This is a genomic window from Gallaecimonas zhanjiangensis, assembly GCF_057624825.1.
In genome coordinates, this window is sequence record NZ_CM172603.1 from 623,867 (window position 1) to 850,196 (window position 226,330).

General features: G+C 57.5%; 210 protein-coding genes, 7 tRNA genes, 3 rRNA genes and 1 pseudogene (2 of these 221 cut by a window edge). 140 read left to right on the plus strand and 81 right to left on the minus strand.

What is annotated here, in order from left to right; all coding sequences use genetic code 11:
• Both AC22G1_RS02915 and AC22G1_RS02920 read right to left on the minus strand, forming a co-directional pair.
• Positions 1-460, minus strand: partial view of a FecCD family ABC transporter permease gene (locus tag AC22G1_RS02915; protein WP_487315445.1) — the start only. Its footprint begins 545 nt before the window's first position; 460 of the gene's 1,005 nt are visible here — the first part of the coding sequence; it begins with the start codon at positions 458-460; the stop codon falls past the left edge of the window.
• Complete coding sequence (locus AC22G1_RS02920; RefSeq protein ID WP_487315446.1) at positions 447-1,217, minus strand: heme/hemin ABC transporter substrate-binding protein; 771 nt, start codon at positions 1,215-1,217, stop codon at positions 447-449. The genes AC22G1_RS02915 and AC22G1_RS02920 overlap by 14 nt, the downstream gene beginning before the upstream one ends.
• A gap of 188 nt (positions 1,218-1,405) precedes the next feature.
• On the opposite strand from AC22G1_RS02920, the gene AC22G1_RS02925 reads away from it, so the two are divergent.
• Positions 1,406-1,780 (plus strand): DUF805 domain-containing protein, encoded by a 375-nt coding sequence (locus tag AC22G1_RS02925; RefSeq protein ID WP_487315447.1) that lies wholly within the window; start codon positions 1,406-1,408, stop codon positions 1,778-1,780.
• 59 nt (positions 1,781-1,839) lie between these two features.
• Here AC22G1_RS02925 and AC22G1_RS02930 read toward each other — a convergent pair whose 3' ends face one another.
• The 9 genes from AC22G1_RS02930 to rsgA all read right to left on the minus strand — a co-directional run bounded on the left by AC22G1_RS02930 (position 1,840) and on the right by rsgA (position 14,180).
• Positions 1,840-4,185, minus strand: a complete 2,346-nt coding sequence (locus AC22G1_RS02930) for a TonB-dependent receptor (protein ID WP_487315448.1) — start codon at positions 4,183-4,185, stop codon at positions 1,840-1,842.
• A gap of 56 nt (positions 4,186-4,241) precedes the next feature.
• Positions 4,242-4,532, minus strand: coding sequence for a hypothetical protein (locus AC22G1_RS02935; protein ID WP_487315449.1), 291 nt, complete (start codon positions 4,530-4,532; stop codon positions 4,242-4,244).
• Between the two features lie 123 nt (positions 4,533-4,655).
• Positions 4,656-6,935, minus strand: a complete 2,280-nt coding sequence (locus AC22G1_RS02940) for a TonB-dependent receptor (protein ID WP_487315450.1) — start codon at positions 6,933-6,935, stop codon at positions 4,656-4,658.
• 59 nt (positions 6,936-6,994) lie between these two features.
• Positions 6,995-7,282, minus strand: coding sequence for a hypothetical protein (locus AC22G1_RS02945; protein ID WP_487315451.1), 288 nt, complete (start codon positions 7,280-7,282; stop codon positions 6,995-6,997).
• Between the two features lie 91 nt (positions 7,283-7,373).
• A complete protein-coding gene (locus AC22G1_RS02950) occupies positions 7,374-8,078 on the minus strand; it encodes a glycerophosphodiester phosphodiesterase (protein WP_487315452.1) in 705 nt (234 codons plus the stop codon).
• A 13-nt stretch (positions 8,079-8,091) separates the two neighbouring features.
• Positions 8,092-11,340 (minus strand): mechanosensitive ion channel domain-containing protein, encoded by a 3,249-nt coding sequence (locus AC22G1_RS02955; protein ID WP_487315453.1) that lies wholly within the window; start codon positions 11,338-11,340, stop codon positions 8,092-8,094.
• A gap of 74 nt (positions 11,341-11,414) precedes the next feature.
• A complete protein-coding gene (locus AC22G1_RS02960; protein ID WP_487315454.1) occupies positions 11,415-12,275 on the minus strand; it encodes a DMT family transporter in 861 nt (286 codons plus the stop codon).
• Positions 12,275-13,123: an archaetidylserine decarboxylase gene (asd, locus tag AC22G1_RS02965; protein ID WP_487315455.1), complete on the minus strand. Its 849-nt coding sequence runs from the start codon at positions 13,121-13,123 to the stop codon at positions 12,275-12,277. Before asd ends, AC22G1_RS02960 begins: the two co-directional genes overlap by 1 nt.
• 31 nt (positions 13,124-13,154) lie before the next feature.
• Positions 13,155-14,180: a small ribosomal subunit biogenesis GTPase RsgA gene (gene rsgA, locus AC22G1_RS02970; protein WP_487315456.1), complete on the minus strand. Its 1,026-nt coding sequence runs from the start codon at positions 14,178-14,180 to the stop codon at positions 13,155-13,157.
• A gap of 67 nt (positions 14,181-14,247) precedes the next feature.
• Between rsgA and orn the strand changes: the two genes are divergently transcribed.
• From orn to AC22G1_RS02990, 4 genes are all read left to right on the plus strand, one after another.
• Positions 14,248-14,796 carry an oligoribonuclease gene (gene orn / locus AC22G1_RS02975; RefSeq protein WP_487315457.1) on the plus strand — a complete coding sequence of 183 codons (549 nt, stop codon included), beginning with the start codon at positions 14,248-14,250 and terminating at the stop codon, positions 14,794-14,796.
• A gap of 102 nt (positions 14,797-14,898) precedes the next feature.
• Positions 14,899-14,973 (plus strand) — tRNA-Gly (locus AC22G1_RS02980).
• Positions 14,974-15,046: 73 nt separating this feature from the next.
• Positions 15,047-15,121, plus strand: a tRNA-Gly gene (locus tag AC22G1_RS02985).
• 174 nt (positions 15,122-15,295) lie between these two features.
• Positions 15,296-15,370 (plus strand) — tRNA-Gly (locus AC22G1_RS02990).
• 511 nt (positions 15,371-15,881) lie between these two features.
• Here AC22G1_RS02990 and AC22G1_RS02995 read toward each other — a convergent pair.
• Together AC22G1_RS02995 and AC22G1_RS03000 are read right to left on the minus strand one after the other, a co-directional pair.
• Positions 15,882-17,927, minus strand: coding sequence for a phosphocholine-specific phospholipase C (locus AC22G1_RS02995; RefSeq protein WP_487315458.1), 2,046 nt, complete (start codon positions 17,925-17,927; stop codon positions 15,882-15,884).
• A gap of 49 nt (positions 17,928-17,976) precedes the next feature.
• Entirely contained in the window at positions 17,977-20,256 is a 2,280-nt protein-coding gene (locus AC22G1_RS03000) for a TonB-dependent receptor domain-containing protein (protein WP_487315459.1), read from the minus strand.
• Positions 20,257-20,437: 181 nt separating this feature from the next.
• Between AC22G1_RS03000 and AC22G1_RS03005 the strand changes: the two genes are divergently transcribed.
• From AC22G1_RS03005 to AC22G1_RS03015, 3 genes are read left to right on the plus strand one after another with little or no spacing between them, the layout of a single operon-like run.
• A complete protein-coding gene (locus tag AC22G1_RS03005) occupies positions 20,438-20,890 on the plus strand; it encodes a hypothetical protein (RefSeq protein WP_487315460.1) in 453 nt (150 codons plus the stop codon).
• A gap of 53 nt (positions 20,891-20,943) precedes the next feature.
• Complete coding sequence (locus tag AC22G1_RS03010; RefSeq protein ID WP_487315461.1) at positions 20,944-21,435, plus strand: DUF4442 domain-containing protein; 492 nt, start codon at positions 20,944-20,946, stop codon at positions 21,433-21,435.
• A gap of 51 nt (positions 21,436-21,486) precedes the next feature.
• Positions 21,487-21,954, plus strand: a complete 468-nt coding sequence (locus AC22G1_RS03015; protein ID WP_487315462.1) for an LpoB-related protein — start codon at positions 21,487-21,489, stop codon at positions 21,952-21,954.
• On the opposite strand, the gene queG is transcribed toward AC22G1_RS03015, so the two are convergent.
• Entirely contained in the window at positions 21,951-23,090 is a 1,140-nt protein-coding gene (queG, locus tag AC22G1_RS03020) for a tRNA epoxyqueuosine(34) reductase QueG (RefSeq protein WP_487315463.1), read from the minus strand. The genes AC22G1_RS03015 and queG overlap by 4 nt on opposite strands.
• Before the next feature lie 91 nt (positions 23,091-23,181).
• On the opposite strand from queG, the gene AC22G1_RS03025 reads away from it, so the two are divergent.
• The 13 genes from AC22G1_RS03025 (at position 23,182) to AC22G1_RS03085 (ending at position 36,235) form a co-directional block, all read left to right on the plus strand.
• On the plus strand, positions 23,182-24,642 hold the full coding sequence (locus AC22G1_RS03025) for an NAD(P)H-hydrate dehydratase (RefSeq protein ID WP_487315464.1): 1,461 nt from the start codon (positions 23,182-23,184) through the stop codon (positions 24,640-24,642).
• On the plus strand, positions 24,635-25,090 hold the full coding sequence (gene tsaE, locus AC22G1_RS03030) for a tRNA (adenosine(37)-N6)-threonylcarbamoyltransferase complex ATPase subunit type 1 TsaE (RefSeq protein ID WP_487315465.1): 456 nt from the start codon (positions 24,635-24,637) through the stop codon (positions 25,088-25,090). The genes AC22G1_RS03025 and tsaE overlap by 8 nt, the downstream gene beginning before the upstream one ends.
• A gap of 1 nt (position 25,091) precedes the next feature.
• Positions 25,092-26,432 (plus strand): N-acetylmuramoyl-L-alanine amidase, encoded by a 1,341-nt coding sequence (locus AC22G1_RS03035; RefSeq protein WP_487315466.1) that lies wholly within the window; start codon positions 25,092-25,094, stop codon positions 26,430-26,432.
• A complete protein-coding gene (mutL, locus tag AC22G1_RS03040) occupies positions 26,432-28,132 on the plus strand; it encodes a DNA mismatch repair endonuclease MutL (protein WP_487315467.1) in 1,701 nt (566 codons plus the stop codon). Before AC22G1_RS03035 ends, mutL begins: the two co-directional genes overlap by 1 nt.
• Positions 28,132-29,055, plus strand: a complete 924-nt coding sequence (gene miaA / locus AC22G1_RS03045; protein ID WP_487315468.1) for a tRNA (adenosine(37)-N6)-dimethylallyltransferase MiaA — start codon at positions 28,132-28,134, stop codon at positions 29,053-29,055. Before mutL ends, miaA begins: the two co-directional genes overlap by 1 nt.
• Before the next feature lie 77 nt (positions 29,056-29,132).
• Complete coding sequence (hfq, locus tag AC22G1_RS03050) at positions 29,133-29,393, plus strand: RNA chaperone Hfq (protein ID WP_487315469.1); 261 nt, start codon at positions 29,133-29,135, stop codon at positions 29,391-29,393.
• Between the two features lie 22 nt (positions 29,394-29,415).
• A complete protein-coding gene (gene hflX, locus AC22G1_RS03055; protein WP_487315470.1) occupies positions 29,416-30,723 on the plus strand; it encodes a ribosome rescue GTPase HflX in 1,308 nt (435 codons plus the stop codon).
• Positions 30,724-30,749: 26 nt separating this feature from the next.
• Complete coding sequence (hflK, locus tag AC22G1_RS03060; RefSeq protein ID WP_487315471.1) at positions 30,750-31,907, plus strand: FtsH protease activity modulator HflK; 1,158 nt, start codon at positions 30,750-30,752, stop codon at positions 31,905-31,907.
• Between the two features lie 3 nt (positions 31,908-31,910).
• Entirely contained in the window at positions 31,911-32,795 is an 885-nt protein-coding gene (gene hflC, locus AC22G1_RS03065) for a protease modulator HflC (RefSeq protein WP_487315472.1), read from the plus strand.
• Between the two features lie 41 nt (positions 32,796-32,836).
• Positions 32,837-33,997 (plus strand): aminotransferase class V-fold PLP-dependent enzyme, encoded by a 1,161-nt coding sequence (locus tag AC22G1_RS03070; protein WP_487315473.1) that lies wholly within the window; start codon positions 32,837-32,839, stop codon positions 33,995-33,997.
• A 59-nt stretch (positions 33,998-34,056) separates the two neighbouring features.
• The gene (locus tag AC22G1_RS03075) at positions 34,057-34,179 is read left to right on the plus strand and encodes a DUF2065 family protein (protein ID WP_487316680.1); all 123 of its coding nucleotides are present in this window, start codon (positions 34,057-34,059) and stop codon (positions 34,177-34,179) included.
• A gap of 63 nt (positions 34,180-34,242) precedes the next feature.
• Positions 34,243-35,538, plus strand: coding sequence for an adenylosuccinate synthase (locus tag AC22G1_RS03080; RefSeq protein WP_487315474.1), 1,296 nt, complete (start codon positions 34,243-34,245; stop codon positions 35,536-35,538).
• Positions 35,539-35,629: 91 nt separating this feature from the next.
• Complete coding sequence (locus AC22G1_RS03085) at positions 35,630-36,235, plus strand: tetratricopeptide repeat protein (RefSeq protein ID WP_487315475.1); 606 nt, start codon at positions 35,630-35,632, stop codon at positions 36,233-36,235.
• Here AC22G1_RS03085 and AC22G1_RS03090 read toward each other — a convergent pair.
• Positions 36,226-38,004: a sulfatase-like hydrolase/transferase gene (locus AC22G1_RS03090; protein WP_487315476.1), complete on the minus strand. Its 1,779-nt coding sequence runs from the start codon at positions 38,002-38,004 to the stop codon at positions 36,226-36,228. The genes AC22G1_RS03085 and AC22G1_RS03090 overlap by 10 nt on opposite strands.
• Positions 38,005-38,146: 142 nt before the next feature.
• Between AC22G1_RS03090 and rnr the strand changes: the two genes are divergently transcribed.
• Both rnr and rlmB read left to right on the plus strand, forming a co-directional pair.
• Positions 38,147-40,495: a ribonuclease R gene (gene rnr, locus AC22G1_RS03095; RefSeq protein WP_487315477.1), complete on the plus strand. Its 2,349-nt coding sequence runs from the start codon at positions 38,147-38,149 to the stop codon at positions 40,493-40,495.
• Between the two features lie 8 nt (positions 40,496-40,503).
• Positions 40,504-41,244 carry a 23S rRNA (guanosine(2251)-2'-O)-methyltransferase RlmB gene (gene rlmB, locus AC22G1_RS03100; RefSeq protein ID WP_487315478.1) on the plus strand — a complete coding sequence of 247 codons (741 nt, stop codon included), beginning with the start codon at positions 40,504-40,506 and terminating at the stop codon, positions 41,242-41,244.
• Here the strand turns inward: rlmB and AC22G1_RS03105 are convergent.
• Positions 41,232-41,975, minus strand: coding sequence for a DUF481 domain-containing protein (locus AC22G1_RS03105; RefSeq protein ID WP_487315479.1), 744 nt, complete (start codon positions 41,973-41,975; stop codon positions 41,232-41,234). The two genes, rlmB and AC22G1_RS03105, sit on opposite strands and share 13 nt — an antisense overlap.
• Positions 41,976-42,173: 198 nt before the next feature.
• Here AC22G1_RS03105 and rpsF point away from each other — a divergent pair, with 198 nt between their 5' ends.
• From rpsF to rplI, 4 genes are read left to right on the plus strand one after another with little or no spacing between them, the layout of a single operon-like run.
• The gene (gene rpsF, locus AC22G1_RS03110) at positions 42,174-42,560 is read left to right on the plus strand and encodes a 30S ribosomal protein S6 (protein ID WP_487315480.1); all 387 of its coding nucleotides are present in this window, start codon (positions 42,174-42,176) and stop codon (positions 42,558-42,560) included.
• 5 nt (positions 42,561-42,565) lie between these two features.
• On the plus strand, positions 42,566-42,874 hold the full coding sequence (gene priB, locus AC22G1_RS03115) for a primosomal replication protein N (protein WP_050659849.1): 309 nt from the start codon (positions 42,566-42,568) through the stop codon (positions 42,872-42,874).
• 12 nt (positions 42,875-42,886) lie between these two features.
• Entirely contained in the window at positions 42,887-43,114 is a 228-nt protein-coding gene (rpsR, locus tag AC22G1_RS03120; protein ID WP_008486569.1) for a 30S ribosomal protein S18, read from the plus strand.
• Positions 43,115-43,149: 35 nt separating this feature from the next.
• The gene (gene rplI / locus AC22G1_RS03125; RefSeq protein ID WP_050659848.1) at positions 43,150-43,602 is read left to right on the plus strand and encodes a 50S ribosomal protein L9; all 453 of its coding nucleotides are present in this window, start codon (positions 43,150-43,152) and stop codon (positions 43,600-43,602) included.
• Positions 43,603-43,665: 63 nt separating this feature from the next.
• Here rplI and AC22G1_RS03130 read toward each other — a convergent pair whose 3' ends face one another.
• Complete coding sequence (locus tag AC22G1_RS03130; RefSeq protein ID WP_487315481.1) at positions 43,666-44,652, minus strand: NAD(P)/FAD-dependent oxidoreductase; 987 nt, start codon at positions 44,650-44,652, stop codon at positions 43,666-43,668.
• 154 nt (positions 44,653-44,806) lie between these two features.
• On the opposite strand from AC22G1_RS03130, the gene AC22G1_RS03135 reads away from it, so the two are divergent.
• Positions 44,807-44,932, plus strand: a complete 126-nt coding sequence (locus tag AC22G1_RS03135; protein ID WP_487315482.1) for a hypothetical protein — start codon at positions 44,807-44,809, stop codon at positions 44,930-44,932.
• Positions 44,933-44,956: 24 nt separating this feature from the next.
• Here the strand turns inward: AC22G1_RS03135 and mutH are convergent, their stop codons facing one another.
• Positions 44,957-45,646: a DNA mismatch repair endonuclease MutH gene (gene mutH / locus AC22G1_RS03140; RefSeq protein WP_487315483.1), complete on the minus strand. Its 690-nt coding sequence runs from the start codon at positions 45,644-45,646 to the stop codon at positions 44,957-44,959.
• Between the two features lie 641 nt (positions 45,647-46,287).
• Here mutH and rppH point away from each other — a divergent pair.
• The 9 genes from rppH (at position 46,288) to dapE (ending at position 55,312) form a co-directional block, all read left to right on the plus strand.
• Positions 46,288-46,788 carry an RNA pyrophosphohydrolase gene (gene rppH, locus AC22G1_RS03145; protein ID WP_050659844.1) on the plus strand — a complete coding sequence of 167 codons (501 nt, stop codon included), beginning with the start codon at positions 46,288-46,290 and terminating at the stop codon, positions 46,786-46,788.
• 51 nt (positions 46,789-46,839) lie between these two features.
• Entirely contained in the window at positions 46,840-49,089 is a 2,250-nt protein-coding gene (gene ptsP / locus AC22G1_RS03150) for a phosphoenolpyruvate--protein phosphotransferase (RefSeq protein ID WP_487315484.1), read from the plus strand.
• A gap of 38 nt (positions 49,090-49,127) precedes the next feature.
• On the plus strand, positions 49,128-49,928 hold the full coding sequence (locus tag AC22G1_RS03155; protein WP_487315485.1) for a sulfite exporter TauE/SafE family protein: 801 nt from the start codon (positions 49,128-49,130) through the stop codon (positions 49,926-49,928).
• Between the two features lie 8 nt (positions 49,929-49,936).
• Positions 49,937-50,734 (plus strand): prolipoprotein diacylglyceryl transferase, encoded by a 798-nt coding sequence (lgt, locus tag AC22G1_RS03160; protein ID WP_123422348.1) that lies wholly within the window; start codon positions 49,937-49,939, stop codon positions 50,732-50,734.
• Positions 50,731-51,525, plus strand: a complete 795-nt coding sequence (gene thyA / locus AC22G1_RS03165) for a thymidylate synthase (protein ID WP_487315486.1) — start codon at positions 50,731-50,733, stop codon at positions 51,523-51,525. The genes lgt and thyA overlap by 4 nt, the downstream gene beginning before the upstream one ends.
• A 142-nt stretch (positions 51,526-51,667) precedes the next feature.
• Positions 51,668-52,843: a Na+/H+ antiporter NhaA gene (nhaA, locus tag AC22G1_RS03170; RefSeq protein WP_487315487.1), complete on the plus strand. Its 1,176-nt coding sequence runs from the start codon at positions 51,668-51,670 to the stop codon at positions 52,841-52,843.
• Positions 52,843-53,214: a hypothetical protein gene (locus AC22G1_RS03175; RefSeq protein WP_487315488.1), complete on the plus strand. Its 372-nt coding sequence runs from the start codon at positions 52,843-52,845 to the stop codon at positions 53,212-53,214. The genes nhaA and AC22G1_RS03175 overlap by 1 nt, the downstream gene beginning before the upstream one ends.
• A 1-nt stretch (position 53,215) precedes the next feature.
• The gene (gene nhaR, locus AC22G1_RS03180; RefSeq protein ID WP_050659837.1) at positions 53,216-54,115 is read left to right on the plus strand and encodes a transcriptional activator NhaR; all 900 of its coding nucleotides are present in this window, start codon (positions 53,216-53,218) and stop codon (positions 54,113-54,115) included.
• 54 nt (positions 54,116-54,169) lie between these two features.
• Positions 54,170-55,312, plus strand: coding sequence for a succinyl-diaminopimelate desuccinylase (gene dapE, locus AC22G1_RS03185; protein ID WP_487315489.1), 1,143 nt, complete (start codon positions 54,170-54,172; stop codon positions 55,310-55,312).
• Positions 55,313-55,339: 27 nt separating this feature from the next.
• Here dapE and olsF read toward each other — a convergent pair whose 3' ends face one another.
• From olsF to AC22G1_RS03200, 3 genes are all read right to left on the minus strand, one after another.
• Positions 55,340-57,034 carry a bifunctional ornithine lipid synthase OlsF gene (gene olsF / locus AC22G1_RS03190; RefSeq protein WP_487315490.1) on the minus strand — a complete coding sequence of 565 codons (1,695 nt, stop codon included), beginning with the start codon at positions 57,032-57,034 and terminating at the stop codon, positions 55,340-55,342.
• Positions 57,035-57,122: 88 nt separating this feature from the next.
• On the minus strand, positions 57,123-57,908 hold the full coding sequence (locus AC22G1_RS03195) for a UDP-2,3-diacylglucosamine diphosphatase (RefSeq protein ID WP_487315491.1): 786 nt from the start codon (positions 57,906-57,908) through the stop codon (positions 57,123-57,125).
• A 117-nt stretch (positions 57,909-58,025) separates the two neighbouring features.
• Positions 58,026-59,423: a M20/M25/M40 family metallo-hydrolase gene (locus AC22G1_RS03200; protein WP_487315492.1), complete on the minus strand. Its 1,398-nt coding sequence runs from the start codon at positions 59,421-59,423 to the stop codon at positions 58,026-58,028.
• A gap of 131 nt (positions 59,424-59,554) precedes the next feature.
• Between AC22G1_RS03200 and AC22G1_RS03205 the strand changes: the two genes are divergently transcribed.
• Positions 59,555-59,854 carry an ArsR/SmtB family transcription factor gene (locus AC22G1_RS03205; RefSeq protein ID WP_050659832.1) on the plus strand — a complete coding sequence of 100 codons (300 nt, stop codon included), beginning with the start codon at positions 59,555-59,557 and terminating at the stop codon, positions 59,852-59,854.
• A gap of 65 nt (positions 59,855-59,919) precedes the next feature.
• Here the strand turns inward: AC22G1_RS03205 and rpsT are convergent, their stop codons facing one another.
• The gene (gene rpsT / locus AC22G1_RS03210; protein ID WP_487315493.1) at positions 59,920-60,180 is read right to left on the minus strand and encodes a 30S ribosomal protein S20; all 261 of its coding nucleotides are present in this window, start codon (positions 60,178-60,180) and stop codon (positions 59,920-59,922) included.
• 202 nt (positions 60,181-60,382) lie between these two features.
• Here rpsT and murJ point away from each other — a divergent pair, with 202 nt between their 5' ends.
• The 12 genes from murJ (at position 60,383) to AC22G1_RS03270 (ending at position 74,027) form a co-directional block, all read left to right on the plus strand.
• Positions 60,383-61,960, plus strand: a complete 1,578-nt coding sequence (murJ, locus tag AC22G1_RS03215; RefSeq protein ID WP_487315494.1) for a murein biosynthesis integral membrane protein MurJ — start codon at positions 60,383-60,385, stop codon at positions 61,958-61,960.
• Between the two features lie 70 nt (positions 61,961-62,030).
• Complete coding sequence (ribF, locus tag AC22G1_RS03220) at positions 62,031-62,975, plus strand: bifunctional riboflavin kinase/FAD synthetase (RefSeq protein WP_487315495.1); 945 nt, start codon at positions 62,031-62,033, stop codon at positions 62,973-62,975.
• Between the two features lie 8 nt (positions 62,976-62,983).
• Positions 62,984-65,827: an isoleucine--tRNA ligase gene (gene ileS, locus AC22G1_RS03225; RefSeq protein WP_487315496.1), complete on the plus strand. Its 2,844-nt coding sequence runs from the start codon at positions 62,984-62,986 to the stop codon at positions 65,825-65,827.
• The gene (lspA, locus tag AC22G1_RS03230) at positions 65,824-66,303 is read left to right on the plus strand and encodes a signal peptidase II (RefSeq protein ID WP_487315497.1); all 480 of its coding nucleotides are present in this window, start codon (positions 65,824-65,826) and stop codon (positions 66,301-66,303) included. The genes ileS and lspA overlap by 4 nt, the downstream gene beginning before the upstream one ends.
• Positions 66,300-66,734, plus strand: a complete 435-nt coding sequence (fkpB, locus tag AC22G1_RS03235; protein ID WP_487315498.1) for an FKBP-type peptidyl-prolyl cis-trans isomerase — start codon at positions 66,300-66,302, stop codon at positions 66,732-66,734. The genes lspA and fkpB overlap by 4 nt, the downstream gene beginning before the upstream one ends.
• Entirely contained in the window at positions 66,734-67,663 is a 930-nt protein-coding gene (gene ispH / locus AC22G1_RS03240) for a 4-hydroxy-3-methylbut-2-enyl diphosphate reductase (protein WP_487315499.1), read from the plus strand. The genes fkpB and ispH overlap by 1 nt, the downstream gene beginning before the upstream one ends.
• 132 nt (positions 67,664-67,795) lie before the next feature.
• Positions 67,796-68,335, plus strand: a complete 540-nt coding sequence (gene pilV / locus AC22G1_RS03245) for a type IV pilus modification protein PilV (RefSeq protein ID WP_170164157.1) — start codon at positions 67,796-67,798, stop codon at positions 68,333-68,335.
• Entirely contained in the window at positions 68,335-69,357 is a 1,023-nt protein-coding gene (locus AC22G1_RS03250; RefSeq protein WP_487315500.1) for a PilW family protein, read from the plus strand. The genes pilV and AC22G1_RS03250 overlap by 1 nt, the downstream gene beginning before the upstream one ends.
• Positions 69,358-69,365: 8 nt before the next feature.
• Positions 69,366-69,824 carry a PilX N-terminal domain-containing pilus assembly protein gene (locus AC22G1_RS03255; RefSeq protein WP_050659823.1) on the plus strand — a complete coding sequence of 153 codons (459 nt, stop codon included), beginning with the start codon at positions 69,366-69,368 and terminating at the stop codon, positions 69,822-69,824.
• 3 nt (positions 69,825-69,827) lie between these two features.
• A complete protein-coding gene (locus tag AC22G1_RS03260) occupies positions 69,828-73,334 on the plus strand; it encodes a pilus assembly protein (RefSeq protein ID WP_487315501.1) in 3,507 nt (1,168 codons plus the stop codon).
• Complete coding sequence (locus AC22G1_RS03265) at positions 73,334-73,750, plus strand: type IV pilin protein (RefSeq protein ID WP_487315502.1); 417 nt, start codon at positions 73,334-73,336, stop codon at positions 73,748-73,750. The genes AC22G1_RS03260 and AC22G1_RS03265 overlap by 1 nt, the downstream gene beginning before the upstream one ends.
• Entirely contained in the window at positions 73,737-74,027 is a 291-nt protein-coding gene (locus AC22G1_RS03270) for a TapY2 family type IVa secretion system protein (protein WP_487315503.1), read from the plus strand. Before AC22G1_RS03265 ends, AC22G1_RS03270 begins: the two co-directional genes overlap by 14 nt.
• On the opposite strand, the gene AC22G1_RS03275 is transcribed toward AC22G1_RS03270, so the two are convergent.
• Positions 74,024-74,524 (minus strand): GspH/FimT family pseudopilin, encoded by a 501-nt coding sequence (locus tag AC22G1_RS03275; RefSeq protein ID WP_487315504.1) that lies wholly within the window; start codon positions 74,522-74,524, stop codon positions 74,024-74,026. The two genes, AC22G1_RS03270 and AC22G1_RS03275, sit on opposite strands and share 4 nt — an antisense overlap.
• 94 nt (positions 74,525-74,618) lie before the next feature.
• On the minus strand, positions 74,619-74,993 hold the full coding sequence (locus tag AC22G1_RS03280; protein ID WP_050659818.1) for a type IV pilin protein: 375 nt from the start codon (positions 74,991-74,993) through the stop codon (positions 74,619-74,621).
• Positions 74,994-75,060: 67 nt separating this feature from the next.
• Here AC22G1_RS03280 and AC22G1_RS03285 point away from each other — a divergent pair, with 67 nt between their 5' ends.
• From AC22G1_RS03285 to glnB, 5 genes are all read left to right on the plus strand, one after another.
• On the plus strand, positions 75,061-75,633 hold the full coding sequence (locus AC22G1_RS03285; protein WP_487315505.1) for a GspH/FimT family pseudopilin: 573 nt from the start codon (positions 75,061-75,063) through the stop codon (positions 75,631-75,633).
• Complete coding sequence (locus AC22G1_RS03290) at positions 75,624-76,265, plus strand: prepilin-type N-terminal cleavage/methylation domain-containing protein (protein WP_487315506.1); 642 nt, start codon at positions 75,624-75,626, stop codon at positions 76,263-76,265. The genes AC22G1_RS03285 and AC22G1_RS03290 overlap by 10 nt, the downstream gene beginning before the upstream one ends.
• On the plus strand, positions 76,252-77,379 hold the full coding sequence (locus AC22G1_RS03295) for a pilus assembly PilX family protein (protein ID WP_487315507.1): 1,128 nt from the start codon (positions 76,252-76,254) through the stop codon (positions 77,377-77,379). The genes AC22G1_RS03290 and AC22G1_RS03295 overlap by 14 nt, the downstream gene beginning before the upstream one ends.
• Entirely contained in the window at positions 77,376-79,415 is a 2,040-nt protein-coding gene (locus AC22G1_RS03300; RefSeq protein ID WP_487315508.1) for a prepilin-type N-terminal cleavage/methylation domain-containing protein, read from the plus strand. The genes AC22G1_RS03295 and AC22G1_RS03300 overlap by 4 nt, the downstream gene beginning before the upstream one ends.
• Before the next feature lie 64 nt (positions 79,416-79,479).
• Positions 79,480-79,818 (plus strand): nitrogen regulatory protein P-II, encoded by a 339-nt coding sequence (gene glnB / locus AC22G1_RS03305; RefSeq protein ID WP_050659813.1) that lies wholly within the window; start codon positions 79,480-79,482, stop codon positions 79,816-79,818.
• Between the two features lie 26 nt (positions 79,819-79,844).
• On the opposite strand, the gene bamD is transcribed toward glnB, so the two are convergent.
• Positions 79,845-80,609, minus strand: a complete 765-nt coding sequence (bamD, locus tag AC22G1_RS03310) for an outer membrane protein assembly factor BamD (protein ID WP_487315509.1) — start codon at positions 80,607-80,609, stop codon at positions 79,845-79,847.
• 128 nt (positions 80,610-80,737) lie between these two features.
• On the opposite strand from bamD, the gene rluD reads away from it, so the two are divergent.
• Genes rluD through clpB form a run of 3 tightly spaced genes read left to right on the plus strand, consistent with a single transcriptional unit; the run spans position 80,738 to position 85,051 of the window.
• Positions 80,738-81,703 carry a 23S rRNA pseudouridine(1911/1915/1917) synthase RluD gene (rluD, locus tag AC22G1_RS03315; protein ID WP_050659812.1) on the plus strand — a complete coding sequence of 322 codons (966 nt, stop codon included), beginning with the start codon at positions 80,738-80,740 and terminating at the stop codon, positions 81,701-81,703.
• The gene (gene pgeF, locus AC22G1_RS03320; protein WP_487315510.1) at positions 81,693-82,421 is read left to right on the plus strand and encodes a peptidoglycan editing factor PgeF; all 729 of its coding nucleotides are present in this window, start codon (positions 81,693-81,695) and stop codon (positions 82,419-82,421) included. The genes rluD and pgeF overlap by 11 nt, the downstream gene beginning before the upstream one ends.
• A gap of 59 nt (positions 82,422-82,480) precedes the next feature.
• Positions 82,481-85,051: an ATP-dependent chaperone ClpB gene (gene clpB, locus AC22G1_RS03325; protein WP_487315511.1), complete on the plus strand. Its 2,571-nt coding sequence runs from the start codon at positions 82,481-82,483 to the stop codon at positions 85,049-85,051.
• Positions 85,052-85,082: 31 nt separating this feature from the next.
• Here clpB and AC22G1_RS03330 read toward each other — a convergent pair whose 3' ends face one another.
• Positions 85,083-85,487 carry a DUF4124 domain-containing protein gene (locus tag AC22G1_RS03330; protein ID WP_487315512.1) on the minus strand — a complete coding sequence of 135 codons (405 nt, stop codon included), beginning with the start codon at positions 85,485-85,487 and terminating at the stop codon, positions 85,083-85,085.
• Positions 85,488-85,612: 125 nt separating this feature from the next.
• Between AC22G1_RS03330 and pssA the strand changes: the two genes are divergently transcribed.
• From pssA to deoD, 19 genes are all read left to right on the plus strand, one after another.
• Positions 85,613-86,395: a CDP-diacylglycerol--serine O-phosphatidyltransferase gene (pssA, locus tag AC22G1_RS03335; RefSeq protein ID WP_050659808.1), complete on the plus strand. Its 783-nt coding sequence runs from the start codon at positions 85,613-85,615 to the stop codon at positions 86,393-86,395.
• 368 nt (positions 86,396-86,763) lie between these two features.
• A 16S ribosomal RNA gene (locus AC22G1_RS03340) occupies positions 86,764-88,300 on the plus strand.
• A gap of 71 nt (positions 88,301-88,371) precedes the next feature.
• A tRNA-Ile gene (locus AC22G1_RS03345) sits at positions 88,372-88,448 on the plus strand.
• A 7-nt stretch (positions 88,449-88,455) separates the two neighbouring features.
• Positions 88,456-88,531: transfer RNA gene (locus AC22G1_RS03350), tRNA-Ala, on the plus strand.
• 8 nt (positions 88,532-88,539) lie between these two features.
• Positions 88,540-88,615: transfer RNA gene (locus tag AC22G1_RS03355), tRNA-Glu, on the plus strand.
• A 222-nt stretch (positions 88,616-88,837) separates the two neighbouring features.
• Positions 88,838-91,733: ribosomal RNA gene (locus AC22G1_RS03360) — 23S ribosomal RNA — on the plus strand.
• Between the two features lie 116 nt (positions 91,734-91,849).
• A 5S ribosomal RNA gene (rrf, locus tag AC22G1_RS03365) occupies positions 91,850-91,964 on the plus strand.
• Together the 16S, 23S and 5S rRNA genes with 3 tRNA genes alongside form the textbook arrangement of a ribosomal RNA operon.
• A 912-nt stretch (positions 91,965-92,876) precedes the next feature.
• A complete protein-coding gene (locus AC22G1_RS03370; RefSeq protein WP_487315513.1) occupies positions 92,877-93,746 on the plus strand; it encodes an HDOD domain-containing protein in 870 nt (289 codons plus the stop codon).
• Positions 93,747-93,825: 79 nt separating this feature from the next.
• Positions 93,826-93,901 (plus strand) — tRNA-Trp (locus AC22G1_RS03375).
• Positions 93,902-93,998: 97 nt separating this feature from the next.
• Positions 93,999-94,292: a hypothetical protein gene (locus AC22G1_RS03380; protein WP_487315514.1), complete on the plus strand. Its 294-nt coding sequence runs from the start codon at positions 93,999-94,001 to the stop codon at positions 94,290-94,292.
• Complete coding sequence (gene rimI / locus AC22G1_RS03385; protein ID WP_487315515.1) at positions 94,264-94,707, plus strand: ribosomal protein S18-alanine N-acetyltransferase; 444 nt, start codon at positions 94,264-94,266, stop codon at positions 94,705-94,707. The genes AC22G1_RS03380 and rimI overlap by 29 nt, the downstream gene beginning before the upstream one ends.
• A gap of 36 nt (positions 94,708-94,743) precedes the next feature.
• On the plus strand, positions 94,744-96,321 hold the full coding sequence (gene prfC / locus AC22G1_RS03390) for a peptide chain release factor 3 (RefSeq protein WP_487315516.1): 1,578 nt from the start codon (positions 94,744-94,746) through the stop codon (positions 96,319-96,321).
• 29 nt (positions 96,322-96,350) lie between these two features.
• On the plus strand, positions 96,351-97,109 hold the full coding sequence (locus tag AC22G1_RS03395; protein ID WP_487315517.1) for a TatD family hydrolase: 759 nt from the start codon (positions 96,351-96,353) through the stop codon (positions 97,107-97,109).
• Between the two features lie 126 nt (positions 97,110-97,235).
• Complete coding sequence (locus AC22G1_RS03400; RefSeq protein ID WP_487315518.1) at positions 97,236-98,486, plus strand: NupC/NupG family nucleoside CNT transporter; 1,251 nt, start codon at positions 97,236-97,238, stop codon at positions 98,484-98,486.
• 216 nt (positions 98,487-98,702) lie between these two features.
• Complete coding sequence (locus AC22G1_RS03405) at positions 98,703-99,545, plus strand: outer membrane protein OmpK (RefSeq protein ID WP_487315519.1); 843 nt, start codon at positions 98,703-98,705, stop codon at positions 99,543-99,545.
• A gap of 276 nt (positions 99,546-99,821) precedes the next feature.
• Positions 99,822-100,592 (plus strand): deoxyribose-phosphate aldolase, encoded by a 771-nt coding sequence (deoC, locus tag AC22G1_RS03410; RefSeq protein WP_487315520.1) that lies wholly within the window; start codon positions 99,822-99,824, stop codon positions 100,590-100,592.
• Positions 100,589-101,896, plus strand: coding sequence for a thymidine phosphorylase (deoA, locus tag AC22G1_RS03415; protein ID WP_487316681.1), 1,308 nt, complete (start codon positions 100,589-100,591; stop codon positions 101,894-101,896). Before deoC ends, deoA begins: the two co-directional genes overlap by 4 nt.
• Positions 101,893-103,113, plus strand: a complete 1,221-nt coding sequence (locus AC22G1_RS03420; RefSeq protein WP_487315521.1) for a phosphopentomutase — start codon at positions 101,893-101,895, stop codon at positions 103,111-103,113. Before deoA ends, AC22G1_RS03420 begins: the two co-directional genes overlap by 4 nt.
• 11 nt (positions 103,114-103,124) lie before the next feature.
• On the plus strand, positions 103,125-103,844 hold the full coding sequence (deoD, locus tag AC22G1_RS03425; RefSeq protein ID WP_487315522.1) for a purine-nucleoside phosphorylase: 720 nt from the start codon (positions 103,125-103,127) through the stop codon (positions 103,842-103,844).
• Positions 103,845-103,883: 39 nt separating this feature from the next.
• Here the strand turns inward: deoD and AC22G1_RS03430 are convergent, their stop codons facing one another.
• Positions 103,884-104,441 carry an AhpA/YtjB family protein gene (locus tag AC22G1_RS03430; protein WP_050660211.1) on the minus strand — a complete coding sequence of 186 codons (558 nt, stop codon included), beginning with the start codon at positions 104,439-104,441 and terminating at the stop codon, positions 103,884-103,886.
• A gap of 44 nt (positions 104,442-104,485) precedes the next feature.
• On the opposite strand from AC22G1_RS03430, the gene serB reads away from it, so the two are divergent.
• Together serB and AC22G1_RS03440 are read left to right on the plus strand one after the other, a co-directional pair.
• On the plus strand, positions 104,486-105,514 hold the full coding sequence (gene serB / locus AC22G1_RS03435; RefSeq protein WP_487315523.1) for a phosphoserine phosphatase SerB: 1,029 nt from the start codon (positions 104,486-104,488) through the stop codon (positions 105,512-105,514).
• A complete protein-coding gene (locus AC22G1_RS03440; protein WP_487315524.1) occupies positions 105,507-106,397 on the plus strand; it encodes an alpha/beta fold hydrolase in 891 nt (296 codons plus the stop codon). The genes serB and AC22G1_RS03440 overlap by 8 nt, the downstream gene beginning before the upstream one ends.
• Here AC22G1_RS03440 and AC22G1_RS03445 read toward each other — a convergent pair.
• Entirely contained in the window at positions 106,372-108,693 is a 2,322-nt protein-coding gene (locus AC22G1_RS03445; protein ID WP_487315525.1) for a PilZ domain-containing protein, read from the minus strand. The genes AC22G1_RS03440 and AC22G1_RS03445 overlap by 26 nt on opposite strands.
• 92 nt (positions 108,694-108,785) lie before the next feature.
• Between AC22G1_RS03445 and radA the strand changes: the two genes are divergently transcribed.
• Positions 108,786-110,150 carry a DNA repair protein RadA gene (gene radA, locus AC22G1_RS03450; RefSeq protein WP_487315526.1) on the plus strand — a complete coding sequence of 455 codons (1,365 nt, stop codon included), beginning with the start codon at positions 108,786-108,788 and terminating at the stop codon, positions 110,148-110,150.
• Between the two features lie 24 nt (positions 110,151-110,174).
• Here the strand turns inward: radA and AC22G1_RS03455 are convergent, their stop codons facing one another.
• From AC22G1_RS03455 to ettA, 3 genes are all read right to left on the minus strand, one after another.
• A complete protein-coding gene (locus AC22G1_RS03455) occupies positions 110,175-110,552 on the minus strand; it encodes a PilZ domain-containing protein (protein ID WP_487315527.1) in 378 nt (125 codons plus the stop codon).
• A complete protein-coding gene (locus AC22G1_RS03460) occupies positions 110,546-110,911 on the minus strand; it encodes a PilZ domain-containing protein (protein WP_487315528.1) in 366 nt (121 codons plus the stop codon). Before AC22G1_RS03460 ends, AC22G1_RS03455 begins: the two co-directional genes overlap by 7 nt.
• A gap of 88 nt (positions 110,912-110,999) precedes the next feature.
• A complete protein-coding gene (gene ettA, locus AC22G1_RS03465; RefSeq protein WP_487315529.1) occupies positions 111,000-112,664 on the minus strand; it encodes an energy-dependent translational throttle protein EttA in 1,665 nt (554 codons plus the stop codon).
• A gap of 159 nt (positions 112,665-112,823) precedes the next feature.
• On the opposite strand from ettA, the gene glyA reads away from it, so the two are divergent.
• The 9 genes from glyA to AC22G1_RS03510 all read left to right on the plus strand — a co-directional run bounded on the left by glyA (position 112,824) and on the right by AC22G1_RS03510 (position 119,913).
• Complete coding sequence (glyA, locus tag AC22G1_RS03470) at positions 112,824-114,080, plus strand: serine hydroxymethyltransferase (RefSeq protein ID WP_487315530.1); 1,257 nt, start codon at positions 112,824-112,826, stop codon at positions 114,078-114,080.
• 69 nt (positions 114,081-114,149) lie between these two features.
• Entirely contained in the window at positions 114,150-114,599 is a 450-nt protein-coding gene (gene nrdR, locus AC22G1_RS03475) for a transcriptional regulator NrdR (RefSeq protein WP_050660220.1), read from the plus strand.
• Between the two features lie 7 nt (positions 114,600-114,606).
• Complete coding sequence (gene ribD, locus AC22G1_RS03480) at positions 114,607-115,677, plus strand: bifunctional diaminohydroxyphosphoribosylaminopyrimidine deaminase/5-amino-6-(5-phosphoribosylamino)uracil reductase RibD (protein WP_487315531.1); 1,071 nt, start codon at positions 114,607-114,609, stop codon at positions 115,675-115,677.
• Complete coding sequence (locus AC22G1_RS03485; RefSeq protein ID WP_487315532.1) at positions 115,677-116,327, plus strand: riboflavin synthase; 651 nt, start codon at positions 115,677-115,679, stop codon at positions 116,325-116,327. The genes ribD and AC22G1_RS03485 overlap by 1 nt, the downstream gene beginning before the upstream one ends.
• A gap of 9 nt (positions 116,328-116,336) precedes the next feature.
• Positions 116,337-117,449: a bifunctional 3,4-dihydroxy-2-butanone-4-phosphate synthase/GTP cyclohydrolase II gene (ribBA, locus tag AC22G1_RS03490; protein ID WP_487315533.1), complete on the plus strand. Its 1,113-nt coding sequence runs from the start codon at positions 116,337-116,339 to the stop codon at positions 117,447-117,449.
• A gap of 77 nt (positions 117,450-117,526) precedes the next feature.
• Positions 117,527-117,997, plus strand: a complete 471-nt coding sequence (ribH, locus tag AC22G1_RS03495) for a 6,7-dimethyl-8-ribityllumazine synthase (protein WP_050660224.1) — start codon at positions 117,527-117,529, stop codon at positions 117,995-117,997.
• Positions 117,997-118,410, plus strand: a complete 414-nt coding sequence (gene nusB / locus AC22G1_RS03500; RefSeq protein ID WP_050660225.1) for a transcription antitermination factor NusB — start codon at positions 117,997-117,999, stop codon at positions 118,408-118,410. Before ribH ends, nusB begins: the two co-directional genes overlap by 1 nt.
• Before the next feature lie 49 nt (positions 118,411-118,459).
• Positions 118,460-119,428 (plus strand): thiamine-phosphate kinase, encoded by a 969-nt coding sequence (gene thiL / locus AC22G1_RS03505; protein ID WP_417362165.1) that lies wholly within the window; start codon positions 118,460-118,462, stop codon positions 119,426-119,428.
• The gene (locus tag AC22G1_RS03510) at positions 119,425-119,913 is read left to right on the plus strand and encodes a phosphatidylglycerophosphatase A family protein (RefSeq protein WP_417362163.1); all 489 of its coding nucleotides are present in this window, start codon (positions 119,425-119,427) and stop codon (positions 119,911-119,913) included. Before thiL ends, AC22G1_RS03510 begins: the two co-directional genes overlap by 4 nt.
• A 16-nt stretch (positions 119,914-119,929) precedes the next feature.
• Here the strand turns inward: AC22G1_RS03510 and AC22G1_RS03515 are convergent, their stop codons facing one another.
• On the minus strand, positions 119,930-121,285 hold the full coding sequence (locus AC22G1_RS03515; RefSeq protein WP_487315534.1) for a GGDEF domain-containing protein: 1,356 nt from the start codon (positions 121,283-121,285) through the stop codon (positions 119,930-119,932).
• 543 nt (positions 121,286-121,828) lie between these two features.
• Here AC22G1_RS03515 and AC22G1_RS03520 point away from each other — a divergent pair.
• Entirely contained in the window at positions 121,829-124,690 is a 2,862-nt protein-coding gene (locus AC22G1_RS03520; protein WP_487315535.1) for a TonB-dependent receptor plug domain-containing protein, read from the plus strand.
• 94 nt (positions 124,691-124,784) lie between these two features.
• Here AC22G1_RS03520 and dxs read toward each other — a convergent pair whose 3' ends face one another.
• Genes dxs through AC22G1_RS03535 form a run of 3 tightly spaced genes read right to left on the minus strand, consistent with a single transcriptional unit; the run spans position 124,785 to position 127,784 of the window.
• Positions 124,785-126,647 carry a 1-deoxy-D-xylulose-5-phosphate synthase gene (gene dxs / locus AC22G1_RS03525; protein WP_487316682.1) on the minus strand — a complete coding sequence of 621 codons (1,863 nt, stop codon included), beginning with the start codon at positions 126,645-126,647 and terminating at the stop codon, positions 124,785-124,787.
• A gap of 19 nt (positions 126,648-126,666) precedes the next feature.
• Entirely contained in the window at positions 126,667-127,548 is an 882-nt protein-coding gene (ispA, locus tag AC22G1_RS03530) for a (2E,6E)-farnesyl diphosphate synthase (protein WP_487315536.1), read from the minus strand.
• A complete protein-coding gene (locus AC22G1_RS03535; RefSeq protein WP_487315537.1) occupies positions 127,545-127,784 on the minus strand; it encodes an exodeoxyribonuclease VII small subunit in 240 nt (79 codons plus the stop codon). Before AC22G1_RS03535 ends, ispA begins: the two co-directional genes overlap by 4 nt.
• A 178-nt stretch (positions 127,785-127,962) precedes the next feature.
• On the opposite strand from AC22G1_RS03535, the gene pomA reads away from it, so the two are divergent.
• The 3 genes from pomA (at position 127,963) to thiI (ending at position 131,199) form a co-directional block, all read left to right on the plus strand.
• Positions 127,963-128,727: a flagellar motor protein PomA gene (gene pomA, locus AC22G1_RS03540; protein ID WP_487315538.1), complete on the plus strand. Its 765-nt coding sequence runs from the start codon at positions 127,963-127,965 to the stop codon at positions 128,725-128,727.
• Positions 128,728-128,730: 3 nt separating this feature from the next.
• Positions 128,731-129,669: a flagellar motor protein MotB gene (locus AC22G1_RS03545; protein ID WP_487315539.1), complete on the plus strand. Its 939-nt coding sequence runs from the start codon at positions 128,731-128,733 to the stop codon at positions 129,667-129,669.
• Between the two features lie 78 nt (positions 129,670-129,747).
• On the plus strand, positions 129,748-131,199 hold the full coding sequence (gene thiI, locus AC22G1_RS03550; RefSeq protein ID WP_487315540.1) for a tRNA uracil 4-sulfurtransferase ThiI: 1,452 nt from the start codon (positions 129,748-129,750) through the stop codon (positions 131,197-131,199).
• A 28-nt stretch (positions 131,200-131,227) separates the two neighbouring features.
• On the opposite strand, the gene AC22G1_RS03555 is transcribed toward thiI, so the two are convergent.
• The 8 genes from AC22G1_RS03555 to AC22G1_RS03590 all read right to left on the minus strand — a co-directional run bounded on the left by AC22G1_RS03555 (position 131,228) and on the right by AC22G1_RS03590 (position 137,455).
• Positions 131,228-132,034, minus strand: coding sequence for a ketopantoate reductase family protein (locus AC22G1_RS03555; protein WP_487315541.1), 807 nt, complete (start codon positions 132,032-132,034; stop codon positions 131,228-131,230).
• Positions 132,022-132,366 carry a VanZ family protein gene (locus tag AC22G1_RS03560; RefSeq protein ID WP_487315542.1) on the minus strand — a complete coding sequence of 115 codons (345 nt, stop codon included), beginning with the start codon at positions 132,364-132,366 and terminating at the stop codon, positions 132,022-132,024. Before AC22G1_RS03560 ends, AC22G1_RS03555 begins: the two co-directional genes overlap by 13 nt.
• 75 nt (positions 132,367-132,441) lie before the next feature.
• Entirely contained in the window at positions 132,442-133,686 is a 1,245-nt protein-coding gene (locus AC22G1_RS03565; RefSeq protein ID WP_487315543.1) for an AmpG family muropeptide MFS transporter, read from the minus strand.
• A 67-nt stretch (positions 133,687-133,753) separates the two neighbouring features.
• The gene (locus AC22G1_RS03570; RefSeq protein WP_487315544.1) at positions 133,754-134,110 is read right to left on the minus strand and encodes a hypothetical protein; all 357 of its coding nucleotides are present in this window, start codon (positions 134,108-134,110) and stop codon (positions 133,754-133,756) included.
• A 70-nt stretch (positions 134,111-134,180) separates the two neighbouring features.
• Positions 134,181-134,672, minus strand: a complete 492-nt coding sequence (locus tag AC22G1_RS03575) for a peptidylprolyl isomerase (protein ID WP_487316683.1) — start codon at positions 134,670-134,672, stop codon at positions 134,181-134,183.
• Positions 134,673-134,806: 134 nt separating this feature from the next.
• A complete protein-coding gene (locus AC22G1_RS03580) occupies positions 134,807-135,766 on the minus strand; it encodes a hypothetical protein (protein WP_487315545.1) in 960 nt (319 codons plus the stop codon).
• 37 nt (positions 135,767-135,803) lie between these two features.
• A complete protein-coding gene (locus AC22G1_RS03585; RefSeq protein ID WP_487315546.1) occupies positions 135,804-136,343 on the minus strand; it encodes a YajG family lipoprotein in 540 nt (179 codons plus the stop codon).
• The gene (locus AC22G1_RS03590) at positions 136,340-137,455 is read right to left on the minus strand and encodes a methyltransferase (RefSeq protein WP_487315547.1); all 1,116 of its coding nucleotides are present in this window, start codon (positions 137,453-137,455) and stop codon (positions 136,340-136,342) included. The genes AC22G1_RS03585 and AC22G1_RS03590 overlap by 4 nt, the downstream gene beginning before the upstream one ends.
• Here AC22G1_RS03590 and AC22G1_RS03595 point away from each other — a divergent pair.
• The 9 genes from AC22G1_RS03595 (at position 137,438) to nqrM (ending at position 144,961) form a co-directional block, all read left to right on the plus strand.
• The gene (locus tag AC22G1_RS03595) at positions 137,438-138,091 is read left to right on the plus strand and encodes an alpha-ketoglutarate-dependent dioxygenase AlkB family protein (RefSeq protein ID WP_487315548.1); all 654 of its coding nucleotides are present in this window, start codon (positions 137,438-137,440) and stop codon (positions 138,089-138,091) included. The genes AC22G1_RS03590 and AC22G1_RS03595 overlap by 18 nt on opposite strands.
• Before the next feature lie 38 nt (positions 138,092-138,129).
• A complete protein-coding gene (bolA, locus tag AC22G1_RS03600; protein WP_487315549.1) occupies positions 138,130-138,447 on the plus strand; it encodes a transcriptional regulator BolA in 318 nt (105 codons plus the stop codon).
• Positions 138,448-138,728: 281 nt separating this feature from the next.
• The gene (locus tag AC22G1_RS03605) at positions 138,729-140,066 is read left to right on the plus strand and encodes a Na(+)-translocating NADH-quinone reductase subunit A (RefSeq protein WP_487315550.1); all 1,338 of its coding nucleotides are present in this window, start codon (positions 138,729-138,731) and stop codon (positions 140,064-140,066) included.
• A 2-nt stretch (positions 140,067-140,068) separates the two neighbouring features.
• Positions 140,069-141,271, plus strand: a complete 1,203-nt coding sequence (locus AC22G1_RS03610) for an NADH:ubiquinone reductase (Na(+)-transporting) subunit B (protein WP_050660244.1) — start codon at positions 140,069-140,071, stop codon at positions 141,269-141,271.
• Positions 141,264-142,064: a Na(+)-translocating NADH-quinone reductase subunit C gene (locus AC22G1_RS03615; protein ID WP_487315551.1), complete on the plus strand. Its 801-nt coding sequence runs from the start codon at positions 141,264-141,266 to the stop codon at positions 142,062-142,064. The genes AC22G1_RS03610 and AC22G1_RS03615 overlap by 8 nt, the downstream gene beginning before the upstream one ends.
• Positions 142,057-142,689 (plus strand): NADH:ubiquinone reductase (Na(+)-transporting) subunit D, encoded by a 633-nt coding sequence (locus tag AC22G1_RS03620; protein ID WP_050660246.1) that lies wholly within the window; start codon positions 142,057-142,059, stop codon positions 142,687-142,689. Before AC22G1_RS03615 ends, AC22G1_RS03620 begins: the two co-directional genes overlap by 8 nt.
• A gap of 5 nt (positions 142,690-142,694) precedes the next feature.
• On the plus strand, positions 142,695-143,291 hold the full coding sequence (gene nqrE / locus AC22G1_RS03625) for an NADH:ubiquinone reductase (Na(+)-transporting) subunit E (protein ID WP_050660247.1): 597 nt from the start codon (positions 142,695-142,697) through the stop codon (positions 143,289-143,291).
• Positions 143,292-143,330: 39 nt separating this feature from the next.
• The gene (gene nqrF / locus AC22G1_RS03630) at positions 143,331-144,554 is read left to right on the plus strand and encodes an NADH:ubiquinone reductase (Na(+)-transporting) subunit F (RefSeq protein WP_487315552.1); all 1,224 of its coding nucleotides are present in this window, start codon (positions 143,331-143,333) and stop codon (positions 144,552-144,554) included.
• 173 nt (positions 144,555-144,727) lie between these two features.
• Complete coding sequence (gene nqrM / locus AC22G1_RS03635; protein WP_083445973.1) at positions 144,728-144,961, plus strand: (Na+)-NQR maturation NqrM; 234 nt, start codon at positions 144,728-144,730, stop codon at positions 144,959-144,961.
• Positions 144,962-144,973: 12 nt separating this feature from the next.
• On the opposite strand, the gene AC22G1_RS03640 is transcribed toward nqrM, so the two are convergent.
• The gene (locus tag AC22G1_RS03640; RefSeq protein ID WP_487315553.1) at positions 144,974-145,252 is read right to left on the minus strand and encodes a hypothetical protein; all 279 of its coding nucleotides are present in this window, start codon (positions 145,250-145,252) and stop codon (positions 144,974-144,976) included.
• 70 nt (positions 145,253-145,322) lie between these two features.
• Here AC22G1_RS03640 and AC22G1_RS03645 point away from each other — a divergent pair, with 70 nt between their 5' ends.
• Positions 145,323-146,114: a helix-turn-helix domain-containing protein gene (locus AC22G1_RS03645; RefSeq protein WP_487315554.1), complete on the plus strand. Its 792-nt coding sequence runs from the start codon at positions 145,323-145,325 to the stop codon at positions 146,112-146,114.
• A gap of 88 nt (positions 146,115-146,202) precedes the next feature.
• Complete coding sequence (locus tag AC22G1_RS03650) at positions 146,203-147,414, plus strand: alkaline phosphatase family protein (RefSeq protein ID WP_487315555.1); 1,212 nt, start codon at positions 146,203-146,205, stop codon at positions 147,412-147,414.
• 140 nt (positions 147,415-147,554) lie between these two features.
• Here AC22G1_RS03650 and AC22G1_RS03655 read toward each other — a convergent pair whose 3' ends face one another.
• The 3 genes from AC22G1_RS03655 to AC22G1_RS03665 form a co-directional block, all read right to left on the minus strand.
• The gene (locus tag AC22G1_RS03655; protein WP_487315556.1) at positions 147,555-148,349 is read right to left on the minus strand and encodes a hypothetical protein; all 795 of its coding nucleotides are present in this window, start codon (positions 148,347-148,349) and stop codon (positions 147,555-147,557) included.
• A complete protein-coding gene (locus tag AC22G1_RS03660) occupies positions 148,339-149,451 on the minus strand; it encodes a Fic family protein (protein ID WP_487315557.1) in 1,113 nt (370 codons plus the stop codon). Before AC22G1_RS03660 ends, AC22G1_RS03655 begins: the two co-directional genes overlap by 11 nt.
• Positions 149,452-149,578: 127 nt before the next feature.
• Positions 149,579-152,764 (minus strand): TonB-dependent receptor, encoded by a 3,186-nt coding sequence (locus AC22G1_RS03665; protein ID WP_487315558.1) that lies wholly within the window; start codon positions 152,762-152,764, stop codon positions 149,579-149,581.
• 275 nt (positions 152,765-153,039) lie between these two features.
• On the opposite strand from AC22G1_RS03665, the gene AC22G1_RS03670 reads away from it, so the two are divergent.
• Positions 153,040-154,086 (plus strand): endonuclease/exonuclease/phosphatase family protein, encoded by a 1,047-nt coding sequence (locus AC22G1_RS03670; protein ID WP_487315559.1) that lies wholly within the window; start codon positions 153,040-153,042, stop codon positions 154,084-154,086.
• 27 nt (positions 154,087-154,113) lie between these two features.
• Here AC22G1_RS03670 and AC22G1_RS03675 read toward each other — a convergent pair whose 3' ends face one another.
• Positions 154,114-154,476 (minus strand): DUF4168 domain-containing protein, encoded by a 363-nt coding sequence (locus AC22G1_RS03675; protein WP_487315560.1) that lies wholly within the window; start codon positions 154,474-154,476, stop codon positions 154,114-154,116.
• Positions 154,477-154,652: 176 nt separating this feature from the next.
• Here AC22G1_RS03675 and AC22G1_RS03680 point away from each other — a divergent pair, with 176 nt between their 5' ends.
• The 3 genes from AC22G1_RS03680 to ycaO are packed head-to-tail and all read left to right on the plus strand — an operon-like array spanning position 154,653 to position 159,200.
• Positions 154,653-156,098, plus strand: coding sequence for an ATP-binding protein (locus AC22G1_RS03680; protein WP_487315561.1), 1,446 nt, complete (start codon positions 154,653-154,655; stop codon positions 156,096-156,098).
• A complete protein-coding gene (locus AC22G1_RS03685) occupies positions 156,098-157,423 on the plus strand; it encodes a sigma-54-dependent transcriptional regulator (protein WP_487315562.1) in 1,326 nt (441 codons plus the stop codon). The genes AC22G1_RS03680 and AC22G1_RS03685 overlap by 1 nt, the downstream gene beginning before the upstream one ends.
• A 52-nt stretch (positions 157,424-157,475) precedes the next feature.
• A complete protein-coding gene (gene ycaO, locus AC22G1_RS03690) occupies positions 157,476-159,200 on the plus strand; it encodes a 30S ribosomal protein S12 methylthiotransferase accessory factor YcaO (protein ID WP_487315563.1) in 1,725 nt (574 codons plus the stop codon).
• Between the two features lie 30 nt (positions 159,201-159,230).
• Here the strand turns inward: ycaO and AC22G1_RS03695 are convergent, their stop codons facing one another.
• Positions 159,231-160,004 carry a hypothetical protein gene (locus AC22G1_RS03695; protein ID WP_050660259.1) on the minus strand — a complete coding sequence of 258 codons (774 nt, stop codon included), beginning with the start codon at positions 160,002-160,004 and terminating at the stop codon, positions 159,231-159,233.
• Between the two features lie 120 nt (positions 160,005-160,124).
• Positions 160,125-160,577 (minus strand): YaiI/YqxD family protein, encoded by a 453-nt coding sequence (locus AC22G1_RS03700; protein WP_487315564.1) that lies wholly within the window; start codon positions 160,575-160,577, stop codon positions 160,125-160,127.
• A 273-nt stretch (positions 160,578-160,850) separates the two neighbouring features.
• Here AC22G1_RS03700 and AC22G1_RS03705 point away from each other — a divergent pair, with 273 nt between their 5' ends.
• A complete protein-coding gene (locus tag AC22G1_RS03705) occupies positions 160,851-162,476 on the plus strand; it encodes a phosphoethanolamine transferase (RefSeq protein ID WP_487315565.1) in 1,626 nt (541 codons plus the stop codon).
• 54 nt (positions 162,477-162,530) lie between these two features.
• On the opposite strand, the gene AC22G1_RS03710 is transcribed toward AC22G1_RS03705, so the two are convergent.
• Both AC22G1_RS03710 and AC22G1_RS03715 read right to left on the minus strand, forming a co-directional pair.
• A complete protein-coding gene (locus AC22G1_RS03710; RefSeq protein WP_487315566.1) occupies positions 162,531-163,100 on the minus strand; it encodes an NADPH-dependent FMN reductase in 570 nt (189 codons plus the stop codon).
• 98 nt (positions 163,101-163,198) lie between these two features.
• Complete coding sequence (locus AC22G1_RS03715; protein WP_487315567.1) at positions 163,199-163,960, minus strand: hypothetical protein; 762 nt, start codon at positions 163,958-163,960, stop codon at positions 163,199-163,201.
• Positions 163,961-164,106: 146 nt separating this feature from the next.
• Here AC22G1_RS03715 and AC22G1_RS03720 point away from each other — a divergent pair, with 146 nt between their 5' ends.
• Positions 164,107-165,084, plus strand: coding sequence for a glutathione S-transferase family protein (locus tag AC22G1_RS03720; protein ID WP_487315568.1), 978 nt, complete (start codon positions 164,107-164,109; stop codon positions 165,082-165,084).
• Between the two features lie 28 nt (positions 165,085-165,112).
• On the opposite strand, the gene AC22G1_RS03725 is transcribed toward AC22G1_RS03720, so the two are convergent.
• Together AC22G1_RS03725 and AC22G1_RS03730 are read right to left on the minus strand one after the other, a co-directional pair.
• Positions 165,113-166,474, minus strand: a complete 1,362-nt coding sequence (locus tag AC22G1_RS03725) for a TrkH family potassium uptake protein (protein ID WP_487315569.1) — start codon at positions 166,472-166,474, stop codon at positions 165,113-165,115.
• Positions 166,471-167,121, minus strand: a complete 651-nt coding sequence (locus AC22G1_RS03730; protein ID WP_487315570.1) for a potassium channel family protein — start codon at positions 167,119-167,121, stop codon at positions 166,471-166,473. Before AC22G1_RS03730 ends, AC22G1_RS03725 begins: the two co-directional genes overlap by 4 nt.
• A 132-nt stretch (positions 167,122-167,253) precedes the next feature.
• Between AC22G1_RS03730 and AC22G1_RS03735 the strand changes: the two genes are divergently transcribed.
• Genes AC22G1_RS03735 through AC22G1_RS03745 form a run of 3 tightly spaced genes read left to right on the plus strand, consistent with a single transcriptional unit; the run spans position 167,254 to position 170,266 of the window.
• Positions 167,254-169,752 (plus strand): intermembrane phospholipid transport YdbH family protein, encoded by a 2,499-nt coding sequence (locus AC22G1_RS03735; protein WP_487315571.1) that lies wholly within the window; start codon positions 167,254-167,256, stop codon positions 169,750-169,752.
• A complete protein-coding gene (locus tag AC22G1_RS03740) occupies positions 169,749-169,937 on the plus strand; it encodes a YnbE family lipoprotein (RefSeq protein ID WP_050660268.1) in 189 nt (62 codons plus the stop codon). The genes AC22G1_RS03735 and AC22G1_RS03740 overlap by 4 nt, the downstream gene beginning before the upstream one ends.
• A gap of 8 nt (positions 169,938-169,945) precedes the next feature.
• Positions 169,946-170,266: a YdbL family probable chaperone protein gene (locus tag AC22G1_RS03745; protein WP_487315572.1), complete on the plus strand. Its 321-nt coding sequence runs from the start codon at positions 169,946-169,948 to the stop codon at positions 170,264-170,266.
• Here AC22G1_RS03745 and AC22G1_RS03750 read toward each other — a convergent pair.
• Positions 170,256-171,560, minus strand: a complete 1,305-nt coding sequence (locus tag AC22G1_RS03750) for a diguanylate cyclase domain-containing protein (RefSeq protein ID WP_487315573.1) — start codon at positions 171,558-171,560, stop codon at positions 170,256-170,258. The two genes, AC22G1_RS03745 and AC22G1_RS03750, sit on opposite strands and share 11 nt — an antisense overlap.
• A gap of 307 nt (positions 171,561-171,867) precedes the next feature.
• Here AC22G1_RS03750 and AC22G1_RS03755 point away from each other — a divergent pair, with 307 nt between their 5' ends.
• Positions 171,868-172,611 carry a FadR/GntR family transcriptional regulator gene (locus tag AC22G1_RS03755; RefSeq protein ID WP_487315574.1) on the plus strand — a complete coding sequence of 248 codons (744 nt, stop codon included), beginning with the start codon at positions 171,868-171,870 and terminating at the stop codon, positions 172,609-172,611.
• Positions 172,612-172,642: 31 nt separating this feature from the next.
• Here AC22G1_RS03755 and araD1 read toward each other — a convergent pair whose 3' ends face one another.
• Together araD1 and AC22G1_RS03765 are read right to left on the minus strand one after the other, a co-directional pair.
• Positions 172,643-173,635: an AraD1 family protein gene (gene araD1 / locus AC22G1_RS03760; protein ID WP_487315575.1), complete on the minus strand. Its 993-nt coding sequence runs from the start codon at positions 173,633-173,635 to the stop codon at positions 172,643-172,645.
• 90 nt (positions 173,636-173,725) lie between these two features.
• Entirely contained in the window at positions 173,726-174,679 is a 954-nt protein-coding gene (locus AC22G1_RS03765; RefSeq protein ID WP_487315576.1) for a glycoside hydrolase family 43 protein, read from the minus strand.
• Between the two features lie 257 nt (positions 174,680-174,936).
• Between AC22G1_RS03765 and AC22G1_RS03770 the strand changes: the two genes are divergently transcribed.
• From AC22G1_RS03770 to AC22G1_RS03820, 11 genes and pseudogenes are all read left to right on the plus strand, one after another.
• Positions 174,937-176,670: an IlvD/Edd family dehydratase gene (locus AC22G1_RS03770; protein WP_487315577.1), complete on the plus strand. Its 1,734-nt coding sequence runs from the start codon at positions 174,937-174,939 to the stop codon at positions 176,668-176,670.
• An 11-nt stretch (positions 176,671-176,681) separates the two neighbouring features.
• A complete protein-coding gene (locus AC22G1_RS03775; protein WP_487315578.1) occupies positions 176,682-177,452 on the plus strand; it encodes an SDR family NAD(P)-dependent oxidoreductase in 771 nt (256 codons plus the stop codon).
• 66 nt (positions 177,453-177,518) lie between these two features.
• The gene (locus AC22G1_RS03780) at positions 177,519-179,114 is read left to right on the plus strand and encodes an aldehyde dehydrogenase (NADP(+)) (RefSeq protein ID WP_487315579.1); all 1,596 of its coding nucleotides are present in this window, start codon (positions 177,519-177,521) and stop codon (positions 179,112-179,114) included.
• Between the two features lies 1 nt (position 179,115).
• The gene (locus AC22G1_RS03785) at positions 179,116-180,156 is read left to right on the plus strand and encodes an aldose epimerase family protein (RefSeq protein WP_487315580.1); all 1,041 of its coding nucleotides are present in this window, start codon (positions 179,116-179,118) and stop codon (positions 180,154-180,156) included.
• A 38-nt stretch (positions 180,157-180,194) separates the two neighbouring features.
• Positions 180,195-181,130 carry an ABC transporter substrate-binding protein gene (locus tag AC22G1_RS03790; RefSeq protein ID WP_487315581.1) on the plus strand — a complete coding sequence of 312 codons (936 nt, stop codon included), beginning with the start codon at positions 180,195-180,197 and terminating at the stop codon, positions 181,128-181,130.
• Between the two features lie 11 nt (positions 181,131-181,141).
• Complete coding sequence (locus AC22G1_RS03795) at positions 181,142-182,641, plus strand: sugar ABC transporter ATP-binding protein (RefSeq protein ID WP_487315582.1); 1,500 nt, start codon at positions 181,142-181,144, stop codon at positions 182,639-182,641.
• 13 nt (positions 182,642-182,654) lie between these two features.
• Entirely contained in the window at positions 182,655-183,680 is a 1,026-nt protein-coding gene (locus AC22G1_RS03800; RefSeq protein WP_487315583.1) for an ABC transporter permease, read from the plus strand.
• Positions 183,680-184,639, plus strand: a complete 960-nt coding sequence (gene yjfF / locus AC22G1_RS03805; protein WP_487316684.1) for a galactofuranose ABC transporter, permease protein YjfF — start codon at positions 183,680-183,682, stop codon at positions 184,637-184,639. Before AC22G1_RS03800 ends, yjfF begins: the two co-directional genes overlap by 1 nt.
• Complete coding sequence (locus AC22G1_RS03810; protein ID WP_487315584.1) at positions 184,632-185,510, plus strand: SMP-30/gluconolactonase/LRE family protein; 879 nt, start codon at positions 184,632-184,634, stop codon at positions 185,508-185,510. Before yjfF ends, AC22G1_RS03810 begins: the two co-directional genes overlap by 8 nt.
• Positions 185,503-186,474, plus strand: coding sequence for a glycoside hydrolase family 43 protein (locus AC22G1_RS03815; RefSeq protein WP_487315585.1), 972 nt, complete (start codon positions 185,503-185,505; stop codon positions 186,472-186,474). The genes AC22G1_RS03810 and AC22G1_RS03815 overlap by 8 nt, the downstream gene beginning before the upstream one ends.
• Positions 186,475-186,816: 342 nt before the next feature.
• Positions 186,817-187,110, plus strand: a pseudogene (locus AC22G1_RS03820) (transposase); the annotation flags it as partial.
• A 21-nt stretch (positions 187,111-187,131) separates the two neighbouring features.
• Here the strand turns inward: AC22G1_RS03820 and AC22G1_RS03825 are convergent.
• From AC22G1_RS03825 to AC22G1_RS03845, 5 genes are all read right to left on the minus strand, one after another.
• Positions 187,132-188,004 carry a DUF2971 domain-containing protein gene (locus tag AC22G1_RS03825; RefSeq protein WP_487315586.1) on the minus strand — a complete coding sequence of 291 codons (873 nt, stop codon included), beginning with the start codon at positions 188,002-188,004 and terminating at the stop codon, positions 187,132-187,134.
• A gap of 122 nt (positions 188,005-188,126) precedes the next feature.
• Complete coding sequence (locus AC22G1_RS03830) at positions 188,127-188,294, minus strand: IS3 family transposase (protein ID WP_487315587.1); 168 nt, start codon at positions 188,292-188,294, stop codon at positions 188,127-188,129.
• Complete coding sequence (locus AC22G1_RS03835; RefSeq protein ID WP_487315588.1) at positions 188,287-189,279, minus strand: ParA family protein; 993 nt, start codon at positions 189,277-189,279, stop codon at positions 188,287-188,289. Before AC22G1_RS03835 ends, AC22G1_RS03830 begins: the two co-directional genes overlap by 8 nt.
• A gap of 96 nt (positions 189,280-189,375) precedes the next feature.
• The gene (locus AC22G1_RS03840; RefSeq protein WP_487315589.1) at positions 189,376-190,110 is read right to left on the minus strand and encodes a hypothetical protein; all 735 of its coding nucleotides are present in this window, start codon (positions 190,108-190,110) and stop codon (positions 189,376-189,378) included.
• A complete protein-coding gene (locus AC22G1_RS03845; RefSeq protein ID WP_487315590.1) occupies positions 190,103-190,525 on the minus strand; it encodes a hypothetical protein in 423 nt (140 codons plus the stop codon). The genes AC22G1_RS03840 and AC22G1_RS03845 overlap by 8 nt, the downstream gene beginning before the upstream one ends.
• Positions 190,526-192,105: 1,580 nt before the next feature.
• Here AC22G1_RS03845 and AC22G1_RS03850 point away from each other — a divergent pair.
• Positions 192,106-192,264, plus strand: coding sequence for a YqaE/Pmp3 family membrane protein (locus AC22G1_RS03850; protein ID WP_083446035.1), 159 nt, complete (start codon positions 192,106-192,108; stop codon positions 192,262-192,264).
• A 29-nt stretch (positions 192,265-192,293) separates the two neighbouring features.
• Here the strand turns inward: AC22G1_RS03850 and AC22G1_RS03855 are convergent, their stop codons facing one another.
• The 3 genes from AC22G1_RS03855 to AC22G1_RS03865 form a co-directional block, all read right to left on the minus strand.
• Complete coding sequence (locus AC22G1_RS03855; RefSeq protein ID WP_487315591.1) at positions 192,294-193,583, minus strand: diguanylate cyclase domain-containing protein; 1,290 nt, start codon at positions 193,581-193,583, stop codon at positions 192,294-192,296.
• A 176-nt stretch (positions 193,584-193,759) separates the two neighbouring features.
• A complete protein-coding gene (locus AC22G1_RS03860; RefSeq protein ID WP_487315592.1) occupies positions 193,760-195,109 on the minus strand; it encodes a GntP family permease in 1,350 nt (449 codons plus the stop codon).
• 38 nt (positions 195,110-195,147) lie between these two features.
• A complete protein-coding gene (locus tag AC22G1_RS03865) occupies positions 195,148-195,516 on the minus strand; it encodes a hypothetical protein (protein WP_487315593.1) in 369 nt (122 codons plus the stop codon).
• 252 nt (positions 195,517-195,768) lie between these two features.
• On the opposite strand from AC22G1_RS03865, the gene AC22G1_RS03870 reads away from it, so the two are divergent.
• The 3 genes from AC22G1_RS03870 to AC22G1_RS03880 all read left to right on the plus strand — a co-directional run bounded on the left by AC22G1_RS03870 (position 195,769) and on the right by AC22G1_RS03880 (position 198,072).
• Positions 195,769-196,890 (plus strand): RNA ligase RtcB family protein, encoded by a 1,122-nt coding sequence (locus tag AC22G1_RS03870; protein ID WP_487315594.1) that lies wholly within the window; start codon positions 195,769-195,771, stop codon positions 196,888-196,890.
• A complete protein-coding gene (gene prfH, locus AC22G1_RS03875) occupies positions 196,890-197,504 on the plus strand; it encodes a peptide chain release factor H (protein WP_487315595.1) in 615 nt (204 codons plus the stop codon). Before AC22G1_RS03870 ends, prfH begins: the two co-directional genes overlap by 1 nt.
• A gap of 145 nt (positions 197,505-197,649) precedes the next feature.
• Positions 197,650-198,072 carry a DUF2753 family protein gene (locus AC22G1_RS03880; RefSeq protein WP_487315596.1) on the plus strand — a complete coding sequence of 141 codons (423 nt, stop codon included), beginning with the start codon at positions 197,650-197,652 and terminating at the stop codon, positions 198,070-198,072.
• Between the two features lie 3 nt (positions 198,073-198,075).
• Here the strand turns inward: AC22G1_RS03880 and AC22G1_RS03885 are convergent, their stop codons facing one another.
• A complete protein-coding gene (locus AC22G1_RS03885; RefSeq protein WP_487315597.1) occupies positions 198,076-199,437 on the minus strand; it encodes an MFS transporter in 1,362 nt (453 codons plus the stop codon).
• 196 nt (positions 199,438-199,633) lie between these two features.
• Here AC22G1_RS03885 and AC22G1_RS03890 point away from each other — a divergent pair, with 196 nt between their 5' ends.
• The 4 genes from AC22G1_RS03890 to AC22G1_RS03905 all read left to right on the plus strand — a co-directional run bounded on the left by AC22G1_RS03890 (position 199,634) and on the right by AC22G1_RS03905 (position 203,526).
• Positions 199,634-200,668 carry a hypothetical protein gene (locus tag AC22G1_RS03890; RefSeq protein WP_487315598.1) on the plus strand — a complete coding sequence of 345 codons (1,035 nt, stop codon included), beginning with the start codon at positions 199,634-199,636 and terminating at the stop codon, positions 200,666-200,668.
• Positions 200,669-200,745: 77 nt separating this feature from the next.
• On the plus strand, positions 200,746-201,432 hold the full coding sequence (locus tag AC22G1_RS03895) for a hypothetical protein (protein ID WP_487315599.1): 687 nt from the start codon (positions 200,746-200,748) through the stop codon (positions 201,430-201,432).
• A gap of 315 nt (positions 201,433-201,747) precedes the next feature.
• On the plus strand, positions 201,748-202,365 hold the full coding sequence (locus tag AC22G1_RS03900; RefSeq protein ID WP_123421206.1) for a YitT family protein: 618 nt from the start codon (positions 201,748-201,750) through the stop codon (positions 202,363-202,365).
• A gap of 90 nt (positions 202,366-202,455) precedes the next feature.
• A complete protein-coding gene (locus AC22G1_RS03905; protein WP_487315600.1) occupies positions 202,456-203,526 on the plus strand; it encodes a GGDEF domain-containing protein in 1,071 nt (356 codons plus the stop codon).
• A 2-nt stretch (positions 203,527-203,528) separates the two neighbouring features.
• Here the strand turns inward: AC22G1_RS03905 and AC22G1_RS03910 are convergent, their stop codons facing one another.
• From AC22G1_RS03910 to AC22G1_RS03930, 5 genes are all read right to left on the minus strand, one after another.
• Complete coding sequence (locus AC22G1_RS03910; RefSeq protein WP_487315601.1) at positions 203,529-204,110, minus strand: pentapeptide repeat-containing protein; 582 nt, start codon at positions 204,108-204,110, stop codon at positions 203,529-203,531.
• 8 nt (positions 204,111-204,118) lie between these two features.
• A complete protein-coding gene (locus AC22G1_RS03915) occupies positions 204,119-204,994 on the minus strand; it encodes a hypothetical protein (protein WP_487315602.1) in 876 nt (291 codons plus the stop codon).
• 148 nt (positions 204,995-205,142) lie between these two features.
• The gene (locus AC22G1_RS03920; protein ID WP_487315603.1) at positions 205,143-207,485 is read right to left on the minus strand and encodes a beta-L-arabinofuranosidase domain-containing protein; all 2,343 of its coding nucleotides are present in this window, start codon (positions 207,483-207,485) and stop codon (positions 205,143-205,145) included.
• A gap of 56 nt (positions 207,486-207,541) precedes the next feature.
• A complete protein-coding gene (locus tag AC22G1_RS03925) occupies positions 207,542-208,489 on the minus strand; it encodes a glycoside hydrolase family 43 protein (RefSeq protein WP_487315604.1) in 948 nt (315 codons plus the stop codon).
• Positions 208,490-208,503: 14 nt separating this feature from the next.
• On the minus strand, positions 208,504-209,847 hold the full coding sequence (locus tag AC22G1_RS03930) for an MFS transporter (RefSeq protein ID WP_487316685.1): 1,344 nt from the start codon (positions 209,845-209,847) through the stop codon (positions 208,504-208,506).
• 408 nt (positions 209,848-210,255) lie between these two features.
• On the opposite strand from AC22G1_RS03930, the gene AC22G1_RS03935 reads away from it, so the two are divergent.
• The 4 genes from AC22G1_RS03935 (at position 210,256) to AC22G1_RS03950 (ending at position 217,389) form a co-directional block, all read left to right on the plus strand.
• On the plus strand, positions 210,256-211,278 hold the full coding sequence (locus AC22G1_RS03935) for an arabinan endo-1,5-alpha-L-arabinosidase (protein WP_487315605.1): 1,023 nt from the start codon (positions 210,256-210,258) through the stop codon (positions 211,276-211,278).
• Positions 211,279-211,543: 265 nt separating this feature from the next.
• Positions 211,544-213,259 (plus strand): family 43 glycosylhydrolase, encoded by a 1,716-nt coding sequence (locus AC22G1_RS03940; protein WP_487315606.1) that lies wholly within the window; start codon positions 211,544-211,546, stop codon positions 213,257-213,259.
• 252 nt (positions 213,260-213,511) lie between these two features.
• A complete protein-coding gene (locus AC22G1_RS03945; RefSeq protein ID WP_487315607.1) occupies positions 213,512-216,376 on the plus strand; it encodes a TonB-dependent receptor in 2,865 nt (954 codons plus the stop codon).
• A gap of 116 nt (positions 216,377-216,492) precedes the next feature.
• A complete protein-coding gene (locus tag AC22G1_RS03950; RefSeq protein WP_487315608.1) occupies positions 216,493-217,389 on the plus strand; it encodes a LysR family transcriptional regulator in 897 nt (298 codons plus the stop codon).
• Here the strand turns inward: AC22G1_RS03950 and AC22G1_RS03955 are convergent.
• The 3 genes from AC22G1_RS03955 to AC22G1_RS03965 are packed head-to-tail and all read right to left on the minus strand — an operon-like array spanning position 217,386 to position 219,210.
• Positions 217,386-218,264, minus strand: coding sequence for an energy transducer TonB (locus AC22G1_RS03955; protein ID WP_487315609.1), 879 nt, complete (start codon positions 218,262-218,264; stop codon positions 217,386-217,388). The two genes, AC22G1_RS03950 and AC22G1_RS03955, sit on opposite strands and share 4 nt — an antisense overlap.
• 56 nt (positions 218,265-218,320) lie before the next feature.
• Positions 218,321-218,794 carry a hypothetical protein gene (locus tag AC22G1_RS03960; RefSeq protein ID WP_487315610.1) on the minus strand — a complete coding sequence of 158 codons (474 nt, stop codon included), beginning with the start codon at positions 218,792-218,794 and terminating at the stop codon, positions 218,321-218,323.
• Positions 218,795-218,808: 14 nt separating this feature from the next.
• Positions 218,809-219,210, minus strand: coding sequence for an ACT domain-containing protein (locus tag AC22G1_RS03965; protein ID WP_487315611.1), 402 nt, complete (start codon positions 219,208-219,210; stop codon positions 218,809-218,811).
• A gap of 88 nt (positions 219,211-219,298) precedes the next feature.
• Between AC22G1_RS03965 and AC22G1_RS03970 the strand changes: the two genes are divergently transcribed.
• Positions 219,299-220,042 (plus strand): class I SAM-dependent DNA methyltransferase, encoded by a 744-nt coding sequence (locus tag AC22G1_RS03970; protein ID WP_487315612.1) that lies wholly within the window; start codon positions 219,299-219,301, stop codon positions 220,040-220,042.
• Positions 220,043-220,096: 54 nt separating this feature from the next.
• Here AC22G1_RS03970 and AC22G1_RS03975 read toward each other — a convergent pair whose 3' ends face one another.
• The 4 genes from AC22G1_RS03975 to AC22G1_RS03990 form a co-directional block, all read right to left on the minus strand.
• Complete coding sequence (locus tag AC22G1_RS03975; protein WP_487315613.1) at positions 220,097-220,414, minus strand: Mpo1-like protein; 318 nt, start codon at positions 220,412-220,414, stop codon at positions 220,097-220,099.
• 110 nt (positions 220,415-220,524) lie between these two features.
• On the minus strand, positions 220,525-220,806 hold the full coding sequence (locus tag AC22G1_RS03980) for a hypothetical protein (protein ID WP_487315614.1): 282 nt from the start codon (positions 220,804-220,806) through the stop codon (positions 220,525-220,527).
• A 148-nt stretch (positions 220,807-220,954) separates the two neighbouring features.
• Positions 220,955-221,245: a hypothetical protein gene (locus AC22G1_RS03985; protein ID WP_487315615.1), complete on the minus strand. Its 291-nt coding sequence runs from the start codon at positions 221,243-221,245 to the stop codon at positions 220,955-220,957.
• Between the two features lie 75 nt (positions 221,246-221,320).
• Positions 221,321-222,139 (minus strand): S1 family peptidase, encoded by an 819-nt coding sequence (locus AC22G1_RS03990; protein ID WP_487315616.1) that lies wholly within the window; start codon positions 222,137-222,139, stop codon positions 221,321-221,323.
• A 611-nt stretch (positions 222,140-222,750) separates the two neighbouring features.
• Here AC22G1_RS03990 and AC22G1_RS03995 point away from each other — a divergent pair.
• Entirely contained in the window at positions 222,751-223,719 is a 969-nt protein-coding gene (locus tag AC22G1_RS03995) for an MBOAT family O-acyltransferase (protein ID WP_487315617.1), read from the plus strand.
• A 94-nt stretch (positions 223,720-223,813) separates the two neighbouring features.
• Positions 223,814-224,626: a hypothetical protein gene (locus AC22G1_RS04000; RefSeq protein WP_487315618.1), complete on the plus strand. Its 813-nt coding sequence runs from the start codon at positions 223,814-223,816 to the stop codon at positions 224,624-224,626.
• A 142-nt stretch (positions 224,627-224,768) separates the two neighbouring features.
• Here the strand turns inward: AC22G1_RS04000 and AC22G1_RS04005 are convergent, their stop codons facing one another.
• From AC22G1_RS04005 to AC22G1_RS04015, 3 genes are all read right to left on the minus strand, one after another.
• Complete coding sequence (locus AC22G1_RS04005; RefSeq protein ID WP_487315619.1) at positions 224,769-225,182, minus strand: hypothetical protein; 414 nt, start codon at positions 225,180-225,182, stop codon at positions 224,769-224,771.
• A gap of 436 nt (positions 225,183-225,618) precedes the next feature.
• A complete protein-coding gene (locus tag AC22G1_RS04010; protein WP_487315620.1) occupies positions 225,619-225,765 on the minus strand; it encodes a YciI family protein in 147 nt (48 codons plus the stop codon).
• Positions 225,766-225,926: 161 nt separating this feature from the next.
• A protein-coding gene (locus AC22G1_RS04015) for an oxidoreductase (RefSeq protein WP_487315621.1) crosses the window boundary here: on the minus strand, positions 225,927-226,330 show its end. 700 nt of this gene lie beyond the right edge of the window; 404 of the gene's 1,104 nt are visible here — the last part of the coding sequence; its start codon lies off the right edge, out of view; the stop codon is at positions 225,927-225,929.

The window sequence follows — 226,330 nt, forward strand, 5'->3', positions numbered from 1 at the left end:
GAATAAGGTGGGTGATGGACAAGCGGTTTTGCCGGTAGCCAAAGCGGATCACGATAAAGCCGGTCACCAGGGCGCCGACAAAGGCGGCCAGCGGCAGGCGCCACAGCGGCGGCAGCCCCCAATGGATGCCAAAGACAATGGAGCCAAGGGCGGCCAAGGCGGCGCCGGAGGAAAGCCCCATCAGCCCGGGGTCGGCCAGCGGATTGCGGCAAAGCCCTTGCAGCACGGCGCCGCTGCCGGCCAGCGCCGCGCCCACTAACATCGCCAGCAGCAGCCGGGGCAGGCGAATTTGTTCAAGGGCAAGGGCCGCCGGGCTGAGGCTGCCTTGGTGTTTATCTGCCAGGTATTGCCACAGCAGCCAGGGATCTGAGCCGGCCGGGCCGGTAGAGAGGCTCAGCCAGCAAAGGGCCAGGGCCGCCAGCAGCCAAAGCCCGCGCGGGTGGGATTTAATCAAGTGCATGGCGAAGGGCCTTCACAGCGGCGATAACCTCTGGCCCCTGGGACATCACCAAGGTGGCGGGCAGGGCCCGGACCTTACAGCGCTGGCCCAGCAGGTTCAGCGGTGGCTGCTGGCAAAGGGCCTGGGGCGTGGCACTCAGGTGCTCGGGCACCAGGATAAGGTCGATACCGGACAGCAGCATCTCCCGGGAAAAGGGCTTGTAGCCTTGCTGGCTGGCCGCCACGTTGTCAAAACCGGCCAGTGCCATCAGGGTGTCTGGCCAGGTTTGGGTGCCGGCCGCTATCAGGCCCCGGTCTGAGGCGCTGAGCAAAAACAGCACCCGGGGCTTGGCTGCCAGGGGCTCAAGGTGGTTGAGGCCGTCTTTGATGCGGCTCACCAGCGCTGCTGCCACCTGGGGTTTATCCAGCCATTGGCCCAGCAGCACTATGTGGCTGTAAAGGCCGTCGATACCGGGGGCCGGAGGCAGCTCTCGCACCTTAACGCCGCTGGCGGCCAGTTGCTCCAGCACCGCTGCCGGGCCGGTGCCGGGGGCGGCCCATAGCTCGTCTGGCTTGAGGCTCAGCACCCCTTCAGCGCCCAGTTGGCGAAAATAGCCGAGCTTGGGGTAGTTGCCCTGGCTGGTGGAGTCGGTACCGACTATCCACTGCTGGCCGCCAAGGGCTTCGACTATCTGGGTGACACTGGCACCGGTGGTGACCACCCTCGGAGTTGCCAGTGCCGCGAAGGGCAGCCATATCAGCCAGAGTAGGACGCGCATCAAACACCTTTAGATAGTAATTTTCATTAACGCGAATTATTATCATTTAAGGCTTGGTTGTCCAGTTGTGCGAAATTGCCTATCGCAATTACAGATATTGCCGCTTTTACTTTTGTTTAATCAGAGTTAACTTAAGCGCCCGGCTGGACACCGGCTCCTAACCTCCTATTTCTGATAAGGAAATCGCCATGGAAAACTACATTTCTGTACTCAAGCAATACGCTAACTTCTCTGGCCGCGCCCGCCGCCAGGAATACTGGATGTTCTTTTTGGTTAACATCCTGATTTATATCGCCTTGGCTATCGTCGTCAGCGTGCTGAATGTACCGGCACTGGCTTTCCTTATCGGTATCTACGCCCTGGCCACCCTGGTGCCTGTTCTGGCCCTGACCGTGCGCCGCCTGCACGATACCGGCCGCAGCGGCTGGTGGATTTTCGTGCAGATGATCCCCGCCGTCGGTGGCATCGTGTTCCTGGTGTTTGTGTGCCTCGATAGCCAGATTGGCAGCAACGAATACGGCCCCAACCCCAAAGGCATTGCCGGTAACCCCATCGCCGCCTAACAGCGCCGATGCGAAAAAAGCCCGCCAAATGGCGGGCTTTTTTGTTGTTGGGCGCCGCCTTAGAAGGCGTAGCGCACCCCTAAGGTCAGGTTGCGCCCTGGCAGCGGCGCCTTGTCCTTCAAAAAGGAGGTGTGGGGCCGGGCTTCGCGGTCGGTAAGGTTGGTGCCTTTTAGGTAGAACAACACATCGCCGGCGGTGGTGAAGTAGCGGTAGCTGACGCTGGCATCCACCAGGGTGTAACCGGCGCTTTCGCTTTCAAAGTCGGCCACCTTGTCCTGGCGGGCATAGCGCACCGCCCCCAGCTCGCCGTGCCAGTCCTGCCAGTCGTAGTTGAGGGTCAGCCCCAGGCGCAGCGGCGAGATACGCGGCAGGTTGCCACCGTCTTTGAGCTTGCCACGGGTGTAGTCGCCAAAGGCATCGATTGACCAATCGCGGCCAAGGGGGATATTGAGCGCCGCTTCAAAGCCGTAGAGGCGGGCATCGGCCTGGCTGTATTGGTAAATGGGCAGGCCTTCGCCGTGATGATGGTGCTCTTCTTCTTCCTCGGCGCCTTCTTCTTCGTCTTCGCCCACCAGGGTGCCGGTGTTGCGCTGGTAGAAGTAGTTATCCACCTCGTTGTAGAAGAGGTTCAGCGACCAGGACCAGTCACCCTCGAATTTACGTAAGGTCAGATCCAGGTTGTTGGCCTTTTCCTGGCTCAAGCTGCCGTCTTCGGGGTGGGCGTGGTCGCCATGGAGGTGATATAGGGCGCCCACTTCAAAGGTGCCGGTGGCCAGGTGCGGGCCGTAGCTGTAAAGCTCTTCGGCGGTGGCGCTGCGCTCGGCGTGGGTCAGCGCCAGGCCCAGGGTGTAGCCGGGGCGATATTCCCAGACGCTGCCAGCCGAGAGGCTGAGGTTGGTGTCTGATTGCTTCTCTGGGCTGAACAGCTCATCGCCGTCGTGGCCTTCGAGGATGATGGTGTCGGCCTTGATCTGGTAGTGCTCTACCCGCGCTCCCAGCTCCAGGTTGAGGTTGCCAAACTGGCGCTCTTCTACCAAAAAGGCGGCCAGGGAATCGGTTTTGGAGCTGGGGGTGATGGCTTCTTCGCCGGTGGCAGAGAAATCCCGGTGGCTGCCGTGCAGGCCGATAACCCCTTGCCATTCCGCCAGCGGCTTGTGGTAGAGGCTAAGGCGCGCTTCCGAGGCCTTGTTTTTAAAGGTGGTGGCGGCCAGGCCCTCTTCCAGCTCCTGATGCTGGTAATCGGTGTACGCCGCGGCAAAGCTCAGCCGGCTAAAGCCCGCCAGGGGATCGTTAAGGCCGGCCAGCAACTGGTAGTGGGTCTTTTTAAGGTCGATGCGCACCCCCTGGTGGCCCTCTTCCTCGTGTTCGCCTTCCTCTTCTTCTTCGTCGTGTTCGTGTTCATGGCCGACGATGCCGTAGTTGGACTCCAAACGGTTGGCCGACACCCCGATAAAGCCCCGTTCGCCGGTGTAGGAAAGGCCGGCGGTGGCGTCGTCTTGCTTGATATCGGAGTTGTCCAGCTTGCCATAAGGCTGGGGCTCGTCCGGGTTTTGCTCGCCGTAGCCTGGGATATCCACGTCATGGGTGCGGCGGCGGTTGCCGTCGAGGTGAAAGGCCAGCGCGCCATTGCCGCCGTTGAGGCTACCGCTGACGGTACGCTCGTCGGCGCCGGTGCCGTAGCGGGCATCCACATTGCCCGACAGCGCCTCTACCGGGTGCTGGGCGATACGGTCGTCCACCACGTTCACCACGCCGCCAATGGCGCCGTTGCCGTACAGCAAGGTGCCAGGGCCGCGCAAAATCTCGATTTGCCGGGCGGTGCCGGCCTCGGCGGTAACGCTGTGGTCGGCCGAGAGGGTTGAGGCGTCAGAGACCGACAAGCCGTTTTGCAGCACCTTGACCCGGGGGCCGTCCATGCCGCGAATGATGGGGCGGCTGGCCACGGGCCCGAAATAGCTCGATTGCACCCCAGGCTCCCTGGCCAGGGTTTCCCCCAGGGTGGGCTCGGTGGCGCGCAGCAGTTTGTCGTCGGCCAGCACCGTGACCGGGGTGGCGCTTTCCAGCACCGAGCGGCCAAGGGCGGTGCCGGTGACGGTGATGTTCTCGATGTTGCTGGCGCGCAGCACCAGATTAAGGGTGGTGGTGCCGGTGGTCAGGTCCAAATCCCGCTCCTGGTGCACAAAGGCGCCGGCGCCAAAATGCAGATGCAGGTGTTGGTTGTCGGCCACCGTCAGTTGGTAGCGGCCTTGCTGATCGGTGTAGATACGCTTTTGGGCGCTTTGAATTTCGACGCCGACGATGGGGTTACCTTGTTCGTCGGTGATGGTGCCTTGTACTTGGGCGGCCCACACAGGGGCAGCCATGCCTGCGGCGCCGAGCGCCAGGCAAAGGGGGGCAAGTTTCATACTGCCGGTCCTCTAAAACAGCAAACAAAATGAAGCGTTAGGTTGTCTTGGGGCTGTCAGAGAAGCGGTGGGCCACGGGCCCTAAGCACCAGCTCATGGGCCGGGCGCAGCAGTTGGGCCACCAGCACATGGGGGGGCAGCCGCGCCGGTTCGGCCGGCGGTGGGGTGGTGGAGCTATGAAGGGCTTTGTCCTGGTGCTGGTGATGATGGTGGCAAAGGCTGCAACGGTGCTGATCCCCCAAATGATCGGTGTCGTCATGGGCGATGGCCCAGCACTGGGCAACCACCAGCCACAGGGCCAGCAGCAACCAAGTTGGTCGATGACGAAAGGGGTTGAGGAAGGTCATGTCGGGTCCGTTAACAGCACGGCGCTACCCTAAAGCCCCGGCGGCCAGGGGTAAAGTGAAATATGTTAGACAGTAACAAAGGCAGGATAAAAGAAAGCCGGCCCAGAGGCCGGCTTGTGGGGCTTAGAAGCTGTAACGCACGCCCAGGGTCAGGTTGCGGCCCGGCAGGGGCACGGTGTCCTTGAGGAAGGAGGTGGCAGGCCGCGCTTCCTTGTCGGTCAGGTTGTTGCCTTGCAAGAACACAAACAGGTCACCGCTGCTTTGGTAGACGTGGTAGCCCACCGAGGCGTTGACCAGGGTGTAACCGGCGGTGTCGGTTTCGTTCTCGGCGGTTTTGTCTTGCTTGCTGTAGGCGGTGGCGCCCACATCGGCATGCCAGTCCTGGTAGTCGAAGTTCAAGGTAGAGCCAACACGCAGCGGCGAGATGCGCGGCAGGTTGCCACCGTCTTTGAGCTTGCCACGGGTGTAGTCGCTCATGGCGTCGATAGACCAGTAATCGCCGATGGGCACGTTCACTTGCGCCTCAAAGCCGTACAGGGTGGCGTCGGCCTGGCTGAACTGATAAACGGGCAGGTCGCCGTCTTCTACGTCGCCAAGGTCGGAGGCGACCAGGCCAGTGTTGTGCTCATAGAAGTAGTTATCCACCTTGTTGTAGAACACGCTCAAGGTGCCGGACCAGGCGCCGTCGAACTTACGCAGGGTCAGGTCCAGGTTGTTGGCGGTTTCCTTTTTCGGGTCGCTGCCAACCGGGATAACGTTGCCGCCGTTGATGTCGTACAGCGAGCCCACTTCAAAGGTGCGGGTCGCATCATGGGGGCCGTAGCTGTAGAGCTCTTCGGCGGTGGCGCTACGCTCGGCGCGGCTCAAAGAAACGCTGAAGTTGTAGCCGGGAGTGAAATCCCAAACGGTACCGGCCGACAGGCTCAGATCGTTGTCCTTGATGTCGCTGGGGGAATACTCCTGGTCACCGGCCAGGCTTTCTAGGTCCATGGAGCCGGATTTGAGGTGGTAGTTCTCCAGGCGGCCGCCCAACTGGTAACGCAGGTCCCCTACCTTGCGCTCCTGCACGATAAAGGCGGCAACGCTGTCGGTTTTGGTGTTGGGGGTCAGGGACTCTTCGCCGTCGATGCGGTAATCGCGGTGGGTGGCGTGCAGGCCTACTACCCCTTGCCATTCACCCCAAGGGTCGTTGGCCAGGGTCACGCGGCCTTCGCTGTACTTGTTGGTAAAGACGGTGTCTGGGTCGCCGTTTTCCAGCTCGGCGTGGGTGTAGTGGGTGTAACCGCCGTCAAATTTCAGGCTCTTAAAGCCTTTGAACGGGTCGTTCAGGCCACTGTGCAGCTGCCAGGCGGTTTTGCGCATGTCGATGCTGACCGTCGGCTCGTCGCTGCCCGCTTCAGAGGGGGGAATGCCGTACTTGTTCTCGGTGCGGCTGCCGGACACGCCAATGTAGCCGTCATCGCCGGTGTAACCGGTACCAAAGCCAAAGTCGTCCAGGCTCAGCTGGCTGTTGGCCAGTTTGCCGGAGGGGTTGTCTACCCCTTCGATGGCTTGGCCGGGGATGTCTTCGTCGCTGGCGCGTCTGTGGGTGCCGTCCACGTGCCAGTAGTATTTGCCGTTACCGGTGTTGAGGTTGGCCACGGCGGTTTTGCCGTCGTCAACCGTGCTGTAGCGGGCGCCGACGCTGCCGGTCATGCCGTCAATGGGTTGGTCGGAGTAGCGGTAATCCACCACGTTGACCACGCCGCCAATGGCGCCGTTACCGTACAGCAGGGTGGCCGGGCCACGGAGGATCTCGATTTGCCGGGCGGTGCTGGCCTCGGTGGTAACGGCGTGGTCGGCCGATACGGTTGAGGCGTCACCTACCCCCAGGCCGTTTTCCAGCACCTGCACCCGAGGGCCGTCCATGCCGCGAATAATGGGGCGGCTGGCGGCGGGGCCAAAGTGGGAGGCTTGCACGCCAGGCTGGTTTTCCAGGGTGTCACCCAGTGAAGGGGCGGTGGCTTTACGCAGTGCATCGTCAGACAGCACCGACACCGGGGTGGTGCTCTCAAGCGCGGTGCGGCCCAATGGGCTGCCGGTCACCACGATGTTCTCAACGTTTACCGGTGCCAGCACAAAATCTTTACTGAGGGTGCCGGTCGCGGTGTCTATCTCGACTTCCGAGTGGGCATAGTTATCAGCACCGGCGTGCAGGTGCAGGTGGCTGTTGTCGGCCACTTTCAGGCTGTAGTTGCCGTTTTTGTCGGTTACGGCTTGGGTGGCGGCACCATCAACGGAAACCGCGGCGCCAACAATGGGGCTGCCGGAGGCATCGGATACGGTGCCGGTCACGACGGCGGCAAAAGCAGGGGTAGCCAGGCCAGCCGCAGCCAGCGCCAGATATAAAGGAGCAAACTTCATTTTTCTGTCCTTAAAAACAGCAAATTTCTAAAAGGTTTTAATGCGGGCTGTTGTTAAGGTCAGGCTGGCGGCCCGCGTACCGGCATGCGGCGATAGCGAGGCGGTTGGGGATTTTGATAGCCCAGGCCCTGCTCGGGGGCAGGGACCATCAGGGCGGTAACGACCGGCAGCGCGAAGCTGGGGCCTAGGTCGGAGTGTTCAGCAAAATTACACAGCTGACAGCTTTGTTGGTCTTGGACCAGGCTGTGTTTGCTGGCGTGGATAATTGCATAGCCCTGAATGACCACCAGCCAGAGGGCCAGTAGCATCCATAACCGAGAGCGGCGTTGTGGGCGAAGCAATGTCATAGAGCGGATGTTATTACCTAACAGAGGCGAACACCTTACCCAGTTGCCATCCGGCCGTCCAGCCCCAATGGTTAACAATTGTTTCAGAACGTCAGGTTATATGGCTAAGTAACCATTCCCGGCTACGGGCCGGGTAGTTGCTGAAGATGCCATCCACCCCCAACCGCTGCAGGCGATGCAGATCTTCGGGTTCGTCCACCGTGTACACATACACCTTGAGCCCCAGGGCCTGGGCCTCGTACACCAGGTGCTTGTCGATAAAGCTGCAATCTAAGTGCAACGAGAACACCTTGAGCGGCCCCAGCATGCTGGGCAGCTCCAGAGGAATGTGGCTTATCAACAGGCCAATGGGCCAGTCGGGTTTGAGGGCCTGGAAAGCGGCCAACTGGCGGTGGTGGAAAGAGGAGATAAGCAGATCCTCTGGCTGCCAGCCCAGCTCGTCAACGGCCCGCTCCAGCAGCGGCACCAGTACCGGCAGCAGGTCATGGGCTTTTAGCTCCAGGTTGAGCTGGCAGCGCCCGGCGCACAGCTCCAGCACCTGCCACAGGGTGGGGATGGGTTTGCCGTCACCGGCGTCCACCGCCGCCAAGTCTTGGGGCGTCTGGTTTTCCAGCAGGCCATGGCCGGTCTTGGTGCAGTGGTGCAGCCAGCGGTCGTGGAGGATGTAAATCTCGTCCTGGTAACGCTGCAAATCCAGCTCGATGGCTTCGGCGCCTTGCTCAAGGGCCAGTTTGAAGGCGGTCAGGGTGTTGTCGGGCGCCTCACCGGAGGCGCCTCTGTGGGCAAAGATCTTCATGGCGCGTTGCTACTCAAGGCCCTTTGGGGGCGGAAGGGGATTGCAGCATGTTGACGTCCACCTTGGGCCAGGCGAGGGTAATGCCACGGGCCTTGAGCTGGCGGTGAATGTCGCTGTAGAGCGCGTGGCAGGTGCGCAGGCGATGGTCGGTGTCGCCCACGTAGGCACGCAGTTCGAAATCCAGAGACGACAGCCCGATACCCAGCAGGTAAGCCGAAGGTTCGGGTTGGTCCAATACCATGGGGCATCGCTTGGCTGCCTCCAGCATCAACTGTTGCACCAGGTCCGTATCGGAGCCGTGGTTGACGCTGATACGGATGATAAGCCGGGTGGTGGGGTCCGACAGCGACCAGTTCACCAACTGCTCGGTGATAAAGGCCTTGTTGGGCACAATGATCTCTTTGTGATCCCAATCCACTATGGTGGTGGCGCGGGTGTTGATGCGGGTCACGGTGCCGGAAAGATCGCGAATGGTGACCGTATCGCCGATGCGAATGGGCTTTTCAAACAGGATGATAAGGCCCGACACAAAGTTGGCGAAGATCTCCTGCAAGCCAAAACCCAGGCCTACCGTCAGGGCCGCTACCAGCCACTGCGCCTTGGACCACTCGATGCCCAACAGGCCAAAGGTGGTCGCCACACCCACCACGATAACCAGGTAACGTGACACTGTGGTGATGGCAAAGCCGGTACCGGGGCTGAGCTGCATCCGTTGCAGCAGCGCCAGCTCCAAAAGGCCGGGCAGGTTGCGGCTGCCAATCACCATCAGCGTCAGCGCCAGCAGCGCCCAGATAAGGGCCATCAGGGTTACCGGCACGTCTTGTTCTTCACCGTCGATGGTGGTGGTAACGCTGTAGAGGTTGATGTGCTCGAAGTAGCTCAGGGAGTCGTACATGGACGACCACAGCGCCACCAGGGCTATCACCGCCGCCAGTTTAAAGAGGGTGCGCATCAGGGCGATGGACTGGCTGGAGATGGTGTCCACGTCGATAAGGGATTCTTCCGACGGCACCTCGGGGCCGGGGTCGGCCTCTTCGGTTTGCTGCTCTTTGGTGCGCTGGGCGAGCAGTTCGGCCCGCTTGATTTTGGCCTGGGCAAAGGCGATTTTGCGCCGCTCAATCAGCAGCCAGCGCTTGGAAAGGTAATAAGCAAAGGCAAAGCCGCACAGCATCAGCAGGGAAAGCTGCTCTAGCCAGAGGATTTGCTGGGCGGTGTAGTAATAACCGGTAATGGCCAGCACCAGGGATACCGCAGGCAGCAGAATGGCCACCCACCACAGCAGGTAATGCCAGTTGCGGGGCCTGACCCCTTTTTCCAGGTTGTACACCAGCAGCGCGCGGTGCTTATAAAGCTGCTGGTAGAACACCGCCAGGCCCCCGGCCAGCGCCATAAAGGTGAGCCGGCCCAGGCCCTGGCGAATGGCCTCGTCGTTTTGCAGTTGGCAATACACCGTCACCATCAATAGCGGCGTGGCAATCAGCGCCAGGCGCCGCACCAGCAGCCGCAGCCGTTTCACCCCGGCGGCGCGCCAGCGAAAGTGGCTTTGCAGTATGCCCTCGTCGTGGGTGAGGTTACGCACGGTAAGCCAGATGGCGCTGCCAGCGGCGCCGGCCATCAAGGCCATGGCAAGAGCCGGCTGGGTTTCTTTGGCAATCAGGCCCAATACCAAAAACAGCAGCGGCAGCGGCGTGGCATAGCCGAGGGTTAACGCCAGGGCCTTGACCGTGGTGCGGATGGTGTCGCGGGTGACATTTCCCACCGGCTTGGCAAGCTCTGCCAGGCGTTTACGCAGGCGGTTGAGCTCCAGCCAGCGGATCACCATCGCCAGCACCATCAGCCCCAGCACCAGTGCCACCAGTAGCGGGTGGTGGCTGACCCTGAACTCGTTGCCCTCCACCAATTTGTGGCGCACAAACTGGTAGCTGTCGTCTACCAGGGAGGTAAGCCAGTCCCAGCTTAGGGGCCGGGCATTGGGTATCCAAAAGAGGTGCCCCTCAATCAGGGTCTTGAGCTCGCCAACGGTTTTTTCGAGATCCCCGGTGGCAATCTCCAGCTGGGTCAGGTGGTTTAAGTATTCAAAGGTCCGCTCCGAGAGCTTTTTAAGGAGCTGGCGGCGGGTGTCGATGAGCTTTTTGGCTTGCTGGGCCTGCTTGGCAGAAAGCTGGGCCAGGGCGTCGTCCGGCGCGCCGGCCTTGAGCTTCTGGTCGTACTCGTATTTGTCGATGCGGGCCTGGTTGATGGCGTTGATCAGCTGCTTGTGCTGAAAGTCCCGGGGCAGCTGGTCGTAGCGGATACGCAGGGTCTCGCCAAAGGCGGCGCTCACTTTCAGCCACTCAATCTGCTTTTGTACCGACGATTGATACTCGCGCCACTCCAGGTTCTTTTGTTTGACTTCCCTTAGCTTGGACAGCGCAGAGACAATTTGATTGTTAAGGTCGGTCAGCGCATCGGCGTAACCGACGCTCTCCTGGGCCAGCTGGTCCAAAAAGGGGTTTTGGTAGTCGTGGTCCAGGCTTTCGACCAAGGTGGCCTGAATACGCGCCTGGCGCTTTTCATTAAGGGCCGATTGCATCGCCGATTGCTGGGCCACCTTGTCGGCGATTTGCAGGCTCAGCAGCTCTTGGTCCACTTCCTTTAGGCGCAGCCGCTGGCTTGCCGAGGCATCTTCCAGCTCCAGGCGACGGATCCAGGCTTGCAGCATGGCCACCTTGGCTTGCGCCACCGCCATGTGGGCCTGGCTCATGGCGTCGGTGCCGGAGAGGTTGTCCAGGTCTTGCTGCTGTTGGTTTAGCTCGTTACGCAGGTTGGCGGCCTGGGCGCTGCCCTGGCCCAGGCGGCTGGAGATGCGGCTTTGGTCGCTGATCACCTTGTCCAGCTGGTCGTTCAGGCTCTGCTGGTCGCTGATAACCTGGGGCAGCTCCTGGTCGAGGCGGGTTTCGCTCCAGCTTTTGTAATTGGCCAGGGCCGGGGATTGGTAGCGGGCCAGCTCGGCCTCTTTTTGGGGCAGCAGCTTGGGGAAGTTGTCGATAACATCCTGATATTGCTTGGCTACCTTGAGGTGATCGTCACGCTGGCCCAGCAACTGGGCTGCCTCGCCATAGAGGGACGCCAGTTGTTCGCTTTGGGGATCGGCAGCCTTCTTGGCGGCCTGGGCCTTGGTTTGCATCTGCTCTTTGAGCAGCTTTTGAAAAGGGGTGTTGGCCTGGGCGCCAACACTGAGCAGCAATGCCAGGGCAAGGCAGATACGAAACAATAGGGGCATAACCGATCCCGGAACTTAAGTCTTTCTCATCCTAGGGCTTTTTACCCTGGCCCGCCACAGCCAAGGGCTGGGGTTCAGGGCTTTTGGGAACGGGCCGCCAGGGTCTCGAACACGGCTGCGCTGACCACCAGCACGCCGCCGACGAGAGTACGCCAATCGGGGATTTCATGCAGCACCAAGGCCGCTAAAACCGTGGCGTAGATAGGTTGCAGACAGGAAATCAGCGCCACGCTTTTTACTTTGAGGTTGCCAAGGGCCTGGGCCAGCAGGGCGTGAGGGGTAGCGGTAAAGCCAATACCCAGCACCAGCAGCAGCCCCCAACCCCACAGCGGCATAGAAAGCGCGGCGCTGCTTTGAAAGGGCGCCAGCACCACAGCCGCCACCAGGCACTGGTAGAACATGGCCTTGGGACCGGAGTGGTGGCTGAAGCGGTGTTTGTGCAGCAGGTTTCTCAAGGTAAAGAGCAGCGCCGACAGCACCCCCAGCGCCACCCCTTGAGTGGTGCTGTTATCGAGGTTGGTGTCCGGCACGATAAGCACGATGCCCACCAGCACAATGGCGGCGGCCAACAGATCGCGAGGGTGGGGCAGTTGGCGCTTTATCATCGGCTCGAGCAGCACCGCCATTACCGGGTAGGTGAAAAAGGCGATCATCCCCACCGCCACGGTGGAGACCTGCATGGAAGCAAAATAGGTGACCCAGTGCAGGCTCACCACCACTCCAAGGGCCAGGGCGGTGGCGTATTCGCGGCCACTGCCAAGGCGCAACCGGCCTTTGGTGGCTTTGACCACCAGCGCCAGGGTGAGGGCGGCAATGACGCAGCGCAGCACCGTCATGTCCAGGGCGCCAAGGGGAATGAGTTTGGCAAAGAGCGCGGTGCCGCCAAACAGCAACACCGCGATATGCAGTTCCCAAAGACTTCGGGAAGAGGGCATCAGCTGGACTTGCTGGCGAAGGCTCCGCCCAGGCGGGTGGTTACTCCGGGAGCCAGTTCCTCGGCAAAGGCCACGGCCTGCTGGCCAAACAGCAATACCACGGTGCTGCCCAGCTTGAAGCGGCCCATTTCTTCGCCCTTATCCAGAGTGATGGGCTTGAGGTGGCGATAATCCCAGTGGCGCACTTCTTTGCCGGTTGGCGGGCTCACGGTACCGGCCCACACCGTTTCGATGCTGGCAACGATAGTGGCGCCCACCAGTACCAGCGCCATGGGGCCGGCCTCGGTTTCCCACAGGGTCACCACCCGCTCGTTACGGGCAAAAAGGCCAGGCACGTTTTCGGCGGTCAAGGGGTTTACCGAGAACAGGTCGCCGGGCACGTACACCATGTCGGTGAGGGTGCCTTTAATGGGCATGTGAATGCGGTGATAGTCGCGCGGCGCCAGGTATATGGTGGCAAAGCTGCCGTTCTGGTAGGGCTCGGCAAGAGCAGGAACCCCCAGCAGGGCTTCTGCGCTGTAGTCGTGGCCCTTGGCCTGGATAATGCGCCCGGCGGTTACCGGGCCCAACTGGCTGACGGCGCCGTCCACCGGCAACACCAGGTCGGTGTCAGCCAGGGGGCGCAGGCCGGGTTTGAGCTCGCGGGTGAAGAAATCGTTGAAGGTGGCAAAGTCCGCCGGGTCCTGCAGCTTGGCCTCGCTCATGTCCACTTTGTACTTGTTGATGAAAAAGCGGATAAAGGCGCGGGTAATAAACCCGGCCTTGGCGCTGGCCAGAAACCCGGTCAGCCGGGACAGGCCGTGCTGGGGAATAAGGTACTGCAGGGTGATTTTCAGTTGGTCTAACACCGATGAATTCCTTGGCGATTATAGGGTGCTGTTAGGCGAAACTGGGCCGGCTCTCGGCCAGCGAGTCAACTATGCGATGGTAACTGTCCAGGCGGCTTTGGGCCAGCTCTCCACGGGCAATGGCGGCATGCAGGGCACAACCCGGATCGGCCTTGTGCTTGCAGTCGCGGAACTTGCAGGTGCCCAAAAAGGCCCGAAACTCGCGAAAACCGCGGGCGATGGTGGTTTCATCCAGGTGCCAGAGCGCAAATTCGCGAATGCCGGGAGAATCAATCAAGTCGCCGCCGGTGGGGAAGTGAAAGAGCCTTGCCACCGTGGTGGTGTGCTGGCCAAGGCCGGAGTTCTCCGACACGTCCCCTACCTGGGCTTCGGCGTCCGGCAGCAGCCGGTTCACCAGGGACGATTTCCCTACCCCTGACTGGCCGACAAAAATGCTCACTTCGTCTTGCAGCGTGGCTTCAAGCGCTGCCATGCCTTCGCCTTTTTTCACCGATACCAGCAGCACCTGGTAGCCAATGTCACGGTACAGGGCAAGCTGCTGCTCGGCGTCCTGGCGGGCCGCCTCGTCCAATAGGTCGGTTTTATTAAGGATGATCACCGACTCGACCCCCAAGGTCTCGCCGGCCACCAGGTAGCGGTCAATGATGTGGGTGGAGAGCACCGGCAGCACCGAGGAGACGATGTACATCTGGTCGATGTTGGCGGCCACCGGCTTGATGCCGTCGTAGAAATCCGGGCGAGTCAGCACCGAATGGCGCTCGTGTACCGCCTCAATCACGCCGCTGATACCGGCCAGGGCCTCGTTGCCCCGGCGCCACACCACTTTGTCGCCGGTGACCAGCGAGCCGATGGTGCGCCTCAGGTTCAGGCGGTGCACTTTGCCCTCTGCATCTTCCACATCGGCGTGCTGGCCAAAGCGTGAGAGCACTAGCCCTTCCTCGGGGCTACCCAGCAAGGCGTCGTCGATGGCGACCTCGTCCTGCTGCTTAAGACGTTTGGCCTGATTGGCTTTAACCCGGCGCTGCTGGCCGTGGGTCAGTTTGCTGCGTTTCGCCACTTTGTTCCTGGCTGCTGCTGACGTAAAACCCTATGATACACCGAGGTGCCCCTTCAGAAGAAAACCCATGAGCAAAGACAACCTGATTTGGATTGATCTGGAAATGACCGGCCTGGACCCGGAAAAAGAGCGGATCATCGAGATCGCCACCATCGTCACCGACAAAGACCTCAATATCCTAGCCGAAGGGCCGGTGCTGGCCGTGCATCAGAGCGATGTGCTGCTGAACGCCATGGACGAATGGTGCACCCGTACCCACACCGCCAACGGCTTGGTGGCCAGAGTTAAGGCAAGTGCCTTATCTGAAGCCGACGCCGAGCAGCAAACCATCGCCTTTTTGCAAAAGTGGGTCGACAAGGGCGCCTCGCCCATCTGCGGTAACTCCATCGGCCAAGACCGGCGCTTTTTGGTCAAATACATGCCAGAGCTTGAGGCGTACTTTCACTATCGTAACCTCGATGTCAGCACCCTCAAGGAGCTGGCCCGTCGCTGGGCACCGGCAGTACTTGGCGGCATCAAGAAGAAAGAAACCCACCTGGCCCTGGACGACATCCGCGAGTCCATAGAGGAGCTGCGTTACTACCGTGACCATTTCCTGAAACTGCCGGTTGCCTAAAAAGGCGCCAAACAGTATTTGAGGCTGTTGCGCAGACGAAATTTTTAGGTACAATGCGCTCCGCTGTCGGGGAATACCGGCGGCGGGCTGTAAGGCCAAAGCGCGGGAATAGCTCAGTGGTAGAGCACAACCTTGCCAAGGTTGGGGTCGCGAGTTCAAGTCTCGTTTCCCGCTCCAAATTTTGATGATTCGGGTTTAGGCCAGGGTCACGGCGAAAGCCAAAAGTCGTTGCCCAGGCAGCGCATACAATGCGGGAATAGCTCAGTGGTAGAGCACAACCTTGCCAAGGTTGGGGTCGCGAGTTCAAGTCTCGTTTCCCGCTCCAAATTTAAGGCGTAGTTGGTTAGATTAATTGACTACGAGGTGTGAGAATCGCGACCGTCGCGAGCCGAATGTCGGCCCAGTCAAGTCTCGTTTCCCGCTCCAAATTTTGATGATTCGGGTTTAGGCCAGGGTCACGGCGAAAGCCAAAAGTCGTTGCCAAGGCAGCGCACACAATGCGGGAATAGCTCAGTGGTAGAGCACAACCTTGCCAAGGTTGGGGTCGCGAGTTCAAGTCTCGTTTCCCGCTCCAATTAGAAAAGGCCGTCCATCAGGGCGGCCTTTTTGCATTTGGCTCTCCAGCAATTGCGCTGCAGGGGTTAAGCGACTCCCTGCAATCCGTCTATCTAATGTCGAGTGGGTTAATTCAATGGTCTGTGGCGCGCAGACGCGCCGGTCGCGAGCCGAGTGTCGGCAGAGGCTAGTCTCGTTTCCCGCTCCAATTAGAAAAGGGCGTCCACCAGGACGGCCTTTTTGCATTTGGCTCTCCAGCAACTGCGGCAGGGGTTGAAGCGACTACCCTGCAATCCGTCTATCTAATGTCGAGTGGGTTAATTCAATGGCCTGTGGCGCGCAGACGCGCCGGTCGCGAGCCGAGTGTCGGCAGAGGCTAGTCTCGTTTCCCGCTCCAATTAGAAAAGGCCGTCCATCAGGACGACCTTTTTGCATTTGGGCCTATTGCGGCTCAGAACATAGGGCTAAAGAGCGTCGTCTTTCTTCCCATCTAAACAAAGGCCGCCATCTAGGCGGCCTTTGAGCGAGGGTTACGCCCTGCCGATCAGCGGATCGCTAAAGCTCGGTTGGCCGGTTTCCATATGGCCACACCAGCGGCGCCGGTAGTGCCCGGCGCTAAGGGCCAGATCGTACCAATGGGCCTGTTCGGCAATATGCCAGCTCAGGCTCTGTTGCTGGCCGGGGGCCAGCGTGTAGCGCTGGGTCTTGCCGCTGTAAGCATCCGTTATCTCAAAGGCCTGAGGTTCGCCAGAGCGGTTGCTTAAGGTCAGCATCAGCAGGTTGGGGGTGGCACCCCGGCTGAGGCTGGCCTCTAGGCCATCGTCCCCTTGGCCGGCGAAATGGCGCAGGTATCCGTTGGGGCCATGCAGGGTCAGCTGGTAGTCAGCGCCGGTCTCGATGCTGTCTTCCAGGCGGCTGTGGGCGGCGGCGGTGTAGTGCCGCGGCCCATGCTCAGCTTTATCATCATAAAGCCCAAGGGCCACTGCCACCGTGCTTTGGTTGTGGATGGCAAGGGCCAGTTGGCCGCCTTTGGCCCGAGCGCTGACTTCCATCTCGTATGGCAGCGGCCGGGCGGGGCGCTGGCCGGGCTCCTGGCGGGGCATGGCGGCCAGGGGCGGCAAGGTGGGGGCCGGCAGCTTGGCGGCTTTATCCACTTGGCCGATGTAGTGCCCGGTATCCGGCAGCTTGGGCCAGGTGGCGTTTTGGCCGGTAAAATCGAGGGTGCTGGTGAGATCCCCCGCCACTGCTCGGCGCCAAGGGGAAATATTGGGCTCCCTGACCCCAAAGCGCTGCTCTAAAAAGCGCAATACCGAGGTGTGGTCAAAGAGCTCTGAGTTCACCCAGCCACCCCGGCTCCAGGGGGAGATCACCATCATCGGTACCCGTGGCCCAAGGCCCAGCGTCTCGCCGTGATAATCCTCGCCATCGAGAGCAACGTTGCTTTTGCCAAGGGCGCTGCCTGCCGGCGGCACCGGCACCGGTACGTGGTCGAAAAAGCCGCCGTTCTCGTCGTAGTTCAGCAGGAACACCGTTTTTGACCAGACCTCGGGGTTGCTCATCAGCGCTTCGAGTAAACGCGCGGTCAAGGAGGCGCCGTAGCCCGGCGAGGCTTCAGGGTGCTCGGAGAGGATATAAGGAGCGATAAGCCAGGAGACTTCCGGCAAGGTGCCGTTTTTCACGTCTTCGGCAAAGGCCGCCACCAGGTGCTCGCCTCGGGAGGCTACGGCGTTCTCGGCGCTGGAGCCTGCCACCCAGGCGCGGCCCTGGCGGTAGCGGTGCGAGTCCGGGTCGAGGCCGCGAAAGGCCTTGAACGATTGCAGGGCGTTATCGCCGAAGTTGTCGTACTCCTGATAGACCCGCCAGCTGACCCCGGCTTTGTCCAGGCGCTCGGCGTAGGTGGTCCAGTCATAGGGTGTGAACTCGCCGTGGTCGCGGCCCATGTCCGAGGTCCAGTTGCCGTCGTCCTTGTTGGCCACCACTTGCGGGCCGCTGTTGCCTACCGTCAGGCCGCTGGTGCCGGTCCACAGGAACATGCGGTTGGGGTTGGTGGGCCCAAACAGCGAGCAGTGGTAACCGTCGCAGATGGTAAAGGCGTCGGCCAGGGCGTAGTAAAAGGGCATGTCGTCCCGTTTGAAATACCCCATGGTCATGGGGGTTTTCTGCTCGGCCCATACATCGTTGCAGGCCCAGTCTTTTACCGGGCCGCGCCAGTCGTGGTTGAGGTCGTGCATGGTTTGGGCTGAGCTGCCGGTGCTGTCGAGATGAAAAGGCAGCACCGGCGCCGGGGTCTTGCTGCACGCCTGCTGCCACACCGATTGGCCGGGACGGCTTTGCATGGCCCTGGGGTCGTCAAAACCCCGCACCCCGCGCAGGCTGCCAAAGTAGTGGTCAAAGGAGCGGTTCTCTTGCATGAAGATAACCACGTGTTTGACGTCTTCAATGGTGCCGCTGTGGCGGGCAGGCTCGATGGCAAGGGCTTTTCGGATGGTGGCGGGCAGGGTGGCGGCGGTGGCGATACCGGCGATGCCGGCAGCCGAAGAAAGCTTTAAAAAGCGGCGACGTTGTTGGTCAACCATCGGCTTTTACCTCAAAAAAGAAGCCCCGGCTAAACCGGGGCCAAAGGGGTCAGAATGAAAGGGTGGCGTTGGCGGTGACGGTGCGGCCAACACCGATGTAGTAGCCGCCGTTGGAGCCGCCGGCCAGGTAGTTGGTGTCACCCAGGTTGGTTACGTTGAGGGTGAGATCCAGGCCCTTGATGCCTTTGGTGGCGAAATCCAGGTGATAACCGGCGTACAGGGACATCACGGTGTGAGACTCGATGGTGTCCTTGTTGAAGTAGTCGCCGTAGTAGTCGCCGGTGTACTTGGCTTCCAGGCCGCCGCGATAGTTGCCGTCGCTGTAGTTCACCGCTACCACACCCATGCGGCGCGGCGCACCGGCCACTTCCATGCCTTTGATGTCACTCAAGATGGCGTTGCCGCCGGCGTCGGTTGCCGGCACCAGGCTGCGGTCGGAGTACTCGGAATCGTTGAGGGTCAGCGAGCTGTACAGGCTCCACATCGGCGCGAACTGCCAGTTGATGCTGCCTTCAAAGCCCTTGGACTTGATACCGCCAACGTTGACGTACTGGCCGTCCAACTCGCCCAAGTAGTCGATGCCGCTACCGGCGGTGGCGGCGATGTAGGTGATGCGGTTATCAAACTTGATGTGGTAGAAGGCGGCGGTGACTTGCAGGCTGGAGCCGAAATAACGCAGGCCAAGGTCGGTGTTCTTGGCGGTTTCGGCCTCCAGCTTGCCGTAGTCCTGATCGGTCTCAAGGATGCTGTCGGAGATGGCTTTGAAGTTCTCGGAGTAGCCGCCGTAGAGCTCCCAGCTGGGGGCGAAATTCCACACCGCACCGGCCATGGGCAGCAGATCGGAGTCGCTGGACAGCGACCCGGTCTTTTGGCCCACAAAGTTGTCTTTACGGTCGATATCCACCAGGAACTTGCGCACCCCGGCGGTCAGGGTCAGATCCCCCAGCACCCACTTGTCCTGGGCGTAGTAGTTGAGGGTGTCGGTGGTGTAGGTGCGGTCATACTGGCGCCAGTAGGCGGTGTTGTCGTAAGCCGGGCCCACTTTCGGGTCCAGTACGCCGTGCCAGTCGCGGTATTCGTCACGGTCCTGGCGCTCGGCCCACAGGCCCAGGGTCAGGGTGTTGTCCATGGTGATGTCCCAGCTAAAGCGCGAGGTCATACCGTAGCGGTCCTTGCCGTAGTGGGTGTGGCGGTAGCTGGAAGCCAGGGTGCAGGAATCGTCGCAGTCGGCCGGGTTCAGCACCGGGGCGCCGCTGGCATCAAAATGGGTAAAAGTTTGCAGGTTGCCGTCGGCATCAAGGATGGGTTTACCGGCGTCGTCCACCAGCACCTGGTAAGGGGGTAGCCAGTCGCCACGGCCTTTCATGTGGTGGTAATAAGGGGTGACTTCCAGGCGGGTGCTGTCGCTCGGGCGGGTGTCCAGGCGCAGGTAGGCAAAGGTGTTTTTGCGCAAGGTGCGCCAGGCTTCGGCAAAGTTTTGGTCTTCTACCGGGTCGCCGGTCCAGTTCCAGGTCAGGCGGTCCCAGCGGGGGTTTTGCTTGAACTGGGCCAGGGAGATACCGTTGTAGTTGGTTTCGTCCACGTCGTCATAGCTGATGCGGCCGGTCAGGGTGGCCCAGCTCAATTCTGACACCAGCTTGTAGGCGGCGTGAAAATCGGTGGAGTCGCCGTTGGAGCCAGAACCTATCCAGCGCTTGGTGCGACTGTCGGCGAGGCTCAGGTAACTGGTGGTGGTGTCGTTCCAGAAGCGGCCGGTGTCAAAGCGCAGGTAGTATTTGCGGGAGTCATAATCGCCGCCGCTCACCGCCGCCACGGCGCCCTTTTCGTCATTGGGGTTGGCGGAGATGTAGTTGAAGGTGCCGCCCAGGGCGTCGAGGGAGGGGGAGCCGATATCGGAGGTGCCCTGCATGACTTCCACCCGGGCGGTGTCTTCGGTCAGCAGGTAGCGGTTGGCCTTGGAGCCGCCGCCGTAGCCGGAGCCGCCGTTGGGCAGGCCGTCGATGGTCATGCCCAGTTGCTGGTCTGAGCCGTTAAGGGCAAAGCCGCGCATGGTGATGGTGGTAGACCAGTCGTCGGAGCCGAACACGCCGCCTTCACCCACGCTCACCCCGGGCAGCATGTTGATAAGGTCGTTGACGCTCGATAGCGGGCTTGAGAAAGATTTGATGTTGTCGTCGGTGCTGTTGTTGGCGTAGGCGATACGGGCGCCCACCACCGAGATCACCTCGGTGTCTTTACCGGCGTCGTCGTCGGCCAAAGCGCAGGAACTGAATACCACTGCGATGCTGGAGGCAAGCAGGCTGGGAAGGAGAAGTTTGTGATTTGTCATGATTTTTTCCCTTGCGAATAAATAGAGCGCATTGTGGGAACGGGGTGTGACGAAAACGTTTCGCTTGGGTTTCCTGGCCGTGAATGTTTTTTGACCGTAAAAAGGCATGGGCTTGACTTGCCGCAAGGCTGGGTCATTCTGGCTGAGGTTAAGCTCAAGTGAGTTTCAAGGAGAGAGCAGCATGCGCTTTAAAACCGTACGTGACCTGATAGACCATCTGGCCGAGTCCCACTTTGCCCTCAGCAAGCTCTACCAGCGCCTGGCCAGCAATGCTGATGCCGAACGCACTCGCATGATGCTCCACTACCTGGTGGATCATGAGCAAAAGGTGGCGGACGACTACCGCGACTACCTCAAACACCCCCACGGCGCCTTCGACACCTGGTTTGATAAGGCGGCGGACAGCGATTTCATCAAGCAGCTCACCTATGTGGGTATCAAGGCCAATGCCACCCTCGATGACGTGCTGAGCCTGGCGCTGGAGCTGGACAACAAACTGCTGGCCGATATCGAGGCCCTGCTGCCCCTGTGCCCTGGCCAGGAAAGCCGCCAGTACCTTGAAGGGCTACTGAGTTCCGCCAAGAACATTCAGCAACGCTTCGTGCACCAGACCATGCGCATGCAGGACCTGTAGCCGTGCCTGGGTAACTGTGTCAGACTCTTCTGGTTTGACCAGTTGGAGTCTTTATGAAACCCGTTAACCGCCTTGGCCGCATGGTGCGGCTCTGTAAGCGTCTTCCCAAAAAGTGGCAAAGCGCCGCGCTGTCCCGGCTGTTCAATGGTGCCGTCAAGTTTGCCGGCACCGCCGGCATTCGCATCAACCAGGCCGACTACCAACAAGCCGAGATGGTGCTTGGCAACCGCAAAAAGGTGCAAAACCACATCAAGGGCGTGCACGCCGCCGCCACGGCGCTGCTGGGCGAGTCGGTTACCGGTTTGGTGTTTGGTCTTAACGTGCCGGACGACCGCCTGCCTCTTCTAAAAGCCATGGACATCAACTACGTGCGCCGCGCCAAAGGCAGCCTCAAGGCGGTGGCCCGGTTGAGCGATGAGCAAATCGCCCAGATCCGCAGCCTCGAGAAAGGGGAAGTGGCAGTGGAGGTGATTATCACCGATGAAGAAGGTGAACAACCGGTGCAAGCGCGCTATCTTTGGGCCTGGGTTCCCAAAAAACGTTAATTCATCCGTAGTTTACGGATGAATTTGCAAGCTGTCCCGAGGAGGAGCGGCATGCACAAAATCAAGCTTTTCAGCCTGGCCATGGTGGTGGCCATGGCCGGTTGTACCCAGACAAGCCCTACTAGGCCGCCGGCCCAGCCGCCGGTGGTGGAAGCGCCGCAGGCCGCCGAGCAGGACGCCCTGGCCCAGAATATCAAGGCGCTGGTGGCCACCTTGCCGGACGGCGACGTGGCGGTGGTGAAAGTGGCCAACTATTCCAACCGCCGTATCGACACCCAGGCCCTGACCGAGCGCATTGTCAGCGAGCTGGATAAGGACGGCCGCGAGGCGGCGGACTTGTCGGCGAGCGCCGACGCCTTCGATCTGCTCTCGGCCCGCCAGGCCGGGCGCCAAGGTGGGCATCAGTATCTTTTGTACGGACAAATTCGTGAGAGCGGCGACAGCCTGCGGCTGCGGGTAATGACCCTGGCCAACGGCATTATTGTCTGGAGCCGGGACATGCCGGTGCCCACCCCTTAAGCGCTGTCTGGCAAGCCCTTTTCAACGGCCCGCACCAAGCGGGCTTTTTTCTGGCCGATTTTGCCGCTGCCGTCGCCTTCCTGGGGCTTTTGGTGCTGCTGGCCCAAGGCCCAGTGGATGTGTTCTGCCACCAGTTCGCTGGCGTCCTCAAGGCGCGCCTCAAGGGCGGCGATGATGTCAAGGCTGTAAGGCGCGTTACCCAGGGCCACCGCCAGGTTGCGCTGCCAATGCTCAAAGCCGATGCGGCGGATGGGCGAGCCTTCGGTCACCTTCAAAAAGGTGGCCTCGTCCCAGGCCCAAAGCGCCAACAGGTCAGGGGCGTGCAGGGGGGCGCGCGGGGCAAAGTCCGGCTCGCTGCTTAAATGGGCAAAGCGGTTCCAGGGGCAGATGAGCTGGCAGTCGTCGCAGCCGTAGATGCGGTTGCCAATCAGCGGCCTAAAGGGCTCGGGAATGGGGCCTTTAAGCTCGATGGTGAGGTAGGAGATACAGCGGCGGGCATCCACCACGTAAGGCTCGACAATAGCCTGGGTCGGGCAGATGGTCATGCAGGCCACGCACTTGCCGCATTTCTCCTCGCCAAAAGGCGGGTCGACAGGCAGCGGCAAGTCCACCAGCAGCTCACCCAAAAAGAAGAACGACCCGCCTTCGGGGTTTAGCAGCAGGCTGTGTTTGCCCACCCAGCCAAGGCCTGCCTTCTCGGCCAAAGGCCGCTCCAGCACCGGCGCCGAGTCTACAAAGGGGCGGAACTGATACTCACCGAGCGCCGCCTGAATTTTCTCGCCGAGCTTTTTCAGGCGGTTTCTCAGCAGCTTGTGGTAATCGCGGCCCAGGGCATAGCGCGAGACATAGCCCTTTTCGGGGTTACCCAGAATTTCCCCGAAACGGGCCTTGGGAGGCAGGTAATCCATGCGGGCGCTTATTACCCGCAAGGTACCGGGCAAGAGTTCCTGGGGGCGGGCCCGGAGCATGCCATAACGGGCCATGTAGTCCATGTCGCCATGGTGGCCGGCGTCCAGCCATGCTTGCAGGGCCGCTTCGTGACTTTTCAGGTCGGTATCGGTGATCCCAACCTGGGCAAACCCCAGCTCACGGCCCCAGGCCTTGATGTCATTGGCGAGTTGTTGGTAGTCGGTCACGGCGCCCCCTGTATTGCAGGGCGCAGGGTAGCATATCTGGGCCCGGCGCCGCGCTGTTGGTAAGCTCATCAAAACGTCTTGTGAGGTAGCCATGCTGACCCCTTTGCTAAACGCCCTGCCTTGTCCGTTGCCCCTGGCAGCCGAGCTAAAGGAACTGGAGCCGCGCCTAGCCGCAGCCAAGGGCCTGAGCCTGTATCAGCTGATGGAAAAGGCCGGCCTTGCCGCTTATGGCCTGCTGCGCCAGCGCAGGCCCGCTGCCAAAAAGCTGCTGGTGTTGGCTGGCACCGGCAACAACGGCGGCGACGCCTATGTGCTGGCCCGCCTGGCGCTGGCTGATGGCTTGGCGGTTACCTTGGTGGCCAGCGGCGAGCCCAAAGCGCAGGAGGCCTGCCAAGCCGCCAAGGCATGGCTGGAGGCTGGCGGTAAAACCCTGTTTAGCTTGCCGGCTCCTCTTGATCATGAACTGGTGGTAGACGGCCTGCTGGGTATGGGCCTTATCAGCGAGGTGCGCGGCGCCGCCAAAGCCTTGCAGGCCTTTTTGGCCACCACGGCGCTGCCCATTTTGGCCCTCGATGTGCCAAGCGGCCTTGGCAGCGACAGCGGCCATTGGTGGGGCAAGCCCTTTAGCGCAAGCGCTGTGGTGACTTTTATCTTCCCCAAAGCTGGACTCTTGACCGGCCAGGGCAGGGCAGCCTGGCAGCAGGCCTGGCTTGCCGACTTAGACCTTAACCCCCGCGCCGAGACAGCGTTTAACGCCGTGGATTTTGCTGCCCTCAAAGCGCTGCGCCCCAGCCGCAAGGCCACCGCCCATAAAGGCGACAGCGGCCGGCTGCTGCTGGTGGGAGGCAATCTTGGCATGAGCGGCGCCATTCGCCTGGCCGGGGAAGCGGCCCTTCGTAGTGGCGCTGGCCTGGTGAAAGTGCTGACCCACCCGCAAAGCGCCCTGGCGGTAAGCCTGGGAAGGCCGGAGCTGATGGTTGAACCCGCTGCCGATTGGCGCGCCCCCGGCTTTGCCGCCAAGGCCCTGGTGCTGGGCCCTGGGCTGGGCCAAGACCCTTGGGGCCAAACCATGTGCGCCGGCGCCCTTGCCCTGCCTCTTGCCAAGGTGGTGGACGCCGACGCCCTGAACCTGGTGGCACAAAAGCCCCAGGCGCTGGTAGGCGCCGTTATCACTCCTCACCCTGGCGAAGCGGCAAGATTGCTGGGGGTAAGCATTGGCGATATCGAACGGGACCGGCTGGCGGCGGTACTGGCCCTGGCTCAACAATACCGCTGCGTGGCGCTTTTAAAAGGCGCCGGTACTCTGGTGTCAGACGGCAAGCAAAGCTGGCTGCTGGCGGTGGGCAGCCCGGCCATGGCGGTAGGCGGTATGGGCGACGTGCTTTCTGGTATCATTGGCGCACTTTTGGCGCAGGGCCTCACGCCTTTGGATGCGGCGCTGCTCGGTGCGGCCCTGCATGGCGAGGCCGGCAGCAAGGCGGCAGAGCAGGGGGCCATAGGCACCCTGGCCAGCGATCTTTTTGACTGGGTGCGGAACCTTATCAATGCATGACATCTTTCTGGCGGACGACACCGCCACCGTGGCGCTGGGCGAGCGCCTGGCCAAGGCGGTCACCCCGGGCATCACCATCCATCTGCTGGGAGATCTGGGGGCCGGTAAAACGACCTTAAGCCGGGGTTTTATCCAGGGCCTTGGGCATTCAGGTCGGGTCAAGAGTCCCACCTATACCCTTGTGGAGCCTTACGAACTGCCGGGGGTGAGAGTCTATCATTTTGATCTCTATCGACTTTCTGACCCTGAAGAACTTGAATTCATGGGCGTGCGTGATTACTTTGGCAAAGATTGCATCTGCCTGATTGAATGGCCGCAAAAAGGCGAGGGCGCGCTGCCCGAGGCCGACCTAGTGTTATCCCTGGTTTATCAGGGCGATGGCAGGTCGGTGAGCCTCCATGCCCGAAGCATTCAAGGCGCCAAGACTCTGGAGAGGTTGTCCCCCTAATATGAAGCGTCTGCTGCCTGGGTTGTTGCTGTGGTTGTGTTGCCTGCCGCTGTGGGCCAACAGCCTCGACGAAGTGCGTGTCTGGCCCTCAGAGGCCAAAACCCGGGTGGTGCTGGATATGGGCGCCGCGCCCGACTTTTCCTATTTCACCCTGAAAAACCCCGACCGGCTGGTGGTGGATCTTGCCGATACCCAGCAAAAGGTGAAACTGCCCATGGCCGTGGGGGACTCAGAGGTGCTGACCAAAATCCGCAACTCCACCCCCAAGAACAAGGGCGGCATTCGGCTGGTGTTGGAGCTTAGCCGCAGCGCCAAGGCCGAGTTGTTTGCCCTGGCCCCCAGTGACGGCAACGGTAACCGCCTGGTGATTGATGTGGCCGGCAAAGGCGCCAGCGCCAGTGCCCCAAGCCACAGCAGCCAGGCCCAGACCCCGGCGCCAAAACCGGTGCCCATCACGCCGCCAGCCCAGGGCCGGGATATTATCGTTGCCATCGACCCCGGCCACGGCGGCCATGACCCAGGCTCCATTGGCCGTCACAAGACCTATGAAAAGAACGTGACCCTGGCCATCGCCAAGAAGCTGAAAGCCGACCTTGACCGCATCCCCGGTATCAAGGCGGTGCTGACCCGCAGCTCCGACAAATACATCGGGGTGGTGGAGCGGGCCGATATCGCCCGTGAAAAGAAAGCCGACATACTGGTGTCCATTCATGCCGACTCCATCGGCTCTTCCCAGCCTAGGGGCGCCTCGGTGTGGGTGCTTAACACCAGCCGTGCCAACCGGGTTATAGGTAAGTGGGTTGACGAAAAAGACCGCCACTCCGAGCTTCTTGGCGGCGCCGCCGAGGTGATAGAAGACACCAAGCAAGAGCAATACTTGGCCCAGGCGCTGCTGGACATGTCCATGGACCACAGCCGTTCGGTGGGCCAGGACATCGGCTCTTTGATGTTAAAAGAGCTGGGCAAGGTGACCCGTCTGCACAAAGACCGCCCTCAACCCAAGAGCCTTGGGGTGCTGACCGCGCCGGACATTCCCTCGGTGCTGGTAGAGACCGGCTTTTTGTCCAACCCCGACGAAGAAAAACTGCTGGCCAACAGCTGGCACCAGGGCCGTATCGCCGGCGCGCTGGCCACGGCCCTTAAGGAATACTTCACCGCCTGGCCGCCCCCGGGCAGCCTCTTTGCCCAGCAAAACGGCAAGGTGCACGTGGTGCGTAGCGGCGAGTCGCTGTCGGTACTGGCGTCGCGTTACAATACCTCGGTCTCTGCCATCAAGGCCGCCAACGGCCTCAAATCCAATGCGCTGCTGGTCGGCCAGAAACTGACAATACCCTCAAGCTGATGCCCATTCGTATTCTGCCAGCCCGCCTGGCCAACCAGATCGCTGCCGGTGAGGTGGTGGAACGGCCCGCTTCCGTAGTCAAGGAGCTGGTGGAAAACAGCATCGATGCCGGTGCCACCCGTATCGACATCGACATCGAGAAGGGTGGCCAGCGGCTTATTCGCATCCGCGACAACGGCAGCGGTATCCCCAAAGACGAGCTGACCCTGGCGCTAAGCCGCCACGCCACCTCGAAAATCGCCAGCCTGGACGATCTGGAAGCCATTTTCTCCCTGGGGTTTCGGGGCGAGGCCCTGGCCTCGGTGTCCTCGGTATCGCGCCTTACCCTCACCTCCCGCACCCCAGAGGCGACTGAGGCTTGGGCGGCCCAGGCCGAGGGCCGCGACATGGACGTCAAGCTGAGCCCGGCGGCGCACCCGGTAGGTACCACGGTGGAAGTGCACGACTTGTTCTTCAACACCCCGGCCCGCCGCAAGTTTTTAAAAGCCGAGAAAACCGAGTTTGCCCATATCGACGAGCTGGTGCGCCGTATTGCCCTTAGCCGTATGGATGTGGCGCTGGTGCTGCGCCACAACGGCAAAACCGTGCGCCAATACCCGCCTGCCCAGGGGGAGCACTTCCAGCAGCGGCTGGCGGCGGTGTGCGGCAACGATTTTGCCGGCCAATGCCTTTTTATCGACAACCAGCACCAGCAGCTTCGGCTCTGGGGCTGGCTCAGCGAGCAGCCCCGCAACCACCCGGATCTGCAGTATTGTTACGTTAACGGCCGGATGATGCGCGACAAGCTCATCAACCACGCGGTGCGTGACGCTTATGGCGCGGTGCTGGCCGAGGGGCAACACGGCGCCTTTGTACTCTTTGTAGAGCTGCCGGCCGCTCAGGTGGATGTCAACGTTCACCCGGCCAAGCACGAGGTGCGTTTCCACGACGCCCGGCTGGTGCACGATTTTATTGCAAGAGCCCTGGCCGATGCCCTGGCTCAGGCCGCACCGAGCGACTGGCCAAACGCCACCAGCCAAGGGCCTGCTGTTGGCGCCGCAACCGGCGCTGCCAGCAGTTGGGGCCAATCGGAGCGGGCTACCGGCAGCAGGCCTTATCAACCAGCGTCAGCGCCGGGGCGCAGTGAAGTCAGTGAAGCGCTGGACGCCTTTGCCCGCTGGCAGGCGCCGGTGCGCCCGGCTCCCATGCCCCAGGTGGAAATCGCTGCCTCCGATGCCCCCTTGCATCTGGAGCGGGGGCGCTGGTTGCTGCTCTCCAAGGGCGGGCAGTTGCTGGCGGCCGACCTTCGGCCTCTGGGGGCAAAAACGGCGGCCAAAGGGGTCGCGCAGGGCGCGCCGTCCCAGCCATTATTGTTGCCGGTGACCTTGCCCCTCGATGGGCCGATGCTGGCCGCCTTTGAGCGCCACCAAGAGCAGCTCGAAGCCTGGGGGCTGGCGCTACATCAGCCCGGCGCCGGTAAGCTGATGGTGCGGGCCGTGCCTCAGCCCCTTCGGGAGCTGGATGTCAGCCAGTGGCTACCGGCACTCCTTGGCCACCTGGAAAGCCTTGCCCCCATCGATGCCCTTGAGCAGGCTCTGGCCGCTAACCCCCGGCGCTATCGCTGGCAAGAGGCCCTGGCACTGTGGCAGGGGCTGGACCATAGTCAACAACAGGCGGCGCTTAAGCCCCTGGATTTGCACGCGTTATTGAAGGATTCCTGATGACTCTTCCCGTGGTGATGCTGATGGGGCCCACCGCCTCAGGCAAAACCGACTTGGCCATGGGGCTTTTTGACCGTCTGCCCTGCGAGCTTATTAGTGTCGACTCGGCTCTTATCTACAAGGGCATGGACATCGGCACCGCCAAGCCAAGCCCAGAGGAGCTGGCCCGCTACCCCCATCACCTTATCGATATCCTCGACCCCGCCGAGAGCTACTCGGCCGCCGACTTTGTCGATGACGTGCAAGGCCTTATCGAAAAGGCCCTGGCCGCGAGCAAACTGCCGGTGCTGGTGGGGGGCACCATGCTTTATTACAAGGCGCTGCTCGAAGGGCTGTCGCCACTGCCAAAGGCCGACCCTTTGGTGCGCGCCGAGATTGAAGCCGAAGCACAAGCCCTTGGTTGGCAAGCGCTGCACCAGCAGCTTCAGGCCATCGACCCTGTGGCGGCGGCCCGCATTCACGTCAACGACCCGCAGCGCCTTAGCCGGGCGTTGGAGGTGTATCGCATCAGCGGCCAGAGCCTGACCCAGTTACAGGCCGAGTCGGGTTCACCGTTCACTTACCCGACAGTTCAAGTCGCTATCATGCCCGCAGACCGCGTTTTATTAAGAGAACGCATCCGGTTACGTTTTAAGCAAATGATGGCGCAGGGTTTTTTGGATGAGGTAAAGCAGCTTCATCAACGAGAAGACCTGCACCCCGAGTTGCCGTCGGTGCGCTGTGTCGGCTATCGCCAGCTCTGGGCTTACCTCGACGGCGAGTGCAGTCTGGACGAGGCTGTAGAAAAAGCCATTATTGCCACCGGACAACTGGCCAAAAGACAAAGTACGTGGCTAAATGGCTGGAAGTGGCCGTTACTGCAGCTGGAAACGGGCCATCCGAAGAACCTGGACACGCTGCTTTGTGAACTAGATCCCTCTTAAATGATGGTTCATACTAGGGTTCTGACGCGGTCTAATCGTTTGAAATAACTACCCTAATCACAACAAGGAATTTCAACATGGCTAAGGGGCAATCTTTACAGGATCCTTTCCTGAACGCACTACGCAAGGAACGCGTACCAGTATCCATTTACCTGGTTAATGGCATCAAATTGCAGGGACAAATCGAGTCTTTCGATCAATTCGTGGTTCTTCTGAAAAACACAGTTAGCCAGATGGTCTACAAACACGCGATCTCCACCGTGGTGCCGGCACGCCCCGTGTCCATGCATCAGTATGCCGCAGGCACCAATGCCGGTGGCGCCGAAGAGAACGTCTAACGTTTCAAGAGGTTATTAAAGCTTGTTTGACCGTTATGAAGGAGGCGAACAGGCTGTCCTTGTTCACGTGGACTTTTCCGCCGAGTCTGACCGGGAAGACCTGGATGAGCTGAAAATGCTCGTAGACTCGGCGGGTGTTACCACCCTGGCCGTACTCACCACCCGCCGCAGTGCTCCCCATCCCAAATTTTATATCGGTACCGGCAAGGCTGAAGAAGTCGCCGAAACCGTGCGTATGCTGGGCGCCGAGGTGGTGATCTTCAACCATGCCCTGAGTCCCGCCCAAGAGCGGAACCTGGAGCGGTTGTTTGAATGCCGGGTCTTGGACAGAACCACGCTTATTCTGGATATCTTTGCCCAGCGAGCCCGTACGCACGAGGGCAAGCTGCAGGTAGAGCTGGCCCAGCTCAAGCACCTTTCTACCCGTTTGGTGCGGGGCTGGACTCACCTTGAGCGCCAAAAAGGCGGTATCGGCCTGCGCGGCCCGGGTGAAACCCAGCTGGAAACAGACCGTCGCCTGTTGCGCGACCGGATAAACCATATTGAAAAGCGGCTGGAAAAAGTGGCCAAGCAGCGCGAACAGGGCCGCCGTGCCCGCAGCCGCCGCGAAGTGCCGACCCTGTCGCTGGTGGGGTACACCAACGCCGGCAAGTCGACACTGTTTAACGGCCTGACCAGCGCCGATGTCTACGCCGCCGACCAGCTCTTTGCCACTTTGGACCCGACCCTTCGCAAGGTGCAGCTGGCTGATGTAGGCCCGGTTATCCTGGCCGATACCGTGGGTTTTATCCGCCATTTGCCCCACGATCTGGTGGCGGCCTTCAAGGCCACCTTGGAAGAGACCCGCGAGGCCAACCTGCTGCTGCATGTGGTGGACGCCGCCGACGAGCGGGCCAGCGACAATACCCAGCAGGTCAACGTGGTACTCAAGGAAATCGAAGCCGACGACGTGCCGGTGCTGATGGTCTACAACAAGCTCGATAAACTGGATGACGTGGCGCCCCGTATCGACAGGGCGGACGACGGCAAACCGGTGGCGGTTTGGTTGTCGGCCCAAAAACGCCTGGGCCTTGAGCTACTGTTCCAGGCGTTATCCGAGCGGTTGGCCGAAGATACCTTTGTTGGCACTCTGCAGCTGCCGCCGGCACAAGGTAAACTGCGGGCAGAGCTGTTTTCGATGCAGGCTGTGGCCAAAGAACAAATCGATGAGCAGGGCCAGTGGTTACTCTGGGTGAGGATGCCCCAGGTGGACTGGCAACGACTCAACAAGCAGAACCAGGGCGCCCCTGAGCGCTTTATCGTCTCTGGTGCTGCTGATAAAGTGCTTTAAGTCACGAGAATTAACGGGAGAAGACAATGGCTTGGAATGAGCCGGGCAACAACAAAGACAAGGACCCCTGGGGTAATAAACCCCGTGGCGGCAACGACCAGGGTCCGCCCGACTTTGATGAGCTGATGAAAAAGCTCGGGTCCCGCATGGGTGGCGTCTTTGGCGGCAAAGGTAACGGCGGCTTCTCCTGGGGCGCTGTGGTGGTGGTGCTGATACTGGCAGCGGTGGTGTGGGGCATTTCCGGCTTCTACACCATCAAGAACGCCGAGCAAGGCGTGGTGCTGCACTTTGGCCAGTACAAGGAAACCGTGTCTTCCGGCCTGCACTGGAAGCCCACCTTTATCGACAAGGTGTACCCGGTCGATACCCGTACCGTACGCTCCATCCCCGCTTCGGGCTACATGCTGACCAAAGACGAGAACGTGGTCAGGGTGCAAATCGAAGTGCAGTACAAGGTTAACGATCCCAAGGCCTACAAGTTCAACGTCACCGACGCGGTCGACTCCTTGAGCCAGGCGGTGGATGCGTCCCTGCGTTACGTGGTGGGTCACACCACCATGGACGATATCCTCACCACCGGCCGTGAGCAGGTGCGCCGTGATACCTGGGACCTCATCAACAAAACCATCGCCCAGTATCACTTGGGTATCGATATTCAGGACGTGAACTTCCTGCCGGCCCGGGCGCCCGATGCGGTTAAAGCCGCGTTTGACGACGCCATCGCCGCCAAGGAAGACGAGCAGCGCTACATCCGTGAAGCCGAAGCTTACGCCTCTGAAGTCGAGCCTATTGCCCGTGGTAAGGCAACCCGCATCCTGCAGGAAGCCGATGCCTACAAGCAGCAGGTAGTACTGAAAGCCCAGGGTGAAGTGTCACGCTTTAATAAATTGCTGCCCGAGTACGAGGCCAGCCCGAAAGTCACCCGTACCCGCCTGTATCTCGAAACCATGGAACAGGTGTACGGCAACAGCTCGAAAGTGCTGGTGGACGGTGGCAGTGGCAACCTGATGTACCTGCCGCTGGACAAACTGCTAGATAAACAGCAGAGCAGCAAAGCCAACGACAATAACGGTGACGAGCTGTTCCAAATCCAGCAGCGCCAAGGCCAGGCCAGCGACAGCGGCTTGTCCAGTTCTGACCCGCGCGGTGTCAACCGCAATGCCGGTCGTACAGGGAGGGACTAAACCATGAAAAAGCTGTTATTTATCCTGGTTATCCTGGCGGTGTTCCTGGGTTACAACTCGGTATTTGTGGTCTCCGAAGGCCAGCGCGGCCTGGTGCTGCGCTTCCAGCGGGTTAACACCGACGCCCAAGGCAACGCGGTGGTTTATGGCCCAGGCCTGCACTTCAAGGCGCCTTTTGTGGATTCGGTACGGCTCCTTGACGCGCGCCTGCAAAGCCTGGAAGGCGAGCAGGACCGTTTTGTGACCTCCGAGAAGAAAGACCTTATCGTCGATTCCTACGTGAAGTGGAAGATCAGCGATTTCGGCAAGTTCTACGACTCCACCAACCGCGGCAACATGGCCACCGCCGAGAGCCTGCTCAAGAACAAGATCAACAACGGTCTTCGTAGCGAGTTCGGTACCCGTACCATCACCGATATCGTCTCCGGCGAGCGCTCCGAAGTGATGGCCGACGCCCTTAAACAGGTCAAGGAAAGCTCTCGCGAGCTGGGCATCGACGTGGTGGACGTGCGGGTCAAGCAAATCAACCTGCCCACCGAGATCTCCAACTCCATCTACGACCGGATGCGTGCCGAGCGTAACGCCGTTGCCAAAAAGCACCGCTCCGAAGGTAAGGAGAAGGCCGAGGTGATCCGCGCCGATATCGACAACAAGGTCACGGTATTGCTGGCCGATGCCGAGCGTAAAGCCCGCACCACCCGTGGTGAAGGCGACGCGGTGGCGGCCGACATCTACGCCAAGGCCTACGATAAGGACCCGGAGTTCTTCAGCTTTATCCGCAGCCTCGAAGCCTACAAAAAGAGCTTCAACGGCGGGAACGACATCATGGTGCTAAAACCTGATGGCGAGTTCTTCCGCTACCTCAAAGACGCGGACAAGAAAAAATAAAAAACAAAGCCCGGTTCGCCGGGCTTTTTCATGGGGGAAACATGCTCAAGCAGCACTATCAGCGCTTTTTAAGCCACCATCAGGGCAAGCAGCACTACGCCTGCCATAGCCACCACTTCTGGCCCGACATTACCCGCAGCGCGCAACTGGCCTACTGGGACGACAGCGCCCGCCTGGCCGACGAAAAGTGGGGGATGTTTTTCAGCGAAAAGGTGCCGGCGCTGCAACGCCACATCGCCAGATTGTTGTCGTTGCCCCAAGCCGAGCAGCTGGTCTTTGCTCCCAACACCCACGAATTCGTGCTGCGGCTACTGTCTTGCCTGCCAAACCACCCTAAGGTGCGGATCCTCACCACCGACAGCGAGTTCCACTCGTTCAGCCGCCAGTGCCAACGCCTCGAAGAAGCAGGCCTTGCCGAGGTGGTGCGGGTAGCGACCCAGCCTTTTGCCAGCTTCGAGGCAAGGCTTATTAGCGAAGCGGCCAAAGGCGGCTGGGATCTGCTGTTTTTCAGCCAGGTGTTTTTTAACTCCGGGGTGGCGGTGAGTGACCTTGGCGCCATCGTCAATGCTATACCTGACCCGCAAACTTTGATTGCCATCGACGGCTACCACGGCTTTTGCGCCATCCCGACCGATTTAAGCGCCATTGCCCACCGCGCCTTCTACCTTGCCGGCAGCTACAAATATGCCCAGGGCGGCGAAGGCTGCTGCTTCTTGGCGGTACCGCCGGGTTGCACCTTGCGGCCGGTCAACACCGGCTGGTATGCCGAGTTTGGCGCCTTGGAACAAAGCCGGGGCCAAACCGCCGCCTATGCCAGCAACGGCATGCGCTTTGCCGGCTCCACCTTTGACATGTCGGCCCTTTACCGGGTGCTGAGTGTGCTGGACTGGTACCAGCGTGACGGCATCACCATTGAGGCCATCCACAGCCACGTGCAGCAGCTGCAGCAGGCTTTTTTGGCCGAGCTTGATGCCATTGCCAGCCCGCTGCTTCATCGCGGCCAGCTGCTCTGCCATAACCTTGACCGGCATGGGCATTTTTTGACTTTCGCGCTGCCGGACGACGCGGCCACCCAGAGACTGGCTGACTTTTTGCGTACCCAAGGTATACTCACCGACCACAGAGGCAACCGTTTGCGTTTTGGCTTTGCTCCCTACCATGAACTGGCCGATATCCGGCTGCAGGCATTGAGGGAACTATGAGCACTTTCCTGCAACTTTGTGCCCTCTGGCTGGTGCTCGAAGGTCTTGGGCCGGCCCTGATGCCAAAAAAGTGGCAACAACTGATGGCTGAACTTTCCCAGCAAAATCCCCGCGTAATCAGGCAAATAGGGCTGGTTATGCTGGTGCTGGGCGGGCTGTTGGCCTGGCTGGTCAAACATTAGGCCTTAATTCCTTCGGGGGTTTTTTGGTAGAATCTGTTTTTAAGCAACGTTCCTAGAGAGACAATGGGCAAAAATGTTGTGGTCCTTGGCACCCAATGGGGTGACGAAGGCAAAGGAAAGGTAGTCGACCTGCTAACCGACAAAGCCGCTTACGTGGTCCGTTATCAAGGCGGTCACAATGCGGGGCACACCCTGGTCATCAACGGTGAAAAAACCGTTCTGCACCTCATTCCCTCCGGTATTCTTCGCGAAGACGTGCAATGCCTCATCGGTAACGGTGTGGTGCTGGCGCCTGACGCCCTGATGCGCGAAATCGCCATGCTGGAAGAAAAAGGTGTGCCGGTTAAAGAGCGCCTGAAGATCTCCGAAGCCTGCCCGCTTATCCTCAAATACCATGTCGCCATCGACCAGGCCCGTGAAAAGGCCCGTGGTGCTAAGGCTATCGGTACCACCGGTCGTGGTATCGGACCTGCCTATGAGGACAAGGTGGCCCGCCGTGCCCTGCGCGTTGGCGACCTGTTCCATCCCGAGCGCTTCGCCGAGAAGCTCAAAGAGGTGCTGGACCACCACAACTTCATGCTGACCCAGTACTACAAGGTTGAGCCGGTTTCCTTCGAAGAAACCCTGGCCGAAGCCAAGGCAACTGCCGAGTACCTCAAGGGCATGACCGTTGATGTAACCGATCTGCTGGACAAGGCCCGTAAAGCCGGTGAGCCCATCATGTTCGAAGGTGCCCAGGGCACCCTGCTGGACGTTGACCACGGCACTTACCCCTACGTGACCTCGTCCAACACCACCGCCGGTGGCGTGGCCACAGGCTCCGGTTTCGGCCCTTGCCACCTCGACTACGTGCTGGGTATCGTCAAGGCCTACACCACCCGTGTTGGCGGCGGTCCTTTCCCCACTGAGCTTGATTGCGAAGTCGGTCACCACCTGGGTACCGTGGGCAAAGAATTTGGTGCCACTACCGGCCGTAAGCGCCGCACTGGCTGGTTTGACGCTGTAGTGATGCGCCGCGCCGTGCAGATCAACTCCATCACCGGCTTCTGTCTGACCAAGCTCGACGTCTTGGATGGCCTGGAAACCGTGAAGATCTGCACCGCCTACAAGCTGCCCAGCGGCGAAGTCGTTGAAGTGTCGCCCCTGGCTGCCGAAGACTTCGATGGCATCGAACTGGTGTACGAAGAGATGCCGGGCTGGAGCGAAAGCACTGTTGGCGTCACTACCCTCGAAGGCCTGCCGGCTGCTGCTCGCGCTTACATCAAGCGCATCGAAGAGCTGACCGGTGTGCCCATCGACATCATCAGCACTGGCCCTGACCGTGTTGAGACCATGGTGCTGCGCCACCCCTTCGCGTGATGCACACTTTGTGAAAAAGGCCGCTATCAAGCGGCCTTTTTTGTTAAAGCAAAACCCGTGATTGCCGATAGACTAGGGTGTGGAGGTACCTATGTTTGGCCGCAGTCTTTTTATTGTCTTGGCGTTATCCGGCCCGGTGATGGCCGAGGATCTCAAGCCCGTCCAGGTTTATGGCCAGGACGAGCTGCTGGAGCTTATTGCCAAGAACAAGCACCTGCGCCGGGTACTGGACGATGACTGCCAACTGGTGCAGGACATCGAAGCCCGCGCTGAAGTCGCCAAAATTCCCGCTTACGAATTCACCTGGGGCGATATGCTGGCCCACGGTATCTGCGTGCCCACCAATGTCACCTTGGGGATATCGTACATCCAACGTTCTGCCGACCAGGGCCTGCCTGAGGCCTTGGAGCAGCTGGGGCGCTATTACGCCACCGGCAAATGGGTGCAGACCGACATGAACAAGGCCATGCAGCTGCTGCGCATGGCGGTCATGGAACACAACCTCAAAGCCACCCTGCGCTTTGCCGACTTGGCCATCAAAGGCTATGGCATCCCGCAGGACAAAGAGCTGGCCCTTCGTGAACTCAAAGGCGCCATCATCCCCAACCGCGACCAATGGCGCCAAGCCAACAACCTGGTGGCGCGCCTCGAAAGGCAACTGCCGGCCACCGTGGTGGCGCAGCTTTCTCAGCGGTAAAAATGCCCCATCATTCCTAAGGCGTCTTTAATGGCGCTGGCTGGCGGCTGGCTGCTGCTGGGGTTTAGGTTGTTGTCCATCACCTCGGTTTGCCCGGTCGGGTAGGTCACCACCAATTCCTTAGGGCTCTTTAGCGCATAGTTGTAATAACTGCCCACCAGCAGCCAGGGGCGCGGGCTGCTGTCTGACAGCAGTTTGCCAACGCTGTAGTCGGCGAGCGGCGCCTTGGCACCAAACACCCCTTGTGCCAGAGTCGGTACCAGATCGAAATGGCTGGTGCGATAGTCCACCTCACCCTGGCCTTGCCCCGGCCAGTGGATCACCAACGGCACCTTGACCTGGGCGTCAGAGTAGTTGGAGCCGTGGCCCCAGTAATTCTTATGGTGGTCGTTAAATTCCTCGCCATGGTCGGCGCTGATGATAATAACGGTGTTGTCCAACAGCCCCTGCTGCTTGAGGTTGGCCAGCAACTTGCCGACCAGGCTGTCGGCATAGCGCACCGCGGTGCGGTAGCGGTTGCGATAGGGGGCGGGGTCAAAATCATTGTTGAGCTTGATGTGGTCGACCCTGTCCCAGTAGGGCTGGAATTTAGGCTCGAAATCGTCCGGGAAATCGTAGGCATGGACGGTGTCGAAGAACAAAAAGCCAAAGAAGGGCTTTTGCTTGTCACGGCTATTCAGGAACGACTCGAACTGGTTGACGGCATTGCGGTCGCGCTTCCAGCGGCGTTCCTCGCCGGCTTCGGAATGAATGGGGCGAATGCCGGAGAACACGGTTTTATCAAAGGCGGGGCTGCGCAGGGTAGCCGAGCCATAAACCCCGAATTGATATCCGGCGTTTTCAAAAAGGTCCATCAAGACCGGCGACTGCTGGCTGTCGTCAAAAGCGCCCCAGTAAGTGGCGGGCAGGCTGTAGAACAGCGAGAAGATCCCGGCCTGGGTGGAATTGCCGCCACTGAAATGGTCCATGTAACGCTTGGTGTCGGGGCTGGTGGCAAAGGCGGTGATGTTGGGGCTGACGGTGCTGTTGAGCTCATCGGCCCGCCAGGTATCAATCAGCACGTACAGTACGTTGAGCTTGGGCGTCACCGTTGCCGTTACTGGGCTTAGCGGATAATGCAGGGCCCCTTTTTCGTGGACATTAAGGGCATCGCTCTCGGGATGGGCGGTGGCCCAGCCGTGTTTGGCCATAAAGCGCTTGGCGGTAACGGGCTGGTAGATGGGCAGGTTACGGGTCAGGATGGTGATGTGGTTGATGCCCCTGGCGTCGGCGACGGCATGCCAAATCTGACTACTTAAGAAAGCCATAAGAATTGCCGCCCACACTGGCCACTGTCGCCATTGCTTGCTGCTGATACGCCAAAACCCGGTAAACAGCAGCAACGACAGCAACAAGGCGCCGATGCTGATTAGCCAGGTAAGCCAGGAGAATTCAATCACTTCCCCGGGCTGGCTTAAAAAAAGCTGAAACACAAAAGGGCTAAGGTGAAAGCGGTACTGCTCAAAGACTTCCAGGTCTACCCACAGCAGCAGGCCGACCACCGCCGCCCCTGGCACCAGCAGCCAGCCGGAAAAACCCCGCAGCAGCAAGGCCAAAGGCCAGCTGAAAAGGGCGCAAAGGCCGGCGATAAGGCCGTACCACCCCAACATCGCCAGCAGCAGGTAGCTTAGCGGTGCGGTGGTGAGGTGGGGCATGAAAGCGGTAAATTGCCAAAGCAGCACTGCCACAGGCAGCAGGGCCATCAGCCAGAAGCGGCCGACCCGAGACATCAACGACATGTCATAAAACCTAGGGAAAAAAGCGCCTTATATTGTGCATTCGCCTTCTTTATTCCCCAAGCATTAAAGAGAAACACTATGTTACTCGGTGCTCAAGGGTATAATGGTGGCAAATTCAGCAAATGAGAGCGCCATGCGCGATCAGATAAAGGACCCCTTCGCCGACCGCGAAGCAGAGAAATACGACAATCCCATCCCGAGCCGGGAAGCCATCCTCGAAGAAATGCGCACGCTGGGCAAACCCCAGAGCCTTCGCGCCATGATTAATCACCTGCAACTGGACGATGAAAACCAGCAGGAAGGATTGCGCCGCCGGCTACGAGCCATGGAACGTGATGGCCAATTGGTCTTTACCCGCCAAAAAGCCTATGCCCTGACCGAGCGGATGGACCTTATCAAAGGCCGTGTCCAGGGCCACCCTGACGGCTTTGGTTTCGTCAAAGTGGACGAAGGCCAAGACTTGTTCCTGTCGCCGACCGAAATGTACAAAGCCTTCAACGGCGATCTGGTGCTGGCCCAAGCCATCAAAACTGACCGCCGTGGCCGCCTGGAAGGGCGCATCGTGCGCGTGTTGGAGGCCCGCTCCTCGCAGCTGGTTGGCCGCTATTTTCGCGACGACGGCATCGGTTTTGTGGTGCCGGACGACAAGCGCATTGCCCAGGATATCCTGATCCCCGACGAAGCCCGTGGCGGCGCTCGCGCCGGGCAAGTGGTGGTGCTGGAACTGACCCAGCGCCCCAGCACCCGTTTCAGCCCTGTAGGTAAGATTGTCGAGATCCTCGGCGAGCACATGGCGCCGGGCATGGAAATCGAAATCGCCCTTCGCAGCCACGATCTCCCCCACACTTGGCCTGATGAGCTCAAGGCTGAAATTGCAGGCTTGAGTGAAGAAGTCTTAGAAGAAGACAAGCAAGGCCGGGTGGATCTTCGCGACCTGCCACTGGTCACCATCGATGGCGAAGACGCTCGCGACTTTGACGATGCCGTTTACTGCGAAGCCAAAAAGTCCGGCGGCTGGCGCCTGTGGGTGGCCATTGCCGACGTATCCCATTACGTACGTCTGGGCACGGCGCTCGACAAAGAAGCCTACAACCGCGGCAACTCGGTGTATTTCCCCTCCCAGGTGATACCTATGCTGCCCGAGGTGCTCTCCAACGGCCTTTGTTCACTGAACCCGGCCGTGGATCGCCTCTGTATGGTGTGCGAGATGACGGTGTCTGATAAAGGCGCCTTGTCCGGCTACAAGTTCTACCCGGCCGTGATGCACTCCAAGGCACGGCTCACCTACAACAAGGTGCAGGCCATGCTCGACGGCGACGAACCGCTGCGCGAGCAATACAGTGCCGTGCTGCCCCACGTTGAAGAGCTGAACCGACTCTTTGAAGCCCTCAAGGGTAGCCGCCGTGAGCGGGGCGCTATCGAGTTTGAAACCCAGGAAACCAAATTCCTGTTCAACGAAGAGCGCAAGATAGAAAAGGTGGTGCCGCTGCACCGGGTAACGGCGCACATGATCATCGAAGAGTGCATGATCCTCGCCAACGTTGCCTCGGCCAAGTTTGTGCAAAAGCACAAGGTGCCTTGCCTGTACCGGGTGCACGACCTACCGGACGAAGAAAAGATCTCCAACTTCCACCAGTTCTTGGGCGAGTTGGGGCTTTCCATGGGCGGCGGCCTCGAGCCCGAGCCCAAGGACTTCACCAAACTGCTTGAGAAACTGGGTGATCGCCCCGACGGCGAGCTTATCCAGACCATGCTGCTGCGCTCCATGAAGCAGGCGGTCTATGAAGCGGATTGCCGCGGCCACTTCGGCTTGGCGCTGTCGGCCTATGCCCACTTTACCTCCCCCATTCGCCGTTATCCCGATCTTATCCTGCACCGTGCCATCAAGGCGGTGCTGGCCAAGGAAGACGTCACCGGCAAGGGCGGCTTTGTCTACACCGAAGAGAAAATGGACGCCATGGGCGAACATTGCTCCATGACCGAGCGCCGCGCTGATGACGCCACCCGCGAAGTGGCCGATTGGCTCAAGTGCGAATACATGCAGGATCATGTGGGCGACATCTTTGGCGGTGTGATATCGTCCGCCACCTCTTTTGGCCTGTTCGTGCGCCTGAACGATCTGCTGATCGAAGGCCTGCTGCATGTCACCAGCCTGGAAAACGACTACTACCACTTCGACGCCACCCAGCAAGCCCTGGTGGGTGAACGCACCGGCAAACGCTATCGCTTGGGCGACAGCATCGAGGTGCGGGTAGCGGCGGTGAACCTGGATTCGCGCAAAATCGATCTGGTGCTGGCCAGCGAAGGGCGAAACAGCGGCCGGCCCTCGGTCCGCGAAGGGCTCAAGAGCGGCAAGATCGTCAAAAAAGGCGGCAAAAAAGACGCCGCCCAGGTTCTGGCCGACGGCTTTGCCGGCAAGAAAAAGGGCAAGCACAAGCCCAAGCCGTCCAAAGGCGGCAAGAAACCCCGTAACAAGAACTAAGAGGCATCATGAGTCAGGATTGGATCTTCGGTATTCATGCCATTGAAGGCGCCATCGAGCGCCAGCCGGAGACACTGCTTAAGCTCTGGGTTGCCCGCGAGCGCCAGGACCAACGTTTAGCCGATGTCGTTGCCGACGCGCAAAGCATGGGCCTGGCCATCGAATGGGTGGCCAAAAAGACCCTGGACGAGAAATCCAAAGGCGCCGTGCATCAGGGCGTGATGGCCGAGATCAAAGCGGCCAAAGCGCTCAACGAGAACAAACTGGCCGAGTTACTGGAAAAGGCCGAGCAGCCGCTGCTGCTGGTACTGGATGGCGTGACCGACCCCCACAACCTGGGGGCGTGTCTGCGTACGGCCGATGCCGCCGGTGCCACGGCGGTTATCGTGCCCAAGAACAACTCGGCCAGCCTCAACGCCACGGTGCGTAAAGTCGCCTGTGGCGCGGCAGAGACGGTGCCTTTGGTCGAAGTGACCAACCTGGCCCGCACCCTTCGCAGCTTGAAAGAGCAGGGGGTGTGGATAGTGGGAACGGCCGGCGAAACCGATAAAACCCTTTATGGCACCCGCCTGACCGGCCCGATGGCGCTGGTCATGGGGGCCGAGGGCAAAGGGCTTCGCCGCCTGACCCGCGAGCACTGCGACGAACTGGTGGCCATTCCCATGGCGGGGCTGGTATCCAGCCTCAACGTGTCGGTGGCTACCGGCGTGTGCCTGTTCGAAATCGTGCGCCAGCGTCAGAACGTATAAAGCAGGTTCAAGGTGGAGTGGGTGTCGAAGTTGGATTTGTCGGCATCCACCACTTCTGAATAGCGGTAATAAAAGCCCAGTTTCAACGCCAAATCGTCCCACAGCTGGTTAGTGAGGGACGCATCCAGTACGCCGGTGGTGTTTTGTATACCGGCTTCCAGATCCAAACCGATGTTAAAGCGGGTTCGCTCGTGAATACGGCGCTCAAACTTCAGCGCGGTGCGGACAATGGCCTCGTTAATTTGGCTTTTATCGCTGTCATCGGGCGGCGCCTGCAGGCGATAACCCGGGCCTATCTCGAACTTGAGCGAGGTAAAACGGCGGCTGATGAGGTTGGTACCGTAACCGGACGACAGTGAGGTTTCCGAGCTGTAGGAGCCGAAGCGGTCGAAGATCTGGCTGCCACGTAGGAACAGGTAGTGGTCGGCCCACATCTTTAAGTCTGACTGCAGCTGCAATTGGTATTCTTCGGCGCTGGTGGAGTTGCTGTCCTGGGCGTAGTTGGACATAAACACCACTTCTTGGTGGGTTTGGTCGGTGTCCATGGCTACTTTCAGGCGGGTGTTGTAGCTTTCGGTGTTGGTGTTGCCGTTGTAATAAGACAGGCCGACTTCCGCTTCCGAGGCGAAACGGTATTCTGCTTTGGACTTGCCATAATAAGGCGGCACCAGTGCCCAGGCGTTGGACACCATCAACAGCAATAACAACCCCAAAAAACGCATCTCTCTCATCCCCTTGTAAGACGGCTTTCCCTGCCCTGACTGCGCCAGTATGCCAGCCTCGCTAGGGTATAAAAATCTGCCTTGTATGAAAATCCTCGATTCTGTAGAATTTGCGCCCTTGTATCGGCCGTTCTAACAATCTCCTTGCCTCCCCACCGGTCCGCGGTCGAGCCGGGTTGTGAGGCTACTAACCCGTAAGGAGCAATCATGCGTCATTACGAAATCGTGATCATGGTTCACCCTGATCAAAGCGAGCAGGTTCCGGGCATGATCGAGCGCTACACTGGTGCCATCAAAAATGGCGGCGGTGAAGTAACTCGCCTGGAAGACTGGGGCCGCCGTCAACTGGCTTACCCGATCAACAAGCTGCACAAGGCTCACTACGTTCTGCTGAACGTTGAAACCTCTCAAGAAGTGGTTGACGAGCTGGAAAACACCTTCCGCTTCAACGACGCTATTCTGCGTCACGCCATCATGCGTACCAAGCACGCTGTGACCGAAGTTTCTCCTATGGCCAAGGCCAAGGAAGAGCGTCGTGACCGTCGTGACGATCGCGAAGATAGCGTTGAAGCCGAAGAGGCCAGCGCCGAGTAAGGCAAGTGCAACGTAATCGGGTGCAGTTGGACGGGCATCTTGCCAAGGCGCCAAGGCGCAGCAAGAGTCCGGTTGGGATCCCACACTGCCAGTTCTGGCTGGAGCATTACTCCTCTCAGAGCGAGGCCAATATGGCCAGGCAGGCGAAGCTGCGAATAGCAGTGGTTGCCAGTGGTGAAGACCTTGAACAACAAACCCGGCTATTAGAGATGGGGTCGGCAGTGACCGTGACCGGATTTCTGGTCAGCCATATGGGCCGAGACGGCCTGGCCAAAGTGGTACTGCATGCCCAGCACATCGAATTGTTGAATTAGGAGATAAGCCCCATGGCCCGTTTCTTCCGTCGTCGCAAGTTCTGCCGTTTCACTGCAGAAGGCGTCACTGAAATCGATTACAAAGACATCGCAACTCTGAAGAACTACATCACCGAGAGCGGCAAGATCGTACCTAGCCGTATCACCGGTACCAGCGCCAAGTATCAGCGCCAGCTGGCCCGTGCTATCAAGCGCGCCCGCTACCTGGCTCTGCTGCCTTACACCGACCTGCACAAGTAAGGTCCGTCCTGGGATAGAGTTGAGAGGAATCGTCAATGAACGTTATTCTGTTGGACAAGATCGCTAACCTGGGCAGCCTGGGTGATCAAGTCAAAGTTAAAGCTGGTTACGCTCGTAACTTCCTGATCCCGCAGGGTAAAGCTGTTATGGCTACCCGCGACAACGTTGCTCACTTCGAAGCGCGTCGCGCCGAACTGGAAGCCAAACTGGCTGAAGTTCTGGCTGCTGCCGAAGCTCGTGCCGAGCAGGTTAAAGGTCTGGAAAGCGTTGAAATCGCTGCCAAAGCCGGTGATGAAGGCAAACTGTTCGGTTCTATCGGTACTCGCGATATCGCCGACGCCATCAGCGCCAAAGGCGTAGCCGTTGCCAAGTCCGAAGTTAAACTGCCCGAAGGCGCCCTGCGCTCTACCGGCGAGTTCGACATCGAGCTGCAACTGCACAGCGATGTATTCGCTAACGTTAAAGTGGTTGTGGTTGCCGAAGCCTAAGCTTCGCGACTTCACTACGAAAAAAGCCGCCTTCGGGCGGCTTTTTTTATGGCAGGCGTTGGCCTAGCCGTCTTTTTGCAAGGCGGCCAGCATCCGCTCGGCCAGCTCCTGGCCGGCCAGCCAGGCCCCTTCCACCCGGGCGCCGTGGCTCCAATCGCCACCACAACCGAGACGCAGGCGCTGATCAAAACCACTGGCACCGTCGAGGTTGCCTCTTGCAAAGCGCCAGCGTTTGGCGATGGCTTCATCTGGTTTGCGGGCCGGCACACCCAGTAGCTTGAAGAACTGTTCACTGAGGATGCTTGCGACCTCTTCGGGCTCAAGCTCCATGTGGCTGGCACTCCAGTCACTGGTGGCGTGAACAACCCAGCGCTGGGGCTGGGCCAGGCGGCCGGGTTTGTCGGAGTCCAGGGCCAGCCAATCGATGCTGTCGCTTTCGACAAAGGCGGCATTGATCTCGGTATCAAGAGCCTGGGTAAAAGCTAGGCCCAGGGCCCAGGTCGGCTGCATGCGCACCTTGCGGGCCAGCATGGCCAGGCGTGGGCTGGCGCTCACCAATGGCACGGCCTGGGGCGCCGGGGTGGTGACCAATAACCCGTCAAAGGGGCCAAAGGCTTCACCTTGGGTGTTTTCCAGCCACCATTGGTCGTCCCGGTGATGGCAACCGCAGATGGTCTGGCCGCAGCGGACATCCAGGTTGCTTTCCAGAAAACGGGTAATGGCGCCCATATGGGGCAGGCCGACGTAACGCTGCACCACATCCTGGGTATGCAGACGGCTGCTGCTGGACAGTTGATAAGGAGTGACCAGCCATTCGGTGGCGATCCCCTGGGCTATCCAGTTGCCTAATTCGTCGATAAAGCGCGGATGCCGGGCAGTAAAGTACTGGGCGCCAAGGTCAAAACTCCCCCATTGGCTGGTACGGCTGCACATGCGGCCGCCGCTGGCTTGGCTTTTTTCAAAGATGGTGGGGGTGAGTCCGTGTCCCTGCAAGATCCGGGCAGCGGTGATACCACTTAACCCGGCGCCGATGATGGCGATACTAGTCATATCAACCTCTTGACTGCCTGGGTGCTTTGTAAACCAGCATAACCCCCTTTATCGGGGCTGTCAGGGGATCAATGTCAATACTGTGCTTAAGCACAAGATAGGGGCGCAAAGCCTGATGGCGACAACCGGGCTGAATAACAGGAACACCAAGGCCATGCCAAAGAAGCCATGGGCCAGCCAAACCTCGCTGTGGTGGATAGGCCACCAGGCCAAGGCGACCAGCGACAGTAAGCCGATACGTATCCCTGTAGGCAGAACCATCTTCAACCTCATTAAATGATAACCATTATCAACAATGGCTAGGTTATACGAGGCTGAAGGCTTCTGCCAGTAGTTGGCGGGTAAAAAGTGCGCGTAGGTAAAAGCCCTTGGGCTGGACAGCCACCAGTTGGCCCTCGGCATTGCGGGCCTGGACCTTGACCTTGCCGTTGGCGGCTTTGGGCCTCAGCTGCAGCACCTGGCCCTTGTGGGCGCTTATCTCATCAAAGCGCCCCAGGGCAAGTTGCTCCACCAGCTCTTCCCAGTCTTGGCGCAGCGCTTGCTCTTGGGCGGGGTTGGGGCGCCACAGCAGCGGCGTGGCAATAACCCGCTCGGCCGGGGCCAGTTGCCGCTCGGCCAGGATGGGGATCCACAGCACGCAGGCCAGCTTTTGGCGCACATGGCTGGTTTCCCAGGTAACGCCCTGCCAGCCCTCGGCTGGCGCGACGGCCACAAAGGTGCTTTCCAGCGGTTTGCCGTGTCTGTCCACCGGCAGGGTCTTGAGCTCTACGCCCAGATGGGGGAAGTCGGGCTCTGGCTTGGAGCCAGCCTTGGCGCCCAAGAGGGTTTCGAGCAGCATGCCCATCCAGCCTTTCTCGCGGCGCAGGTGCCCCGGGATCCCAAGACCGGCAATTTCGCCCAACTGGCCAAGGTTGTAGCCAGCCAGGCTGTTGGCTCTGGCCATCAGCTGCTCAAGGCTTTGCGGTGGTTCGGGGTGCGGATGGGGCGTTTGCATGGTCACGATTCTACTGGCAAAACAGCGCTTTGGGTGTACAGATCTTGGGCAGTCGCCGGATCTTGGTTTATACACAGCGCGATCGTTCCATTACTGCATGATCTTTAAAGGATTCTTTTCAGCAACTTGCTGCAGATCCATGAATACCCAAGGGCTTGGGGCTAACTATCCACATTCTCATGCACAAAAATCTGGGATAACTGCCAAAGGTGGGCAGTGGGCGCCTGCCGCTGTGTAGAAATCGGCCTTTATCTGTGGATTAAATGCTGTTGATTAACTCCTGAGCGAATAAAGTTACCCACATCGGAAAACACAAACGATCAGATCCCCAAGTGCTGTCAATGGATCGAAGCGATCGCTTTTTATAAATTAATCCTTTTAAAAACAATGTCTAATTTGATTCATTGGTTCGCATAGTTCGCCGCTTGCCTGACACCCATCCACTCTCCTGATTTTACTCACCAGTTTATCAACACCACTGTCCACAGAATATGTGCATGGATGACAGTGTGGGGCTGTGGATAACCTTGGGTTGATGGGATAGTTGTTCCACAGCCCCGGCTCCTGGCCTCGAATTCCTTTTGCTGGTCAATCATATCTGTGGAACAATCCAAGCAATAACGCACTGTTTTGAGGCTGGCATGATCGATAACGACGGTTTCCGTCCAAATGTCGGCATAGTGATTTGCAATCAGCAGGGCCAGGTGCTGTGGGCCCGTCGCCGGGGACAACATTCCTGGCAGTTTCCCCAAGGCGGTATCAATGATGGGGAATCGGCAGAGCAGGCCATGTATCGCGAGCTCTGGGAAGAAGTCGGACTCAAACGCAAGGACGTGAAGGTCCTGGCGGTATCGCGCCACTGGCTGCGCTATCGCCTGCCCAAGCGCATGGTACGTAAGGAACAGGCACCGGTCTGTATCGGCCAGAAGCAGAAATGGTTCCTGCTGCAACTCACCTCAGCCGAATCGGCCGTGGACCTGGGGGCCACCGGGCACCCGGAATTTGATGATTGGCGCTGGGTCAGCTACTGGTATCCAGTAAGGCAGGTAGTGTCGTTTAAACGCGATGTCTACCGCCGAGTAATGAAGGAGTTTGCAACCCAAGCCATGCCTTTTGGTCGCCAGGATAGAAGAAGGGCCTGAACGCCCGGCCTTGCGCCAAAGGTGGCTTTGGTCATTTTGGGGGAACCATAGATGTTGACGCAGTTGCAGCGGATAGTGCAGCAGGTCAACAGCGCCGCCTCATTGGATCAGGCGGTCAGCTGGCTGGTCACTGCCATCTGCGAGCTGATGAATACGGAAGTCTGCTCCATCTACCTGGCAGACGCTGATGTTGGCCAATTGCAATTGCTGGCCACACAGGGCCTGACATTGCCCCCCGGCACCATCTGCACCTTGTCTTACCAAGAAGGCCTGGTCGGGCTGGTCGCCTCCCGTGAAGAAGCCATCAACCTGGCCGACGCCCAAAACCACCCTGCTTTTAAACTCATCGAAGAACTTAACGAAGAGCTGTTCCAGTCCTTCCTCGGGGTGCCCATTATCTATCGGCGCCGGGTACTGGGGGTATTAACCGTCCAGCAGCGCGACGCCCGGGTCTTTGATTCCGAAGAAGAAGCCTGCCTGGTCACCCTGGCCAACCAGTTGGCACCGGCACTGGCCAACGTGGAAGAGCGCACCCGCCTTTTGCGGGCGCAAACCGGCTGGAAGCGCTCGGCCACCGGCCTTGCCGGCTCGCCGGGTATCGGCATGGGCGCGTGTCTGGTGCGTATTCCGGCCATGACTTTCGACGACCTGCCCCACGGTGGGGAGGTGGAGGTCAGCCTTGAGCTCAAACGCTTTGACCAAGCCATCGACAGCACCCAGCAAAGCCTCAGAGCCCTTGCCAAACGGCTGGATTTGCCGAGCCAGACCCAGGCTATTTTCGAGCTTTACGTACAGTTGCTGGCACCGGCGAGCCTTGGTGACCCAGTGCGAGCTCTTATTCGCGCCGGCACCAGTGCCGAGTGGGCCCTTAAAGCGGTAGTAGAAGAGGCCATCGACAAATTTTCGGCCATGGAAGACAGCTACCTCAAGGAGCGGGCCACTGACCTTAAAGACGTGGGCCTGCGGCTGTTGCAGGCGCTCTGCATCGGGCAAATCAACAGGGCCATTCCTGACGATGACCTGATCTTGGTCGCCGACGAAGTCACCGCCACCATGGTGGCCGAAGTGCCCCGCGAGCGCCTTAAAGGTATTGTTTCGCGCCGGGGCTCGGGCCATTCCCATGCCGCCATCCTGGCCAGGGCCATCGGCATTCCGGCGGTGCTGGGGGTGTCGTCACTGCCGCTGTCGGCGTTGCCGGGCCGGCGGATGATCATCGACGGTTACACCGGGCGCTGCTTTATCGACCCGGAGCCCGGCCTAGAGCGCGAATATCGCCGCCTTATCCTCGAAGAAGCCACCATTTCCAAGGACGTGCTGGCCAGTGCCCAGGGCCCGGCCCTCAGCCAGGATGGCGAGCGGGTCAAGGTGTACATCAATGCTGGGTTGTCTGCCGACACCGACGTGGCGGCGGGGCAGGGAGCGGACGGTGTTGGCCTGTATCGCACTGAAGTGCCCTTTATGCTGGCCAGCCGTTTTCCGGGAGAAGAAGAGCAGTTCCGGCTCTATTCCCATGTGCTGTCGCGCTACCCCGGGTTGCCGGTTACGCTGCGCACCCTCGATGTGGGCGGCGATAAACCGCTGCCTTACTTGCCTATCGAAGAGGACAACCCCTTCCTGGGTTGGCGCGGCATTCGCATCACCCTGGACCAGCCGGATATCTTCCTTATCCAGCTCAAAGCCATGCTCAGGGCCCACCAGCACCACGGCAACCTGCAAATTCTGCTGCCGATGATTTCCTCAGTAGCCGAGGTAGACGAGGCCCTGCGCCTGATGCGCCAGGCCCATTTCGAGCTTTGCGAAGCCATGGGCGCCTTTGAGTTGCCCAAGGTTGGGGTGATGGTGGAGGTGCCCGCTTCCTTATACCTGCTGCCAGCACTGGCAGAACGGGTACAGTTTGTTTCCGTTGGCAGTAACGACCTCACTCAATACCTGTTGGCGGTGGACCGCAACAACCCCCGGGTGGCGGAATTGTTCCGGCCATTCCACCCGGCGGTGGTACAGGCCCTTGCCCAAATTCAGCGCCAATGCCAGGAGCTGGGATTACCGGTGTCGGTATGCGGGGAAATGGCCGGAGAGCCCCTGGGCTTTACGCTTTTGCTGGCGCTGGGCTACCGCCATCTTTCCATGAATGCCAGCCAAGTGGCCAGAGCCAAGCACCTGTTGAAGAAGCTGTCCTTGGCTGATTTGGAAAAACTGCGCCCGCAACTTTTGGCCAGCCTCGACGCCGACGAGCTGGGTTGGCAGCTACGCGAGCCCCTGACCCAGGCCGGTTTTGCCCATTGGTTAAGGGCGGGCCGCTAGGGTACTATGGACGCCTTTTTTGAGCCCAGGAGTCACCGGTGCTGCTTGTTGTAGGGGTTTGCCTTGTCCTTGGCCTTATCGCCGGCGTGTTGTCGGGGCTACTGGGGATAGGCGGCGGCCTGGTTATCGTGCCCACCCTGGCTTGGTTGCTGCCCAAAATGGGGATAAGCCACGATCTGGTGATGCCCATGGCCCTTGCCACTTCCCTTGCCACCATCTGCGTGACTGGCATGTCGTCGGTGATGGCGCACCAGCGGCGCCATTCGGTGCCTTGGGCCCAGGCCCGCTGGCTGGTTGCCGGGATGATCGTCGGTGGCCTGCTGGGAGCCCAGGTGGCATCCCTGGTAGGCGGGATGATGCTCAAGAAGTTTTTTGGGGGCTTTTTGTTCTTCTCGGCCTGGCGGATGCTGGCCAGGAAGAAGCAAGCCTCGACCCCTTCTGATGCCCTGCGCCTTTCCAACCCGCTGCTGGGGTCCATTAACATCGGTGTCGGTATGCTGTCATCCATGCTCGGCATTGGCGGTGGTACCCTGCTGGTGCCGCTATTGACCTTTGCCGGCATGGCCATGACCCAGGCCGTGGCCGCTGCCGCCACCTGCACCCTGGCAGTGGCGGTGGCCGGTACCTTGTCATACGCCATCAGCGGCATGCACCAAACCGGGTTGCCCCACGGCAGCCTGGGCTTTTTGTATCTACCGGCCCTGCTGGCCTTGTTGCCAGGGGCTTTTTTCATGGCACCGGTCGGTGTGCGCTTACTGCACCGGGTGCCTGCCGAGAAGGTGAAAATCGGTTTTTCAGTGCTGCTGGTTCTGGTGGGGCTGGAAATGCTTATTAACTAGGAAGGAATATGTCCACACCGCTTCATTTTCCCCATATCGACCCTGTTGCCTTCAAGATAGGGCCGCTGCCGGTGCACTGGTACGGCATTATGTATCTGGTGGGCTTTTTCGCCGCCATGTTCCTGGCCAACCGCCGCGCCGACAAACCCGGTTCCGGCTGGGACCGCCAACAAGTCAGCGATCTGCTGTTCTATGCCTTCCTCGGGGTCTTGCTGGGTGGCCGTATCGGTTATGTGATCTTCTATCACTTCGACCTGTTCCAGGAAAATCCGCTTTATCTGTTCCGGGTCGACCAGGGCGGCATGTCCTTCCACGGCGGCCTTATCGGCGTCATCCTGGCCATGCTCTATTTTGGCCGCAAGACCAAGAAAACCTTCTTCACCGTGGCGGACTTCGTGGCGCCCATGGTGCCTATCGGCCTTGGCATGGGCCGCATTGGTAACTTCATCAACGGCGAGCTGTGGGGCCGGCCTACCGACTTGCCCTGGGGCATGATCTTCCCCACCGGCGGCCCGGTGCCGCGCCACCCCAGCCAGCTCTATGAAGCCACCCTCGAGGGCTTGGTGCTGTTTTGCATCCTGTGGTGGTTCTCTTCCAAACCCCGGCCCCGTGGCAGCATCTCAGGTCTGTTCTTGCTGCTGTACGGCGTCTTTAGAAGCCTGGTGGAATTTGTGCGCGAGCCCGACCCGCAGCTCGGTGAGCTGGGCGGCTTTATCACCATGGGCCAGGTATTGTCGCTGCCGATGATCATATTTGGCATCGTGCTGCTGGTGTGGAGCGTTAAACACAAAGGAGACAAGGCATGAAGGCCTACCTTGACCTGATGCAGAAGATCCTCGATGAGGGCGCTCAGAAAGCCGACCGCACCGGCACCGGCACCTTGTCCATCTTCGGGCACCAGATGCGGTTTAACCTGCAAGAAGGCTTCCCGCTGGTCACCACCAAAAAGTGCCACCTGCGCTCCATCATTCACGAGCTGCTGTGGTTTTTGAACGGCGACACCAACATCGCCTACCTCAAGGAAAACGGCGTCTCCATCTGGGACGAATGGGCCGACGAGGACGGCAACCTGGGGCCGGTATACGGCGCCCAGTGGCGCAGCTGGCCAGCCGCCGATGGCCGTCATATCGACCAGTTGGCCAAGGTGATGGCGCAGCTTAAAAATGACCCCGACTCCCGGCGCATCATCGTGTCGGCCTGGAACGTAGGGGAACTGGACAACATGGCCTTGGCGCCTTGCCACGCCCTGTTCCAGTTCTATGTGGCAGACGGCAAGCTCTCCTGCCAGCTCTACCAGCGCAGCTGCGACGTGTTCCTTGGCTTGCCGTTCAATATCGCCAGCTACGCGCTGTTGACCCACATGGTGGCCCAGCAGGCCGGGCTTGAGGTGGGGGACTTTGTTTGGACAGGTGGCGACGTGCACCTTTACAGCAACCACCTGGAACAAACCCGGCTGCAATTGTCCCGCGAGCCAAGGGCGCTGCCCCAGCTCAAAATATTGCGTAAACCGGACAGCCTCTTTGACTACCGCTTCGAGGATTTTGTCATCGAAGGCTACGACCCCCACCCCCATATCAAGGCCCCTGTCGCCATCTAAATGAAGCCGCCCTGTGCGGCTTTCTTTTTTGTACTACACTTCGGTTAATTCTTATCTTTTGGTGAGAAGAAAGGAATTTTCTCTAATTAACATCTCCTTTAGTCTGGGCAGATGTTGCGCAATTGAGGCGAAGTGTCTGCCGATGAAGGCTTTTTTCCGATCGTTATTTACCCCCGAAACCCGCGGCGGCACCTTGCTGATCCTGGCGGCCGTGCTGGCCATGGTGTTGGCCAACTCACCTTGGGCGGGGTATTACGAACGGTGGCTGGAAACCCCTCTGGTGGTGCAGGCCGGGCCTTTGCTGGTAGACAAGCCCTGGCTGGCCTGGGTGAACGACGGCCTGATGGCGATCTTCTTCTTGCTGATCGGTATCGAGGTCAAACACGAGATGGTCAGTGGCGCTCTATCGAGCCCCAAAAAGGCGGTGCTGCCGGTTATCGCCGCCCTTGGCGGCATGCTGGCACCAGCGCTGGTGTTTTTGATCTTCAACATGGGCGACCCCATCAACCGCCAGGGCTGGGCCATTCCGGCCGCCACCGACATCGCCTTTGCCGTGGGTGTGCTGGCGCTGCTGGGAAAAAGGGTGCCGCCGGCCCTTAAGATCTTCCTGTTGGCGCTGGCCATCATTGATGATCTGGGCGTTATCATCATCATCGCGCTTTTCTACACCAGCGAACTGTCCACCCTCAGCCTGGCGGTTGCCGGTGGGGCCATCGTGGCGCTGGTGGCATTGAATCTGCTGAACGTAAAACGGCTGCTGCCCTATCTGCTGGTGGGGGCTGTGCTTTGGGTCAGCGTACTGAAGTCTGGCGTCCATGCCACCCTTGCCGGTGTCATCATCGGCTTTCTTATTCCCCACAAGGTGGGCAAGGACAAACCTGCCCATCGCCTGGAGCACATGCTGTCGGACTACACCGCCGTGCTTATCCTGCCGCTGTTTGCCCTGGCCAATGCTGGCGTGTCCCTCAAGGGCCTGAGTCTTGACAGCCTGCTGGCGCCGCTGCCGCTCGGCATTATGTTGGGCCTCTTTATCGGTAAGCCGCTGGGGGTGTTCAGCGCCACCTGGCTGGCGGTTAAAGGCGGCATGGCGTCGCTGCCGGAAAACACCAACTGGCGGCAGATTTTTGCTCTGGCGGTGCTGTGCGGTATCGGCTTTACCATGTCCATGTTCATCGCCTCTTTGGCTTACCAGCATGAACATGTCATGTATGACACCTATTCGCGCTTAGGGATCTTGGCCGGCTCCACCATCGCGGCCGTGGCAGGTTACTGGCTGATGAAGCGCTCCCTGGCACCGCCCAAAGAGGAGGTCACCTGATGAAAGCTGCTCTGCTCGCGCTGGGGCTGTTTAGCCCCCTGGCTATGGCCCAGGAGCCGCTGTCGCACTTTGAAGAAGTGTGCCTTGGCCAGAAAGACTCTACCCGCTGCCGCGACTACCTGATTGGCGTGGTCGATGGTGTCAAGATGCAACACGACAGCGGCGCGGCAGCCAACCAGGGCTACCTGGACAGGGCGAAATCCCAGCGCATCGGCGGACGCATGGATTACATGCGCAGTCGCCTGTGCGAAACACCCAACCCCGATAAAGACAAGCTGCTCAAGGAACTGCGTACCGAGATCAACGATGCCGGTATTCAATCAGAGCAGGATCTTCTCACCTACTTGAACAAGGCATTCAGTTGTCAGTGATATGGCGCACCTGAACTATAACCACCTGTATTATTTCTGGATGTTGGTTCGCAAGGGTTCCCTTGCGGCCGCTTCCGAGGCGCTTTGCGTAACCCCCCAGACCATCTCCGGCCAGCTCAAGCTGCTGGAAGGGCGCATGGGACCCTTGCTGACCAAGCGTGGCCGTCGCCTCGACACCACCGAGCTTGGCCGCATGGTGTTTCGCTATGCCGACCGTATGTTCAACCTGTCCTACGAGCTTATCGACATCCTCGACTATCAAAAGCACGAGTCGGTGCGTTTTGATGTGGGGGTGGCCGATGCCCTGTCCAAATGGGTGGTGGCGCAGCTGCTGCGTGTGGCCTCGCCCCCGGACATGGAAGTGGCGCTGAGCTGCTTTGAGTCGCGCCACGAGCTGCTGCTCGATGAGCTGAAAAGCCACAAGCTGGACATGATAGTCTCCGACTGCCCCATCGATTCAGCCGCCGAGCCGGGGCTGCATTCGCGGGCCATCGCCGATTACTCCCTGGCTTTTTTCTGCCGCGACAAGCTTGAGCTGCCTTTCCCGTTCTGCCTGGAAGAGCGGCCGCTGCTGCTGCCAAGCCGCAAGACCGCAGCCGGGCGCGAGCTTAAAAGCTGGCTGGATGAGCAGGGCCTTAACCCCACCATTGGCGGCGAGTTTGACGACTCGGGCCTGATGCAGGCCTTTGGCGCCGTGGGCCGCGAGATCTTCGTAGCGCCAGCGGTCAACAACCAGCAGTTCGAGCAGAACTTCGGGGTGCATTGCCTGGGCGAAACCGACGCGGTGAAAGAACGTTACTACGTGATTTTTGCCGAGCGGATGATCCAGCACCCGGCGGTGGCCAGGCTTTGCAACCTGGAGCCGGAGACGCTGCGTTTTCATAGCTTCTTTGATCATTAAACTGTCAAAGCCGTCTGCTTAGATGGCGTCCAGGTTTGTCACCTGGACGCCACTATGCCACTTCTTGTTGCTGCTCAATGCCAGTCCGAGCTTGCCCATCTGCAAGCCCTTATCGACCGCCCCTCCATTACCCCCGACGACGCCGGTTGCCAGCCCTATATCGCAGCGCAGCTAAGTCGCCTGGGCTTTGAAATTCTGCACCTGCCAAGCCAGGGGGTAGCCAACCTCATCGCCTGGCGCCCCGGTACGCCAAAGTTGGCTTTTTGCGGCCACACCGATGTGGTGCCCGCCGGGCTGCATTGGCAGGTAGACCCCTTTACCCTCACCGAAGTGGGGGGCGAGCTGTTTGGCCGCGGTATCGCCGACATGAAAGGCGGCATTGCCGCCTTTCTTACCGCCATTGAGCGGGCCTTGGCGCAGGGCGCCAACCTCGACGGCCTGATGGTGCTGCTCACTGCCGATGAAGAAGGGGAAGCCGAACACGGCTCGAGGGTGATTGCCGAGTTTCTGGCGCGCCAGGGGAAATTGCCGCCCTGGGTGCTGGTAGGAGAGCCCACCGCCCGCAGACTGAGCGGCGATACCTTGCGAGTGGGGCGGCGCGGCGCCATCTCCGGGGAGCTGACCCTGAGCGGCAAAGCCGGGCACGTGGCCTATCTGCAATCGCGGGAGAACCTGCTGCACCGGGCCATGATGCTGGGCGCCGAACTTTGTGCCTTACCTTGGGACCAGGGCGCGCCGGATTTTCCCGGCACTGCCTTTCACCTGACCGGCCTTGAGCACGGCCAATGGCTGGATAACGTCACCCCGGGCAAGGTAACGCTGCGCTTTAACCTGCGTTATTCCCACCACACCAACGCCGAGCTGATTGACCGGCGCATCCGCGCCTTGATGCCAGCGGATTTGGTGGGCGAGCTTAGTTGGAGCCGGCCCTGTGAGCCGTATTTTTCGAGCTTTGACGAACAGCAGCCCAACTTTTTGACGGTGGTGGAAAAGGCGGTGTTTGCCGGCCTTGGCCAGTTCCCGGTGCTCTCTACCGCCGGCGGCAGCTCCGATGGGCGTTTCTTCCGTGCCCACGGCGCTCAGGTGATTGAGCTCGGCCTACCCAACGCCACCATCCACCAGGCTAACGAGCGGGTCAGCAAGGCCGAGTATCTGCGCCTTATCGATATCTACGAGACCTTACTGCTGAGCCTGTAAAAAAGGCCCCTCGCGGGGCCTTTTTTATCACTGATGACTTTCGATGTAGCGGGCGCGCTTGTTGTCCTTGAGCTGGCTGACATCCACCAGCACCAGGCCGTCGACGCAGTCGCCAAAATCCGGGTCTACCCCGAAATCGAGGAACTTGACGCCGCCCGGCTCACAGACTTCGGCGTATTGCTTGTAGAGGGTAGGGACGCTGGCGCCCATGCTGGCCAGTTTGTCCTTGAGCTGCACGAAGTCGTGCTTGTAATCGTCACCCTTGAAGGTGGCGGTCAGCGCCTCGAGGGTCTGGCTGTCCAGCTGATAGGGGGTGTGGTGGCGGGTGCTGAGGTTGTCTTTACCGAAATAGTGACGGTAGAAGTACACCATCAGATCCCTTGCTGCAGGCGGGAAGTTGGCCGACAGCGACACCGGCCCGAACAGGTAGCGGTAGTGGGGGTTTTTGGCCAGAAAGGCGCCGATGCCGAGCCATAGGTAATCGAGGGCTCGTTTGCCCCAGTAGGCCGGCTGCACGAAGCTGCGGCCAAGCTCCAGACCCTGTTCGAGGATAGGGTCCATGTCCGGGCCGTAATTGAACAGGGTTTGGCTGTACAGGCCCTCGCGGCCAAGGCGCTTGGCATCGGCCAGGCGGTAGGCACCGGCGATCTCCAGGCGTTTTGGGTCCCACAGCACCAGGTGCAGGTAGTTAACGTCGAACTGGTCGATATCGCGGCGCTTGCCGGTGCCTTCACCCACGGCGCGAAAGGCGATTTCCCGCAGCCGGCCGACTTCACGCATCAGGGGGCAGTCGGGCTGGTAGTGATAGAGGTGAATTTGCATGCCGTCTGGGGTCTGGCCTAGCAGTTGGCAGTGGCTCAGCACCTGCAATAGCACCTGGCGGTCTTCACGGGGGGCGATGGCGGTTTCGGTCTTGAACGGCAGGCGCTTTTGGGTGCCCACCCGGTACAGGTGCTTTTTAAAGAGCTTGATTTGGGTCCGCTTGGGCAGGGCCTGGATGCTGTCGAGCTGGCTGTGGGGGATCAGCTCGCCGATATGCACCTGCAGCTTCTTGTGGCGCTGCTTGAACATCTCTTGCACCAAAAGGCCAGTGGCCAGCGGCTTATAGAGCATGGAGGTGGAGTAAAATAGCGCCGAGTTACGGGCTTCGAGGCGAATGGGCAGAATGGGCGCCTTGCTCTGGCGGGCCAGGCGTAAAAAGCCTGATTGCCAGCGGGTGTCACGCACCCCTTGGGGGCGCAGCCGGGACACTTCCCCGGACGGGAAGATGATCACCGCTTGGTTTTGGTTCAGGCATTCTTGGATGGCCAGCAGCTGGCTCTTTTGAGTGCTGCCCACCATGTTATTGACCGGGCACAGCAAGGATTGCAGCGGCTCGACTTCACTCAGCAAGGCGTTGGCCACCACTTTGACATCGCGGCGCACTTCACTGACCAGCTTTAACAGCGCCAGGCCGTCCAGGGAGCCGATAGGGTGGTTGGCGATGATCACCACCCGCCCGCTTGCCGGGATCCGCTCTTTTTCGCGGTCAGCCACCTGGTAGGAGAAATCGAAGTAGTTCAGCACTTCTTCGACAAAATCCAGGCCCTTAGCGTGGCGGTGCTGCTCTTTAAACTGGTGAAATTCCTTTTCCTTGAGCAGCTGGCGGAGAACCGGGGTCAGCGCCTTTTTGTAAGGCAGCTGGGGAAAATGACGTTCCAGTACATTTTCGACGGTGAACATGGTGTGGGTCCTGTCGGCGGATACTGACCACAGCCTAGGGACCCAAGATGGCGTTTCGCTAACACTTTGGTGACGCTTTTATGACCAGTTAGGCCGCCTCAACCAGAGCGCCTTGCTGGCTTTGGGCCAACACCTTCTGTTGCTCTGTCCAGTGGATAAGCTCCAGCTCGCCGTCTGCTTTCTCGACGATAAAAGAGCAGCTGTCCACGAAGTCGCCGGTGTTGAGATAGAGCAATCCCTGGCAGTTCTCCATGGCTGGCTGATGGATATGGCCCAGCACCACCCCGGCGCAGCCCGCCTGCTCGGCAGCCTGAATGGCGGCCTGGCGATAACGGCCAATGGCGGCCTGAGCCTTGCCGATACGCCTTTTGATGTAACCGGCCAGCGACCAGTAAGACAGCCCCAAACGCCGGCGCAGCCCCTGGCACAGCCTGTTCAGCCACATCAGCACGTCGTAGCCGAGGTTGCCCACCAGCGCCTCGAAGCGGCCCAGGCAGACTGCGGCGTCAAACTCGTCGCCGTGGGTCAGCAGCAGGACTCGGCCATCTTTAAGGGTGTGGCGGCCTCGGCGCTCAACCGCCATGTTGGCCAGGGCCCGGCCACAAAAGCGCCGCAGCGGGGCGTCGTGATTGCCGGGAATGTAGAGAATGCGGGTGCCTTTGGCGGCGAGCCGTTCAAACTCCAGCAATACCTGGGAGTGGCTGGCCGGCCAGTGGCTGCGTTTACTCATGGCCCAGAGATCAATGACATCTCCAAGCAGGTACAGCGTGTCGCAATGCAGGTCCCTGAGCAGGGCCAGCAGGTAATCGGCTTTGCAGTCCTTGCTGCCAAGGTGCAGATCCGACAGAAATACGGCGCGGTGTGGCTGGGTCATGGTTGGATGCTCCGAACATGAGTTCGGGAATTCAGGCTAGGCAGGCGCAGTGACAGAGCCTTGACGATTGCATGACGCTTCTATGAAAAAGCCCGCCTGGTGGCGGGCTTTTGTCGCTTATTCGCCGAAGTTGCCTTCGGGAATGGGGCGCAGCGGGCTGTCGTTCTGCGCGGCAAGATAGACAGTGGCTACCCAGGCCGCCACGTTCTGGGCCAACTGGGCCGGGTCAATCTTGTTGAGGGTGTCGTCGGCGGTGTGGTGATAATCAAAGTAGTAGGTGCCGTCCTGGCGCAGGCTAACGACCGGCACGCCCTGGTAAGGCAGCAGGCTCACTTCCGAGCCGCCACCGGCCTGGTTGTCGCCCATGTCCACACCGATGGGGCTCAGCACCTTGTTAAGGGCGCCGCGCAGCGCCTCGCCTTCAGGGCCGAAGCGGGTGTCGATGCGATAAACCCGGTCGGCGCCAAAGTCAGACTCGCCAGCCAGCACATGCTTGGCCAAGTCTTTGCCCTTGTGCTGCTCAACATAGGCTTTGCCGCCCCAAAGGCCGGTTTCTTCGGCGGCGAAGAACACCACCCGGATGGTGCGCTTGGGACGCTTGGGCAAGTCCTTGATGAGCTTGCCTGCGGCTGCGGCAATGGCGATACCGGCGCCGTCGTCGATGGCGCCCTGGCCTTCGTCCCAGGAGTCCAGGTGGCCGGCGATGAGCACTATCTCGTCAGGCTTTTCGCTGCCGGTCACCTCGGCAATCACGTTATGCACCGTGGTTTGTGGGCCGGGCTCGGCGGTCATGGTCAGGTGCAGTTTGACCGGCTTGCCAGCTTGCAGCATGGCGGCCACTAGGTTGGCATCGGGCACGGCAAGGGCTGCAGCCGGGATCTTGGTGACATCGTCCTGGTAGTGCATCATGCCGGTGTGGGGAAAGCGGCTAAGGCCGGTGCCCACCGAGCGGATAAGCACCGCTTTGGCGCCCAGTTTGCCCGCTTCTACGGCGCCCATGGCGCGCCCGGCGACGGTGGTGCCGTACTGAAAGCCGTTTTGCACTCGGGCCATGGGTTTATCGATAAAGACAATTTTGCCAGCAACGGCGTTGCGGTCTGCCGCCTTGAGGGCATCGATATCGGCAAAGCGCACCACCTCGGCATCAATGCCTTTGGCATCGGTACCCACCGAGCCGCCAAGGGCGGTCAGCACCAGGTGTTGGCGATAAGGGGCGCTTATCTCGGCGTGAATGGTGCCGCGGGCCCAGGTGGGGATGGTCAGGGCCTCGGTGTAGACCTTGTCAAAGCCCAGGCTTTTGAGCTTGGCTACGGCCCAGGTTTCAGCCTTCTTGTTGTTTTCGGAGCCAGCCAGGCGCGGGCCCACTTCCACCACCAGGGATTTGACCAAGTCGTAAGCCTGATGACTGGCCAGTGCTTGGTCCCTCAGTTTTTCTGCGGTCTGGATATCCTGCTTTGAGACGGCGGCAGCCGCCGGCAAACTGGCGAAAAGCAAAGAAACAAGCAACTTACGCATGGTTATTCCCTTAGAAGTTCAGTCAAGCTTCAGCTAATTCGCGGTTAACTTATCACGCAGTCTATTACTGTGCGGTTTTACTCGACCAGTTGTAGACGTGTTGCGTTGGCTATTCAGAAGGAGACGTTGTTATGACGTATTGCAGTGAGAGCTTGGTTGAAGAGGCGACCCCTGCCGTTACCCTGCTGAAAGCCATGGCCAACGAGAGGCGCTTGTGCATTCTCAAAAACCTTCAAGAAGGGGAGTTATCTGTGGGGGAGCTGAACGACAGGCTCAACCTCAGCCAATCTGCCCTTTCTCAACATCTGGCATGGTTACGCCGGGATGGACTGGTTCGGACGCGCAAGGAAGCTCAGACCGTTTTCTACTCGTTGCAAAGCGATGAGGCGGAAAGGGTCATCGAACTGTTGGACAGGCTGTTCAGTCACTAACGAAAAAGTGCCTAAATAAAAAAACCGGCGAAAGCCGGTTTTTTTTCGAGCTCAGTAAGCTGACCTTACAGGGCGTTGATCTGCGCGTTCAGGCGAGCCTTGTGGCGAGCCGCAGCGTTTTTGTGGATCAGGCCTTTGGTTGCCATACGATCGATGATCGGCTGGGCAGTGGTGAAAGCTTCTTGAGCAACAGCTTTGTCGCCGGTGGCAATAGCGGCACGTACTTTCTTAACGAAGGTGCGCAGCATGGAACGGCGGCTGGCGTTGTGCTGACGACGCTTCTCAGCCTGGATCGCGCGCTTCTTCGCAGACTTGATGTTAGCCAAGGTCTAACTCCTAAAATCGGTAGGTCCAATAATAAAAAGGCCACGGAATATGCCCGTTTTAAGCACCATTGTCAAACGGATCGCACAATTTTTGTGCCGCCGTTCATCGTTGGCAACCGTGACCATACAGCGATAAGATGGCGCGCATTCTAGCAGAATTCCAGCGCCCGCCTACAGGCATTTTTGTCGATGGGAACACCCTTTGAGCCGTAAATTATTAAAAGCCAGTGCCCTGGTCAGTTTTATGACCCTGATTTCCCGCATTTTGGGCCTGCTGCGCGACGTGGTTATCGCCAATCTGTTGGGGGCCGGTAACGCCGCTGACGTCTACTTTTTCGCCCAGAAGATCCCCAACTTCTTGCGCCGCCTCTTTGCCGAAGGCGCTTTTTCCCAGGCCTTTGTGCCGGTTCTGGCCGATGTGCAGCAAAACCAGGGCGAAGATGCCATGCGCCAGTTGGTGGCCAAGGTATCGGGCACCTTGGGCCTTATCATTACGGTGGTGACGGTGCTGGGCATTGTCGGCTCGCCGGTGGTGACCATGCTGTTCGGTACCGGCTGGTTCGTGGCCTGGCTGCACGGCGAGGCGGACGGCGCCAAGTTCGAGCTGGCCTCGGTGATGCTCAAAATCACCTTTCCTTATTTGTGGTTTATCAGCCTCACCGCACTGGCCGGGGCCGTGCTCAACACCCTGGGCCGGTTTGCGGTGGCCGCTTTTACCCCGGTATTTTTGAATGTGGCCATTATCGGCTGCGCCATCTGGCTGTCGCCAAAACTGGCTCAGCCGGAGATTGGCCTTGCTTGGGGGGTGTTCCTGGGCGGGGTGATCCAACTGCTGTTTCAAATACCCTTCATGCTCAAAACCGGTTTTCTGGTGCGCCCGCGCTGGGCCTGGCATGACGAAGGGGTTACCCGCATTCGCAAATTGATGGTGCCAGCCCTGTTCGGGGTGTCGGTGAGCCAAATCAACCTGCTGCTCGATACCTTTATTGCGTCCTGGTTGGTGGGGGGCTCCATCTCCTGGCTTTATTACTCGGACCGGTTGCTGGAATTTCCGCTGGGCATTTTCGGCATCGCCATTGCCACCGTTATCCTGCCGACCCTGTCGCGCCGCCACGCCGATAAGGAATCCGACGCCTTTGCCCACACCATGGACTGGGGAGTGCGGATGGTGCTGCTGCTGGGCATGCCGGCGGCGGCGGGGATCATGGTGCTGTCGGCTCCCTTGCTGATGGTGTTGTTCCTGCACGGGGCCTTTGACGTGAACGCTGCCATGGGCGCCTCCATGGCGCTGTGGGCCTACGGCTCGGGGTTGGTGGCGTTTATGCTGATTAAAATCCTGGCGCCGGGCTTTTACGCCAAGCACGACACCAAAACCCCAGTGCGTATCGGCATCATCGCCATGGTCTGCAATATGGTGTTCAACATCATCCTGGCGACCTTGCTGGGAGATAAGCTCGGCTACATCGGTCTGGCCGCTGCCACTTCCATGTCGGCGTTTTTGAACGCGGGGCTGTTGGCCAGAGGGCTTTGGAAGCGCAATGTCTATCGTCCCGGGCGCTTGACCTGGCTGACCCTGGGCCGCATTGTGGCGGCAACGGCCGCCATGGTGGCGGTGCTGTGGTACTTCAATCCCGACCCGCTGTCCTGGAAGCAGCTGAGCCTGGCCGAGCGGCCATTGTGGCTGGTGGGTTTGATTGCTGGCGGCGCTGCAACCTACGTGGTGGTCTTGCTGTTGACAGGTTTTCGGCCAAGGCATCTCAAGGCGGGCAGCCAGTTCTAACCAGGACGGGTGATCCACCGGGGGCACTTGGGTATAATCGGGCGATTTCTCAGGCAAGCTGGCAGTATTCATGGAGCTTATTCGCGGACTTTATAACGTCCGGCCCCAGCACCGGGGCTGTGTGCTGACCATCGGCAACTTCGATGGCGTGCATCTCGGCCACCAAGCGGTGCTGAAAAAACTCATTGATAAAGCTCGTGAATTGTCGCTGCCGGCCACCTTGATGCTGTTCGAACCCCAGCCCTTGGAGCTGTTTTTAGGCGACAAGGCCCCGGCCCGGTTATCGCGGTTGCGTGACAAGCTGGCCGCCCTTGAACGGCTGGGGATGGACAGGGTCATTGTCGAGCCCTTTACCTCGCATTTTGCCAGCCTTGAACCCCAGGCTTTTATCCAGCAACAGTTGGTTGAGCGGTTGGGGGTGCAATTTTTGGTGGTGGGGGACGATTTTCGCTTTGGCCACGGCCGCAAAGGCGATTTTGCCATGCTGGAGGCCGCTGCCGCCCAGCACGGTTTTACCGTGACCAACACCGACAGCTTTTGCCTGGTGGATGACAGGGTTTCCAGCACCCGTATCCGCGAAGCCTTGCAAGACAGTCGCCTGGCGGATGCCGAAACCATGCTGGGCCGGCCCTACAGTATCAGTGGCCGTGTCCATCACGGCGCCAAGATGGGCCGCACCATTGGTTTTCCCACCGTCAACCTGCCATTGAAACGCAAGGTCAGCCCGGTTAAGGGCGTCTTTGCGGTAGACGTGCTGGGCGCCGACGACAGCGCCTGGCCGGGCATCGCCAATATTGGCGTCAAGCCCACCGTTAATGGCAAAGTACCGACCTTGGAAGTCCACCTGCTGGATTTTGACGGCGACCTTTACGGTAGCCAGCTGGAAGTGGTACTGAGAAAAAAACTGCGTGACGAGCAGCGTTTTGCATCCTTGGATGCGCTGCGCGACCAAATCGAAAAGGACGAGCAGGGCGCTCGTGTCTTTTTTGCCAATCGTAAGCAATCTCTTGAGTGAACCCGACCATGGATTATAAAGCCACCCTTAACTTGCCGGACACGGCCTTCCCCATGCGCGGCAACCTTGCCAAGCGCGAGCCTGAAATGCTGCAAAACTGGGAGGCTGCTGGCATTTATAAGGCGATCCGTGAGGCGCGTGCCGGGCGCAGCCAGTTCATCCTTCACGATGGCCCTCCCTATGCCAACGGTGACATTCACCTGGGCCACTCGGTAAACAAAATTCTCAAGGACATCATCGTCAAGTCCAAAACTTTGGCTGGCTTTGATGCCCCTTATGTGCCGGGTTGGGACTGCCACGGCCTGCCCATCGAACACAAAATCGAAACCCTGCACGGAAAACAGCTGGGCGGTGAGAAAACCCGCGAGCTGTCCCGCGCCTATGCCGCCGAGCAGGTCAAAGGCCAGATGGCCGGCTTTAAACGCCTGGGCGTGTTTGGCGATTGGGACAATCCCTACCTGACCATGAACTTTGCCAACGAAGCCGGCGAAATCCGCGCCCTGGCCAAGATTGTCGAAGCCGGTTTCGTGTTCAAGGGCCTCAAACCCGTCAACTGGTGCTTTGACTGTGGCTCGGCCCTCGCCGAAGCCGAAGTGGAATACCAGGACAAAAAATCCGACGCCATCGACGTGGCCTTCCCGGTCGATGACAGCGCCAAGCTGGCTGCCGCCTTTGGTCTTGAGCGCCTTGATAAGCCAGCGGCGGTGGTTATCTGGACCACCACCCCCTGGACCATCCCGGCCAACCAGGCCCTTAACGTCCACCCCGAGCACCAGTACGCTCTGGTGGATACCGGCGAGCGCATCCTGCTGCTGGCCGCCGAGCTGGCTGAAGATTGCCTCAAGCGCTTTGGCCTCGAGGGCACAGTGCTGGCCACCACCGAAGGTGAAAAGCTCGACCACATCGCCTTTCGCCACCCGCTCTATGGCACGGACGATTTCTACAGCCGCCTGTCGCCCATTTTCCTCGCCGATTACGTGGAAATGGACGCCGGTACCGGTATCGTCCACTCCGCCCCTGCCTACGGCGAAGACGATTTCCGCAGCTGCAAAAATCAGGGCATGACCAACGACGATATCCTGAGCCCGGTGCAGGGTGATGGCCTGTACGTTGACGACCTGCCGTTCTTTGGCGGCCTGAAGATCTGGGATGCCAACCCCAAGATCGTCGAGAAGCTCAAAGAGTCCGGCAACCTGCTGGACCACAAACGCATCACCCACAGCTACATGCACTGCTGGCGCCACAAGACCCCGGTTATCTACCGTGCCACCGCCCAGTGGTTCATCGGTATGGATATCCAAGGCGGCGACGGCAAGACCCTGCGCGAAACCGCCCTGGCTGCCATCGAAGACACCCAATTTGTACCGGCCTGGGGCAAACCGCGCCTGCACAACATGATTGCCGGCCGCCCGGACTGGTGTATCTCGCGCCAGCGCAACTGGGGCGTGCCCATTCCGTTCTTCTTGCACAAAGCCAGCGGCGAGCTGCACCCCAACACCCTGGGGCTGATGGAAGACGTGGCCAAACTGGTGGAAGAGCAGGGCATTGAAGCCTGGTTCCAACTGGACCCCAAAACCCTGCTGGGGGATGAGGCCGACCAGTACGAGAAAATTTCCGACACCCTGGACGTGTGGTTTGACTCCGGCACCACCCACTGGCACGTGCTGCGCGGCTCCCACCCCATGGGCCACCAAACCGGCCCTATCGCCGACCTGTACCTGGAAGGCTCTGACCAGCACCGTGGCTGGTTCCACTCTTCCTTGCTGACCGGCTCCGCCATCGACGGCCACGCGCCTTATAAAGCGCTGCTGACCCATGGCTTTACCGTGGATGCCCAGGGCCGCAAGATGTCTAAATCCCTGGGTAACGTGGTTGCGCCCCAGAAGGTGATGGATACCCTGGGCGCCGACATCCTGCGCCTGTGGGTGGCTTCCACCAACTACAGCGCTGAGATGACCGTCTCTGACGAAATCCTCAAGCGCGCCGCCGATGCCTATCGCCGCATCCGCAACACCGGCCGCTTCCTGCTGGCCAACATGAGCGGCTTTAACCCCGAGACCGACTTGGTGGCGTTGGACGACATGGTGGCCCTGGACCGCTGGATGGTCAGCCGCGCTGCCAAGGTGCAAGCAGAGATCACCCAGGCTTACAACGACTACCAGTTCCACCTGGTGTATCAAAAGCTGATGCACTTTTGCTCCATTGAGCTGGGCAGCTTCTACCTGGATGTCATCAAAGACCGCCAGTACACCGCCAAGAGCGACTCCAATGCGCGGCGCAGCTGTCAAAGCGCGCTGTACCTCATCTGCGAGGCGCTGGTGCGCTGGATGGCGCCGGTACTGAGCTTTACCGCCCAGGAGATCTGGGAAGCCATGCCCGGCAAGCGCGGCCAATACGTGTTTACCGCCGAATGGTTTGACGGCCTGGCCGGTGTGGATGACGTTGCCAAACTGGGCGACGAGTTCTGGCTTGAGCTGCTGACCGTGCGTGACGAAGTGAACAAAGCCCTGGAGCTGGCCCGTAAAGACGGCCTTATCGGTGGCCCGCTGGATGCCAGTGTTACCCTTTATTGCGCCAACGAGCTTAAAGAGCGCCTGGCGGCCCTGGGTGACGAGCTGCGTTTTGCGCTGCTTACCTCCGGCGCCAAACTGGACACCGGCAGCAACGATGCTGCCTGGCAAAGCACTGAGCTGGCCGGTTTTGCGGTGCTGGTGGAAAAAGCCGAAGGCGAAAAATGCGAGCGCTGCTGGCACTACCGCCTGGATGTGGGCCAAAACCCCGCCCACCCCACCATCTGCCTGCGCTGCGTCAGCAACGTGGACGGTGAAGGCGAGGAGCGTCACTTCGTATGATGTCCAGTGGCCTTCGTTGGCTGTGGTTGACGGTGGTGGTTATCGCCGTTGATCTCGCCACCAAATACGCGGTGCTGGCCAACTTTGCGCTCTATGAGCGCAAAGTCATGACCGGCTTTTTCAACCTGGTATATGTGCGTAACTACGGCGCCGCCTTCTCGTTTTTGAGCGATGCCGGCGGCTGGCAGCGTTGGTTCTTTACCGGCCTTGCCATTGCCATCTGTGTGGCACTGCTGGTGTGGATGCGCCGCCTGCCGGCCAAGGACTTCCTGCAGGCCGGCGGCAGCGCGCTCATTATCGGCGGAGCCCTGGGCAACCTGTACGACCGCATGGTGCACGGTTTTGTGGTGGATTTTCTCGACTTCCACCTGGGCCAATGGAGCTGGCCGGCGTTTAACGTAGCGGATTCTGCTATTTGTGTCGGTGCCATATTGCTGGTACTGGCCTCTTTCAAAAAAGACGACAAGGCAAAATGAGCAATTCCATCACCGCAAGCAGTGAAGTGATCATGCACTTCACCATCAAGCTCAGCGACGGCAGCGCCGCCGATAGCACCAAAATGAGCGGCAAGCCCGCCAAATTCCGTATGGGTGACGGCAGCCTGACCGAGAATTTCGAGACCTGCCTGCTGGGCCTGACCGCCGGCGAGCAAAAAAGCTTTGTGCTGGAACCCAAAGATGCCTTTGGCGAACCGAACCCGGACAACATCTATCATGTGGACCGGACCAAGTTTGCCGACGAGGTGCCGGAAGAGGGCGCTGTGATGCTGTTCGAACAGCCCAATGGCGCCGAGATCCCTGGCATCATCCGCGCCGTGGCCGGCGATTCGGTCACCGTCGATTTCAACCACCCCCTGGCAGGCCAAACCCTGACCTTTGAGGTGGAGATCCTGGAGGTTAACCCCTGATGCAAGTGCTCCTCGCCAACCCCCGTGGTTTTTGTGCCGGGGTAGATCGCGCCATCAGTATTGTTGAGCGGGCGCTGGAACTGTTCGGTGCGCCCATCTACGTGCGCCATGAAGTGGTACACAACAAATACGTGGTGGGGAGCCTTCGCGACCGCGGCGCCGTGTTTGTGGACGAGCTGGTTGAGGTGCCGGATGACGCCATCGTTATCTTCAGTGCCCACGGCGTATCCCAGGCGGTACGTGACGAAGCCAAAGGCCGTGGCTTGCGGGTGTTCGATGCCACTTGCCCGCTGGTAACCAAGGTACATATGGAAGTGGCCCGTGCCTCCAAAAAAGGCATGGAGACCATTCTGATTGGCCACGCCGGCCACCCGGAAGTGGAAGGCACCATGGGCCAGTACCACAGCCCGGATGGGGGGATCTACCTGGTGGAATCCCCCGCCGATGTGGCCACCCTGGCGGTAAAAGATCCGGCAAACCTGTGCTTTGTCACCCAGACCACCTTGTCGGTTGACGACACCTCTGACGTGATTGATGCGCTGCGTTCACGCTGGCCTGAAATTGAAGGCCCCCGTAAGGACGATATCTGTTATGCCACCCAAAACCGCCAGGATGCGGTGCGGGCCCTGGCGCATCAGGCCGAGGTGGTGCTGGTGGTGGGCGCCAAGAACTCCTCTAACTCCAATCGCCTGCGTGAACTGGCCGAGAAGGTAGGTGCTCGCGCTTACCTTATCGACACCGCTCAGGATATCGAGCAGTCCTGGCTGGAGAACGTTAACGCGGTTGGGGTAACGGCAGGCGCGTCAGCGCCGGAGATCCTGGTGCAGCAGGTTATTGAAAAGCTGAAAAGCTGGGGCGGCGCCGATGTGGTGGAAACCCAGGGCCGGGAAGAGAACATCGTCTTTGCGGTACCGGCCGAATTGCGCTGAACTAGGCATTATAATTTAGCATTATTGAGATGTCGCCTTTATGGCGACATTTTTTTGCCTGAATGTTAAAGCGCTGGTAAATTAGCCGTCGCACATAAAAAAACATAAACCTTGCTTGCTAGGAGAAAGACAGTGTTTGAGGGAACCTGTCGTCAACGCTCCAAGGGTTTTTCACTGCTGGAAGTGCTGGTTGCACTGGTTGTATTGAGTTTCGGCATTCTTGGTGCCGTGGCCATGCAACTGGCGGCCAAGCGCGGCAGCTTTGGCGCCCTTGAACGCACCCAGGCCATGAACCTGGCTAACGACTATATCGAGCGCGCGCGCAGCAATCCGCTCACCATAGCCGCTTACGCCGGTACCATGGGCTATCAGCAGAATATTGCCACCTCTTCCGGCTGCAGCCGGGCATCCACCTGCGACAGCGCCGCCCTGGCCGTTTGGGACAAATACCAATGGCACCGCGAATTGCTGGGGGGCAGCACCACCGAAGGCGGCAACAACCTTCCCCTTTTGCAAAGTGCCGTGGGCTGCGTGGCGGTCGCCAACAACATGATCACCGTGACGCTGTCCTGGCAAGGTACAGAAGCCTCAACCGACGGCGCCATTGATAACACCTGCGGCACGGCCTCTACCCGGCGTCGCCAGGTACAAGTGACGAGCGTGGTGTGGTGATGAAGCAGCGCGGTTTTTCTCTTATCGAATTGATGATCGCCATGACCCTGGGCCTGGTGATGGCAGCAGCCATCTCGGCGGTGTTCGTGGCATCAAAAAGAGGCGTACGCTCCACCGAGCAGGTGGGGGAGCTACAGGAAAACGCCAGTTTTGCCCTGCGCCTTATCAGCGAAGATTTGCGCCAGGCCAACATGCTGGGGCCGATGACCGGCACCCCGCTTATTATCAACACCAACACCGAGCTCAACGGCGTTACGGTGCAAGGCGCCAGTGACTGCCTGGGTGGCGGCGTGAACAATGCTTCCTTGCCTCGGGACACGGCCCCTGCCGGCAGCTTTTTGATGCTCTGGGGCGGTATTGCCGCCAATGGCGTGATGACCTGCCTGGGTAGCACTGCCATCAATGGCACTGATATTTTGCAAGTTAAACGCCTGGCCGGGCCCGTGGCCACCGCTGCCACTTGGCAGACCGGCAAGGTATATCTGCTGGCCAACAACAACAACGCCCGTTTCTGGCTGGGTAGCACCGCCGCCGATTTTGTGGCGCCGCCCATTACCAACGGCGAGTATTGGCCGTATCTGCACCACGTCTATTACTTGGCCAATGAGGTGCGTGGCACGACTACGGTGCCGGTGCTTAAAAGGCGCTATCTCAGTGCCAGTGCCAGCGACTGCTCGCCGGGCGTGGCACCTTGCATGGCCGATGAAACCCTGGTTGAAGGGGTAGAGCGTTTCCACATCCTCTATGGCATCGACACCGATGACGATGCCATGCCCAACTTCTACGCCAGCGCTGACAACGTGACCGACGCCGACTGGATAGGCTCTGATGGCCAACGAGTGGTCTCGGCGCGCATTTATGTGCTGGTGCGTACCGTGCGCGAGGACAGCAACTACACCTCGGCAGTCAGTTACACCCTTGGCGATCAAGCCGCTTATACCCCGGGCGATCATTTCCGGCGGCTGCTGTTGCAGACCACGGTAACCTTGCCTAACCCTCAGTACCTGCAAGTCGGTCTATAGAGGTGCCTATGCGAAACCAGCAATCCGGTTTGGTACTTTTTGTCGCGCTGATCTTCTTGTTGATCATCACCATTCTCGGGGTGGCGCTGCTGTCTAACAGCGCCATGGATGCCAAGATGGCCGGGGCTGTCAGTGACAGAACCGACGCCTTGCAAGCCGGCAACGGTGTGTTGGGGGACGTAATGAAAAACGCCAACACCTCCAGGGCCTTCTTACAAGACTTAACGGCCTACCCGCACCAGGTTGATACCAGTTTGACCGACAGCAGCGGCAACGCTCGCCAGGCTACGGTCGAGTTCAAGCAAGAGTCCAGCTGCCCCCGCAGCCGAAACGGTAGCAGCTCCGATGTCTTTATCTGCCGCCACTTTACTGACTCGGCCGACATTACCTTTGGGCGCCACCAGTTAGGGCAGCTCGAAGTGGTAAACGGTGTTTCGCAGCCCCTTATCTCTCCCACAGGAAGCTAAAAAATGAAAAAAACATCCTTGCTTGCTGCTTTCCTGTTAACCCTGCTGGCAGCGCCTAAGGCGCCGGCAGAAGATATTGACCTCTACGTACTGCGTAACGGTGGCCAGAGTAATTACCGGCCGCAGTTGTTGATCATCTTCGACAACTCCGGCTCCATGGCTACCCAGCTGGAAAGCGCTTTCGATTCCTATGACCCTGATACCCACTACGATCCGGTAGACTCGGCGCACCAATACCAAGATGACATCATCTACTACCTGCCCAACGGGGAGGTTAGTGACAACCTTGAAGCGCCTGATTTAGCTGACTTTGACGGTAAAAAACGCCGCTTTAATGAAATAGAGAACGGCTGCGCCGCCAGTTTAGAGCCGCTTGCCAAAGAGGGGCGTTACTCAGGGGTGGTCAAGTACATCAAGTACCAGGGCCAATCCGGCCAATGGCTGCCATTGCCGGACAACTCCGGCCTCGGTAATAAGCCGGTGGTGGACTGTCTTGATGACTTCATGAATAACGATGACACCAATGCCGACGGCTATTCCGACGGCTGGCCCCGCTATAACCCCAGCAAAAATGGCAATCCCTACACCAGCAATTACTGGCTCTATGGCAACAACGTGTATGCCGGCGACAGCGATTTTTGGAACTTCTACCGTAACCGCAACGGCTTTACCCTCTTTACTGCCAACTACCTGCGCTATCTGGCACAAATTGAGGCGGGTTGGTTAAGTGGGCCCAAATCGCGGCTGGAAGTGGCCAAAGAGGCGGTTAAAGACATTATCGCCACTGCCCCTGGCGTGAACTTTGGTTTGGTGGTGTTTAACCGCAATACCAGTTCGGATACCTCCGGTGGCCGGGTAGTACAAGCGCTGAAGCAGCGCAGCGACATGAGCGATTTTGACTCCATCGTAGAAGGCCTTGGCGCTGACACCAACACCCCCCTTTGCGAAACCACCTACGAGGTGATGCGCTACTTAAGTGGCCAAAGCGTCATTTATGGTAAGGATGGTGGCACCATGACGCCAAGGCGCGATACCACAGCAGAAAATGGCGCTGGCGTGTATTTATCGCCCTTTGGCAGCTGCCAGGAAAAAATTTATGTGGTGATGATAACCGACGGTGAGCCCACCTCGGATTCTGACGCCAACTATGCGGTCAGCCACCTTGAGAACATTGGCAGCTCTTATACGGCGAACCGCACTACCACTTGGTTGCCGGCCTTGGCTGGCTGGATGCATGACAACGACCTCAACAGCTCCCTTGCCGGTAAGCAGAGCGTCGATTTTTATACCATCGGTTTTGCCCTGGATGACGGTGACGATGCCGAGCCGATTCTGACCGAAGCGGCGGCCAGAGGCGGTGGTGAGTATTTCTCTGCCAAGAAGGCGTCCGAGCTTAGCGGCGCGTTGCAAAAGGTGGTGGCAGAGGTGTCGACCAAATCGGCCGCCTTTACCTCGCCTTCTATTGCGGCCAACAACTTTGACCGTACCCGTTCCCTCGATTCGGTGTATTACGCCATGTTCCTGCCGTCAGCAGGCCCCCATTGGCTGGGTAACATCAAGAAATTGCATGTAACCAACGATGACGACATCGAGGACGTGAATGGTCTGTCTGCCATCACTGCATCGGGTGATATCGACGAGAGCGCAACTACCTATTGGAGCTCCGATAAGGACGGTAATAAAACCGAATCGGGCGGTATCAACGAGCAATTGGTTGCCCAGGCCGCAAATGGGGACCGCCACTTGCTGACCAATGGCAGTAGCGGCCTGGTGGCCTTGACCAAGAGTAACCTGCAAAACATTGCCGGCGGTGAAAGTGAGCTGGCGGCGGTGATGGATACCAGCGCCGATAACATTCAGAGCACCCTCGACTGGCTTTACGGCTATGACGTGGACGATGACAACGGCAATGGCAGTACCACCGATATCCGTAACGTGATCCTGGGTGACCCGCTGCACTCCAAACCGCTGGCCATTAACTATGGCGGTGCCAACAACACCAGCGATGTTCGCCTGCTGGTGGGTACCAACCAAGGGGCGGTTCACATGTTCAAGGATGAAGGCGACACCGCCAGTGAAAGCTGGGCCTTCTTCCCTTATCAAGAACTCTCCAAAGCCTATGCGCTGCGTGTAAACAGCGAAGACACCGGCAAGATTTACTCCATGGACGGTTCACCTTCTGCCTATGTCTACGACAAAGACGACGACGGCGTTATCGAACCGGCTGATGGCGACAAGGTCTGGGCCTATATCGGCCAGCGCCGTGGCGGTAATGCTTACTACGGATTGGATATCAGCACCCCTGACAGCCCTTCGCTGCTGTGGCGTATTGATAACCAGACTCCGGGTTTTGGCGAGTTGGGCGACACTTGGTCAACCCCGGTTATTACCAAAATCCCAGGGCATACTGGCCCGGTGGTCATAGTGGGTGCAGGTTACGATTCGGTGAGCGACAGCGGTGACCCAACTACCGCCACCAAGGGCCGTGGCATCTACATTATTGATGCCCAAACCGGCGCCCTGGTGTGGAGCGCAACCCCGGCCGATACCAGTGGCACTAACCTGCACGTGGCGTTCCCGGCCTCCATTCCCAATAAAATTGCCACCCTCGACAGCGATGGCGACGGTCTGGTAGACCGCCTCTATGCCAGCGACGTAGCCGGTAATGTCTGGCGTGTGGATATGCCTTCGGCCTCGCCCTTTAGCACCAGTAAACCCTGGACGGTATACAAATTTGCCAGCCTGGGTGGTAGCGGCAGCACCGATAGGCGCCTTTATCAGGCGCCCACCATAGTGCAAACCCAATACACCCAGACGGTGACCACCAGTTACACCGATGGCGAAGGCCAGGAGCAGCAAGTGGTGACAACCCAGGTGCTGCCTTACGATGCGGTGGTTATCGGTACGGGTAAAAGGCCCGACCCTATGGGTACCGATGTAACCGACGAGCTGTTTGCGCTTCGTGACACCAATATCGTGACCCGCTCGGTAACGACCAGTAACACCCCGACGGCACTGACCATCAGTAATCTCTATGACATGTCCAACCAGCCTTTTAGCAGTAACTTGAGCGACACCGAGTTGCAGACCCAAGAACTGGCCCTGGGCAACGCTGATGGTTGGTATCTGACCTTGAGCCATACCGGTGAGAAGTCACTGTCGACCCCCATCGTGGTTAATGGCGTGGCGTACTTTACTACCTATACGCCGCCTGCGTCGGTGACCGACAGTTCTGAGAGCTGTCTTGCCGAAGGCATGGGCCGCTTGTATGCACTTGATCTGCACCACGCCTTTAACGCCTACAACTGGGGCGTGGTGGAGATACCAGGCAAGCTGCCCGATACCCCGGTTATCCACGCCGGTGAAAATGCCAACGGCGACAGTGTTATCCGCATCTTCGGTATCGGGCGGGTAGACACCGGCGATGGGAGTGGTGAAACCAAACCGACCCTGCCGGTTAACATGTCCATGGACGCCGACCGGATCTATTACTACGTGGGTGAGAAGTGATGAGCAGCAGGGCAAAAGGCTTCACCCTGATCGAGTTGATGGTGGCGGTGGTGGTGGTGGGGATCATCTCGGCCATCGCTTATCCCAGTTATATCAATTACCTGGCCAAGTCGCGCCGCGCCGAGGCTCAGACCGAGCTGATGCGCTTGGCCAGCTTGGAAGAGCAGTACCGCATCGATCATCGTACCTATGTCAGCGATCTCACCAAGCTTGGTGCCAGCGGCAGCACCTACACCGTGGCCAAAGGGGCTTTTACCATTTCTGCCAATGGCGCCACCGACAGCTTGACCCTGACCGCGACGGCCTCTTCTGACCAATCCGGGAAAGACCCTGATTGCGCCGTGATGACCGTCGATGAAACCGGTAAGAAAGCGGCCAAGAACAGCAGCAATGGAGGTTCAAATGGGTGTTGGTAAATGGGCGTTGTTGCTGGTGGCGGGGCTGGCGGGTTCTGCCCAGGCGGAACAGAACGTCGAGTACAAATGTTTTGTCGAGCTAAATGGCAAAACCCCTTTTGTGGCTCACTTTGTACTCAGCAAAACCAAGGCCAAGTCCCTGGCCTTTTCGTTGCCCTACACCAAGCTTCATATGGCTGGCTCACCCACGGTGAGCAAAGTGCACGAATGCGTTGAAGCCAGCCAAAGCTTTTCTTCCAATGCGGCACGCAAGCAGGAAAAAGAGCAGGTCTTTTAAGTGCAGGAAATGGGGTTGCCGTTGAGGTCGTCGCGTTTACCGTTGTGGTCGTCGTCCTCGGCAACCCTGCTGCGCCCGGTCTTGGTCACGATAACCCCGTTGTAAAGGCTGCTGTCGTCCCCTTCGCAGATGCGGATGGTACCGGCGTTGGTCGTCAACATGCCATCGGCCCCGAAGCGGATGCTGGTTTGGGCATACACCCGCTGGTAGCTCACCGCTTCCAGTGTCAGCAATACCTCTTCGTCATTGCCCTTGCTGCCATTGCCGTCACTGTCGACAAAGGCGCTCAGCTCACCACTCCAGTTGTTGGAACAGGCGCCATTGACCAGCGGGCAAACAATGACCGGCATCTGGTAGTTAAGGGCGTGGTGGCGGGCTGTGACCAGCATCGATTGCAGTTGGCTGGCGTCGGAACCCAGTTGGTTGTCCCTGAAAAAGCGGCTGAGTGACGGATAACTGATGGTGACCAGAATACCGGCTACCACCAGCGTTACCATCAGCTCGACAAGCGTGAATCCTCTTTCCCTCATGAAGTGCCTCTGATTATCTGTATTGGCAGCTCCATGTTAACAAAAGGTAGCCCTCGCGCGCCTAGTTTTTCCAACAGCTGGCGGGCAGGCGATTGTCGCTTTGGTCGACGGTCAGGGTGGTGCAATTGGTATCTGCCTGCTGGCTGCCCGTGGCCACCGCCTGCAAGGTATATGTGGAAACCCCCACATTGGATACGGTAACGGTGTAGTGCTTGCTGGTCAGGCCGCCTAATTGCGCCAGGGTAGCAAAGGCGTTGTTTTTCACCCGATAGCTTTCCTGAGACAACTGCAATTTGAGTAACTCGCCTTCGATATCGGTGCGATTGGCTTCAAGAACATAACGCTGATAACTGGGGTAGGCGATACCTGCCAAGATGGCCAGAATCGCGATGACGATCATCAATTCCAACAATGTCACACCCAGCATTCTCTTCATCAGTTGTCCCTTAAAGGCTCGTCTATACTCTTGGAAAAAACTATAGGTCACAACCGGGAGACGAGCGGTGAAACACGCTGACAGACAACCGGGATTTACCTTGCTTGAATTGCTTATCACCATTGTGTTGCTAGGGATCCTGGCCAGTATTGCCGTGCCTTCCTTTAAGTCCGTTATTAAACAGCGGCAACTGGCGCAGGCGGCCGAAACCTTGAGAACACAATTGCTGCTGGGTAAAAGTGAGGCGATCCGGCTTAATAAAGATCTGCGCTTTTTCCTGTCGGCACATTCCACCTCCGCCGATGCCCCTTGGTGTGCCGGGGTAACCAGTGTCAGCATCACCGATGGCGATGATTGTGACTGCGCCTTTTTTCTCGGCAATGCGGTCAGCTCTGGCCAATGCACATTGGATGGCAGCACGGCACGGGCTGTACTGCCGCAAGATCTCAAAGGCGTAACAGTCTACGCCAGCCCTTCGGATAACCTTTTTGTGCTCAACGCCCGTAATCGCGGCGCGGAAGCGGGCAACATTTGCGTCGTCGAGGATGACGACGCCAGCCAGGGCCGCTGCATTACCATCTCTTCCTTCGGCAAGATTGCCATCGTCGACAACATCGGGAGCTGCTCCTCATGCCCCTGACTTCAAGAATGCGGCAAACCGGTATGACGCTGGTCGAGCTGATGGTCGCCATGTCCATGGGGCTGGTGGTTATCTTGGCAGCAACCACTTTGTTTTCTGCCACTGTGGGGGCCAGTTCCATCTCGGCGCGGATGACGGTGCTGCGCAGCGATCTCAACATCGTCGCCAACATGATCACCTCCGATCTGCGCCGTGCCGGCTATACCGCCGATGCCACCGATGCCTTTGGGAAAGCGGCCTGCACTAGCGACTACGAAACCAATTGCCCCTTCGCCTTTAAAGCCAGCCGGGACATCACCAGCAGTTGCGTGGTGGCACGGATGGACAGCAATGACAACGGCGCCTTGGACGTCAATAAAGACGAAGTCCGTGGCTATCTCTTTGACAATCAGATGGTGCACTTTGTCACCAGTTGGAACGGTGCGCCGGGGTGCAGTGCCGTCAATACCAAAGAGGCCATGGCCCTGCCTGACGACCTTACGGTGAACGCGCTCACTTTCACTTATCAGTCCGGCGCCACCGGTACCGGTATCCGCTCGGTGCTGGTCTCCATCAGTGGCTACAACGGCAGGACCCCGGAGCTGAAGATGACCATCAGCCAGGAAGTGAGGCTGCGCAATGACGACATCTAATTCCCGCGGCTTTGTGACCTTGACCATCACCCTCATCATCATGGTGATGGCGGTTGGGGTTGCGGTGTTTACGGCCCGCAACAAGGTGACCGAGAACCGCATTCTGCTAAATGAAATTCGCCACGAGCAGGCTTTTGAAGCGGCCGAGAGCGGCCTGGAATACGCCCTTGCCAGGCTTCGTAAAGACGCAACGGTTGGGGCCCTTGGTTTTACCATGACCAACGCCAACGTCTCGGGCGCGCAGACGACCTTCTCGGTAACTTCGGTGGAAGATTCGGTCGCGTTCACCAGCACTTCGGGGGAAAGCGTGATTTACCCCATCGCCCGCCTCACGGCCAGCGGCAGCTCCCAGGACAATTCCACCACCGAGACCCATCTTGAGACGGTGGTCGTTACCCCCATCGTCACCGTAGGGCCAACGTCACCGCTGACAGTAGGGGGCAACATGACAGTTGGCGGCTCTTTTAGCGTGGCTGCCAACCCAAATGGCAGCGGCCGTGGCGTGCCGGTGTCCATTTGGATGAAAGAACCGGTGGATTTAAGCGGCAGCGTTAAAACCTGTGGCCAGCAGGAGTGGAATGGCGGGGATTGCACCTCGGCCATCTATTCCTCCAAGAATAATCCCGGTATCGATATCGTCGATAACGACCCCAGTTTCCCCAGCGATTTGTTTGCCTACGTGTTCGGTTACAGCAGCGCCAATTGGCAGGATGTGAAAAGCGATGCTTCTTACCTCCTGACCAGTTGCAGCAGCCTAACCGGCAGCGAAACCGGGCTTATCGTGGTGGAGGGCGATTGCGATCTTAAAGCCAACATTGGCTCGCAAACCAACCCGGCATTGATACTGGTGGTGGACGGCGACCTGACGCTAAACGCCAACAAAAACTACTACGGGGTAATTTTCAGCTTCCATACCGACCCCAGCGTCAGTACCAGCCTCAAGGCTAACGGTACCGCTGAAATGAACGGTGCCCTGCTTGCCAACCACGATGTGGATATTTCCTCAGGCACCTTTGGGGTCCGCTTTGACGAACTGGCATTGGGCAATGTGAAAACCGGTAGCGCCTTCCAACGGGTTTGGCGCCTGCCCGGCAGTTGGAGAGATTGGCAATGAACGGGCGTAATCGAGGTTTTGGGCTGATAGAAGTGATGGTGGCCATTGCGGTCATTGGTATCGGTGTCACTGGCCTAGTGGTGCTGCAAAAGACCTTCTTGCGCAGTAGCAGTGAAAACATGAACCGCAGTGTGGCCATGGAGCTGGCCAAGTCAAAGCTGGAGGACTTTAGGCGTTTTGACGATGTAGTCTCCGGTACCGCTAACTATGTGGATATTGTCAGCGGCAATGACACCGTGGCTGTTGGCGGCCAAAACTACAGCCGCACCTGGGGTATTACCGACCTTTATTACGACAAAAGCACCAACAGTTGGTCCACGGTAATGCCCAATGGCGCTGTGTCCTCCGACCAAAAACTGGTGGCCATCAATGTCAGTTGGAGTAATGTCGATGGCACGGAGTCGGTAGCCCTTAATTCATCCCTTTCAGCCAGCTCCACAGCGGAGAAAAAACAATCGCTGGACCCAACCCCCAGCTCAGCCGGCCCTCAGGTTGCTTACACCCCTGGGCAAGCGCCTGATGTTATCGCCTTGAACCTTAATACCGCCGGCCAGGGAAACAAGCGAGAAACCAGCAAACCCTTGCCGGAGGTTATCAAACAGGGCAACAGCACCCTGGTCAAATTCGATACCGTGACCTACAAACCCAACAGTACCACGCTGATACGGGAAGACTTTGCCACCATCAACTGTGAGTGTTCCTTACTGGCCAGTACGGCCCAGGTCTACACGCCGTTTCGCTCCAAGCCTGATCTTAATGACGATGGCACTGTTAACGAACATCAGGTGATAGTGGAAGACGGTACGCTGCTGAGCAAAAGCTCCGGCACACCCTCTACCAACAACGCATCCAGCTATTGCACCGTGTGCTGCGCCAACCACTTCGATGCTGCCAGCGGCGGCTACCCGGGGTTTGACCCGGACCGGACCAGCCCCCATTCCCACTACCGTTTTAACAGCACCAGTTACAACACCTTTAACGCGTCCACCTTCAGCGGCTCCAATTTTGCCTTGGCAACCAGTGGTAACTACCTGGAAGCTTGCCGTTTGCTACGGGTCGATGGTTACTACCGTGTTACCCAGGACTGGCGGCTGATTGACTTGGTGATGATGCGTAAAGATTGGTTGGAAAGCGCTGCCAATCAAACGGCTTACCAGACCTATGTGCTGGCCAAGGTTAAGGATTTCATTACCGGCAGCAGCACCGCTGACAGAAATAGCCTGCGAGACACGGTTTCGCCCGACGGGCTGCTTATCAGTGGCTCAGGGGTGACCCAACTGATGGCCCGGGGGATTTATGTGGATTACCTGGACGCCCAGGACATTGCTTACCTGAGCTCAATCATCAACGGCAGTGACAGCGACTGGCCATCCCTGGTGCCATTTTACGACGTGAACCTGACATTGCTGGCGGATTGGAAGATACCCTCTGGGAGCGGATTGTCGGTCACCAATGAAAGCATTCAGTCGGTGGATTCCGACCCCAGCTCCGACTACTACGGTACTTATAGCCGCGGCGCATTAACCGTTGCCAACAGCTCCAGTGGTAGCGTTGCGGTGCGGGCCAGAAAGGGCAACACCGGTATTACCGGCTCCCTGCCAACCGATGAATCCGACGCCACCCAATACCTTGAAGACAGCCTGGTAGTGTCGTTAACCGGCGCTTCCAGTGCTGTCAAAGGCAGCTTGGTGTGCCGGGTGATGAAAAGCTCCGGTAACGCCACGACCGATTGCGACAACAGTATTCCCGAGGCTGCCACCATTGTGGCGGTCAACAGCGCTACCGGCGCGGCGGATCCGGACATTCAATGTTCGGTGGTGAGCGCCGGCGGTAACAACGCCAAGCCTGCATACAGCTGCACCGGTTTTAGTAGTAGTTGGGTGGGCCAGCTTAACTTCAGCTACACCGGCTTTACCTTCAAGCCGACCAGCGTGTCGGTAAACATCGCTACCCAGGCCGATGCCAATGGCATTGTGGCCGGTGGAACCGTTACCATGTGCTCGGCGCAGGTGGTTGCCAATAACAAGTGCAACTGATGTTGTTGCGACCTCTGCTGAGCCGTTATGCTGAGCAAAAGCGATTTAGGTATCGGGTGTATCGATGAAAAAAATTGAAGCCATTATCAAGCCTTTCAAACTGGACGACGTTCGCGAGGCGCTGGCGGAAGTGGGCGTCAATGGCATGACGGTTTGTGAAGTAAAGGGTTTTGGCCGCCAGAAAGGGCATACCGAGCTTTATCGTGGCGCCGAGTACATGGTGGACTTTCTGCCGAAAGTGAAAGTGGAGCTTATTGTGCAAGACGATGAGCTAGAGCGCTGTATCGATGCCATCATGCAGACGGCGCAGACCGGCAAGATCGGTGACGGTAAGATCTTCGTGACCGATGTGGTGCGGGTTATCCGGATCCGAACCGGTGAAGAGAACGAAGAAGCGATATAAAAAAAGCGGCCATCAGGCCGCTTTTTTCATCTTACCAGCGAGTTATTCGGGTAGTTGGCTTTGAGCACCGCCAAGGCGTTTTGCTTAAGCTCGTTGATACCCAGCTCGTCATAGCAATTGACCAGCAGTTCCAAAGCACGTTCCTGAGCCTCGGTGCCTTTGTAGTCATCAACCACGCTTTGCGCGCGGTTGGCGGCAGCTACCCAGGCTTTGCGTTTCACATAGTAACGGGCGACAGCCAGCTCGTAGTTGGCTAGGCGGTTTTTCAAGAACACCATGCGCTGTTTGGCATCGGCCGCGTACTTGGAGTTTGGGAAACGCTTGAGCAGGTTGGAAAAATCTTCAAAAGCCTGGCGCGAGCTGGAAGGGTCCTTATCGGTCCGGTCTACCCACAGCAGTTCTTGGAAGAAGTTGTGGTCCATGGCCATGTGGTTGAGGCCACGCATGTAGTAGGCATAATCCAGATCGGCATGTTGCGGATTGAGCTTGGTAAAGCGGTCAATAACCGAAATGGCCGAGGCGAAGTCGCCCTGCTTGTAGTAGCCATACATCAGGTCAAGCTGCACCTGGTGGGAGTAGGGGCCAAAGGGGTAACGGGAGTCCAGACCCTCAAGCAATTGGATGGCTTTGCTGTAGTTGCCCAATGCCAGCGCTGACTCGGCACCTTCAAAGCTTTGCTGCGGCGAGCTCTGCTTAGCCTTTTCATCTTCGTCTTTGTGGCTGGCGCAACCACTCAGGGCTAGCCCCAGGGTTAACAGCAGGGTGAGGCAGCGTCCTTTTGTCATCATCATTCGTGGTTATTTCCCATACCTTGTCTCAAAGGCACTGTGATGTGTGCCAAAGGGGAGTAAACTATATCTCTTTTGGCGCATTCTAACCCAGTACCCTGTCATGTCACAGGGGCGACAATGAGTCATCTATGCGTGAAGTTATTGAATTAAGTGCTCAGGCCCGGCCCGAGCACCTTGGTCATCGCTTGGATCAGGTTTTGGCCGATTTGTTCCCTGATCATTCCCGGTCAAGGCTAAAAGAATGGATCCTTGCTGGCAATGTCCGTGTTGACAGTCAGGTGATAGACAAGCCCCGGCACAAGTTGCTTGGCTTGGAAGTGATTGATGTTAATGCAGAAGTTGAAGCTGATGAGCGTTTCCAGGCCGAAGCTATCGACCTGAATATCGTCTTTGAAGACGAACACATTTTGGTGATCAATAAACCGGCCGGCCTGGTTGTGCACCCCGGTGCCGGCAATGCCGACGGTACGTTGCTCAACGCCTTGTTGCATCACAGCCCTGAGATTGGTGTGGTGCCTCGGGCCGGTATTGTGCACCGCCTGGATAAAGACACTACCGGTCTGATGGTGGTGGCGAAAACCCTGGCTGCCCAAACCCATCTGGTGGAAAAGCTCCAGGCTCGCGACATCACCCGTGAGTACGAGGCCCTGGCCATCGGTTTGATGACAGCTGGCGGCAGCGTGGACGCCCCCATTGGCCGCCACCCCACCAAGCGTACCCATATGGCGGTAGTGCGAGACGGCAAACCGGCAGTGACCCATTACCGGGTCGCCGAGAAGTTTCGTTTGCATACCCGTTTGCGGTTGCGCCTGGAGTCCGGCCGTACCCACCAAATAAGGGTGCATATGGCCCATATTGGCCATCCGCTGGTGGGAGACCCGCTCTATGGCGGCCGCAGCCGGTTGCTGAAAGGGACCGACCCTGACACCCAGGACAAGCTGCGTCTCTTCCCTCGCCAAGCGCTGCATGCCGCCCGCCTGATGCTCGAGCACCCGATAACTGGCGAGGACATGAGCTGGGAGGCTCCGGTGCCACAAGACATGCTGGGCCTTTACGACCTGCTCCGCGACGACTTGGCAAGCCATGGCAATTAATGCCATCAAAGGCTTCTTCCCTGATGGGGTGGAAGCCTTTTTTACAGACCGCCTGGAAGGGGTCAGCCAAGGGCCTTATGGCGGCTTTAACCTCGGCAGCCATGTAGGGGATGTTCCCTCCCGTGTTGCTTACAACCGCTACATATTGCAGCGAGCCTGCGGTTTTGAGCGCCAACCGCTGTGGCTAAACCAAGTCCACGGCACGGCAGTGCAGCAAGACGCCTATCCGGTACTCGGTTGCGCCGATGCCGCCGTAACCCAAGAGCTGGGTTTGCCGCTTGCCATCATGACCGCCGATTGCCTGCCGGTACTCTTTGCTAGCCGCGATGGCAGCGTGATTGGCGCCGCCCACGCCGGTTGGCGGGGGCTCGCTGGCGGCGTATTGGAAGCCACCGTTGAAAAACTCGCCGCGGCTCCAACAACGCTTTTGGCCTGGCTTGGGCCTTGTATCGGTGCCGGGGCTTTTGAAGTGGGCCCTGAGGTACGCGAGGCTTTTATCCGGCAACACCCTGACGACGGCGCTGCCTTCAAGGCGGGGCGGGGCGACAAATACCTGGCCGACCTGCAGCAACTGGCCGCCAACCGGCTGCAACGTTTGGGCCTAGTCGAGATGGCTCGTGAGCCTGCCTGCACCTTTGACGACGCCGAACATTACTTTTCCTACCGCCGCGAAGCGGTCACCGGGCGAATGGCTTTTGTGATCTGTCGCAAAAGCTGACTTGAAAGTTCGGGGTTAAGCTCCCACATAAAAGGCATCTGATTCACTAGGAGGCCCAGATGCATCCCGAACGTTTTACCAGTAAATTCCAACTGGCCCTGTCCGATGCCCAATCCCTGGCACTGGGTCGCGACAACCAGTTTATCGAACCTGCCCATTTGATGATGGCGCTGCTTAATCAAGACAGCAGCGTGGTCAAACCTTTGTTCAGCCAGAACAAGGTGGATTTCAATCGCTTCCGTTCCGAGCTTGGCCAAGTGCTGGAGAAATTCCCGCAAGTCGAGGGTACAGGCGGCGATGTGCAAGTCTCCCGCGCCCTGGCCAATCTGCTGAACCTTTGTGACAAGCTGGCCCAAAAGCGCAAAGACAAGTTCATCTCTTCCGAGCTTTTTATCCTGGCGGCCCTTGAAGACCAAGGCGAGCTGGGTGAGCTGCTGCGTAAACACAACCTCACCAAACCCAAGGTGGAGCAGTCTATCGAGCTGCTGCGTGGCGGCCAGAAGGTGGACGATCCCAACGCCGAAGACACCCGCCAGGCGCTGGAGCGCTACACCGTTGACCTCACCGAGCGGGCAGAGCAGGGCAAGCTTGACCCCGTCATCGGCCGTGACGAAGAAATTCGCCGCACCATCCAGGTGCTGCAGCGCCGCACCAAGAACAACCCGGTGCTGATCGGCGAGCCCGGTGTGGGTAAAACCGCCATCGTAGAAGGCCTGGCCCAGCGCATCGTCAACGGTGAAGTGCCGGAAGGCCTTAAAAACAAAAGGGTGTTGTCCCTAGACCTTGGGGCGCTGCTGGCCGGCGCCAAATACCGCGGCGAATTCGAAGAGCGTTTAAAAGCGCTGCTCAACGAGCTGGCCAAGGAAGAAGGGCAAATCATCCTCTTTATTGATGAGCTGCATACCATGGTTGGCGCCGGTAAGGCCGATGGCGCCATGGATGCCGGCAACATGCTCAAACCGGCCTTGGCCCGTGGCGAGCTGCATTGTGTGGGCGCCACCACCCTCGACGAATATCGCCAATACATTGAGAAGGACGCCGCTCTTGAGCGCCGCTTCCAAAAAGTGCTGGTGGAAGAACCCAGCGTCGAGGACACCATCGCGATTTTGCGTGGCCTTAAAGAGCGCTACGAAATTCACCACAGCGTCGAGATAACTGACCCGGCTATTGTTGCGGCAGCCACCTTGTCGCACCGGTACATTACCGACCGCCAACTGCCCGACAAGGCCATCGACCTTATCGACGAAGCGGCGTCCAGCATCCGCATGCAAATCGACTCCAAACCGGAGGAGATGGACCGCCTCGAACGGCGGATGATCCAGCTGAAGTTAGAGCGTCAGGCACTGACCAAAGAAACCGATGACGCGTCGAAAAAGCGCCTAGGGTTGCTGGAAGAAGAACTGGCCGAACTCGACACCCGCTTTGAAGAGCTGGACGAAGTCTGGACGGCGGAGAAAGCGGCGCTGTCCGGTACCCAACAAATCAAGGCGCAGCTTGAAGATGCGCGCCAGGAGTTGGAGATCGCCCGCCGCGCCGCCAACTACGAGCGGATGTCCGAGCTTCAGTACGGCCGTATCCCCGAGCTTGAGAAACAGCTGGATTTGGCCAGCGCCGCCGAAATGCAAGAGATGAAGCTACTCAAGCATAAGGTCAGCGATGCCGAGATAGCCGAAGTGGTGTCTCGCTCAACCGGCATTCCGGTGGCCAAGATGCTTGAAGGCGAGCGTGACAAGCTACTGCAGATGGAAGACAACCTGCACAAAAGGGTGGTGGGCCAGGAAGAAGCCGTTAGCGCCGTGGCCAACGCCATTCGCCGTAGCCGCGCCGGCCTTTCCGACCCCAACCGGCCCATCGGTTCTTTCTTATTCCTGGGCCCGACCGGGGTGGGTAAGACCGAGCTTTGTAAAGCGCTGGCAAGCTTCCTCTTTGACACCGACGACGCCATGGTGCGCCTCGACATGTCCGAGTTTATGGAAAAACACGCCGTATCGCGCCTGGTGGGCGCACCTCCGGGGTATGTGGGGTATGAGGAAGGGGGCTATCTCACCGAAGCGGTGCGTCGCCGGCCTTACTCGGTGATATTGCTCGACGAAGTGGAGAAGGCGCATCCGGATGTGTTCAACATCCTCTTGCAGGTGCTGGACGACGGTCGCCTCACCGACAGCCAGGGTCGTACCGTCGATTTTCGCAATACGGTGGTGATCATGACCTCCAACCTGGGGTCGGATCGTATCCAAGAGCATGCCAACGAAGACTACGACGTGATGAAGGCCATGGTCATGGATGTGGTAGGACAGCACTTCAGGCCGGAATTTATCAACCGGATTGATGAAACCGTGGTGTTCCATCCGCTCAGCAACAGCATTATTCGCCAAATCGCGGATATTCAGCTGGCGGGCCTTAAAAAGCGTCTGGCCGAGCGGGACTACCAGTTGTCTTTGACCGAAGGGGCGATGGATCTGTTGGCCGAAGCCGGTTTTGACCCGGTCTTTGGTGCCAGGCCGCTCAAACGGGCTATCCAGAATCGCCTAGAGAATGCCCTGGCCAACCAAATCCTTCGTGGCGCCTTGCTGCCGGGTAAACCGATCAAGGTGGATGTCAGCGAAGGGGAACTGGTGATTACCCAGTAAAGAAAGAAGCCGGCAATTGCCGGCTTCTTTGTTATTCCTTACAGGCTTCTTTTATCTGCTTTTGGTATTGCGCTATCTGCGCGGCCTTTTCTTCGTCGCTCAGCATCTTGTATTCGCCGTTGGCATCAACCTGACGTACCCGATCAAAAGTAGTAAGGGTGGCCAGGTTTTCCTTGGCTTGCTTACAGGCGCTTTTCAGTTGCTGCTGCAACTGGGCCAATTGATCGTCATGGGCACTTGGCTGATCGGTTTGGGCGGCGGCCTTGACCGGCACCGGTGTTGAGCTGGGCTCTGGCGCCTCTATCTGTACGGCTTCGGCTTTTTGGCCTGGAGGGGGAAGTTGGGAGAAATGTACATTGCCCTTGTTATCTACCCAGCGGTAAACCAAGTTGGGATCTTTGTCGCCGGTTGCCGCTGCTGCGTTCAATGCAAACATAAGGGGTAACAACAAGCTGTATTTGTACATATCCTTGCCTCTCCTGCCGTCTTGGGGGCCGCCAAGCGGCTGTGATATCTTTACCAGTCTAACCTGTTCAGGCAAAGCCAAGCGAGATTTCGATAATGAGTGATCTTCAGCGCAGTAAAGGTATCTATCTGCTGCCCAATCTCTTTACTACCGCCGGCCTGTTCTCTGGCTTTTATGCTGTGATTGCTTCGATGCAGGGGCACTTTACCGCCGCTGCCGTTGCCGTTTTTGTGGCGATGATCTTCGACAGCTTTGATGGCCGTATTGCCCGCATGACCAATACCCAGAGTGCCTTTGGTGCCGAATATGACTCCATGGCAGATATGGTGTCCTTCGGTATCGCACCTGCCTTGGTGTCCTATAACTGGGCGCTTTCCGGCTTGGGGAAAGTGGGCTGGCTTGCCGCCTTCATTTATACCGCCGGCGCCGCGCTGCGCTTGGCGCGTTTTAACACCCAGGTCGGCATTGCCGACAAACGTTACTTCCAGGGGCTGGCGAGCCCAGCTGCGGCGGCCATTGTCGTAGGGCTGGTTTGGGTCGGTAGCGACTTTGATATCGAAGGGTCCAGCCTGTCCTGGCTGGCGGCTATCGTTACCTTGCTGTGTGGTCTGCTGATGGTCTCCAACTTCCGTTACCCCTCCTTTAAGGAATTCGATTGGAAGGGCGGCTCCTTCCTCGCCATCTTGATTGTGGTGGGCGTGCTGGTGATCGTCTCTTTGCAGCCGGCCTTGGTTCTTTTCATTGTTTTTAGCCTTTATGCCCTGTCTGGCCCGGTAATAACCGTGCGTTCCGTAAAAGAATTGAAGATGGAGCATGTGGTCGGTGACAACGATGATGCCGACTTCGAGTGCGACAAAGATAAAAAAGACCAGCCGTAACGGCGTTTTTCGTACGCTAAATAAACAAAAAGGGCCTTGAATGGCCCTTTTTGTTTATTTACTCGGCAGTCGGTATTTTTGTGTGATTTTGGGCGTTGACTCCTTCGCTGAGATCGCTAGAATGCGCAGCACTTCGACGGGGACAGCGGCAACGCGAAACAAGTTGAAGGGCCTTGAAAGCAAAATGCTTGACAGGCTGTGAGGCTCATGTAGAATGCGCCTCCTCGCTTGAGAAAGCGATGCTCTTTAACAATTAAATCCAAGTAATCTGTGTGGGCACTCACAGTTGGGTAGACTCAAAAATTGAGAACTACTCGATGAAGTGAAGTGTTCAACACTTCAGCAATTCATTGAGCATCAAACGCTTTTAATTGAAGAGTTTGATCATGGCTCAGATTGAACGCTGGCGGCAGGCCTAACACATGCAAGTCGAGCGGTAGAGGGGAGCTTGCTTCCCTTGAGAGCGGCGGACGGGTGAGTAATACGTAGGGAGCTGCCTGATAGTGGGGGATAACCATTGGAAACGATGGCTAATACCGCATGATGTCTACGGACCAAAGAGGGGGACCTTCGGGCCTCTTGCTATCAGATGCACCTACGTGGGATTAGCTAGTTGGTGAGGTAACGGCTCACCAAGGCGACGATCCCTAGCTGGTCTGAGAGGATGATCAGCCACACTGGGACTGAGACACGGCCCAGACTCCTACGGGAGGCAGCAGTGGGGAATATTGGACAATGGGCGCAAGCCTGATCCAGCCATGCCGCGTGTGTGAAGAAGGCCTTCGGGTTGTAAAGCACTTTCAGCGAGGAGGAAAGGTTGATGCTTAATACGTATCAGCTGTGACGTTACTCGCAGAAGAAGCACCGGCTAACTCCGTGCCAGCAGCCGCGGTAATACGGAGGGTGCAAGCGTTAATCGGAATTACTGGGCGTAAAGCGCACGCAGGCGGCTTGTTAAGTTAGATGTGAAAGCCCCGGGCTTAACCTGGGAATTGCATTTAAGACTGGCAAGCTAGAGTCTTGGAGAGGGGGGTGGAATTTCCGGTGTAGCGGTGAAATGCGTAGAGATCGGAAGGAACATCAATGGCGAAGGCAACCCCCTGGCCAAAGACTGACGCTCAGGTGCGAAAGCGTGGGGAGCAAACAGGATTAGATACCCTGGTAGTCCACGCCGTAAACGATGTCAACTTGGAGTTTGTGTTCTTGAAACGTGGACTCCGGAGCTAACGCGTTAAGTTGACCGCCTGGGGAGTACGGCCGCAAGGTTAAAACTCAAATGAATTGACGGGGGCCCGCACAAGCGGTGGAGCATGTGGTTTAATTCGATGCAACGCGAAGAACCTTACCTACTCTTGACATCTAGCGAACTTGGTAGAGATACCTTGGTGCCTTCGGGAACGCTAAGACAGGTGCTGCATGGCTGTCGTCAGCTCGTGTTGTGAAATGTTGGGTTAAGTCCCGCAACGAGCGCAACCCTTATCCTTTGTTGCCAGCGAGTAATGTCGGGAACTCAAAGGAGACTGCCGGTGATAAACCGGAGGAAGGTGGGGACGACGTCAAGTCATCATGGCCCTTACGAGTAGGGCTACACACGTGCTACAATGGCGCGTACAGAGGGAAGCAAGCTAGCGATAGTAAGCGGATCCCAAAAAGCGCGTCGTAGTCCGGATCGGAGTCTGCAACTCGACTCCGTGAAGTCGGAATCGCTAGTAATCGTGGATCAGAATGCCACGGTGAATACGTTCCCGGGCCTTGTACACACCGCCCGTCACACCATGGGAGTGGGCTGCACCAGAAGTAGATAGCTTAACCTTCGGGAGGGCGTTTACCACGGTGTGGTTCATGACTGGGGTGAAGTCGTAACAAGGTAGCCGTAGGGGAACCTGCGGCTGGATCACCTCCTTACTAAAGAGATACCTGCTGTTGCAGTGTCCACACAGATTACTTGGGTTAAAGGTAAGAGCGTATACAAGTGTGGGTCTGTAGCTCAGCTGGTTAGAGCGCACCCCTGATAAGGGTGAGGTCGGTGGTTCAAGTCCACTCAGACCCACCACACTTTTGGGGCTATAGCTCAGCTGGGAGAGCGCCTGCTTTGCACGCAGGAGGTCAGCGGTTCGATCCCGCTTAGCTCCACCATTATTGATGTCCCCTTCGTCTAGAGGCCTAGGACACCGCCCTTTCACGGCGGTAACAGGGGTTCGAATCCCCTAGGGGACGCCATCAATAAGGTTCGCTCGAGAGAAGACTAAGTTAAGTCAACGACTTACCTTAGGCTTTTTAAGCCTGTTCTTTAACAATTCGGAAAGCTGATAACACTGCAATTTAAACGAGATTCTCAAGTTTTACTTTGAGCGTCCGGCGAAAAACCAGGTGTTAGTCACATACGGATGTCGCCATTAACGGGCGATATGTTCGCACAAGCGAAACCCTTAGGGGTTGTATGGTTAAGTGACTAAGCGTACAGGGTGGATGCCTAGGCAGTTAGAGGCGATGAAGGACGTGCTAATCTGCGATAAGCATTGGTGAGGTGATAAGAACCGCTTGAGCCAATGATTTCCGAATGGGGAAACCCACTGACATAAGTCAGTATCTGTATCTGAATACATAGGGTGCAGAGGCGAACCGGGAGAACTGAAACATCTAAGTACCCCGAGGAACAGAAATCAATTGAGATTTCCTCAGTAGCGGCGAGCGAACGGGAAAGAGCCCAGTGTGTTTATCAGCGGTTGGTATAGTGGAAGGCTCTGGAAAGTGCCGCGATACAGGGTGATAGTCCCGTACATGAAATGCCAGCTGTTGTTGCACACGATGAGTAGGTCGGGACACGTGGTATCTTGACTGAATATGGGGGGACCATCCTCCAAGGCTAAATACTCCTAACTGACCGATAGTGAACCAGTACCGTGAGGGAAAGGCGAAAAGAACCCCGGCGAGGGGAGTGAAATAGAACCTGAAACCCTGTACGTACAAGCAGTAGGAGCACCTTCGTGGTGTGACTGCGTACCTTTTGTATAATGGGTCAGCGACTTATATTTTGTGGCGAGGTTAACCGAATAGGGGAGCCGTAGGGAAACCGAGTCTTAACTGGGCGTCCAGTCGCAAGGTATAGACCCGAAACCCGGTGATCTAGTCATGGGCAGGTTGAAGGTGCCGTAACAGGTACTGGAGGACCGAACCCACTACTGTTGCAAAAGTAGGGGATGACCTGTGATTAGGGGTGAAAGGCCAATCAAACCGGGAGATAGCTGGTTCTCCTCGAAAGCTATTTAGGTAGCGCCTCGGACGAATACCTTGGGGGGTAGAGCACTGTTTGGGCTAGGGGGTCATCCCGACTTACCAAACCCATGCAAACTCCGAATACCCAAGAGTACTATCCGGGAGACAGACAGCGGGTGCTAACGTCCGTTGTCAAAAGGGAAACAACCCAGACCGTCAGCTAAGGTCCCAAAGTCATAGCTAAGTGGGAAACGATGTGGAAAGGCTTAGACAGCTAGGAGGTTGGCTTAGAAGCAGCCACCCTTTAAAGAAAGCGTAATAGCTCACTAGTCGAGTCGGTCTGCGCGGAAGATGTAACGGGGCTAAGCTATGCACCGAAGCTACGGGTTCACGCTTAGCGTGAGCGGTAGAGGAGCGTTCTGTAAGCCTGCGAAGGTGTGTCGGGAGGCATGCTGGAGGTATCAGAAGTGCGAATGCTGACATGAGTAACGTTAATGGGGGTGAAAAACCTCCACGCCGGAAGACCAAGGGTTCCTGTCCAACGTTAATCGGGGCAGGGTGAGTCGGCTCCTAAGGCGAGGGCGAAAGCCGTAGTCGATGGGAAACAGATTAATATTTCTGTACTTCTATGCAATGCGATGGGGGGACGGAGAAGGCTAGGCAGGCATGGCGTTGGTTGTCCATGTGAAAGTGCGTAGGGAGAGTGCTTAGGTAAATCCGGGCGCTTAATTCCGAGACACGAGACGAGTCACCACGGTGACGAAGCTGTTGATGCCACGCTTCCAGGAAAAGCCTCTAAGCTTCAGTTGCATAGGAACCGTACCCCAAACCAACACTGGTGGTCAGGTAGAGAATACTAAGGCGCTTGAGAGAACTCGGGTGAAGGAACTAGGCAAAATAGTACCGTAACTTCGGGAGAAGGTACGCTCTTGTTTGTGAAGGACTTGCTCCGTAAGCAGACGAGAGTCGCAGTGACCAGATGGCTGGGACTGTTTATCAAAAACACAGCACTGTGCAAACTCGAAAGAGGACGTATACGGTGTGACACCTGCCCGGTGCCGGAAGGTTAATTGATGGGGTTAGCCGTAAGGTGAAGCTCTTGATCGAAGCCCCGGTAAACGGCGGCCGTAACTATAACGGTCCTAAGGTAGCGAAATTCCTTGTCGGGTAAGTTCCGACCTGCACGAATGGTGTAACCATGGCCATGCTGTCTCCATCCGAGACTCAGTGAAATTGAAATCGCTGTGAAGATGCAGTGTACCCGCGGCTAGACGGAAAGACCCCGTGAACCTTTACTACAGCTTGACACTGAACATTGAGCCTACTTGTGTAGGATAGGTGGGAGGCTATGAAACCCGGACGCCAGTTCGGGTGGAGCCAACCTTGAAATACCACCCTGGTATGTTTGATGTTCTAACTTAGACCCGTTATCCGGGTTGAGGACAGTGTCTGGTGGGTAGTTTGACTGGGGCGGTCTCCTCCTAAAGCGTAACGGAGGAGCACGAAGGTTGGCTAATCCTGGTCGGACATCAGGAGGTTAGTGCAATGGCATAAGCCAGCTTAACTGCGAGACAGACACGTCGAGCAGGTACGAAAGTAGGTCATAGTGATCCGGTGGTTCTGAATGGAAGGGCCATCGCTCAACGGATAAAAGGTACTCCGGGGATAACAGGCTGATACCGCCCAAGAGTTCATATCGACGGCGGTGTTTGGCACCTCGATGTCGGCTCATCACATCCTGGGGCTGAAGTCGGTCCCAAGGGTATGGCTGTTCGCCATTTAAAGTGGTACGCGAGCTGGGTTCAGAACGTCGTGAGACAGTTCGGTCCCTATCTGCCGTGGGCGTTGGATGATTGAAGGGAGTTGCTCCTAGTACGAGAGGACCGGAGTGAACGAACCTCTGGTGTTCGGGTTGTCACGCCAGTGGCACTGCCCGGTAGCTAAGTTCGGAATCGATAACCGCTGAAAGCATCTAAGCGGGAAGCGAGCCCTGAGATGAGTCATCCCTGAGACTTCGAGTCTCCTAAAGGGTCGTTGAAGACTACGACGTTGATAGGCTGGGTGTGTAAGCGTAGCGATACGTTGAGCTAACCAGTACTAATTGCCCGTGCGGCTTAACCATACAACACCCAAAGGGTTTTGTGGGACGCCAAAGTAAGGCGAGAGAATCGAAAGCACTGTTATCAGCTTAATCCGAATTGATAAGTTGGCTCGCAAGAGCGGACTTAAACGAATTCGCCTGGCGGCAATAGCGCTGTGGAACCACCTGACTCCATTCCGAACTCAGAAGTGAAACGCAGCCGCGCCGATGGTAGTGTGGCATTCGCCATGTGAGAGTAGGTCACCGCCAGGCACCTAATAAACGAAGAACCCCAGCCCTACGGCTGGGGTTTTTTCGTTTATAGCGCCTAACGGCGCCCATCCTCACATCACGGCCACCGCCGCTAGCGGTGCGGCATGGCGGTTGGCATCCCTGCCAACCGTCCCTGCGGGACCGTGCTGCGCACGTCCAAGCGCCGGTTCCCGACGCGCTTGTCGCCATGTGATGCTGCTTCGTTAACCGCACATGGCGAACGCAAACAAGCCGCTGCCGCAGGCAGCGTCCTTCCCGTGTGAGAGGAGGGCGAAGAGCCGGTCGCAACGCGAGAGGCAGTGCCGGGGGCACTGGCTCAGGCTTGTAGCGCGAAGGGCTTGCCCCTGAGCTGGCCACCGCCAGGCACCTAACACGAAACGCAAAAGTCTGGGCCCACCTCGGGCGACCGAAAGGCCGGGGCTCGGCGCCCCCGGCTTTTTGCATTTGGGCACCGCCCGGCGGTGATCCACCCGCCCATCACGGCCACCGCCGCTAGCGGTGTGGCATGACTCGCGCCCTCCCTGGCGCTCGCCCTTCGGGCCATCGTCGCAAGCGCCGATGTTCCAAATCGTTCCTGACGATTTGGTCGCCATGTGATGCTGCCTCTGTAGAGGCCCCTTCGCCACATTGAACGAAACAGGCTCAACCACGTTGCTAAGGGCTTGTTCCTGAGCTGGCCGCCGCTAGCCTTCATTAGACACTCTCGGCTATCGTTGTAAGCTGCTCCATTTTAAAAAAGCTGTCCTCTCCTCAAAAACATACCTGGTGCTTGCAGCGGCACTTATTCCAGCTATCTAACTGCCTAACCTCAAAGGTATTGATGTGATGCAGTGCATTGTTATGAAAAGGATAAATATTCGACGCAGGGGTTCCTCTACTACACTGACCATGCACCGTTAAGAGGAATGGACAATGCAGTTACAAGAGTTTTTCGACAAACCCCATCTGCTTCCCAATATTCCGGAAGTCGTTCAGGATCTTATTGCCACTTTCAACGATCCGGACCCGGATATCTTTCGCATCATCGACGATCTGAGCCGCGATCCTGTGCTTTCGGCCAAGGTGCTGCGGCTGGCCAATTCTTCCCGTTTTGGGGGAGTAAGGGAGATTGCGTCGGTGAAGGAAGCCTCTATTCGCCTGGGGTTGGAGCGCCTGCGGACCTTGGTGATCGCGTCGGGACTTATTTCGGCGACAACGGGGTTGCCGGGGATCGATCTCAAGAAATTCTGGGAAAACAGCTTTTTAACTGCCGAGCTTTGCCGGCAATTGGCAGTATCGGCAGGCTTACCGGCCGAGCAGCAGTTTACATGTGGCATGCTCCACGATATTGGCCTGTTGATCCTGGTGGTCTCGCACCCCAAAGAAGCGGACGACATCATGGCGCTGACTTCCCGCCAGGGCCGAGTCAAGGCTGAGCAGGCGGTGCTTGGCTTTACCAGTGCCGAAATCGGAGCCGAGCTGGCTCGCCGCTGGCAGTTCCCCTTGACCGTGGTGAACGGTCTCAAACATCAGTTTTCTCCCCTGAACGGTAATTTTTCTCCCGAAGCGGCACTGGTTTACCTCAGCACCTGGCTGGTGGAGCAGGGCGGTGGGGCCGAAGCTCGCCCTGAATGGTCCGAAAACCTAGCCATGACCTTGGGCGTTCAGCTGCGTAAGGGCGATGAGCCGCCGCCGTCCTGGCCGGAACAAGTGGCCAAGAAAGTGGGGCTGGACTGGCCCGCACTGGTCTCGGCGCAAGAAGCGGTAGCCCGCGACGGCAGCCCTTTCCTGATGGCCGTATAAAAAGAAAGCAAACAGTTGGTTTTGGTGTGAAAAGCCCTTTACCTCCAAGCGCGAGTCGATATAATTGCACTCGCTTTACAGGGGCGTAGTTCAATTGGTAGAGCGTCGGTCTCCAAAACCGAAAGTTGGGGGTTCGAGTCCCTCCGCCCCTGCCAAATTAAAGAAAAAGCCCGCTCATTCGAGCGGGCTTTTTCTTTTCCCGGCGGGCCAAGCCTTTTACACTCAAAAGCCCTTCATCATCGGATAGGCCTCGTGGATTACCTGCAGCACCTGGGACTGGTCAAGTACCGGCTCAAAAGCCCCCATGACGACCCTTCACTGCTCGGTGTCAGCTTCTCTTTGACTGACGAGAGCCGCCGTTTTTGCCAGGCAGTGGCCGAAGCGCTGGGGCTGAACCTGGTGGAAGGCGCCGCTATGCTGCATTGGGCCCCCGATGGCGACATCACCCTAGACCCCCAGCTTTGTTTGACCTCGGCCGACGCCAAACGCCAGCTCTGGCAACAGCTCTACAGCCTATATGACGTTCAGCACAGCAAGCCCGGCTGATCTGCCGGCACTGCAGTTTATCGAAAGCCATCAGGACTACCCCTGGAGCGATGCGCAACTTGCCAGCTGCTTTGGCGAGGGCTACCGGGTACGGCTGTTGTGGCAAGGCAGCTTGGCCGTGGGCTTTTCCATTTGCCAGCGGGTGCTGGATGAAAGCACCCTGTTCAACCTTTGCCTGCTACCGCAGTGTCGAGGCCAGGGCCTGGGTAAGGCGCTGATGCGTGACCTTATTGCTGACGCCCGCGCTTTCGGCGACAGCGCCATTTTTCTCGAAGTGAGGGCCAGTAACAGCGACGCCATCGGCCTTTACCGGCGCATGGGGTTTGAAGAAGTGGGGCGCCGCAAAGGCTATTACCCTACTGCCTCGGGCAGGGAAGACGCTCTGGTTATGCGCTTTAGTCTGGACAAGGTATAATCCGCGGCTACGTTTTTGACAGTTGGTGAGTAGCTCATGTCCATCCCTGCCGAGGTCGCCAAGCGCCGAACCTTCGCCATTATCAGTCACCCCGACGCCGGTAAGACCACCATCACCGAGAAGGTGTTGCTGTTCGGGCAGGCCATCCAGAAAGCCGGTACCGTCAAAGGCCGCGGCTCCGGTCAGCACGCCAAGTCCGACTGGATGGAGATGGAAAAGGAACGGGGCATTTCCGTGACTACCTCGGTAATGCAGTTCCCCTACCGTGAGGCTCTGGTGAACCTGCTGGACACCCCCGGCCACGAAGACTTCTCCGAAGATACCTACCGCACCCTGACGGCAGTGGACTCGTGCCTGATGGTTATCGATTCGTCCAAAGGTGTAGAAGACCGCACCATCAAGCTGATGGAAGTGACCCGGCTGCGTGACACCCCTATCCTCACCTTCATGAATAAACTGGACCGTGACATTCGCGACCCCATGGAGCTGATGGACGAAGTCGAGAGCGTGCTGAAGATCCGCTGCGCCCCCATTACTTGGCCCATCGGCTGCGGCAAGGGCTTCAAGGGCGTTTACCACATCGCCAACGACGAAATCATTCTCTATAAATCCGGCCAGGGCCACACCATTCAAGAGCGCCGGGTCATCAAAGGCCTTGATAACCCCGAGCTCGAAACCCTGCTGGGTAGCGAGGCCCAGGCGCTTCGCGACGAGTTGGAGCTGGTGCAAGGCGCCTCCAACGAATTCGAGCTGGACGCCTTCTTAAAAGGCGAGCTGACCCCGGTATTCTGGGGCACCGCACTGGGTAACTTCGGCGTTGACCATATGCTGGACGGCCTCACCGACTGGGCGCCCACCCCGCAGCCGCGCCAGACCGACGACCGTGAGATAACCGCCGCCGACCCGGCTTTTTCCGGTTTCGTCTTTAAAATTCAGGCCAACATGGACCCCAAACACCGGGACCGTGTCGCCTTCCTGCGTATTGTCTCCGGCAAGTACCAGAAGGGCATGAAGATGCACCATGTGCGTATCGGCAAAGATGTAAATATCGCCGACGCCCTGACCTTTATGGCTGGGGATCGCAGCGCCGTGGAAGAAGCCTACCCAGGTGATATCATCGGCCTGCACAACCATGGCACCATCCAGATTGGTGACACCTTCACCCAAGGCGAGAAAATGAAGTTCACCGGTATCCCGAACTTCGCCCCGGAACTGTTCCGCCGCATTCGCCTCAAAGATCCGCTCAAGCAAAAGCAGCTTCTAAAAGGCCTGGTGCAGCTCTCCGAAGAAGGTGCTGTGCAGGTGTTCCGCCCTATCGACAACAACGATTTGATCGTTGGCGCCGTGGGTGTGCTGCAGTTTGACGTGGTGGTGGCGCGCCTTAAGGCTGAATACAACGTCGAGGCCATTTACGAGGCCATCAACGTGGCCACCGCTCGCTGGGTGGAATGTAAAGATGCCAAGAAGCTGGATGAGTTCGAGCGCAAGTGCTCCTTGAACCTGGCCCTGGATGGCGGCGACAACCTCACCTACATCGCGCCGACCATGGTCAATTTGAACCTGACCGCCGAGCGTTACCCGGATATCATCTTCCATAAGACCCGGGAACACTAACGGAGAGCCCCGCGTTGCGGGGCTTTTTTATGCTTATCGACAGCCACTGCCACATCGATTTTGACGAACTGGCGCCCCTGGGGCCGCTACTGGATGCCTGCCGCCAGGCCGGGGTCGAGGCGCTGGTGGTGCCAGGGGTCAGCCTGGCGCACCTTGAGCGGCCCTGGCAACTGAGCCGGCAGCACCCCATGCTATGGCCGGCCGCCGGCTTTCACCCCTGGTATCTGCCAGAGGAGCAAGGGGCCTTCGGCGTGCTGGAAGACTTTGCCCGCCGTCATAGCGAAGAGTTGGTGGCCATCGGCGAGGCGGGGCTCGATAAGTTTAAAGGGCCTGATGCCGCCACCCAGGAATGGTGGCTGGCGCGCCAGTTGGAGCTGGCCCTGGCCCTTGATAAACCCATCATCCTGCACAGCGTCGGCACCCATGCCAGGCTGACTGCCATCCTCAAGCAATACCCCGGCGTGCGGGGCGTTATTCATGCCTTTTCCGGCAGTAGCGAACAGGCCCGGGAATTCGTGAAGCTAGGGTTTTATCTGGGGGTTGGCGGTGTTGTAACGAGGGCGAGTGCCAATAAAACCCGCGATGCGCTTCACGCTGTACCCCAAGATTGGTTGCTGCTGGAAACCGATGCGCCTTCCATGCTGCCTGAAGGATTAGCGGGCGCACATAACAGTCCTGTCAATTTACCCTTTATTCACAAGGCGTTATCTGAAACTCTCCAGGCTGACCCTAACGCCTTGGCGCTAACACTCAGCGCCAATGCGAGGCGCCTTTTCCAAGGGCGCTGAAACGGGATAAGGCTCAAGAAAAGGGCCGGGTCGGCTGGGCAACCCCGGCCCTTTCGATATAATGCGCGCGACCTGTTCGTCAGTAACAGGACTATTAAAAATGCTTTTTCGAGGAATGGTGGCTTCATGAATATTCTGATGGGTCTGGTGGGGATAGTTACCCTGCTTGCCATCGCTGTGCTGTTGTCTGACAACCGTAAGGCGATCAAATTGCGCACCGTCGGCGGTGCCTTCGCCATCCAGGCCGCCTTTGCCGCCTTGGTGCTCTACGTACCCTTTGGTAAGGACCTGCTGCAAGGCGTTTCCAGTGGCGTGCAGGCGGTCATTGATGCGTCCCAACAGGGTATCTCCTTCCTGTTCGGCGGCCTGGTGTCGCCCAAGATGTTTGCAGTGTTCGGTGATGGCGGCTTTGTCTTTGCCCTGCGGGTACTGCCGATCATCGTGTTTTTCTCTTCCCTTATTGCCGTGCTCTATTATCTGGGGGTGATGAGCTGGGTGATCAACATCATCGGTGGTGCCCTGCAAAAGGCTCTCGGCACCTCGCGCCCAGAGTCTTTGTCGGCCACGGCCAACATCTTCGTTGGCCAAACCGAAGCGCCTTTAGTAGTGCGGCCCTTTATCGCCAAAATGACCCAATCGGAGCTCTTTGCGATCATGGTCGGCGGCCTGGCGTCGGTGGCTGGCTCGGTGCTGGCCGGTTACGCCCAAATGGGGGTAGAGCTTAAATACCTGATTGCCGCGTCCTTTATGGCGGCTCCCGGCGGCTTGCTGATGGCCAAGATCATCAAGCCCGAGACCGAGACCCCCAACCAGAACCTCGAGCAGGTACTGGAAGACAACGACGATGCCCCGGCCAACGTCATCGACGCCGCCGCCAGTGGCGCCTCTGCCGGCCTGCAACTGGCCCTTAACGTTGGTGCCATGCTGCTGGCCTTTATCGGCCTGATTGCGCTGGTCAACATTCTGCTGGGAGGCATTGGCGGCTGGTTTGGTATGCCTGAGCTGTCGCTGCAATTGGTGCTGGGCTATGTCTTTGCACCCCTGGCGTTTTTGATTGGTGTGCCCTGGCACGAGGCGGTGACCGCCGGCTCCTTTATCGGCCAGAAGCTGGTGCTGAACGAGTTTGTGGCTTACGTGAGCTTCCTCGACCAAGCCAAGGATCTGTCTGGTCATACCCAGGCCATTATCACCTTTGCCCTGTGCGGTTTTGCCAACCTGTCCTCCATCGCCATCCTGCTGGGCGGCCTTGGTGGTATGGCACCAACCCGGCGCCACGACATTGCCCGCATGGGTATCAAGGCGGTTATTGCCGGTTCGCTCTCCAACCTGATGAGCGCCACTCTGGCCGGGCTCTTTCTGGCCCTGGGCGCCCTGTAACAACCCAGGTTGATGTTAAGAAAAAGAGGAGCTTTGGCTCCTCTTTTTTTATGCTTGAGTTAATGCTCACTACCGAGTTTGAGCCTTGTCTCGTTTGGATTGCTTTTTCCTGCTGATGCCCTTGCAGCGCGCCGCCGATTTCTTTTAAATCCCGGCCGGCTTCATACCGGCTCCTTTGGCCGGTTCTCGTAATAGCGTTACTTGCAGGACAATTTGATGAAACTGACCAGACAGCTGCTTGCTGTGATGTTGGCCAGTGGCACCTTTGGTGCCCAAGCAACCGAAAGCGCCGGCGACCTTCACAGCGCCGACAACAAATGGTTGAGCTTCAACCTGATGCACAGCGAAGACAACCGCCTTCCTTTCCAAAACCACAAAGACACTTACCTGGAGATAGAGTTTGGCGGCCGCTCCGGCATCCTCGATCTCTACGGCTATGTGGATCTGTTCGATATCCTCGACGACGGCAGCGACGACAGAAGCGGCGGTGACAACCTTTACGCCAAGATAGTGCCGCGCTTTTCCCTCAACGCTATCAGCGGCCGGGATTTATCCTTCGGCCCGGTAAAAGAGCTATACCTTGCCACCGAATTGAATATCGGTGACAACAGCGGCGACAACGGCGGTCTTTGGAACCAGTATCTGGGTCTTGGCAGCGATATCGAGGTGCCCTGGTTTGGGAAGATGGGCCTTAACCTCTATGCCCGCTATGTGCGGGAAAACTACGGCAACGCCAACGAGAAAAAGTGGGACGGCTACAAGGTCTCCAGCAACTGGTTTACGCCGGTGTACCGCTTTGCCAGTGGCGACTTTATCGCCTACCAGGGGTATCTCGATTACCAGTTCGGCGCCAGCAAGATTGGCCGCGTCCCCGGTTACAGCCCCAACAGTACCGAGTGGTTTAACGGCATTTACTACCACAGCGCTCATTACGCCGTGGGCTATGGCCTGAAGTACTACAACAACATGGCGTTCTTCAAAGACAACGCCCAGGCAACTGGCGTACGCCAAGACACCTCCGGTTTTGGCCATTACCTAAGCCTTAACTACCTGTTCTAAAAAAAGCCCTCTTCGGAGGGCTTTTTTGTGCCTGTTCGGCGCCGCAGTATCGCCAAAGGGCGCATTCTGGCATACTCACGACGCCCAAAATGGGCGCAATAAGCAATGGCGAGGGAAAATGGATTTTCCGACCAGTCTAGAATCTTCACGGAACCAAGTCCGCCCCCGTTGGCCTCGTCGAGGCTGTGTTTTTTCAGGTGCCCGGTTGGGTGGTTCGGCTTTTTTGGCTTCGCCGAACCCCTGCATTGCCCGGCGCCATGACTAGGGGACAAACCCATGACTGACCTGCAAACCGCTGCCCGCCAGGCTCTTGGCCTGATGGATCTCACCACCCTCAATGACAACGACACCGATGCCAAAGTGGTGGCCTTGTGCCACGACGCCGTCACCCCTGTGGGTAACACCGCGGCCATTTGTATCTACCCGCGTTTTATCCCGGTGGCGCGCAAGACCCTGGGCGAGCTGGGGGTGGAAGGCCAAGTGAAGATCGCCACCGTTACCAATTTCCCTCACGGCGGCGACGATATCGCCATTGCCGTCAGTGAAACCCGCGCCGCCGTGGCCTACGGCGCCGACGAAGTGGACGTGGTCTTTCCCTACCGCGCCCTGATGGCCGGTAACGAGCAAGTGGGCTTTGAGCTGGTTAAGGCCTGCAAAGAAGCCTGCGGCGACGTGCTGCTCAAAGTCATCATTGAAAGCGGCGAGCTTAAAGAACCGGCCCTTATCCGCAAGGCCTCCGACATCGCCATTGCCGCCGGCGCCGACTTCATCAAGACCTCCACCGGCAAAGTGGCTGTTAACGCCACCTTGGAAGCAGCTGAAATCATGCTCACCGCCATCAAAGAATGCGGCAAAGACATCAGCTTCAAGCCTGCTGGTGGCGTGCGCACCGCCGAAGATGCCGCCCAATACCTTGAGCTTGCCGAGCGCATCATGGGCCCGGGCTGGCTAAGCCCGGCGCATTTTCGCTTCGGCGCCTCCAGTCTCTTGGGGAGCCTGCTGGGCACCCTGGGTGTGTCTATCCAGGAGCAGCAAGAGGGCTACTGATGCTGGCGCAGGAAATCATCCGCAAAAAGCGTGATGGCCTGCCTTTGTCCAGCCAGGAACTGAGCTTCTTTGTGAACGGCATTCGTGACAACAAGGTCAGCGAAGGGCAAATTGCCGCGCTGGCCATGGCCATCTATTTCAACGATATGAGCCTGGACGAACGGGTGGCGCTGACCAGCGCCATGCGCGACTCGGGCACGGTGCTGCGCTGGGATGACCTTCATCTCCCCGGCCCGGTGCTGGATAAACATTCCACCGGCGGGGTGGGGGATTTGGTGTCTTTGGTGCTGGGGCCGCTGGTGGCGGCCTGCGGCGGCTATGTACCGATGATCTCCGGCCGGGGCCTTGGCCACACCGGTGGCACCCTCGACAAGCTCGAGGCCATCCCCGGCTATAACGTTACCCCGAGCGACGCCCACTTTCGGCAATTGGTCAGGGATAACGGCATCGCCATTATCGGCCAAACCGGCAGCCTGGCCCCGGCTGACAAGCGCTTTTACGCCACCCGCGATATCAGCTCTACGGTGGAGTCTATCGCTCTTATCACCGCCTCCATCCTTTCCAAGAAACTGGCCTGTGGGCTGGACGCCCTGGTGATGGACGTCAAAGTCGGCTCCGGCGCCTTTATGCCGAGCTATGAAGACTCCCAAGCCCTGGCCAAATCCATTGTCGATGTGGCCAATGGCGCCGGTACCCGCACCCGGGCGCTGTTGACCGACATGAACCAGGTGCTGGCCTCCAGCGCCGGTAACGCCGTGGAAATCGCCGAGACGGTGCGCTACCTCAAAGGCGAGGGCGCCAATACGCGCATTAACGAGGTGGTGATGGCCCTTGGCAGCGAGATGCTGATGCTCGGCAAGCTTGCCAAAGACGATACCGAGGCCAGAGCCAAGCTGAGCCAAGCCCTTGCCAGCGGCGCCGCCGCCGAGCGTTTTGCCAAAATGGTGAGCGCCCTAGGCGGCCCGAGCGATTTTCTTGAACAAAGCGCCCGCTACCTGCCCAAGGCGCCCCTGAGCCGGGCCGTGTATGCCAAAGGCGAAGGCGTGGTAAGCGCCATGGATACCCGGGCCCTTGGCCTGGCGGTGGTGGCTTTGGGTGGCGGGCGGCGCCAGGCGAGCGATGCCATCGACCACAGCGTGGGCCTGACCGAGCTTATCGGGCTGGGCCAAAGCACCGACCGGCCCCTGGCGGTGGTTCATGGCCGCAGCGAAGCGGCCCTTGACGCGGCCGAAGCGGCGGTGCAACGCGCCGTTACCCTGGGCCAGTATCAAGCCACGCCGGTGGTGTACGAGGTGGTGCGATGAAAAGAGCCATCATTTTGGTGCTGGACTCCTTTGGCATCGGCGCCACTTTGGATGCCGGGCGTTTTGGCGACGAGGGCGCCGATACCCTGGGCGCCATCGCTCGTTACCGGGCCGCAGCAGGTAAGCCGCTGCAGCTACCCAATCTTGCGCGCCTGGGGCTTTTTCACGCCCATAGCGAAAGCACCGGCAGCGTGGCGGCCGGGGTCAGCCTGCCTGTTGAGGTGACAGGCGCTTTTGGTTATGCCGAGGAGCTGTCGTCCGGTAAGGACACCCCCTCTGGCCACTGGGAAATTGCCGGGGTGCCGGTGCTCTTTGAGTGGGGTTATTTTCTCGATAAGGAAAACAGCTTTCCCCAGGCGCTGCTGGACGAGCTGGTCGCAGGGGCGGCGCTGCCCGGTTACCTTGGCAACTGCCATGCCTCGGGCACCACCATCTTGGAAGAGCTCGGCCAGCAGCATATCGACAGCGGCAAACCCATCTTCTACACCTCGGCCGACTCGGTGTTTCAGATAGCCGCTCACGAACAGCATTTTGGCCTTGAGCGTCTTTATGCCCTTTGTGAGTTGGCGAGAGCGCGCCTGGCACCCTACAATATCGGCCGCGTCATTGCCCGGCCCTTTGTGGGCTCGGTTGAAACCGGCTTTGAACGCACCGGCAACCGCCGCGACTACGCCGTCGAGCCCCCCAGCCCCACCGTGCTGAACAAGCTGGTGGACGCCGGTGGCGAGGTGGTGTCGGTGGGCAAGATAGCGGATATCTATGCCCACAGCGGTATCAGCCGCAAGGTCAAGGCCACCGGCATCGATGCGCTGTTTGATGCCACCCTGGCTGAGGTGGCGCGGGCCGGTGACAACAGCCTGGTGTTTACCAACTTTGTGGACTTTGACTCCAGCTACGGCCACCGGCGCGACATTGCCGGTTATGCCGATGCCCTGGAGGCCTTTGATGCCAGGTTGCCAGAATTACAGGCACGGCTCGGTGGTGACGATCTGTTAGTGTTAACCGCCGATCACGGCTGCGACCCAAGCTGGCCCGGCTCGGACCATACCCGGGAGCATATCCCGGTGCTGGCCAGCGGCGCTGGCCTGGTGCCGGGCAGCCTGGGTAAAAGACACAGCTTTGCCGATATCGGACAGTCCCTGGCGGCTTATTTTGGCTTGCCGGCCATGGACCATGGGCAAAGCTTTATAGCAACGCGAAACGCTTTTGAGAGATAAAAGGAACCGTTATGGCTACGCCGCACATTAATGCAAACCCGGGCGATTTCGCCGACGTGGTACTGATGCCGGGCGACCCCCTGCGCGCCAAGTACATCGCCGAAACCTTCCTGGAAAACGCGGTTGAAGTGAACAACGTCCGCAACATGCTGGGCTACACCGGTACTTATAAAGGCCGCCGCGTCTCCGTGATGGGCCACGGCATGGGCATTCCCTCGGTGTCCATTTACGCCAAGGAACTGATCACCGAATTTGGCGTGAAAAAACTGATCCGGGTCGGCTCCTGCGGCGCCATCAGCACCGATGTCAAAGTGCGTGACGTGATCATTGGGCTTGGTGCCAGCACCGATTCCAAGGTCAACCGCATGCGCTTTAAGGGCCACGATTTCGCCGCCCTGGCCGATTTTGACCTGGTGAAGAACGCCGTGGACGCCGCCGCCAGCAAAGGCGTGGCGGTGCGAGTGGGCAATATCTTCTCTGCCGACCTCTTCTACAACCCCGATTTTTCCATGTTCGATGTCATGGAAAAGCACGGCATCCTGGGGGTAGAAATGGAAGCGGCCGGCCTTTATGGCGTGGCGGCGGAGTTTGGCGCCAAGGCGGTGTGTATCGTCACCGTGTCTGACCATATCCGCACCGGTGAAGAGACCACCGCCGAGGAGCGTCAGAACACCTTTAGCGAGATGATTGAGATTGCACTGGATTCAGTGCTGCTGGGCGACAAGGCCTAAGCCATCAAGCATCAAAAAAGGCGCCGTAGGGCGCCTTTTTTATCGCCGCACCACAAAGGCCAGCAACAGGCCCATGAAGATGGCCATCAGCAGCATCACCTTCAGGCTCTTGGCCACTTGGTGGCGATAGGTACGGGCGTTGTGCACTACCTGATCTTCCGACAGGGTGATGCGCAGGTACCCCAGTACTTGATTGTCGGAGCGAATTTCCGAGACGTAGGGGATCAGGTGGTGCTCGTCGGCTTGCTGCAAGATGCCCAGCACGGTTTTGTCGCTGCCACTTCGGGCCAGCACGGTGCCGGTGGCGTCATAAATGGCGGCGTCCAGCAGCTGCGGCTCTTTTGCCAAGCGGTCGGTTAGGCCGCCAAGGGCGGCGTCTTCCCCCTGGCTCATCAACTGGCCAGCAGCATAGGCGGCCTGGGAGGTCAGGGCTCTTGCCATCACGCCTATCTGTTGGCGCTCAACTTCAAGGCCAGCCTGGGCCAGGGTTTGCCAGCGCCAAAGCAGGGCGCCCAGCAGGGCCAAGGCCAGGGTCAGCGCGGTCAGGCGCAGCCAGCGCCGACGCCGGCCAGGGAAAGTGGGTGTTGCCTTTTTCATCATGGCGCTATGATAGCCGCAGGACCCCCATTTGGAACAGCGCCTTGACTCAGCAGGTAATTTTTCACGTCCCCAGCGATATTTCCCTGACCCTTGCCATGCAGGCCCTGCCCCTCGCCGAGCGGCGTTTGCTGCCAGCCGAGCAGGGCCCGGCTTTTGTCGGCTCCAATGCCCTGACCCGCACCGCCTGGCCCCTGACCGAGGCGAGCCCGGTGGCGCGCCAAGCCAAGGTGCACTTTCGTTGCCATGCCCCCGGCATCACCCTTAATAAGCTCACCGAGCTGCTGGCCGGCTGGGCCTGGAGCGAGCTTGGCTGGCGCCAGGCCGACACCTTCGATATCTGGTTTGAAAGCGCACCGGATAAAGCCCAGTACCTGGAGCGGGCCGAGCATCTGGGCCTGGAGCTGATGCCGGGGCCTTTTCCGTCGCTGGCCGAGCCTGGGCTGTTGATCATGGACATGGACTCCACCGCCATCGAAGGCGAGTGCATCGACGATATCGCCGAGCTGGCCGGTTGCGGCCAGGCGGTGGCGGATGTCACTGCCAGAGCCATGCGCGGCGAGCTGGATTTTGCCCAGAGCCTCACCGAGCGGGTGGCCAAACTGGCGGCGACCCCCACCGAGGTGCTGGAAAAAGTGGCCGAGAACATCCGCTACACCCCCGGTATTGAAGGGCTGGTCAAACGGCTGCAAGAAGCTGGCTGGCAAACTGCCCTGGTTTCTGGCGGCTTTACCTTCTTTGCCCACCGGGTGCAGGAGCACCTGGGGCTCGATTGGGCCGAAGCCAACGTGCTGGAGATTGTCGACGGTAAGCTCTCTGGCAAGGTGCTGGGCACCATTGTCGATGCCGCCTTTAAAAAGGCGATGCTGATGCGGCTGCGGGACCAGGCTGGTTTACCGCCGGGGCAGGTGATTGCCCTGGGGGATGGTGCCAACGATCTGCTGATGCTCGGCGAAGCCGGGCTTGGGGTGGCCTACCACGGCAAACCCAAGGTGCGCCAGCAAGCAGGAGGCGCCATCGTTAGCCTGGACATGAAGGCGCTGCAGGCGATGCTGGAACCGGTCAGTGGCTGAGTCGCTCTTTGTTGAAAGCAGCGATGCCCAATTGCATCTGCGCTGCTTTGGCCCAGAGCTAGGCGCGCCTGTGCTGCTGGTCCATGGCGCCATCAGCAACGGCCGGGTGTTTTATTCAGACTCCGGCAAGGGCCTGGCGCCTTTTTTGGGCGAGCAGGGCTTTCGCGCCTACGTGCTGGACCTTCGTGGTCGCGGCCAAAGCGAGCCGGCTATTGCCGCCGGCGCCAGCCATGGCCAGTTGGAAGCCATCCGGGACGACCTTCCCGCGGTGCAGCGTTTTATTCAAGGGCGCCACCCGGGCCAGCCGGTGCACTGGTTGGCCCACTCCTGGGGCGGGGTGCTGATGGCTTCCACCCTGGCGCGCTTTCCCGCCCTTGCCCAGACGGTGGCCAGCCTGGTGTTTTTTGGCAGCAAACGCAGCATCCACAGCTGGAGCGTCGAGCGGCTACTCAAGGTGGAGCTGGTGTGGAACCGCCTCGGGCCGCGCTGGGTGGCCAAGCACGGCTACCTGCCGGCCAGGGCCAAGAAAATAGGCGCCGATGATGAAACGGCGTCATCGCTGGCCGATTCTATCGCCTGGGTTAAAAAGGGTCCCTGGCGGGACCCGCAAGACGGTTTTGACTACGGCGAAGCTGCCGCCAAGGTCTGCTGGCCAAGGCTTTGGTTGCTGGCCGGTAAAGGTGACAAGGCCCTTGGCAACCCCGCCGATGTGGCCCGCTTTCAGGCTGAAATGGGCGCGCCAGGGGAGCTGACGCTACTGGCCAAAAGCACCGGCTTTCGCCGCGACTACAACCACCTCGACATGCTGGTGGGCCATGACGCGGCCACTGAGCTGTTCCCGCTGGTCAGTGCCTGGCTCAGTGGCCAGCCATCAGCTCGCTAAGGGCGGTGATGTCGGTCAGCTCTATCATCGCCACCGTGCTCCACAGATCTGCCTCCAGGCGTTTGGCCCGGTGCAGGGCCTGGCGGCCAATGTAGTTGAGCTCATCCTGGATGTAGTGCATATCCGGTTTGGGGGTGCGGGCCAGCTCCAGCAGCAGCACCATGGCACTGCCTTTTTCCTTGGCTTGGTCCACAAAGCGCCGGGTTTCAATACCCGGCAGCAACCGCTGCAGCCGGCTCATAACCGGCATTCCCGCATTATCCAAGGCCACCAGCAACGACTGGCCAGCCAGCTGCTGCTGGCGCCAATCTTCCAGCAACTGGCGAAAATGCTGCAGGCTCATCAGGCTTTCCAGCGCCAGCTGGCCTTCGCTTAACTGGCTAAGCTGGGCCAGCATCGCCGGCAGCGGCAGGGCGCTCAGTGGCAGGCCCAGCCAATGGGGCAGTACCCGGCCGTTTTCCTTTTGCACGAAGATACAGCAGGGCAGGGCCGAGGCCACCAGGCTTTGGCGCAGCGCCCGGGCGATAGCGAAGGTGGCTTCGTCTTCTTCGAGCATCTGCAGGCGCCCTTCATTGGCGGCGATCAGCTGCTTGAAAAAACGCTTGGCCGGGTGGGCCTGGCCGGTGTTTTGCACCATCAGGTGGGCCCGCTGGTGCTTGGCGTCAAAGTGCACCAGCCGGTAAGGCAGTTTCATCAGATCAAAGCGGCTGGACAGCTTTTGCAGCCTGGGCAGGGCCACGTCCATGTCATTGGGTAGGCCGTCGATGGGCTGGTTGAAGGTCAGGCACAGGCCCTGGGTGGAAAAATCGCTCATCTCGGCGTCGATGTTCTTGCCGTCGACATAGAGCTGCACCGGGGTCTTGTAGCGATAGCGCGGCTCGATGCGCATGTCGTTAAAGCGCATGGCGATGCACTGCACTCCGGCCTGCCATTGGATGCAAAACGGCGCCAGCTGGTTAGGGTCCTGGCCTGGGTCTGGCTTTTGCAGGCAAGCCTCGGTCAGCCACTGCTGGGTGACGTCGCGCAGCAGCGCCAGCACCTTGAGCCGGCTCAGCTCCTGGGGCGGAGCGGGCAGAGGGGTGTCGGTTAGCATCAGCTCGCTGCCCGGCTTTTGCTCCTGGACCTCGGTGCTGACCTCGGTGTGGAACAGGTTGAGTTTTAGCACCTGCCAGCCCGGTTTGGTAACCGCAAAGCGCAAGAAGCCAGCAAGCAGGCCCTGTTCGCGAAGGTGGTCCACCTCGGCGGCAAAATGAAACACCTTGCCTTGCTGGCGGTGCTCAAAGCGCAGCAGATAAGTCTCCCGCTGATGCTCGGGGCGGGCCAGCAGCGGCGCCATGCGCCGGGGCGACAATAACTCTGGCAGCAGGCTTTGCTCGTCTTTAAAGAGCTGGTGCTGCAAGTGGCGGTTATGCTGGGTGGTCAGGCAATAGCGGGCCTTGAAGCTGCTGTCCAAAAACACTGGCAGGGCCGATGAATGGTTAAGCAGCATCTGCTCAAAACCCCGCGAGCGGGTGCTTTCCTGCACGTGGCGGATATCGAGCTTGTAGCGGCGCTGGTGCTGGTCAATCAGGGCGTCAATCAAGCTCCTGACAAAGCTGTCGGGGTCTTTTAGCTTGAGTTTGACCTTGTTGTCTTGCTGGGAAATAAACTGGTAGGTCAGGGCTGGCCAGGGGCGGTTGTTGGCATCGGTGAGCTTGGGGAAGGTTAGCTCCACATCGACTTCAGGGTTGATGTAGGCGTTCTGGGACAGGTTCACCTGCACGCCACCGGCGGAAATGTCGGTGGTGGAGCCGCGCAGTTCGGTGTTGCCGCCCTGGCTTATCAGCACCGGCGTGGCAAAATGCATGCGCTCGCTGTCGCGGCTCAGGCTATTGCCAAAGGGCACCAGTTCCAGCCAATGGGTGTCGTCTTCTTCCTCGGCGTCTTGGCTCAGCTGCCTGGCCGAGAGGGCATAGCGGTCTATGTCCTCGTAAATGGCCATGGTATAACGGCCGGCAAATTCCTTGAGGCCAGCCTCGAAGATGCGCCTGGCGCCTTCGTCCATGTAGTGGGTCTGGCCTTTGTGCTCAACCAACTGGCAGCGTTTGATACCCTTGGGGCGAAGGTCAATCACCCGTTGGCAGGGCGCCGCTACCCGGCGCAGTTCCATGCGCAATAAAAAGCGAGTATTGGTGTCTTCGCCTTCGGTTAATTGATTAAACAGGGCCTCGAACTCCGGCTCGCCCACCAGGGCGCGGAGTTGGCTGATAATGGGATGATTGGATACATCCTTGAATTCAGAACGGATTTCGAACACAGAAAAGACGCTGGAACCAGTATTACGTCCATTATGTGGCGCCGCAGCAGGGCTGTCGAGTCGGCCGGTAACAATGATGTTAAGAGGATCTCATGGCGAAACGTAAAACCGCCTACGTTTGCAGCGATTGCGGTGCCGATTTTCCCCGCTGGCAAGGCCAGTGCAGTGAATGCGGTGCCTGGAACACCATCAGCGAGATGCGCCTGGCCCCGGCGCCGTCGGGCCCGGCCAGTCGCACCGGTTATGCTGGCGCCACCACTGCCCAGGTCACTACCCTGGCCGATGTGGATCTAACCGAACTGCCCCGTATCCACAGCGGTTTTGGCGAGTTGGACCGGGTACTGGGCGGCGGCATAGTGCCGGGCTCGGCGGTGCTGATTGGCGGCCACCCCGGCGCCGGTAAATCCACCTTGCTGCTGCAAACCATGTGCGGCCTGGCAGAGACTATGCCCACCCTTTATGTCACCGGCGAGGAGTCCTTGCAGCAGGTGGCGATGCGCGCCAAGCGCCTGGGGCTACCCACCGGCAAACTCAAGATGCTCACCGAAACCAGCATCGAAACCATCATGGCCATCGCCGAGCAGGAAAAGCCCAAGGTGATGGTTATCGACTCCATCCAGGTGATGCACATGGCCGACATCCAGTCGGCGCCGGGTTCGGTGTCCCAGGTTCGTGAATCGGCCGCTTATCTCACCCGCTTTGCCAAGCAGAACAACGTGGCCATCATCATGGTGGGGCATGTCACCAAGGACGGCACCCTGGCCGGCCCCAAGGTGCTGGAGCACTGCATTGACTGCTCGATTTTACTGGAAGGGGACAGCGATTCGCGCTTTCGTACCCTGCGCGGCCAGAAAAACCGCTTTGGCGCCGTCAACGAGCTGGGAGTCTTTGCCATGACCGGCCAGGGCCTCAAGGAAGTGTCCAACCCCTCGGCCATCTTCTTGCAACGGGCCGAGGAGCAGGCGCCGGGCTCCATCGTTATGGTGATCTGGGAAGGTACCCGGCCGCTGCTGGTGGAATTGCAGGCCCTGGTGGATGCCTCGCCCTTGAATAACCCGCGCCGGGTGGCGGTGGGCCTGGAGCAAAACCGCCTATCGATGCTGCTGGCGGTGATGCACCGCCATGGCGGTTTGCAGATGTCTGACCAAGACGTGTTCGTGAACGTGGTGGGCGGGGTACGGGTGGCCGAGACCAGCGCCGATCTGGCCATGCTGCTGGCCATGGTGTCGAGCTTTCGCAGCAAGGTGTTGCCACGGGATATGGTGATCTTCGGGGAAGTGGGGCTGTCAGGGGAAATTCGCCCGGTGCCCTCGGGCTCTGAGCGCCTTAACGAAGCGGCCAAACACGGTTTTACCCGCGCCATTGTGCCCAAGGGCAATGTGCCCAAGACCTTACCCAAAGGCATGCAGGTGATAGGGGTAACCAAACTATCGGAGGCCCTGGAGGCCTTGATGTGAAAAAGCCGCCCACCGGGCGGCTTTTTAATGGTGCAGTTGGTTGTCGATAAGGTTGCCGAGGTTTCGCTCCAACAGCTCGGGGTTGCCGAGGTTGAGTTCCACCAGACGGCGCAGCCGGCTGGCCGATTCCACGTCCATTTCGTTAACCAGCAAATGCAGGCGCCCTTCGCTGGCCCCCACTAGGGTACAGCTCAGGCGGATGTCGTCGCCTACGTCATCCAGGGCCAGGGTCAGCTGGCAATACTCGCCAATGCGGGCCGGCCAGTGGCCAGGCCGGGTGACCAGGGCACCTTTGAGAGACAAGTCCTGAACCTCGGTGGCCCAGCACTGGCTGCCAAGGCAGAGGCTGGCGGTGCGCTGGAACGGAATACGGGTAAAGTCGCGGCGTTCAATGGTCACCATTGGTCCTCCCACAAGGTAAAACAATCGCGGTACAGCCAGTTGGTCGAGCCAAGATAGAGGGCGGCCATGCGTTTGAGGTGGCCGGAAGAATCGGTGCAGATCTTCAGGCACTCCATCCCCAGGCGTTCCCCTTCCAGATAGCGCACCTGGGTGTGCATCTGAATAAAGGCATCGCCCTCGGGCAGGCGCAGACTCAAAGTGGCGTGATCGCCCAGCAGTAGATCGGAAGGAAGGGCGCCGCAGACCACGGCACCTTGCAACGAGAGATCGAGAAGGGTGAAATCCCAGCAGCGCTCGCCTTTGCAGATACGTACTGGCGTATTGCCAACAAATTGGATGAAACGACTTCGCTCAACCATGGCTGTGTTCCGTTTTAGGTTGCCTAAGTATAGAAGCGACCAATAAAAATGCCGCCTGAAGGCGGCATTTGTTTAGCCATGGCTAAGGTTAGCCCAGTTTCTTGTATTTGATGCGGTGCGGCTCCATGGCCTGGGCGCCGAACTTGGCCTTCATGTATTCCTCGTAGTCGGTGTAGCTGCCTTCGAAGAAGTTCACCTGGCCTTCGTCACGGTAGTCGAGGATATGGGTGGCTACCCGGTCGAGGAACCAACGGTCGTGCGAGATGACCATGGCGCAGCCGGGGAAATCCAACAGGGCGTTCTCCAGGGCGCGCAGGGTCTCGATGTCCAGATCGTTGGTCGGTTCGTCCAGCAGCAGGAAGTTGCCGCCCGATTGCAGCAGTTTGGCCAGATGCAGACGGCCACGCTCACCACCGGAGAGTTCGCCAACCCGCTTTTGCTGGTCGTTGCCACGGAAGTTAAAACGGCCCACGTAGGCGCGGCTGGGGATCTCGATATTGCCGACTTTCAGGATGTCCTGGCCGCCAGACACTTCTTCCCAGACGGTTTTCTTGCCGTCCATGCTGTCGCGGAACTGGTCCACGGCCGCCACTTGCACGGTTTCACCCAGGGAGATGGCGCCGGAATCCGGGCTCTCGGCTCCCTGGATCATCCGAAATAGGGTGGACTTACCGGCGCCGTTGGGGCCGATGATGCCGACGATGGCGCCCTTGGGTACGCTGAAGCTCAGGTCGTCAATCAGCACCCGGTCGCCGTAACTCTTCTTCAGGTTGCTTACTTCCAGCACCTTGTCACCCAGGCGCGGGCCAGGGGGAATGAACAGCTCGTTGGTCTCGTTGCGCTTTTGGAAATCTTGGCTTTGCAGCTCTTCAAAGCGGGCCATACGGGCCTTGGATTTGGCCTGGCGCCCTTTGGGGTTTTGGCGCACCCACTCCAATTCCTTCTGGATGGATTTTTGGCGGGCCGCTTCGGATTTCTCTTCCTGCTCCAGGCGTTTTTCTTTTTGCTCAAGCCAGGAGGAGTAGTTGCCTTCCCAGGGAATGCCTTCGCCGCGGTCCAGTTCCAAGATCCAGCCGGCCACGTTGTCCAGGAAGTAACGGTCGTGGGTAATGGCCACTACGGTGCCGGTGTAGTCGTGCAAGAAGCGCTCCAGCCAGGCCACGGATTCGGCGTCCAAGTGGTTGGTGGGTTCGTCCAGCAACAGCATATCGGGGCGCGACAGCAGCAAGCGGCACAGTGCCACGCGGCGGCGCTCACCACCGGACAGCTTGGTCACGTCGGCATCCCAGGCGGGCAGGCGCAGGGCTTCTGCGGCGCGCTCCAGGGTGTTGTCGAGGTTATGGCCGTCTTTGGCTTGGATGAGGTTTTCCAGCTCGCCCTGTTTTTTGGCCAGCTTGTCGAAATCCGCGTCCGGGTCGGCGTAGGCGGCATACACCTCGTCCAGTTGGCGCATGGCGTCTATTACGTCCTGCACCGCTTCTTCAACGTTGCCGCGCACGGTTTTAGTCGGATCGAGCTGTGGTTCCTGGGGCAGGTAGCCAACATTGATGCCGGGCTGAGGCCGGGCTTCGCCGTCGATTTCCTTATCAGCCCCTGCCATGATGCGCAGCAAGGTAGACTTACCGGCACCGTTAAGGCCGAGTACGCCGATCTTGGCACCCGGGAAGAAGGACAATGAAATGTTTTTCAAAATGTACTTCTTGGGTGGTACGACCTTGCTCACCCGGCTCATGGTATAGATGTACTGAGCCATATGCCTCTCTCTATTGAGGATGTGAAATGCGGCCTATTGTATCCCATCGAGTTGGCCTTGCCAGCGATCCGGGATAGGAAACCGATTGCGTATCGGGGTAAAATACCGGCCACTTTTTTCCTAATGACGAACTGACGGGTAGCTTGCCCTGGAGAAACCATGCTGGATTCAAAAATGTCCATCGCCGAATTCGATCCCGCCCTGTGGGAAGCCATGCAGCAGGAAGTGCAGCGCCAGGAGGATCACGTTGAGCTGATCGCCTCTGAAAACTATACCTCCAAGCGCGTGATGGAAGCCCAGGGTTCCCAGCTGACCAACAAATACGCCGAGGGCTACCCCCACAAGCGTTACTACGGCGGCTGTGAGTATGTGGACATTGCTGAAGAGCTGGCCATCAACCGTGCCAAAGAGCTGTTTGGCGCCGACTACGTTAACGTGCAGCCCCACTCCGGCTCCCAGGCCAACAGCGCCGTTTACATGGCCCTTTGCGAGCCGGGCGACGTGGTACTGGGCATGAGCCTGGCTCACGGCGGCCACCTGACCCACGGCGCGTCTGTCAGCTTCTCCGGCAAAATGTACAAAGCGGTGCAGTACGGCATCAACCAGGAAACCGGCCTCATCGACTACGAAGAAGTGCGTGCCCTGGCTAAAGAGCACCAGCCGAAGATGATCGTGGCCGGCTTCTCCGCCTACAGCCAGGTGATCGACTGGGCCAAGTTCCGTGAAATCGCCGACGAAGTAGGCGCCTACCTGTTTGTGGACATGGCCCACGTGGCCGGCCTTATCGCCGCCGGTGTTTACCCTTCACCGCTGCCCCACGCCCATGTGGTCACCACCACCACCCACAAAACCCTGGCTGGTCCCCGTGGCGGTTTGATTCTCTCTGCCAGCGGCGACGAAGCGGTTTACAAGAAGCTCAACTCCGCCGTGTTCCCCGGTGGCCAGGGCGGCCCGCTGATGCACGTGATTGCCGCTAAAGCCGTGGCCTTCAAAGAAGCCCTGAGCCCCGAGTTCAAGGCCATGCAGCAGCAAGTGGTGAAAAACGCCAAGGCCATGGTCAAGGTGCTGCAAGAGCGCGGCTACAAGATTGTTTCTGGCGGCACCGAGAACCACCTGTTCCTGGTCGACCTCATCGACAAAGACATCACCGGTAAAGATGCCGACGCCGCCCTTGGCCGCGCTAACATCACCGTCAACAAGAACTCCGTGCCCAACGACCCCCGTTCACCCTTCGTGACCTCAGGCCTGCGCCTGGGCACCCCGGCGGTCACCAGCCGTGGTTTTGGCGAAGCTGAAGTCACCGCCCTGGCCGGTTGGATCTGCGACGTGCTGGACAACATCAACGACGAAGCCACCATTGAGCGCGTTAAAGGCCAAGTGCTTGATCTTTGCCGCCGCTTCCCGGTTTACGGTTAATAAAAACCAAGGATTCGGGTATCCTTCACTGGCCGCGCAAGCGGCCAGTTTTCTTTGGGAGGCCCCAACATGCATTGCCCTTTCTGTAGCGCCGACGACACCAAGGTGATTGACTCACGGCTGGTGGCGGACGGCCACCAGGTTCGCCGTCGCCGCGAATGCCTGGCCTGTCACGAACGTTTTACCACCTTTGAAACCGCCGAGCTGGTGATGCCTCGCGTCATCAAGCGCGACGGTATCCGCGTGCCTTTTGACGAGGTGAAGCTGCGTGGCGGCATCATGCGGGCCCTGGAAAAACGGCCGGTGTCGGCCGAAAAGGTCGAACAGGCCATCAACAAGATTCAAAGTACCCTGCGCGCCACCGGCGAGCGGGAAGTCAATTCCGGCATGATAGGCGAGCTGGTCATGGATGCCCTCAAGGGCCTGGATAAAGTGGCCTACATCCGCTTTGCTTCCGTGTACCGCAGTTTCGAAGACGTCAAGGAATTCGGCGAGGCCATAGCCCGCCTGGAAGACTGAGAACCCCATGACCGATGCAAAGTGGATGGCCCGCGCCATCAAGCTGGCGGCCCAGGGCCGCTACACCACCGAACCCAACCCCGCCGTGGGCTGCGTTATCGTTAAAGATGGCGAGTTGGTAGGGGAGGGCTGGCACCAGCAAGCCGGTACTGCACACGCCGAGGTACACGCCCTTAATATGGCCGGTGACCGGGCCCGAGGTGCCACCGCTTATGTGACCTTGGAGCCCTGCGCCCATTATGGCCGCACCCCCCCGTGCGCCGAGGCGCTGGTTAAGGCCGGGGTAGCCAAGGTGATTGCCGCCATGGTGGACCCCAACCCCAAGGTGGCCGGCAAGGGCCTGAAAATTCTCGAAGACGCCGGCATTCAAACCCAGCATGGCCTTTTGGAAGCCGACGCTCGGGCGCTCAACCCCGGCTTTTTGAAGAAAATGGAAACCGGCCTGCCTTTTGTGCGCTTAAAACTCGCGGCCAGCCTCGATGGCCGCACCGCCCTTAAAAACGGCCAGTCCAAGTGGATAACCGGTCCTGACGCCCGGGCCGACGTGCAGCGCCTTCGCGCCATGAGCGGCGCCATCATCACCGGCGCTGGCACTGTGCTGACCGACGAGCCGTCTCTTAACGTGCGCGCCGAGCAGTTTCCCGACCCCTACCCCCTTGAGACCCTGCGCCAGCCACTACGGGTGGTGCTGGACAGGCGCCAGCGGCTGGGCTCTGAAAACGGTTTTTTCCAGGTGCCGAGCCCGGCCTGGGTGGTGAGCCACCATACCGATCACCGCGATTTCCCCGACCACGTGGAAAAGCTGCGCCTGGGAGAGAAGGATTTTCTCAAGACCTTACTCAAGAAACTGCCGGTGAACTCGGTGCTGGTGGAAGCCGGTGCCAAGCTGGCGGGCGCCTTCTTAAGTGAAGGCCTAGTGGACGAACTGGTGCTGTACCTGGCGCCGACCCTGATGGGGGATGTCAGCCGGGGTTTGGTGGAGCTGCCGGTCTTTACCGACATGGCCCAGGCGCCGCGCTTTACAATCAAAGATGTGCGTCAGGTGGGGAATGACATCCGCCTGACCCTGGAGGTGTGATGTTTACCGGTATTATTGAAGCGGTAGGCAAGGTGGCTAGCATCAAGGCCAGCGGCGGCGATGCCATAGTGCGCATTGCCAGCGGCAAGCTGGACTTGAGCGACGTCAAACTGGGCGACTCCATCGCCACCAATGGCGTTTGCCTGACGGTAACCGCGCTGCACGGCGACGGCTACAGCGCTGATGTCTCCAGCGAAACCTTAAAGCGCACCGGCTTTGCCAAGCTCAAAGCCGGGGATCCTGTGAACCTTGAGAAAGCGCTGCTGCCCACCACCCGCCTGGGGGGCCATTTGGTCTCCGGCCATGTGGACGGGGTGGCAAAGGTCGAGAGCCGCCACAGCACCGGCCGGGCTATCGAATTTTGGCTAACAGCGCCGGCTGAGCTTGCTCGCTATATCGCCGAGAAGGGCTCGGTAACGGTGGACGGCATCAGCCTTACCGTCAACGCTGTGGAAGGACAGCGTTTCCTGTTGACCATAGTGCCCCACACCCAGGGGGAGACCACAATAGGCGGCTGGAAAGCCGGTAGCGAGGTCAACCTGGAGGTGGACTTGCTGGCCCGCTACGTGGAGCGGTTGCTGGCCCCGAGCCCGGATAAAAAAGAAACGGTTACACTGGATTTGTTAGCCCGCAGCGGCTTCTTGAAATAAGGACTACCCATGGCCCTGTCACCCATCAAAGACATCATCGACGACATTCGTGCCGGCAAGATGGTCATTCTCATGGACGATGAAGACCGGGAAAACGAAGGCGATCTGATTGTCGCCGCCGAGAAGATAACCCCCGAGATCATCAACTTCATGGCCACCCATGGCCGTGGCCTTATCTGCCTGACCATGACCCGCGACCGCTGCCAGCGCCTGAACCTGCCGCTGATGGCCAAAGACAACAACGCCCAGTTCGGCACTGCCTTTACCGTATCCATCGAGGCCGCCGAAGGGGTGACTACCGGTATCAGCGCCGCCGACCGGGCCCGCACCGTGCTGGCGGCAGTAGATAAAAACGCCGTGGCCGCCGATGTTGTCCAGCCGGGGCATATCTTCCCGATCATGGCCCAAGACGGCGGGGTGCTGACCCGCGCCGGCCACACTGAAGCCGGGTGCGATCTGGCGCGCCTGGCCGGGTTTGAGCCCTCCGGCGTTATCGTTGAAATTCTCAACGACGACGGCACCATGGCCCGCCGGCCACAGCTGGAAGTCTTTGGCGAGAAGCATGGTATCAAGGTGGGCACCATTGCCGACCTCATTGAATACCGCTCCTTGCACGAGACCACCATCGAGCGCATCACCCAGTGCAAACTGCCAACCCTGTACGGCGAGTTTGACTTGGTGACCTACCGCGACACCATAGATGGCCGCCTGCACTTTGCCCTGAAAAATGGCGAAGTGGCGACAGACACTCCCACCCTGGTACGGGTGCATCTGCATAACCGCCTGACCGATTTGCTGCTGTCAGACCGCACCGTGTCGCGCAGCTGGCCGTTGTACAAGGCCATGGAGCGCATCGGCAGTGAAGGCGGGGTGCTGGTGCTGCTGGGCTCGGAAGAGAGCGACAGCGACCTGGTGCGTAAATTGTTGCACTTTGCCGCCCAAGACTGTGGCCAGGAGCCAGCACCGGCCCAGTGGAGCGGCACCAGCCGCCGGGTAGGGGTAGGGTCGCAAATTCTCGCTGACCTTGGGGTCGGTAAAATGCGGCTGCTGTCCAGCTCCGACAAGCGCTACCACTCCTTGAGTGGATTTGGGCTGGAAGTGGTGGAATACGTCGCCGAATAAGGGGCCTTGTAAGCAGTAGGCCATTGTCAGGCGCTGTGCTACCATAGCGCCGTTTTTCTCGGGTCAAGAGTCACGCTATGAAGATCATCGAAGGCGGTTTCGCGGCGCCCAAGCACAAGTTTGCGCTGGTGGTGTCCCGTTTTAATAGCTTTATTGTCGATTCCCTGGTGGACGGCGCTATCGACGCTCTGAAGCGTCACGGCCAGGTGCCGGAAGAGCACATCACCATCGTGCGTGTGCCCGGTGCGGTCGAACTGCCTCTGGCAGCCAAGAAAGTGGCGGCCAGCAAAAAATACGACGCCATCATCTCCCTTGGCGCCGTGATCCGTGGCGGTACTCCCCATTTCGAATACGTCTGTGCCGAGTGCAACAAGGGCCTGGCTTCCGTGGCCATGGATTACGACATCCCCGTTGCCTTCGGTGTACTGACCACCGACACCATCGAGCAGGCCATTGAGCGTGCCGGTACCAAGGCCGGTAACAAGGGCGCCGAAGCGGCCCTGTCTGCCCTGGAAATGGTCAACGTCATCGACGCGCTGGAGGGCTGATGAAACCGGCTTTTCGTCGCAAAGCGCGCCGCCTGGCGCTGCAAGCCATTTACCAATGGCAGATGACCAAAGATCCCATCGCCGAGGTGGAGCACCAGTTCCTGACCGAGCAGGACATGAACGAAGTGGACGTGGATTATTTTCGCGACCTCATCGTCGGTGTGGCTACCCATACCGATGAACTGGACACCATCCTGACCCGTTATGTCAGCCGCCCGCTGGACGACGTGGATCTGGTGGAGAAAGCGGCCCTGCGCCTGGGGCTCTACGAGCTGACCCGCCGCAAGGACGTGCCGTACAAAGTGGCACTGAACGAGGCCATTGAACTGGCCAAGACCTTTGCCGCCGAGGACAGCCACAAGTTCGTCAACGGCGTACTGGACAAATTTATCAGGGACCAGCAGGGCAAGTAAGCCCGACCGGAACCTCAGGAGGGCCAGCAGTAATGCTGGCTTTTTATTGATGGCAAGCCGTGAATTCGCACTGATCGACACCTATTTCAAAGGCAAGGGCCACCAGCGCAAAGACGTGGTGCTGGGCATTGGCGACGACTGCGCCCTGCTCGCCGTCTCCGACAGCACCCTGCTGGCGGTGACCACCGACACCCTAGTGGCCGGCGTCCACTTTCCCCTCGACACCCCGGCCCGGGCCGTTGGCCACAAGGCGGTGGCGGTAAACCTCTCCGACTTGGCCGCCATGGGCGCCGAAGCAGCCTGGGTGTCTCTGGCCCTGACCTTACCTGATGCCGACGATGCTTGGCTGGCCGAATTTGCCAGCGCCGTAGTGGAAGTGTGCGACTACTACGGCGTGACCCTGGTCGGGGGCGACACCACCCGCGGCCCGTTGTCGGTTACCCTCACTGCCCAAGGTAAAATTCCGGCTGGCAAGCAGCTGACCCGCAGCGGCGCCAAGCCCGGCGACTGGCTTTATGTCACCGGCACCCTGGGCGATGCTGCCCTTGGCCTGGCACTGGTACAAGGCCGGGAGCAGGCCAGCAGCGATCACCACGAGTTTTTGGTGGGTCGCCTTAACTACCCAACCCCAAGGCTATTGGCCGGCCAGGCCCTGCGCGGCGTGGCCTCTAGCGCTATTGATATCTCCGATGGCCTGGCCTCCGACCTTGGCCATATCCTCAGTGCCAGCCACTGCGGCGCCAACCTGTTCCTGGATAAGCTCCCCCTGAGCCAGGCCCTGCTGGGCACCATGGCCCTGGAAAGTGCCTGGCAGTTGGCCCTTGGCGGCGGCGACGACTACGAGCTGCTCTTTACCGTGCCCGAAGCGCAAAAAGGCGCCCTGGACACCGCGCTGGCCCATTGCGGCGTCAAACACAGCTGCGTTGGCCAGCTGCGCGGCGGCGAGGGCATCAGCTACCTCAATCACGGCCAGACGGTGGAGCTGGATGTGCGGGGTTATGAGCATTGCTGGTCATGAGCGCTGCGCCTAACCCGGTGAAACGGCTTAGCCTGAAAAACCCCTGGCATTTCCTGGCCTTGGGTTTTGGCTCGGGGCTGGCGCCCAAGGCGCCGGGTACTTTTGGCAGCCTGGCCGCCATCCCGGTGTTTTTGCTGCTAAGCCCCTTGCCCTGGCTGGCTTATCTGGCCCTGACCCTGGTGGCCATCTATGGCGGCGTTTATATCTGCGCCCGTGCCAGCCGCGACATGGGGGTGCACGACCACAGCGCCATCGTTTGGGACGAAGTGGCCGGCATGCTCATCACCCTTTTTATGGCCCCTGTTACATGGCAATGGCTGCTGACCGGCTTTTTGCTGTTCCGGTTTTTTGACGTGCTCAAACCCTGGCCCATCAGTTGGTGCGACCGGCATATTCACGGCGGATTTGGCATCATGATTGACGATGTGCTGGCGGGCTTTTTGGCTTTCGCCTGCCTGCAGGGATTGTTGGTCTGGCTGGGCTGAAGGGCAATGCTGGCTTTTAAGCCGGCATTGCCGCATTTTGCGGGCTTGCTTTGCACACCTTATTACGGCCCCCGTCCTTGGCCTGATAGAGCGCCATATCGGCCCGGCGCAATAGGTCGCTGATACTTTCCTTTGCCAACAGCTCTGCGGCCCCTACTGAAATGGTCACTTCAAGGCGTTCGGCCAGGTCGGTAAAATCGGCGTTGGCAATGGCCGCGCGCATCTTCTGGGCTACCGCCACGGCGTTTCTGGCCGGGGTATCCGGCAGCAGCAATACAAACTCCTCTCCGCCCCAACGGGCCACCACGTCTTCACGGCGACTGTGACTTTGCAGCAGCAGGGCCAAGCGGCTTAGCACCTTGTCTCCGGTGCCGTGGCCGTGGGTGTCGTTGATGCGCTTGAAATGGTCGGCATCGACGATGAGCACTGACAGCGGATGGCCATGGCGGCGGCTGCGGGCCAGCTCCACCTCGGCTCGACGCTCCAGGGCGTAGCGATTAAAGGCGCCGGTGAGCGGGTCCCGAGTGGCCAGCCGCTCCAATTGGCGATGGTAATTGCGCCTGCCTCTGTCCATTTGCTCGTAGAGGATGGCGGAAGTGGCGATGAGCATGGCCATGGCCTGGCTTACCGAGACGATCAAGAGCCCAAAGGAGACATCCGGCGCCTTTTTCGCGGTGTTGACCAAAAACAGCCCCAGCAGGAAGGGAATGGCCATCCCCAGCAGCAACTGCACTCGCGCCACCCGGCCTCCGGCCCAGGGGCTGAGAATGGCCCGTACGCCACCGCGATGGGCGCTTTTCAGCAGCACCGCCACCGACAGCGGCGTGGCCATCAGCACCGTAGTGACCGACATCTCTCCGTAAAAACGCTCCAAGCCAAAGGCATAGCCCGTCATGGCTACCTGGGGTACGGCAAAGCTCAGCAGTGCAAATAGCTGGGAGATTCGCGGCAAAAAGCGGTGATAGGCCAGCACCCCGGCAGCGGCCGCCCCTAGGCAAAAGGCGCTGTGAAAGCCAAAACTGACCGGGCGGCCCAACTGGTTGATGGCGTCGAGCTCCGCCTTAAAGGGCACCAGCGCCGAAAGGGCTGCTTCGCTTGGCAATAGCAACCGCGCCAGGCACAGCAATAGCGCCAGCATGGCCAGCAGCAACCCTTGCCAACTGCCCCGCTTGGCCATAAGTGCCATACCCAGCAGCAGCACGCAGCTTGCCGTAAGCGGGTGAGACCCGGGGCCTTGCAGCACTGGCCTTATCAATTGATTGAGATGCAAAGGGTAGGCGGTCAGTACCAACAGCGCGCTGACCATGGCCAAGGCCGCCAGGGGTGTGGTCAGCGACAGGCTGAAACGGATGAGGGGGTAGTGTCGGGGCATTTTGCCGGGCCTTTAGCAAATTCTGTGCTGCTGAGAGTAGAAACTTCAGTGCCAAAGTACAGGGTGAATTGGTATTAGGGTATTCATATATGCCTGATCAGGATTTTTTGTTTTTATGTTGCATGTTTTATTAATTAGAAAATGGTGTTGTTGTCTGTTTATTGATCGGGAAATGGTTTTCCTTGATCAAAAAACAATCTCGCGGAGGTTGTTTTAAAAAAACACTCCATGTTGATGTACATCTAATCTCTATTTTTAAGGTATTTATTTCTCTGTGGTTTTTATCTTGTTTTAACTTGTTTCTAATTGTTTCAATGTTCGCCTTTAGATGCGTGACATTTGTTTTAGTTCTGACTAATTTTTTATATTTCATTGACTTGCGTTGTTTGTGGTTACTAACGGCACGGCTGGTGCATCGTTTTTGTGATTAAGGATAAATTGTTTACACCTGTATGGGCTTTCACTAATTTCTTACCTGCCGTCATCTTTATTTTAAATTTGTTTTGATGACGTAAAAATAAAATCAATAACAGGGAGATGTGTGTGAAAACCAGTCAACTTTATCAGGCGATCAATAAAGCATTAGCTATCGGTATATTCGCGTCAGCCATTATTCCCGTTCATGCTGCTCTGGCAGGTGAAAACGACGATGCCAATGCCAGTGCGCAAACCGAACGTATCGAAGTGACTGGCTCCAGGATCAAGCGAATGGGAGCCGTTTCGCCAACGCCACTAACCGTGATTAGTGGTGACGTGCTGCAAAATATGGGTATTACCAACGTCGGTGAGCTGCTCAACAAGCTACCCCAGTCAACCGTTGGGATCTCCCCTGAAACATCCAACAACACCGTTTTTGCCAGCGGCCTCAACCAGACCGACCTGCGTGGCCTGGGTGCAGAACGTACCCTGGTACTGGTCAACGGGCGTCGTTTTATCGGCGGTTCTGCCGGTGATAATGCCGTTGACCTGAACAACATTCCGTCCACCATGATCGAGCGCATCGAGATCATCACCGGCGGCGCCTCTGCTGTTTACGGCTCCGATGCGGTGGCAGGGGTGATCAACATCATCACCCGCAAGAAAACCGATGGTCTGGAAGTTGACCTCTCCTATACCCAGCCCGAGCAAAGTGGTGGTACCGAGAAACAGTTTTCGCTGGCTTATGGCACCGACAAGCTGTTGGACGGCCGTGCCAGCGTGATGCTGAGCGCCGTTTACGCCAAAGAAGATCAAATCCGCCAGACCGACCGCGACTTTACCCGTAACCCAGTAAGTGCAATTGATAACATTGCCAACACGTCGAACTCGGACGGTATTCCTAGGCGTATTGCTTATACCGGCCGCAAACCGCTGTCTTGGATCAATGAGGCCGGTACCTTCGAGACCGCCAATGGCAACCAGTACACCTGGGGTAAAGACGGTAGCTTCCGTCCATTCAACTTTGGTGATGGCAAACTCGCAGGTTCTGATAAAAGCACTAACCACAACTACTGTGCCGGTGGCTGTGAAGGGTACGATCCGGTCGACTACGGCATCATCAAGACTCCGCTGGAGCGCCAGGCTTATAACCTGAACGGCGAGTTTTCGCTGAATGACAGCACCCAGCTCTTTACCGAGTTGAGCTACTCCAGTTACAAGGCCTACGGTGAAAGTTCGCCGGTATTCCACAAGAACATTCCTCTTTACGCTGACAACGCCTACTTAAGCGATGAAGCAAGCCAGATCATTGCGGGAGAAGAAGACGGTGTGGTGGGTGTTAACCGCATGGATACCGAGTTTGGCAACCGTGAGTACCACCAAAAACGCGATACCTGGCGCGCGCTGATTGGTATCAAAGGCTACATCGGTGATTGGGATTACAGCCTGTTCTATCAAGAAGGGCATCTGGAGCAGAAAACCCACTGGACAGGCCAGGTATTTGACGACCGCTACTATCAGGCCTTTGACGCCGTCCGTGATGGCAATGGCAATATCGTTTGCCGTGACCAAAGTAACGGTTGTGTACCCATGAACCTGCTGGGCCAGGGCCAGGCCAGCCAGGAAGCGATTGACTGGGTAATGACCGACGCCAATCGTAAGGCCAAATCCGAGCAGAAGAATGCCGGTTTTGTAGTGAGTGGCGATCTGTTCGAGTTGCCCGCCGGTGCGCTGTCTACCGCCATTTCTGGTGAATGGCGCCGTGAACAGGCTCGCACCACGCCAGACCAGAACATGGTGGAAGGTAAGATCTTCGGTAACAGCTCTTTGCCCTCTTATGGCGCTTACGAGGTTACCGAACTGGCGGCTGAGTTCGAGGTCCCGCTGCTGTCGGATATATTCTTGGTTAAAAGCCTGGATTTGAGCGCGGCCTACCGCTACATGGATTACACCTCTGTGGGGACCAATGATGCGTGGAAGCTGGGCCTGAACTGGGCGGTGACCGACGATCTGAAGTTGCGTGCCACCAAGTCCAAGTCAGTGCGGGCACCAACTGTCAGTGAGCTTTACGATCCCAAAGGTCAGACTTATTCAAGCATTACTGACGTTTGTGACCAACAGCATATCGGTGCGTCAGAGGCCAGTCAGTATCGCGCCGCCAACTGCCATCTGGCAGGTTTGCCCGAAGGCTTTAACCCCACCGATAACTGGTACCTCGGTACCCGTTCCGGCTATAACGCCGGTAACCCGGATCTGAAAGAGGAAACCTCTGACGATTACACTTTTGGTGTGGTTTATACCCCCAGCTATGTCGAAGGTCTGACCCTGACCGCCGACTTCTGGAGCTTTGACATCAAGAACGCCATCAACACCATTGCTGTCGATACGGCGGTTAAATACTGCTACGACTCTGAAAGTCTCGATAACCCCTACTGCTCACGCTTTACCCGTGACAGTGTCACCGGCGACATCGTTGACTACGTCCAATCGCCCATCAACGTGGCAACCTACAAAACCAAAGGTGTGGATCTGGAATCCGACTACAGCCTGTCTACCGACGGCTATGGCGATTTCCGTATCAACCTTATTGCGACCTATGTGGACGACTGGCGCTACAATCCCACCGGTTTCGCGTCAGACCTGGATGTGGACGTGGGTGAGTACACCAATCCCCGTTGGAAAGCACGCTTCACCACCAGTTGGACCTACGACAGGCTGACCCTGAACGCTGTGGCCAAGTATCGCCACCATGCCGTTGTTGACCGCACCTACACCATCGAAACAATCGACTACAACAACATTCCGTCGCAGACCGTGTGGGACTTCACCGGTTCCTACCTGCTGATGAGCGACAAGTTGCAGCTGCGTTTCGGCGTGAAGAATGCCTTCGACAAGGCGCCGCCTCGTAACCCTGTTACCTATGATGGTGCGGGTTACTACGACACCCTGGGCCGTGCTTACTTCCTGGGCGCGAACTATCGCTTCTAAGGCAAGTAACTGGCTGTTAAAAGTGGCGCTTGCGCCACTTTTTTTATGCCAATAAAAAGGCCTGCAAAGCAGGCCTTTTGTATTCAAACCGACGTTACGCCAGCCTGGTTCTTACTTGGCTAACAATCCCTTTGGCATCCAGTTGCAGCTCTTCGAGGATCTCGCTTTGGGTGCCGTGTTTGATGAACTCATCCGGCAGGCCCAGCTGCAACAAGGCGGTGGGGAGTTGGGCTTTGTTGAGGTGCTCGGCAACGGCCGAACCGGCGCCGCCCATGATGACGTTTTCTTCCAGTGTCACCAGCAGCTCATGGCTGGCGGCCATGGCTTCTACCAAGGCGCCGTCCAGGGGTTTGACAAAGCGCATGTCACAGACGCTGGCATCCAGCTCCTCTGCGGCTTGCAGTGCTTCTGTGAGCAGGGTGCCGAAGGCGAGGATGGCCACTTTTTTGCCGCTGCGTACCTGCTCACCCTTGCCGATGGGGAGGGCGGTCATGGTTTTGTCTACGCTGATGCCGGTGCCACTGCCTCGGGGGTAGCGTACGGCGGCAGGGCCGTTGTGCTGGTAACCGGTGTAGAGCATCTGGCGACATTGGTTTTCGTCGCTTGGGGTCATAACCACCATGTTGGGGATGGCCCGCAGGTAACTTAAATCAAAGGCGCCCTGATGGGTGGGGCCGTCGGCGCCAACAATGCCGGCGCGGTCGATGGCAAACAGCACCGGCAGGTTCATGGTGGCCACGTCGTGAATGAGCTGATCGTAGGCGCGCTGCAAAAAGCTTGAGTAGATGGCAACAACGGGCTTTAAGCCTTCGATGGCAAAACCGGCGGCCAGGGTCACGGCGTGTTGCTCGGCTATGGCCACGTCAAAGTACTGGCCGGGGAATTCCTGGCTGAATTTGACCATACCCGAGCCTTCGCGCATGGCCGGGGTAATGCCCATCAGTTTGGGGTCCTTGGCGGCCATGTCGCACAGCCAGTCGCCAAAGATGGCCGAGAAGCTGGGTTTGCCGCCCTGGGATTTGGGCAGGCAGTCTTTAGCCGGGTCGAACTTAGGTACGCCGTGATAGCCAATGGGGTCTTTCTCGGCAGGGGCGTAGCCTTTGCCTTTTTTGGTCATCACGTGCAGCAGCTGCGGCCCTTTGAGGTTACGCATGTTGCGAAGGCAATCGACCAGGGCGTCTACGTCGTGGCCGTCGATGGGGCCGATGTAGTTAAAGCCAAGCTCTTCAAACAAAGTGCCCGGTACCACCATGCCCTTGAGGTGTTCCTCGGCCTTTTTGGCCAGGGCCTTGATGGGAGGAATACCGGACAGCATCTTCTTGCCGCCTTCACGAAAGGAGGTATAGAGGCTACCTGACAGCAAACGCGCCATGTGTTTATTGAGGGCGCCGACGTTCTCGGAGATGGACATCTCGTTGTCATTTAGCACCACCACCATGTCGGTACCGACATCCCCGGCGTGGTTCATGGCCTCAAAGACCATGCCGGCGGTCATGGCGCCGTCGCCAATTACCGACACCACCTTGCGCCCGGCGGCTTCCTTCTCGGCGGCAATGGCCATGCCGAGGGCGGCGGAGATGGAGGTGGAAGAGTGGCCTACCGACAACACGTCGTACTCGCTCTCTTCCCGCCAGGGGAAGGGGTGCAGGCCATTCTTCTGGCGAATGGTGCCCATTTGCTCGCGCCGGCCGGTCAATATCTTATGGGGGTAGGCCTGGTGGCCTACGTCCCAAACCAGCCGGTCAAAAGGGGTCTGGTAGATGTAATGCAGGGCGACGGTCAGCTCCACGGCGCCAAGGCCGGAGGCCAGGTGGCCGGAGGATTGGCTGACCGACTCCAACAAATAGCGGCGCAGCTCGTCGGATACTTCCGCGAGCTGGTCTTGAGGGATCTTACGCAGATCCTCAGGAGAGGAGATGCCACTTAACAGCGGGTAATTTTTGTTATCGATGCTCATCATTGCTTTGCTGGCGCGATCAGCGCTCTCGAGTGATGACATAGCGGGCAAGGGCCGCTAAATGCTCGCTATTGTAGGGTAATGAAGCCAAGCAGGACAGCGCTTCGTCTACCAGAGTCTGGGCTTTGGTTTGGGCCTGGTTCAGTCCAAGCAGGGCCGGGTAGGTGGCCTTGTGGTCCCGCTGGTCCTTGCCCTGGGTCTTGCCGAGGGTTTCGGTGTTGGCGGTGACATCCAAAATGTCGTCTTGAACCTGAAAGGCCAGCCCCAGTTTTTCGGAAAAGGTGGCCAGGGCCTCAACGTGCCCAAGCGCACTGCCAGCCATCAGCGTTGGCATCAGTACGCTGGCGCGGATAAGGGCGCCGGTCTTGTGGGCATGTACCTGCTCAAGGGCCGCCAGGCTCAGGGTCTGGCCGGTGGCGGCCATGTCCATAGCCTGGCCTGCCACCATGCCCTGGTAACCGGCCGCCTGAGAAAACAGCACCAGCAGGGCTTTGAAGTCATCAATGCTGGCCACCTGGCACTTGGCCAGTTCTTCAAAGGCGAGCGCTTGCAGGGCGTCACCGGCCAGGATGGCGGTGGCTTCATCAAAGGCGACATGCACCGTCGGTTGGCCGCGGCGCAGTTCGTCGTCGTCCATGGCGGGTAAGTCGTCATGAATAAGGGAATAGGCGTGGATACATTCGACCGCTGCCGCCATTGGGTCCAGGCGCGGCTCATCCAGCCCCAGCATGGCGCCGGTGCTGTAAACCAAAAAGGGCCTGACCCTTTTGCCGCCCAGCAGCAGGCCGTGCTTCATGGCGGCCTTCAAGTTGGGGGCCAGGGCCGGCAGGCCATCAATCAGGGCGCCAAGATAGCCATCGATGCGCTGGCGATAATGCTGCTGTTGCTCGGCAAGAGTCATGCGTCGGGCTCGTTTTCAAAAGGGGCCAGGGTCTGGCCGTCGGCCAGCAGCATCTGCACTTTTTGTTCGGCAGCCTTGAGCTTGTGCTCGCTTTCACGACTCAACGCCACCCCGCGCTCGAACTGCTTTAAAGCCTCGTCTAGACTGAGCTCACCTTGTTCGAGCTGGGTCACTACCGCTTCCAGTTCTTTGAGGTTTTCTTCAAAGGTCATGTTTTCCGGCTGTTTTTTGGCCATCTTTTACCCTTAAGTCCTGGTGGCTGTCGGTCGATGAAGGTCTGGGCGCACAAATTACTGCCTAGCTTGCCTGAACGCAAACTTCTGCCCTTGTTCATCCGTTATCATCAGGCAAGAATAAACACGCTGTTGGCTAGATAGTCATTCTAATGGCGTAAAAAATCAGGAGAGGCTTACCTTGGATCTTGCAACACTTATCGGTCTTATTGGCTCCTTTGCCTTCGTTGTCATGGCAATGGTGCAAGGTGGCTCGCTGAGCGCATTCTACGACACCCCTTCTGTGCTTATCGTGATCGGCGGTTCCCTCTGCGTAGTGTTGGTCAAATTCAATATGGGCCAGTTCTTCGGCGCCACCAAGATCGCCATGAAGGCGTTCATGTTCAAGCTGGAAAAGCCCGAAGAGTTGATTGAGAAGGCGGTCGAGATGGCTGATGCCGCCCGTAAAGGGGGCTTTTTGGCCCTGGAAGAAGCCGAAGTCAAAAATAACTTTTTCCGTAAAGGCATCGATCTGCTGGTGGATGGCCACGATGTCGATGTGGTTAAAGAAAACCTCAACAAAGACATCAACGAGACCACTGAGCGCCACGAGCGCGGTATCTCCATCTTCAAGGCCATGGCCGACGTGGGCCCTGCCATGGGGATGATCGGTACCCTGGTGGGGTTGGTGGCCATGCTCAAAAACATGGACGACCCCAAAGCCATAGGCCCGGCCATGGCGGTGGCCTTGCTCACTACCCTCTACGGCGCCGTGCTGGCCAACATGGTGGCCATTCCCATCGCCGACAAGCTCAGCCTGCGCATGAATGAAGAGATGCTCAACCGCCGCCTTATTCTCGATGCGGTGCTGGGGATCCAGGCCGGCCTTAACCCCCGCGTTATCGAAAACATGCTGAAAAATTACCTGGCCGAGTCCAAGCGCCAGGTGAAGACCACGGACGAATAAGGCATGAGTGACGATACTCCCAAGTGCAAGTGTCCACCGCCCGGTCTACCGGCCTGGATGGGCACTTTTGCCGACCTGATGTCGCTGCTGATGTGCTTTTTCGTGCTGCTGTTGTCGTTTTCGGAAATGGACGTGCTCAAGTTCAAGCAGATAGCGGGCTCGATGAAGTACGCCTTCGGGGTGCAAAACCGCATCGAGGTCAAAGACATTCCCAAGGGCACCTCGGTGATCGCCCAGGAATTCAGCCCCGGCAAGCCGGAGCCGACCCCCATCGAGACGGTGCAGCAGCAAACCATGGAGATGACCCAGCAGAGCCTGGAGTTCCAGGACGGCGAAAGCTCTTACGTTGGCGGCGAGAATACCCAACGCGACAACAAAATGGGCGGCGAGGCCAACACCAGCGGCCAGCAAAGCAGCGTGGAGCAGCCCGAGCAGGAGCAGCCCCAGGACCCTGAGCAAATGAAGGAGCTGGCCAAGAACATGGCCCAGGCCCTGAGCTCGGAGATCAAAGACGGCGCCATCGAGCTTGAAGCCCTGGGTCAGCAGTTGGTTATTCGCATCCGTGAGAAAGGATCTTTTCCTTCGGGCTCGGCGTTCTTGCAGCCGCAGTTCCGGCCCATTATTCGTGAAGTGGGCGCGCTGCTGAAAAACGTACCCGGCGAGATAACGGTGTCCGGTTACACCGACGACATGCAAATCAGCTCCGAGCTGTACAGCTCAAACTGGGATCTGTCCATCCAGCGGGCCTTGGCGGTGACCCATGAACTGTTGAAGGTGCCGGGGCTGGACCGCAACCGCCTGGTGGTGCGCGGTTTTGCCGACACCCACCCGTTAGTGCCTAACACCTCGGCGCTGAACCGGGCCAAGAATCGCCGGGTGGAAATTGCCATCAACCAGGGCAAACCCAAGTTCAGCGACGAAATTCCTGCCGGTTCACACTAACTAACGGCGGCGCTGGGGTGAAAGCGCCGCCTATCAAGCGTATAATCCGCACGCTTTTGCGTCAGTCAGGGTTATCTCGTGAAGTTCATCATCAAGCTCCATTCGGAAATCACCATTAAGAGCAAGTCGGTCAGACTGCGCTTTATCAAGCTGTTGGAATCCAATCTGCGGGTAGCCGTGCGCCGGGTGGAGGAAGAAACCAAGGTGGACCGCTTCTGGGACAAGTTGGAAGTGCGGGTGCCGGACAGTGCCGACCGCGCCGCTGTTATCGAGAAGATTTGCTCCACCCCCGGTGTGGCTCACGCGCTGGAAGTGTCCCAGTTTGCCTTTAACGATGTGCACGACATCTACCTGGTGGCCCAGCAGGCTTGGGGCCACACCCTGGCTGGCAAAACCTTCTGCGTGCGGGTGAAGCGCAGCGGCAAGCACAGCTTTACCTCCATCGAGGTGGAGCGTTATGTGGGCGGCGGCCTTAACCAGAACAACGCCACCGGCGGTGTGCGCCTGAAAAACCCTGACGTGACCCTCAATATCGAGATTGAAGACGACAAGCTCTATCTCGTGACCCAGCGCCACCCGGGACTTGGCGGCTTCCCCATCAAAACCCAAGAAGACTTGCTGAGCCTTATCTCCGGTGGCTTTGACTCAGGGGTGGCCAGCTACCAGGCCATTCGCCGGGGCTCGCGCACCCATTACTGCTTTTTCAACCTCGGCGGCAACGCCCACGAGATTGGCACCAAGCAGATGGCCTATCAACTGTGGGACCGTTTCGGCGCCTCGCACCGGGTGAAATTTGTCACCGTGCCTTTTGAAGGGGTGGTGGGGGAGATCCTTGAGAAGATTGACGACGGCCTGATGGGGGTGGTGCTCAAGCGGATGATGATGCGCGCCGCCGCCAAGGTAGCCGAGCGCATGGGGATCCAGGCGCTGGTGACCGGCGAAGCGGTAGGGCAGGTGTCCAGCCAGACTCTGACCAACCTCACCGTGATTGAGCGCAGTGTCGACACCCTTATCCTGCGGCCGCTGATTTTCACCGACAAGCAAGAGATAGTGGACACCGCCCGCGCCATTGGCACCTTTGAAATCGCCGAGACCATGCCGGAGTTCTGCGGCGTGATATCCAAAAGCCCCAATGTCCGCGCCGATATCAAAAAGGTGGAAGCCACCGAAGCGGACTTTGATTTTGCGGTGCTGGACCAAGCGCTGGAATCAGCCAAGGTCATGGATATTCGTGATATCGCCACCGAATCCAGCCAACAGGTGGTGGAAGTGGAGACTTTCGCCCTGGTGCCTGACAACGGCGTTATCCTCGATATCCGCGCCCCGGATGAAGAAGAAGACAAACCGCTGGAAGTGGCTGGGGTCGAGGTCAAAACCATCCCCTTCTACAAGCTCGCCACCCAGTTTGGCGACCTGCCCAAAGAGCAGCTCTACTATCTCTATTGCGCCAAAGGCGTGATGAGCAAGCTCCAGGCCCTGTACCTGCAAGAGCAAGGCTTTGACAACGTCAGGGTCTATCGCCCCCACTGAAAAAAAGCCCGGCGACTGCCGGGCTTTTTTAATGTTCGGCCAGCGCCGTTATCTGCTGCCAAAGCGCCAGGTGGCGCGGGGTGTTAAGCCCGTGCATTTGCGCTTTTTGGCAAAGATAACCGTTGATGGCGTCAATCTCGGTGCGCCTGTGGGCCAGGCGGTCAGCCAGCATTGACGAGGTATTGGCGGCGGTGGCTTCAGCCACGGCAAGGATCTGCGCCAGCAGGGCATCTTTTGTAAAGGCCTGCCCTTCAGCGGCCAGTACCGGCAGCATTTCTGTGACCAGAGCCGTTATCTCGGCCCGATAGGTATCTGCCAGCAAGGCGCCGTTGGGCACCTTATCGCGGGCGGTCAGCGGGTTTATCACCGCGTTGATGGCCAGCTTTCGCCAAAGGGGCGTCAGCACCGCTTCAAAACACTGCGCCGGCGGTAGTGCCAGGTTGAGAACGTGGTGCACCAACCCCAGCTGCGCCTTGCTGCCCCGGTAATGGCCGTACCAGCATTGGCCACGGCCTGTCATCTGAACACCCCCTTCGCTTTTGCGGGCGCCATAAGTGGTGGTGCCCAGGTAAAGGGGGTTGCTCACTAGCTCGGCCAGGGCTTCATGGGGGCCAAGGCCGTTACAAAGCAGCACCAGTGGCACGTCACAAGGCGGTGACAGGGCGGCCACCGCCTCTTTAACCTGATAGCTTTTGGTGCAGATAAGCCACAGCTCGGCGTCGCTTTTTTGAGCCGGCTCGCGGCCTTTGAGGATGACCTCTTGGTCTGCCTTTCTCAGGCGCTCGGCCACCAGGCTGCCGATGGCGCCTGCGCCCAATATGCCTACTTTGGCCATTTGCGTACTACCCACACCAGGCTGTAGGCGATGGCGACACCGACCATGTCGGCGCACCAGTCATAGAGGCTGGCATCGCGGTAGGGCAGATACCACTGCACCAGCTCGATGAGGGCGCCGTAGGCCGCCAGGCCCAGCCATTGGGGGATGAGATAACGGCGCCAGGCGCCGTAGGTCAGCAGGCTCAACACAAAAAAGGCGGTGGCGTGCATGGTTTTGTCGCCACCGGGTTGGGGATAGCTGCTTTTGGTAATGGCAAAAAGCGCTGTGGTGAGCAGCGCCAGTGCCAGCAGAATTTGATAGGTTCTAGGTGAGAGCAGCACAGCCTGCATCCGGTCTCCGTTGTTCGATTCGCGCCAGTCTAACCTAGTGGCTGGCGCCTTGCTCAAGGGTGAACAAAGTGTTGCTCAATCCTGGCTACGGGCCCAAGGGGCGACCTTGGGCAACATCAACAAACCGGGGATGGCCACCAGCGCGCACAGCATAAAAAAGTGCACCCAGCCCATTGATTCCACCATGTAGCCGGTGGCGGCGTTGGCGATGACCCTGGGAACGGCGGTGAGCGCTGTCAGCAGCGCAAGTTGGGTAGCCAGGTAGGTGCGGCTGGCCTCGCGGGCGATATAAGCGGTCAGGGCCGCCGCCCCCAGGCCCACCCCTAAGTATTCGGCTCCTACCACCCCGGCCAGCCACCACAGATTGCGGGCTTCGGGGTTAAGAGAAGCGAGCAGGGCATAACCGAAGATACTGGCGCACTGCACCACTCCGAACAGCCACAGGGAGCGGTTGATACCGACTTTGAGCATCACCAGGCCACCGATGAGGCTACCCACCAGCACCGGCCACAGGGCGGCGTGCTTGGCCACCAGGCCTATCTCCGACTTGCTGTACCCCATGTCCATATAAAAGGGGGTTTGCAGCGCCACCGCCATGTTGTCACCGAGCTTGTAGAGCACCATGAACACCAGCACCGCGATGGCATGTTGCACCCCGTGGCGGCTGAAAAAATCCTTGAAGGGTTCCACCACTGCCTGCTCCAGGCTCATGGGGTGGCGCTCGTGCGCTGGCTCTGGGGCAATGGCGGTGAGCAGTAACCCCACGCCCATAAAGGCGGCGGTAATTAAAAACACCGTGGACCAGGGGAGGTGGTCGGCCAGGATCAACGACAAGGAGCCCGGCACCAGCCCCGCCAGGCGGTAGGCGTTAATGTGCACGGCATTGCCAAGGCCCAATTCCTGGTCAGAGAGGATCTCCCGGCGAAAGGCGTCGATAACGATATCTTGCGAGGCGGAAAACACCGCCACCAGCACGGCGGCGACGATCACCATGCTTAGGCCGTTTTGCGGGGAGATAAAGGCAAAGGAGCCCAAGGCCAGCAACAAGCCCAGTTGGGTAAGCAGCATCCAGCCGCGGCGCAGCCCCAAAAGCGGCAGCTCGAACCTGTCCATCAGCGGTGACCACAGGAACTTCCAGGTGTAGGGAAATTGCACCAGGGCAAAAAGCCCTATGGTGCCTAAATCGACCTGCTGATCCCTGAGCCAGCCCGGCACCAGTTGGAATAAAAAGAACAGCGGCAGGCCGGAGGCAAAACCGGTTAAAACACACAGCATCATGCGGCGACTGAATACCAGTCGCCACCAGGGTTGGTCTGTCAATGGAAGTCCTTGCTCAAACAGGGCCGGTGGCCTGGCAAGGTAATCACAACTGCCCTGTCAGGTAAACCTAAAGCGCCGGGGTGGACAGGTTGGCAGGCAGGGGGGCAGAGGGCAGGCGCAGAAAATCCATGCGGCTGGTCAGTTGCTGGCGCAGTGCCATGTGCCCTCTTAACTGGTAAGGCGCGTGGCGGTGCATCATGCCCAGCAGATCCCAGAACACCCTTTCTTTATCACTGGGGGTAGCGGTCTTCGGCTGGCCCAGGGAGAGCCAGCCTTCCATCAGATCCCAAATGCCGTTTTCCAACTCTTCGGTGCTGAGGCGGTAGGCCAGCAGACCATCGGCAAGGGCCAGCAGCTCAGGCACTTTATCGCTGATAAAACGGGTCAAGGACACATTGGTTTCGCTAATGTATGCATTAATCATCTGCTTCATTGTAGAGGCAGAAGTTAAGGGCATAGCGAAAAAACACTCAGTTTTGAATTTCTTCACAAACTCAAAACTGGGGCTTCATCAAGGTGACTTTTTTCAGCATGACCGGCGCCGTGGGCACATCAGGCGAACTGATGGCGCTGTTGTATTCGGTGGGTACGGTTTCAATTTTCTCCAGTACGTCCAGGCCGTCCATTACCTCACCGAACACCGTGTAGCCCCAGTGGCGCGGGCTTGGGTCCAGGCCATCGTTGTCGGCCATGTTGAAGTAAAACTGGCTGGTGGCCGAGTGGGGGTCGTCGGTGCGGGCCATGGCGATGGTGCCCAGGCGGTTTTTAAGGCCGTTACCCGATTCGTTGAAGATGGGCTCACGCTCTTTGCGGGCGTTGTACTTCAGGTCGTAGCCGCCGCCTTGTACCACAAAGCCTTTAATGACCCGGTGAAACACGGTGTTGTTGTAGGTGCCGTCCACCACGTAGCGCAGGAAGTTGTTCACCGTGATAGGCGCCTTGGTGCGGTCCAGCTCCACCACGATATCGCCCATGCTGGTTTCCATCTTCACCTGGGGAAAGAGGTTATCCGGTTGCAGATCGTCGGTCTTGATGGTGGCCGCTTGGCCAAGGAAGCTGGCCAGGCACAGGCAGGCGGCGAGAAGCCTTCTCATGGAATTCTCCGGTCTTGAAAAAGGGCTCAGGTTAACGGGGCCTTGTTGAAAAGCCAATGCTCGGTTGCCAAGCGCATGGCGCCAGCGCTTGGAGACAGCCCTGCCTTGATGGCCTGCCAGTTGAGGTTGTGCCTGAACCAAGACCACCTTGAGGCGGTGTCGGGCACGGGAGGAAATAGGGCCAGCTGCGGCTCTAAGTGAGGAAGCGACCACAGGTAGAGTTCAATACCTTCTCGCGCTGCTTTACCCAGCCAATACCAGCGCCAAAGCTCAGCCTTGAGGGCCTCTGGCGTACTGTGTTCAAGGTGGTTTAGCCGAAGGCGCTGGCGGCGAAGGCCGTCTTCGCTGCTCCCCAGTAGCCATTTGGCCAGGCGAGTGGCGGGAGGTGGGCTGATATCGCCCAGGCCTTCGTCGGCCATGCGCCAGGGCAGGGTGGGGCGCAGTTCTTTGCCTTCGGCCGGTTGCAGTTTGGGGTAAGGGTAGGCGCGGCCATCGAGCCAGTATTGGCCGCAGGGCAGTACCTTGATGTCTTCAAAGTACAGTTCGTTGCCAAGGGGGGCGCCGAGGGTCAGGCAATCAAAAAGGGTGTCGGGCACCAATTTTGCCGGCGCTAAATCCAGCAGCAGCGCCGGGTTGGAGCTGATGGCCCAGCTTTGGCCCAACTGACGTTTAAAAAGGGGTACCAGGCCCCTGGCATCAGAGCTGGCCAGGTAGCAAGGCCCGATAGGGGCGAGCAGCGCAAAGGGCCCCTGGCAGGCGCCAAGGTGGCCAAGGGGTTTTTCCAAGAGCGCCGGTAGCGTTTGCTCGGGAACCGGTTGGCCCACTACCAACGCTTCTCCCACCAGTGCCTGGGGGCTGCTGGCAAAGAGGATAAAGGGGCCATGGCGCTGTAACCGCGACTCGGGCCACAGCCCTTGCCAGCGGGCCAGGCAGTCTTGGATGGCGGCGCTGGGGAGAGGATCGAAGATAAGGGCGACAGATACCATGGAGGTCAATAAAAGTAGGTTCTGCCGCCAGTGTAGCTCAGGCCGAGAACAGGCGGGTGAGCTCGGGATCATTAATCAGCGAACTCATGTTCTGCTCCAGCAGGTTGTTGAGCTCCTGCTCCAGGCGGCCAAGGTCGGGGCCCAGGGGCGCCTCGAAACTGCCGGTGCTGGTAAAGCGTTTGGTCATGGTTTGGCCGTCACGCTCGGCATAAGCCTCCATCACCACTTTTTGCTTGCTGCTATGGCTGGCCATGCCTTCGGTGACCACCGCTTCAACACTGATAAGCCGCACCGATAGCCGAGCACCGGTGCCGGGCTGCACGCTGTAGCCGTGGGCTTTGAGCCCCTGGCGCAGACGGCTGGCCAGGCGCTCATCTAGGCCTGGGTCGCTGCTGACATTGCCCTTGGGCAAAAAGAGCACGGTTTGGTCGGCCCTGTTGTCCTGAAAATCAAAACGAATGGGCACCAGGCTCGATGAGGCCTGGGTGACCGCCGGCGCTTGCGGGTCGAGCCAGGCGGTTTTGGGCAGGGTGGCGCAGCCGGCCAGCAGCAGGGCGGTCAGAAGCAGGTATCTCATGAGGTTCTCCTTTTTATGGTTCTTAAAATCACGAACTTGCGGTCTGATGCCACCACCTTGCAGCCCCCGAACAGACGCTTGAGCTTGAGGTGGTAACCCAGGTGCCGGTTGCCGACTATCCACAATTCTCCGCCGGGGCGCAGCACCCTGAAGGCGTCTTTGAACATCTGCCAGGCTATGTGATCGGTAATGACCTGTTGCTGATGAAACGGTGGATTGCACAGCACCAAATCGACGCTGCTGGCGGTAAAGCCCCTGAGGCAATCGTTGGCGATACAGTCTGCCTTAACCTCGGGAAGGTTCTGTGACAGGTTGTGGCGAGCCGAAGCGACCGCCAGATAGGATTCGTCCACCAAGGTGTAATGGGCGTCAGGATACTGGCTGGCCATCATTAGCCCCAGCACGCCGTTGCCACAGCCAAGGTCGACCACCTTGTCAAAACGGCCCTGGGGCAGGTTGGCCAGCATCAGCCTGGCGCCGATATCGAGACTTTGGCGGGAAAAAACGTTGGCAAAGTGGCTCAAGGTAAAGCCGCTACCCTCCAGCGGCCAGCTAAGAGGCGGCGGCAATGGCAGCGGCGCTTTACCGTCGCTTTGGCAGACAAAGGCGCGGGCCTTTTTCCAGCCCAGCAGTTTGTCGGTTGGGCCGATATGGCGGCTTATCATTGCCTCGGCGCTGGCCGGAATGTCGCGGTCGCGGCCGGCTAGCAGCACTAAAGTGTCTTTGGCCAGTAGCGGCTTTAAGGTTGCCAGCCACAGCTCCAGCAGCGACAGCTGCTTGGGAATGCGGGCCAGCACCAACTGCGGCTCGGCCGGCCAAGGGGCCAGAGGGTCGACAAGCGCGGCCTGGCGGCCAAGGGCGTTGAGGTTGGCGGCGATGGCATTGTGGCTGACCACGGAATCGCTGACGCTGGTGACCTTGAACTCGGCCAGGGCGCAGGTCAGGGCGCCGAAGTTGTCGCCCAATATCAGTATCGGCTTGCTGCTATCGAGCCCCTGGGGCAGTAGACTTTGCAAAAGGTATTCGTCGGCACTGTCAAAGGCCTGCAGATCGTCCTTGGGGTTGCCGGAAAAACGTTGTAGTTGAGGAAGTGTATGGGTAAGGGCGAGCACGGCCAGGTTCCAAAGGACGTAAAGCTGCATTTTGACACATTGCCCCACGCGGTACAGCCTCATCTGCCCCCCGATACGCTGGCGCTTTGGCCGGCGGTGCTCGGTGATGATGAGGCGGCCAAAGCCTTTGAGCTGTTGCGGGCCGAGCTCAAATGGGCCCAGCCCGAGCTCACGGTTTTTGGCAAAAGTCACCCCATACCGAGAATGCAAAGCTGGGTTGGCGATGAAGCGGCGCACTATACTTATTCGTCCAGCGCCTTTAGCCCGCACCCCTGGCACCCGCTACTGCGCCACTGGGCTTATGAGCTGTCGGCTTTTCTGCATCAGCCCTTTAACTCTGTCCTTGCCAACCACTACCGTGATGGTAAAGACCATATGGGCTGGCACAGTGACGATGAAGCCGAGCTGGCACCGGTGATAGCGATGATTAGCCTTGGCGCCGAGCGAGAACTGGCGTTCAAGCCAAGGGGGAAGGGCGAAGGATTCAAGGTGGCGTTGCCCAGCGGTAGCCTGCTGGTGATGGGAGCCGGGCTACAGCAACAGTGGCAACACAGTCTGCCGACCAGAGCGAGGGTGACACAGGGGCGTATCAGCCTTACGTTTCGTCAGGTGTACCCCTTGCATCGGGACCCGTGAGGGCGTACAAACCGACCCTTGCCAGAAGGAGTGAGCCTATGTCCGTTCAGCGTCACATCGAAGACAAGTTGCATGTCGCGTTCAAGCCCGAGCATTTGCAGGTCAGTAACGAGTCCTTCATGCATTCGGTTCCCGCCGATGCCGAAACCCATTTCAAGGTGGTGATCGTCAGCTCCGAGTTTGACGGCCAGCGCCTGGTCAGCCGCCACCGGGCGGTCAATCACACCCTGGCCGAAGAGCTGGCCGGCCCCGTGCATGCGCTGGCGCTCCACACTTATACCCCGGAAGAATGGCAACAATATTACGGCCAGGTGCCAGCCTCTCCTGCCTGTCTTGGGGGATCCAAACTGGGTTAATGAGTCGTAACAGTCTGTTGCGGGGGCTGAAAGGAAGGGACCAAGGTCCCTTTTTTCGTACCTTGTCAGACGGTTCGACTAGACTCTGCACGCGTGGAAAAGTTCCCCTAAGCCGTTCAATAGCCATGGCAACGGCGCGCCAAGGGGTGCTAAAATACGCGGCTTGTAATAAGAGCGAAGTTAAACTTCGACACACAAACGCTTTTTCGCCGCCTTGATCGGTCAACAGTCGGGGTGGCGGTCAGCCTACAGAATTCCCTTAACTGTTGTGCAAAGTGCGTATGATAACCATCAAGAAAGGACTGGACGTTCCTATTAGTGGAGCGCCCGAGCAAGTGATCCACGATGGTCCTGCCATCAAGACAGTTGCCGTCCTGGGCGAAGAGTACATCGGCATGCGGCCGACCATGCACGTCCGGGAAGGTGATCTTGTCAAGAAAGGCCAGATCATTTTCGACGATAAGAAAAACCCTGGTGTCAAATTCACCGCGCCAGCTGCCGGTAAGGTAGTTGCGATCAATCGTGGTGAGAAGCGGGTGCTGCAATCCGTTGTTATCGAAATCGATGGCAACGAAGAAGTCAGCTTCCAGGCTTATGACGCTGGCCAGCTCGGTAGCCTCGACCGTCAGGTTGTGGTTGACCAACTGGTAGAGTCCGGTCTCTGGACTGCCCTTCGAACTCGTCCTTACTCCAAGATCCCTGCGATCGACAGCGCTCCCGGTGCCATTTTCATCTCCGCCCTGGACACCAATCCGCTTGCCGCTGACCCTGCCATCATCATCAAAGAACAGCTCGAGGCCTTTAAACAGGGCCTGACCGTGCTGTCTCGCCTGACCGATGGCAAGATTTACCTCAGCAAGGCCTCCGGTAGTGACCTGAGCGTTTCCGGCGCCCAAGTGGAAGTGCATGACGTCAGCGGCCCGCATCCGGCTGGCTTGGTCGGTACCCAGATCCACAAGCTGTTCGGCGCCTCTTTGCGCCGTGTGGCTTGGCATCTTGGTTATCAGGACGTCATCGCTTTCGGCAAGCTGTTCACCGAAGGCAAGCTCGATAGCAGCCGGGTGATCTCCCTGGCCGGCCCCAGCGTCAAAAAGCCGCGCTTGGTGCGTACCCAACTGGGTGCCAACATCAGCCAGCTGACCAGCGGCGAGCTCACCGACGGCGAAACCCGTGTGGTGTCTGGCACCGTTCTGACCGGTTCCATCGCTCAAGGGGCTCATGACTTCCTTGGTCGCTACCACGTGCAGGTCAGCGCCCTGTCTGAAGATCGCGAAAAAGTGCTCTTCGGCTGGCTGGCTCCTGGCAGCGACAAGTTCTCCGTGACCCGTGCCTACCTTGGCCACTTCGGCAAGAAAGTGTTTGGCATGACCACCACCACCAACGGTTCTCCCCGCTCCATGGTGCCGATCGGCAACTACGAGCGCGTGATGCCGCTGGACATCCTGCCGACCCTGCTGCTGCGCGACATTCTGTCCGGTGATACCGACAGTGCCCAGCAACTTGGCGTTCTGGAACTGGATGAAGAAGATCTGGCGCTGTGTACCTTTGTGTGTCCGGGTAAGTACGATTACGGTTCCTACCTGCGTACCTGCCTGACCAAGATCGAGAAGGAAGGTTAATCATGGGCCTGAAGAACTTCTTGGAAAAAATCGAGCCGCAGTTTGAAAAAGGCGGCAAATATGAAAAGTGGTATGCCCTTTATGAAGCGGCAGCGACCATTTTTTATACCCCTGGTCAGGTAAACCGCGGCCAAACCCACGTGCGTGATGCGATCGATCTCAAGCGCATCATGATCCTGGTTTGGCTGTCTGTATTCCCGGCCATGTTCTACGGCATGTACAACATCGGCCACCAGGCGCAACACGCCCTGGCTGCCGGTTATCACCTGGCCGACGTTTGGCAGGTGGGTCTGTTCCACGCTCTGGGCGGCTCGCTGAGCGCCGACTCAGGCTGGGCCAGCATGATGTGGTACGGCGCCTGCTTCTACATCCCGGTTTATGCCACCGTCTTTATCGTTGGCGGCTTCTGGGAAGTGCTGTTTGCCTCCATCCGCAAACACGAGATCAACGAAGGCTTCTTCGTTACCTCCATCCTGTTTGCGCTGATCCTGCCGCCCACCATTCCGTTGTGGCAAGCGGCTCTGGGCATCAGCTTCGGTGTGGTGCTGGCCAAGGAAATCTTCGGCGGTACTGGCCGTAACTTCCTGAACCCGGCTCTGGCTGGCCGTGCCTTCCTGTTCTTTGCTTACCCGGCCTATATGTCCGGTGACAGCGTCTGGACCGCCGTTGACGGTTTCTCCGGTGCTACCTACCTGAGCCAGGCCGCTGCTGGCCAGCTGCAGTATGTGCTGGACAACAACTGGTGGGATGCCTTCTACGGCAACATCCAAGGCTCCATGGGCGAAACCTCCACTCTGGCCATCCTGATTGGCGGCCTGGCCCTCATCTTCCTGCGCATCGCCTCCTGGCGCATCGTGCTGGGTACCTTTGTGGGTATGGTGGTGATGTCTCTGGTGTTCAACGCCATCGGCTCTGACACCAATAACATGTTTGCCATGCCTTGGTACTGGCACCTGGTGCTGGGCGGTTTTGCCTTCGGCATGATGTTCATGGCCACCGACCCGGTCTCTGCTTCCTTTACCAACAACGGTAAGTGGGCTTACGGCGCGCTGATCGGTGTCATGGTAGTGCTTATCCGTGTGGTCAACCCGGCCTTCCCTGAAGGCATGATGCTGGCCATTCTGTTTGCCAACCTCTTCGCCCCCCTGTTTGACCACTTTGTTGTTCAGGCCAACATCAAGCGGAGGCTCGCTCGTAATGTCTAAAAACAACGAAAGCATCGGCAAGACCATCGGTGTTGTTCTGGCCATCAGCTTGGTGTGCTCGGTGGTGGTTTCTGGCGCCGCCGTGGCCCTGAAGCCGACCCAGGAGCAAAACAAGCGCCTGGATAACCAGCGCCACATCCTCGACGCTGCCGGCCTGCTCAAGCCCGGCATGTCTGCCGCTGAAGTTCGCGCCGCTTATGCCGCTCACATCGAGCCGCGTATCGTCGAGCTCAAGACCGGCAAGTTCGTCAAGGAAGTGGATGGCCAAGATGCTGCTCATTTTGACCAGCGCAAAGCTTCCAAAGATCCCAAGCTCAACACCGAAGTGCCCGCTGACGAGGACGTTGCGTCCATCAAGCGTCGCTCCAACTACGCCTCCGTCTACCTTGCCAAAGATGACGCCGGCCAAGTGACTTCCGTGGTTGTGCCGGTTCACGGTAACGGCCTGTGGTCCATGATGTACGCCTACGTCGCGGTGAAAACCGATGGCGACACCATCTCCGGCCTGACCTACTACGAGCAGGGTGAAACCCCCGGACTCGGCGGTGAGGTAGAAAACCCGGTATGGCGCGCCAAGTGGGTTGGCAAAGAGATCTACGGCAAAGATGGCAAGCCTGCCATCAAGGTTGTCAAAGGTGGCGCTGCCCCCGGCGACAAGCACGGTATCGATGCCCTGTCCGGTGCCACCCTGACCAGTAACGGTGTTCAACACACCTTTACCTACTGGATGGGTGACAACGGCTTTGGTCCTTTCCTGACCAACGTCCGCAACGGAGAATTGAACAATGGCTAACAGCAAAGAAATTAAAAAGGTTCTGCTGGGGCCGCTGCTCGCCAACAACCCCATCGCCCTTCAGGTGCTGGGTATCTGTTCGGCGCTGGCGGTTACCGGCCGTATGGATAAAGCCTTCGTTATGGGTATCGCCCTGACACTGGTTACCGGCTTTTCCAACCTGTTTATCTCGCTCATTCGCAACCACATTCCCAACAGCGTGCGGATCATCGTGCAGATGGCCATCATCGCGTCCTTGGTTATCGTGGTTGACCAGGTGCTGCGTGCCTACGCCTATGGCTTGTCCAAGGAACTGTCGGTATTCGTTGGTCTTATCATCACCAACTGTATCGTGATGGGTCGCGCCGAAGCCTACGCCATGAAGAGCCCGCCGCTGATGTCCTTCCTGGACGGTATCGGGAACGGCCTGGGTTACAGCGCCATGCTGCTGACCGTTGGCTTTATCCGTGAGCTGCTGGGTTCCGGCACCGTGTTCGGTTTTGAAGTGCTGCCGCTGATTAAAAACGGTGGTTGGTATCAGCCTAACGGTCTGTTGCTGCTGCCCCCCAGCGCCTTCTTCATCATCGGCGGTATCATCTGGGCCCTGCGCACCTTCCGCCCCGAGCAAGTAGAACCTAAGGAGTAATCGCTGTGGAACATTACATCAGCCTTCTGGTTCGCTCGATTTTCATCGAGAACATGGCTCTGTCCTTCTTCCTGGGTATGTGTACCTTCCTGGCGGTGTCCAAGAAGATCTCCACTGCCATGGGCCTGGGCATTGCCGTTACCGTGGTTCTGACCATCTCTGTACCGGTCAACCAACTGGTAACCCATTACATCCTGGCTCCCGATGCCCTGGTTAAGGGGATGGATCTGAGCTTCCTGAGCTTTATTACCTGGATTGGTGTTATTGCGGCCATCGTTCAGATCCTGGAGATGATCCTGGATAAGTTCTTCCCGGTCCTCTACAACGCCCTGGGTATCTTCCTGCCGCTCATAACCGTTAACTGCGCGATCTTCGGTGCCGTGTCCTTCATGGCCCTGCGTGAATACACCTTTGGCGAGTCCGTGGTGTTCGGTTTCGGTTCTGGTGTGGGCTGGATGCTGGCTATCGTGCTGCTGGCGGGTATCCGCGAGAAGCTCAAGTATGCCGATATGCCTGAAGCCGTACGTGGTCTGGGCAGCGTGTTTATCACCGCTGGCCTGATGGCGCTGGGCTTTATGTCTTTCTCAGGGGTTCAGTTGTAAGCGCGGCTTTGCCGCGCCCAAAACGCAAAGGATAAGTCGATGGAAATCATTCTCGGCGTTGGTATGTTCACCGTGATCATCATGGTACTGGTAGCCATCATCCTGGTTGCCCGTGCCAAGCTGGTTAGCAGCGGTGACGTGACCATTACCATTAATAACGATCCGGAAAAGGCCATTACCGTGCCTGCCGGTGGCAAACTGCTGGGCGCCTTGGCCTCCAGCGGTATCTTCGTGTCCTCCGCCTGTGGCGGCGGCGGTTCCTGTGGCCAGTGCCGCGTAACGGTGAACGACGGTGGCGGCGATATCCTGCCGACCGAGCTGTCGCACATCTCCAAGCGCGAAGCCAAAGAAGGCTGCCGTCTGTCTTGCCAGGTTGCCGTGAAGCAGGACATGAACATTGAAGTGCCTGAAGAGATCTTTGGTGTGAAGCAGTGGGAATGCACTGTTATCTCCAACGACAACAAGGCCACCTTCATCAAGGAATTCAAACTGGCTATCCCGGAAGGCGAATCAGTGCCGTTCCGCGCCGGTGGTTACATCCAGATCGAGGCGCCGCCGCACCACATCAAGTACAGCGATTTTGATGTGCCGGCAGAATACCGCCCTGACTGGGAGCGCTTTGGCTTCTTCAACCTTGAGTCCAAGGTTGACGACACCACCATCCGCGCTTACTCCATGGCCAACTATCCGGACGAGAAAGGCATCATCATGCTGAACGTCCGTATCGCCACGCCGCCGCCGAACAACCTGAGCCTGCCTTGCGGCAAGATGTCTTCGTTCATCTGGTCTTGCAAGCCTGGCGACAAGGTTACTATCTCCGGTCCTTTTGGTGAGTTCTTCGCCAAAGATACCGAAGCCGAGATGGTATTCATTGGTGGTGGTGCCGGTATGGCGCCGATGCGTAGCCACATTTTCGACCAGCTGCGTCGTCTGAAATCCAAACGTAAGATCACCTTCTGGTACGGTGCTCGTTCCAAGCGTGAAATGTTCTACGTTGAAGATTTCGACATGCTTCAGGAAGAGAACGACAACTTCAACTGGCACGTAGCCCTGTCTGATCCTCAGCCCGAGGACAACTGGAACGGCTACACCGGTTTCATCCATAACGTGGTTTTTGAAAACCACCTCAAGGATCACCCGGCGCCGGAAGATTGCGAGTTCTACATGTGTGGACCGCCGATCATGAACGCCTCCGTCATCAAAATGCTCAAAGACTTGGGCGTTGAAGACGAGAACATCCTGCTGGACGACTTCGGTGGCTAACCGCGTCTGAGCACGATGTAACGTCCAAAATGGCTGGCCTGGTGGCTGGCCATTTTCTTTGGTGGCGAAAATTGCGGCGAGATGAACGGGGTATTTTTAGCCACCGAAACTGACAAGGGCGGCCAGGAGCGGTAAACTGTCGCCCTCAAAGCCAATCCGGTAAAGAGGCACTGATGATTGTTGTTTATACATTCGGCCTGTTTCTGCTGGTGATCCTGGCCATGGCGGTCGGGTACATCTTCCAGAAGAAGACCATCTCCGGCTCCTGTGGCGGTATTAGCGGCCTGGGTATGAAAAAAGCCTGTGATTGCCCGGACCCTTGCGACAAACGCAAGGCGCGCATGGCCAAAGATGAAGCCAAGCGCAAGGCCAAGGAAGCGGTCTGGAATGAGAACCGTATCCTGTAAAAAAAGCCCGCATTATGCGGGCTTTTCTGTGGGGGCCTGGCGCAGTCTGTTGATACAGGCAGATAAAATCTCATCCCGTATTCCCAGCACCTCAAAAAAGCCCAGGGCGTCCAGTGCCGGCAGCAATTCCTGGGTATCTTTTTCGGCCTGTCGACGGGCCTTTTCGCTCAAGTCGTTTTTCATCAGTAACCTCGCATTATGCAAAAAGGCGCCAACGGTACCCTTGCGTACGGTGACATCGGCAATGGTCAGCTTGTCTTGGTCATCTGGCAGTACGTGTTCCGGTTTCATGGCTTTCCTCCTTTGTGGTGATACGTTAGCCTGGAAAGGCTTTTGCCCATTATCGATAGGTTGCCAATAAATGTTGCAGATTGGCCAAGATGTCACGGTGCTGGAGATCGCCAATTACCTTGGCGATAACGCCTTGGAGTCGATGCAGGATGTGCGCATCAAAATTCTCCATGACGACCGCAGCAAGGGCATGGCCTGGCACGCTCACGAAGAAGCGCAGCTGATGTGGGTAACCAGCGGCTGCGCCAGTATGGAAACCGCCGCCGGGCGGTGGCTGGTGCCTGCCGGGCGCATGGGTTGGTTCCCGGGGCGTGAACCTCACCGGGGTAGGGTGATAACGCCGGTCACCGGCTTTAGCCTTTATCTGCGTTGTAACTGGCTCGACTACCCAACAGTGTTTGAAGGCTCCGAGCTTTGCCAAGCGCTACTCAAATCTCTGACGCAAAAGGTGCCGAGTGATGTCAGCCAGCGGCGTCTTGCGGCCCTGGGCGATGAAATCAAGGCGGCCAAGCCGTTGTCGGTTGGCCTGCCGCTGCCCTATTCGGAGCGCCTTAAAGCCCTTTGCGAAACCATTGCCACGAGCCCTGCTTTGGCGCCCCCTCTTGAGCTGGCGGCCACTCAGGTTGCGCTATCGCGGCGCAGCTTTTCCAGGCACTTCAAGCAGCAGACCGGCCTGAGTTACGGCCAGTGGCTGCAGCTGGCCCGTATCCATCACAGCCTGGTGCTGTTGGGGGAGGGGGGCCGGGTTAGTGACGCCGCTCTGGCGGTGGGCTACGACACCGTCAGCGCCTTTTGCCAGGTGTTCCGGCAGGTCATGGGGCAGAGCCCCGGCCGCTGGCAGAGCCTCAACCAGACGGTTTGACCCATATCCGCGCCTCTTGGCGTTTATTCCTTGGCTTGTCATTCAGGCCTGATAGAAAGACTCTTTGGCTAACAGGATGTATTGCAACATGAATAAACTTTCCCTGAGCTTACTGGCCCTGGCGATGCTGGGGGGCTGCCAGAGTGTGCCGGCCGGCAAAGAAGCCCCTGCGGCCGAGCAGCAAAGCGTGGTGATGATCTCCCTCGATGGCTTTCGCTGGGACTACATCGAAAAGCACGGCGCGCCCAACCTGGCTGCCATGGCGGCTGATGGCGTCCGCGCCGAGCAAATGCGCCCGGCTTATCCCACCAAGACCTTCCCCAACCACCTGACCCTGGTCACCGGGCTTTACCCGACTCACCACGGTATCGTGGATAACCATTTTTGCGACAAACAGCGCCAGGAGTGCTATTCCCTTGGCGACGGCGGCAAGGACAGTACCTGGCTTAAAGGCATTCCCCTTTGGAACCTGGCTGAGCTTAATGGCCTGAAGTCTGCGACCTATTTCTGGCCAGAGTCGGACGCCCTTATCGGCGGTATGACCCCCAACTATTACTACCACTACTCGAAGCAGGCCGATTACGAGGAGCGGATTAACCAAATCGTCGACTGGCTGAAGCTACCCGCCGACCAGCGCCCCCAGTTTGTGGCGGGCTATTTCTCCCTGGTAGATACCATGGGCCATCGTTTTGGGCCTGATGCGGAGCAAACCCGAGATGCGGTGAAAAAGGTTGATGCCTTGATAGGCGAGCTTCGCGCCCGCTTGAAAAGTGAAGTGAGCCAACCGGTGAACCTTATCGTGGTCTCGGACCACGGCATGTCGGCGGTTGACCTCGATAAGGCTATTGATTATCGAAAGTTGCCCATCAGCGAAGATTTTAACGTGGTCAATGCCAGTACCCGGCTGATGCTGTACGCCAAGCCCGGTGTCGATGACATGGCCATTGCCCGGCAAAAGCAAAAGCTGCTGGGCGATGCGCGCTATCAATTGCTGTCAAAAGCCGATCTGGCCGAGCGCCATTACACCGACAGCCCCCGTATCGCCGATATTATTCTGGAGACCCAGGCGCCGCTGGTGTTTACCGATAAAGACAAGAAAGACTTTCACGGCATCGGTGGCAACCACGGTTACACCTACACCAAGGATATGGGGGCCCTCTTTGTGGCCGAGGGCCCCGCATTTAAAAAAGGGGTGATGCTGCCGGCTTTTGATAATGTCGATGTCTACCCCACCGTCGCCAAGATCCTCGGGATAAAGCTGTTATCCCAGGTCGATGGTGAATTATTAATTGGATACTAGGGGTATTATAATATGGAAAATATTATCAACAGCGTTCCTATTTTTTATAGGAGAAATAGTGTCTATTGAAAGTGAATATAAAAATAAAAAATGACTTCTATGCTATAGCCACACTATTGTGGCTATAGCATCAATTCCACTTAGTTTGAAATTCGGTCATCGCATCTATAAGTGTTAGGATGTGTTATTTGGGAGTACTCCAACACATATCTCGGGTAAACGTAGTAATTTTCATGATCGCTATCCTTAAATGATGGGTTAAATATCTCTAGCTCCATTTTTTCTCCAGGAGCAACCTCACCAACAGAATTTTTCCAGCTTATTGTATTCCCGACTCTGACATTGCCACTTACGTTTACAAGATTATTATAATAGATCCTAAATCCACTGTCAGCTCTTGTCCCATCAAAGGCCTTTAAGTAGTATCGATTATTCTTTAACTCTACACTTGTTATTGTTAGGGTTAGAAAAGCTGACACTTTAACATTGGACTGACTTATATTTCGATAGTCCCATCCAGCTTTGTAAATTTGGTTTCCTTGCTCATCATTGGTGCCTGTCCACCCAATTTTCTTATCAACATTGATAGTTCCGCGAGGTGAGAAATCTTCATACCAGCATCCCGATGAGTCTTCATCAAATCTTGTCTGTGTTGCTTCAAACTGAGTATCCGAATGGTCGGATGCATCGAAGCAATGAGTCACAGTCGTCTTATTTCCATGAGAGTCATATACGTCTTCAGTCCAGCAATTATCATCATTATTACCTGTGGCAGATGCTTTATTAACGCTAAAGTTCCATCCCCATCCCGACCTAATACTCGATGGCATTATATGAGAATGGTTATCATTTATATCGTCTAGCACAGGAGTGCTAATGTCGATATTACCGAGCAATAGAATGCTAGATAGCGCTATTTTTAAACTAGTGTTCATGATTATCCTTAAACAGTTCGGTTTCAAAAACTTCATAAATTTCCATTGAAGTTACGCACTCTATAACGACTCTGTTATTGCACCTCCAGAGTTTAAATTGTTTTGAATGAGAAAGAGTTTTCAGTACAGCATCGAAATCATTAACCCCGATGCGCAAGTAATCAGGGAAATTATCTAGACATATCAAAGGTTTTTTTATGAATGTCCTTACTAGTCTATTTATATCGAATTTATTATTTGAAAGGATAAAATTGCTAGATATTATCTTTTTTGACTCTGACAGGTGCTTTTCCAAGCTGATCTGCAGATTGTTAACCCAATCTTTTGCCCTTAACCAGTATTTTTCATTTGCTAATGTGCCGATGCTAATCCTTGATTCTTCTAAACTCGAACCATAATCTTGATTACTTGCTAATCGATAGGCGGATAAAGGAATGCTTCTCTTGTTAGAACTTGTCATTGATTCTAAGAAAGCTCTAGCGGTACGTCCATTTCCATCATTGAAAGGGTGTAATGATATCAGCTGGTTGTGAAATACTATAGCTTTCAAAGAAGAGCTTAAGTCGTCTCGTGAAGTAAAAGATATTAAATCGTTTAGATATTCATACAATTTTTCAGGCCTGGGGGGGATAAACAATGCACTTTTTATCCCTCCTCCCCCAATCCAATTCTGGTTTTTTCTAACCTTTGATGTTGACTTCATTAATATTTTTGCATTGATTTCATTTAGTTTATCTAGGGTTATAGAGCCTTCAATACATTCTACTGTTTTCTTGAACTCGCTAGATTTTTTTAATAGAGACAGAGTTAAGTAATCATCTTTGGTAAGAGCCTCTTTACTTAAAAATAAATTTTTTACTGGTACGTTTCTTGCCTCTCTGAGTGCTATCCCACCAGAAATATATCGATAGATTATTGTTTCAATATCTAATTCAGAGAATAAGTTTGTTTTATTTGGGACTATAGATTCGACTTCATTAAAGTCAATATTAGATATTTTGAAAGGAATGTATGGTGATTTGCTATTCCTATTTAATATATTCTCTTTTTCCACTTTTAAGCCCATCCATTGACTACTATATATTACTTTAATTAACTCCATGAAAAATTGGTAGCAGAATTAACAATTTTATTGGGTATCTAAAGCCGTCTCTGATTGAAGTTATTTTAGATAGACAATAAAAAGCCAGCCCGAAGGCTGGCTTTTGCTGTATCGGTACAGACCTTGATTAGAAGGTGTACTTGATACCGGCTTTGATGCGCCAGGTGGATTCTTCAGCTTCGAAGGTATCCCAGTTGCCGCCGCTATAACCAGAGTTCGGTTTGTCGTACATGTAACGGCCTTGGCTATCCAGGCCAGCAAAGTCGATGAAGGTCACGTCAGTGTACTGCATGGTCTTCACTTGTCCCCAATCCTTGTTCAGCAGGTTAGCCAAGTTCTGGATGGTGAAGTAGAAGATACCTTTCTGACCCTTGGCAAAGCCGGGAACCTCTTGCTGGAATTGGAAGTCCAGAGTGGTTACCCATGGGCTGGTGCCTGTGCCTTTGCCAACGAAACCACTGCCTACGCCAGCATTAGCGGCGTACTGCATGATTTCCTCATAAGACAGCGGGCTGTCAGGACTCAGAGCAGGGTCGTTCGGGCCAGTCGGGATGTACGGCAGGTAACTACCAGCATTGTAGAAGCTGCTGTTATCACCGAAGTCACCGTCTTTATACATACCCATGGTGTAGCTGTAATGGGTACCGGAGCGGCGCTGGAAGAACAGGTTGAAGCGAGAGGCGTAACCTTCAAAGAACTCGTGGGTATAACCCAGAGTCACCTTAAAGCTGTGCTCAACTTCGTAGTCAGCAGTGCCGAGCTCTTCCATGTTGCGATCTTTAACGATGTTGTACTGATAGTTAGAGGTCGCAGTAGAAGAGGTACCGGGGTTACCTTCGTCGATGTTTTGGTGGGTATAAGAGGTGTACAGACTGACACCGCTATCCCAGTCTTTTTGCAGGCTGGTGCTGATGATCCAGGCCTTGCCGTCCTTGTTCTCGTTGGTCAGCTGCAAATCGTAGTGATCGCTGGCTGCAGTAGAGTCACAGGGCTCGTAGATGTTAACGCCAGCGGCGGTTTGGCCGGATACGCAGCGGGAAATGTCTTTCCAGGCGCTGTTATCGGTCATCCACTTACGCATCACTTCAAAGTGCCAGTTGAAGTCGTTACCCACGGACGGAATATCGAAGCGATAGTCAGTTGCAATGCGGGCAACCCAGTCAGAGGGCAGTTTGTAGTTGGGGTCGATGCTGTTGGTAGAACCATCACCAGCATGCATGGCGTCGGTTACCGCAGTCGGAATATCGGTAAGGGTAACGTTGTCCAGGTACTGGTCCGGAGTCACTTCACTACGGTCAAACTGCACCAGGGTGTAGCCGTCGTTGGAGAAGGAGTTGGACAGCCACACGTTGGGACGGCCACCGGTAAAGCGACCAAAACCACCGTTCACGGTCAGGTCGTCGGTTGCGTACCAGGTCAGAGACACGCGGGGCAACCAGATATCCAGGCCGTCCAGGTTCTCCTGGTTGGAGTAGCCGTAACGGTCATAGAAGTTCTGGTTAAAGGTTGGCTTGTCGCTTACGAAGTAACGCTCGTAACGCATGCCAAGACCCAGCTCCCACTTGTCGGAGAGGTACCAGGTGTCTTGCACATAGGCGTTACCCATACCCAGGCTGAAGTCGGCCGCAGCGTCATTCGGGTTGTTGGTGTAGGCATTTTCGTAATAAAAGCTGTCTGCTTGTTGGTTCAAGAAGGCATCAATACCACCACCATTTTTGGAGGTACCGAAGGTGTAAGAACCCAGAGAGTTTCGAACGAAGATGTTGAAAACATCCAGTTTCTGGTACTCACCACCAAATTTGAGCTGGTGGTCGCCGACGCTGTAGTTGAACTTGGCACCCAGCTTATAGGTTTTGTTGTTCAGCTCGTTGGCGTGGCGGTTGTAGTCCGGACCAAAGTTCAGGTCAGCACCAATGGTCTTTGTCGGATCTTCAGGATCCGGCACAAGGGTTTTGATGGTAATGTCGCCATAGGCCTTGGTTTTCAGGCCGGAGATGGAGTTAACCTTCTTGTAGCTGGCGTAGACTTCACTGGAGAAGTCAGGCGTCCAATCTGCATACCACTGCAGTTTGTAAACATCCATATCCTGCTCGTAGTTATACCAGTTGGTATCCAACTGCAGGGTGGTGTCTTTGGTGGTCTGGTTGTTGATGACGTTGCCTTCGGTCTTGTTGTAAGTGAAGGCCAGACGGTGGTCTGCGTTAACGTTCCAGTCCAGTTTAATAAGCCAGTTTTTGTTTTTGGTATCCGGAGCTGAATCCCAACCACCGATATCGATGCCGTAGACATCTTTGGCGATCTGGGTGACTTGCGCCAATTGCTCTTCGGTAAAGTTGGCTTCGTTGGCAGCGCCAGAGCCTGCTGGGCCCCAGCTTACCTGAGATGGCTCGGTGGACTCTTCATAGGCACCAAAGAAGAACAGCTTGTCTTTGATGATGGGGCCACCCAGAGTCACGCTGTAGGTTTTGCGCTCAAAATCCAGGGGAACGTCGTTACCGGTTTCCGGGTTCTCGGGAGTACCGGCGAGAGAATCGCTCATGTACTCGTAGCCCAAAGAGCCGTGGAACTCGTTGGTACCGGATTTGGTGACGGCGTTGATATGGCCACCGGTAAAGCCGCCTTCAGAGGCGTCAAAGGGCGCAACCTCAACGGCTACCTGCTCGATGGCATCGATGGAGATCGGTGATCGCTGAGTCGGGTAACCGTTGCTGTTCAGACCAAAGTCATCGTTGATGGCTACGCCGTCAACGGTGATGGAGTTGTAACGGGGGTTAGAGCCCGCGAAGCTCATGGGGGCGGTGTCGCCCGGCAGCATGTTGGCGTAAGGGTTGTTACGAGCAACTTCTTTGAGGTCGCGGTTAAAGGTCGGCGCACCTTGGATATCATCTTCGCCAAAGACGCTGGAAGAGCCTTTGTTGGAGGTGATTTTCTGGCCGTAAACGGTCAGTTTTTCGGTGTCGTCACCTTCAGCTTTGAGCTGCTCGTTCAGGCGCAGGGTCTGGCCCAGCTGCAGGAAAATACCGTCCTGCTGAACGTCTTGGAAGGTGTCAGAGTCAACCACAACCAGGTAAGGACCACCTACCCGCAGGCCGGTAGCACTATAGCTACCATCGGCTTTGGTCATCACTTCAGTGACGGTGCCGGTGGGCTGGTGCATCAGGATGACTTTGGTGTTAGCGGCGGGTTGGCCTTGCGGGCCAGTGATGGTACCACGGATGGATGAGCTGGTGTCATCCGCGTAAGCCACGGAAGAAGCGCCCAAGGCAAGGCTCAGGGCCAAAGCCAGGCGACTTTTTACGAGTCCCTTGATCATGTCAGTTTCCTGTGAAATGAAGGTTTAGAACACGTTTGCGTTGTTGTTGTCTGCTGCAAAAAAGTGCAACGGTTTCCGTTTTTACACGGAGTTTTTGACATTTTTATGTACAGTTGCCTTTTCGGGGAGCAACTGTAACAAAAGAGAAACGGAACTGTCATTAGTCTGAATGGTCAAATTGCGATGTTGAGCGGTTCTGAGAAAACGTTGTCTTAGTGTTCTTTTGTCGTCATTTTCGCTGAACGTGCTGCTATCGTTAATGCAAAGGTGGTTATTTGCCCAACCCGCTGTTAAGGATTGCAACTTTTAATGCCGCTTTAGAGGCATCGGCTTTTTGCAAAAAAAGTGATCAAGCTCTTGATCCTGAATCTCTGGCCAAAGCCATTGCTGCCAAGCGCCATCCTCGGCTTCAACAGGTTGCCAATATCATCAAGACCTTAAGGCCGGATATCCTGCTGCTAAACGAGTTTGATTGGATAGCCGAACCGCGTTTTGGCATTGAGGCCTTTTGCCGCCACTATCTGGAAGACGGAACCAATCCGCTGCAATACCCCTGGTACTTTGTGGGCGAGTCCAACACCGGACAGCCTATCCCCGGCTTTCCCGGCGAGTACTTCGGCTTTGGCGCCTACCCAGGCCAATACGCCATGGCGCTACTAAGCCGCTATCCCATCGAGCAAGCCAATTGCCGGACCTTTCAACACTTTCGCTGGGCTAAGATGCCGGGGGCCATGCGCCCGATGCTGGGGGAAGCCGACTTTTATCCGCAAAAACAGTGGGAAATGTTGCGATTATCGTCCAAATCCCACTGGGATCTGCGCGTGGATGTGCAGGGAAAACCACTGCATCTGCTGGCAAGTCACCCCACGCCGCCGGTGTTTGACGGGCCTGAAAAGGCCAACCAAAAACGCAACTTCGACGAAATTCGCTTCTGGGCTGATTACCTGTCGCCGGGGTTGGGCGATTACATTGAGGACGACAGCGGCCTCAAAGGCGGCTTTGTGGGGGAGGCACCTTTTGTGGTGCTTGGCGATCTCAACGCCGACCCAGACCGGGGCGACAGCCACCCCGGCGCCATTGACCAATTGCTGAGCCACCCCTTTATCGACAGCCGCCACATTCCTATCAGTCAGGCAGGCCTTCGCCGTGGCCATGGCGCTATGACCGCCGATTGGGGGTTAAGGGCCGACTATGTGCTGCCGTCCAAAAGAGGCATTAAGGTGCGCGATAGCGGTGTGTACTGGCCCGAGGCTGGGCAGAGGGAGCAGCAGGTTGCGGTGTCGGACCACCGCCCGGTGTGGCTGGATATCGAGCTGATATGAAAAACGCCGCGAATGCGGCGTTTGTCGTTACTGGATGTCGGCCACCCGTGAGCGCATGTTCGGGTCGGTTTGCACTGCCCTGGCAATGAGGTTGTAGTCCTCAACGCTGAGCCCCGCGTCCTTTACTGCTTCCACCATGTCTTGATTGGCTTGCTGCTGAATTTGCTGGGCCTGGTCTGGGTTCTCGCTCTTGTTGAGCTTTTCCATGGCACTGTCACGGATACTGGTGATGGATTTTTGTGCCGCCACAAACTGCTCTAACTTGGCGTCACTCACATTGACTTGCTGCTGGGCTTTCGGGGCCGGGGTCTGCTGGGCAGCCATCACAGAAGCAGCCGGCAGGGCGGCCAGGGAAGCGGTCAGCATGGCGGTGAGAGTCAACTTACGCATAGTAATCTCCTGTTGGCTTAAATTCTCACTCTGACTAAGGCGAGAACCGTGCCAACCCGCTCAAGAAATCAATAGATTACTGTTTTACATAAAGAAAGTTTGAACCCAGGCCAGCCTTTGCTGGCCTTTGGCGGCTACCCGGTGTGTCCTTATGTCACAGGGCAACGGGAGCGAGTGTGACAAAAAGATACAGCCTGACCTTAACCTGGCGGGTGCTATTGCTGATGTTCTTGCCATTGTGGCTACTAACCGGCGCCTCGGTGGGCCTTGGCATGCATTACCTGGGCGACCAACAAACCCGCAAGTTAAAGGACGATCTCAAACTGGTGGCCAGGGCCATTCGGGCGCCCATTGGCGAAGCCATCAACCAGGGCGACATGGACACGGTGCGCCACACCCTGGATGCGGTGTTCAGCCTTGGCCAGATCTACGGCGCCGCCGTCTATGACCGTGAAGGCCAGCGTATCGCCGCCGCCGGCATAGCCAAGCGCGACAATCAAGACAACCCGCTGGCGCTGCATCTGGTGGAAACCGGTCGCGACCGTGACGCTTATCAGCGCCAAGCCGGGCGGCGGGTGTTCTCCCACTTTGTGCCAGTCACCGACACCAGCGGCCAAATCACCGGCCTGGTCGAGGTAACCCGCAAGGCCAGTGATTTCTCAGCGTATTTGGAGCGGCTAACCTACTGGGCCTGGTCGGCTTGGGCCGCCCTTGGCCTTTTAACCCTCACCATCGTGCTGTGGGGGTATCGCCAAACGGTGGGCCGTGAAGTCGGGCGCCTCACCCGGGTGATGGCGGCGGTAGGCGCCGGGCAGCGAGGGCTGCGGGCGCCCATGAACGGCGCGCCGGAGTTTCAAACCATCGCTCTGGCCTTTAACCGCATGCTTGATGATATGGCCGGCGCCGAGCTGGCCCTTGCCGAGCACCGCGAGCAGGAAGCGCACCTTAGCCGCTCCCTTGAGCGCCAGCAGCGCATGGCCACCTTAGGGCGCTTGGTCAGCGGCATTGCCCATGAGCTGGGAGCGCCCCTTAACGTTATTGATGGCAGGGCTCGCCGCCTGGCTCGCTTTGACGACGAACCCAAAGCCCAAAAAGAGCTGGCCGCCATTCGCAGCCAGGTCGGGCGCCTTACCCGCATCGTGCGCCAACTTCTCGATTTCAGCCGAAGCGGCGCCCAGTTTCGCCCCTTGCCACTCAAAGATCTGTTAGAGGCGGCGCTCTTGTCGGTGGCCGAAGAGCAGCAAGGCGCGATGCCCAACGTTGAGCTGGATGTGCCCCAAAGCCAGCGGCTGCTGGCCGACGGCCCGCGCCTGGAGCTGGCTCTGGTAAACCTTATTCGCAATGCCTGCCAGGCCCCTTGCAACGAACTGGTGATCCGCCTTGAAGAGGACGAGCACCATTGGCAGCTCATCATCGAGGATGACGGTCCGGGCCTGCCGGCAGACACCGACCCGCAAACCCTGCTCGAGCCCTTTTTTACCACCAAACCCAAAGGGCAGGGCACCGGCCTTGGCCTTGCCATCGCCCAAAACGTGATGACTGACCACGGCGGCGAGCTGGCCTTGGCCGCCTCGGCGAAAGGCGGGCTTTGCCTGGCCCTGCATTTTCCCAAGGAGTGCTGATGCAAATTTTGCTGGTAGAAGACGATTCGGCCCTGGCCGAGCTGTTATGTGATGAGCTGGAAGCCGAGGGCTACCAAGTTGCGGCCCTGGGTAGCGCCGAGGCCGCCAGCGACTGGCTTGATGGCAACAGCGCCGAACTGGTTATCTCCGATCTGCGCCTACCCGGGCAAAGCGGCATGAGCCTGCTGCCCAAGGTCAAGGCCCAGCCCCAGGCCCCGGCAATGCTGCTTATTACCGCCTTTGGCACGGTCGACCAAGCGGTGCAGGCTCTTAAGGCCGGGGTCGATGATTTCCTCACCAAGCCTTTTGACATGGACCACTGCCTGCTCACCGTCAATCGCCTCCTTGAGCATCGCCAGCTTCGGGCCAAGGTGGCCGGCAGCGGTTTTCATGGCATGTTGGGCGAGAGCCCGGCCATGCAGCGGCTCTTTAAAAACATTGAGCAGGTGGCAAGGGCTGACGGCCCGGTGCTAATTCTCGGTGAAAGCGGTACCGGCAAAGAGTTGGTAGCAAGGGCCATTCACCGCCAGAGCCCACGCCGCCAGGCGCCGTTTTTAGCGGTCAACTGCGCCGGTATTCCCGGTGAGCTTTTAGAGAGCGAGTTTTTCGGCCACGCGGCCGGCGCCTACACCGGGGCCAGCAAGGCCCGCCAGGGGCTGCTGCGTGAAGCCGACGGCGGCACCTTGCTCCTGGATGAAATAGGCGAAATGCCCCCGGCCTTGCAGGCCAAGCTGCTGCGGGTTTTGCAAGAAGGCACCTTGCGGCCGGTGGGCGCCGACAAAGAAGTGGCGGTGGATGTGCGCATCCTGGCTGCTACGCACCGCGACCTTGAGCTGCGGGTGGCCCAGGGGGATTTCCGTGAGGATTTGTTCTACCGCCTGGAGACCTTCAGCCTTAAGGTGCCGCCCCTTCGGGATCGGGGCGACGATATTGCGCTGCTGGCGCGCCACTTTCTTGGCCAGCAGCAAGCGGCCGGCAAAACCCGGGCCCAGCACCTCAGCCCTGCTGCCTGGCAGCGGCTTTTGGGGTACGACTTTCCCGGTAATGTTCGGGAGCTGCAAAACGCCATGGAGCGGGCGGCGGTGTTTTGTGAAGGCGAGGCTATTGTTCCGGCAGACTTACCCGCACGGCTGCAAGGCGCCGCAACGGGTGACGACCAAAGCCTCTTTGACAGCCTCGGCCAGGGGGCGTTGCCGCCCCTTTCCAAGGTGCAGCAGGATTACGTGCATTACGTGCTCGACAAGACCCAGGGCAACAAGGTGCAGGCCGCCGATATTTTAGGCGTGACCCGCCGCACTCTTTATCGTTGGCTGCAGGGCGAGTGACACAAACTCGTGCTAGACTCGCGGCCTTTGTGAATACCCGTTGAGAACCCCCATGGAAAAGACCTTTATTCCCGGTAAAGACGCGGCCCTGGAAGACTCCATCGCCCGTATCGGCGGCGCCATCGAGGCGCTGGGCTTTACCATCGAAGAAGCCCGCTGGTTAAACCCAGCCCCTTATATCTGGTCCGTGCATATCCGCGATAAGGACTGCCCCCAGGTGTTCTCCAACGGCAAAGGTGCCACCCGCGAGGCCTCTTTGGCATCCGCCTATGGCGAGCTGATCGAGCGCTTGTCCACCCGCTACCTGTGGGCCGATTTTCGCTTAACTGGCGCCCTTAACGAATTTGGCCATGTGCACCAGAGTGACGAGCGCTGGTACGACGTAGAAGGCGAGTGGCCCGAAGAACTCTTAGACGAGCATTGCCGCGCGATCTATGACCCGGAAGGTGACTTGGAGCTTTCCGACCTTATCGACCACAACGGCGGCGACTCCGGCAAAGGTGTCTGCGCCCTGCCTTATGTGCGCCAAAGCGACGGCCAAACCGTCTATGTGCCGGTCAACCTTATCGGCAATATTTTTGTGTCCAACGGCATGAGCGCCGGTAACACCCAGGCCGAAGCCCAGGTGCAGGGGCTGTCCGAGATTTTTGAGCGGGCCATCAAAAACCGCATCATCGTCGAAGATATCGCCCTGCCGCTGGTGCCGCAAAGCGTGCTGGACCGCTACCCCCACATCGACGCCGGCATCAAGGCCCTGCAAGCCGAAGGCTTTGGCATTCGCGCCCTGGACGCTTCCCTCGGCGGCCGCTACCCGGTGATGTGTGTGGTGTTGCAGCATCCCAAAGACGGCGGCGTTTACGCTTCCTTCGGTGCCCACCCCAAATTTGGCGTGGCGCTGGAGCGGGCCCTGACCGAGCTTCTGCAAGGCCGCGCCCTGGATGAGCTGGAAGGCTTCCCGGCCCCTACCACCGACATGGAGCAAGTTACCGACCCGCACAACCTGGAGCTGCACTTTATCGACAGCTCCGGCTACGTGGGTTGGGGCTTTTTGTCCGACAAGCCTGATGTCGAGTTTGCCGACTGGGACGACCAGCACGACAACGCCTTCGAGCGCCAGGCACTGATTGACCTTCTGCACGAAGAAGGCCACCAGGTTTATATCAGCGAGCACACTGCCCTTGGCGCCTACGCCTGCCGCATCCTGGTGCCGGGTTTCTCCGACATCTACCCGGCCGACGAGCTGGTGTGGCACAACAACAACCAAGCTCTCGATTTTCGCCCGGTGCTGTTCGACCTGAACGGCGCCACTGAGGAAGACCACCGCGAGCTATTAGAAGCCCTGGACCAATATTCCGTTAACGACCAGCTGCGGGTACTGGAATGGGCCGGCATCGTTGGCGACAAGGGCACCCCCTGGGCGCGGCTACGTATCGGCGAGCTGCGCTTGTGGCTGCTGCTGGCGCTCTCCGAGCAAGAAGAAGCCTACGAGCAACTGGGCTCGGTGCTGGCCTCCGGCCATCTCACCGATGACGAGCGCCTGTTGTACCGCGCCATCTTCGCGGTGCTGGAGCTGACCGTGGAAGGTAAAGACCTGAGCGATTTTGAGCCGAGCCTGGTGAATTACTTTGGCGCTGACAAACTGGCGCTGGCCAAAGCCTTGGTGGCAGGCACTGAGCGCTTCCCGGAGCTTGGCAAACTGGACCCTGACACTCCCACCCAGGGCCATCGCCGCCTGATGGAGGCCTACGCCAAGGTCCTTAAAGGCCAGCTGCGCTGATACCCAAAAGCCGCCCCCAGGGCGGCTTTTTTAATGGGGGCTGGCGTTAAAGCTGATGCTGGGCACCGCCTCGCCTTTGCGCCTTAGCCGGCAGAAGGTGAGGTCGCCGCCGTGGGGCTGCCACTTGAGCCTGAAGTAATTGAGCTTGTGGCGCTGGGTGGGGTCTTTTTCCTGGTTGGTAAGGCGCAGCCGGTAGCTACGATCGTTAAGCTGCTGGTGGCTGAGCTTAATGCCGCTTTCCTGCACTGCCACCCAGTCGGTGTCGTGAAAGGGGTGCGGGCTCTTGATACCGCGGCCCACCAGCGGCGTTAGCGCCAGCAATATCTCGTCCAGGGCCTTTAAGGTCACGTCTTGTTTGAGTACCACTTCGCTGCCCACCTGAATAAGGGCGTCGAGTTTGTGGCTAAAGCCCTGCAGCGCCTCGAAATACCAATTGGCCATAGACATCGGCGCACGCGATTCTCCTTGCTCAGCCAAATCCAAACGCAGTTGGGCGCTTGGCCCCAGCATAAAGCTAAAACCCAGTTCGCTCATCGCCTCCCGGGGCTCGGCATGGGGCTTGTCCGACAAGGCCAGCAGCTTGCTGTAGTGGTAGGAAATAGGGTCGATGCAGTTATGCGGCCATTGGGGCGTGGCGGGGTGGAACTGCTGGTGGTAGTGGCTCATCAGCCAGCCAAGGGCTTGCCAGTAGCGCGGGGCGATAATGGGGTAGCGGTGATAAAGGGCATTGGCGCTGACCGGCGCCATGGTAGCGACAGAGCCGTAGCGGCCCTGTTTGACCAGAAGGGTATCTGCTTTTGGCATCCTTCACTCCCAAGGTCTTAGAGGCGGTGTTGCTTGGGGCGGGCCTGGCCCATGGCCCCGTTACCTCACTATGCCCTGTGGGCGGCTTTTTGACCAGCGGCGCCACGCCTTGGGGTTGGGTTAGGGTTTAGCTTGCTGTTGCAGGTAGCGGTCCAGGGCGTTGGCAAAGTCCTGGCGGTCGCTCTGGCTGATGGGCGGCGGCCCGCCGGTTTGAATACCGCTGGCACGCAAGGTGTCCATGAAATCGCGCATGTTCAGGCGCTGGCGGATGGTGTCGTCGCGGTACAGCTCACCACGCGGGTTAAGGGCCTGGGCGCCTTTTTCCATGACTTCGGCGGCCAGGGGGATGTCGGCGGTCACTACCAAATCGCCTTTTTGCACCTCGGCGGCGATATGGTTGTCGGCAATATCAAAGCCCTTGGGCACGGTAATGCTGCGCACCCACTTGCCGGGCGGCACCGCCAGTGACTGGTTGGCAACCAGGATCACTGGCGTCTGGGTGCGCTCGGCGGCGCGAAAAAGAATGTCCTTGATAACCCGGGGGCAGGCGTCGGCGTCAACCCAGATGGTCATGGCAGCTCTCGTTGGTAAAACGCCATTCTACCTTTTGCTCCGGCGCTTGGGGGCAGAAGTTACGCGGTGGCTTAAATCCGCACTCAGCCGCGGCCTGTTAAGGCTTAGATAAGCCACGCCCGCTATAAAAAGGGCTCTTTTAGCGTGTCTTTTTTCCGGCGAATTTTTGCCGCCGTAGAAACTTAAATTTTCCTTAAATTTTTCAAAGTGCTTTTTAAGAAGCGCTTAAGTTGACTGGCATAGCCTTGGCTGGGTTTATTCAGGGGTCTTGCCATGTTCCGTAAATCGCTCACTTGGGCGGTGCTGTCTGCACTGCTTATCGTTATTGTTGGTAACTTGGTGCTGTACGGCAAAATTGCCGCGCTGCCCATTCCCATTGCCGAGCGGATCGACATGGGCTTGGTGGTGTCTTGGCTGGTTACCGGCGTCATCACGCTGCTGCTGATGCTCTTTACCTTCAAACCCCTGTTTAAACCTGTGGTGTCGGTGCTGTTTTTCATCACTGCCATGGCCACCTATTTCACCTGGAGCTACGGCATCGGTATCGACCAGGACATGATCCGTAACGTCATGGAAACCGATACTGCTGAAGTCTCCGATCTGGTCAGCCCCGCCCTTATCGGTGTGATCCTGGCGGTGGTGGCGCTGCTGGTATTGTTCTGGCGCCTGCCCCTGACTTACCCCAAAGGCCTGCGTGGCCTCGGTGTACGCGGCATCTGGCTGGTGGCAGCACTGGTGGCAACGGTTGCCGTGCCCTGGATGCAATATGACCTGCTGGCCGGTACTGTGCGTAACTACCGCGAGCTGCGCCATGATGTCAGCCCCGCCAACTGGATGGTGGGTACCGGTAAATATGTGGCCAGCCTGACCCGCGCGCCGCTCAAGCACCAGCAACTGGGCCTGGATGCCACCTTGAAAACGCCTGAACGGCCACGGCTGGTGGTGATGGTGGTAGGTGAAACCGCCCGCGCCGATGATTTTGGCCTTAATGGCTCTCGGAACAATACCACCCCTGAACTGGCCAAGGCCGGTGTAGTGAACTTTCCCAAGCTCTCTTCTTGCGGCACCGCCACGGCTATCTCCGTGCCCTGCATGTTCTCTTATGAAAACCAGAGCAATTTTGACGTAGAAAAATCCAAATACAGTGACAACGTGCTGGATATCCTGGCCCGCGCCGGGGTAGATGTGGTCTGGCGCGACAACAACTCCGGCTGTAAGGATGTCTGTACCCGGGTGAGCTACCAAACCGTGGAGAGCCTCGAGCAACCCGGTAACTGCAACAAAGAGTGCTTTGATATGGGGCTACTGTATCAGCTCGACAAAGTGCTACCGCCTAAGCCTCGTGACGTGCTCATTGTGCTGCACATGATGGGCAGCCATGGCCCGGCCTATTACAAGCGTTATCCGCCGGAATTTGAGCGTTTCAAGCCCGTTTGCAAAAGTAACGAGCCTAAGGATTGCAGCCAGGAAGCGCTCACTAACACCTACGACAACTCCATTCTCTACACCGACCATGTGCTGGCGCAGCTCATCACCTTCCTTAAAGGGGTCAAGGGCTATGACACCGGCATGCTGTACCTGTCTGACCACGGTGAGTCCCTTGGCGAATACGGCATCTACCTGCACGGCGCGCCGCGCTGGATGGCGCCACCCCAGCAAACCCATATTCCCGGTATCACCTGGCTGTCAGCCGGCCTGCAACAGCAACTGGGCGTGGATGACCAGTGCCTGCAAAAACGGGCCGACATGCCCCACTCTCAGGACGATATCTTCCACTCCTTGCTGGGGATCATGGGCGTGAAAACCAAGCTCTACCAAAACGCCAACGACTGGTACACCAGCTGTCCCGGCTTGCAATTGGCGGGCGCTAAGGAAGAGCCAAGACCGCTGGAACAGTAAAATAAGAGACAAAAAAAGGGCTCACCTCGGTGAGCCCTTTTTTATGGCTGAAATTCAGGCTTTGCTGCGCGCCACAAAGTGAGAAAGCTGGCCAGCCAGCATTTCTTTGAAGGGACCCGCTTTCAGGCTGCCGTCAGCTTCAAGGGCCTCGTGGCCAGCGGGGATGGCCAGTTGGTCAGGCATCACCAGCACGCCGATATTACCCAGCAGCATCCGCAGCATCACTAGGCCACGCAGGCCGCCAAGGCCGCCAGGGCTGGTGGCCAGCAATTGCGCGGTCTTGCCGTGAAAGGCGACAAGGCCGGGCACGGCACCGTCGGGGCGGGACATCCAGTCGATGGTGTTTTTCAGCAAAGGGCTGAAAGCCGAGTTGTATTCGGGGGAGGCGATACAAAAGCCGTCATGGCCAGCAAAAAGGTCGCGCAGCGCCTTGGCATTGGCCGGGATCCCTTCAGCGGCTTCCAGGTCGCCGTCATACAGGGGCATGGGGTAGTCGGCGAGATCGACCAGAGTGACGTCGGCGCCATGCTGGTCAGCGACTTTGGCGGCATAGGCGGCGAGTTTTTTATTGAGAGAGTCTTTCCTGGCGGAACCGGCCAGGAACACGAGCTTGGGTCTAGTCATGGGAAATCCTTATTACGAGCGTCGTTTGGGAGTTACTGGCCTCAGTGTCATCAACTGAGCGCAGCGTCGCAACGACCCGGCCGCCCAAATCAGGAGTTTCACTGTTTCGGTTTTGTCGACTTCTCTGGCCACAACCAGGCAACCACCAGTAATAGCGCACTTTTAAGTAGGTCAGCGCCGGTGGCGGTGAGCCAGCAGTACATCAGGGCGTCGTCGAAGGTGGCCAGAAAGTGCAGCTTGATAAGGAGCGCCAGGCTGATGGCAAGGGCGCCCCAAAGGCGGCTGGCGGGTATCAGGAATAGGGCGGCGGCCAGCAGATCCCAGGCTCCGGCCAGGGTGGCGACGTTTTTTGAGCCAAGCAAGGTGTCTAGCCAACGGGTGAGCGGCGAGCTTTGTACCAGCATGGCCAAATCACCGGCCTGGGCCTGGGTAAAATTCATGGCGCCAAGCCAGATAAACACCAGCGCCAGCCCCGTCATACCCAGCCATTTGCTTTGCTGGCGATAGCCCAGCAGCCAAAGGGGCAGGGCACATACCGCCAGTTGTTTGATGAGGGTTTGCCCGGCACCGATGGCGGGAAAACCGCCGCTACTTTGCATCCACACCGGGTAGCAAAAAAGCGCCAGCATCGGCGCGGCCAGCACCAGCAACAATGGCCAAAGTGCCTGGCGGTATCGCGGGGTAAGCAGCCAGATCGCCAGCAGCAGCTGTAGCCCGGCCCAGCCCATGGGCAGCCAGTCAGGGAACATCAATGGCCCCCTGGTCATCAGGAAATTAAGGTTCATGCCCTTGGACATCAGGGTAGAGAGCCCCTGCCAGGTCAGAAACAGCACCAGTACTGCTCGAATAAATAACGCCATCGCTCACCTTCCACTTCAGCCCCTTGTAAGACCTTGCCGCAGGCGGCTTTCTTTCAGTTAAGCGAAGGGATTTGTTCGTTTTTTTAAAGTGGCGTCTAAGCTTGTGCTGTGTTGCCATTGGGGCAGATAAAGAATGGAGGTGAGTGATGGGACTTCTGGTCAACGGCCAATGGCAGGACAAGTGGTACGACACCAGCAAAAGCGGTGGCGAGTTCAAGCGCGAAGCGGCGCAGCTGCGTAACTGGGTAACCGCAGACGGCAGCCCTGGCCCCAGTGGTGATGGCGGCTTTGCTGCCGAAAGTGGCCGCTATCATCTGTATGTGTCCCTGGCCTGCCCCTGGGCCCACCGCACCCTCATCTTTCGCAAGTTAAAGGGCCTTGAGAGCCATATTCCGGTGACAGTGGTGAGCTATCTGATGCTCGAAGACGGCTGGACTTTTGATAAAGACACCGGCTCCAGCGGCGATGCACTCTTTGACCAATCCTTCCTGCACCAGCTCTACACCCGCAACAAGGCCGACTACTCGGGCCGGGTAACGGTGCCGGTGTTGTGGGACACCCACACCAACCGCATCGTCTCCAATGAATCGGCGGAAATTATCCGCATGTTCAATAGCGCCTTTAACGAGCTGACCGGTAACGAGCGTGATTTCTACCCCGAGGCCCTGGCCGGGGAGATAGACGACATCAACGCCATTGTTTACGACAACATCAATAACGGCGTTTACAAGGCCGGCTTTGCCACCAGCCAAGAGGCCTACGAAGCGGCCTACGATAGCGTTTTTGCCACCCTCGACGCGTTAGAAGACCGCCTAGCGCGCCAGCGCTACCTGGTGGGCAAGCACCTGACCGAAGCGGACTGGCGGCTTTTTACCAGCCTTATCCGTTTTGACGCGGTCTACCACGGCCACTTCAAGTGCAACCGCCAAAAGCTCAGCGAATTCCCGCACCTGTTTGAGTACGTTAAAGAGCTCTATCAGTACCCCGGCATCAGCGAGACCGTGGATTTCACCCACATCAAGGGGCACTACTACGGCTCGCACCGCACCATCAACCCCACAGCTGTGGTGCCCAAAGGGCCAGATCTTGACTGGCTCATACCCCATCAGCGCGAAGGGGTATGAAAAAGCCCGGCTAAGCCGGGCTTTTTTGTCAGCCGATGGCCACCGGCTCCTCTGCATAACGCACCCGGTGCACTCGTGGGGTGGCCAGCAAAAAGCCCAGGGTCAAAGGTCCAACCCGGCCCAGGAACATCATCACCATGATCACCGCTTTACCGGTGGCGCTGAGCTCGGGGGTAATGCCCCGGGTCAGCCCCACTGTGCCAAAGGCCGACACCACCTCGAAGCACAGGTCTAAAAAGGGTTTGTCGTGGTCGCTGATGGCCAGTACAAACACCGCCAGGAATATCAGCATCAGGCTTAGCAGGGTGACCGCCAACGCCTTAAACACCGATACCGCCGGCACTGCCCGGTTCAAAAGCTTGGTTTGGGGACGGCGCAGCAAAAAGGCGCGGGTGGCGGCCAGCAACACCGCAAAGGTGGTGACCTTAATACCAGAGGCGGTTGAGCCGGGGCCGGCGCCAATCAGCATCAGCAGCAAAAACAGCATCACTGCGGCCGGGGTCATGGCGGCCATGTCGATGGTGTTAAAGCCGGCGGTGCGGGCGGTAACCGACTGGAACCAGGCTGCCCACAGCTTGCCGCCGGTGCTCAGGTGCCCAAGGGTGGCGGGGTTTTGCCATTCAATCAGTAAAAAGAGAGCCATGCCCCCCAGCGCCAGCATCAAGGTTCCCAGCAGCATCACCCGCGAGTGCAGGCTAAGGCGGCTGTAGCTGCGCTTTTGCGCCAGTTCCGACACCACCGCAAAGCCGATGCCGCCGGTCATGAACAAGGCGGTGATAATGAGGTTCACCGGGCCTGAGTCTACGTACTGGCTGAGGCTGTCGGACGACAGCGCAAAACCGGCGTTGTTAAAGGCGGAAATGGTGTAGAAGAGCGCATGCCACAGGCCCTTGTGCCAGCCCATCTGCGGCACCCAGCACAGCGCCAGCAGCACTATGCCAAGGCCCTCGGCTATCAGCACGAACCTGGCGAGGTGTCGCACCAGCCGCATCACGTCACTTAGCTGGGTCTGGTTTAAGCTTTCCTTGACCAAAAACTGGTGGCTGAACGAGACCCTTCCTGAGAGCAGCAGCAACACCAGCACCCCGAAGGTCATAAAGCCCAGGCCGCCAAACTGGATAAGCAGCAGCAATATGCCTTGGCCCAGATAGGTAAAGTGGGTGGCGGTATCCACCACCCCAAGGCCGGTCACGGTGACCGCCGAGGTGGCGGTAAAGAGCGCATCCCCCACCGACAGTGGCCCAACCCGCGACCAGGGCAACAGCAGCAGCGCGGCCCCCAACAGGATCAGCACGAAAAAACCGCCGGCCAGCACCATGGGCGGGCTGGCAGCCAGGCTCTTCTGGTTTTGCCATTGCCGTGGGCGAATGGTCTGGTGCCACTGTTTCATAGGGTTTTCGACAGTGCTTGCAGGGCCGGCAGTTTGCCCAGCAATACCAGGGTGTCGCCTTTGGCGAGGGCCAGCGACTCCGGCGGCGTTTTAATCAGATCGGTGCCGCGCTTGTGGGCTACCAGCGCCACTTCGTTGTCGTTCAAGGCCAAGTCGGCCACAGTTTTATCGTCCAGCGCCTCGGAGGCCTCCACCTCGACAATAAAACTCTCGTTGCCAAGGGCGATGTAGTCCTGCACTGCCGGGTAGTTCAGGCTCTGGGCTACGCGCAGGCCCATTTCATACTCTGGGTGGACGATACGGTCGGCCCCCAGCTTGGCAACAATTTTATGGTGAGCCGGGTTCAGGGCCTTTACCCACACCTGTTTTACCTTGAGGGTCTTTAAATGCAGGGTGCAAAGAATGGAGGACTGAATATCTTCGCCGATGGCCACCACTACCGCGTCGCAGTGGCCCAGGCCCAGCTCGGCCAGAGCGTTTTCGTCGGTGGCATCGACCACCAGGGCTTGGGTAAGCTGCGGTGCAAGTTGATTGACCACTTTCTGGTCGCTGTCCAGGCCCAATACTTCGTGGCCCTGGCGCATGAGTTCAAGGGCGATGGTCTGGCCAAATTGGCCCAAGCCGATAACGGCAAACTGACGGTGCATAGACTTCCCTGACGCTTTCAATTTGAGGCCCATTATGCCCAATATGATGGCGGGTCTGAACCTTGCAATTAACGGCCGGTTCAAGACAGGGCGCTAGCCTTAAGTAAATGGAACACAACGAAAAGGGCGGCCATGGCGGTGTTGAAGTGGGGGGCGGCGGTGCTGGTTGGGCTGGCGGTGGTGGTTGCCCTGGCGCTAGCCTGGCTGTGGCCGCGCGGCCTTAGCCTCACCGGCCTTGGCTGGGGGCATGCCGAGCAGCTGGTTTACCGCCAACAAGGCTGCGAGCTGGTGAAAGCCCGTGGCCTTAGCCTCAGTGGCATTTGGCCGCTGCAACTAAGCGCCGATGCGCTTGCTGTTACCCCTTGCCCGGGCGGCGCTAGCGCCGGCATTCCGGCTTTACCCAAAGGCCAGCTCAGTATCGCCAAGCTTTCCTACCAGGATTTCCCCACTGTTCGCGTGCAGCTCACCAGTCTGGGCGACAGTCTTGAGGCCAAGGTTCATTACCAACAATCTCGGCTTGCCCTTCACTGGCAGCTGCCTGATGGCCAGTTCACCTTTACCGGCACCCTTGAGGATGTTTCGCCAACCGAAGGCGTGGTTAGCCTAAGCGGCAGCGGCCTTTTTGACGGCAAGCTGCAACAGGTGAGCGCCAAGGCCCAAAGCGACGGGCTGACTGTCGCCGGCCAACGGCTTGCCTTTGTGGCCGATGCCAAACTAACAGGCGATGCCTGGCAGCTGGATGCCCAAAGCCGTGCGCCTCTGGTTGTTGCTTCTTTTACGGCTGACTGGCAACTCCATGGCGAGGGGCGCCTTGATGGCAACCTGGCCCTGACTGGTAGCGCCGATGTCGGCTCGCCTCTTGGCCCGCTGCACCTGGCAGCCAGCAGCCGCGATTTACAACAAGCAAGCTGGCAGCTCGGCGGCCAGGGCGTCGCTGCCCAAGGCACTATTGACCGCCAGTGGTTGACGGTCAGCAGCGCTAAGCTGGCGCGCGCCGGTGGTGAGCTCAACCTCACAGCACCCTTGCAATTGGCGCTTGCGGGCGAAGGCGAGGCGCCCATTAGCCTTGCTGGCCAATACCAGCAGCTAAGGCTTGATAGCCAAGGGCAGCTTAGCTGGCAGCCTGGGCAGGTGAATCTTGCTGGCAACGCTGGGCTTAGCGGGCGTGTTGAAAGCCAGGACATCAAAGGCAAGGTGCCCTTTGAGCTCAGCCAAGCGCAGCTGAGTCTCGCGCCTTTTACCTTGGCGGTCAGTGGCGATTACGGCACAGGGGCCCTTGCAAACAGCGCTACCCAAGTGCTGCATTTTAACCAGCCGGCCCTGAGCCTGGGCCTCGATTGGCAGTATCAGGGTAAACGCGTAAACGGCACTGTGACCCTCGCCAAGGACCAAACCGGTTTGCTGGGGGGCATCAAGGCCGACAGTTCGGCGCTCTTGGATAAAGGCGGCGCGGCGCATCTGGTAGGGGCCTACCGGCTAAGCCCGGAGCCGATGCTGCTGGCAGGCTCTTACATCCGCTTTGACGAAGGGCTTATCCAGCAAAATCTGCTGCTGCCTGCCGAGCTGAGCCTGGCCACTAACCTGTTGTTTAAAGACGGCCTTAATGGGCAGCTGGCCATCAAGGGCCAGGGGCTGGTGCGCTCTGACGCGAGGGTGCCGGCCTGGCAGGGGCAGTTTATCCTTGCCGGGCAACAAGGCCGCTGGCAACTCAGTATTCCCCGCTGGCAAGGCCAGCTTGACGGCGATTTTCAGCGCCAATTGCAGCGCTGGCGCGGCAAGGTTCAAGGGCATCTGGCTTTGGGTGCTGGGGTGAGCCAGGCGCTGCCGGTGACCTTTGAGGGGGGCGAGCTGGCCCTTGGCGGTAACTGGCAATGGCCGGCGCTAAAGGCGGCGGGGGAACTCACGGTGCGCCAGGCTTCGGGGCTTTGGGGTGCCAGCGCTTTTCAAGGCGGCGCGGCGGATTTCAAGGTCAATTTTGACAAAGCGCTCAGTGCCAACGGCAGTGCCAGCCTTACCAGCATCGACATCGGCACCTCGGTAACCGGCCTTGAAGGTAAGGCGAACTACCAACAGGGCCAGTGGCATTTTCGTGATATCCAGGCCGCGCTATTGGGCGGCAGCCTTAGCGCCAAGGCCCTCGATTGGCCCGGCGGCACACCGCAACCAGTCGCCCTTGATGACCTTAACCTAGCCAGCATCGCCGCCTTGCAGGCCAAGCCGGTGGTGGCCTTGAGCGGCCGGGTGTCGGGGCGCATTCCCATGGTACTGGGCCATGATGGCATCAGCATTGTAGGGGGCGAGCTCGCCAACACTGGGCCTGTGGCCATCGAGGTGCTGAATGTGGATTCGGTGCAAAGCCTCAAGGCCAGCAACAGCGGCGTGAAAATTGCCATGGACGCCCTTGGCAACCTGGCGGTAGATACCCTCAATGCCGGGTTCGATATGAACAAAGACGGACAAGCCACCCTCAAGGTGTTGATAAAGGGTCATAATCCTCAGCAAGACTTGCCGGTAAATCTTCATTACTCTCACCAGGAGAACCTGCGGCAGTTGCTGCGCAGCCTGCGGATAGGGGAAGAAGTGGCAGACAAAGTCAAAGCACAACTCAAAGAGCAGGGAGACAAACCATGAAAATATGGGTGGTGCCCATGGCACTGACCACCATGATGCTGGCGGCCTGTTCACCCAGGGTGGCCCTTGAGGCGCCCAAGGAACCCATCACCATCAATCTCAACGTCAAAATCGAGCACGAGATCCGGGTAAAAGTAGACAAGGATCTGGACGCCCTTTTTGACAAAGAAAGCGGACTGTTTTGAGGTATCCCATGAAAAAACGACTTTGGACCCTGGCTGCCGCGCTGATGCTTCCGCTGGCGGCCTTCGCCATGACTTTGGACCAGGCCAAGAGCCAGGGCCTGCTTGGCGAGCAGCCTGATGGCTTTCTCGGGGTGGTAAAAGCAACCCCTGACGCCGTGGCCCTGGCCCAGGAGGTAAACCAAAAGCGCCGTGATGCCTACCTGAGCATTGCCCGCAAAAACGGTATCAGCCTCGAGCAAGTGGCGGCGCTGGCCGGGCAAAAGGCCATTGAGCGCACCGCCAAAGGCGAGTACATCAAGACCCCTGAAGGGCAGTGGGTTAAGAAGTAAGTTCGGTTTTTTGCCGGTACATGGCCATGTCTGCCTGACGAATAAGGCCATCGGCGTCGTCCCGGCCCTGGCCGGGGCGGGCCCTACCCATGGCCACTTTTACCAGCAAAGTGTGGCCGTTAAGCACCATGGGCTTTTGTACCGCCAGGCAAAAGCGCCTGGCGGTTTCATCACCGTCTTTGGTTGAGGCCAAGTCCGACAGCAACAGCACAAACTCGTCGCCGCCAATACGTGCTACCAAGTCGTGGCCTCTGGCCGCTTGGCGCAGCCGTTTGGCCACCTCCACCAATACCGCATCCCCCATTTGATGGCCGTACTGGTCGTTAATGCCTTTAAAGCCGTTGAGATCGAGATAAAAAAGCGCGAAGGGCCGGCGGCGCTGGCGCCATTGGTGCAGCACCTGCTCCAGTTGCCCAATAAAGTGGCGGCGATTGGGCAAGCCGGTGAGCGTGTCGTGGTGGGCCAAAAACTGCACCTTACGGTGCTCGGCGAGGATGAGATACACCATCACTGCTGCCAGCAGCGCCACCAGCAGTGCAACTGCATGGGACAAGAGCGAAGACGTGGGCGCCTCAAGGGGGCTGGCCTGCAGCTGCCAGGTATCGCCCAGCACCCGCACCGGCAGGTTGAACTGAGCGCTTGGCAGTTTGTCGACCCCGGCGATAAGGCTGTCTTTTTTGTCCGGGTTGACCAAGCGCAGCGCAAACTGGCGGCTCAAGCGATGAAAGCCGCTGTCAGCTAACACCGCGTCTAAATCCAGCACCATGCCCACCATGCCCCAGAGTTTGCCCCCTGGTAAAAATACCGGTGTGCGACTGATGATGGCCGTGCCACCCTGTACCAGCCGCACCGGGCCGTCGATGACAGTGCGCCTGGCTGCAATGGCTGCTTCCACCGCCGGCCACTGGGCCGGTACTTTGCGGTAATCGAGGCCGAGCACATTGGCGTTACTGGGGGTCAGCGGGTAGATGTCGCGGATCACTAGGTTTGGCGCAGTAACCAGGTGCGTTAAGTGGTGGCTGTTGTGGTAGATGTCGGCCATCAGCGCATCGATGTCGCCTTGGCTGGCATCGGGGCGGGCACGAATAAAAGACACAAGGCCGCCGCCCAAATACAGGGTGGCATTCAGATCTGACTCGATTGCTGTGCGCAGTTCGGTCAGGGAAGCCATTTGCTTGGCGCGCATTGCCTCCCTGGCATGAAGTTCTTGCAGCCGGACCACATACTCGGCAAGAACCAGAACGGCCAAGAACACCAGGCTTGCAGTCAACCATAGCCAGATGGGTCTTAGCATGGTAACCAGGGCGTCCTTTGGTTGGGCGTTGGTCTTATCATCTTGAATGCACAACCAATCGTTGGCAAGCAAATCGAATGTGTATTGGTTTGTATATGCCTAGGAAGTGTGACGGCAGTGGTTATTTCTTGACGGTAGCGAGGTACACTGCGCGCTATCTATGGCCGAACAGCCGATAGGCTTGGGCGAGATAATACGCTAGGATAACTCTTATCATATGAACGTTAGCCACCGTATTATTGCCTGCCCGGGTGGCCTCTGAATTCTGGCTTATTGGGTCGAATGGTGCCCATACAAAGGAATATGCATGGCAAGTCCTGCTAAGAATAGACCGCAAAGTATTCACTCTTGGGTAGCCCAGGAATTGGGTTCAAGAATTGTCAGCGGGGTCTATGCGCCTGGCGATTATATTCCCAACGAAACCAGTATTGGCGAAGAAATGGGCGTTTCCCGCACCGCGCTGCGCGAAGCTTTTAAAATGTTAAGCGCCAAAGGTTTGATTGAATCCCGCCCTAAATTAGGCACTCGTGTTCGCCCACGCAAAAACTGGAACATGTTTGACCCAGACGTGCTGCGCTGGTGTTTTGATAATAACCCCGAGCCCAAGTTTTATATCTCCCTGTATGAAATGCGCGAGATCTTTGAGCCCAGCGCGGCGGCCCTGGCGGCCATGCACCGCACTGAGCAGCAGGTAAACACCCTCGAAGAAGCCTACCTGGAGATGGAAAAGGCCGAGCACGGCACCGATGCGGTTTATACCAGCGATTTGAATTTTCATATCGCCTTGTTGGATGCCACCAATAATGAATTTATGGCCTCCCTGGGGATGACCATCGAACGTGCTTTGGAAAGTTCATTTCGCCTTTCCAGTGCCACCGCCAATGAATTTGTTACCTCCTTGCCTGGCCACAAAGCGGTATTTCAGGCCATAAAGGAAGGTGACCCTTCCCGCGCCAAATTCGAAATGCAAGCGATTCTCACTAATTCCAAAAAGGCGCTGGAACAAACCTTAAAAGACATGAGCGCGCAGCGCGCTGCCAATGCCTCATAAAAAAAACCGGCCATCAGGCCGGTTTTTCTTTTTAAAGGCTTTTTACTTTCACCAATGGGTCGCTGGCTTTTCTCAGCGGGTTTTGTAGCGGCCGGCCAAATTCCGGGGCGGCAATTTCAAAAATATCCCCTTCCTGGGTTTCAATACCGTCGCCAAAGCTCAAGGTGGCGGTGCCAAAGAAATGCAGGTGCGCATCTCCCGGGCGGCAGAACACCCCGTATTTGAAATGGTGGCCTTCAAGGTTGGCGATGGTGTGGGACATGTTGTCCTCGCCTGACAAGAAGGGTTTTTCCCACAGCACTTGGCCGCCCCGCACAATGCGTGAATAACCGCGAATGTCCTTGGGTAGCTCGCCGATCAGCAGCTCCGGGCCCACGGCGCAGGGGCGCAGCTTGGAGTGGGCCAAGTACAGGTAGTTTTGGCGCTCGGTGACGTGGTCGGAGAACTCGTTGCCGATGGCAAAACCGATGCGCCAGGGCTGGCCTTTGTCATCGTTGACATAAAAGCCGGCGATCTCCGGCTCTTCGCCGCCGTCCAGGGCAAAAGCGGGAGAGGTGAGCGCCTGGCCCGGGGCCACGACGATGCTGCCATCACCTTTGTAGAACCACTCCGGTTGCACACCCAGCTCGCCATCGGCCGGTTTGCCGCCTTCGACACCCATCTTGAACATCTTCATGCTGTCGGTGAGTTCAGCGTCTTTCTTGCTGGTAGCGGCGTGCATGTTGGCGCGGGTATCGGCGCTGCCCAGGTGAGTCAGGCCGGTGCCGGTCACATAAAGGTGGGCCGGATCGGGATGATCAAAGGGCGCCAGCAGGCGGCCATCATTGACGATGGCGTCGTAGCTCAGGGTCTCGTCTGCCACCAATTGGTTAACCAGATCGGTCAGTGACGCCTGCTTGGCGATGGCGGCCTTGGCCAACTGATAGACGCTGGACACATCATTCAAGGGTTTGATTTCGGTAGCGGAAGCCACCAGGCCCACGGCCCGTTCGTGGCCGGAAGTCATAAATTGGATTAAACGCATGCTGCCCTCGTGCTGCTGTATTTGTATTACAATAATACTCAAAATATAAAAGCAGGTTGACGCCAGGGTCAAGGCCTCGGCGTCTATTCCTTACTTGGCCGGGGTGGTGATGCCTTCGCTGGTCATCACCACCCGTTTCATGGTGCCGTCAGGGTTGTAGTAGAGCCGGTCTATGGCCACCGAGCGGCGGAACTCGCCGCCATCGGGCTGGGCCGCGCCGTTGTGGTAGATAAAGTAGGACTTGCCTTTGAAGTCGATGATGGCCTGGTGGTTGGTGGGGCTGTTGCCGGCCACTTCGTTGAGGATGCCCTGATAGTGCCAGGGGCCGGTCACCGATTTACTGGTGGCGTAGGCAATTTTCTCCGGGAAGCCGGTGGCATAAGACAGGTAGTAAGTGTCTTTGTGCTTGTTGATCCACAGCGCTTCGGTGAAGTGGGGCAGATCCAGGGCGTGGATGGGGCCGTCCATCTCCACCATGTTGGCCTTGAGTTTGACGTAGCGCGGCTTGGTGTTGCCCCAAAAGAGATAAGCCTGGCCGTCGTCGTCGATAAACACCGACGGGTCGATGTCGTCCCAGTCGTTGGGGGTGTCGGTGGTCATGTCGTTGGTGATAAGAGCCTTGCCGATGGCGTCTTTAAAAGGGCCGATGGGGCTGTCGCCCACCGCCACCCCGATGGCAAAGCCGGGGTGGCTGTCGTCGTGGCGCACCGCCACATACCAGTAAAACTTGCCATTCCTTTCAATGGCCTGGGACGCCCAGGCATCACTCTTGGCCCATTTGAAGTCTTTGACCGACAACCGCGGCCCGTGGCTTTGCCAGTGCACCATGTCGGTGGACGAGAACACCAGCCAGTCATTCATATGAAAGAAGGTCTTGTTGTCTTTGGCTTCGTCGTGGCCGGTGTAGAGGTAAACGGTGCCGTCGTGTACCAGGGCGGCCGGATCGGCGGTGCGGTACTGATCGGTAAAGAGCGGGTTGGCGGCAAAGGCCTGGCTGCTCAGCAGCAATGCACCGGCTGCGAGGGTGCTGATTTTTGTTGTCATCTTGCTGTCCATTGATTTCCGTTGACGTTAAAGTGATATTGTATGACTTGTTATTGCGAGGCAAGCCCAAAGGCGGATTTGCTTTGCGCTTGGCATTGCAGGCCTTGTTATTAAAGGTGTGTGGCCTTTTTCTCTTGCCCGGCGGGGCGGCGCCTGGCGCCAACCGTTCGACTTTAGTGCAGTTGACAAAATACGACGAAGACGTAAACATGCACACATAGATCTTATTGTATTACTAATTGTCAGTGGGCGACACAATGAGCAGCGACAACAAAAAGAAACTCCGTTCCGCCAGTTGGTTCGGTACCAACGACAAAAACGGCTTCATGTACCGCAGTTGGATGAAGAACCAAGGCATTCCTGATCACCACTTCGACGGCCGCCCCGTTATCGGGGTGTGCAACACCTGGTCCGAACTCACTCCCTGCAATGCCCATTTCCGTCAAATCGCTGAAAGGGTGAAAAACGGCATTCGTGAAGCGGGCGGCATTCCGGTGGAATTCCCGGTGTTTTCCAACGGTGAGTCCAACCTGCGCCCCACCGCCATGCTGACCCGCAACCTGGCCGCCATGGACACCGAAGAGGCCATTCGCGGCAACCCCATCGACGGCGTGGTGCTGCTGGTGGGCTGCGACAAAACCACCCCGGCGCTGCTGATGGGCGCCGCCAGCTGTGACGTGCCCACTATCGTGGTCACCGGCGGGCCGATGCTGAACGGCAAACACCACGGCCAGGACGTAGGCTCCGGCACCCTGGTGTGGCGCCTTAACGAGGAATACAAGGCCGGCAACATCACCTTGCAGGAATTCATGGACGCCGAGGCCTCCATGTCCCGCTCCGCCGGTACCTGCAACACCATGGGCACCGCCTCTACCATGGCCTGTATGGCCGAATCCCTGGGCACCAGCCTGCCGGGCAACGCCGCCATTCCGGCGGTGGACTCGCGCCGCTACGTGCTGGCGCACCTCTCTGGCATGCGCATCGTCGAGATGGTCCATGAAGACTTAACCCTGTCCAAGGTGCTGACCCGCGACGCCTTTATCAACGCCATTCGCACCAACGCCGCCATCGGTGGCTCCACCAACGCCGTTATCCATTTAAAAGCCATTGCCGGGCGCATCGGTGTGGACTTGAGCCTGGAAGACTGGCACTACGGCCGCGACGTGCCCACCATCGTCAACTTGCAGCCGTCCGGTAAGTACCTGATGGAAGAGTTCTATTACGCTGGCGGCCTGCCGGTGGTGCACCGCCGTATGGGCGAGACCGGTAAGCTCAACAAAGACGCGCTGACCGTGAACGGCAAATCCATCTGGGAAAACACCAAAGACGCCCCCTGCTACAACGACGACGTTATCCGCACCATGGACAACCCCCTGGTAGAGAGCGGCGGCATCTGCATTCTGCGTGGCAACCTCTCGCCCCGTGGCGCCGTACTCAAGCCCTCTGCCGCCAGCCCCGAGCTGATGAAGCACCGTGGCCGCGCCGTGGTGTTCGAGGATTTCGACGACTACAAGGCACGCATCAACGATCCTGACTTGGATATCGACGAAACCTGCGTCATGGTCTTGAAGAACTGCGGGCCCAAGGGCTACCCGGGCATGGCCGAAGTGGGCAATATGGGCCTGCCGCCCAAGGTGCTGAAAAAAGGCATTAAGGACATGGTGCGTATCTCCGATGCGCGCATGAGCGGCACCGCCTTTGGCACCGTGGTGCTGCATGTGGCCCCCGAGGCCATGGAGTTTGGCCCCTTGGCCGCAGTATACAACGGCGACTTCATCCAGCTGGACGCCTACGAGGGCTTGCTGCACCTGGAAGTGTCCGATGAAGAGCTGGCCAACCGCCTTGAAAAACTGAAAGCCAGCCGAGTGATCGCCCGCACCGGCGGTTACCTCGAGATGTACCGCGAGCGGGTATTGCAGGCTGATGAGGGCTGCGATTTCGACTTCCTGGTAGGTTGCCGCGGCGCCGACGTACCCAAACATTCCCATTAAGGATGGCCAAGATGGATTTGACCAACCAATACCCCAGCCTCAATGGCAAAGTGGTGTTTATCACCGGCGGCGGCTCCGGCATCGGCGCCACCCTGGTCGAGGCCTTTTGCCGCCAGGGCGCCAAGGTGGCCTTTGTGGACATCCTGGCCGATGAAGGCGAGGCCCTGGCTGCCAAACTGAACGACGAGCTGGGCCAGGGCCTGGCCCACTTCTACCCCTGCAATATTGTCGATATCGCTGCGCTTAAAGCGGTGATCGCCCGCGTTGGCGAGACCCTTGGCAATATCGGGGTGCTGGTTAACAACGCCGCCAGCGACACCCGCCACGATTTTCGTGAAGTCACCCCCGAGTACTGGGATGAGCGCATCAACATCAACCTGCGCCCGCAGTTCTTCTGCTGCCAGGCGGTGTATCCGCAAATGAAGGCCCTGGGCGGCGGCTCCATCATCAACTTCGGCTCCATGAGCTGGCACGAAGGCCAAGGCGGCATGCCCGGTTACACCAGCTCCAAGTCAGCGGTGTTGGGCCTGACCCGTGGCCTTGCCCGCGACATGGGCGGCGACCATATCCGGGTTAATACCCTGACCCCAGGCTGGGTGATGACCGAGCGTCAGCTAAAGCTGTGGGTGACCCCGGAAACGAAAAAAGACATCGAAAAAAATCAATGTGTTAAAGATCCCCTGATGCCAGAAAACATCGCCGCCATGGCGCTGTTTTTGGCCTCGGACGACGCCAAGATGTGCACCGCCCAAGACTTTGTGGTCGACGGCGGCTGGATCTAAGGCCCTTGGCCGAGCTGAGCGTGCCGCCCCAAGGCGGCCGAATTCACAGACAAAGGATTTAGCGTTATGAGCATTACCGGTAAGCAACTGATCAACGGCGAATGGGTACAAGGCAAAGGCGGCGAATACCAGGGTGTTAACCCCGCCACCGGCCAGAAAATCGAACCCACCCTGACCTTTGCCGACGGCGAGCAGGTGAAAGCCGCCGCCGCTGCCGCCAAAGCCGCGGTACACGCCTTTGGCGCCACCAGCCTGAAAGAACGTGGCGCCTTTTTGGAGCGCTGTGCCGACGAGATAATGGCGCTGGGCGACGAGCTTTTAGAGCGGTTGATGGCCGAAACCGGCTACCCCCGCGCCCGGGTGGAAGGTGAGCGTGGCCGTACCTGTGGCCAGCTCAAACTCTTTGCCAGCACCATTCAAAACGGCGAATACCTGGACGCCCGCATTGATTTGGCCATGCCCGATCGCCAGCCGCTGCCGCGCGCCGATATCCGTTTTTACAAGCAGCCCATTGGCCCGGTAGTGGTCTTTGGCGCCTCCAACTTCCCCATGGCCTTTTCCGTGGCCGGTGGGGATACCGCTTCTGCGCTTGCCGCCGGCTGTCCTGTGATCGTCAAAGGTCACAACTCCCATCCGGGTTCCGGTGAACTGGTCGCACAGGCCCTGGCTAAAGCTGTGAAAGCCTGCAACCTGCCTGCCGGGGTGTTCTCCTTTGTCACCGGCCCGGGCAAGGATGTAGGCGCGGCGCTGGTAACAGCGCCCGAGGTTAAAGCCGTGGGCTTCACCGGCTCCCTGGGCGGCGGTATGGCGCTCTTTAATCTGGCCAACCAGCGCCCCGAGCCTATCCCTGTGTTTGCCGAAATGGGTTCGGTTAACCCGGTGGTGGTATTGCCAGAGGCCCTTAAAGCCAATGCCGCCGGTATTGCCGAAGGCTTTGTTGGGTCCCTTACCCTGGGCGTGGGCCAGTTTTGCGTAAACCCTGGCCTGGTGCTGGGTATCAAAGGCAGCGAGCTTGACGCCTTTATTGAAACCGCCAGCGCCAAGCTCGGTGATGTGCCGGCCGGCGTCATGCTCAACGAAGGCATTGCCAACACCTACGGCAAAGGCGCCGAGCACCTGGCGGGCCAAAAAGGCGTCACCATTGCCGCCAAAGGTAAAGCCGCTGAGGGCGCAGGTTTTTGCGGCCAGGCCCAAATTCTGACCGTCAACGGCGCCGATTTCATTGCCAACGAGCACCTGCAAGAAGAGGTGTTCGGCCCGAGCTCGGTGGTGATTCAGTGCGCCGACGCCAGCGAGCTGGCCCAGGCGGTAAGCTGCCTTAAAGGCCAGCTCACCGGCACTTTGCAGGCCACCAGCGAAGAGCTGGCTCACTACCCAGAGCTGCTGGCCATGCTGCAAGAAAAAGTGGGCCGGGTGGTATTTAACAACTACCCCACCGGGGTGGAAGTGTGCCACGCCATGATGCACGGCGGCCCCTTCCCGGCGGCTACCGATGCGCGCTTTACCTCGGTGGGCACCAAGGCCATCGACCGTTTCGTGCGCCCCATTTGCTTCCAGAACTACCCGCACGATCTGCTGCCAGAGCCGCTCAAAAACGGCAATGCCTGGGGCATTAGCCGCTGGGTGAACGGTGAGCGCACCAGCGGCGCCATCGGAGGCTAAGATGGCGCTGACCGTCACGCAAAGGGAATTGCAGGAACCGGCTTTTGATAAGCCGGTTACCCTCTACACCCTGGAAAACGGCCAAGGGCTTTCGGTTACCCTGAGCGACTTCGGCGCCGCCGTTTGGTCGCTCAAGGCGCCGGGCAACGACGGCATCAAAGACGTTACCCTCACTTACCAAAACCCCAGCCTCTATATCGCCAACCCGTACTTTTTCGGGGTAACGGTGGGGCGCTGCGCCAACCGTATCGGCAAAGGCCAGTTTGAACTGGCAGGCCGGCGCTACCAGCTCACCCGTAACGACGGCAACAACCACCTGCACGGCGGCGCCAAGGGGCTGTCCAAGCGCTTTTGGGACAGCTGGTCCTGGCAAGTGGCGGGCAAGGTAGGGGTGACTTTTGTTATCCAAAGTGAAGACGGCGACGAAGGCTACCCGGGTAACTTCAAGGCCCAGGTGTCCTACAGCCTTGATGAGGCAGGGGATATCACCATTGATTACGCCGCCGAGTCTGATGCCGACGGCCCCATCAACCTCACCAACCACAGCTATTTCAACCTGGCAGGCTCCGGCGATGTCTTAGGCCAGGAGCTGACCTTACACGCCGGGCGTTATATCGCCGTAGACGGCGAACTTATTCCCACCGGCGAGCTGCCCTTAGTGGCAGGCACGCCCATGGATTTTCTAAAGCCCAAGGCCATTGGCCTGGAGATTGAGGCCGTCAAAGGTGGCTACGACCACTTTTGGGTAGCGCGGGATCAGAAAGCAGCCGATCCCGAACTTATCGCTACCCTGCGTGACCCCAAATCCGGGCGGACCCTGGAACTGCTGAGCACCGAGCCCGGTGTGCAGTTCTACAGCGGCAATTTTCTCGATGGCGCCATCAAGGGCGGCGAGGGCCGGGCGCTTATCCGCCACGGCGGCATTTGCCTTGAGCCGCATATCCACCCTGATGCCATCAACCACTCCGGCTTTCCCAGCGTGCTGGTCAAAGCCCATCAGCAATACACCCAGCGCAGCATTTACCGGTTCAGCGTGACCTAAAACCCATAACCAACAGTCAGCAGTAGTAGGGGGAAACAATGAAATTCAAAGCTCTGTTCGCGGCAGGCCTTCTGGCCCTCAGCCACAGCGCACTCGCCATCACCGTCGGCTTTTCTCAGGTGGGGTCAGAAAGTGGCTGGCGCACCGCCTTTAGCGAAGACATGAAAGCCGAAGCCCAAAAGCGCGGCATCGATTTGAAATTCTCCGACGGCCAGCAAAAGCAGGAAAACCAAATTCGCGCTGTGCGCGGTTTTATCGCCCAGGGGGTAGATGCCATCATTATCGCCCCGGTGGTAGAAACCGGCTGGACCCCAGTGCTGCGCGAAGCCAAGCGGGCCCATATTCCGGTTATCATCCTTGACCGCAACATCAAGGCCAGCAACAACCTCTATGTCACCCGCATTGCCTCCAACTTCGAAGAAGAAGGGGAAAAGGTGGGCAACTGGCTGATGAACAAAACCGGCGGCAAGTGCAATATCGTCGAGCTGCAAGGCACAGTGGGCGCCACCGCCGCCATCGACCGCGCCAAGGGCTTCCGTGAAGCCATTGCCAAATACCCCGGCGCCAAGATCGTCCGCAGCCAAACCGCCGATTTCACCCGTGCCAAGGGTAAAGAGGTGATGGAAAGCTTCCTCAAAGCCGAAGATCCCAAGCAAATCTGCGCCCTGTTCTCCCACAACGACGAAATGGCCCTTGGCGCCATCCAGGCCATCAAAGAAGCAGGCCTCAAGCCCGGCAAAGACATCCTGGTAGTGTCTGTTGACGGTGTGCCGGATTACTTCAAGGCCATGGCCGATGGCGATGCCAACATCACCGTTGAGCTCAACCCGCACCTGGGCGCCCCGGCTTACGACGTGGTAGAAAAAGTGCTCAAAGGCGAGGGTAAAGACATTCCCAAGCTCATCAGCACCACCGGCGATGTGTTCGGCCAAGACACCGCCGCCGCCGAGTACGCCAAGCGCCGTCAGCAGTAAGGGAATGGGTCATGAGCGAGCCAACCCCGTTACTGGCCCTGACCGGTATTGAGAAGGCTTTTCCCGGTGTCAAAGCGCTGCAGGGGGTTAACCTGCGGCTCTTTGCCGGCGAAGTACACGCCCTTTTGGGCGAGAACGGCGCCGGTAAATCGACCCTGGTAAAAGTCATGACCGGCGCCTACCAAAAGGACGCCGGCCATATCCGCCTTGGCGGCGCCGAGATAACCCCGGCCAGCACCAAAGATGCCCAGGATCTGGGTATCGCCACCGTCTACCAGGAAGTAAACCTGCTGCCGAATTTGTCGGTGGCCCATAACCTCTTTTTGGGCCGCGAGCCCAAGCGACTTGGGCTTATTCATTGGCGCAAAATGGCGGCCGATGCCCAGGCGCTGCTGGCCCAGTTCAAGCTGGATATTGACGTTACCGCCCCCCTTAACCACTACTCGGTGGCGGTGCAGCAACTGATCGCCATAGCCCGCGGCGTGGGCATGGACGCCAAGGTGCTGGTGCTGGACGAACCCACCGCCAGCCTCGACGCAGGCGAAGTGGCGATGCTGTTCAGCATTTTGGAAAAGCTCAAAAAAGACGGCATTGCCATCGTCTTTATCACCCACTTTCTCGACCAGGTGTATGCGGTGTCCGACCGCATCACGGTGCTGCGCTCCGGCACCTTGGTGGGGGAATATCTCACCCGCGAGCTGCCCCGCACCAAGCTGATTGAAGCCATGCTGGGGGCCGAGCTGCAAGGCATGACCGGCCACCAGGGCGCGGCCGCGGCTGACATTCCAGAGCTGCTGTTCGAGATGCGTGAGGTGAGCGCGGCGCGCTCCATTGACGGCGTGACCTTAAACGTTGGCCGGGGTGAAGCGGTGGGCCTGGCAGGCTTGCTGGGCTCGGGGCGCACCGAGGTTTGCCGCGCCGCTTTTGGCATTGATGCCCTTAGCCGGGGCGAGATGGTGCTGGCCGGAGAGCGGCTGAAGCTTACCGGTGCCCGCGACGCCATTCGCGCCGGCATTGCCTTGTGCCCGGAGGACCGCAAGGCCGACGGCATTATCGGGCCGCTGTCGATACGCGAGAACATCATCCTGGCGCTGCAAGCGCGCCTAGGCTGGTGGCGCTATATCAGCCCCGCCAAACAGCAGGCCCTGGCCGAGGATTTCATCAAGAAATTCAAGGTGGCTACCCCCAATGCCGTCAAGGCCATTGGCGAGCTGTCCGGCGGTAACCAGCAGAAGGTGATTTTGGCTCGCTGGCTGGCCACAGATCCGCAACTGTTGATCCTCGACGAGCCCACCCGTGGCATCGATATCGGCGCCCACGCCGAGATCCTCAAGCTCATCAAAACCCTGTGTAAAGACGGTATGTCGCTGCTGGTGGCTTCTTCCGAGCTGGAAGAACTGGTGGCCTTTGCTAACCGGGTAGTGGTGATGCGCGACCGCAAAAAAGTGGCCGAGCTTAAGGGCGAGGAGATCTCCGAGCAACGCATCATGCATGCCATTGCCGAGGCCTGAAATGAACAAACCCATGACCCTAGAACAACAAGCGCCGGCCAAGGCGCCTAAAACCGGGCTGCGCTTTAACCCCCGCTACGGCTGGCCGCTGCTGGCCCTGGCGCTGCTGCTGACGGTAAACCTGGTGCTGGACCCCGGCTTTTTCAGCATTCACCTGCAAGACGGCCGCCTCTTTGGTACCCCCATTGATATTTTGAACCGCGCCGCGCCGGTGGCGCTGCTGGCCATCGGCATGACCCTGGTAATAGCCACTGGCGGCATTGATTTGTCGGTAGGGGCGGTAATGGCGGTGGCAGGGGCGGTGTGCGCCAACCTGCTGGTCGCCGGTGCCAGCCTGCCGCTGGTGATTGCAGCGGGCCTGGCAACGGGCCTGATTTGCGGCCTGGTCAACGGCGCCCTGGTCAGTTACATGGGCATCCAGCCCATCGTAGCGACTTTGCTGCTGATGGTGGCTGGGCGCGGCATTGCCCAGCTCATTAACGCCGGGCAAATTGTCACCTTCCAAGATGCCGGCTTTGCCTTTTTGGGCTCCGGCAGTTTTTTGGGCTTTCCCATGCCGGTGTGGCTGGTGCTGCTGGTGGCGGTAATCTGCCAGGCGCTGCTGCGCCGCACTGCCCTTGGGCTCTTTATCGAGGCGGTGGGCTGCAACGCCAGCGCCAGCCGCTACCTGGGGGTGAACGACCGGGGCGTTAAGCTCTTTACCTATCTGGTGGCCGGGGCCTGCGCGGCGCTGGCCGGGATGATAGCCACCGCCGATATCCAGGGCGCCGACGGCAACAACACCGGCCTGTGGCTGGAGCTGGACGCCATCTTGGCGGTGGTGATTGGCGGTGCGTCCTTAACCGGCGGGCGCTTTTCCATTCCTTTGTCTTTGGTGGGGGTGCTCATTATTCAGAGCCTTTCTACCACCATCATCGTTAGCGGTATCGATCCCCGCTTTAACCTGCTTATCAAAGCCCTGGTGGTGCTGCTGGTGCTGCTGCTGCAATCAACGCAGTTTCGTGCTCAGCTCAAGCGCCTGGCCGGGAGGTCCAAATGATATCCAGTCGTTATCTGCCCCTTGGCATTACCGCGTTGCTGCTCGTGGTGATGTTTGCGGTAGGGGCAGTCCAATTTGATGGCTTTGGCAGCCTGCGCGTGGTTGCCAACCTCTTTACCGACAACGCCTTTTTGCTGATAACCGCCCTGGGCATGACCCTGGTTATTCTCTCTGGCGGCATTGATTTGTCGGTGGGGGCGGTCATCGCCCTAAGTGGTGTGCTGTGCGGGGTGCTTATTACCAAGCTTGGCTGGCACCCGCTGGCGGCCTTTGCGGTAGTGTTGCTGGCTGGCACCGGCTTTGGCGCCCTGATGGGCTGCCTTGTCCACTACTACAAGTTGCAGCCCTTTATCGTTACCCTGGCTGGCATGTTCCTGGCCCGGGGCCTGGCTACCACCATCAGCGAGCAGTCTATCGCCATTGAAGACCCTTTCTACGATGCGGTGTCTGAGTTTGGCATCAACCTGCCCGGCGGGGCCTGGCTAAGCTGCTCGGCGCTCATTCTGTTTGTGGTGCTGGCGGCGGTATTTTTGCTGGCCCATTACAGCCGCTTTGGCGGTTACATTTACGCCCTGGGTGGCAACAGCCAATCGGCGGCGCTGATGGGGGTGCCTATGGCGCGCACCACCATCGGCATTTACGCCATCTCCAGCTTCCTGGCGGCCCTGGCCGGTATTGTGTTTACCTTCTACACCTTCTCGGGCTACGCCTTGACTGGCATCGGCACCGAGCTGGACGCCATTGCCGCCGTAGTGATTGGCGGCACCTTGCTAAGCGGCGGCTCCGGCTATGTGCTGGGCACGGTGCTGGGGGTGCTGCTGATGGGCACCATCCAGACCTACATCGTCTTTGACGGCACCCTCAACAGTTGGTGGACCAAAATCGTTATCGGCATTTTGCTGTTCGTGTTTATTGCCTTGCAAAAGGTCATGACCTTAAGGCGCGCTGCCCATGCTTAAGCTTATTCAAACCCTTGATGTAAAAAATATATTGGGCGAGTCGGTGCTGTGGCATGCCCCCAGCCAAAGCCTGTGGTGGAGCGATATTCACGGCCAGCTCCTGTACCGGCTGGACTGGCAAAAGCAAATCCTCTCCCACTGGACCCTGCCCGAGGGCCTTACCGCCTTTACAGTGCTGGAAACCAAGCCGGTGAAGATCCTCGGCAGCTTTAAATCCGGCTTTGCCTATTGCTGGCCGCAATCGGGCCATATCGAATGGCTGGCCCGCCCCGAGGCCCATATCGAAGGTAACCGCTTCAATGACGGCCGTCTCGACCGCCAGGGCCGGTTTTGGTCGGCCACCATGGTGGAGGACGACCAAGGCCAGCAGCGCGGCGTGCTCTACCGCCTTGACGGCAAAGACTGCGTGGCGCAAATCGACAACCTGCGTATTCCCAATGCCCTGTGTTGGAGCAGCGATTCCAAGCGCATGTACCACACCGACATGCCCTCCAAAGAGATTTGGCGCTACGAGTTTGACCCGCAAAGCGGCGAAGTAGGGCAGGGCAGGCACTTTGCCACCGTGCCCCAAGGCGAGCCTGACGGCGCCATTATCGACGCCGACGACCACCTTATCTGCGCGCTGTGGGGCGGTAGTGCCCTGGCCCGCTTTGCCCCCAATGGCGAGCTGGACAGCATCCACCCGCTGCCGGTTTCCCAGCCCACCTGCGTGGCCCTGGGCGGCCCGGAGATGAACCTGCTGTTTGTCACCACCGCCACCGATGGCCTGAGCGAACAGCAGCTTTTAGCCGAGCCCCTGGCTGGCAGCCTGCTCATTTTTGAAACCCCCTACCGGGGCCTTATCGATGCCGAGGCCGTTTGCCATGGTTAAGGCGCTGGCGCTATTGGCCGCCCTGGTCTCAGCCCAGGCGCTGGCCGATTTTATCCCCCAGCGGGCCGACCCTTGGGTGATAAAAACCGGTGGTCAGTACTACTTCACCGCCTCGGTACCGAGCTTTGACAAAGTAGTGCTGCGAAAGGCCGCAAGCCTTGAAGGCTTGGCCAACGCCCCGGAAGTTACCGCCTGGCAGCGCCCTGCCCACGGCAAGCTGGCGGGCTTTGTGTGGGCGCCAGAGCTGCACCTTATTGATGGCGCCTGGTATCTCTATGTGGCGGTGGGTTCTGAGAAGCAGCCCTTTCAGGTGCGCACCCAAGTGCTGGAAAATAAAAGCCCAGACCCCACCACCGGCCACTGGCAAGTGCTGGGGCGGATGCAAACCCAGTGGGACACTTTCAACCTCGACGCCACCCAGTTTCACTACCAAGGCAAAAACTACCTGCTTTGGGCCCAGCACCCGCCGGACAAAAAATACAACTCGGCGCTCTATATCGCAGAGCTGACCGGCCCCACCAGCCTGGGGCCACAAACCCGCATCAGCGAGCCAACCCTCCCTTGGGAGACCATCGGCTACTCCGTTAACGAAGGCCCGGCGGTGCTGCAAAGCCACGGCAAGGTGTTTGTTACCTTCTCGGCGTCCGCCACCGACGCCAACTACGCCATGGGCATGCTCTGGGCCAAAGACGGCGCCGATCTGTTAGATGCCAACAGCTGGCACAAACTCCCCAAACCGGTGCTCACCACCAACGCCACGCTAAAACGCTTTGGCCCCGGCCATAACAGCTTCACCCAAGACAGCCAGGGCCGAGACATCCTGGTCTACCACGCCCGCTACTACCGCGACCTTAAAGGCTCGCCTTTGGACGACCCCAACCGCGACGCGCGGTTAAAGCGCATCTCCTGGGATAAAAACGGCATGCCGGATTTTGGGCAGGACGAGGGGGATTATTCGTTCTGAGCTTGGTGTTATTGAAGGAATAAAAAACGGCGCCTAAGGGCGCCGTTTTTGTGGATAGCAATGGATATACCCTTATTAAAGTAAGGAAGGCAGCGTGCTATAGCTCGTCTCGAGGAAAGTTAAGAATGCTCTGACCATAAGTTGCAACGGCCCGTTCCTGTGGCGGCTTTAGTAGCAACCTAAGTTCGATTGAATCATTCCCTGTGTCGGCTACAACATCCGGATCGTCACTGGCTGCACAGCGTTCTGCCATCTCTGTTTTCCAGCTGCATCAACCCTTCTAGCACTAATTTCAGTTCTGAGGGATGCAGTTCGAGTTTGAAGCTGTTCATACCGCTTGCCCTTAATCGAAAAGAGATAGCTGCCCTTGTCGGCGTAGCTCCCATGAACAAGGAGAGTGGCTCATACCAGGGCAAGCGTCGTATCCGAGGAGGCCGCCACCGGGTGCGTACCGTGACGTTTATGGCGATGATGTCTGCCATCCAGTGCAACCCGGTATTTAGCCGTTACTACAACCCCCTCAAAGCCGCCGGAAAGCTTCCTAAAGTCGCGTTCATCGCCTGTATGAGAAAGCTCATTGTCATCCTCAATACCATGGTTAAAAACGGCGAGAAATGGACTGAAAAAGAGGCTTAATTCATTGACAGAACGCCACAGTCACTTTTTATATGGCTTAATTTCTACTGAATAGTCATCAAACTTAGGTGAGGCAACATAAGTTGGAATGTCATGAAAATCACAGTATTTATTAACCATATTGATGTGAATTTTCTTCATCTTGCTACCAATAACTATTGCTGATATTACTCCTTTAGGGCGCGAAATCGCATTGCCAAATTTTGGATTTGATCGACTATTATTTGGATCAATTATATTTCTCAGCTCATATTCATAACTCCACCGCTTGTGCTTTTGATAAAGATAATCATACGATACCAATCGAACTAAGTACCCCTTCGCAAGGGATTGTTCATTATTTACAAAATCGAAACATTTGAATTCATCGCCAGCATCAACCATATGTAGGTGTGTATAATCTAGTTTTAGTGGGGCTTCGTTATATTGAACCGGGCGCAAATCATACAGTTCAGACTCTTCCAGTCGGCTCCTATCATAAGCAATACAAACCCCTTTCATACCATCTGAATAATGAGACCACATAAGTGGTGATCTCATGTTTTTACTAAAACACGCAACAAACAAACCGCCATAATACTCCGGCAACGAAATCTTCAATTTATCTAAATTTGAAACTACTATCTCACGAACTTTATCTGACATTCCACGTAAAAAGTATGCAGCCATTTCATTGGTCGGTAGTATTTTAAAATGCAGAGCATACTTCGCCAGAACACCATTATCACAGTCTTTTAGATTGCTCCAATCCAGCGTGATTGGAAATTCGAAAGGATCATTAAGTCCATCAATGGTGGAGTGCCATATTTCTTCGTTAAGCACCTCGTTCATTGTGTTTTTATTCATTGTTCTGTAACGGAAAACACATTTTTTTTCTAGCTCATCTAATGTCATATACTACTCGGTTTTCGCATTGGCCATATAACGCTCAACTAAGGGGCCGAAAAAGCGTAGCTTTTGAGGTCCCAGCCCGCTTGCGGTGATGTTCACCCGATAAAACGGACACGCAGTTGTTATTAAGCGGCTTTCTCGTACTGTATCGGTGATACGTAATCGAGGCTACTGTGCAGCCGCACCTTGTTGTAAAAATGCTGGATGTAATGGCCTACTTGTTGGCGCAGTGACGCTACCGTACCGAAGTGATTATCGTGTATCAGTTCGGCTTTGAGCGATTTGTTATACAACAGCGAGAATCTTCTGAACAATTGGTAAGAAATGCTGCCGAGAATCTCTCGCTCTGCTTATATGTGCGCCGTTTAGGCCGTCTGTGCTATTGCAATCAAAAACAGGCTTTCTGGCTTCGAGCGAATATGGAACAAGGCTGTGAAGATTTGGAATTTGACCAAGATTCCAGTTGTTATTACCCCAGTCATGAACCTGCCCGATTGGTCTAAGTTTATCTATGATGTTTTCTTGGACCGCTTGCTCAACTCTTCCGCCAAAAATTCCCCATCCTCTTGTCATTCCGGCATCATTCTGACGTATGTTGTGTTGCTGCATTACATAACCAAGGAATGTGGGCTTGCCCGTTGGAATTTCCAGACTGTTGCCGTGCCAGGATTGATTGCATTGATCCCAGTTTTGACGCCATAAAACCAGTTTGTTTCCGAGATTCTCTGTTCCTCTGATTGAGAAAAGATCAGGAGACATGGGGACAATAAAATAGTCACTCCCCGAAAGTACCGCACGATTTAATGAGCCCAAATTTGGTCCGAGGTCAAGCATTACAATATCTGCATTGACCTCGCGAGCGCACCAAAGTATGTACCTGAATATTGCTGATTGGACACGAAGGGCGGGCTCATCGCCGCCCTTTGCACTGTTCCAAGTATCTCCGAGCCGGTCTTCATAGTTACTGAGCGCGATATCTCCTGGGACCAGATATAGATTTGGATATGCAGGATTTATGTTGGATGGACGCCGCTGCCTAATATCCCCCATGCCGCTATATACTCGCTCAATTGCATTCCAAATGCTGTTCCCTCGATCTGTTCGCCAGCTTCTCTCTAAGTCGGCTTCATTTAGAGCGTAAGCGGATGCATTACATTGGCTATCTAGATCAACAATAAGAACCGTCTTCCCAGCGCGCTCAAGAAGATGTGCTAAATGAAAGAGATAGGTTGTCTTTCCAACACCGCCCTTATTGTTAAATATGCTGATGATTTTCAATAGAAATTACCTTCTGTTGTATAACGCTACACATAAGGGGCGCGCAGCGAAGCGGAGCGTCCCAGCGAACGCGAGTAAGCGATCTTGATGTAATTGTTAGGCATCATATGACCTAAGTTTGTCGTATGAATAAATTTTTCCCTTATTCGCGTAAAGTCCTCGAATAATATTGCAACCGTATCGTTTCCCCAACTTATCTGCAACAGATTCTACGTGCGCACCTCCAGAACCAGAAAAAACTAATGATGGAGTCAAGTGCTTCTTGCCAGTAGAGATACCTAAAGCTGAAGAGTTAATAACAAATTCTGGTTTTACCTCGTAGAGTATGCCAGTGAAGCTAAAGAGAACCTCAGGAAATGGGTTCATATTCTTAACCTCGAAAAATGTTAACAAAGCGTTGCTGGGTATGAAGCTATGTGACTTCCTATTCTTTTGTTTTTGCGTTGTTACGCCATCTTTATTGGTAACTGATACGTCCGCAGTGAAATAGATATGCGAATCATGGTGTGACTGAACTTTGATGTTGTGGTGGATTTCGACAACATCATCAGGCTGTTTATTATTTTTCTTGGTTGCAACAAAGTACGAGAAATTCTCACTCAAACCTGCGGGTGTGAGTTTGTATTTAAAGGTTCCATCTCGCATTAAATTATTTATTGAGATTGTGTATTTCTTTCGGCGGTAGTACTTGACTGCGTCATTGTAGACAGACATCTCAAATAGATCGCTCATTCGTTTTGCATTTTGCTTAAAGAATGCGCCATTTCTTGTTGTAAATGACGAAATATCTTTTAGCAGTTGCTTTCTGTCCTTGTACGGTGACTTAGCCATAGTTTCTTGATCTTTCTTTCCAAAAATTCACGAAAACAGCAATATTAGAGATGTGAAGATGATTAATATCAATCTCATATTCACTAATGATCGCGAAGAATTGGCGAGTGATTCTTGAAGTTGAAGCAATAAACTCTCTATCTATATGTTGGGAACCAACTCGAACCCTGGTGACCCCCGATTTTTTTGAATCACTATAAAAATTGCTTGCACCATGATACGGGAGAATAACTGACTGATTGAAGATAGATAGTGCAGCCATATCAGTAATAAGTTGCTTCTGCCAGCTAGTGCATTGCTGAAAGGCGGCGTTCTTCATAAATAGCTTTTCTTTTTCAAAGAAGGCAATTCGAATAGGCTTGCCAAGCTCGACTCCAATCCCTCTAGTTAATGCGTCAATCATTTCATTTGACATACTTTATTCCATTTATGCCTAACAATAGTTATGAAGCTGGCTCGTTTTCACTCATCAGATCACTTAGAATGTCGGTTTTAACCATCTGATTTTCCTAACGATATCTACGACTCTATTGATCGTCTTGCGTGAAAACGCGCCAGCTTCTTTTGCTGGTTGGACCGGCTTCTTATCTTGAAGTCGGACCTCATTACTAACTTATATTAATCAACACCTTGTAGACACCCTATCGGAATATATGAGCCAAGGGTGCGTAATAAAGGTGCCAGATTGCCAAACTTCGACTGGATATACTGTGTGCCCATCCAAAAACCTGAACGACGCAACCTCTATCTGACAGTCTGCCATGCCTACCGGGGTGAGGCTCTTTCGTCCCGTTAAGCGCAGCGCTGAGCTGCCGGAAGTGAAAGGGCAGCTGAGACAGGATGGCAGGGGGCCGCCCAGGTGCAGGCGAATACGTGCCGAGAGCGCGTATGAACCGATGTCCTGAGAACGACCAGAGGCGAAGGAGCAGCGAAGCGTGGGGCCGAGTAAAAGTAACTCGCAGCTGGGCGCCCCCCGCGAACAATCAGCCGTGCCGGCAGGCACATCCAACACCCACGCTACCGCCCTTGGATCGCAGCCTCCAACTTGCTGATGCCTTCCCTGCCATCGGCCTAGGCAGCCCTTTAGCGCAGCCCAGCTTGAACCTAACCTTAACGACCCTGCCCATGGCAAGTAAAGCTAAGCCCATCAAATATCGACAAAAAAGGCGCCACCAGGGCGCCTTTTCAATCGCGGGTAACCGTTATTTTTTGGCGTCGGCCGCCGGTTCGGTGTTGCCGGTGTGTTTGTCCATCCAGCCGAGCACTTCCTTGTACCAGACCTTCTGGTTTTCGAGGCGTTGAGTTTGCAACACCTGATGATAAACGGTTAACCGGTTTCGCCAGAGCCTGATAACAGACCAGCGCCTTAGAGGCCGAGTGGGTGTAAAGGCGGCGGCATTCGGAATACATCAAGGCGCAGTGCCAATCTTTGGCGCTATAACGATGCCGGATATGTGTCCGTAAACCGCTTTTCATCGACAGTTGCAAAAAACGGGGCGTCCATATATGCCCCCTATTATTTCTCTAAGCTGGTGTAGCCCTGTTTGGGCTAGGGGATGCTATTAAAAGCGGCCTCGCTTTGTGAAGCGTTGATGCACCAGCGCTCGGGGTTGGGAAGCGGGTGTGAAATAACGTTAATTCGCCGGGCTGGGCTTCGGCGCACACCACATAAAGCCGGGCATTGGTAAAGGCGGGCAGTATCATGTCGATATTGTGCTGCGACCAGACCTTGGCAAAGGCATCTTTTAAAAGGGACATTTGTCTTCCCGACCTTAAAAACTCCAGGGCCGTCAGCCTCAAGCCAATAGCTTGGTGTTGACCAGTATTTTCCGCCGCACAGCCTTAAAACCCAGCGCGGCGAGTCAGTTAAACCTTTTTGATTAAAGAAAGAGGTAGGGCGATTTAACTGGGCTATTGCTGAACAAAACCAAGGCTTTGGGGGTAAGGGGGGCGGTGAGCTGTTAAAACTAAAGCAACTCGAAAAGGAGGCTATTCATGGATTTGATACGAATTATCTTTGCCATCATCCTGCCGCCCTTGGGGGTGTTTCTTCAGGTGGGTATCGGGCTGGCGTTTTGGCTCAATATCCTGCTGACTTGCCTTGGTTATATTCCCGGTATTATTCACGCCGTTTGGGTGATCGCCCGTAAGTAAATGGCGGGCTTGTGCCCGCTTTTCTTAAATCAGGCCTGGCGTTGGCGTTTCTGTCGGTACATGGCGCCGTCGGCTTGGCGCATCAGCTGCTCCGGCTCCATACCTTGTTGAGGGGAAAGTGCAAAGCCTAGGCTAAAACTTACTCGCAGCGGCTGACCGCCTATATCAAAAGGCAGGGCCATAGCGGCTTTAAGGCAGCGAAGCTGTACTGCCAGGCTCTCATTACTGTATTTGCCCGGAAGCAACAGGGTGAATTCGTCGCCGCCCATTCTGGCTACCACGGTATCGGTCGGGGCGTTTTGGCGCAGCCGGCAGGCTACTTCGCACAGTAGTTGGTCGCCCCAGTGGTGACCAAAGTTATCGTTAATAGCTTTGAAATCATCGAGATCAAGATACAGCAAGGCCAGAGGCTGTTGTTGGATCAGGCTGCTTTGCAGCAGGTCGTAGAAACGAGCGCGGTTGGCTAAGCCTGTCAGAGCGTCGTGTAGAGCAAGGTAACGCAGGTGGTCGTCTGCTTGCTTGCGCTCCAGAGTTGCAGCCAGTTGGCTAGCCAGAAATTGCAGTTGCTCACGGGCGTTTGCAGAAACCTTTTCTGAAAATTCCAACACCACAGCCCCCAGTACCTCTTGGGAGCGCAGCAGCGGTACTGCCAACCAGTTGCTAGGGCCAGTGCGCAGTAGGCCCTGAGCCGGTAGCTCAGGGTGGCGCTTGGCTTTAATCGCAATGCCTTGGCCCAACACTTTCTCTAAGGCTGTGCCCGGTCGCAATGGGCCATCGGTGCTGGCCGGCCCCAGCGGGTGATAAAGTCGTTGCGATTTTTTATCAAAAAACAGAATGTGCAGCTGTTCAATCCAGGGTAATGGCGTAACCACCTCGGTTATGACTTTGCATAGCGCGCCTAAGTTGTCGGCGCTGTGCGCGGCCTGGGTGACCATATAAAGAGCAGCTCGAAACCGCTGAGCATTTTTTAGGCCGGTAACGTCGCGTGCAACGGCAATCCGCAATTTTTCTTCGCTCGCCCACCGGGCAGACCATTGCAAATCGACTGCCTGGCCATTTTTGTGCAGGTAGCGGTTTTCAAAATCGGTGTGAGATTTGCCATTCATCACCCGCTGCGCCGCTGCTAATGTGCGTTCGATATCCTCAGGGTGCATCAGTTCTTGGATAGAGGTGCCAACCAGTTCCTCCTGGCCATAGCCAAGCAGCGCCTTGCAAGACTGGCTGACAAAAACGATATGACCGGCTTCATCAACGACAAAAACCGTATCCAGCAGCTGGTTAACCAGCTTGGCTAAATCAGTTTTAACTGGAATAGGCATTGGACTTTAACCTGCAACCAAACCGCATTTTGTCTGAATTGTGTATTGGTTTGTGAACATACTAGCGGCCATTGGCGTCGCTGCCCATGGCAAAATGCCTTTATTTAGCTTTGGCTGATTTTGTTTGCTCAATACGAAAGCCCCGGCATTCTGCCGAGGCTTCTTACATGCTGCCTTTAAAGCAGCACCAGGCTCAGTAAGTACACCAGCACCATGGCGGTAACCCCTTGCACTAGAGTGGCCATGGTTTGGGCGCGATAGGCAAGGCCCACCTTCATGCCGCTAAATTGCGACACCACCCAGAAGAAGCTGTCGTTGGCGTGAGATACCGTCATGGCACCGGCGCCAATGGCCATTACCGTGAGCGCCCGGCCCATTTCGCTGTCGAGCCCCAGTTGCGCCAACATGGGCGCCACCAAAGCCGAGGTGGTGACCAGCGCCACAGTGGAGGAACCCTGAGCGGTTTTGAGCGCAGCCGACACCAAGAACGGCATCAAAATACCCACGCCCCAGGCCGAGAGGGTGGCGCCAAGGTAATCGCCAAGGGGCGAGGCTTTTAATACCGCGCCAAAGGCGCCGCCGGCCCCGGTTATTAGCAAAATGGGCGCGGCGGCTTTGATGCCTTCGGTAATGGCGTTGCCAAAGGCCTCGGCTTTGCTGTCGCCTTTTAGTAGCGGCACGGCCAGCAGCAGGCCAATCAGCAGCGCTGGCAGCGGATCGCCCAGGAAGGTGAACAGGGTTAACAGGCCGCCTTCACCAAAAGGATGGCTGGGGAACTTGGCCACCGAGCCAAGGCAGATAAGCAAAATAGGCACAAAAATGGGCGAGAACGCCTGCCAGGTGCTGGGCAGTTTGCCGTAAGAGGCGCGAAGGGCCTGCCAATCCTGGTGGTTAAGCTCGTGTTCGCTGCCGTCTGGGTCCACGGTTTTAAAGCGGCTGGCCCAAAAGAGCCCGGCCAGCGCCGCCACCGCCGCCACCACCAGGCCGATACCAATCACCAAGCCCAGGTTACTCTCCAGCCCCAGGTTACCGGCGGCGGCGATGGGGCCAGGGGTGGGTGGCACAAAGGTGTGGGTGGCATAAAGGCCGGTGGCCAGCGCCACACTCATGGCCACGCTGGACACCTCAAGGCGCTTGGCCAGGGATTCTTTCAAGGAATTGAGAATGACAAAGCCCGAGTCGCAAAACACCGGGATAGACACCAGATAGCCGATAAGGCTCATGGTCAGCCCCGGAAAACGCTCTCCTAAAAGCGTGATGATGGTGTCGGCCATGGTGATGGCGGCGCCGCTCTTTTCCAGGATCACGCCGATGATGGTGCCCAGCACTATCACCAGGCCAATGTAGCCAAGGATGCCGCCAAAACCGCTGGACACCGTCTTGGCAATGCTGGCCGCCGGCAGCCCGTAGGCAAAGGCCGCGATAAAGGCGGCCAGCAGCAACGCCAGGAAGGGGTGCATCTTCAGTTTGGTGGTGGCCACCACGATAAAGGCGATGATCGCCAGCAGAATAAGAACCAGGGACATGGCAGGGTTTCCCGTTGTTTTTTCAGCCGTTCGAAGGGTTAACCTTTATCGGCATTGGCCTCTTTTGGCAATGCGACCAAGGTCTTGGCTTCCCCTGGGGCTGGCGGCAGGGCAAAGGCAATCACCAACTGCTGCGGGCGCTCGCTAAGGTGCGCTGCCACCACGGCGCTGGCTCTTTGGTAGATGTCGTCGAGGTTTTTCTCTTTGGGAATGGTGTTAAAGGTAACGGTGACATTACTCAAAGCGCCATTTTGCCAATTCATGCTTACCAGGTTGTCGGTGGCCAGGGCTTTTTTCAGGTCGGTTGAAATCGCCTGTGATTGGGCCAAGCCCTGTTTCAGGGCCTCCACGCCGCCGCAGCCAAAAAGTGCCAAAGCCAGGGGAAAGAGCAGCAAGGTTTTTTTCATTGGTGTAATTCCGTGGGTAAGGAAGCGCCATCATGGCGCAAAAATGCGCCGCTGGCAGTTGCTTTTTTAGGCAAGGCCCATTAGAGTGCGCGCCATCTTTATCAACCACTTACTGCAAAGGAGATATGACGATGAACCAACAACATACACTCTTTGCAGGCCGTGGCTGACCTTTCGCTTCTTTTCTAAAGCCCCGCGTTTTCCCGGCCTGCCAATTAACTTCTGAATGTAATTAACAGATGGAATTGGTATATGGGCAATTCAGTCCAGACACTGTCTGACAAGGTTTCGCTGATCGCCTCACCCCGTACCTGGGTGGAAGGATTGGCTATCGAACAGTTACAAAAAACCGCAGAACTGCCCGGCATGGTGCGGGTGGTAGGCATGCCTGATCTGCACCCGGGCCGGGGTTACCCTGTGGGCGCCGCCTTTTTAAGCATCGAGCGCTTTTACCCGGCGCTGGTGGGCAACGACATCGGCTGCGGCATGGCGCTGTGGCAATGCGATGTGCCCCTTGCCAAGGCCAAGCCCGACAAACTGGCCAGGCGCCTTGACGCCGTTGAAGGACCGCTGGATGAAAGCTGGCACAGCCTGGTGGCCGAGCGCAAAGCGGCCCTGGGAGTGAGCGAGCACGGATACGACGGCGCCCTTGGCACCATTGGTGGCGGCAATCACTTTGCCGAGTTCCAGGCGGTGGAGCGCCTCTATCAAAAAGACCTGCTGGACCCAAAGCAGCTGTTGCTGTTGGTGCACTCGGGTTCTCGGGGCCTTGGCCAGGCGGTATTGCAGCAGCATCTGGCGGCCTTTGGCCACCAGGGCCTCATTGCAAACACCGAGGAGGCTGAGCTGTACCTTGCTCGCCACAATCAGGCGCTGCGCTGGGCCGAGCTTAACCGGGAGTTGATTGCCCGGCGTTTTATGGACGCCATCGGCAGCAGCGGGCATTGCCTGTTGGATGTAAATCACAACCTGGTCAGCGAGACCGGCGAGGGGTGGCTGCACCGCAAAGGCGCCACCCCAAGCACCCAGGGGCTGGTGGTTATCCCTGGCTCCAGAGGCGACCACAGCTATCTGGTGCGCCCCGCCCAAAGCGAACTTGGGCTCTCCTCCCTGGCCCATGGCGCCGGGCGAAAATGGCAGCGGGGCGATTGCAAAAGCCGGCTTAGCCACAAGTATCGGCGCGAAGATCTGCTGCGCACCGCCTTTGGCAGCCAGGTGATTTGCAATGACAAAACCCTGCTGTTTGACGAAGCGCCCCAGGCCTACAAGCCTTGCCATACGGTGATTGAGGCCTTGCTCGATGCCGGGCTGGTGGAGCTGGTGGCAAGGCTCAAGCCGGTGCTGACCTTCAAAACGCAAGGGGAGTGCTGCTGATGCATCTATTGCAACTTTCCGCAGGCCAGGGCCCTGACGAATGCGCCCGCGCCGTATGGCTGGCGGCCAGGCGCCTTGAGGCAGAAGCGAGTGAGCGTGGCTTGACGCTGGCGGCGCTGGAATCGGTGCCCGGTAATGTGCCGCAGAGCCTGAAATCATTGCTGCTGGCAGTGCAGGGGGAAGGCGCCCAAGCCTTTTGTGAAACGTGGCAAGGGCCGATGTTGTGGCATTGCGAAAGCGGGCTTCGCCCCGGCCATAGGCGTAAAAACTGGTACTTCTCGGGGCAGCTTTTTGTGGCGCAAGAGGCGGTGTTTGACGATGCCATTACATTCAAGGCCACCAAGGCGGGTGGCCCTGGCGGCCAGCATGTCAATAAAACCGAGTCGGCTATCCAGGCCACCCATCGCCAAAGCGGCATCAGTGTCTGGGTAGCCAGTGAACGCAGCCAGCATGCCAATAAGCGGCTGGCCCGGGCGCTTATCGCCCATAAGCTGGCGGCCTTGGCGGCGGCCCAGCAAAGCGCCGAGGAGCAGGCTCGCTGGCAGCAGCACCAAGCCCTTGAGCGCGGCAACCCCAGGCGCCGCTTTTATGGCCCCGACTTTGTGGCCCGTTAAAAAGCCCGGCAGATGCCGGGCTTTTTATGTCTGCCCGCCAGAGCCGGCAGGCAAGCTTAACGACTAGCGCATTTTTATTTAATGATAATTGTTCTCACTTCATTGTTGCTGCTATAACAGCAACAACAGCGAAGGGGGAACTGTGATGGATGAATGGAAAGTAGCGATTTGCGCGGCCAACCATGCCTTTAGCCAGGGCGAATGGGGCCTTGCCGAGCACCGTTACCTTGATGCCTGCCACTGCGTGCAGGCGCGGCTTGCCGCCAATGACAGCCAAGCCGAAGAGGTGATTGCGGCGCTGGTGGTGAGCTTTGCCAATCTGGCGGAGCTGTATTTCCAGCAAGGGCGAATGGAAAGCGGCCTTGGCCGCTACCTCGAATTAAAAGCCCAGCTCGATAGCTGCCGCCACCACCACCGCCAGTGCAACCGCACCCAGATGATGCTCAACTGCGCCGAGCGCCAGATGGGCACGCAGCTACTCCATGCCCTTAAAACCCAAGGTGTGGCGCCTACCACCAGCCAGCAACTGTTGCACACGGTGCTGGCTGGTAACGAGGTGGCCCACTAACGGCTATTGCACCCGAGGTTGAGTGAGGCGCAAGGCGCTCACCAAGGCCGCCACGGCGGCAAAAAGTGCGGCGCCAATCAAGGCGGCATGGGTGCCGTTGCCGCCAAAGAGGTTAAACAGCAAGGCCACCATGGCCGCTCCCGAGGTTTGGCCAATTAATCTTGCCGTACTTAACATGCCGCTGGCGCCGCCGCTTCTATGCCGTGGCGCCGAGCTCAAAATGGTGTGGTTATTGGGCGATTGAAAGAGTCCAAAACCGGCGCCGCACACCAACATGCGCAGCACTATCTCAAGGTGCGAAGGGGCTGCTGGCAACAGCGCCAGCAGCAACAAGCCAAGGGCAAAGACGCCTAAGCCAATGGCCCCCAACATACCGCCATGAAAGCGCTCTACCAGCCGCCCGGCAATAGGCGCCATCACCATGGTGGCCAAAGGCCATGGGGTCATCAACAGGCCCGTTTCTATCTCGCTCAGGCCCAAGGTCTTTTGGAAATAAAAGGGAATGGACACCATGGCCAGCATCTGCGCCCAAAACGAGCAGATAGAGGTGCAGATAGACAGCGAAAAGATAGGAATGCGCAGCAAATCTACCGGCAGCAGCGGGTAAGCCTGGTGCAGCTGGCGGCGCACGAAAAAGTGCCCGGCCACCAGGGTGGCGGCAAGCTCCAGCGCGGTCAGCCAAAGCGGCTGGCCCTGGGCAAAGCCGCTAAAGGCGGCAAAGAACAGGCCAAAGGTCAGGGCATTTAACAGGGCGCTGGCTTTATCGAAGCGCTGCTCTTTGGCGCCATCGTTGTGGGGCAAAAACCGAAAACCCATCACCAAGGCGGCAAGGCCGATGGGCAGGTTAACGGCAAAGAGCCAGGGCCAGTTGGCCACCGATAAGATCCCGGCCGCCACCGTTGGCCCGGCGGCGGTAGACACCGCCACCACCAGAGTGTTGATGCCGATGCCTCGGCCCAGCATCCGTTTGGGGTAGATAAGCCTAAGCAGCGCGCCGTTAACGCTCATCAGCGCGGCCCCCCCCAGGCCTTGCAGCACCCGGGCACCGGTCAGGGTGGCCAGGGAGTCGCTCAAGGCGCAAAGGCCGGAAGTCAGCGAAAAAAGGCCAAGGCCGATAAGGTAAACCTTGCGGTAACTCCATAGATCCCCAAGGGAGGAGAGCGACAGCAAGGTCATGGTGATGGTGAGCTGGTAGGCGTTAACCACCCAGATGGAGTTGGCCGGGCTGGTGCCGAGATCGTCGGCGATGGTGGGCAGGGCAACGTTGGCAATCATGCCGTCCAGCACTGCCATGGTTATCCCTAAGGCTATCGCAAGAATGGCGCCAAGGCGCCTTGGCATGGGGAGGCCGTCGGTACTGCTCATCTGGGCTCCAGAGGAGGCTGCCGGCAAGAGTGTGATGGCGGCCTCGCAAAAATGTTCAATGTTCTAAAGGCCTTAGCCTACCTCGGATCTCGGCCATTGGAGAGCCAGGATCTGTGACTTTTTTCATTTTGGGCTGAGCAAAGGTTGTTGCTGGTGTAATAATCTGGTTAACGATAATGATATTACCGGGCTTGCTATGCTGGCTGTTAACTCCCCAGCTTGTCGATTTTCAGGCGTATCCTGCGCCTTATTCTTACTGGTACTGGCCACCAGCCAGGTGGTGTGGGCGGACGAAGAAGATATAAGTGAAGACCGCCAAAGCACCGACCTGCCAGGCTGGGCAGTAGAGCGTATCGACCCGGTTTACAACATGGTCTCAGGCTGGGTAAACAGCACCTCCCGCAATATCGACGGCTTCTTTGGTACCGATGAATCCCTGAAGGTAGAAAACCACTCCTACCTGCGTATCAGCCAGGAATTTTTGCTGCGCCAGCACCGCTCCAATGACACTGACACCGGCATTCGTTACCGGTTGCAACTGCCCACCACTCAGGAGCGGCTCAAGCTCATCGTTGAAAGTGACCCGGAAGAAACCCTCGGCACCTTGCAACAACAAGCCGCCCGTGACACCCGCACCGGCCGTTTTGACGGTGGCCAGGGCGCCGTTATCGGCCTTGAAAAACAGCAGGGTGAAGACAAAACCGTGGCCTGGGACAACAGCCTCTCCGGCGGCGTGAAACTGCGCCTGCCCCCCGACCCTTACGTGCGTTTTACCAGTGAACGCCTTTGGCAGTTGGGCCAATCCCCCTGGACCTTGGAGTTTGACGGGCGGTTGTCGTGGTTTAACAGCGACGGCTTTTCGGCACGGGGCTTGGTGGATATTGGCCGCCACCTCGATGACCGCCATTACCTGCGCTTTGTCAGCCAGGTGCAGTGGCAGGAAGATTACGACCACCTGGAGTTCTACCAGCGCGCCGAATACAACCGCATCATCAACCGCCGCAGCGCCATTCGCTACTCGGCGGTGGTGGTGGGGGAGGGCGCCAGCGACCCGCGCATCAACGACTACTTCCTCGAAACCCTCTACCGGCGCAACATCCACAAGGGCTTTATCTTTGTGGACGTGGCACCGTCACTGCATTTTCCACGCGAAGTGGGGTTTGACCCCAGCTGGGAGGTGAACCTGCGCCTTGAGGTGTTCTTCCGCGGCGACATAATCCTCAAGCACTGAACTTTGACGGACTGTTGGCGTTGCAATGGCGACTCATTTTCGAGAAATTGGGGCCTGGATACCCGTTGGAGTCGTTAATGAAGAGCTTGTTTTTTGGCGCCTTGGTCGCCGTTGTGGCCCTGGTTGCCCTGTTTTTCCACAGCCATTTCTCTGAGCGCAGCGACCTCGACCAGCCGCTATTAACCGACAATACCGCCCTGCAAGGCCCAGAAGATACCTGGCATGGCCGCACCGACGACCGTAAAGCCCGGCCCCTGGACGACATTCGTAACCAGCAACCGGCTAAATCCACCCCGGCGCCCAGTGCTGAACAAGACGACACCCAGGGCCAGGCCGAACTGCCGCAGCTCGACAAGCTGGTCAGTCAGGATGACGAAGGCGATATGGTGTTTGATGCCGCCCCCCTTAAAAACATGCCCCTTAACGAGCTGCAAAACGCCGTGGCCACCCTGACTTTTGCACAAACCACCGAAGCGGCTCGCAGCAACGAGGCGCTACTGAACTCCCTGCTGGCCAGCAATACCACCGAGCAGGGGATCTTCACCGACAACATCGGTTGCTCAGACAAAGTGTGTGGACTGGTGCTCTCCGGCGATAGCCGCGATACCGTCAGCAAGGCGCTGGACGGCATCGCAAGTTCTGAAAAGCTGCAAAAAACCGTAAAAGGCGGCCTTAAAACCGTGGTTCAGCACGATGACCGCTTCTTCGGTATTCTGCTGGGAGTGGAAGTAAGCGACCCGGACACCGAAGTAAAAATCAAATAACCCAAAGGCTCGGGGCCGATTTTGCCCCGGGCCGCCCTCCTGGCCCTTCAATGTAAACACGTCTTTACGGCTAAATAGGCCTGTTTTACGCCCCACTGTTGCCAGCACTCTGCCTGCTGAATCAATTTTTTATTTCTATTCAAGCATTTGATTGCTTTACGTTCGCGTAAATCATTGTTTTCGTATGGGGAAGTGTGCAAAAGCCCTGACAGTTTTAAATGAATAACCATGCAAATAAATTAAATGCACAACCCTTCAAGGGGGCGGCGGCTCTCGGCTATGGTCAAGGGCATCGTCCACCTTTGAGCCGCGCAGATGACCGCCATTACCAAAGCCCCGGCCTCCAGCCACTCTGTTATTGAAGATGCCACGGCGCTGCTGACCGCCTCCTGCTTTGTGGCGTTTGGGGTTTTTATGCTGCGTGATTGCGGCCTTATTACCGGCGGCACCGCCGGCCTTGCCTTGCTGCTCACGCATTTTTCCCCTTTCAGCTTTGGCCAGCTGTTTATGGCGCTGAATCTGCCGTTCTTTTATCTTGCCTGGAAGAAAATGGGCCTGGCTTTTACCCTGCGCACCATCCTCTCCATCGTGGTGGTGTCGCTGCTGAGCGATAACCTGGGGCAGGTCATTCAGATTGGTTATGTGCATCCCTTTTTTGCAGGCTTGGTGGGCGGCCTGATGATGGGGGTGGGGCTGCTTATCTTCTTTCGCCATAAGGCGAGCCTGGGCGGCTTTAATATCTTTGCGCTCTATCTGCAGGAGCGCTTTAACATTCGCGCCGGTAAAGTGCAGATGGCGCTGGATTGCACCATCGTTGTCGCCTCGTTCTTTACGCTCAGCCCCTGGTTGCTGTTGTGCTCCGTGGTGGGGGCCATTGCCCTTAACTTCATCCTTGCCACCAACCACAAAGCCGGGCGTTACAACGCGTCTTGATGGCGCTTTATGCGCCTATGCGTTGTTCAAAACAGAAGTGCTTGTTATTGTCCTTAAGCTTTCGGTAAAGCTCAAAGGCAGGGCGCCGGCGTGTCAGAACCATTCAACCTCACTCCTAGTTCGCTTGATAAGCGCCAGACCTTTGGGCAGTGGTACCAAGAGGCCAAGCTGCCGCAGATCCGCTATATCGCCTTTATCACCGCCGCGCTCTACCTCATATACGCCGCCTTGGAATACAGCCTGCATTTAGGCGCACAAAGGCTGTGGTTTCATGGCTTGCTGGTGCCCCTGGCATTGGTGCTGATTGGTACTTTTAGCTTTTTCCCGCCTATGCATGGTGCGATGCGGGTGCTGCTGATGTTGGCGCCGGTGGTGGCGGTACTCGGTAACCTCTATTTCAACCTGGGCACCCCCTCTTTTGCCTATTTTGCCCCCGAGCTGTACCTCAATATCGTGTGGAGCTTTGCCATTTCCGGCCTAACCTTAAGCTACGCCGCTGTTGCCGCCACCAGTGCCGTGTTGGTGACCCTGCTGGCGGGGGTATTAAAAGGCGTGGGTGGGCCCTTTATCGGCCTGCATCTTTTGTGGATGCTCTCGGCTTATCTGTTTGGCTTGGTAACGGCATTGGTGCTGGAGTGGGCGTACCGCTGCCTTTATCGCCAGCAATGCGCTTTGTTGCACTCGGCCAGCACTGACGATCTCACCGGGCTTTGGAACCGCGAAAAAATGGCCGGCCTTTTCGAGCTGGAGAAGCAAAAGGGGCAGGCCCAGGCACAGCCGCTGGCGGTTATCATGCTGGATATCGACTTTTTTAAAACCGTTAACGACACCTTCGGCCACAGTGTCGGCGACAAGGTGCTGGGCAGTTTTGCCACACTGTTGCGCCGCCATGTACGCCAGCAAGACCACGTTGGCCGCCACGGCGGCGAAGAATTCTTTATCCTGCTCCCCGAAACCGACGCAGCCCAAGCCAGCGCCGTGGCCCAGGATCTTCGCCAGCGTATCAACCAGTTTCATTTTGAAGAGGTGGGCAACAAAACCGCCAGTTTCGGTGTCACCCAGTACCAAAGCGGCGAGTCGCTGTCGCAACTGCTAACCCGCGCCGACCGCGCCCTCTACCAAGCCAAAGCCAAAGGGCGCAATTGTATTGAGGTGATGTAACACTAGACGGTTGTGCCGGGGATCTTTGTAATAAGTTCTTTCATCTGGCTGAGCGTCAATTTATTTTTTTGTGCTAGCCTTTTGGCGTTGCCAATTACTGCGCTGCATTCCGCACCAGTATAAATTTTTAGCGTAGAGCCTAAACGTGCTGGCCAATCATTTTCTTTTACAAAAGAAATTGCTTCAGGTGATGGGGTAATAGCAAAAAACGGCCAACCCGGCAGTTTAATCTTTTGCATGTCACAATTAATGAATCTTACCCCGTCAAGCTCAGCGTTTGAAAAGTCACATTCGCTAATTGATGAACGCTCTGGTGAATCCCAATCTCCAAAATCACAACCAGAAAAAACGCCTGAAAATTTTGTGTTTTGAAAATGCGCCCCTTCAAAATGAAAGTTTACCAAAGGAACAATTTGCTCAAAGTAACTGTTGGTTATTGTTACACCGATCAGTACTAAACTTTCAGAATCAGAGTGATTCTTTATGTGGCATTTGTCTATAAAAAGCTCAGGGCCCAAAACGTTATGATCTTCATCGTTAATTATGATGTCTTTGGATGAAATTGACTGGTTTTGTATTTTCATGGCTCATCTCAAAACGTTATCATTCGAAAAAGCTCATCTGACATTCGCTTGGCGTGCAAGTCAATGTTCGAGCTAGTACCGGACAGAATATCATATTTTATACCGGTATTCATATCCGTTACATCTACTCCACGCTTACTCCATTTCAAGTTCATCTGCATCGATTCAGTGGCTTTTTTTACCTGATTCTCGACCCACCGCCCTTTAGCCTGCTTCTCTAACAGGTTGGCTCTCCAATACTCTTTTTCTTCGATAGCTTCTTGAATGGCTTCTTGCTCGTTGATTGATAAATTTTTATTTCTATTCCATTTTTTTGCTGCTTCGGTTGTCAATTCTTGAAGACGGTCTCCGACGTCATCACTCTGAGGTAAATCATCAATTGATTTATCTTCTGGAAGGTGCCAATGCCGACCGTCAGCTTTGATTTGTTGATTTCCCGCACGATGTTTTTTTAGCTTTTTAACGACCCTATCTTCCTCTGGGTCGTCAGCACGCTTACGTTTTTTAGATGGGGCAGTTGTTTGTACTCTAGGGTTTTCAGTGCCAGCTGTCATCTGACTATTAGTGCTGGCTTCTGAGCTACCCACTTGAGAGTTTGCCGCAGCATCCAATTCACTGCTTTGCAAAAAGACGAGGGTGTCGCCGTTATGTATCGAATCTTTGAACTGCTCAAAGGCTTGGTCGTCGTTGCCGGGGGTGATATTGCCGGAGCTGTACTGACGCCAATGCTCGGCCATGCGCCCTTTGTCCTGGGGCGTGACCTTGTTAAGAAAACTGTGGTCTTTGACCGAGTTGATGGGGTCTAAGATCTCGGGACTGTTTCGGTCGGTAAGCTCGTACGCTTCCCCCGAAACCGTGCTGACGGTGATATTTCCTCGTGGCATCCCTGGCTGTCCTCTCAATCCTTGAGGTAAGGGCTTATGGTAGCTGGCGTGGTGGCGCTCTATAAAAGGGCTTTTTAATTTAAGGTGTTACTGTTACGCCAAGTGCTTGGGTAGTGAAGAAAAAGGCGCCATATGGCGCCTTTTTCGGTTATTGGCTCAGTAGCCGGATACCGTAAAGGCCGCCGGCAATGGAGCCGGGGGCGGCTTCAAAGCGCAGGCGCAGGTGCGCTTGCTGCTGTGCCCAGTCCGGCAGGGCAAAATCGGTTGTAAAAAAGCCGGGGCCATGGCTGCCATCAAGGCTGATGTCGGCAAGGGGCTTGCCGTCCAGCAGCACCTTGAACTGGCGGTTGGCGTCCAGGCCAAAGAAGGTCAGGCGCAAGGTCTTGGCTTGGTGCTCGGGGTTATTGAGGCGGTAGCTGAACCAGCCAGTGGCGTCGCGCCAGTGCCGCTCCATATTGACTCCGGCGCGGCTGCCTTCCCCTTTAAAGTAATGGTCGGCTTCCGGTTGCTGCTCGCCGGGGGCGATGGCATCGACGGTGATTTTGGCCAGCGCTTCCTTGGCCGCTTCCTTGGCTTTTTGTTTGGCCTTGATATCGGCAAAGCCCGCCGGGGTGCTGTAGGGCCAATAGACGATATAGCGCGAGTCGTGGATGCGAAAGAAAGGCTCCAAGGTCTCGGGGCCGTCTTTTTTCGGGTAAATAAGGTCTTGGGTGGTGAAGGCCAATTTACCCGGCACCTTCTTGAAGTGGCCTAACAAGTCGGTGCTGGGGGCGACAAACATCGGCGCTTCTTCCAGGGGGAATTTCTGGCCGTCGGCGATGTGGCCCATGCGCGAGTCGTCGGCAAAGATACGGCGCTGTTCGGTGGGATAAGGGTTGACCTTGGCGGCCAGCACGATGGGCCCGTAAAGCACCGAGTAGTAGTTGGATTTGTCCGGCAGCTGCTCCAGCTTAAGGTGCATCGGCAGCACCAGCTGGATGCTGTCACCCTTTTTAAAGGGGCCTTTTAGGGTGAGGTAGGAGCCAGGCTCGGCAGCCACGGTTTGCACTTTACCGTTGACGGTTAGCCGCAGCGCGCCGGCTTTGACCCAGGCGGGGTAACGGAGCTTGAGCGCCTTGGTGGTGTCGGCCTCAATGCGGATGTCCACTTTGTCGTCGTCAGGGAAGTGGGTGTTAAGGCTCAATTGCACGCCGCCCTCGCGCCAGTTGAGCTTGGAGGGAATAAAGAGGTTTACGTACAGACTGTCGGCGTCGCCGGCGTAGATCATGGCGCCGTATTTACTCTGGGTTTCGATGCCGGAGCCAACACAGCACCACATGGCTTCGTCCACCTTGGAATACACCCGGTAATGCTCGGGGCGCATGGGGGTGAAGTACACCAGGCCGCCGTCGTGGGGGTGCTGGGTGGAGAGCATCTGGTTGTAGATGGCCCGCTCGTAGTAGCGCACGTACTCGGTGCTGCCTTTGCGCTGATACAAAAATCTGGCGAGTTTCAGCATGTTATAGGTGTTGCAGCTCTCGGGGCCTTCCACATCCTCAATCATGCTGGAAAAGTCGTCTTTGGGATTGAAGTGCTCGCGCACGCTGTTGCCACCGATGGACACGCTGCGTTTGTCCACCACTTCATGCCAAAAGTAATCGGCCGCGTCGCTGTAGCGGTTATCTCCTGACACTTCACCTATTCGCTCATAACCAATCACTTTGGGGATCTGGGTGTTGGCGTGCAGGCCGTCGAGCTTATCTTGGCGGCGCTCCAAAGGCTCGAGAATGGTCTTTTGCGAGAAGCGGCGCGCTAAGGTCAGGTACTTTTCCTGGCCGGTAATGGCAAAAAGGTCGGCAAAAATCTCGTTCATGCCGCCGTGCTCGGTCACCAGCATCTGCTGGACTTGGGCGTCACTGAGGTTTTCGGTCAACCAGCCGGCCCAGTCGCTGAGCTTTATCAGCATCACCAGGGCGTCTTTATTGCCGGTGTATTGGTAAGCGTCGCGCAGCCCGGCAAAGAGCTTGTGCAGGTTATACCAGGGCACCCATTTGTCGTTGAGGGTAAAAAGGTCGGCGCGAATGTCGCCGCCATGAATTTGCTGCCACATGGCGATGCCGCCGGGCACGCCGCCCAGATAACCGCTGCCGATTTGCCCCTGGCATTTTTTCAGCTCAGCCACCATGTAGTTGAGGCGCTCAAGGATGGCCTTGTCACCGGTTGAGGCGTACATCAGCGACAGTGCACTGAGATAATGGCCGCCCATGTGGCCGCCCAGGCCTTCTGCCTCCCAGTTGCCGTAGCTGGGTTTGGACACCGGCAGGCCGGCTTCACGCCGGTAAGGCGCCAAGAGGCGGTCGGCATCCAGTTCCATCAGGTAATGGCGGTTGGTGTCTTCGGCGGTTTTAAAGGGGCTCGGCAATAGCCGCACATCTTGCAAGGGCAGGGTGGTGACGGGGGCGGCATTGGCAAAAACAGGTGCAAGGGCCAGCGCCAGTAGCAGTTTTCTCATGGCGTACCTCAGAAAAAAGCCCCGCCACAAGGGCGGGGAAATGAGTCGTGCTCGGGTCAGTCAGCGATGGCGGCGCTGCCGAAAACGGGCATGCCGTTTTCATCCCAGCGCAGCGGCTTGACGAAGGTGTGGCGGTTCGGGTCCCACAATGGGTCGCCTTCAATCTCGGTGTAGGTGCGGGCGTGGTAGACCAAGAGATCGGTCTGGCCATCTTCGCTGAGGGTAAAGCTGTTGTGGCCGGGGCCGAAGATCTTGTGCTCAATGGCGCTGCCCAGCACCGGGGTTTTGGATTTGGTCCAGCTTTTTGGGTCTAAAAGATCGCTGTTGTCATCGGCCCACAGCAGGCCCATGGCGTAGTTCTCGTCGGTGGCACTGGCCGAATAGGTAATGAAGAACTTGCCATTGCGGTGCAGCACCGCCGGCCCTTCGTTAACCATAAAGCCGCGGCATTCCCATTCGAACTCGGGCACCGTCAGCAGCACCGGCTCGCTGGCGATAGCCCAGGGTTTATCCATCTTGGCGATATAAAGGTTGGAGTTGCCGGGGATGTCGTTGGCCTTCTGGGCCCACAGGTAATAGAGCTGGCCCTGGTGGCTGAAGGTGGTGGCGTCCAGGCAGAAGGTGTCGATGCCGGTATCGATTTGGCCCAAAAATTCCCAGGTGCCGGTCAGCGGGTTGGCCTCTTCGCAGCGGATCACATACATGCGGTGCTGGAAGAGAGCGTCTTTGATTTCCCGGCTGGGCGCGGCGGCAAAATAGACGTACCAGGCGCCTTGGTTAAAGTGGATTTCCGGCGCCCAGACCAAATCCGAATAAGGGCCGGTGTCGGGCTTATGCCACACCATCACCGTTTCGGCGTCTTTGAGGCCGGCAATGGTCTTGGCCCGGCGCAGCTCGATGCCGTCGTACGCTGGCACCGAGGCGGTAAAGTAGTAGTAGCCGTCGCTGTGCTTGTAGATAAAAGGGTCGGCACGCTGCTCGATAAGGGGGGTCAGTAAGGTCACAAGGGCTCCGAAACTTACTTGGCGTTAATAAACTGGCGGTTCTCGACTGGGGCGGCCACCGCTTGTGGCTCGCTCTCTTCCAAAACGCCATTTTTGATTTCCTGGTAGAAGCTGTCCGTTATCTTGTAGCGGTACATCAGGGCGCCCATCAGGAAGTGGAAGAAGCCGGGGATAATGGAGAGCATCAGGGCGATACCGTTAAGGGTAAAGCCGCTTTGTACTTGGTCCGGCTGGTAGTTGAAGTAGGTCAAAAGTGAGCCCACCAAAAAGCCCGCCAGGCCCATGCCCGCCTTCTGGCAAAAACTGATACCGCCAAACGCCAGGCCCGACACCCGCTTGCCGGTTTTGGCCTGGCCGTAGTCCACCGCTTCGGCAATGGCCGACCAGAACACCGGGGCGTGCAGGTCTACGACCAAAGACAGCAAAAAGTAAATCACGAAGGCCAGCACCACGTCGTTTTGGCCCACCGCGAAGTACATCACGATGGAGATAACGGCTACTGCTATCTGGCTGATACGAAACAGTTTTACCTTGCAAAAGCGTTTGGTGATCCAGGTAGACACCACCATGGCGAGGATGGCGGCCACCACCCCGGTGGACAGGAACATCGACATCATTTTGGCGTCGCCGCCTAGGTAATACTTGGCGTAATAAGCCGCCACCGAGCCGCGCACCACATAACCGATGGTGCCCACCACGCACACCGCGCAGAGAATAAGCCACTGATCGTTCTTCACCAGCAGCCGCAGTTGCTGGCCGAATGGTTTGTGCTCGACCTTGTGCTCAACCCGTTCGGTGGTGGTGAAAAAGCAGAACAAAAACAGCAAGGTTGCCATCAGCGCCATGATGCCCATGGCGGCTTGGTAACCGGCGGCCACCTGGTCTTTACCGCCCCAGCTCTCGGCCAGAATGGGCACGATGATGGTCACCAAAAAGGCCGCTATCTTGGCAAAAAACAGCCGGTAGCCGTTGGCGGAGAGGCGCTCTTTGGGGTCGTCGGTCAGTACGCCGATGATGGAGATATAAGGAATGGTGACCGCGGTAAACATCAGGGTCACAAAAATATAGGTGGCGTAGGCCCACACCAGTTTGGCGTTGTAATCCCAGTCTGGGGTGGAGAAGGTTAAAAACACCGCGATGCCAAAAGGCACCGACACAAACAAGAAGTAGGGGCGGTAGCGGCCCCAGCGGGTGGTGTAGCGGTCGGTGATCATGCCCATCATCGGGTCGGTAAAGGCATCGACAAAACGCACCAACAGCAGCAGCAGGCCCACATCCGAGGCCTTCATGCCGAACACGTCGGTGTAAAAGTAGGTGATGATCAACATCATCGACGACATCACCACGTTCACGGCCATGTCACCGGCCCCGAAGCCGACCTTTTCCAGTACCGACAGTTTCTGGGTTTTCACACCGCTTCCCCCAAGTTGTTTTAACCATTCGATCCCTTGTATAAATGCTGCTTTACGGGGTCGTAATGGCGTAGGGTTGATTTTGTTAACGTCTACGTAAGGTCGTATCGTATTACTTAATGGTTTGGGGCGCAAGCCTGCCTGATTGTCCCACCTGGCGCCTTACTGTATACCTAGTTTTTTCCTTTTAAATCTGATGCTTGCTAGGTTTTTTATTGGCGCTTTCAGGGCGAGGGCGGCATTTTCAATCCCGAGAGTGGTTGACGCGCAGGGCAATGGGCGGCCTTGCCATTGCCGGTAACACAGGTAGACTCACTGTGATTAAAAAGTAATACAATATTAACAGGAGATGTTATGCAGCCCCGCCACCCCCTTATCCGCTCCCTGGTCGCTACCCTGCTGCTGGGCTTGGGTGCCAGCGCCTGTGCCCAGCAGGTGAGTATTCACGACCCGGCCATGGCCAAAGACGGCGACACCTATTACCTGTTCTCCACCGGCCCCGGCATCACGGTTTATGAATCCAAAGACAAGGAGCACTGGACCCTCGACGGCCCGGTATTCAAGCCAGAGCCCACTTGGGCTCGCACCGCCATTCCCAACTTTGCCGGCCACCTGTGGGCGCCCGATGTGGTGCACCATGACGGCAAGTTTTACCTTTACTACTCGGCGTCGGCCTTTGGTAAAAACACCTCTGCCATCGGTGTGACGGTAACCAAAACCCTGGATATGCATAGCCCAGACTACGGCTGGCAGGACCAAGGCATCGTGCTGCAATCGGTGCCGCACCGGGATCTGTGGAACGCCATCGACCCGCAAGTGGCCTTCGACGATAACGGCGCCGCCTGGATGAGCTTCGGCTCGTTCTGGGACGGCATCAAGCTGGTGAAACTGGATAAAAGCCTCACCAAAATCGCCGAGCCCCAGCAGTGGTATTCCCTGGCCCGGCAAGCGCGCCCCGCCTTTACCCCCGACAGCGAAGCCGGCCCCGGCGAGATTGAAGGGCCCTTTATCTTCAAGCATGGCGATTACTACTATCTCTTTGTTTCCTTTGGGCTTTGCTGCCGTGGTGTCAACAGTACCTATCACCTGGCGGTGGGCCGCGCCAAGGCCATTACCGGGCCTTATCTGGATAAAACCGGCAAAGACATGGCCATGGGCGGCGGCACCGTATTCCTCAAGGGCAACAAAGCCTGGCCGGGCCTTGGCCATAACAGCGCCTATCACTGGGATGGCAAGGATTATCTGGTGTTCCACGCCTATGAAGCGGCCGACAACGGCCTGCAAAAGCTAAAAATCGCCCCCATTACGTGGCAAGACGGCTGGCCGACCGTCGACCCCAAAGTGCTGGATAGCTTTAAAAGCCAACTGGAGCCCTGAGTACCTACGCCCCTTCGCCTGCACGGAGGGGCTTTTTTGGTCAGACCAGTCTTGCAGCCCGCTTTCCATCTCGCATTTTTTATCTTTACGTTCACGGCATTCCCAAAAGGTTAACTTTGGGGTTGAACCTGATAACAGTTCTTCTTACACTCCGGTCATATAGTAATACAAATGTGAATTTGGTTGCCGTGCCAGGCAACCTGGCCTGCCGGGCCTGAGGCGCAGCACCTCGCTCCGGTAGCGAAATGTGGGGAGTAAGAAAAGCATGTCAGCACCGAAGATAGCCATTTTGAGCCTGGCCATGGCGTTGGCCCTGGGAGGTTGCAGTGCCAGCCAGCAACCAGGGGCTGCGACCGTGGCCAAGGCCGATGGCAGCTTCACCAACCCCATCTTTCCCAACGGGGCCGATCCCTGGCTTGAGTACTTCGACGGCAACTACTACCTGACCACCACCACCTGGACCTCGCAGCTGGTGATGCGCAAATCCCCAACCCTGGCTGGCCTCAAAGATGCGCCGCCGGTTTATCTGTGGTCAGAAACCGACCCTAAAAGTTGCTGTAACTTCTGGGCTTTTGAGTTTCATCGCCTCAAGCGCCCCGAAGGCTACCGTTGGTTTTTGATGTTCACCTCCGGCACGCAGGAAAACTACGATGGCCAGCACCTGTCGGTACTGGAAAGCGCCGGTGACGACCCCATGGGCCCCTACAGCTACAAAGGCTCGCCCATGCCGGGTACCTGGAATATCGACGGCACCTACCTCGAACATGGCGGCAAGCTTTATCTGTTGTGGTCCGAATGGGTAGGAGACGAGCAGCGCAACTTCATCGCCGAGATGAAAAACCCCTGGACCATCACCGGCCCCAAAGTGGTGCTGACCCGGCCCACCCAGCCCTGGGCCCAGTCAGGCCGAAAGGTGAACGAGGGCCCGGAAGTGCTCAAGCACGATGGCCGCACCTTTGTGATTTACTCGGCGAGTTTTTGCGACACCCCCGATTACAAGCTGGCGCAAATTGAGCTGACCGGCGACAACCCGCTAGACCCTAAAGCCTGGACCCATGCCGCCAAACCGGTGTTTGAGCGGGGCAATGGTGTCTTTGGCCCAGGCCACAACGGCTTTTTCAAATCCCCGGATGGCAAAGAAAACTGGCTGGTCTACCACGGCAACAGCAAGGAAAGCCAAGGCTGCGGCCTGACCCGCTCCCTGCGTGCCCAGCCTTTTGGCTGGCATAAAGACGGCAGCCCCGATTTTGGCCAGCCGGCCTCCGAGCAAACCACGATTGCCGCCCCCAGTGGGGAAAACGGCCCGTTAACGGTGGTGCCGCAAGGCGCAACCTGGCAGTTCAGCCAAAACGGCAAACTCCTCGAAGGGCAAAAAGCCTGGGTGCTGGACCCAACGCTTGGCGGCCAGTATCGCCTGGCAGACAGCCAGGGCCGGTTTTTGACCGGCCACAGTTGCGGCGCGGCGCTGCAACCCTGGCAAAACCTGGCCTGCCAGCAATGGCAGCTTGGCGCCGGTAAAGACGGCCTGATTAGCCTGAGTCAGCAAGGCCAACCCCTTGGCCAGTGGCAAGCCCTGCCTCTGGGCGCGGTTGCCCTGGTGTCGGCCCAAAGCGGCAAGGTAATGAGCCTTGCCAAGGGGCAGCTGGTGCAGCGCGCTTATAACCAAGGCCAAGACCAACGCTGGCAAGTGAAAGCAACCGACAGCGGCTATGTGCAGCTTTCACCCGAAGGCAGCCAGCAGTGCCTGGCAGTAAAAGACAAATCCCTGGCGGCGGGGGCGGCTGTGGTCATGGCGGCCTGCTACGGGCCACAAAGCCAATGGTCGATGGATTTGAAAGGGGATGGCGCGGTGCAGTTTATCAACCGCCACAGCCAGCAGAGCCTGGATCTGGCCAGCTGCGCCCTGGCTGATGGCGCCGCCATTAACCAGGCGCCGGCAACCGACGGGCGCTGCCAGCACTTTTTTGTGCGCCGCCCCTGATGAGGAACAGCAAAATGCACTTTACGCCGCCTTAAGAGGGCTTTGGTAAAGGCTGTGTTTGTCAATGAAGAAGGCTTTACCCACTACATGGTGGGTAGTGCCTTTTTTTGTGATTTTTAATTCATAAATAATTGAAAATATTACAAATAAATGTTGAAAATTTAATCTTCATACAATACTTTTTATCATTAGCAGCAAACAAAAAGTGTGCAGGCAAAGACCTGCGGTTACAAAAACCTGTTGGGGGAACGAATGTTCAAGAAAAGCATGTTGAGCGCCTCAGTCGCGCTGGTGCTGTCGTCCATGGGTGCCATGGCCGCCACACCGGAGGACGACCAGGCTCTGGCCCGCAATGCCGCCGTTTCGGCTGATCAGCAACAGCCTGATGGCCCAGCCCAGAAAGCCAAGAAAAAAGAAGATGACGATACCGAGGTTATTGAAGTTACCGGTATTCGTGGCAGTTTGAACAAGTCCATGGCCATCAAGCAGCAAAGCGTGCAGGTGGTGGACTCCATCGTTGCCGAAGACATCGGCAAATTTCCGGATAACAACCTGGTAGAGGCCCTGCAACGGGTTACTGGCGTGCAGACCACCGACCGTGGGGGCGGTGAAGTCAGCACCGTAACCATCCGTGGCCTTACCGACGTGACCACCACCGTCAATGGCCGCCAGATCTTTACCGCCGCTGGCCGCCAGGTGGCGGTGGCAGACATTCCCGCCGCCCTTTTGAAAAGTGTGGATGTCTACAAGACCCGTGGCGCCCACCAACTCTCCAGTGGTATTGCCGGGCAAATCGACATCCACACCCAGCGCCCCTTTGACTTTGACGGCAGCAAATTCGTGCTGGCCGCCCGTGGCGTTTATGCCGACCAACCGGACAAAACCGACCCTGTAGTCAGCGCCCTGGCCAGTAATCGCTGGGACACCAACATTGGTGAAGTAGGCGCCCTGGTGAACGTTTCTTACGCCCGCACCCATTATCGCGACCAGAACGTGACCCCCGGCGCCGTGGTGCCGTTTCGGGCCGATGATCTGGTGCGTATCTTTGAAGGCTGGCCTCAAGGCCTGGATAACGGCCTGCCCAATGCGCCGGGTTCCACCTTCGATCTGGTAGACAGCGAAGGCAACGTTACCGAAGCCGACGTGCCTTATGTGCTCTCACGCGATGCCATCTTTGAGAACGATCTCAACGGCAAGCGCGAACGCCCGGCGTTTAATATCTCGCTGCAATGGGCACCCAACGACAAATCCCAATACCTGTTCGAGACCTTCTACAACGGTTTTCGCAACGAAAGCTTCAACTCCATGTTGTTCAGCTATGTAGATTGGTGGGGCGACTTGGCCAATACCCCGGCGCCCACCTACTACGACGGCACCAATGTGGTGAAATCCCGTATCGTTGGTAGCCCGGCGGTGTGGAGCAGTGGCGACTACACCAAGAGCAAAACCGACAGCTATGTCTATGCCTTGGGTGGTAAGTGGGATATCAGCTCCGATTTTCAGCTCAAATCCGAAGTGGTCTACCAAACCAGTAAGTACAAGACCGATTTTGTAGCGCTTAGGGCCAATGCCATCGGCATTCCCAACGTCGCGGTAGACTTTAATGCCGACAACGGCCTGCCTGCCTGGGCCTTTGTGCAAGACGACTATCAAACCCGGGTAAACCTGCAAGATGTGCAGTGGAACCTGGCGCAGATGTACGACAACGGCGGCAAGGACGAGGGCGATTCCATCGCCTGGACCATGGACGGCGACTACCTGCTCGATGCCGGTATCTTCAACCGTCTTAAGGCCGGGGTGCGTTATGAGCGCCGAGGCGCCGAGAGCTATGCCCGAGGTGTGGATAGCGATTTGTCTGCCAGCAATACCGCCCTTGCCGACGACATGACCTACATCAACCCCAGCTTCTTTGACGGCGAAGCCGATGTACCCAGCGGCTGGGTAGTGGCCAATGGCTACAACCTGTATGACCAGCGTGATGCTTACCGCAGCCTGTATGGCTTTAGCCCTTACGATTTGGTGCTGCAAAAGACCTTTGATATCACAGAGAAAAGCTACGCTGCCTATCTGGAAACCGACTTTGACACTGACCTGTTCGGGCACCGGGTCGATGGTGAAATGGGGGTGCGTTACGTCAAGTCGGATACCGACATGACCTTCAACACCTACACCAAGCAGCAGGATGAAGACGGCAATCGCCTGCCCACCACCATGGAGTCGAAGGACGGTAAAACCAGCAACGACAAATTGCTGCCCAGCTTTATCGGCCGCTTCTACATCACTGACGACCTGATGGCGCGTTTTGCCTACACCGAAACCCTGCGTCGCCCCGAGTTTGGCCAGCTTAACCCGCACGTGACTTACACCAAGGACCTGACCGGCAACAAACGCGGCCAGGCGGCGGCAGGTAACCCTAGCCTCAAACCGGTGAAGTCTAAAAACTACGATTTGTCGCTGGAATGGTACTTCGGTGAAGGTAACGCCCTTTACGGTACTTACTTCAAACGCAAAATCGATGGCCTGGTGTATGACTCGCTGCGCTTGGTAACCCACCAAGACCCAACCGACGCCGAGCCTTACGAGTACATCCTCAGCCAGCCCGACAACACCTCCAATGGTGAGCTGGAAGGGGTGGAGATCGGTGGAGTCTACTTCCCGGATGGCCTGCCGTCCTGGCTTGACGGTATTGGCATCCAGGCCAGCGCCACCTTCCTCGATTCCAGCCAGGATGTGCCGCAGTACAACACCGAAACCGGCGAGAAAACCGGCACCATCAGCCGCGATATGTTTGGGGTGTCCAAGAAGTCCTACAGCACAGTGCTGATTTACGAGCACGGTCCTTTTGATGCTCGCCTCTCTTATGTGTGGCGTGACCGTTGGCTCAACAACTACGAGGCTGCGCTGTTCGCCAACCCGCGTGGTGTGTATCGCCGCCCCGAGCAGAGCCTGGACTTCCAGCTCAGTTACAACGTCTCCGACAACCTGATGGTGACCCTGGACGCCACCAATCTCACCAAAGAGATTTACAAGTCCTACTATCAGAACGAAGACATCTACAACTTCGGCAACTCGCTCTACAGCCGCACCTTTGCCCTGGGGATCCGTTACTCCCTGTAAGGCCAGCACCAATAAAAAGCCCCGCAATTGCGGGGCTTTTTTGTTGCCAGAGCAGATGGCTTGCCAGGAACCGGTGGCAGGGTATGCTGGGGCTTGGGCTGATTTGGTGTAACGGTATGACCTTAAAGCAGTTAAAGGCGTTTTTGGCGGTGGCGCAAACCCTTAACTTTGCTGCTGCCAGCGAGTTGGTGTTTCTTTCTCGCCCGGCCTTGAGCCTGGCCATCAAAGAGCTGGAAGCCAGCCTTGGAGGCGCCCTTTTTACTCGCAGCACCCGCAAGGTGGCCCTTACCCCTGAGGGCAAACTCTTTTTGCCCATGGCCCGGCGCATCGTGGTGGACATGGAAAACGCCGAAGACACCATGCGCCACTACTTCACCCTTAAAAGCGGCAAGGTGGGCATTGCCGCCATGCCCTCGGTGTCGGCCACCTTGCTGCCGGGAATGCTGGTGGCTTTTCAGCGCCGCTACCCCGATGTGCATGTGGCCGTGCATGACGTAATCAACGAACAGGTGCTGGACAGGGTGCGCAGCCACGAGGTGGAAGTGGGGCTGTGCTTTGCACCAGAGTTTTTGGGCGAGCTGGCGTTTACTCCGCTTTACCAAGACCGCTTTGTGGCTGTGGTGCCGGGCCAGAGCGAGCTGGCCGGTGCCAGTTCCTTAACCTGGGCGCAGCTGCGCCACTACCCCTTTGTTGCCTTGCAGCGCCCCTCTGTGGTGCGAAGCCTTATCGAGCAGCAACTGGCCCTGACTCACCAGCGGCTGGAGGTGGCCTTTGAAAGCCACCAGCTGGGCACCTTGGGCAAAATGGTGGCGAGCGGTTTGGGGGTGAGCATAGTGCCAAGCATTTGTATTGATGACATGCAGGCGCTGGGGTGCCGCTGCCTCGCCCTTGATGAGCCGCAAATTGCCCGCGGCATCGGCATTGTCACCCTGGCCGACACCAGTTTGTCGGCTGCTGCTACGGCTCTTGTTGAAACCATCCGCCAGTTTGATATCACCCAAACCGAGGGTTAGCTGTGGGCGTGAGCCTCGCCTTTTAACCTGAAGCGAAATTTTAGGTGCTGCGCGGGCAGGGTAGCGTGATAGCCGTTGATGATCAGCGGCTGGTAGCGCCATTGCTTGAGCGCCTCGGCTGCGGCGCTGTCGAAAACGCCCCGGGGTTTAGCATCGGCTATATGAATGTTCACCGGCACTCCACTCGGGTCTATGTCAAAAGCCATTTCTACATAGCCTTCAATACCTTTCGCTGCCGCTGCTGGCGGGTAGTGCGGCTCGATACGGTGCAGCGCTTTGGGATAAAACAGCTGGTAGTCGGTGATGTCAAACCCCAAAGCATTGCGATAGCCCTTGAGGCTTAGCACCGCGTCTTTTGGCTTAGCCAATACAAATTCTTTATTGCTGCAAAGAAAGCTTGGGAAAGCATTGAATAGAAAATCGCTGTTTAAGCGGTAATCACACATATAACGGTCATGCTGGTGTTGTTTTTCAAAGCGGGCGGCCTCTTGGTAAGGGCTGCCTGTAAAGCGGGTAATAAGCGCCGGCAGACCTTGAGCCAATGCTAACCAGATTAGAAACCACATCACCGGTGGCACCATCAGCATGGCCAAGAACTTCATAACATCGGGAGTGCCTGCTTTCACCTTGGCGCGCCCGGAAATAAAGGCCCACCAAACCCAGAACGTCAGCACCACCGACAACAGCAGCGTTAACCGAACACTGTAAAAAGCTAGCCTGTCTGATGGGACAAAATCAGCGTAAATGCCCCAAATGCCCAGTGCGACAACCGGATACCACAGAGCTTTTACCCACAGGGCGACAGGGGGGCGTTTGTCGGGAGTAGTGACAGAATCCATGCTGATACCTCTTCCTTCGTCAGCAGTAATTTCCATGTCTACTGTATTTGTTGGCCGGTTTAAAGGCTGGATAGTAGTTTTATAACAAGTGCTTACAGATTTTTTGCCACAAACTGCGCCACGGATAGCGCCGCGCCCCGTGCATTGAAGTGGCCGTCCAGCTCATACGCCATTCGTTCCAGCGGAGCCTGGTCATATCCATGCTGGCCAAGCTCTGCCATATAACGGGCAATAAAGCCTTCCTGGCCCAGCTGCAGCCACTGCTGCACATGCACCAGCTCGTGAAAATGGGTGCGCAGCGACGCCATGGCGGCTGGCGTGATGTAGTAGGTATCAAGGTAGGTAATGGCGCAGGCGGGCATATCGATAAAGTCGCTAAAGCCTGCCGCTCTTAGCTCGGGGTAGTCGGGTTTGGGCAGTTGTTCTGTCACCACGTAGTAACTGGTTGCCAGAAACTCGGGTGAGTAAAACCCGGCGAATGGGCCACTAAAGCGGCTACATGGCAGGCGCTGATGGGCAAAGCGCTGGTTGGTGGCGGTTATCCATTGGCTAATAAGGTGGAGCATCCATTCTCCTGGGGTTAGTCGCACTGGCTAAGGGCTTGAAGGGCTGCCAGGGCCTGCTCGGCTTTGGCGGTGGGCACAAAGATATGGTCGTGATAGTAACCGGCCACCACATTGGCGCTGATGCCATGCTGGGTAAGGGTAGTGGCAAAGGCGGCGGTTAGCCCCACCGCTTCCAGGCTGGAATGCACATTAAGGGTAATTTGCCGGTAAGGGGGCGATGCCGGCAGGCGATGTTCGGCGGCGGTGGCGGCGTCCAATATAAGGGTCAGCCCTTCGGCTTCAATAAAGCTGGCGAGGGGCGACAAGCTAACGTAATCGGCGAGGCTGCCGGGCAGGGTGCAAAACACAAAGTCCCCGGCCTTAAGCTCGGGCGACATGGATTTAAGCAAGGTTTCAAGATGGGTAATGCCACTCACGGCGCGCTCCTTTGGGGGGAATTTATCGAATACTTTTTCACCGGCTCAGTGTACTATGCGCCACCCTCAGCTTCAGGCGCTGTATTGCATGTCTTGCACCGCTCTTTATACCGACCTTTCCGGCTATTACGATCTGATGTGTGCCGACATCAACTACCAGGCGCAAAGCCAGAGCCTGCAACGGCTGCATCAGATCTTTGGCAACCAGGGCACCCGCCACCTGGACTTGGCCTGCGGCACCGGCCCCCATGTGCGCCACTTCCTGGATGCAGGGTTTGACAGTAGCGGCCTCGACATCAACCAGCCGATGCTGGATTTAGCCGCCAAGCGCTGCCCCGAGGCCCGTTTCATGTTGCAAAACATGTGCGATTTCGAGGTTGAGGCGCCGCTGGATCTCATCACCTGCTTTTTGTATTCCCTTCACTACTGCGATGGCATTGCCAACCTCAAGGCCTGTATCGCTCAGGTACACCGGGCTCTGGGGAGCGGCGGGGTCTCTGCCTTTAACGCCGTAGACAGGCTGAAAATAGACAACAGCTCCTCGGTGAGCCACAGCGCCAGCCAGGACGACGCCCTGTTCTGGTTCCGCTCCGGTTGGCACTACGGCGGGGAAGGGGAGCGCCAATCCCTGCGCCTGCATATCGAGCGCCACCACCAGGGAGATATCGAATTCTGGCAGGACGAACACCCCATGGTGGCGGTGACCTTCGCTGAACTTGAGGCTTTGCTTGCGCCGCTATTCGAGGTGCATATCTTCGAGCATGACTACGACAAGATACTGCCCTGGGACCAGGCCTCAGGTAACGCCATCTTCGTATGCGTGAAGCGCTGAACTCACCTTAATGCCAATAAAAAAGGCCCTTGCGGGCCTTTTTTATTGGCAAGCTCAGTGCTGGGCCTGAAACGGCAACTTACCCACCAGCATGTCCTTGTACATCACCCAATCCCCCATCAGGCTGTAAAAGGGGTGGCTAAAGGTCGCAGGCCGGTTCTTTTCAAAGAAGAAGTGCCCCACCCAGGCAAAGCCATACCCTGCCACCGGCGTTAAGGCCAGATACCACCACTGCTCGGTTACCGCCGCTGCCAACACCAGCAACACCACCACCGTCGAGCCCCAAAAATGCAGCTGCCGGCACGTTTGGTTGCGGTGCTGCTCAAGGTAAAAGGGGTAGAAATCTTTAAAGGATTGATACTTGCTCTGCATAACCTGTTCCCTGTTTTTATAGTGTGTTTATTAGGGTAGTTGATCCTTCGTCTGTAGTCTTAACGAGTTTTAAATCAGTAGCTTATAGAGGCATGCCGCTGAGCTGATACTCATTGAGCACAGGAAAACTGCACTTCCGACTTAGGAAAATTGCCCATCACAAAGGGCGGCTGCGCATCTATCACCTGAATAACCTTTAACCCTTTGTGCTGCGATTGGCAGTACGCTGCGGCTTCCTTCAAAGCATCGGCTTTTAACGTACCCATGCCCGTGAATGCTGATGCAGCTTGCCTGGAGACCATATAGGTATCATCACCCATGGGAATGACACCGGAATTTTGAGCGCATCCTGATAGGAAAACCAAGAGCATCAACAGTAGAGACTTCCTCATCGCACATCTCCTTTTGAAGTTACCCTTATCATTTAAGACGGGATTGCCTCAGGGCGAGTAACTTTTTCTTTATCCTAAGAAGACAGCCCCGGCAGTTCGGCACTGTACTCAAATGGGCTTGAAAGATGCGAGGCAAAAGATGCGTATTTTATTGATGTTGGCGATGTCTCTTCGAGAGTAAGTTAATTGCGTCATCTAATAAGACAATCGCCACTAGGCTGATAATGGCGCACAACAGATAATTCATGCTGTGTGGAGACCAGCCAGCTAACATCACTTTAGCTGTATCAGGAGATACGCATGATTGAGTGGCGCCCTCTAAGCAAAGCTTCTGCCTGCTGACAAAGTCTTCGCTAATACGATAGGCATTGCCAAACATGGCACCTGTATAACCCAGTGCGCCATACAAAAACATTCTGAACACGGTTTTTATTTTCATCGTCTCGATTCTAATCGTTATTCTATTGCTAGGAAATTCTGACTGTAAGCCGGGCTATTTACAGCTCCCTTAATCTTATTTGGCGCTGATAACCTTTTTTATCCACGGGGCATAATATGAGATACGTGAACTGGAATAGACTTGATTGCAAACGCCGGCCACGAATTGTGAATGACCTTCAGGCCAGTGCTTCCAGTCTGATACGCCGGCAAGCGCCCAACCCTTTGTTGACCGGATAAGCACAGGGCCGCCACTGTCGCCATCGCCTATCACCCCCTCAAGTGGCAAGCTGCCCGTGTGGCAATCGAAGCGGTAGTCCAGCCATTGCCCGTCAGCCTTGGTGATACGGTTTTCAGCCTGCCGCAATTGCCCCCGGTGTGGTGAGTTTGGATATTGGCCGGTATCGCCGTTCCCCGTTGCACCTTTTCCCAAGAGTTGGATAACGTGATTTTCTTCATCTGAAGCCAGATACAGGGGAACCGCTTTTACATCCTCTACGGGGTTGGCCAGCTCGATAAGCGCAATATCGTGCATGGATGTAAAGGCAGCTTCGATGTTGGGGTAATTCTCCAGCGTCGGGTGTTCAGCTGCGAGCTTGACCTTTTCAAACTCTGCCAAGAAACCCGGATAAAGATGTACCTCAGAGACACTGCGCCATTGGCCGTTTATTTTTACGCGCATCAGCATGTAACCCTGAGTGGCATGCGCGGCCGTGACAACCCAACGTGGCGCAATAAGTGTACCCTGGCCCTCGCCGGGTAATTCTGCCAAGGCCGGGAACACACTCTCAGGCACCAGATACTTGCTATCAGGGACATTAGGATTGATAACAATGGCACAAGCCATAAATGGGGCCACACAGAACCCAAGTGTTGCCCAAGGCAGATATTTCAAGAGCAGAATCCTTTTTGAATGGCGGTTTTCGGCGGCTTTTAAGATAAGTGGGCAGCGCAGTTGAAGATAAAAAGAAGCTACCGCCCTTGAGTGTGGTTACTAACACTTTGGTACTTTAAGTAGGATTGAACTCTTCTATCAATACTTTCTAGTCATAGCAACTATTTCTTACGCATAACGCTTGTGACGCTCACACGATAAAACGGACAACGCAGTTGTTATTAAGCGGCTTGCTCGTACCGTATCGGTGACATGTAATCGAGGCTACTTTTCCTCGCAGGTTAGTGATGCGTGTCTGCTAAAGCGGGTGAGGTCGACTTGTTACTTGAAGTTCAGCCCTTGCTGCGGCTGATAGTTATTGACTATTGAGATAAATTAGTGAATGATGCAATTGATAATAAAAATTTTAATTGATGCAAAGGAATGCAAGATTGGTTACCTCTCTTATTGTTCTATATTTTATTGCTGCTCTCACTAATTCAAAAAAAATAGTGATATTGAGTGGTGTCATATTTTCATTTTTATTGTATCCAGAAACATTCATCATCATATGTGTTATTTCTTGTCTGGTGAAAATCCTCTCAACATATGTAGTTATTAACGATCTATATATGGCATTAACAGTATTGGTTTTAATTTTATTAAAAAATACTTTTTTTAGTGGGGCTAATGGTTATCAGCTTGTTGGAGTCAGCTTTGCGCTATTTCAAGTGTGTTATTATATAAAAAATAATATAAGTTGTGGTGAGTTAATTAGTAAGCTTAGCTTTTTCCCGCAGTTATATTGTGGCCCAATAGTAAAACCTTCTGGATTTGATAGGTTAAAAAAAATCAACATTAAATCACTGGCTTTGTATCACCTGATTTTTGCTGTTGGATTGTTTTTTAAGATTTATATCTCATGTGTAACTGAGAAAATATTTTCAGAAGATGAAAGCTTATTAAACTCTGTGTTTTGGTTCTCTTATATGTACTCGGATTATCTATCTTGGTCATTAATGGGAATAGGTATAGCTGGCTTGGCTGGATTTAAAATGCCACTGAGTTTTAGAGCCCCGTTCTTTTGTCGAAATATATCTCAATTTTATAGCCGTTGGAATATTACGGTTTTTAAATGGTGCAATGACTTTTTTAAAATTTCAGCAAACAAAAAATTTAGAAAATATAAAGCGTATATTAATATTATTGTCAGTGTATCTGTTCTATCTTTGTGGCATGGATTAACATTTAATTTTATATCTTTTGGTGTTTTTAATATAACCTACTTTTTAATGCAGAATAAAATAAAAAAATATCGCAATGTTTTAATAATGAGTCAGATATTTTTTTACTTCTTGGTCGGATATACATTTAATGGCGTAGTCCCTAATTGCATTTTTCCAGTGATTGGTTATAAATATGGGGTTTTATTTGTTTTATCATTAGCAACTTTATTTTTATTTGATTTTTTCTTTTATAGGAAAGTTAGAAAAATCATCTCCTTTAGTCCAGCTCTTGTTATTGCAGTTAGTTTGATTTTTGTGACAATATCATTTTTTGTGAGAAATGTTGATGGGCAATTTTATTATGCGCAGTTTTAAAATATATAGGATGCTTGTCAGTCTATGCATAATAACGCTTATTACAGTGTTAGTCATCATAATCCACAGTAGGGAATTTAAATACAGAAGTATATTGAATTCAGATGGAATAGAAGGGGTTGTGATTGGGAATTCGCATGCTAACAGAATACTATTAAATAGTAATAGTATTTTTTATTTAAATGAACCTGGCGGTGTAATACTTGACGCTATAAAGGAATTCTCTTACTCAAAAGAGCATTTCAGAAGTTTAAAATACGTAATTATTAATATTACCCCGGTGGAAATGTATACCAATCGGCTTCTGGAATATTCATCTGATAACATGTTCTTATTTGAATATAGTCAAGAAGTGTATTTAAGTATGCTTGAAAGAAGTTTTACCGTAAACTTTTCTAATTTTTTCTATAATATACTAAGTTTTGTTTCTCTTTCCCATGCTAACGCAATTGTTGAGGAAGATGATGCTGGTTTTGCTGGAAATGGTCGTAGACTCTTGGACAGCAAAGAATATGGAGCCACTAAAGATTGGATAAGAGCTTCTCATTATAAAAAGACTTTTTTTATAAAAAATAAAAAAATGTATTACGAAAATTTATCTAAAATTGTCGACGTGTTTTCCAAGAGCGAATTTAAAGTAGTTGTCATATCTATGCCTTTGAACCATAGGTATGTCACAAATATGGAAAGAAAATTTAACGAATATCATTTATTAGGTCTCCGTCAGTTCACTCATGATATGCAATCAATTTTTGGTAGATGCTATATAAACTTAATGAACTACCCTTTGGCAGATAAATATTTTTTGAATGGCGATCATCTTAATAAAGAAGGTGCTATTTATATGAGTCAAGTTGTAAATGAAAAAATAAATAAATGCTTGAGTCCTCAATATACTGTGTACTAATTGAGAAATATAACGCGGTCAGCTGATGATGTTCACCCGATAAAATGGACACGCGATCGTTATTCAACGGCTTACTTTTAGTGTATCGGTGATACGTTATCGCGGCTACCTTTCCTCTCGGCAGGTAGGTGATGCGTGTCCGTTAAGGCGGATGAGGTCCATTGCCATCAGAACCTTGATTGTTATTTGGTAAATCATTGCAAACGGCACAATTAATTTTTTTGCGATAATTGTAGAAACGCCTAATCGCAAAAATGGTTAACGATACCAGTGCCCAAAATATACCGAATTCAATAGAGTATTCTAGACTTCTGCCTTTCAGATATTGAACGCCAGCTAGCAAAACAAAAATTATAGGTAGGGCTATAGTGTATTGAATCATCCATTTTTTAATTGGCATAAATGTTCCACTAATACTCTGAGCTAAAAGTAAATGTAACGCCGCCAGAACGCGCAGCTTTGTAGTTAATGTTTTGTGGTGGTGTAGCCTTAAGCCACAAAAGCAGCGGCGGAAAAGCCGATGCTGTTGCTGGGAGTCATAAATTGTGCCAATCATGAGTATAGCCGCCCACACACAAAAAAAGAAAAACAACAAGAAAAAGCAAGAAAAAGCAAGAAAAAGAGAAAAAGGACACCCATTCCATCATGCTGATTAGTAGAGCACTGTCGGTGCATTGCGAAAAATAGATTTTGGTTATTCAGAAGATGGATGTCCTTTGTTTTTTTTCGCTGACAATCCCGCTCGCCGCGGATTTGCGTTTTTAACGACAAAACGCGGTATCAGCGCAAAGCAAACACCCTCAAGACTGATTAGTAGAGCACTGTCGATGTATTGCGAAAAATAAATTTTTGGTTATTCAGAAGGTGGATGTCCTTTATTTTGAAAAACGGTTGCCACTGTTGAATATCCAAGGCGTCAATGAGCCCTTCCCGACTGAATGGGTCGGCCGCCACCAAGGCTTGCACTTCGCCGGCATCATTGGCGTTAAAAATCAAAAAGCCGGCGTGCCCACTAGCGGGCCAGAAGCGATGAGCTTGCCCTTCGCAATAAGCCCTTTTAGATACTGCACATGCTCCACCACAAACTGGCCCCACGCCGGGCCGTCGGGGTGGTCCATCCTGACCAGGTAAATCGCCATTTAAGACACCTTTGTTGTGAAAAAGGCCAGCCTAAGCGCAGGCGTTTAAGCAATAAAGGGCGCCTAAGTTGTGACGCTAACAACTTAGGGTTGTAGGCGAAAAGACACTGGTTCGACGCCCTACCCTGGCAATCAAAAAGCCAGCATTTGCTGGCTCTTTGTTAGGCAGTGGTGATGTCAGGAAAGAAGGTTTTAAGCTGCTCAAACATCAAGGGCGGTATCACTTGGGCGTTGAGGCTGGCTGCACTTACGGTCTGCGTCAGTGGCTTGGCGGCTTGTACCTTACTCAGCCAATGCGGGTCGGTAATGAGTGCCCGGCCAACCGCCACCAAATCATAAAGACGCAAAGCATCGGCTAGCTCGTCAGCGGTTTTAACCTGGCCAACCCCCACCAGCGCCAAGCGCCCGGCCAACACCTTGGCAATGCCTTCGGCAACCGGTTCTGTACTGCCTGGGTTGCGCCTTGAAGTCTGGCGATAGTGCTGCAAGGAAATATGTAGATAACTCAGTGCCCGCGTCGCCAGCTGGTCAACAAAATAGGCGGCTTCTTGCAGGGTTAAGCCGT

Excerpts from the sequence above, each read along its gene's own strand:
- AC22G1_RS02920 (WP_487315446.1), bottom strand. The coding sequence starts at position 1,217 with ATGCGCGTCCTACTCTGGCTGATATGGCTGCCCTTCGCGGCACTGGCA.
- AC22G1_RS02925 (WP_487315447.1), top strand. The coding sequence starts at position 1,406 with ATGGAAAACTACATTTCTGTACTCAAGCAATACGCTAACTTCTCTGGC.
- AC22G1_RS02930 (WP_487315448.1), bottom strand. The coding sequence starts at position 4,185 with ATGAAACTTGCCCCCCTTTGCCTGGCGCTCGGCGCCGCAGGCATGGCT.
- AC22G1_RS02935 (WP_487315449.1), bottom strand. The coding sequence starts at position 4,532 with ATGACCTTCCTCAACCCCTTTCGTCATCGACCAACTTGGTTGCTGCTG.
- AC22G1_RS02940 (WP_487315450.1), bottom strand. The coding sequence starts at position 6,935 with ATGAAGTTTGCTCCTTTATATCTGGCGCTGGCTGCGGCTGGCCTGGCT.
- AC22G1_RS02945 (WP_487315451.1), bottom strand. The coding sequence starts at position 7,282 with ATGACATTGCTTCGCCCACAACGCCGCTCTCGGTTATGGATGCTACTG.
- AC22G1_RS02950 (WP_487315452.1), bottom strand. The coding sequence starts at position 8,078 with ATGAAGATCTTTGCCCACAGAGGCGCCTCCGGTGAGGCGCCCGACAAC.
- AC22G1_RS02955 (WP_487315453.1), bottom strand. The coding sequence starts at position 11,340 with ATGCCCCTATTGTTTCGTATCTGCCTTGCCCTGGCATTGCTGCTCAGT.
- AC22G1_RS02960 (WP_487315454.1), bottom strand. The coding sequence starts at position 12,275 with ATGCCCTCTTCCCGAAGTCTTTGGGAACTGCATATCGCGGTGTTGCTG.
- orn (WP_487315457.1), top strand. The coding sequence starts at position 14,248 with ATGAGCAAAGACAACCTGATTTGGATTGATCTGGAAATGACCGGCCTG.
- AC22G1_RS02995 (WP_487315458.1), bottom strand. The coding sequence starts at position 17,927 with ATGGTTGACCAACAACGTCGCCGCTTTTTAAAGCTTTCTTCGGCTGCC.
- AC22G1_RS03000 (WP_487315459.1), bottom strand. The coding sequence starts at position 20,256 with ATGACAAATCACAAACTTCTCCTTCCCAGCCTGCTTGCCTCCAGCATC.
- AC22G1_RS03005 (WP_487315460.1), top strand. The coding sequence starts at position 20,438 with ATGCGCTTTAAAACCGTACGTGACCTGATAGACCATCTGGCCGAGTCC.
- AC22G1_RS03010 (WP_487315461.1), top strand. The coding sequence starts at position 20,944 with ATGAAACCCGTTAACCGCCTTGGCCGCATGGTGCGGCTCTGTAAGCGT.
- AC22G1_RS03015 (WP_487315462.1), top strand. The coding sequence starts at position 21,487 with ATGCACAAAATCAAGCTTTTCAGCCTGGCCATGGTGGTGGCCATGGCC.
- AC22G1_RS03025 (WP_487315464.1), top strand. The coding sequence starts at position 23,182 with ATGCTGACCCCTTTGCTAAACGCCCTGCCTTGTCCGTTGCCCCTGGCA.
- tsaE (WP_487315465.1), top strand. The coding sequence starts at position 24,635 with ATGCATGACATCTTTCTGGCGGACGACACCGCCACCGTGGCGCTGGGC.
- AC22G1_RS03035 (WP_487315466.1), top strand. The coding sequence starts at position 25,092 with ATGAAGCGTCTGCTGCCTGGGTTGTTGCTGTGGTTGTGTTGCCTGCCG.
- mutL (WP_487315467.1), top strand. The coding sequence starts at position 26,432 with ATGCCCATTCGTATTCTGCCAGCCCGCCTGGCCAACCAGATCGCTGCC.
- miaA (WP_487315468.1), top strand. The coding sequence starts at position 28,132 with ATGACTCTTCCCGTGGTGATGCTGATGGGGCCCACCGCCTCAGGCAAA.
- hfq (WP_487315469.1), top strand. The coding sequence starts at position 29,133 with ATGGCTAAGGGGCAATCTTTACAGGATCCTTTCCTGAACGCACTACGC.
- hflK (WP_487315471.1), top strand. The coding sequence starts at position 30,750 with ATGGCTTGGAATGAGCCGGGCAACAACAAAGACAAGGACCCCTGGGGT.
- hflC (WP_487315472.1), top strand. The coding sequence starts at position 31,911 with ATGAAAAAGCTGTTATTTATCCTGGTTATCCTGGCGGTGTTCCTGGGT.
- AC22G1_RS03070 (WP_487315473.1), top strand. The coding sequence starts at position 32,837 with ATGCTCAAGCAGCACTATCAGCGCTTTTTAAGCCACCATCAGGGCAAG.
- AC22G1_RS03075 (WP_487316680.1), top strand. The coding sequence starts at position 34,057 with ATGCCAAAAAAGTGGCAACAACTGATGGCTGAACTTTCCCAGCAAAAT.
- AC22G1_RS03080 (WP_487315474.1), top strand. The coding sequence starts at position 34,243 with ATGGGCAAAAATGTTGTGGTCCTTGGCACCCAATGGGGTGACGAAGGC.
- AC22G1_RS03085 (WP_487315475.1), top strand. The coding sequence starts at position 35,630 with ATGTTTGGCCGCAGTCTTTTTATTGTCTTGGCGTTATCCGGCCCGGTG.
- AC22G1_RS03090 (WP_487315476.1), bottom strand. The coding sequence starts at position 38,004 with ATGTCTCGGGTCGGCCGCTTCTGGCTGATGGCCCTGCTGCCTGTGGCA.
- rnr (WP_487315477.1), top strand. The coding sequence starts at position 38,147 with ATGCGCGATCAGATAAAGGACCCCTTCGCCGACCGCGAAGCAGAGAAA.
- rlmB (WP_487315478.1), top strand. The coding sequence starts at position 40,504 with ATGAGTCAGGATTGGATCTTCGGTATTCATGCCATTGAAGGCGCCATC.
- AC22G1_RS03105 (WP_487315479.1), bottom strand. The coding sequence starts at position 41,975 with ATGAGAGAGATGCGTTTTTTGGGGTTGTTATTGCTGTTGATGGTGTCC.
- rpsF (WP_487315480.1), top strand. The coding sequence starts at position 42,174 with ATGCGTCATTACGAAATCGTGATCATGGTTCACCCTGATCAAAGCGAG.
- rpsR (WP_008486569.1), top strand. The coding sequence starts at position 42,887 with ATGGCCCGTTTCTTCCGTCGTCGCAAGTTCTGCCGTTTCACTGCAGAA.
- rplI (WP_050659848.1), top strand. The coding sequence starts at position 43,150 with ATGAACGTTATTCTGTTGGACAAGATCGCTAACCTGGGCAGCCTGGGT.
- AC22G1_RS03130 (WP_487315481.1), bottom strand. The coding sequence starts at position 44,652 with ATGACTAGTATCGCCATCATCGGCGCCGGGTTAAGTGGTATCACCGCT.
- AC22G1_RS03135 (WP_487315482.1), top strand. The coding sequence starts at position 44,807 with ATGCCAAAGAAGCCATGGGCCAGCCAAACCTCGCTGTGGTGGATAGGC.
- mutH (WP_487315483.1), bottom strand. The coding sequence starts at position 45,646 with ATGCAAACGCCCCATCCGCACCCCGAACCACCGCAAAGCCTTGAGCAG.
- rppH (WP_050659844.1), top strand. The coding sequence starts at position 46,288 with ATGATCGATAACGACGGTTTCCGTCCAAATGTCGGCATAGTGATTTGC.
- ptsP (WP_487315484.1), top strand. The coding sequence starts at position 46,840 with ATGTTGACGCAGTTGCAGCGGATAGTGCAGCAGGTCAACAGCGCCGCC.
- lgt (WP_123422348.1), top strand. The coding sequence starts at position 49,937 with ATGTCCACACCGCTTCATTTTCCCCATATCGACCCTGTTGCCTTCAAG.
- thyA (WP_487315486.1), top strand. The coding sequence starts at position 50,731 with ATGAAGGCCTACCTTGACCTGATGCAGAAGATCCTCGATGAGGGCGCT.
- nhaA (WP_487315487.1), top strand. The coding sequence starts at position 51,668 with ATGAAGGCTTTTTTCCGATCGTTATTTACCCCCGAAACCCGCGGCGGC.
- AC22G1_RS03175 (WP_487315488.1), top strand. The coding sequence starts at position 52,843 with ATGAAAGCTGCTCTGCTCGCGCTGGGGCTGTTTAGCCCCCTGGCTATG.
- nhaR (WP_050659837.1), top strand. The coding sequence starts at position 53,216 with ATGGCGCACCTGAACTATAACCACCTGTATTATTTCTGGATGTTGGTT.
- dapE (WP_487315489.1), top strand. The coding sequence starts at position 54,170 with ATGCCACTTCTTGTTGCTGCTCAATGCCAGTCCGAGCTTGCCCATCTG.
- olsF (WP_487315490.1), bottom strand. The coding sequence starts at position 57,034 with ATGTTCACCGTCGAAAATGTACTGGAACGTCATTTTCCCCAGCTGCCT.
- AC22G1_RS03195 (WP_487315491.1), bottom strand. The coding sequence starts at position 57,908 with ATGACCCAGCCACACCGCGCCGTATTTCTGTCGGATCTGCACCTTGGC.
- AC22G1_RS03200 (WP_487315492.1), bottom strand. The coding sequence starts at position 59,423 with ATGCGTAAGTTGCTTGTTTCTTTGCTTTTCGCCAGTTTGCCGGCGGCT.
- AC22G1_RS03205 (WP_050659832.1), top strand. The coding sequence starts at position 59,555 with ATGACGTATTGCAGTGAGAGCTTGGTTGAAGAGGCGACCCCTGCCGTT.
- ribF (WP_487315495.1), top strand. The coding sequence starts at position 62,031 with ATGGAGCTTATTCGCGGACTTTATAACGTCCGGCCCCAGCACCGGGGC.
- ileS (WP_487315496.1), top strand. The coding sequence starts at position 62,984 with ATGGATTATAAAGCCACCCTTAACTTGCCGGACACGGCCTTCCCCATG.
- lspA (WP_487315497.1), top strand. The coding sequence starts at position 65,824 with ATGATGTCCAGTGGCCTTCGTTGGCTGTGGTTGACGGTGGTGGTTATC.
- fkpB (WP_487315498.1), top strand. The coding sequence starts at position 66,300 with ATGAGCAATTCCATCACCGCAAGCAGTGAAGTGATCATGCACTTCACC.
- ispH (WP_487315499.1), top strand. The coding sequence starts at position 66,734 with ATGCAAGTGCTCCTCGCCAACCCCCGTGGTTTTTGTGCCGGGGTAGAT.
- AC22G1_RS03250 (WP_487315500.1), top strand. The coding sequence starts at position 68,335 with ATGAAGCAGCGCGGTTTTTCTCTTATCGAATTGATGATCGCCATGACC.
- AC22G1_RS03255 (WP_050659823.1), top strand. The coding sequence starts at position 69,366 with ATGCGAAACCAGCAATCCGGTTTGGTACTTTTTGTCGCGCTGATCTTC.
- AC22G1_RS03260 (WP_487315501.1), top strand. The coding sequence starts at position 69,828 with ATGAAAAAAACATCCTTGCTTGCTGCTTTCCTGTTAACCCTGCTGGCA.
- AC22G1_RS03265 (WP_487315502.1), top strand. The coding sequence starts at position 73,334 with ATGAGCAGCAGGGCAAAAGGCTTCACCCTGATCGAGTTGATGGTGGCG.
- AC22G1_RS03270 (WP_487315503.1), top strand. The coding sequence starts at position 73,737 with ATGGGTGTTGGTAAATGGGCGTTGTTGCTGGTGGCGGGGCTGGCGGGT.
- AC22G1_RS03275 (WP_487315504.1), bottom strand. The coding sequence starts at position 74,524 with ATGGTAACGCTGGTGGTAGCCGGTATTCTGGTCACCATCAGTTATCCG.
- AC22G1_RS03280 (WP_050659818.1), bottom strand. The coding sequence starts at position 74,993 with ATGAAGAGAATGCTGGGTGTGACATTGTTGGAATTGATGATCGTCATC.
- AC22G1_RS03290 (WP_487315506.1), top strand. The coding sequence starts at position 75,624 with ATGCCCCTGACTTCAAGAATGCGGCAAACCGGTATGACGCTGGTCGAG.
- AC22G1_RS03295 (WP_487315507.1), top strand. The coding sequence starts at position 76,252 with ATGACGACATCTAATTCCCGCGGCTTTGTGACCTTGACCATCACCCTC.
- AC22G1_RS03300 (WP_487315508.1), top strand. The coding sequence starts at position 77,376 with ATGAACGGGCGTAATCGAGGTTTTGGGCTGATAGAAGTGATGGTGGCC.
- glnB (WP_050659813.1), top strand. The coding sequence starts at position 79,480 with ATGAAAAAAATTGAAGCCATTATCAAGCCTTTCAAACTGGACGACGTT.
- bamD (WP_487315509.1), bottom strand. The coding sequence starts at position 80,609 with ATGATGATGACAAAAGGACGCTGCCTCACCCTGCTGTTAACCCTGGGG.
- rluD (WP_050659812.1), top strand. The coding sequence starts at position 80,738 with ATGCGTGAAGTTATTGAATTAAGTGCTCAGGCCCGGCCCGAGCACCTT.
- pgeF (WP_487315510.1), top strand. The coding sequence starts at position 81,693 with ATGGCAATTAATGCCATCAAAGGCTTCTTCCCTGATGGGGTGGAAGCC.
- clpB (WP_487315511.1), top strand. The coding sequence starts at position 82,481 with ATGCATCCCGAACGTTTTACCAGTAAATTCCAACTGGCCCTGTCCGAT.
- AC22G1_RS03330 (WP_487315512.1), bottom strand. The coding sequence starts at position 85,487 with ATGTTTGCATTGAACGCAGCAGCGGCAACCGGCGACAAAGATCCCAAC.
- pssA (WP_050659808.1), top strand. The coding sequence starts at position 85,613 with ATGAGTGATCTTCAGCGCAGTAAAGGTATCTATCTGCTGCCCAATCTC.
- AC22G1_RS03370 (WP_487315513.1), top strand. The coding sequence starts at position 92,877 with ATGCAGTTACAAGAGTTTTTCGACAAACCCCATCTGCTTCCCAATATT.
- rimI (WP_487315515.1), top strand. The coding sequence starts at position 94,264 with ATGACGTTCAGCACAGCAAGCCCGGCTGATCTGCCGGCACTGCAGTTT.
- prfC (WP_487315516.1), top strand. The coding sequence starts at position 94,744 with ATGTCCATCCCTGCCGAGGTCGCCAAGCGCCGAACCTTCGCCATTATC.
- AC22G1_RS03395 (WP_487315517.1), top strand. The coding sequence starts at position 96,351 with ATGCTTATCGACAGCCACTGCCACATCGATTTTGACGAACTGGCGCCC.
- AC22G1_RS03400 (WP_487315518.1), top strand. The coding sequence starts at position 97,236 with ATGAATATTCTGATGGGTCTGGTGGGGATAGTTACCCTGCTTGCCATC.
- AC22G1_RS03405 (WP_487315519.1), top strand. The coding sequence starts at position 98,703 with ATGAAACTGACCAGACAGCTGCTTGCTGTGATGTTGGCCAGTGGCACC.
- deoC (WP_487315520.1), top strand. The coding sequence starts at position 99,822 with ATGACTGACCTGCAAACCGCTGCCCGCCAGGCTCTTGGCCTGATGGAT.
- AC22G1_RS03420 (WP_487315521.1), top strand. The coding sequence starts at position 101,893 with ATGAAAAGAGCCATCATTTTGGTGCTGGACTCCTTTGGCATCGGCGCC.
- deoD (WP_487315522.1), top strand. The coding sequence starts at position 103,125 with ATGGCTACGCCGCACATTAATGCAAACCCGGGCGATTTCGCCGACGTG.
- AC22G1_RS03430 (WP_050660211.1), bottom strand. The coding sequence starts at position 104,441 with ATGAAAAAGGCAACACCCACTTTCCCTGGCCGGCGTCGGCGCTGGCTG.
- radA (WP_487315526.1), top strand. The coding sequence starts at position 108,786 with ATGGCGAAACGTAAAACCGCCTACGTTTGCAGCGATTGCGGTGCCGAT.
- AC22G1_RS03455 (WP_487315527.1), bottom strand. The coding sequence starts at position 110,552 with ATGGTGACCATTGAACGCCGCGACTTTACCCGTATTCCGTTCCAGCGC.
- AC22G1_RS03460 (WP_487315528.1), bottom strand. The coding sequence starts at position 110,911 with ATGGTTGAGCGAAGTCGTTTCATCCAATTTGTTGGCAATACGCCAGTA.
- ettA (WP_487315529.1), bottom strand. The coding sequence starts at position 112,664 with ATGGCTCAGTACATCTATACCATGAGCCGGGTGAGCAAGGTCGTACCA.
- glyA (WP_487315530.1), top strand. The coding sequence starts at position 112,824 with ATGCTGGATTCAAAAATGTCCATCGCCGAATTCGATCCCGCCCTGTGG.
- nrdR (WP_050660220.1), top strand. The coding sequence starts at position 114,150 with ATGCATTGCCCTTTCTGTAGCGCCGACGACACCAAGGTGATTGACTCA.
- ribD (WP_487315531.1), top strand. The coding sequence starts at position 114,607 with ATGACCGATGCAAAGTGGATGGCCCGCGCCATCAAGCTGGCGGCCCAG.
- AC22G1_RS03485 (WP_487315532.1), top strand. The coding sequence starts at position 115,677 with ATGTTTACCGGTATTATTGAAGCGGTAGGCAAGGTGGCTAGCATCAAG.
- ribBA (WP_487315533.1), top strand. The coding sequence starts at position 116,337 with ATGGCCCTGTCACCCATCAAAGACATCATCGACGACATTCGTGCCGGC.
- ribH (WP_050660224.1), top strand. The coding sequence starts at position 117,527 with ATGAAGATCATCGAAGGCGGTTTCGCGGCGCCCAAGCACAAGTTTGCG.
- nusB (WP_050660225.1), top strand. The coding sequence starts at position 117,997 with ATGAAACCGGCTTTTCGTCGCAAAGCGCGCCGCCTGGCGCTGCAAGCC.
- thiL (WP_417362165.1), top strand. The coding sequence starts at position 118,460 with ATGGCAAGCCGTGAATTCGCACTGATCGACACCTATTTCAAAGGCAAG.
- AC22G1_RS03510 (WP_417362163.1), top strand. The coding sequence starts at position 119,425 with ATGAGCGCTGCGCCTAACCCGGTGAAACGGCTTAGCCTGAAAAACCCC.
- AC22G1_RS03515 (WP_487315534.1), bottom strand. The coding sequence starts at position 121,285 with ATGCCCCGACACTACCCCCTCATCCGTTTCAGCCTGTCGCTGACCACA.
- dxs (WP_487316682.1), bottom strand. The coding sequence starts at position 126,647 with ATGAGCATCGATAACAAAAATTACCCGCTGTTAAGTGGCATCTCCTCT.
- ispA (WP_487315536.1), bottom strand. The coding sequence starts at position 127,548 with ATGACTCTTGCCGAGCAACAGCAGCATTATCGCCAGCGCATCGATGGC.
- AC22G1_RS03535 (WP_487315537.1), bottom strand. The coding sequence starts at position 127,784 with ATGGCCAAAAAACAGCCGGAAAACATGACCTTTGAAGAAAACCTCAAA.
- AC22G1_RS03545 (WP_487315539.1), top strand. The coding sequence starts at position 128,731 with ATGAGTGACGATACTCCCAAGTGCAAGTGTCCACCGCCCGGTCTACCG.
- AC22G1_RS03555 (WP_487315541.1), bottom strand. The coding sequence starts at position 132,034 with ATGGCCAAAGTAGGCATATTGGGCGCAGGCGCCATCGGCAGCCTGGTG.
- AC22G1_RS03560 (WP_487315542.1), bottom strand. The coding sequence starts at position 132,366 with ATGCAGGCTGTGCTGCTCTCACCTAGAACCTATCAAATTCTGCTGGCA.
- AC22G1_RS03570 (WP_487315544.1), bottom strand. The coding sequence starts at position 134,110 with ATGATTAATGCATACATTAGCGAAACCAATGTGTCCTTGACCCGTTTT.
- AC22G1_RS03575 (WP_487316683.1), bottom strand. The coding sequence starts at position 134,672 with ATGGAAACCAGCATGGGCGATATCGTGGTGGAGCTGGACCGCACCAAG.
- AC22G1_RS03580 (WP_487315545.1), bottom strand. The coding sequence starts at position 135,766 with ATGGTATCTGTCGCCCTTATCTTCGATCCTCTCCCCAGCGCCGCCATC.
- AC22G1_RS03585 (WP_487315546.1), bottom strand. The coding sequence starts at position 136,343 with ATGAGATACCTGCTTCTGACCGCCCTGCTGCTGGCCGGCTGCGCCACC.
- AC22G1_RS03595 (WP_487315548.1), top strand. The coding sequence starts at position 137,438 with ATGGGTAAGGGCGAGCACGGCCAGGTTCCAAAGGACGTAAAGCTGCAT.
- bolA (WP_487315549.1), top strand. The coding sequence starts at position 138,130 with ATGTCCGTTCAGCGTCACATCGAAGACAAGTTGCATGTCGCGTTCAAG.
- AC22G1_RS03605 (WP_487315550.1), top strand. The coding sequence starts at position 138,729 with ATGATAACCATCAAGAAAGGACTGGACGTTCCTATTAGTGGAGCGCCC.
- AC22G1_RS03610 (WP_050660244.1), top strand. The coding sequence starts at position 140,069 with ATGGGCCTGAAGAACTTCTTGGAAAAAATCGAGCCGCAGTTTGAAAAA.
- AC22G1_RS03615 (WP_487315551.1), top strand. The coding sequence starts at position 141,264 with ATGTCTAAAAACAACGAAAGCATCGGCAAGACCATCGGTGTTGTTCTG.
- AC22G1_RS03620 (WP_050660246.1), top strand. The coding sequence starts at position 142,057 with ATGGCTAACAGCAAAGAAATTAAAAAGGTTCTGCTGGGGCCGCTGCTC.
- nqrF (WP_487315552.1), top strand. The coding sequence starts at position 143,331 with ATGGAAATCATTCTCGGCGTTGGTATGTTCACCGTGATCATCATGGTA.
- nqrM (WP_083445973.1), top strand. The coding sequence starts at position 144,728 with ATGATTGTTGTTTATACATTCGGCCTGTTTCTGCTGGTGATCCTGGCC.
- AC22G1_RS03640 (WP_487315553.1), bottom strand. The coding sequence starts at position 145,252 with ATGAAACCGGAACACGTACTGCCAGATGACCAAGACAAGCTGACCATT.
- AC22G1_RS03645 (WP_487315554.1), top strand. The coding sequence starts at position 145,323 with ATGTTGCAGATTGGCCAAGATGTCACGGTGCTGGAGATCGCCAATTAC.
- AC22G1_RS03650 (WP_487315555.1), top strand. The coding sequence starts at position 146,203 with ATGAATAAACTTTCCCTGAGCTTACTGGCCCTGGCGATGCTGGGGGGC.
- AC22G1_RS03655 (WP_487315556.1), bottom strand. The coding sequence starts at position 148,349 with ATGAACACTAGTTTAAAAATAGCGCTATCTAGCATTCTATTGCTCGGT.
- AC22G1_RS03660 (WP_487315557.1), bottom strand. The coding sequence starts at position 149,451 with ATGGAGTTAATTAAAGTAATATATAGTAGTCAATGGATGGGCTTAAAA.
- AC22G1_RS03665 (WP_487315558.1), bottom strand. The coding sequence starts at position 152,764 with ATGATCAAGGGACTCGTAAAAAGTCGCCTGGCTTTGGCCCTGAGCCTT.
- AC22G1_RS03675 (WP_487315560.1), bottom strand. The coding sequence starts at position 154,476 with ATGCGTAAGTTGACTCTCACCGCCATGCTGACCGCTTCCCTGGCCGCC.
- AC22G1_RS03685 (WP_487315562.1), top strand. The coding sequence starts at position 156,098 with ATGCAAATTTTGCTGGTAGAAGACGATTCGGCCCTGGCCGAGCTGTTA.
- ycaO (WP_487315563.1), top strand. The coding sequence starts at position 157,476 with ATGGAAAAGACCTTTATTCCCGGTAAAGACGCGGCCCTGGAAGACTCC.
- AC22G1_RS03695 (WP_050660259.1), bottom strand. The coding sequence starts at position 160,004 with ATGCCAAAAGCAGATACCCTTCTGGTCAAACAGGGCCGCTACGGCTCT.
- AC22G1_RS03700 (WP_487315564.1), bottom strand. The coding sequence starts at position 160,577 with ATGACCATCTGGGTTGACGCCGACGCCTGCCCCCGGGTTATCAAGGAC.
- AC22G1_RS03705 (WP_487315565.1), top strand. The coding sequence starts at position 160,851 with ATGTTCCGTAAATCGCTCACTTGGGCGGTGCTGTCTGCACTGCTTATC.
- AC22G1_RS03710 (WP_487315566.1), bottom strand. The coding sequence starts at position 163,100 with ATGACTAGACCCAAGCTCGTGTTCCTGGCCGGTTCCGCCAGGAAAGAC.
- AC22G1_RS03715 (WP_487315567.1), bottom strand. The coding sequence starts at position 163,960 with ATGGCGTTATTTATTCGAGCAGTACTGGTGCTGTTTCTGACCTGGCAG.
- AC22G1_RS03720 (WP_487315568.1), top strand. The coding sequence starts at position 164,107 with ATGGGACTTCTGGTCAACGGCCAATGGCAGGACAAGTGGTACGACACC.
- AC22G1_RS03725 (WP_487315569.1), bottom strand. The coding sequence starts at position 166,474 with ATGAAACAGTGGCACCAGACCATTCGCCCACGGCAATGGCAAAACCAG.
- AC22G1_RS03730 (WP_487315570.1), bottom strand. The coding sequence starts at position 167,121 with ATGCACCGTCAGTTTGCCGTTATCGGCTTGGGCCAATTTGGCCAGACC.
- AC22G1_RS03735 (WP_487315571.1), top strand. The coding sequence starts at position 167,254 with ATGGCGGTGTTGAAGTGGGGGGCGGCGGTGCTGGTTGGGCTGGCGGTG.
- AC22G1_RS03740 (WP_050660268.1), top strand. The coding sequence starts at position 169,749 with ATGAAAATATGGGTGGTGCCCATGGCACTGACCACCATGATGCTGGCG.
- AC22G1_RS03745 (WP_487315572.1), top strand. The coding sequence starts at position 169,946 with ATGAAAAAACGACTTTGGACCCTGGCTGCCGCGCTGATGCTTCCGCTG.
- AC22G1_RS03750 (WP_487315573.1), bottom strand. The coding sequence starts at position 171,560 with ATGCTAAGACCCATCTGGCTATGGTTGACTGCAAGCCTGGTGTTCTTG.
- AC22G1_RS03755 (WP_487315574.1), top strand. The coding sequence starts at position 171,868 with ATGGCAAGTCCTGCTAAGAATAGACCGCAAAGTATTCACTCTTGGGTA.
- araD1 (WP_487315575.1), bottom strand. The coding sequence starts at position 173,635 with ATGCGTTTAATCCAATTTATGACTTCCGGCCACGAACGGGCCGTGGGC.
- AC22G1_RS03765 (WP_487315576.1), bottom strand. The coding sequence starts at position 174,679 with ATGACAACAAAAATCAGCACCCTCGCAGCCGGTGCATTGCTGCTGAGC.
- AC22G1_RS03770 (WP_487315577.1), top strand. The coding sequence starts at position 174,937 with ATGAGCAGCGACAACAAAAAGAAACTCCGTTCCGCCAGTTGGTTCGGT.
- AC22G1_RS03775 (WP_487315578.1), top strand. The coding sequence starts at position 176,682 with ATGGATTTGACCAACCAATACCCCAGCCTCAATGGCAAAGTGGTGTTT.
- AC22G1_RS03780 (WP_487315579.1), top strand. The coding sequence starts at position 177,519 with ATGAGCATTACCGGTAAGCAACTGATCAACGGCGAATGGGTACAAGGC.
- AC22G1_RS03785 (WP_487315580.1), top strand. The coding sequence starts at position 179,116 with ATGGCGCTGACCGTCACGCAAAGGGAATTGCAGGAACCGGCTTTTGAT.
- AC22G1_RS03790 (WP_487315581.1), top strand. The coding sequence starts at position 180,195 with ATGAAATTCAAAGCTCTGTTCGCGGCAGGCCTTCTGGCCCTCAGCCAC.
- AC22G1_RS03795 (WP_487315582.1), top strand. The coding sequence starts at position 181,142 with ATGAGCGAGCCAACCCCGTTACTGGCCCTGACCGGTATTGAGAAGGCT.
- AC22G1_RS03800 (WP_487315583.1), top strand. The coding sequence starts at position 182,655 with ATGACCCTAGAACAACAAGCGCCGGCCAAGGCGCCTAAAACCGGGCTG.
- AC22G1_RS03810 (WP_487315584.1), top strand. The coding sequence starts at position 184,632 with ATGCTTAAGCTTATTCAAACCCTTGATGTAAAAAATATATTGGGCGAG.
- AC22G1_RS03815 (WP_487315585.1), top strand. The coding sequence starts at position 185,503 with ATGGTTAAGGCGCTGGCGCTATTGGCCGCCCTGGTCTCAGCCCAGGCG.
- AC22G1_RS03825 (WP_487315586.1), bottom strand. The coding sequence starts at position 188,004 with ATGACATTAGATGAGCTAGAAAAAAAATGTGTTTTCCGTTACAGAACA.
- AC22G1_RS03840 (WP_487315589.1), bottom strand. The coding sequence starts at position 190,110 with ATGGCTAAGTCACCGTACAAGGACAGAAAGCAACTGCTAAAAGATATT.
- AC22G1_RS03845 (WP_487315590.1), bottom strand. The coding sequence starts at position 190,525 with ATGTCAAATGAAATGATTGACGCATTAACTAGAGGGATTGGAGTCGAG.
- AC22G1_RS03850 (WP_083446035.1), top strand. The coding sequence starts at position 192,106 with ATGGATTTGATACGAATTATCTTTGCCATCATCCTGCCGCCCTTGGGG.
- AC22G1_RS03855 (WP_487315591.1), bottom strand. The coding sequence starts at position 193,583 with ATGCCTATTCCAGTTAAAACTGATTTAGCCAAGCTGGTTAACCAGCTG.
- AC22G1_RS03860 (WP_487315592.1), bottom strand. The coding sequence starts at position 195,109 with ATGTCCCTGGTTCTTATTCTGCTGGCGATCATCGCCTTTATCGTGGTG.
- AC22G1_RS03865 (WP_487315593.1), bottom strand. The coding sequence starts at position 195,516 with ATGAAAAAAACCTTGCTGCTCTTTCCCCTGGCTTTGGCACTTTTTGGC.
- AC22G1_RS03870 (WP_487315594.1), top strand. The coding sequence starts at position 195,769 with ATGGGCAATTCAGTCCAGACACTGTCTGACAAGGTTTCGCTGATCGCC.
- prfH (WP_487315595.1), top strand. The coding sequence starts at position 196,890 with ATGCATCTATTGCAACTTTCCGCAGGCCAGGGCCCTGACGAATGCGCC.
- AC22G1_RS03880 (WP_487315596.1), top strand. The coding sequence starts at position 197,650 with ATGGATGAATGGAAAGTAGCGATTTGCGCGGCCAACCATGCCTTTAGC.
- AC22G1_RS03885 (WP_487315597.1), bottom strand. The coding sequence starts at position 199,437 with ATGAGCAGTACCGACGGCCTCCCCATGCCAAGGCGCCTTGGCGCCATT.
- AC22G1_RS03890 (WP_487315598.1), top strand. The coding sequence starts at position 199,634 with ATGCTGGCTGTTAACTCCCCAGCTTGTCGATTTTCAGGCGTATCCTGC.
- AC22G1_RS03895 (WP_487315599.1), top strand. The coding sequence starts at position 200,746 with ATGAAGAGCTTGTTTTTTGGCGCCTTGGTCGCCGTTGTGGCCCTGGTT.
- AC22G1_RS03900 (WP_123421206.1), top strand. The coding sequence starts at position 201,748 with ATGACCGCCATTACCAAAGCCCCGGCCTCCAGCCACTCTGTTATTGAA.
- AC22G1_RS03910 (WP_487315601.1), bottom strand. The coding sequence starts at position 204,110 with ATGAAAATACAAAACCAGTCAATTTCATCCAAAGACATCATAATTAAC.
- AC22G1_RS03915 (WP_487315602.1), bottom strand. The coding sequence starts at position 204,994 with ATGCCACGAGGAAATATCACCGTCAGCACGGTTTCGGGGGAAGCGTAC.
- AC22G1_RS03920 (WP_487315603.1), bottom strand. The coding sequence starts at position 207,485 with ATGAGAAAACTGCTACTGGCGCTGGCCCTTGCACCTGTTTTTGCCAAT.
- AC22G1_RS03930 (WP_487316685.1), bottom strand. The coding sequence starts at position 209,847 with ATGGCCGTGAACGTGGTGATGTCGTCGATGATGTTGATCATCACCTAC.
- AC22G1_RS03935 (WP_487315605.1), top strand. The coding sequence starts at position 210,256 with ATGCAGCCCCGCCACCCCCTTATCCGCTCCCTGGTCGCTACCCTGCTG.
- AC22G1_RS03940 (WP_487315606.1), top strand. The coding sequence starts at position 211,544 with ATGTCAGCACCGAAGATAGCCATTTTGAGCCTGGCCATGGCGTTGGCC.
- AC22G1_RS03945 (WP_487315607.1), top strand. The coding sequence starts at position 213,512 with ATGTTCAAGAAAAGCATGTTGAGCGCCTCAGTCGCGCTGGTGCTGTCG.
- AC22G1_RS03950 (WP_487315608.1), top strand. The coding sequence starts at position 216,493 with ATGACCTTAAAGCAGTTAAAGGCGTTTTTGGCGGTGGCGCAAACCCTT.
- AC22G1_RS03955 (WP_487315609.1), bottom strand. The coding sequence starts at position 218,264 with ATGGAAATTACTGCTGACGAAGGAAGAGGTATCAGCATGGATTCTGTC.
- AC22G1_RS03960 (WP_487315610.1), bottom strand. The coding sequence starts at position 218,794 with ATGCTCCACCTTATTAGCCAATGGATAACCGCCACCAACCAGCGCTTT.
- AC22G1_RS03970 (WP_487315612.1), top strand. The coding sequence starts at position 219,299 with ATGTCTTGCACCGCTCTTTATACCGACCTTTCCGGCTATTACGATCTG.
- AC22G1_RS03975 (WP_487315613.1), bottom strand. The coding sequence starts at position 220,414 with ATGCAGAGCAAGTATCAATCCTTTAAAGATTTCTACCCCTTTTACCTT.
- AC22G1_RS03980 (WP_487315614.1), bottom strand. The coding sequence starts at position 220,806 with ATGAGGAAGTCTCTACTGTTGATGCTCTTGGTTTTCCTATCAGGATGC.
- AC22G1_RS03985 (WP_487315615.1), bottom strand. The coding sequence starts at position 221,245 with ATGAAAATAAAAACCGTGTTCAGAATGTTTTTGTATGGCGCACTGGGT.
- AC22G1_RS03995 (WP_487315617.1), top strand. The coding sequence starts at position 222,751 with ATGGCATTAACAGTATTGGTTTTAATTTTATTAAAAAATACTTTTTTT.
- AC22G1_RS04005 (WP_487315619.1), bottom strand. The coding sequence starts at position 225,182 with ATGATTGGCACAATTTATGACTCCCAGCAACAGCATCGGCTTTTCCGC.
- AC22G1_RS04010 (WP_487315620.1), bottom strand. The coding sequence starts at position 225,765 with ATGGCGATTTACCTGGTCAGGATGGACCACCCCGACGGCCCGGCGTGG.